Raw genomic sequence first — 229,373 nt, 5'->3', positions numbered from 1 at the left:
ATAGCCCTGCGGGAGCTCCCGCATGACCTTGACCTGATCTGCGCCGGGAATGGAGTAAAGGTTAGGCGCAAAGTCCTTATCCTGGCCGATGACCGCGCAGGCATCCTTCCCGCTTTGCTGCATGGCTAAGAGCAGTGCCGTGGCCGAACCAATGGCATCGGCATCCGGGCGCAAGTGGGTGATAATACAGATGCTTTGCGCGCCGGAGATGGCATCGACTGCGTCCTGATATTCCTTGCGGGTCACTTAAGCCTCGTCTTCATCGGAGGTCTTATATGGGTTGGCCTCACCCGCGGGCTGGGCATTTTCCTTCAGCTTCGCTAGCTCTTCATCGCGGGCCCGAGCGCGCGCCAAAAGCTCTTCCATGTGCGCGGAGGCCTCTGGGACGGTATCGAGCTCAAACGTCAGGGTTGGGGTAAAGCGCACGGAGAGCTGATCGCCAACGATCTTGCGCAACTGCCCCTTCGCGCGCTTGAGTGCTTCCTCAGCCTGGTCATAATCGGGTTCTGCCTCGATATCGTGGCCGCGCACCGTGTAAAAGACGGTAGCGTCGTGCAAATCACCGGTGACGCGGGCATCGGTCACGGTGACCATCTCCAGGCGGCGATCCTTAATCTGCAGCTCAATCGCACTAGCCACGATTTCCTGAATTCGTTTTGCTAGCCGCGCCGCACGTGCGTGATCGACCATGAGAACCTCCAAGCTAAAGGGGAAAAATTTATTCCTAAATTACCGTGTCGCGGTATCAGAAACTACCAGTTTAGTAACTGACCGCACCCAATGGAAACCGCTTGAAAATCCCGCACGCGAAAACGCGAAACGGCCCGCGATACCTGCCTCACCTAATGGCCAAACTCCGTGGAGAAAGGCCCTCAAGGCGGGCACGTACAACGGGCCGTAACTAGCAGCGACTAGTCGCGCGGTACCTCGACTTCTTCATAAGCCTGGATGATATCGCCTACCTGGATATCCGGGTAGGACAGCACCATACCGCACTCATAGCCGGCCTTGATCTCGGTCGCGTCGTCCTTCTCGTGACGCAGGGACTCAATCTTGGCATCGGTAGTAATGACGTTGTTATCGCGGAGCAAGCGAACCTTGCCGTTGCGGACAACCTTGCCATCGGTGACCATACAGCCTGCGATGGTACCCACCGAGGAGGACTTGAACAGGGCGCGGATTTCGGCCGCACCGGTGTCGCGTTCCTCGTAAATCGGCTTGAGCATACCCTTGAGAGCGGCCTCGACTTCCTCGATGGCCTTGTAGATAACCGTGTAGTAACGGATATCCACGCCCTCTTGGGTGGCGATCTCCGTAGCCTTGCCTTCCGCGCGAACGTTGAAGGCAATGATGACGGCATCGGAAGCGGCGGCCAAGGAAATATTGGTCTCCGTTACGGCACCAACACCGCGGTCGATGATGTTGAGCTCGACTTCGTCCTCGGTCTTGATATCCAACAGGGCATCTTCCAGCGCCTCGACGGAGCCGGCATTGTCGCCCTTGAGGATGAGGTTGAGGGTCGAAGTCTCCTGCAATACCTTGTCCAGATCCTCCAGGGACACGCGCTTGCGCTGCTTTGCCTGCAAAGCAGAACGCTTACGAGCATCGCGCTGGTTGGCAATCTGGCGGGCAACGCGGTCATCATCGACCACGAGCAGGTTATCGCCAGCACCCGGCACGCCGGACAGGCCTTGTACCTGTACCGGGCGGGAAGGACCGGCTTCCTTAACGTCCTCGCCAAACTCATCGAGCATGCGGCGCACGCGACCATGCGCATCGCCTACCACGATGGAATCGCCGACGTGCAGCGTACCGCGCTGGACGATGACCGTAGCCACTGGGCCGCGACCGCGGTCCAAGTGGGCCTCGATGGCCACGCCCTGGGCATCCATCTCTGGGTTAGCCGTGAGCTCGAGGGCGGCATCGGCAGTCAGGATGACAGACTCCAGCAGCTGGTCGATGTTCTGGCCCTGCTTAGCAGAGATATCCACGAACATCGTGTCGCCACCATACTCTTCTGGCACCAAGCCGTACTCCGTGAGCTGGCCACGGATCTTTTCCGGCTGGGCCTCCGGCTTATCCACCTTGTTCACGGCCACGACAACCGGGATATCGGCAGCCTTGGCGTGGTTGATGGCCTCAACCGTCTGTGGCATGACGCCGTCATCGGCGGCGACAACCAAGATGGCCAAGTCGGTGGACTTCGCACCGCGGGCACGCATGGCGGTAAATGCCTCGTGACCAGGGGTATCCAGGAAGGTAATGGTGCGCTCGCCATCCACGTCAACCGTGGTCTGGTAAGCACCAATTCCCTGGGTAATACCGCCGGCCTCGCCGGCTGCCTCATTGGTCTTACGGATGGTATCCAACAGGCGGGTCTTACCGTGGTCAACGTGGCCCATGACGGAGACAACTGGAGGGCGGTGTTCGAGGGCTTCTTCGCCGCCTTCGTCCTCGCCGAATTGCAGGTCGAAGGACTCGAGCAGCTCGCGGTCCTCGTCTTCTGGGGAGACGACCTCTACCTTGTAGTTGATCTCGTCACCGAGCAGCTGCAGCGTATCTTCCGATACGGATGCGGTTGCGGTGACCATTTCACCAAGGTTGAACAGTGCCTGCACCAATGCTGCTGGATCGGCACCGATCTTCTCCGCGAAGTCAGACAGCGAAGCGCCGCGGCGCAGGCGGACGGTCTGTCCCTTGCCATCTGGCAAGCGGACGCCGCCTACGACGTGCTTCTGCTGCTCTTCAAACTCATGGCGCTTTTGCCGCTTCGACTTCTTGCCCTTGCGTGGTGCGCCACCTGGACGGCCGAATGCGCCGGCGGTACCGCCGCGACGCCCACCGCGTCCACCGCGGAAGCCGCCGGGACGACCGCCGCCTGGGCCACCTGGGCCTCCTGGTCCGCCGTGGCCACCGCGACCGCGGCCACCGCGTCCGCCACCGCTCGGTGCCTTGGACGGCATCGAGGCTGGGTTCGGATGCGAAGGCATCATGGCAGGCGATGGACGACGTCCGCCGCCGCCACCCTGGCCTTGGTTCTGATCCTGGCCCTGACGGTTATTACCGCCTTCGTTGCGGCCGCCGCGCTTTCCACCGCGGTTATCGCCGGGGCGGTTGCCGCGCTGGCCCTTAGAGCCACCGGGGCGTGGGCCTGGGCGGTTGTCCCCGCCACCGGTGGAAAATGGGTTATTGGCCACGCGGCGGGATCCGCCGGGCTTAGGCATCGGTCGCGGCATGGCGTTGCCTGGGGTCGGGCGCTCGCCCGACTTCTTGGCATCGCCTTGGCCCGCGTTCTGGCCTGGCTTAGGTGCACCTTGGCCTGGCTTCGGCGCCGGCTTTCCAGCGGCAGCGCCTGGCTTTGGTGCTGCCTGACCTGGCTTGGGGGCAGCCTTAGCAGAGCCTGCGCCTGGCTTTGGCGCGGCTTCGGATGGCTTCGGTGCCTGTGCACCTGGCTTAGGGGCGCCGGGCTTCGGCGCAGCGGATTTCGCGCCGCCCTGTGCACCTTGACCTGGCTTTGGCGCAGGCGATGCCGGCTTCTTGGCGTTGCCCTGGCCGGGCTTAGCGGGCTTGGCAGCCTTCTCAGCCTTGTCTGCCTTGCCTTCGGTGGCATCGCCACCGGACTGTGCTTCATAGTGAGCACGCATCTTCTTGACCACCGGTGGTTCGATGGTCGAGGATGCGGTTTTAACGAACTCGCCTTGTTCCTTCAGGGTGGCGAGCAGTTCCTTGCTGGTTACTCCGAGCTGTTTTGCCAACTCGTGAACACGTAGCTTTCCGGGCACTTGTCTCCTCTTGGTATCGCCTAGGAGCCAAGGCCGCGAAAAACTGGCCTGACTCCTAGTTAAACGTTCTGGACTTTCATCGCTGATGCTTCATCGTTGTGCGCTCATCAGTGTTCGGTCTTCCTTTTTAACTCTGGTGTGTACGAATCTTGTGCAGGTTGTTCCGCACACGGTACTTTTTCGCCCTGTACATTTTCGCACTGTGCTTCCAAGTACCTACGTACCTGACCTGTGTCCACGGATGCGGACGTGCGGAGCGCGCGCTTGAAAGCATGTTTGCGCTCAGCTAGCTCGAGTGCAGAAAGCGTGGGGCTTATCCATGCGCCGCGGCCGGGAAGCCGCCGGAATGGATCCGCCACCGCACGGCTGCCGTGGGGATCATTGGAATCAATGACCACCCGCAGCAACTCCGTATCGGGCATGCGTTGACGCGTAGCGATGCAAGTACGAAGCCGTTGAGTCTGCGACATCGAACTCCTTAACTTTCGCTGCGTCTCCATGTCCCTTTCTGCATCTGGGCCGTTTACTAGCCTACGCTATATATCCGCAATTCCTTAATTCGCGTCCGCGTCTGAATGAATATCGATCTTCCATCCGGTCAATCGGGCGGCGAGCCGCGCATTCTGGCCTTCCTTACCAATGGCAAGGGATAGCTGATAGTCAGGGACGATGACTCGCGCCACCTGCTCCTCGCTATCGAGCACCGTCACCTTGATCACCTTTGAAGGGGCCAAAGCATTACCCACGTATACGGTGGGATTCTCGCTGTAATCGATGATGTCGATCTTTTCCCCACCCAGCTGGCGCATGATGTTATTCACGCGCTGGCCGCGCGGGCCGATGCACGCGCCCTTGGCGTTCAGGCCCTTTGCGTGACCGATGACGGCGACCTTCGAGCGGTGCCCAGCTTCGCGGGCGATGGCGATCATTTCCACGCTGCCATCCGCAACTTCCGGAACTTCCAGTTCGAAAAGCCCACGCACCAGCTCCGGGTGGGTCCTGGACAGGTTGATCTGCACATTGGCGCCATTGCGGTTTACCCCCACCACATAAGCCTTGATGCGGTCACCGTGCTGCAGTTTCTCACCTGGGATCTGTTCTGCGGGAAGCAGGATGCCGTCCTGCGATTCCAGTTCAGAGCCGAGCTGGACCACGACGATGCCGCGGGCATTGGCATGCGCATCGCGCTGGACGATGCCACTGACAACGCGCCCGCTAAGCTCCGAATAGGAATCAAAGGTGCGCTCGGCTTCGGCTTCGCGCAGCTTGCGCAAAATGGCTTCGCGTACGGCGCGTGCACCCACGCGGCCAAAGTTATCCGGGGTGTCATCGTACTCACTGGTTACTTCCCCGGTTTCGGGGTCGCGCTCAGTAACGATGACGCTGACGGCACCGGTGGTGGTATCGATGTCTACCCGGGACTTAGTGCCTTCGGCCTTACCCTCCGCGGTGGATTCGCGGTAATCCAGGTAGGAATACAACAAGGCACTCGCAATCGCCTCCAACAGGTCATTGACGGGGACCTGTCGTTCGGATTCGATGGTGCGAAGCGCCTCAAGATCAATATTCACTTGTCTGTCCTCTCGATTGCCGGTTAGCTCTCGGCTTCTGCAAATGGCTGGTGCACGGCGTCTAGCTCACGTTGTGATGGCTGTGCAAATTCAATTTCTACCACTGCGTGGGCAATGTTTTCCAATCGCTCCACTTCTGTATGCACCTCGTTTTTCTCAGAGGTGATAAGGACAACGGCATCTTCGGCCGCGTTGAGCGCACCGATGCGCGCGGTATGGCTCTTGTCATCGCCGCGATTAAAGGTCACCTTCCGCCCCTGATTGCGGCGCCAGTGGCGCGGTGCGGTCAGCGGCAGATCCACGCCTGGGGTGGAGACCTCCAAGGTATATCCGGCGCCAAAATTCAGCTCACCCGTTTCCTCTTTCTCATCGAAGAAGGCCGAAATATCGTCGGAGACCTCTTCCAAGACATCGGAGCTAGGCCGCTTATCACCATCGATGCGGATGATGACCTGTGATTTCTTTCCCGCCTTGGTGGTTTTAATATCCTCCACGTCGAGCCCGCGGGCTGCAAGGCGAGGTTGGAGCAAATCAGTTAATTGTTGTGCATCTGGGAAAGCCATGCCCACTAGCCTACGTCCTTCGAGGTACAGTCTTTTGGGTGAACCGCCGACGTATTGCTTTAACCTGTGTAGCCTCGACTGCCACCCTGCCCGCGCTTGCGGGTTGTTCCGCAGTCGATTCCGTCGTCGACTATTTTGGCCCGCGCCCAGAAGACGCACTCGAGCGCCTCGCCGTGGCCGCCGCGAGCGATGGCCTCGCCCTCCAAGGTGTCGACGATGAAGCCGCGGATATGCGCAGCTCCCAGGCCGATGCGCTGTTTGCGGAAATTGCGCGCCTCTGCGGCACCGATGACCAAGGCAATGTCCCGCACAGCTGTGAGGTGGAACGGCCCACGCAGGCGACACCGGCCACAGATTCCTCCCAGGTGCTAGAGGAGGCCGCCTCGGCCACCATGGAAGCCGCCGATGAAGTTAGCTCTGAGTCCCGGCCCATAGTCACCCAACAGGCCATCACGCTCAATGCCTGGCTGCCTGGCGATGCCCCCGATATCCCCACGCTTTCCCAACCCCAGCGCGAAAGCGCCACCGATTTGCTGCAGTGGGAATATGAGCAGGTCTTTGGGCTGGATTTCGCGCGGGCCTATAGCGATCCTGCTGCCGAGGGGCGCATCGATAAGCTCTTAAGCCTCCATCACCACCGCATCGACCAACTGCAAGAGGCGCTGAGCCAAAACGGCGAGGTTCCACAGCCAGAGCCTGCCTATTCCTCCGGTGGAACAACGCTTCCCAGCGATGCGGATTCCGCTGCCTCATTCCTGGATACCTTGATGGAGCAGGACGCGGATAAGTGGCACGCGGCCGCAGTGGCCGCAGCGCAACAGGAAAGCCCAAACCAGGAGTGGCTGAACTGGCTTATCGGCATCGCCGCCGAATCCCAGGCCGCATAGCACCCAGCATTGCCTGATACCCCCAGCCTGAAGATTCACTGGTCGGCGGGCAGTGAAAAATCAGCGAGTTATAGGCCGATATTCATTGCTAATGCCTCCGGACCCTACGTATTTTGGTGGATTACGTGCTTGTTGGAGATTCCACGAGCCAAAACAATGAGAAGGAGTGCTTTCTCAATGCGTACTAAGAAGACCTTGCTCACTATGGCCGCAGCTACGTTGGGCATCGCGGGCATTGCCGCCCCTGCCGCCAACGCCGCCCCGGAAAGCGCGTGGGACCAGGTCGCCGCGTGCGAATCCGGCGGTGACTGGCACATCAACACCGGCAACGGCTACCACGGCGGACTGCAGTTCTCGCAGCAAACCTGGGCCGGTAGCGGCGGCACCCAGTACGCGCCCACCGCTGACCAAGCCACCAAGGAACAGCAGATTGAAATCGCTGAAAACGTCCTTGCCACCCAGGGAGCTGGCGCATGGCCTAATTGCGGCGGCCCCGTAGCCGGCTAATCGGCTTCCTTATACAGCGGTAGCGTGATGCCGCCTTTAGCGCAGCATCGCGCAAGCAACCGACTCCCCCATTTTCCACTTGGGATCTATTTCCCGGGAAAATTGGGAAGTCGGTTCTTTTTAGGTTTTATGCCCTACCCTGCGCGATCTTCCATGCGTAGCGAATCAACGGAATCTGCAGCGGCAGGCGAATGATGTGATACAGCTTCTTCGGCCATCGCGCATCGCGCTCGATCCAGGCGTGGTACATATTCGCCGGCCACACGGCAAAAAATAGCGCCGCGGCAGAGGCGCCGCCGGATTCGCGGGTGGCGCGATCGGTGAGCAAATAACCGGTAGCTATCTCCCAGGCGCCGGAGGCGAAGTTATACAACCGCGGCGAGCCCGGCAGCTGTGGCGGCACAATGGATTCGAAGGTTTTGGCGCGCAGGAAATGCAGCGTGCCCATTGTGATAAGGGCCGTGGGGAGCACGTTTTTATTAAGACTCATACTCCCCTACGCTACCCTGCCGGTGCTTATAGGCGCCGGGCTTTAGCGCGGTGCTTTAAGTTAAGCTCGCACCAACTCGAGGAGTTTGTCCACGATGTCATCCGCAGGTACCTCCAGCGTTTCTTGGCCGCGGATGCGCAGCTCGATGATGCCGTCTTTGAAGGCGCGGCCCACGATGGCCACAAACGGCATGCCGAGTAGCTCTGCGTCCTTGAACTTCACGCCCGGGGAGACCTTGGGGCGGTCATCGAAAAGCACCTCAAGGCCCGCCTGGGATAGCTCTTCTACCAGCTTATCGCCGGCCTCCATGGCCGCGGCATCCTTATTCGCCACCGCCACGTGCACCTGGTACGGCGCTACCGCCACCGGCCAATTCAGGCCCTTATCATCGTGGCGTTGTTCTGCCAGCACGGCCAGCATGCGGGAGATGCCGATGCCATAAGAGCCCATCGTGGGGATGGCGCGCTTGCCGTTTTCATCGAGGATTTGCACGTCAAAGGCCTCGGTGTACTTGCGGCCCAACTGGAAGATATGACCCAGCTCGATGCCGCGCTGCAAGGCCAAGGTGCCCTGGTTATCCGGTGCGGGATCGCCCTCTTTCACCTCTGCTGCTTCCACAAACTCATCGACGTGGAAATCGCGGCCGGCCACGCAGCCCACGACGTAGCAGTTTTGCGCATCCGCGCCGGTGATCCAGGAAGAGCCCTTGACCACGCGGGGATCAGCAAAGACCTTCACGCCATTGGAGTTCAGCGCGCGCGGGCCCACAAAGCCCTGCTCCAAGAAATCGTATTGCGCAAAAATCTTATCGCTGGCCAGGGTGAATTCCGCAGGCTCTAAGGCTGCCTCAAGGCGCTTGGGATCCAATTCGCGGTCGCCCGGAATCAGCACGGCCGCTAATTCCTTCTTCTCTTCAGCGTCCTCAAGCGCCGGGTGGGTTACCTCCACCATGACGCATTTAAGGATATCGGCGGCTCGGACCTCATGGCCGTCGACGGCGATGTCCTCGGTCTTCGCCCAGTGCACAAGCGCTTCAATGGTGGCGGCATCCGGGGTACGGTATTCCTTCGCCGCGGGCTGACCCGCAATATCTTTTTCTGGGGGCGCTTGGGTCACGACCGCCTCTACATTGGCCGCATAATCGCCCTCGGTGGAGCGCACGAAGAGGTCTTCGCCCACCTCAGAAAGCGCCAAGAACTCCTCGGAGGCGGACCCGCCCATTGCGCCAGAGGTGGCCTTACAAATGGCGTAATCGATTTCCAAGCGGTCAAAAACATTCTGATATGCCTTGCGGTGGCGGGCATAGGAGGAATCAAGCCCCTCATCGTTCATATCGAAGGAGTAGGAATCCTTCATCACGAACTCGCGCCCGCGCAGCACTCCGGCACGGGGGCGTTCCTCATCGCGGTACTTCGTCTGAATCTGATACAAGGTGACCGGGAAATCCTTGTACGAGGAGTACATGTCCTTGACGGCGTTGGCGAACATTTCCTCGTGCGTGGGGCCCAGCAGCAGGTCCGCGTTCTTGCGGTCCTGCAGGCGGAATAGGTTGGGACCGTATTCCACCCACCGGTTGGTCTTTTCATAGGGCTCGCGCGGCAGCAGGGCAGGGAAAAGCATTTCTTGCCCGCCAATGGCATCCATTTCTTGGCGTACTACGTCTTCGATCTTGCGCAGGGTGCGCAGACCCAACGGCAGCCAGGTGTAGATGCCCGGCGCGACGCGGCGCACATAACCGGCACGCACCAGCAGCTTGTGGCTGGGGACCTCGGCATCGGCTGGGTCCTCGCGAAGGGTGCGGAGAAATAGTTCAGAAAGGCGGGTAATCATGGTCAAAATATACATCGCTACCCTAGCTATATGCTCATTGTCCTCCCTCCTTCAGAAACCAAGGCCCATGGCGGCACCGGAAAGCCGCTTGATTTTGCCAACCTATCTTTTCCAGAACTTACCGATATCCGGCGCGAAATCGCCGCTGAGCTGCAGTCTCTTCCCATTGATGAGGCGATGGTGGCGCTGAAGCTCTCGGAGAAGCTGCGCGGCGAGGCCGAATCCAATAGCCAGCTTTTTACCACCCCCACCATGCCAGCGGTGGAGCGCTATACTGGCGTGCTTTTTGATGCACTTTCGGCGTCCACCCTTCCCTCGTGGAGCCGCCTTGCTATTGGGGATGCCCTCTTCGGGCTCCTGCGCGCGGACGACCCTATCCCCCATTACCGCTTATCGGGCGGTTCCAAGCTGGGCGGTCGCACCATGAAGTCTTTTTGGGGCAAGCAGATAACGCAGGCGCTAGAAAACATCGACGAGCTGGTTGTGGATCTCCGCTCGGGCACCTACCAGCAATTGGGCCGGTTGCCTTCGGCGGTGACGGTGCGGATAGAAAGCGTGCAACCAGATGGCTCGCGCAAGGTGGTCAGCCACTTTAACAAGCACTACAAGGGCCTGCTGGCCCGGGAGCTGGCGCTTTCGCCTGCCGATGCCTTCAGCGCCGCCGATGTCGCCGCTATCGCCCGCGCGGCCGGCATGACGGTGGAGGAACCACCGCACGGCTCACGGGAACTTACCCTCGTCGTATCCCCGTAAGGCGCGAGCGCCTGCGGGGAGCCTAGACCACGGCGCGGCGGCGCTGGACGGCTGCGGCCCCGCCGAGGACCGCTACCACCATGGCCAAGACAATGACGCCGGATGCCCATTGCGGGGCCATGAGCCCGAAGGTGTCTTTGCCTTGGAAGAAGGTGCGCAGGTTGGCATCGGGCAGAATCTGCAGGATGATTTTGGCCCAGCCCATATTCAGCGAGGTCAGTACGCTCTCGATGACGAAGTACTCGATTATCAGCAGCATGGCCGCAAAAGTGCCGCTGCGCAGGATATATGCCAGGCCTGTAGCCAGCAGGGTATAGACGATGTATTCCACGAAGGTGAAAAGGAACACCGCATTATCCGGGTAGTGGACGAAGCTAGAGAAGTCATACGAGCTGCCGAGCGCAGCGTTAAATAACATTCCGAGTATGCCCGCCAGGGCCGCCGCGGCGACGTTGGCCACGGTGATGACGAGTATTTGGCTCGAGAGCACCCGCATGCGCCGGTTGGTAGATAGGTAGCTCCAGGCGACGGTGCCTTTTTGGAGGTCGCCGCCGACGAGCGTGGCCGAGGAAAAGATCATGATGACCACGGCGAAGATGGCGCCGATGGCTAGGTCGGAGGATTGGAGGGCGCTGTCGTCAGTGCGGATAGCCCCCATCAGCACGTTGGCGGCTGTTAGCCCAACGGTGATGATAGCGAGGTAGACCCACGTTGAGCGCAGGGAAAATATCTTGCGGGATTCAGAAACGATGGTGTTCATGGCTCGTACTCTGCCTTTCGATAACGGATAACGGGGGGTTATGCGGAGCGGTAATCCAGGTGGTCTGCGGTAGCGCCGAGGAAGGCATCTTCCAAGGAGGGATGCTTGACCTCAAGGCTGCTGATGCGGATGCGGTGGTCAAAGCACAATTGGCCGACCTCGTCGCGGTCTAGACCGGTAATGCGCAGCACTTCCCCATCAAAGGAGGTCTCCGCCTGCGAATCGTGCAGCAGCCGGGCCAGCTTTTCTGGCTGGTCCACCACGACCTCCACGGTGGTAGCACCGGAGGCACTGACGAATTCTTCTACTGTGCCTTCGCCGACGAGCTTGCCCTTGCCGATGACCACTAGGCGGTCCGCCGTGAGCTGCATTTCTGAGAGCAGGTGGGACGACACCAGCACGGAGCATCCCCCGGCGGCGAACTCGCGGATGCGGTCGCGCATCCAGTGCACGCCTTCGGGGTCGAGGCCGTTGACGGGCTCATCGAGTAGCAGATGCTTGGGCTGTCCGACCATGGCGCAGGCGAGGCCCAGGCGCTGTTTCATGCCAAGCGAATAGCCCCCGATGCGCTTTTTCGCCACCTTTCCGAGCCCGACGCGCTCTAGGGTGTCATCGACGTGATTCATCGATACCCCCTGCAGTGCTGCCATATAGCCCAGGTGCGCGCGGGCGCTGCGGCCGGGGTGGAACCAGTTGGCATCGAGCAGAGTGCCCACCATGGAGGCAGGATCGGATAGTTCGCGAAATGGGGTGCCATCGAAAGTGGCAGTGCCGGAGGTGGGATTTTCTAGACCGACGCACATGCGCATCGTGGTGGATTTGCCGGAACCATTGGGCCCTAAGAACCCGGTGACCTGGCCATCGGGTACCTCGAAGGAGAGTTTGTCTATTGCTGTAAAGGAACCGTATTTCTTGGAAAGCTGTGTGACTGTGAGCATGGTTTTATCCTGGCGCTTTCCCGGCGCGAAGTAACCATCCTCGAGGCGGATTTAGCCGTTCATCCCTGGGGATGAGAAAGCAGTTCTTCCACGGTGACCACCCCATGGGTATAGGCATACAGCACGGCCTGGACGCGGTCGCGGGACCCAGTCTTGGTCAGCACGTGGCGCACGTGGGTCTTGACCGTGGCCATGGAGACAAATTCCTCTTCGGATATTTCGGTATTGGAATACCCCAGCGCGATGAGCCTTAGAATATCCATCTCGCGCGGGGTGAGCTCCGCAGAAGGCGGGGTCGTAGCGGCACCAGCGCCGGGCTGCGCTGCCGCGGCGGTATGCGAAGCCGAGTGCTCCTTCCCGCTATCCCCACCCTCCTCGCTGCGGACTTGCTGGAGCACCTGGGCAGTAATGCGCGGCGAAAGCACGGCCTCGCCCGAGTGCACGGTGCGAATGGCTGAGAGCAGCTCCTCGGGCTCGACGTCTTTGAGCAAGAATCCAGACGCTCCTGCAGAGATTGCACCGTGGACAAAGTTGTGGTCATCAAAGGTGGTCAGCATGATGACCTTGGTCTCCGGGCATTCTGGGAGCACTTCCTCCGTGGCCGCAATGCCATTGACCCGCGCCATTTGCACGTCCATGAGGATAATATCGACGGGCTCTTGCCGGGCAAGCTCCAGTACCTCATCGCCATCGGAGGCCTGCCAGACGACGCTCATATCCTCCTGCGAGCCGATCAGCATGGCGAACCCGGCGCGCAGGAGCGGTTGGTCATCGACAAGCGCAATGCGAATGGGCTCAGGTTCTTGTTCCGGATTAGACATGCGGTACCTCCACGGTGATTGCAAACGTTCCATCCTCGGCCTTGGTGGACACACTGCCACCATAGGCCTTTACGCGCTCTTTCATCCCGATGAGGCCGTAGCCTGGCGTGTGGTCCTTGTCCGGCTGCGCCATGGGGTTGTGTCCCTCGATAACAAGCGCCGACCTATCGCTGCGAAAGCGCAGGGTTCCCCTATTTTGGCTGGAGTATTTGAGCATATTGGTCAGCATCTCCTGCACGATGCGGTAGATGGTGAATTGATAGAGCTCGTCGCTATCGGCGGGCAGCTTTTCCATGCCGTAGACGGTGATATCGAAGCCGGCGCGCCGGGCCTCCGAAAACAGCCCGGCGATGTCTGAGGTGCCTGGGGCCTTGGTTTCCCTGCGCACGTCCTCTTCGCGCAAGACGGAGAGCAGGCTGCGCATCTGTTTTAAGGACTCGCGCGAGGTAGAGGCGATGGTATCGAGCGCCTCCGTGGCTACGTTGGGGTCTTTGGCGGCGGCGAACCGGGCGCCATCGGCAAGCGCAATGACGCCAGCGAGGTTGTGGGCGACGATGTCATGCATCTCGCGGGCGATGCGGTTGCGCTCGACGGCGCCGGCCATCTCCGCGCGCTCGATGAGCAGCTGTTGGCCCTCCCGATGCTTCCGGTTATTGGTACCCAGCAGGTAGAAAAAGCCGAGGACCGGCCAGCCGAGCAGGACCGTGCCGGCATAGACAAGCAGCGGGCTCATGGTCGCATCGCCCAGGCCGATGTCGCTACCCGCGAAGACCTTTTCCCCAAATAGGCTTGCGGTGGTTCCCGCCAGCGAGCCCAGGGCGATCCAGGCAAGCCAGATATAGCGCAAGCGCTTGCGCGTATGCGTGCCGATGAGAAAAGCCGTGTAGGCGAAAATCGGGGCGTGGAAGTTCTCCAGGGAGGCCAAGGGCGTGAAAATGCACAGCGTCATGGTGCCGGCGACGAAGAAAATGGACTTTTCTTGCAACTTGGGATGCAACCACAGCGCCAGCGGGATGCCGACGGTATACAAGACCGCGACGATGGCCTGGAAGGGCGAATCAGTGTGCAAGAAGTTTGCGGCGTTGGGCAACAGCACGCCGAAGAACACGGGGATGATGATTCGCCACGGCGGTCCAATCCAGTCGCGCAGACGATCCGGCCAAAGCTTAGTCATAAGGGCAAGGCTAGCGCAGAAGCCAGCCGGCCGGCCTCATCCCCAGGGCTGACTAGACTGGCGGGCATGCACCTCCAGTTCTTTGAAGTCGATGTCTTTGCCACCTCGGCGTTTTCCGGTAACCCGCTCGCCGTCGTGGCCCATGCCGATGGGCTCTCGAGACAGCAGATGCAAGCCATCGCCCACTGGACCAATTTTTCTGAAACCACGTTCTTGCTCGAGCCCACCGATCCCGCGGCGGACTATCGCGTGCGCATTTTTACTCCTCACGAGGAATTTGATTTCGCCGGCCACCCCACCTTGGGCAGCGCCGCCGTCTGGCGGGCGCTCGGCAATGAACCGCAGAAGGAGGGCACCATAGTGCAGGAATGCGGGGTGGGGTTGGTCTCCGTGCGCGAGAACGCAGGTATTTATTCTTTTGCCACCCCTCCCCTGCGCGCGGGCGGGCCATTAAGCAGTGCCGAACTGGCAGAGGCCTGCGCGGGATTGAGTATCGCAGAAGCAGATGTCATCGATTCCGCTTGGGTGGATAATGGGCCCGGCTGGCGGCTTATACAGCTGCGCGATGCCGCGGCCGTGCGCGCGATTCACCCCGCCGCCACTCGCCCCAAGGTGGGCGTGGTGGGCATGCTGGATACCACCGCGGGTAGGGATTCCGCTGCCTATGAAGTGCGCGCGTTTACCGCAGAATTCGAGGATCCGGTCACCGGTTCCTTCAACGGCGGGGCTGCGCAATTCATGCGCTCGCGCGGGCTGGTGCCCGCCCGCTACACCGCCCGCCAGGGCAGCCAGCTGGGAAGAGACGGCGAGGTCTTTATCCACGATGACGGCGCCGATATTTGGGTCGGCGGCTGCGTCCACATCCGCGTGCAAGGACAATTGGAGGTCTAAAATGCACCTACACCACAACTATGCAAAGCACCTGCCGGACTTAGTGTCGGCAACGCACGGCGAAGAGCAGCCGGATCCACAGCTCGTGGTCCTCAATGAGGAGCTGGCAGTGCAGCTGGGCCTAGATACTGACTGGCTGCGCTCCGCAGAGGGCCTGGATTTCCTCTTGGGCCGCGACGGTGGGCATGCCATGGCCTATTCCGGCTTCCAATTCGGTTCCTTCAACCCACAGATGGGCGATGGCCGGGCCATGCTCTTGGGCGAGGTGGAAAAAGACGGAAAACTGTGGGATCTCCACGCCAAGGGCACGGGGCTTACCCCCTATTCCCGCCTGGGTGCTGATGGCCGCGGCACCCTTTCATCCATGCTGCGCGAATACTTGGTTTCTGAGGCCATGCACGCCCTCGGCGTGCCCACCACGCGCTCCCTCGCCGTGATTTCCACCGGCAGGCCCATCCAGCGCGGCCACGTGCAGCCGGCGGGCGTCCTGGTCCGCGTGGCGGCCAGCCACATCCGGGTCGGTACTTTTCACTATGCCGCGCAGTCCGGCCACCTCCAGGCTCTCGCGGACTACGCCATCGAGCGCCACTACCCTGGGGCAGATTACCGGGAGTTCTTCCAGCACGTGATGGACCGCCAGATTGCCACCGTGTCTTCGTGGATGCGCTTGGGCTTTATCCACGGGGTAATGAATACGGATAACACCACCATCTCCGGCGAAACCATTGATTATGGCCCGTGCGCCTTTATGGAGTCCTACTCTCCCGATACGGTATTTTCCAGCATTGACCAGCAGGGGCGCTATGCCTTTGGCAATCAACCAGCCATCCTGGGCTGGAACCTCGCCCGGCTCGCGGAATCGCTCGTGCCGCTTTTCGATGCCGATATCAATGCCGGGGTCGACTTCGCGCAAGAGACCATCAACGGGTTCCAGGAGAAATTCGCCACCCAGCGCCGCAGCGATATGGCCGCGGCCCTCGATACCACCACCGAGGTCGCCTCCGCCTACCTTACTGCGATGCAGCTATCTCGCCCGGATATCACGCTGGCGCACCGTGCGCTTGCCGATGCCGCCCGCGGCCACACCCTTCCTGCCCGAGAGCTCTTCCCAGATTCGGACTTCCTGGAAAGCTACCTTTCCACTGAACCTGCTCCGGAAGCCGTGGATGCTGTCATGCCCCGAGTCATTCCCCGCAACATGGCCGTCGAAGCCGCGCTGCGCGCCGCCGAGGCGGGCGATATGCAGCCCTTTACTGAGCTGCTCCACGCCGTGACCCACCCGTGGGAGCCGCATCCGTCCTACGAACAGCCCGACCCGAATGGGCTTGCAGGTTTTCTCACCTACTGCGGTACCTAATTTTCTAGCCACCCCGAATTTCGGGGTTGGGCAGCACAAAGCCCTCCGCGCAGTAGGTTCTGCACGGAGGGCACGGGCTGGGACTTAATCCAAGCCGAAGGCGTTTAGCGCTCCAGCTTCAGCGTCTTCTGGGTGTATTCCCACATCTCGTTGTAGAAGTCCTCATCATTGGCCAGCTTCATGCCGTAGGACGGGACCATCTCGCGAATCTTATCGCTCCAGTCAATCATGCGCTCGCCAAAGCAACGCTCCAGCAGCTCCAGCATGACGGCTGGGGCAATCGAAGCACCCGGGGAGGCACCGAGCAGGCCGGCAATATTGCCTTCCTGGTTATTGACCAGTGCGGTACCAAACTCGAGGGAGCCAAAGCGCGGTGCACCAGCAGGCTTGATGACCTGTACGCGCTGGCCGGCAATCACGGTCTCCCAGTCGCTTTCCTTCGCATTTGGTACGTATTCGCGGAGGGAATCAACGCGGTCGGAGAAGTCCTTGCGCACCTCATCGATGAGGTACTTGGTCAGGCCGAATTCCTGTACCGCAACACCCAGGTAGGAGGTGATATTATCCGGGCGGATGGACTTGAAAAGATCCAGATAGGAACCCTTCTTCAAGAACTTCGGGCTCCAGCCGCCGTACGGGCCAAAGAGCAGACCCTTCTCGCCGTCGATAACGCGGGTATCCAGGTGCGGCACGGACATCGGAGGAGCGCCGACTGCTGCCTTACCGTAAACCTTGGCCTGGTGCTGCTCAATGAGCTCCGGGTTCTTGGCGCGCAGCCACAGGCCGGAGATGGGGAATCCGGCGTAGCCAGCTACTTCTTTCACCTTTGCCTTGCGGAGCAGATCCAGGGCGTAGCCGCCGGCACCGACGAAGACGAACTTCGCTTTCACCACGGTGATATCGCCGGTGTGCTTATTCTTGGAATAGACCTTCCAGTCGTTTCCGTCGCGGTCAATATCGAAGACCTCGTGGCCGTAGCGGATCTCCGTGCCAGATGCGCGCGCCGCGGTCAGGAACTGCTTGGCCAGGGCGCCGAAGTTTACGTCGGTGCCGACTTCGGTCCAAGAGATAGCGACCTTATTGGAAAAGTCGCGGCCGTCCGCCATGAGCGGCAGCTTCTCCGCAAAGGTGGATTCATCATCAGAGAACTGCATGCCGGGGAACATGTGCTTTTCGCTCAGTACCTCGTAGCGGCGCTTCAGGTAGTCCGCCTGGATTTCACCTTGTGCGAAGGAGACGTGCGGAACCGGGTTGATGAACTCGCTGGGTTCAGTCAGGATGCCGTTGTTGAGCTGGTGGGACCAGAACTGGCGCGACTTCTGGAACTTCTCGTTAGTTGCAATCGCCTTAGAGATATCGATGCGGCCGTTCTTCTCTGGCGTGTAGTTGAGCTCGCACAGGGCGGAGTGACCGGTACCGGCGTTATTCCATGGGGAGGAGGATTCCAGGGCGGGGCCATCAAGGCGCTCAAAGATCATCTGGGTCCAGCTGGGCTCCAACTCGCGGAGCATAGCGCCCAGGGTGGCGCTCATGATGCCGGCACCGACCAGTGCGACATCGACCTCATCTACAACTTGTGCTGTCTTCTTTGCTGAGGACACTGTGTTATAACCTCTTCGAATTGAAAATTTATATACATCGGCGCGTTCTGCACCATATATTTTAAGCGCTTTGCGCCCCACACCGCGACTGTTGTGCACAGCCAACCTGCCGATGTGTCACGCATTAACGCCTTACCTTACGCTTTTCTTTTCTCGATTGGTTTTTCTCCCCCACCCTGGTCACCACAATATGGGGCGACCTGTTATACACTTCACATTTCACTGAAATAATGGCAGGTCACGCAGCTACCGTAGCGACGACCAACTGTTGACTAGACTCGTGTCATGGCTACAGCAACTCCGTCATGGGGGCCCGATATCCTCGGCCCCGATTTTCAATCAGCCACCCTCAACCTTGGCCCCGATCCTGATGGCGAGGGGGATATTGTCACCACCCTCGTCCGCTATGCGCCAGGCTCGGCCGCAGGCTCCACGGATTCGGATCCCACCGATCCTTCTTCGCCTTCTGCCACTTCCCGCCCGGCCTTGGTATGGCTGCACGGGATGACTGACTACTTCTTCCACACGCACGTCGCACAGCACTTCGCGGCACAAGGCTATGACTTTTACGCGGTCGATCTGCGCAAATGCGGCCGCTCGCACCGCCCGGGCCAGTCCTGGCACTACGTTTCGGACTTGTCCTTATATAACGTGGACCTTTCCGCAGCCCTCGATGCCATTGCAAACGACGAGGTAATCGTTATCGCCCACTCCACCGGTGGCCTGATTGCGCCGCTGTGGATGGACTTTTTGCGCCGCCATGACGCGGGGCGCTTCTCCCGCCTGAAGGGCCTCATCCTCAATAGCCCCTGGCTCGACATGATGGGCGTTCCCGGCTGGGCCGTATCAGCGCTGAAGCCGGCGATATATTCCACCGCCAAGATCGCGCCCAAGACCCCCTTGCCCGGGGGCAACCTCACCGCCTATGGCGAATCGGTGCACAGTGACTTCTACGGCGAGTGGGACTACGACCTCAGCCTGAAACCATTAGCCGGGCATAAGAAATATATCGGCTGGCTGGCCGCCGTCTTCCACGGTTTCGACGCCATTCACAGCGGTCGCACCAATGCCGGGGTCCCCGTATTGACGCTGCAATCTACCCGCTCCCTATTGGGAACGCCCTACTGCGATGTGGTCAATCATGCCGATTGCATCATCGATGTCGCACAGACCCGACGGTGGGCAAAAGAGCTCAATGCGCACTACACGCTGCATTCCATCGAAGGTGCGCGCCACGATGTCTTTTTATCCCTCCCCCGCCCCTTAGAAGAGGCGTTCGCAGCGTGCGATGCCTGGCTTCCCACCATCGTGGAAGCGCCCACGCCAGCATAAATACCCAAATTGGACACATGGATTAAGGTATTGATATGACCACAATTGATACAGCAAATACTCCGGCCGCTGAGGAACACTACGACCTCATCATCATCGGCACCGGTTCCGGCAACTCCATTGCAAACCGCGATTTTCATGATAAGAAAATTGCCATTATTGAAAAGGGCCGCTTCGGTGGCACCTGCTTGAACGTCGGCTGCATCCCCACCAAGATGTACGTCTACGCAGCCGATGTCGCCCTCGCCGCCCGCGAAGGCGAGCGCCTTGGCATTGACGCCCAGGTCAACAACGTGGAGTGGAACTCCATTGTGGAGCGCGTCTTCCACAACCGCATCGACCAGATTGCCCAAAGCGGCGAGGACTACCGCCGCGGCGACAAGACCCCGAATATCACCGTCTACGACGAGCACGCTCGCTTCGTTGGCCCTAAGACCATCCAGACCGGCGACCACGTCATCAGCGCCGATCAGATCGTTGTTGCTACTGGTTCCCGCCCGGTAATCCCTGAGGTCTACGCCAATTCCGGCGTGAAGTACTACACCAACGAAGACATCATGCGGATGGATCGCCAACCAGAAAGCCTGATCATCGTGGGCGGCGGCTATATCGCCATGGAATTTGCCCACGTCTTCGATGGCCTCGGTACCAAGGTCACCGTGGTCAACCGCAGCGAGACCCTGCTGCGCCACCTCGATTCCGATATCTCCTCGCGCTTCAACGAAATTGCCCGCGAGCGTTTCGATGTACGGATTGCTAACGGCACCAAGCTGGAAGAAACCGACAAGGGCGTCAAGCTGGAGCTCGATAATGGCGAGACCCTCGAGGCAGACGCAATCCTGGTGGCCACCGGCCGCAAGCCGAATGGCGATCTCATGGATGTGGACAAGGCCGGCATCAAGCTGCTGGACAATGGCCGCATTTCCACCGATGCTCATGGCCTTACCGATGCTGAAGGCGTCTGGGCGCTTGGCGATGTCTCTTCGCCCTACATGCTCAAGCATGTCGCCAACGCCGAAGCCCGCACCATCCAGCACAACCTGCTCCACCCAGAGGATCTGCAGGAGCTGCCGCACGACAACGTTCCTGCTGCCATCTTCACCCACCCGCAGATCGCCTCTGTGGGCTTGAAGGAAGAAGAAGCGCGGGAGCAGGGCTTCGATATCACCGTGAAGATTCAAAACTTTGGCGACGTGGCCTACGGCTGGGCCATGGAAGATACCACCGGTATTTGCAAGCTGATTGCGGACCGCAAGACGGGCCAGCTCTTGGGCGCCCACCTAATGGGCCCGCAGGCTTCCACCCTGATCCAGCAGCTGATTACCGTAATGGCCTTCGAGATCGACCTGCGCGATTTCGCTCGCAAGCAGTACTGGATCCACCCAGCCCTGCCAGAGGTCGTAGAAAACGCCCTCTTGGGCCTCGAATGGGACTAAGGCACGTAGCTAAGGCTCCATAGCAAAAGCCGCCTCCCCGACCACGCGCAATAATTCATGCGCGGCGGTTAAGGAGGCGGCTTTCGCAGTGCCTAGGCCTTGAAGAAGGGACCTTGCGATTAATCCTCATCTGGGATGGTCAAGATTTCATTGCCATCATCGGTGATGACCAAGGTGTGCTCGAACTGGGCAGTGAACTTGCCATCACGGTTTTGCACGGTCCAGTCATCGTCCCAAATATCGTAATCCAGCGAACCCAGGTTAATCATCGGCTCTACCGTCAAGGTCATGCCCGGTTCCAGGATATCGCGGTACGTGGTGGAATCGTGGTGCAAGACCACCAGCCCATTGTGGAAGGTGGGTCCTACACCGTGGCCAGTGAAATCGCGCACGACGTTATAACCAAAGCGCTTGGCATAAGACTCGATGACGCGGCCAATAACGTTGATCTCGCGGCCAGGCTTTGCGGCCTTAATGCCGCGCATCGTGGCTTCTTTGGTGCGCTCTACTAGAAGGCGGTGCTCCTCTGATACGTCACCGGCCAAGAAGGTGGCGTTATTATCGCCGTGCACGCCGTTTTTATACGCGGTGACATCGATATTGACGATGTCGCCTTCTTCAATCACGGTGGTATCCGGAATGCCGTGGCAGACGATTTCATTCAGCGAAACGCAGCTACCCTTGGGAAATCCCCGGTATCCCAGGGTGGACGGGTACGCGCCGTGGTCACACATATACTCGTGCGCCACGCGGTCGACCTCGTCCGTCGTCACGCCAGGCTTTACGGCCTTGCCGGCTTCCTTCAGCGCGTTGGCCGCGATCTTGCAGGCCTCCCGCATCTTCTCAATCACTTCGGGGGACTGTACAAAAGGCTCGCCGATGGCCTCTTGTACCTCGTCTTTCCACACATATTCCGGGCGCTCGATATCTTCTGGCACCGGCCGGATGGGGGTTGGTTTACCTGGCTTCAATTTTCCACGAGTAGTCATAATTGCCCATGGTAGTCCTCATTCCGGCTCACGCAGTATCGGGGTGGCCAGTCGGTGTCCGCGGCTTACTCGACTTTGGGGGCCGGGCCATCATTGGGGCGCGAGCGGTAATCATCCAGCTTCCGCAGGAAGTTATCGGTAATAGCTACCGAGGATTCGGAGCCGCCGCCCAATACGATGAGCGTGGCAAAGGCGATATCGTCTTCTTCCCGGTAGCCGGTAAACCACGCGTGCGAGCCTTCATTGATCTCGGCCTCACCGGTCTTGCCGTAAATCGTTCCGCCCGCCTGCATCCCGCGGGCGGTACCGCTGGTGACCACCTGGCGCATCATGCCGCGCACGTTATTCAGCACGTGGTCTGGGATCGGCGCCGACTTATCCGAGGCCTTGGTCTCGCGGCCCTCAATAAGGGTGGGCGTTGGGGTCTTTCCCGCTGCCACAGAGGCCGAAACCATAGCCATGCCGAACGGGCTGGCAAGGTCGTAGCCCTGGCCGTAGCCGGCCTCGGTGCGCTCCAAAACTTCCTTGCCCTCCGGAATCGAGCCGGTCGTGGTGGTCAGCCCGGGGATTTCATAATCCACCCCGAAGCCAAACTTCTTGCCGGTTTCCTTCAATTCACCGGGTGCCAGCTTGGTGGAAATATCCGCGAAGGTGGTGTTGCACGATTGGGCGAAGGCCTGGCTTAGCGGCACATTGCCGAGCGAAAACGCGTTGTAGTTGGTCACCACGCGGCCATAAATATCCATCGTACCAGGGCACGGAACGATGGTATCCGTGGTCAGGTTTTGTTTTTCTACACCCGCAGCGGCGGTAAGGATCTTGAAAACCGAGCCGGGTGGGTATTGGCCTTGCAAGGCGACGTCGCCGTCTTCGTCCGCCTTTTCGGTCTGCGCTACGGCCAAGATATCACCGTTTGAAGGCCGGATGGCGACCAGCATGGCCTGGGCGTCCGAGCGTTGATTCACCGCTTCTTGGGCCGCGCGTTGGGCGTCATAATCCAAGCCAACCTTGATGGAGGGGGCGGCCTCAGGCGCATGCTTTTCGACATCGGAAAGCGCCGCACCGTTCTCATTGACGACGGCGATGGACCAGCCGGTCTCGCCGTCGAGCTCGTCATTGACGGCCGAGCGCACGCGCGATAAGAGATCGGGCGCAAGACCACGGTCCCGGGTCACCAGCGCGGGCTCTTCATTAATACGGACGCCGTCCATCCCCTCCAGCTTGGCGCGGATGACGGACTCCTGCTCTTCTGTATAAAGCCCCACCGAATAGGCAGACTCTGCCTTCTCCAACTTTTCGGCGAGCTCCTTGGCGTCTACCTCCGCGATTGAGTCGTCCTCGCGGTGCGCCGCAGCTAGGGCGCTGCTGACCTTGGAGGCCGTGGGGCGGACATCGGAAAGCGAGCTCGTATCCACGATGACGCGGTAATTCAGCCCGGGGCTCATCAGCTCCACCCCGTTGGAGGAAACGACGCTGGCGCGCGTGGCTTCCAAGGCGCGCAGCTCCAAATGCTGGTGCGCGCCCAGGTCCGGGTGAATAATGCTGGGCTTCCACCGCACCGTCCACTCGTCTTCGGCCTTGGTCAAGGTCATCTGCGTGGTATAGCTCAAGCTGCGATCCTTGGGCAGATCCCAGGTGACCTTATAATCCGCCGTGGCCACGGTTTCGTCCTGTTTTACCCCCTCGAGCTCAATGTCGAGGCCCTCTGCCTGCAGGCCGGAATAAGTAGCATCGAGGGCCTGCGTGGCGTCATCGGGGGAATCCGTAAGCTCAGCCAAGCCCTCGTTATTTCGGCTCTCCATGCCTTCAATGAACTCTTCTGCCACCGGCTCGGCGGATACGGGCTTAGGGGTGCAAGCAACCACACCAGTTGCGCTAAGCGAGACCGTAGCAACCAGTGCGAATAACTTCTTCATGCTTTGGCACATTAGCAGCGCACGCAGCAAAAAAGACTGCCCCACACCGAGGTGCAGGGCAGTCTATTAATAATTAGCGTAGAGGCGCGCGGCTTACTGCGTCACGCGGACATCGGCCTTAGCGCCGTCCACGGCTTCGAGGCCTTCCTCATCCGCAATGCGCATTGCCTCTTCAATGAGGGTTTCCACGATCTTGTCCTCCGGCACTGTGCGCACCACTTCGCCCTTGACGAAGATCTGGCCCTTGCCGTTACCGGATGCCACGCCCAAGTCGGCGTCGCGGGCCTCGCCCGGCCCGTTAACGACGCAGCCCATGACGGCAACGCGGATGGGAAATTCCATGCCCTCGAGGCCTGCGGTAACTTCTTCCGCCAGCTTGTACACGTCCACCTGCGCGCGGCCACACGACGGGCAGGAGACGATTTCCAGCTTGCGCGGGCGCAAGTTGAAGGACTGCAGAATCTGGTCTCCCACCTTGACCTCTTCTTCCGGCGGGGCGGAGAGCGAGACGCGAATCGTATCGCCGATGCCTTCTGCCAAAAGGGCGCCAAAGGCGACGGAGGACTTAATGGTGCCCATGAACTTCGGGCCGGCTTCCGTCACGCCCAAGTGCAGCGGGTAATCAGTCTGCGCGGCCAGCTGGCGGTAGGCCTCCACCATCAGCACGGGGTCAGAGTGCTTGACGGAAATGGCGATATCGCCAAAGCCGTGCTCCTCAAACAGGCTAGCTTCCCACATAGCGGACTCAACGAGTGCCTCTGGGGTGGCCTTGCCGTACTTTTCTAGCAGGCGCTTATCCAGCGAACCGCCATTAACGCCGATGCGGATGGGGATCCCCGCATCGCCCGCGGCCTTGGCTACTTCCTTAACGCGACCATCAAACTCACGGATATTGCCGGGGTTGACGCGGATTGCCGCGCATCCAGCATCGATGGCCTGGAAAATGTACTTGGGCTGGAAGTGGATATCCGCGATGACCGGGATCGGGGATTTTTTGGCGATGGTCGGCAGAGCCTCCGCATCCACCGGCTTAGGGCAGGCCACGCGCACGATATCGCAGCCAGAGGCAGTAAGCTGTGCGATTTGCTGCAGGGTGCCGTTGATGTCGTGGGTCTTGGTATTAGTCATCGACTGCACCGAAATTGGGTAGTCAGAACCAACGCCCACCGGGCCTACGTGCAATTGCCGCGTCTTCCGGCGCGGGTGCAATACTGGCGGAGGCCCGTCAGGAATTCCTAGACCGATAGGACTAGACATGAATGCTCCTTATTTCTAGCTCGTGGCTCGTTGCTAAACGTTATTGCACAATAAGTGTTGAACGTCCCCACTCTAGCACTAGATGGTTAAGCGCTAAAGTTCCCGCTCGCGCTGCAAATGTGCACTATACGCTGAGCTCTCCACCCACTCCCCGCGGCGGGCGCGGGAAGGGCAAACCTAGCCAAATAGCCTGATCGGGTTAACCACATCCGCGATGATGATCACGACGCCAAGCCCCATGAGCAGGGCCGCCATGACATAGGTGATGGGCATTAGCCTGGTGTAATCGGCAGGACCCAGCGGCTGCTTGCCCATCAGCTTGCGGATGCCATCGCGGATTTTCTCATACAAGATGACCGCGATATGACCGCCGTCAAAGGGCGGCAGCGGAATGAGGTTAAACAGGGCGAGGAAGAAGTTCAGCGTTGCCAGCATCATGAAGAACGATGCCCACAGGGAGCGCTCCACGAGTTCGCCACCAACCCGCGATGCACCGACGACGGACATCGGCCCATTGACATCCCGCTCGTGGCCAAAGATGGAGGCCACCACTCCCGGTACCTTAGCGGGGAATTGTTTGATTCCCTCCACCGTGGCCTCGAGCGAATACGTGGTGAAATGCCAGGTTGCAGGCAACGCTTCCGTTGCTGAATACTTCTCGACGATGTCGAGGACCTCATTGCTCAGCCCGATCGAACCGGCATCGACCAATTCGCCCTGTTGATTCAGGCGCTTGACCGTGTCCAGTTCGATGGAGAAATCTTTTTCCTCACCACCGCGCTCTACGGTAAGCGTCACGGTCTCGCCAGGGCGCTGCATAACCTCATCGCGCAATTGCGTAAAGGAATCTAGGTGCTCGCCATCGAGCGCGAGAATGATATCGCCTTCCTGGACACCGGCCTTACCAGCGGGCCCGTTCCCGGTGCACGATTCCAGCTCCTGGTTTTCTTTTTGGTCAGCGGTGCAGGTTACCTCCCCCACCCGCGGGCGCACATCGGCATCTGGGTTGGGAAGTCCCGCAGTCATCGCCACGAAATACAAGATGACAAAGCCGAGGATCAGGTTGACGCCGATACCGCCTGCGAGGACGATGATGCGCTGCCACCATGGCTTTTTATACATCGCATAGGGCTTTTCTTCCTCCGTGAGGAATTCATCCTGCGCGGTCATCCCGGCGATATCGCAAAATCCACCCACCGGGAACGCGGCAAGGCCGTATTCGGTATGCCCCTTGCGGAAGGAGAAAACGCGCGGGCCAAAGCCAATGAAATACCGGCGCACCCGCATACCAAAGGCGCGGGCAGTAAACATATGCCCCGCCTCATGGAGAGCCACGGTCAGCCCGATGCCAAGGGCGAAAAACACTATGCCCAGCAAATTTGCCATTAAAGAAAGCTTTCTAGTCAGCTAAACGGTCAATGCGCGCATTCGCACGCCTACGAGCCTCGCCTTCTACAGCGAGGATTTCATCGAGGGTAGAGACTACACCAGCAAACTGGGAAGACTCCCCGAGGATCTCGCCTACAACATCAACAATCTCTGGGAAGTGGATGCGACCGGATAAAAAGGCCGCGGCGGCCTCTTCATTGGCAGCGTTATAAATCACGCCGGTGCCCTGCGCTGCGGCCTCGCGGGCGAGGGATACGGCGGGAAAAGAGACATCATCAAGCGGCTCAAAATTCCACGTATGCGCTTGGGAAAAATCAAGTGCCGGCTGCGCCCCCGGCACACGCTGGGGCCAATTCAGCGCCAGGGAGATGGGCAGCTTCATCGACGGCGGCGAAGCCTGGGCGACGGTGCAGCCGTCCTTAAAAGTGGCCATCGAGTGAATGACCGACTGCGGGTGAACTGTGACATCGATGCGCTCTGGCTCAATATCAAAAAGTAGCGTGGCCTCAATGAGCTCGAGCCCCTTATTAATCAAGGTGGCGGAATTCAGCGTATTCATCTGCCCCATAGACCACGTAGGGTGCTGCGCGGCTTGCTGCGGAGTAACATCCCACATCTGCTCACGCGTTTGGCCGCGGAAGGGACCGCCCGAGGCCGTGAGAACGAGCTTGGCCAGCTCGCCCTCTTCACCCGCGCGCAGGCATTGCGCCATCGCAGAGTGCTCCGAATCCACGGGGATGATCTGGCCTGGCCGCGCGGATTTCGTGACCAGCGTGCCGCCGGCAACCAAGGACTCCTTATTCGCTAGCGCGAGGTACTCGCCCATGTCCAGCGTGGCTAAAGTGGCCTTAAGCCCGAGGGATCCCACTAGGGCATTGAGCACGGTATCGGCGGGAACCGAGCGCACCAGCTCTTCTGCAGCACTATCACCAGAAAGTACCGTGCCGCCTAAAGCCGCAGAAACCTCCGCAGCCGCTGCAGGCTGGGCCACAGCAATGTGGTCAAACGAAAGGTGGAAGCTACGGGCCTGGTCAATGATCTGCTGCGGGTGAGAGCCGCCCGCGGCAATGCCCACGACCTCGAATTTATCTGGGTTATCCGCAATTACTTCTAATGCTTGCGTGCCAATAGAGCCGGTGGAGCCAAGGATAAGGATTCGCTGAGTAGTCACCCCTCTACCCTAGCGGTCATTTACCGCGCCCTGCTATGGGGTGGAGCCGGTCAAGCAGGCGGGGGTGTTTAATCGCCTTTGCAGCCACGATGTTTTAAAATAGATGCTAGTCAAATGGCATTGGTGTGCCCCCTCGATTAATGGACACACGCGATAGCGAAGGAGAGCAAGTGTCTTCCCACAAGCCGGTACCGCAGGTTTATGACGGTGTTTCTACCGAAGATGTTCCATCCGCAGGCTTCGGTTGGTCCCGCATCAGCCGCTCTGGTGTGCAAATCGCGGGTTGGATCTCCGTGATTTTCATGATTGGTTTCAACTTTGGTAACCACAAGGGCCACGTGGAGACCGTCTGGCTCGTCGCCCTGACCGTCCTGTTGGTTGTGGGCCTGCTCATCTTCACCTTCGAGCCGAAGCTCAACCAGGTGCGCACCATCACCTCTAATAACAAGCCGGCCGACCACCAGGAGCGCGACTGGATTTATGACCAGAAGACCGTTTCTGGCGCCTACACCGAGTTGACCGACTCCCAGCTGCGCGCGTTGAATATCGAGCCTTCCCGCGTAGCCCACCTGCGCGTTGACTCCGCGTCCGACGCTGCCGAGGTAAGCTCCGGCAAGCACGCGCTGTAATCCTAGCTACGGAAAACCGCCGAGCCTCCTTATTGCGAGGGGCTCGGCGGTTTCGTGGTTTTACCGGGCGCGTAGCTGTACTGCGTTTAGCTGGGCCGCGTGTGTAAACGCGGCATGCACCAACGAGACAACCACCTAAGCACTTATTCAAAAATGCTTAGGTGGCTGTGCGGCAGCGGACTCTTAGGCCGACATGTCTTCTCGTTCATCGGCGGCAAGCTGGCCACAGGCTGCCGCGATTTCATCGCCCTTGGTATCGCGCACGGTGCACGGCACTCCCTGTGCCTGGACGCGGCGCACGAATTCATTAAGCCGCGCCTTGGGGGCTGCATCCCATTCCGAGCCCGGCGTCGGGTTGAGCGGAATCACGTTGACGTGCACCTTGGAGCCGAGCTTCTGGTGCAGCTTGCGGCCCAGCATATCGGCGCGGAAATCCTGGTCATTCTTATCCCGAATAAGGGCGTACTCGATAGACACGCGGCGGGCGGATTTATCGGCGTAGTACCGCGCAGCGTCGAGGACCTCATCGACGGACCAGCGGTTATTTACCGGAACCAGGCTATCGCGCAGCTCATCATCCGGGGTGTGCAGCGATACCGCGAGCGTGCAGGCAAGGTCTTCGTCCGCGAGCTTGCGGATGGCAGGTGCCAAGCCCACGGTGGATACGGTCACATTGCGCTGTGAGAGCCCAAAGCCCGTTCCATCCTGACCGGTAATCTGGCGCACCGCCTGAACCACGCGCTTGTAGTTTGCCAGCGGCTCGCCCATGCCCATGAAGACCACATTGGACAAGCGTCCGCCTTCGGCCGCCATCGCCGCAGCTGCATGGCGGAACTGCTCGACGATTTCGCCGGTAGAAAGGTTGCGGTCTAGTCCGCCCTGGCCGGTAGCACAGAACGGGCAGGCCATTCCGCAGCCGGCCTGGGAAGAAATGCACAAGGTAGCGCGGCCGGGATAGCGCATCAGGACGGACTCCAATAGGGTGCCGTCGTGCAAGCGCCACAGGGACTTGGTGGTTTCCCCATCGTCGGTAGAAGTCGTACGAATTGGCTTCATGAGCTCAGGGAAGAAGGCCTCCTTGACCTCCTCGCGCTTGCCGGCGGGGATATCCGTCATCTCTTCGACGTCGTCGGTGAGATGCTCGTAGTAGTGCTTGGCAATTTGCTTAGCACGGAATTTAGGTAGGCCAATTTCTGCGAGCTTATCGATGCGCTCGCTTTCAGAGAGATCCGCAAAGTGCTTGGGTGGCAGACCGCGCCGCGGCGCGGAAAAGTTAAGTTTTACTGGTTGAGCCATAATAACGCCCATCTTTCCACGGTTTACCGGTACTTTTCCAATTGGGTAGACCTCAATTGATAGCCAAGTGGAATTTTGGAAGGGTTTACAGAAATAATGGACATATGACCACTCCGAAATACCCCGAAGATGACTTTTCCGCCTCCGATGATGAGGCCACCGCGGCAGGCGATAACGCCGCTTTGGCCGAAACCGAAAGCAAGGAAGTCTCCACCGGCACCACCGAGCCCGCTGCCGCACCACAAAAAGCCCAAGGTTCGTTCGCCGCTAGCACCTGGGCAGCGCTCATTGTCGGTTTCCTCTTGCTAATCGTGTTGATCATCTTCATCATGCAAAACCAGCAAGAAGTGCCGATGAACTTCCTAGGCTGGTCGGGGCAGTTCCCAGCGGGCATTGCCTACCTGATGTTTACCATCGGCGGCGCGCTCATCATGGCGCTAGTAGGTGTGTGGCGCATGCTGGAATTACGCCGCCAATTGCGCAAGCAGGCCGAAGGCTAAAAAAGCCCTACCGCCGCCCTCCTCCCTGCCCCGAGATTTAATTTCGGTGGCGCAGCAGGGAGCGGGCGGTTTATGCGCAGCACCCTTATACGCGGTGGCTGCAACCCGGTTTAGACCGCGAAGTTTGCCATGAGGCTCATGGCCACCCAGGTAACCATGGCAGAGGGAAGCATGCCATCAAGGCGGTCCATCAAACCACCATGCCCGGGGAGGATGTGGGACATATCTTTAATGCCCAGCTCTCGCTTAAATTGCGATTCCACCAAGTCACCCAAGGAGGCGCAAATAACAAGGCCGAGCCCCATCAAAGCGCCGATCCACGCCGAATGGTGCAAGAGGAAATGGACGGACACCGCACCAACGATGACGCCAAAGCCAATGGATCCGCAAAAGCCCTCCCAGGATTTCTTCGGGCTCACGGCCGGTGCCATGGGGTGGGAGCCAAACATCACACCGACGATATAGCCGCCCGTATCGGAGGCGACCACGCACAGCATGAAGACCACGATGGAAGCGGCGCCGCTGGCCACCGGGGTAGAAATCAACGACAGCATCGCTGCAAAAGTCGCGAAAAGCGGAATCCACGTGAGCACGAAAATGCCGACGGACATGTCCCGCAGGTAATTGATGGGAGGGCGATGCCGCCCGTTATGGAAAAGCCTGCCGAACATCAAAATGAGTACGGCGGTGACGTAAACGGCCACGAGGCCGGGCGCGCCAAGCGGCCAGGAAATCCACACCATGGCCTGGCCCAAGATGATTAACAGCGTGCGCGGGATATAGTATGAATTCTCCCGCAAGCGGGTAAGAACTTCCCACATGGCCCCGCCGACGGCGACGGCAACCACTGCATACCAGGCCAAGGGGCCGGCCCACACGGCGAGGACGACGAGGGCGCCGAGCCCCACGCCTACTCCAATAGCCGCCGGTAAGTCACGGCCGGGGCCATTTTTCGGCTGCGGCAATCGGCGGTTCAAGGCGTCACTCACCGTGACCGGCTCCTTTCACTTGACGTTGTATGCGCGTCGCGGGGCTTATCTATTTCCTATACAAAAATACTACGTACAGAAAAGCGCCGCCGGCCGAGGTGGGCGCGGCGGCAGTGGAAAAGACCTAGACCTCCATCAATTCGGATTCCTTGTTTTCCACCAGCTTGTCAACCTGCTCGACATAGCCAGCGGTAATCTTTTCCATTTCCTTTTCTGCGGCAAGGACCTCATCCTCGCCCTCTTCGCCATCCTTTTGGAGCTTCTTCAGCTGCTCCATGGCCTTGCGGCGGATATTACGGATGGCAATCTTGCCGTCTTCACCCTTGCTCTTGGCCAGCTTGACCATTTCCTTACGGCGTTCCTCGGTCAACTGCGGAACGGTCACACGCAGTACGTGGCCATCGTTGGTGGGGTTAACGCCCAGGTCCGAGTTGCGGATGGAGTTTTCAATCTCTTGGATCATGGACTGCTCGTAGGGCTTGATGAGCAACATGCGCGGCTCTGGCACGGAGATGGTAGCCATCTGAGTAATCGGGGTCGGCGCACCGTAGTATTCCGCGATGAGTCCGTTGAACATCGCCGGGTTCGCGCGGCCGGTGCGAATGGTCACCAGCTGCTCGCGGGTGTGCTCGACGGAAGCGGTCATGTGTTCTTCGGCTTCGAGCTGAATGTCATCGATCATGAGGCTGAATCATCCTTCAACGTTGAGGGGTAGCTGTATAAAAGGTAGCAGGTTCTGTGCCGTTTTAGAATTAGGACTGCACCAGCGTGCCGATAACCTGGCCGCTTGCGGCGCGGGCAATATTCCCCTCTTCCAAGAGGTTGAAGACCAAGATCGGCATGTCATTGTCCATGCACAGGCTAAAGGCGGTTGCATCGGCTACCTTGAGTCCCTTTTCAATAACCTCGCGCGGAGTGATTCGGGTGTAGAGCTCCGCATCGGGGTTCGTGCGTGGGTCGTCGGAGTACACGCCATCAACACCCTTGGCCAGGAAGAGGACATCGGCGCCGATTTCCAGTGCGCGCTGCGCGGCGGTGGTGTCCGTGGAGAAGTACGGCATGCCCATGCCGGCACCGAAGATAACGACGCGGCCCTTCTCAAGGTGGCGGTCAGCGCGCAGTGGCAAGTACGGCTCGGCGATTTGCGCCATGTTGATAGAGGTTTGCACGCGGCAATCAACGCCCTTTTGCTTCAAGAAGTCCTGCAGGGCCAACGAGTTCATGACCGTACCCAGCATTCCCATGTAGTCAGAGCGGGCGCGGTCCATGCCGCGCTGTGAAAGCTCTGCACCGCGGAAGAAGTTGCCGCCGCCGATCACCACGGCGATTTCGATGCCCTGCTCGGCCACTTCAGCGATTTGGCGAGCAACGTTATCGACAACGTCCGGGTCGATGCCAACCTTGCCGCCGCCAAACATTTCGCCGCCGAGTTTCAGCATTACTCGTTTGTATCCGGTTCGCTTCTCGTCTGCAGAAGTCACGCCTTCATCGTCTCCTTTTGCGCGGGCTGATTTATTTCTTTTCCATCTTACCTACACTGCCCCCGCTTCCCCACACCGCACCGCAGCCCGGCAGCCGCCCCTTCCCCATCGCCTCTAGACAGCAGAAAAGCCCACCGAGAGGGTGTACCTCCCGTGGGCTTTAAAGGCTAAAAAGCGGCTGAGGCTTAAGCGCCAACCTCGTAGCGGACGAAGCCGGTGATGGTGGTGCCGGCCTCTTCTGCAACCTGCTTAACGGTCTTCTTGTTATCGGACAAGGAAGCCTGCTCCAGCAGAACAACGGACTTGTAGAAGCCGTTCAGGCGGCCTTCCACGATCTTTGGAAGCGCAGCCTCAGGCTTGCCCTCCTCGCGAGTGGTGGCCTCAGCGATGGAGCGCTCCTTCTCGACGATCTCTGCAGGAACGTCTTCGCGCTTCAGGTACTCAGCATTCATTGCTGCAATCTGCAGAGCGGCAGCGTGTGCGCCTTCCTTGTTGCCTTCGTAGGAAACCAAGACACCAACTGCAGGAGGCAGGTCAGCGGAGCGCTGGTGCAGGTAGACGGCAACATTGTCGCCATCAACGGTGACTGCACGACGTGCCTGCAGCTTCTCACCGGTCTTTGCGGACTCCTGGTCAACGAACTCGGAGACCTTCTGGCCGTCGATCTCTACGTTGTTGAGTTCTTCCGGGGAGTTAGCCTTGGCTGCGGCTGCAGCTTCAACAATCTTCTTGGCGAAGGACTGGAAGCCCTCGTTCTTTGCCACGAAGTCGGTCTCGCAGTTGATCTCAACCATGGTGTTGCCGGATACGGCAACGAGGCCCTCGGTAGCCTCGCGGTCAGCGCGCTTGGACACGTTCTTCGCACCCTTGATGCGCAGGAATTCAACGGCCTTGTCGTAGTCGCCGCCGTTTTCTTCCAGGGCCTTCTTGCAATCGAGCATGCCGGAGCCAGTTGCTTCGCGCAGTGCCTTCACGTCTGCAGCAGTGTAGTTCGCCATAGTTAGGGCGATCCTCCTTGAAAATCAGTCAGTGTTCGTTGAGACAGCGTAGCCGAAGAAGCGGTCTCGCGCCGTCTTTGGGTGGGGGTATCTACCCCAGTTTCCTTCATCAATGCGATTGTACGGAGGCTAGTTTTAGCCGCCTCCAGCATAGATAAAAGTAACCCCCACCGCCGTAGCACACGGTGGTAGGGGTTAGGTAAACAGCCTTGTACAGGAATTATTCCCTAGCTGCCCCACACCAAGATGTGCGTGGGGTATTCAATTAAGTGCAGTTAAGAAAGAATCCTCACAAGAGGCAGGCCTACTGTGCAGGCTTGTCTGCGGGTGCTTCCTCAGCCTTTTCTGCAGAAGCAGGATCGGATGCGGCTGCAGCAGCCTCAGCATCGCGCTGTTCCTTCTCTGCGGAATCGCCGGCAGCTTCCTTAGCGGCTGCAAGCTGGCGCTCCTCGCGAGCCTTCTTGCCTTCCTCGACGGCGGAAGCCACGATGCCGGACAGCAGCTTGGTGGAACGGATTGCGTCATCGTTGCCCGGGATCGGGAAGTCAACGTCATCCGGGTCGCAGTTGGTGTCCAGGATGGCAACAACCGGGATGTTCAGCTTGTGGGCTTCCTTAACCGCGATGTGCTCCTTGTTGGTGTCAACAATCCACAGTGCGGACGGGGTCTTGGCCATCTCAGAGATGCCGCCCAGAACGCGCTCAAGCTTGGCGCGCTCGCGGTTGAGCATCAGAACTTCCTTCTTGGTGCGGCCCTTGTAGCCGTCCTCGCGCTCATCCATTGCCTGAAGCTCCTTCATGCGCTTCAGACGCTTGGACACGGTCTGGAAGTTGGTGAGCATGCCGCCCAACCAGCGGTGGTTGACATAAGGCATACCGACTCGGGTTGCTTCTTCAGCAACTGCTTCCTGCGCCTGCTTCTTGGTGCCAACGAAAAGGATGGTGCCACCGTGAGCGACGGTTTCCTTAACGAACTCGTATGCCTCATCGATGTAGGTCAGCGTCTGCTGCAGGTCGATGATGTAGATGCCGTTACGGTCGGTGAAGATGAAACGACGCATCTTCGGGTTCCAGCGACGGGTCTGGTGGCCAAAGTGCACACCAGCGTCGAGGAGCTCGCGCATGGTTACAACTGCCATGATTCGCTCGCTTTCTTTTAATTGTCTTTCGGTTTTCCAAATGTGCGGTGTTTTATTCCGCACCCTAGCAACGAAGGCCCTGCCAACACCTTGTTTCCAAGGACCACGTCAGCTGCCGGGCCGCCACACCCTTAACGCAGGATGCAACAACTTCGTCGCGCGTAGTCAATGCCTCCGTGAGGGTTAACTCCCAGCGGACACACTGCTATGAAAGACAATAATCCCAGCCAGCTGGATTTTCCAAACCGAACGAGCACTTTTCCACAAGTTTCTTTGGACGTTTCGCCTCGATTGTCACTCGGGTTTCTTCCGCCCCACCGCTGCCAGTTTATCCACAGCCAGCCCACGCTTCGCAGGACATTATTTGCCCTGGCGCTACACACTGTGCCCCATGAACCTTTTTCCACGACCACGCAATAATGCCGCTTGCCGATGCCCCATTCTCCCCACCCTCGCCACCATCCTCACTTGTGCGCTAATGCTACTGTGCGCGGCGCCCGCTGCCGCATACGTCGATCCCGCCTCGGGTAAACCGCGCCCGGTTCGGGTGCTGCGCGGCTTTGATAAGCCCGAGCATAAGTGGAGCGCTGGCCACCGCGGCGTCGATATGGCCCTAAGAATAGGCGGCCCAGTCGTCGCCGCCGAATCCGGCACCGTCGCTTTTGTCGGCACCGTCGCCGGAACCCCGGTCGTGTCGATAGATCATGCAGATGGCATTCGCACCACGTATCAACCCGTGCACGCGAGCGTCACCCAAGGCCAAGAAGTGCGCGAGGGCCAAACCATAGGAAAACTCGGCCACCCAGTAGACGGCACACCAAGACTGCATTGGGGCGCGCGGATTGCCAAGGACAGCTACATTGACCCATTAAGCCTGCTGGATATACCGGTTATCCGCCTCAAGCCTTTATAAGAATCACTCAGGCCCGCGGGTGGGCCTGGGAATAGACCTGCTTTAGCCGCTTTGCGGAAACATGCGTATAGATTTGCGTGGTACTCAAAGACGAGTGTCCCAATAACTCTTGGACCACGCGCAGGTCCGCGCCGCCTTCTAAGAGATGTGTAGCCGCAAGGTGTCGCACCCCGTGCGGCGTTAGGCCGCTTGTGCCGGTAACCGTGGCGGCTTTGTCTACGATGCGCCGCACCTGGCGCTGGTCAATGCGCGCTCCCCTGCTGCCTACAAAGATGGCCTGGGTATCTCCCCGCGCCATCTCTTTGCGCCCGCCGTCTATCCACTGCTGCAGGGCATCGGTTGCGGCGGCACCAAAGGGCACGACCCGTTGCTTATTTCCCTTACCGGTAACACGTGCGGTGGACCGCTTAAAGTCCACGTCTTCTATATCGAGGCGGACCAATTCCGCCACGCGCATTCCGGTGGCATAGAGCAACTCCAAAATCGCGCTATCGCGCTGAAAATGCGCTTCATCGACAGAAACGGCGTTGCCCACAAGTTCGCCCGCCTGCTGCGGTGCCATGACCGTTGGGAGATGCTGGCCCACCTTCGGTGTTACCAATCGTGCCGCAACATCGCGGGTGAGGTAGCCTTCCCTTTCCGCCCAGGTAGAAAAGGCTTTAACTGAGGCTGTCCTGCGCGCCAGCGTTGCGCGCGCCTTTCCTTCTGCGACCGCGTTGCCCAGCCACTGGCGCAGGTTATTGAGGTTAAAGTCCTCAAAGGTATCGATGTCTTGAGCCAGGTTTTCTAAGTCCGCGCGGTAGCCACGCACCGTGGCCTCCGCACGGCCCTTGACGCAGAGCTGGAAGTCCGCAAAATCCTCGATGGCCTCATCCATCTGCCCCACCGGGGCATTGCGTTCTGCAGCCTTCCGTTTATCACTCATACCCCATGAGTTTACTTGCTTTTCAGCCCATCTCTAAGCGAACCCAGTTATTTCCCTCCCGCACGATCACACACATTTTCTCTAGGGCAAGCAATAAGTGGATAGTAAGGGGCAGGCGGAATCCCGCGTCCCGCGCAATATCTTCAGCAGTAGCCGGAGGGCTTCCTGGCGGCGGGGTCGCGTCAAAGACCCGCAGCTCATTCCGCGATAGTCGCTGCGTTAAAGACGCCGCAAAATTCATTTCATACTGCGCCTCCGGATCAACCGTCCCGGCGCGGCCCACCAGGGCGCGGACTTCGTCGGCGCTGGCGACCAACTGGGCCCGCCCGTCTTGGATGCGCTGGTGGCACCCGAGCGAGCCACTCGTCGTAATTGGCCCCGGCACGGCCATGGCAACGCGCCCCAAGGCTTCTGCCCAGTTGAGGGTATTAAGAGCACCGGAACGATATGCAGCTTCCATGACCACGATTCCTTGGCTTAGCGCCGCAACAAGGCGGTTGCGAATGAGGAAGCGATGCCGCTTAGGTGCTGTCTCGGGAGCGAATTCGGAGACGATGCAGCCATTATCGGCAATCTGATCGAAGAGTCCACCATTGCGGGCCGGGTAATTCTTGTCGATTCCGCACGCGGCGACAGCAATGGTGCGCCCCGCATTGTGCAAGGCGGTCTCATGCGCCACGGTATCTACTCCCAAAGCCCCGCCGGAGACGATAGTCCACTGATGGTTCACTAGGCCTGAGACCACACTTTGGGTTGCCTGCCACCCGTAGCGCGAAATGGCACGCGTGCCCACGATTCCAACGGCCTGCCCTACCTCGGGTTTAAGCGCTGAGCCGCGTACCCACAAGCTATGCGGCGGTACTGCTTGCTCATCGAATGTGGCCGGCGCGTCCGCGCCATTCTGGTAAAAACCAAAGGCAGAAGAAAACGCCTCGGCTGGCCACTCGGGGCTATCGGCAGTGATCAATCGCGCCCCCACGCGCTCTGCGGCGGCGAGGTCTTCTTTTTGCCGCACCCAATCAAACCGTGAGGCGGTGCGCGCTAAGAGAGGCCCGATCCAATCGGCTCGGTGATAAATCCCGTGGGCAATCTCTTCGGCCGAATGATGTTCCAGCAAGGCCTGCAAGGAGGCGGACGGGCCTTCCACCACGCGATTGAGATATACCCATGTGGCAAGTGGAGTCGATAAATCAAGATCGCTCATGCCGAAATCCTCCCTACCGTTTGGCTCGAACGAAGGTCGAGGGCTTGACCCACTTCCGCAAGATCGGGTGTGGAACTGCCGTGCAAGTCGGCCAAGGTCCACGACACGCGCAGGACGCGGTCGATGCCGCGCTGCGAAATCTCGCCCTCGGCAAGGTAGGCAGACAACATGATCATCGCGGACTCAGATGCGGGGCGGTGCCGGCGCAAATAGGACGAGGGCACGGCGCCGTTGACGCGGGCGGGAATGCCGTCGGCCGCCCAGCGCGCCCGGGCACGGTCGCGGGCTGCGGCGACCCGCTCGGCAATGGCGGCAGAGGATTCTTCGCCCTCAGCATTGATGGTGGCTGACTGTCCGGAGAGGGTGACCACCATGTCCAAGCGGTCGCGCAACGGCCCGGAGAGATTCGATAGATAATGAAGCCGGTCATGCGGATTGCACGTGCATTGAGAGGGATCCTCGGCGGCGCACCGACAGGGGTTAGCGGCCATAATCAGTTGGAATCGCGCCGGGTAGTCAATCTCCTGCTGCGCGCGTGCCAGGCGGACATGACCTTCTTCTAAAGGCGCGCGCATGCCGTCAAGGACTGGGGCGCTTACCTCGCTGACCTCATCGAGGAAGAGCACCCCATTATGGGCCAGGCTCACCGCCCCTGGGCGAGGATGGCCGCTTCCACCACCAAGGAGCGCCGCACGGGTAACCGAAGAGTGCGGGGCGATGAAGGGCGCGTGGGAGACCACTTCACCGGGGGTCCCCGTGAGCGAGTGGACCGCGGTGGTTTCTACCATCTGGTCTGGGCTTAGCGCCGGAAGAATGCTGGGCAGGCGCGAGGCGATCATGGATTTTCCCGAGCCTGGTGGGCCAATCATCAACAGGTGGTGCCCACCGGCGGCAGCGACTTCCGCCGCCCACTTGGCATGGTGTTGCCCGGCTATATCGCAAAAATCTAGCCGCTTCTGTGCGGGCGCCGGTGCGGGTTGATCAGAGCAGCACTCGGCCGCACGGGGCAGGTCGCGCTCTCCTAGCGCCCACGCAAAGGCATCAAAGAGCGTGGCTGCGACCAGCACATTCATATCAGGAACGAGGGTGGCCTCGGCCGCATTGCCTGGCGGAATGACCAGCGTAGTAATGCCCTCCTCGCGGGCGGCGAGAAGCGCAGGGATAATGCCGGGTACTGCTCTAACCGTGCCGTCCAGGCCCAGTTCCCCGAGCACCAGGGTTTCTTCAAGGACCCGGTTGGGTAACTGCACGGAGCGCGCGTAGTCAGCGCCGTGCTGTTCTACGTGGGCGGCGAGAATCGCAAGGGCCATGGGCAGATCAAAATGGGAGCCTGATTTTGGGAGCGAGGCCGGTGACATGGACACGATCACCTTGGTTTTCGGCCATGGCAGGCGGGAATTCGCGGCGGCGGTCTTGATGCGGTCGCGGGATTCAGATATCGCGGTATCCGCATGCCCCACCACATGGATTCCGGGCAGGCCATGCCCTACGTTGGCTTCGACGTTGATGACGCGGGCGAGTACGCCGTGTAGGGAGACTGCTAAGCATTTACCGAGAGCCATCGTCGACCCCCGTAAAGTGCTCTAGTTCAAAACCCTCGCCTTTGACCACGAGAGCAATGACATCGAAGCGCACGGTAGCCAGCGGCTTGCCGTCTAGCCACTGGACGGCGGCCCTGCGCATGCGGGCAAGCTTGTGTGGGGTCACCGCCTCGGCTGTGCCAAAACTCGCGGTAGAGCGGGTTTTTACCTCTACGAAGACGATCGTGCCATCGGGCTCGCAGGCAATAAGGTCGATTTCTCCCACTCGGTAGGAGACGTTGGCGGCAATGATGTCGGAACCGCGCTCGCGGAGGTAGCGCGCGGCGAATGATTCTCCCCGCTTTCCCAGTTCTTGCCTGTGCCGGGGGTGCTTCGTAGCGAGGTGTTTATCGGATGCAAATTGCATGTGTGGCGTCCTTTTCTTTCGTGCTGTTTGTGCTGCACGCACAGAACACCGCAGGATGCGGGCCGGATACAAGCCCGAAAACCAGAAAACCGCCGCGGATGTGAATAACTTCGGCATCACGAAGAGTTATCCACAGCTGCGGCGGGATGGAGCGGGCGCCGAATTGACAGGCGCCCAGCGCCCTAGTCCGGCATGATGAAATCCGGCTTATCCAACTCCTCGATATTGACATCTTTGTAGGTAATGACGCGAACGTAGCGCACGAATCGGGCGGAACGGTACATATCCCATACCCAGGCATCGGACATGCGCACCTCGTAGTACACATCGGGCCCGGCGGTATGGGGAATCAGTTCTACGGCATTGGCCAGGTAGAATCGTCGTTCGGTTTCTACGACATAAGAAAACTGGCTGACGACATCGCGATATTCGCGGTAAAGGGACAGCTCTACCTCTGCCTCGTAGTTTTCGAGTTCCTCTGCACTCACTGTGGACCTCCAAAATATGGGATAGCTCGCCCTAGCTTAGCGCGCAGAAACCACAATTTTCGCTAGGCACGCGCAGTGAATTGGGCATGCGCGCGCTGCACATTGCTGTAGCTCATGCGGTGTTCTGGACTCGCCCCCAAAGCGGCAATCGCGGCCTCGTGCGCCTTAGTGCCATAGCCCTTATGCCCTGCCAATCCATAGCCCGGAAAGCGCTCGTCCAGATCCAGCATGAGGCGATCCCGGCTGACCTTGGCCAGCACGCTCGCCGCCGCAATGCACCGCGCCGCCGCGTCCCCACCAACGATGGGCAGGTGGGGTTGGGTGAGGCCGGGGATAAAGAGGGCATCGGAAAGCACATAGCCTGGGCGCTGTTCCAGGCGCGCTACTGCCCGGCGCATGCCTGAGGTATTGGCGTGTTGGATGCCACGCTTGTCGATGTCCCCTGCCGCAATATGGACCACCGACCAGTCCACAGCCTTGTCTTTAATGATGGGAAAGAGCTTTTCGCGCTGGCGGGGCGTGAGCTTCTTGGAATCGGTTAAGGTATCCAATTCTCCCACGATGCGCTTGGGCAGGATGCAAGCAGCGATGGTGATGGGGCCGCAGCACGCACCGCGGCCGGCCTCATCCACCCCGGCGACGGGGCCGAGCCCTGCCTTGGCCAACGCCACTTCAAAGGTGCGTTGCTGTTTAAGCCGCCGCATCCTGGATATCCGGATCGTCGATGCCGCCAAAGCGCGATACGGGCAGGACCACGGCTTCTACCTTGCCGCGCACATTGTCCACCGGCACGGTGCCTTGCAGGTGATCGCCGATATGCGCGCGGGAATCCAGGGAATTGGTGCGGTTATCCCCCATGACCCACATATTGCCTTCTGGTACGGTCACGGGACCGAAGTATTGGCCGCCGCAGGCCTGCGAGCCGGAGCCGGGATCAACCGGGATCTCGGGCGGATCCAATGTGAAACTCTGATCTATCGGTGCACCATCCACCATCACCGCGGAATCGCCCTCCTCGCACTTGACCGTCTGGCCCTCGGTGGCGATAACGCGCTTGACCAGGATATTTTCCCCATTGGGCAAAAGCCCCACCGACGCCAAGGCGTTTTGGGCACCGCGCACCAGCACATTATCGGAGCGCTGCACCTCAAATTCCGTATTCCAGGACTCAGGTCCTTCAAATACCACGACATCGCCTGGGGCTGGGTCGTGGAAGTAATAGCTCATCTTTTGCACCGCGATGCGGTCATTATCGCAGCCGGTACAGCCATGCAGCGTAGGTTCCATCGACGCGGAGGGAATGACATACATCCGGCCGACGAAAGCCTGCAGTAGGACTAAGAGCACGAAGCCGCCGATGACCGGCGCGAGGAAATCGCGCGTGCGCAGGCGCTGTTGCTGTGGTTTAGCTTTGGATGTCTGGGTCATCGACCCCACCAATGCGGTTGAACGGCCAGAATACGAACTGCACCTTTCCGCGCACGTTATCTACGGGGATCGTGCCGTGGAAGTTATCGCCCATGTGGTAGCGCGAATCGGCAGACGCGGTGCGGTTATCCCCCATGACCCAGATATTATCCTCAGGCACCTTCACTGGGCCGAAATACGGGCCACCGCAGGCTTCCGATCCAGTCGATTCATCCACCGGATAGGTCGGCGGATCCTGCACGTAATCCTGCTTGATGGGCTTGCCATCCACCATGACGGCGGGATCGCCTTCCTGGCAAGACACCGTCTGCCCGCCGGTGGCGATAACGCGCTTGACCAGGGTATTTTCATCTGGTGGCGCCAAGGAGATAAAGCTCAGCGCATCCTGAATGCCGTGAATGACGGCATTGGATGAGCGCGGGGAGACGTAACTCCCGTTCCAATCGTCGGTGCCCTTAAAGACCACGACATCGCCTGGCTCTGGGCTCTTATCGCCGTAGTAAGAGACCTTTTCTGTAAAGATGCGGTCATTCGTGCATCCCTCACAGCCATGCAGCGTCGGCTCCATGGATCCTGAGGGAATCACGTATTGGCGGCCGATGAAGTTTTGGAATAGCCCCACGACCACCAGCACGGAGACGACGACTACGAGAGTCTCCAGCCACCACGGCATTTGTTTTTTCTCCGTGGTTGCTTCCTCCGCGGCCGCTTCTTTGCCCTGCGAGATGCTTTCGTTATTCACCCGTCAGATCCTAGCAACTGCATGCCCGCAATCTGGATTGGCTCCCGTGACTGCGGGGCGATTCACAGGAAATCGAAATGATTCGAGGAGTGCACAATAAAAATCTCCCTCCCTTTCCGGCACTGTGCATGCGGGAAAGGAAGGGAGATAGGCGCTGCCCAGGGCGGGCATTAGAACTAGCGACGCTCCTTGATGCGAGCTTTCTTGCCGCGCAGATCGCGCAGGTAGTACAGCTTCGCACGGCGAACGCGGCCGCGGCGGGAGACCTTGATGGACTCGAGGTTCGGGGAGTGAACCGGGAAGGTACGCTCTACGCCGATACCGAAGGAAACCTTACGCACGGTGAAGGTCTCGCGGATACCGGAGCCCTGGCGGCGGATGCAGATGCCCTTGAAGAGCTGTGCACGCTCGTTGTTACCCTCAATAACCTTGACGTTGACGTCGAGGGTATCGCCGGGGCGGAAGGACGGGATGTCGTCGCGCAGCTGCGCTGCATCGACCTTGTCGATAATGTTGGTCATACCAATATTCCTTTTCAGTTTGGGACAGAGGACCCTGGCGGCCGGAGGCCTGACCGGTTCGTGCCCGTTACATAGAACGATGGATTATCTTTCCATAGGAACCGGCCAATTCCAAATTCCTCTACTTCGCGGATTTACTTCCCTACCTGGGGCGAGCCGGGCGCGCAGCACGCCTTAGGCGGGCATGGGCGAGCGGAGGATGGAGTGGTGCTCATCGAGGATCTTTGCCGTGCCCAGGTATCGCGCCCGGAAGACCAAGTACGACGCCACCACGGCACCCACCGTGATGCTAAAGAGGATAATGATACTGCTCCAGAAGGTGCCATCATGAATGCCGTCGGTAGCACGGGTAAACGCGTCCTTGGCGTAGGACATCGGGTGGAAAGGGTGCAACAGGCTGAGCGCGCGCGGAATCGCCAGGACCGGCCAGACCCCGCCAAAGACCATCACGCCCAGGGCGAACGCGCCGGCTGCAAAGATCGAACCGATCTTGCGCCCGAAGGTAATCAGGAAGAACTGATAGGTCGCCGCACCCACGGCGGAAATCGCGGCGAGCACGAGCGCGATCATGGACCAGCTTGCCGGCTGCCACCCCAAGGTGGAAGACATCAGGGCCATAAACGCCAGTATGAGGAAGTTTAGGCCGGTCAGCGCGGCAAAGGCGCCGAATACGCTGCGGGCTGGGCTGGTGACGCGGGCTCCCCGGCGCGCCATGTAGTACGGCAGCGTCATCGCCAAGAGCAGCATGACGAGGAAGCCGAATACGAGTACGAAGAGCATGGAGGCGCCGCCGGTAATATTCTTTTCGGTCGGGTCCGCTGGGTTGACCACCGTCTGCACGGGATGGACATTGGATGCGGTGAAGTTAATGGGAACCGCTATATTTTGCGCGGAATCCTCTGGGCGGGAAATGGTAGGTGCCTTGGCGGCGCCTTCGGCAAGCTTTGTAGATAGCTCGCCAGAGCCTTCCTTGAGGCGGTCCAAGCCGCCCTTGAGCTCGGTTCCGCCTTCAGCCAGGCGGCCGGTGCCCTCCTTGAGCGCGCCCGTGCCATCGTGGAGGCGGGAGGCACCGTCCTGCAGGCGGGTCGCACCATCCTGCAACTGCGAGGTACCGTCGCTAAGCCTGCCAACTCCGCCGCGCAGCTCCTTGATGCCATCGGACAGGCGGTGTGCACCGCCGTTCAGTGTGGTCAGCCCGCCGAGGTATTCCGATTGCGGGTCGGACAGGTTGTAGTGCAGCTGCCCGGTGCCTGCGGAAAGCTTCTCCAGCTGTCCCACCATATTTCCACTAGAGGCGGGATCGAGCCTGGATACCAACGAGTAGAGCTGATCCGCTTGCTGGGTCATACCGAGCCCGCGCAAGATATCTACCAGCTGGGTAAGGCCAGGTACCACGGCTTGGGCTTGCTTCAGCACGGGGATGAGCATGCCGGTGAGTTGATTGACCCCGGCATCGATCTGGCCCGCACCATCGGCAAGGCGGCCGGTACCGGCAAGGAGCTTATCGGAGCCATCGGCAAGCCGGGAGGCACCGTCATCGAGGCGCGCCGCGCCATCACTCAGCTTGCCTGCACCATCATTCAACCGCCCGACGCCGTCATTGAGCCGCGTCGTTCCGTTGAGGAGCTCGGCCGTGCCGTTATTGAGCTTGCCCGCACCGTTGTCGAGCTTGTTGATACCCTCAACCGCGCGCCCGCCGCCCTCTTGCAGCTTTCCAGCGCCTTCATCGAGGCGCCCCGCGCCGTCCGCGGCATTGCCCAGGCCGTCGCTCAGCTTAGTAAGCCCCTCAATAACCTGGTCGGCGTACTTTTTGGAAATGGCGTTTTCCACGCTCGTTTGTACCTGCGGAATAAGGCTGGAGGAAATCACCGAGCCATTCGTGCCGTAATAGTCATTCGTGGCGAAGTTGATCTCAGGCTTTTCGGGCTTATCGCTGATGATGGTGACGGCTTGTTCGGAAAAGTTCTTCGGGATAGTCACCACCATCAAGTACTTGCCCTTGACCAGACCCTCTTCGCCTTCGTCCTTGTTGACCTCAGAGAATTTGAGGTAATCGGTCTCTAGCAGGCCCTCGACCACTTGGTCGCCATAGTTGGTGTGCTTGCCCTGCTTGTCCACGCCGGCATCTTCATTGACCACTGCGAGGTCAATATTGCGCATGTACTTGGATGGATCCCACATGGCCCACATCATGGTTCCGGCCACGATGATGGGCGCAACGAGGAAGAATACGATAAGCACCCGCGACAAAGCGCTGCGTGGGCGCCAGTCCAGGAGGCGGTGCCAGCCCAGCACTCCCCGGCTCTTGTGTTCCTCGCCGCTTATCGAGGCCATCGCTGCAGTATCCTCGGCACCGTGACCGCTATCGGCCGCACGACTCATAGTTGTCTCCTTATGGCAGTAGTTCAGCGTCCCCCTTGCCCCCATCTGCCCAGAAGCACCTCGCTGAAGCAGGAGAAGAAGGACGCCATTTACTTAGTTTTGCCAAACTTACCATTATTGGATGTGGGAGTCCGCATCGATTGTAATGTGGCGGTCATATTTTTCGGGTCGTCCGCGGTTGGCGGGGATATTTTCCCCACCGCGGCCTCAAGCAGCGGCCCACCCTGCGGTGCTGGTAGGCCGCTGCACAGAGAAGCTAGAAGCCGGCCTTCTTCAGGGCATCGGCCATGGTCCCCTTGGCTGCCGGGCGCCCGCGGGAGCCTCCACGATCGGAGTTGCGTCCGCCCTTCTTCCCCGCTGCGCGCGAAGGCTTTTGACCGCCGCGCTTGCCGGATCCGCGCTGCGAGTCGCCGCCGCGGCGCTTCGGCGCGGGCTGGCCCGGCTCATCATCCAGCCGCAGCGATAGGCCGATGCGCTGGCGATCGACGTCGACCTCCATCACCTTGACCTTGACCACCTGGCCGGAGCGCACGACCTCATGGGGATCAGAAACAAACTGATGGCTCATGGCAGAGACATGGACGAGGCCGTCTTGGTGCACGCCGACATCCACAAACGCGCCAAAGGCCGCCACGTTGGTGACCGTGCCCTCCAGCACCATGCCTGGGGTAAGGTCAGAGACCTTATGCACGCCTTCTTTAAAGGTGGCGGTCTTAAACTCAGGGCGCGGATCGCGGCCGGGCTTATCCAGCTCGGCGATGATATCGCTCACAGTTGGGATACCGAAGATTTCATCGGCGAAATTGGCGGGATCCAGCTTGTCCAGCACGCGGGTATTGCCAATGAGCTCGCCGATGCCCAGCCCCGTCTGCTCCGCTATTCGCGTCACGATGGGATAGGCCTCCGGGTGAACCGCGGACGCATCGAGCGGGTCCGCTCCCCCATTAATGCGCAGGAAGCCGGCGGACTGTTCAAAGGCCTTCGGCCCCAGGCGCGGCACCTTCTTCAGTTCCTTGCGCGTAGCAAAAGAACCGTTGTCATTGCGGTAGGCCACGATATTGGCGGCAATGGTGGGGTTAATACCCGCCACGCGCTCCAATAGCGGCGCCGAGGCCGTATTGAGGTCAACGCCAACGCCATTGACGGCGCTTTCCACCACGCCATCCAGCGTGCGCGCCAGCGACGTCTGGTTCACATCGTGCTGATACTGGCCCACGCCGATGGCCTTAGGATCGATCTTCACCAGCTCTGCCAGTGGATCCTGCAGGCGCCGGGCAATGGATACCGCCCCGCGCAGCGAGACATCCATATCCGGGAATTCCTCTGCCGCCAGCTGCGATGCGGAGTAGACCGATGCACCGGATTCGGAGACCACGACAGGGGTCGGCCGCTGACCGCCCGCCTGTTCGAGCAGGTCGGCGATCTCGTGTGCGAGCTTTTCCGTTTCCCTGGAGGCAGTGCCATTGCCGATGGCCATGAGGTCAACCGAGTGCCGCGCACACAGCGTAGACAGGGTCTGCACCGCCTGCGACCACTGGTTTTGTGGCTGATGGGGATAAACGATGGTGGTATCGCGCACCTTGCCCGTTTTATCCACCACGGCGCATTTGGTGCCGTTGCGATAGCCCGGATCGAGGCCGATCGTCGCGCGCTGGCCCGCGGGGGCAGCAAGCAGCACATCGCGCAGGTTGGTGGCAAAGACCTTGAGCGCGCCTTCTTCTGCCACTTCTTTCAAGCGCATGCGCGCATCCAGGCTGGAAGAGACATACAATTTGGTGCGCCATCCCCAGTGCACGGCATTATCCAGCCACGCGGAGCTGCGATCCAGACCGAAGCGATCCGCAATGAGGTCCTCGTAGTCGGCATCGTCACCGGCATCCAGGTGCAGCTGCAGCACTCCCTCGTTCTCCCCGCGCAGGAGCGCCAGAATGCGGTGGGAAGGAAGCGAAGAAAAAGGCTCGTTGAAGTCGAAGTAATCCTTGAACTTCGCGCCCTCGGCTTCCTTCCCCTCTACCACCTGCGCCTGCATGGCACCCTGGTTAAACATGCGCTCGCGCACGCCACCCACCAAGTCCGCATCGAGCGCGAAGCGATCGATGAGAATGGAGCGCGCGCCTTCCAGTGCCTTTTTGGTATCCGCGAAACCTTCCGTGAGATAGCCTTGCGCCAGTTCCTCCGGCTGGGCCTTCGGCCGTGCAATCAATTTGTCGGTCAAGTCTTCCAAGCCGGCTTCGCGGGCGATATCCGCCTTTGTCTTGCGGCGCTTTTTATACGGCAGATACAAATCTTCGAGCCGCGCCTTGGTATCGCAGGCAAGGATTTGGCTACGCAGGGCATCGCTAAGCTTGCCCTGCTCCTCGATGGCGGCAAGGATCGTCTCTTTGCGCTCTTCTAGCTCGCGCAGGTAGGTGGCTCGCTCTTCGATGGTGCGCAATTGCGCGTCATCCAAACCACCCGTGACCTCCTTGCGGTAGCGCGCAATGAAAGGCACGGTATTTCCCTCCGCCAGGAGCTTCAGCGCCGTCGAAACCTGGGTTTCTTGAGCGCCGATCTCCGCCGCGATGGTGGCCGCAATATTCACGTAGATTCCTCACACTTCTATTTCACAGCTTGGCATAGGACCCACCCAATCTACCGCATGCCTTGTCCACCGCCCCGGCCTGCCACCGCCGGACACACAAAATCCTCTCCCTCCCGCACGCTACAAGCAGGAAGAAGAGGAGTAAAAGACGCCCCGATTTAGTGGATGACTACCTCGGCCCGATCGCCGCCGGTGCAGCTTACCCGCGAGGAGCTGCCGGAGCAGTACATCGTATAGGTACCACCGGTAGTAGGAGAATAAACGCTCAAGGTGGCATCCGTTCCGCCGCCGGCCACCCAGTTATTCATGAAAGTGTTGTAGACGTTTTTGGCAAAGGCCTCTGAGGTTTTGCTCGTGGCCGCGTAATAGCTTGTGTAATCGCCCCACGAGTGCCCATTGCCGCTGCTTGCAGCCGCCTGTGCTGGTGCGGGCGCGGGAGCCTGTTCGGTCTTGGTCACGGTAGCTTCACTGCCAGACTTCCCGTCTTCCTTGGCATCGACCTTGGTGGAGTCAACCTTTTGCTGGAATTGGCTTTCCTGCGCGGTGGCGCTGGACTTATTGCCATTTCCCTGCACGAAAAAGAATGCGGCAGCAGCAACGGCCAATAGCGCCACAACTCCCAAAATGATCGCCGCAATCATGGCCCCATTCCCGCCGCGGCTCTGTTGCGGCTGGGAATACGCGGGGTACTGGTTGTACTGCGGCTGTTGGTTGTATCCGCCAAAGTCATTTCCATTGGGAGAAGTCATGCGAGAGATCCTTGGAGAGCAAGTAAAAAATGCGAGTAAATGCTGCACTTACAGTAGCACTACCCAGCATCGATACACGTTTTTCTAGAGAGCTTTTCTTAAATTTCTTCGGAGGATTCTGCGCTCCATACGGGCTCGGCCGACCACGCGAATTCGGTATGGCCAATTTCCGTGCTCCCCAACCACGCCGCGGTGGGCGGTAGGCACTCAGCAACCACCGGCGCGACGGAAGGCAGGGCTGCTGTGGTATCGCCATTGACGATGACCCGCCACAGCGGCGTTCCTTCCGCCGCGGTTCCATTGCTGAAGGCATATTCTTGAGCCAATGGGCTATCTTTCGGCGCCGATGGAGCAACCACGGTGGCAAAAATATTTACCGGCGTAAAACCTGCATCGCGTAATTTCTGCGGCATATCTTCCTGGCATCCTTCCCATTCTTCCTGGGTCATCAGCACAGAAAGATCCACGCTGACCTGCACTACTGTGACTCTCCTTCAGATTCACGCTCGCGCACGTGCGCTAGATATGCCTTGTCCGCTTTGCTCAATTCCACGTGTTCCAATAACTCGGGGCGGCGCTGCCAGGTGCGCTCCAATGCTTGTTCCCTGCGCCACCTATCTACCAGCCCATGGTTTCCAGAGGTCAGGACCTCCGGCACCGCAAGCCCGCGCCACTCCCGCGGCTTGGTATAGCTCGGTCCCTCTAACAGGCCATCAGAAAAGGAATCCTCCTCATGCGAGCGCTTATTGCCCAATACCCCGGGGATAAGGCGGACGACGGCTTCTGCAATCACCAATACGGCGACCTCCCCACCAATGAGCACATAATCCCCGATGGATACCTCCCGAACGCGGTAGCGCTTCTTTGCATCTTCAACCACGCGCTGGTCGATGCCCTCGTAACGCCCACAGGCAAAAACAATATGCTCCTCGGTAGACCATGCCCGCGCATCCGCTTGGGTAAACGGCGCCCCAGCCGGGGTGGGCACCAGCAGCAGCGGGAGATCGCCATCCTCACTGGCGTCCTCGTGCTCCTCGTGCGCCGCATCGGCGCCATAGGCCCGAGCTTCGACGCCTTCTACTTCATCGTGGCGCGGGCGGTTGAGGTGCGGTAGCGAGGACTCGAGGGTGGGCGCGGTGGTCCCGAGTGCGACATCGTCAAGCGCAGGGCCCCATACCTCAGGCTTCATAACCATTCCTGGGCCGCCGCCAAAGGGCGAGTCATCGACCGATTTATGCGCATCCGTGGCCCACTGCCGCAGATCGTGCACGCCCACCTCAAGGCGGCCCTGCTCGATGGCCTTGCCCAAAAGGGCGTGGCGCAGCGGCTGCAGGTATTCCGGAAAGATGGTCACGACATCGAGCCTCATAGGTCCAACAGCCCTTCCGGGGGTTGGATGGTGCACGTGCCGGCTTCCACATCGACCTCTGGGACGATGGCATGGACAAAGGGAACCAAGGCGGAGCTGCCCGAAGCCAGCTCAACCTCCAAGAGGTCTTGGCTAGGCCCGTGCACGACGGAAACCACAGCGCCGATATCTTCCCCGTCGCGGATAACGCGCAAACCTTCGAGCTCATGATCATAAAAGCCCTCGTCATCATCTTCTAACGGGGCGGCGAAAAATTGGGTGCCGCGCAGGCTATCCGCTTGGGTGCGATCGGCAATTTCCTTGCACGTCACCAAAAGCCTGCCCTTGTGGCTGCGCACCGCAGAGATGGTCAACTCGTGTTCCTTGCGGCCCTGCCTTCCCTGCAGTTTTTCTCCCACTGCAAAGCGCACCTCAGGCTCATCGGTGGTGGGTTCTACCACCACTTCTCCCTTGATACCGTGCGACTTAATGACGCGCCCAATCATCAATTCCATGGCGCAAAGTTTACCGCATGCACCCCGTTGCCTTTATCTCCTGCCGCGTTCCCCACAATCCCGCCGCCAAGGATTAGGCTTGTGGCATGAACGACTCACCCAACCCTGCTTCCGAGCCACGCGGTGCACATCAGGAGGCACCGCACTCGCCCTTGATTGACCTTGACCTCGTAGCCTTGGCGCCTGCCACCGATCCTGAGCGCAAGCGCCCTGGGGTCAAGCGGGTCTTGAACGGTGAGCGCGCCAACCTCATCCTTTTTAGTTTTGCCCCTGGTCAAACTTTGCCGGATCACAAGGCCGCCCACCCGATTATCGTGCAGGCAATACGCGGTGAAGTGAATTTCACCTGCGGGGAGAAAACGGTCACCCTATCCCCGGGTAATATGGTGCACTTGCCGGCTTATACAGTACATAGCGTTGCCGCGCCCCAACCGGATGTTAATTCGGATTCGCCCGCACAACAGGCGGACGCGCAGCCTGCACTGATGCTTTTAACGATGCTTACGGGCTAATTGAAATACACACACGGTTAGGACAGATTTTGGATACAACGCAGTCTCATAACAAGCCTTATCACCACGGAAACCTCCACGACGAGCTGCTGCGCATCGCCGTGCAATTAGGCAAAGAAAAAGGTCCTGAGGCTATTACCATCCGCGCCGTGACCCGCGCGGCAGGAGTGTCCCCTACGTCCGCTTACCGGCACTTTAAGGACCAGGAAGAGCTACACGATAAGGTGGCCGAACTCGCCACCGATGAGCTTGTGCGCCGCCTGCACCGCACCACCAATGAAGCTGGTGACCTTGCCTTCCCCGATCACCTCGTGCAGATAGGTTTTGCCTACCTCGACTTCGCCCTGGATGAAACGAATTTCTTCCGCTGCATGCTGGAGTGGAAGGCGCTGCGCTTTATGCTCGGCGTGGATCCGTCAACCCCCGATGATCCAAAAAGCGAACACCTGAACCTGATTCAGCGCTACTTCGATCTCTTGGCCCGCCATGCGCAGGCCCGAGGCCAAACGCCCAAGAAAGAATACTTCCTGCACAATAGCTTGCTGTCCTGGTCCGCCGTCCACGGTTTTACCGTGCTTGCCATTGACGGCCCCCTGTCCAAGCTGCCGCGGGAAGAAATCTATAAACTTTTCAAGCCCGTCGTCGCAGGTAGCCTGCGCGGGATGGATTTTGAAGATCCGAACGATGTATATGGCAATTACCCCGAACTGCGCCCACACGATGGGGAGCATTAGGCACTAGCCTGCGGCGGCCGCGCGCTGGCAAAGCGCGCAAAATCCCCCACTCGCCACCGTATGTCAATGCAACGATGGCAGGTGGGGGATGAAGTTTATGCAAGCGCCCTCTTATTGGTAGAGGGCGCTAGAAACCCGAGCAGATTACTCTGCGGACTCCTCAGAAGCTTCTGCTTCAGCGTCTGCCTCGCCGGCAGCAGCAGCGGCAGCCTCAGCTGCAGCAGCCTCTTCAGCTTCCTTCTTCTTCTTTGCTTCTTCCTTGGCCTTCTTCTTTTCGGTGATGGCCTCGATGGTTGGGCCGTTATTAGCCTCAGCCAATGCCTCGTTGAAGAGGTCCAGCTTGGACTTCTTCTCCTCAGCAACCTTCAGGGTGCCCTCTGCGCCCGGCAGGCCCTTGTGCTTCTGCCAGTCACCGGTGACCTTCAGCAGTGCCAAGACCGGCTCGGTGGGCTGTGCACCAACGGACAACCAGTGCTGTGCGCGCTCGGAGTCGATCTTGATGAGGGAAGGCTCTTCCTTCGGGTGGTAGATGCCGATGTTCTCGATGACCTTGCCGCTGCGGCGGGTACGAGCATCAGCGATAACTACGCGGTATTCAGCGGCGCGGATCTTACCTACGCGCTGCAGTTTAATTTTGACAGCCATGATGGCTCCTTTTCTAGTCACTGGGCAGTTCAGACACGCGCCTTTTAGCGCGCCGGTTCAACCCTTGGATTTTATCTGCGCGTGACGTACCGGCCGACCGTAGACGGGAACGGTGTTACGCAGAATGAAACGTCTCATTATCAGCAGCAATTCGCACCGCTGCGATAACCTGAACCATTTTAGCGTGTGCAGGCAGTATTTTAAAATCTCCGCTTCCCTACGCTTAGCCTGGGCTCGTTATGCTTCCGAGACCTTTAAAGAGTACCCTTATGAGCCGAATGCAATCCTTTGACCCTGAAGGCTTAAAAGTACGCCGCGTTTGTGCCTCCCACGGACAAGCGCACGAAATGACGTTTTATGACAACAGATTCCCCACGCAACTTTCGATATCGCTATGACCTCGACGGTCTGCGCGGTATCGCAATTGGCCTCGTAGTTATCTACCACGTCTTTGTCGGTCGTGTCTCTGGCGGCGTGGATGTCTTCTTACTGCTTTCCGGTTACTTCTTCTTAGGCTCGCAGCTGCGCTATGCCGGCAAGCCCAACGCATCTTTGAACCCCTGGTGGCCAATCTGGCGCACGTTGCGCCGCTTGGTGCCAAGCCTCGTTTTAGTCATCGGTGTGACGTATATCTTGGTGCGCCTTTTCACCCCGCAGCTCATGCGCACTGAATTTACCCAGCAAATCACGGCAACCATGCTGTACTACCAGAACTGGGAGCTGGCCCGCCAAAACGCCGACTACACCGCGGCCGCCGCCGATACTTCCCCGCTGCAGCATATGTGGTCGATGTCCGTGCAGGGCCAGTTTTACCTGATGGGCATTGCTTTCGCCCTCATTCTGGCCGCGATAATGAAACTGCGCCCGCAGGAGTCCTCGCTGCGCACCAGCCGCTTCCCCACGGTCAACCAGATTGCCGGTCCCATTCTCATCGTGGTGACCATCGCTTCCTTTGCCTATGCCTCGCGCCATGGGCTGCACGGAACGCCGGAAAACTACTACTCCACGTGGTCGCGCGCCTGGGAGCTGACCCTCGGCGCGGTACTTGCTATTTACGGCTCCGCCTGGAAGATTCCGGCCCGTTTTTATGACCTATTTACCGGCCTCGGCCTTTTCATGTTGGTCTTTACCGGCGCCATCATCGCAGAGACCACCGCCTATCCAGGTCCGCTATCGCTGTTGCCTCTGGGCGGCGCCGTGCTCATCATCTTGGGCGGTGGCGGAAAGATCTCCAAGGCCATGGCTTCTGGAAAGGCGCGTTGGCTAGGCGATGTCGCCTATCCGCTATACCTCTGGCACTGGCCGCTGCTCATTTTGTCCACCTCGTACTTGGGTCAGCAGACCCCGTCGTGGTGGCTGGGCATCATTATCATTGCCATCTCCCTGCTGCTTGCCGATGCCACGCACCGCCTCATCGAGCGCCCCTTGCGCCAGCACCGCAAGCGCCCCTTGGCAGAGGACCTTCCAGCCCACAAGGCAATCTCCGGCCTGTCCACCCGTGCCGGGGCCGGTCGGGCCATCGGCGGTGTCGTGGTCGCCAGCTGTGTCACCGCACTGCTTCTCATTCAGCCGCTGTGGCTGCGCACGCTGAATATCGCCGATGCGGAGATTCTCAACCCCAAGCAATATCCGGGCGCCACCACGTTCATTAATGACATCACCCCACCAGATGGCGTAGAGATCAAACCTGATCCCATCGTGGCCGGGGGCATCCAGCCGCCGGTCGCCGCAAACTGGTGCTTTGTTCCCGATAGCCAGCCCGCCGATTTCTTCTTTGAAACCCGCAGGGACGGCAAGACGCCATGCATTTTCGGCGATACCAATTCCGAAAAAGAAGTCTATTTGGTGGGAGGATCCCACGCGGAGCAATACTCCTCTGCCCTCGACCACTTGGGCCGCGAGATGGGCTTTAAGCTCGTTCCTCTCTTGCGCCAAGGCTGCCCAATCGAGCTTGGCGATGACGTCACGGTCAGCCCCGAGTGCGCCGAGTGGGGCGAGCTGGTCATGGACCGCATTGCCGAAGCCCACCCAGCGCTGGTTATCTCCAATACCACCCGCCCGCAAAACGAATATGGGCATGGCCCCGATGCGGTGCCCGCCGGTTACCAAGCCTTCTGGGATGAGCTGTCCAAGCGCGATATTCCCTTCCTTGGCTTCCGGGATAACCCGTGGGGATTCGACGAGGACGGAGAGCCGCGCGAATTCGATGAGTGCTACGTAGCCAACGAGGATGCTGTGGGCTGTGGCATGCGATTCGAGCAGGTCTACCAACCTTATGATCCAGGCGCTGTAGTCCTATCGCAGTATGAGAACATGCTGTCCCTCGATACCGCGCCGTGGTTCTGCGACGCCAATGGCGATTGTCCAGTGGTCATTGGCAACACCATGGTCTACCGCGATATGCACCACATCACCAATGCCTTCGCGGATTCCGCGATACCGATGATCCGAGAAGCCCTCACGCCCTTCTTGAACGGCGAAAAGGTCCAGCAAGAGGCGCCAGAAATCTCCCCCGAAGAGGCAGAGGCAGCGCTAGAGGAATCGCCGGCTGCCCCCACCACCGGTGGCACGCGGCGCGCCAACCCGGTGCCGTACCCCAATACCCCGGAAAACGATCCGGTGTAAAAGACCGAGCGCGGCCAGAATACAAAAAGGTGGCCCCATTACCTGTGAAGTAATGGGGCCACCTTTTATTTATGTTTCTGCGCGGCTACTTTTTGCCCTTACCAAAGTTGAGGTTATCGAGGTCGATATTCTCCATGCCTTTGGGCATCTTGGGCATGCCGGGGATCTTTCCACCGCCAAGGCCACCGGCACCGCCGGCGCCGCCCATTTGCTGCTGCAGCTGCTGTAGCTCTTCCATCGACGGCATACCGCCGCCCATGCCCGGCATACCGCCCGGCATCTTGGGGCCGCGGTTGCCACCGCCGCCCTTGCCCTTCTTGCGCTTGCCGTTTTTGCCCTTGCGGCCCTTGGGCTTCTTCTTGGTGGCAGAGCGACCGCCACCGCCCATGCCAAATTGGCCGGCCATCTTGGACATCATCTTCTTGGCCTGGTTGAAGCGCTCGATGAGCTGGTTGACCTCAGATACGCTCACACCGGAACCATTGGCGATGCGCTTGCGGCGCGACGCGTTCAGAATCTTTGGGTTCTCGCGTTCTTCTGGGGTCATACCGCGGATGATCGCCTGGATGCGATCCAGCTGCTTTTCATCCACCATGGCGGCCATCTCATTCATCTGCTTGCCGCCAGGCATCATCTTCAGCAGGTTGCCAATCGGACCCATCTTGCGGATCATCAGCATCTGATCAAGGAAGTCATTCAGCGTGAGCTCGCCGGAGCCCAGCTTGGAGGCCGCTTCTTCGGCCTTCTGGTGATCCAAGGTGGCTTCCGCCTGCTCAATCAGGGAGAGCAGGTCACCCATGCCCAGGATGCGGCTGGACATGCGCTCTGGGTGGAAGACATCGAAATCATCGAGCTTCTCACCGGTAGAGGCATACAAAATCGGTTTGCCGGTCACCTCACGAATGGACAGCGCTGCACCACCGCGGGCGTCACCATCCAGCTTCGTGAGAACCACGCCGGTAAAGTCCACGCCATCGCGGAAGGCCTCCGCCGTTTGCACGGCGTCTTGACCAATCATGGAATCGATGACGAAGAGAACTTCATCTGGGTTGACGGCATCGCGGATATTGCGCGCCTGCGTCATCAAGGTTTCATCAATACCCAAGCGGCCGGCGGTATCGATGATGACCACATCGTGCTGCTTCTGCTTTGCCTCAGCAATACCGCGCTTGGCGACGTCCACCGGGTCCCCGTGCGAGGTACCCATCTCGTGGTCATTGGAATCCAGGGAGGTGCCTGGATCTGGGGCGAAGGTCGGGACCTCCGCGCGCTCGCCGACGATCTGCAGCTGCTGCACAGCGCCTGGGCGCTGCAAGTCACAGGCCACGAGCATGGGGGTGTGCCCCTGCTTCGTGAGGTGCTTGGCCAATTTACCGGCCAGGGTGGTTTTACCAGCACCCTGCAGACCGGCCAGCATGATGACGGTCGGAGGATTCTTGGCCAGGTTCAACCGGCGGGTTTCGCCGCCAAGGATCTCAATGAGTTCCTCATTGACGATCTTGACCACCTGTTGGGCGGGGTTGAGCGCCTCAGAGACTTCCGCGCCGCGGGCGCGTTCCTTGATGCGCTTGATAAACCCGCGCACCACCGTCAGAGAAACGTCAGCTTCCAGCAATGCCAAACGAATCTCACGAGTCGTGGCGTTGATATCCGCCTCAGTTAATTTGCCCTTGCCGCGCAGGCCCGCCAGGGCTGACTGTAGGCGGTCTGATAGTGAGTCAAACACTACGGATGCGCTCCCTTAAATTAGATCGATCTAAAGTTCAATTATTCAATCTTAGTCCCTAGCCAGGGCCCTGGTCACATTCCCCACCACCTGGGCGCGAGAAACCGAAGCGCCAAAGAAAACGTGCACAATCATCGTGGCACCCAGGATCTCATGGCGCAGCCACATAAACTCCGGCAAAGCCTCCACCAGATAGCCCAACGCGCCTATCCTCTCCACGGTGCGAATCTCTAAGATTCCGCCCACGTTAAACGCCGCCGTCGTGGGCTCACCTGCGATCTCAGGAAGCTCGGTATATGTCCGCGAATTATAGGACTGGATAAACCGGTCCGGTTCCGCGGCCTCTCTCAGCGTCTTTTGCACGGTGCGGATGACAAATTCCGCCTGATAGTCACCAGCATCACCGCGCACGAAATTGGCCCGCACGATGGTCCACCCCAGGGCAGATATCAACGCAAAAATGCGCTTAAACTCTGCCTTATTGGCGCCGGACCAAGTTACGGTGACCACTTCCTCTTGCCAATCGACCGCCAGGCCTACCCCGTAATCGTCCTGGGGAACGCGAACTAGAGGGCGGGTAACTATGCGCGGCTTATTTGCTTCCAAAGCGCGGGCCACGATAAGGCCCTGCGCCTGTGCGGTGCGAGCAGACCACACGCCAGGACCCGTCGATAAGGCATCCGCCTTGGATAAGGTCGCAAGCAGCGAAATGGTCAATTGGTCATAATGGCAGGCGTTTAATAGGGCATCGCGCGCGGCATCCGAGCGCGGATCCATCGTCGCTGCCAATCGCGCCAGGCTCGTATGCTCTGCCACCACGGTTTGCACGCGGGAGATATCTGCAAGGTTAAACCGCATGCGCGCGGCCTGCCGCGCCACCATCTCTGCTCCTACTTGCTCGTGCGGGCGATCATGCCCCTTTCCCAAATCGTGATACAACGCAGCCAAGAGGAGGAGATCTGGGCGGGCCACCGATGTGCGCACCTCGGCGCAGCGCGTCACGGTGGCAACCAAGTGATAATCCACGGAATGCATGTGGCTGCGCTCTCTTGGCAGCAATCCACGCACATGACCCCATTCTGGGACCAAGCGCTCCCACAGCCCATAGCGATCCAGCTCCGCAATTACCCGTGGGGTATGGGCCGGCGAGGACAAGATGGCGAAAAAGTCATCGACGGCCGCCCGCGGCCACCGCTGCGGTGGGGGCGGTAATTCCTGCAGCGCTCGCCACGTCGCTAGCGATACGGAATAGCCCGTGCGCGCCGCGGCCGCCGCAACGCGGGTCAATAACCATGGATCTTCACAATTGGGTGTGCGGGCCAGGGAGATAACGGCGCCATCGGCCACGACGTCCACGTCGAGGGGACGTCGCACGCGGTCTCGCCCCTGCGCCGGACCAGCGCTGCGGCTACCCAAAACGCCGCGGGCTGTGGCCAAGCTACGCTCTACCGCCTCGTCGACCGCAGAGGCCGCAGTAACCAACGCCGCGGTGAGCTCATAGCGGCTGCTAAAGCCCAATTCATCAGCAACATCTGCGGCAAAGTCCGGATCCAACATATCGCGGTGGCGGCGAGCCTTGACGTGCAGCAGGGTCCGGGCATCGAGTAGCAGCCGCCGCTCTTCCTCCAGCGCAGGCAGATCACACAGGTTTCCCAGGGCTAAAGCGCGCAGGAGCTGAATATCGCGCAATCCCCCACGCCCGTTTTTTAAGTCTGGGTTGGTCATGGTGGCAACGGCGCCGGAGCGGTTCCACCGGGCGATGGCGATATCGACGAAGCTATCAAAGCCCCGCTGCAGCTGCCGCCGCCACGCGTGCAGGAGGCGCTGACGGGCGTCATCGACAAGCGGCTTATCGCCAGCGATATAAGTAAGGTCCAATTGCGCGAAGCCAGTTGAGGCATCCTGCAGGGCAATCTCCGCGCACTCCTGCGGGGTACGCAGGGCAAAGTCCAACCGATACTTGGCATCCCACACCGGGTACCACAATTTTTCTACCTGGCTGGGGTCTGGCTCGTGGTCCTCCGGGAAAATCAGGATGACATCAATATCGGAATAGGGAGTCATCTCCTGCCGGGCCACAGAGCCGGTTGCTGCTAGCGCCGTGTGCGGCGGCAGGTCCAAACCCTGGAGTATGCGCACCGCCGCTGCATAAGCCTCGCTGCGAAGAGCGGATGCTGCCACCATCTGTAATTACAGAGCGGTCTCGCCGCGCTCCCCGGTGCGGATGCGGATGACGTCTTCTACCGGGGTAATCCAAATCTTGCCATCGCCAATCTTGCCGGTATAAGCGGCATCCACGATGGCGTCAATGAGGTCTTCCACCTGGTCATCAGCGGTCAAAACCTCCAGCTTCACCTTGGGCACAAAGTCCGTGGCGTACTCGGCACCGCGGTAGACCTCGCTGTGCCCGCTCTGCTGCCCAAAGCCCTGGCTTTCGGTCACGGTAAGGCCGTGCACATCCTGCTGTTTTAATGACTCCCGGATATCCGGCAGAGTAAACGGCTTCACAATGGCGGTAATAAGTTTCATTTAATCCTCCTGAAGAAAAGTAAAATTCAGCGGCCAAACCTGGCGCGGATATGCTGCGTTCTAGTCTAGCCCCGCCCAACTTCCGAATGTGCCCGAATTACGGTGGCAATCGGCAAATTACGGCTGGCTCCCCGCTGCATTAAGCACCGCGGCAACGCAAAAGAAGCGCGGGCCGCACCCCCTCCTTGGAGAAGGTACGCACCCGCGTTACTCATGAGGAAAGAACAACCCTAGATTTCGTCTTCATCTGCATAGACGGTCTGGATTTTCTCATTATTGTGTTTGGCGTGCTTGACGTCAGTAACCGCAACGCCATAGATGGAACGCCCCAAATAGAACGAGCCCACCGAGCCGATAATCCACACGCCGAAGCAGGCGATGAGGCCTTTGATAAGAAGGCCCAAAGAAAAGCCATCTTGGCCAAAATCCACCACGAGCTTGGCGAGGATAATAAGCGGCACCGCCAAACCCACGGTCGGGCCCATCAGGTTGGCACGGGTCAAGGCATCCGGCGCGCGCCACAAGGAGACCACGGTTGCCACCACGAGGATGGTGGCGACAATGAGCAGAACCGAAGCAATAATCTCGTAAACAGTCATGACTTATCGCCGACCTTTCGAAACAATGCGGGCCATAGACAAGGTCGGCAAAATACCGGCCGCGATGGCGCCAATCAGGGCAATGTCATAAGCCAAGGGAGCATTGTTGATCATTGACCAGCCGAGGTACATGCAGATCATGCCGTAAAAGACGATGTCTGACATCACCGCGCGGGTGAGTTCATCGCGGGTGCGCAGCGCTAATAGCACCCCGCACCAAGCGGCCCCGCCCATGATGAACACGCACACTAGTACAACCCAACCGAATGGGGACAATGTTGCAAAATCAATCATCGGTCGGTCTCCTTCCTGCGTTGAATTTTCCGGGCGAGGTGCTTGGGCTTTTCGACGTCCGCTTGGCTCTCCGAAAGCGGAGTGTCCTCCGCCCGCGCGAGATCCGGCGAGCGCATATAGCGGCCCAGGGTATCCAAGGGGAATTCATAGAAAGCCTCATCGAGCTCCGTCGTATCCCCTTGCCCAGGAACGCCATAGTCGATGCTCTTAACGCGCGGTGCCAAGTGCTCTTCCATATCGGCCAAGTCAGCCACAATCGCCGCAGGATCGGAACCCTGTACCGCTTGTACTAGCACGATGCGAGGCAAGCCCTTGCGCGGTGGTTCGCGCAGTCCCAACGACAGCGTGCCAGGGGTAGCGGTAATGGAAGAGGTGAACCAGAAAATCTCCCAGGCGCTGGTAACGCGCAGTGGATACCGGATGATCACCGGGTGGTATTCGTTATCGGGCTTAAATGCTGACATCGCCAGGGTGAACCCAGCAACGAAAATCTCCTTGATGAGCCAGAGTGCATAAGCTACGGCATGCATTTATCGGCCCTCCTGAATGTCATCGATATTAGGTAGTGCGGCTGAATCATCACCCAAGATGGTGTCAGTATAAGCCGTCGTGTCCAGCAGTTGCTCGGCTGCGGTTTCCACCGCATCAATAACCACGCCGGAGAAAATGAACATGCCCAGCGAGACCAAGATGAGCGCTGCGGAAGGAGCCATCAATTTCTTGCGGATGATGAGCTCATCTGGAACCTTGTCCGAGGGCAAATCGTGACCCCAGAAGGCTTCGCGCCAGACGCGCAACATCGCCAAGAATGCGGCGAAGGAAGCGATGATGATGGCGACAATCGCAATCCAGGCCCAAGCGCCGCCGTTGCGGGCGACCTCGAAGACGATCATGAGCTTGCCCCACATGCCGGAGAATGGCGGGAAGCCCACCACGGAGAAGGCACCGGCGGCAAAAATCCAGGCGATGATGGTATCGCGGCGCGCGAGGCCGGATAGCTTGGTCAAGTCACCCGTACCGTAGGTCTCTTCGATGGCACCGGACGCCAGGATCAACGAGCCAACGGTCACCATGTGGTGAATCGTGTACATGATACCGGCGGCCAGGGCGCGGCTCGGATCCTCCGAAGTAAAGGCCAGCATCACCAAGATGAACGGCATACCGTTGAGCATCTGGTAACCCAGCACGCGGCGAATCGTCTTTTCGGTCAGACCACCAAAGGCGCCGATCATCATCGAAATCAGCATGAGGACGATGATAAGGACGTTCCACCGCTGCTCGAGATCAAAAAGCTGCACGTACAGCCGGTAGAGCATGTAGACGGCGACCTTCGTGTGCAGGCCGGAGAAAAGGCCCATCACTGCGGCCGACGTGCCTGGATAGGTACGCGGCAGCCAAGACTGCACCGGGAAGACACCGGCCTTGGCGGTAATCGCAATAAGGATAATGCCCGCGGCGACGGTCACCGGGCCGTTGCCGGCGGCGGCTCCCTGCAAGGCAGCTAGGTTGACCGAGCCGGTGACGGAATAGATATAGCCGACACCAACCACCAGCAGCGTGGAGGCAAAAAGGTTAACGAGGACGAACGCGCGTCCTGCCGCCAAGCGCGACCACGTACCAGACATGGTGATAAGGCCGTAGGAAGGCAGCAACATGACCTCAATGAACACGAAGAAGTTAAAGAGGTCAGCGGTTAGCAGCGCACCGCATACACCGGTGATAAGAATCAGCGTGAGCGAAGGGTAATAACGGGATTTCGTCTCCCCGCCCACGATGGCGAACCAGTTCGCGCCAAAGGCCACGATCATCGTGGTGATGATCATCAGCGCGGAGAAGGCATCCGCAACGAGCGGAATACCCACATTGCCTACGTAGAGGCCCACGGTATGCGCCACTACCCCATTGTTCATGGTGTAGATCAACAGTCCCAGGCCGGCGAAGACACCGACCCCGGGGATGATGAGCATGATCGCATCGCGGACGGCGCGCCACGGCGCCAGCAAGGCAAGAGCCGCGGCAATGAGCGGAATGCCCGGGAAAAGCGGAAGAAGTTGGGCTACAACATCAGCCATTATTTTTCATCCTCCTTCTTCCTATTTACCCCGCGCTCAGCCACGGGGGTGTCGTGGTCTACCCGACCAATGCGATCGAGCTCATTCGCGGATTCTTCCAAAATCGCACGGTTTTGGGCATCGCGGCCCAAGGTAGAAAATGCGTGGTCAATGGTGTTGTCATCGACGGGTTCTACAACATCGGTGTCATCGTTTTTGCCCATCGCAGCCATGGTCAACAGGATGGTCGAGGTTGCCATGGAGATAACAACTGCCGTCAGAACGAATGCCTGCGGTAGCGGGTCGGCCATTTGATCGTGGGGTACCTCTGAGGGAAACGCTTCACCTCGGTAGGAGTACACGCCAGTGGCCAACAAGGTCAGGTTGGCACCGTGGCCGAATGCCATCATGCCCAACACAATGCGGACCAAGCCGCGTTGCTGAATGAGATAGACGGCGCCACCGATGAGGATGGCGATAGTTAACGCGAGAATCATTACTTCTCCCCTCCTCGGTTGGCGTTAGAACGGCGACGTTGCTTTGTCTTTGTCTTTGCCTCTTTGGGGCTCAGCAAAGCGAGCGGATCCGTCGACGGGTTGATTGGGTCCGGATACGGATCGTCCGCATCCTCAACGGCAATGCGCGGCGTGGCCGGCAGGGCCGAGTCATCGTCATGAATCCACGGCAGGAAGTCCCGCTCAGTACCCGGCCTGAGGTAGCCGCCCAAGGCGTTGATGGCCATCGTGAGCATGCCCAACACCGCCAGGTAAATACCGAGGTCGAAGATGAGGGACGTCGTCCAGTGCTGGCCAAAGGCTTCGCCGTGCAGGGCAGTGAGGAAACCACCATTGCCAAAGCCGTCGTGCCAGTAGCCAATAAAGCCTGCCAATAGCGCCGTAATGATGCCAATGCCGGTCAGATGCACTGGGGTCATCCGGCCGAAGACGATTTCATCGGAACCGCGGGACAGATAGGTCAGGCCAATGGCCGCACCCATAATGAGCGCCGCGGGGAATCCGCCGCCGGAGGCATTGTGCCCGCGGAAGAAGACGATGACGGACATGATAATGAGCAATGGAATGACAATATTGATTCCCTTGCGCAGCGGCACGGAGTTCAGCTGCGACTGACCGAAAGGCGCCGGGCGCGTACCCGAGCTGAACGGGAAGCGCGGCAGCGTCGTGGTAATGGCTGCGATAACGACGGCGGCCATGCCCAACACGGACAGCTCGCCCAAGGTATCGAGTGCACGGAATTCCACGATGATAGTGGCCACGACGTTATCGCCACCCGTGATATCCGGTGCCTCGTCGAGGTACCACAGCGCCAAATCCGAGCGTTCGTGGCGGCCCATCAGGCCCCACACTCCGAGGAAGGCAGCGATACCGGCCAATACGGCGATAACGATGGAGCCTACCCTGCGGGATTTATCAGTAACCGGCTGGAAGGTCTCCGGCAGGTAACGCAGCACCATCATCATGACGACCACGGACAGGGCTTCCACCATGAACTGGGTCAGCGCGACGTCCGGTGCACCCAAGAGGAACATTTGCAAGGTAACGCCGGTACCTGCGATGCCGATCATGACGGCACCAGTAAGGCGGTTCTTGGTACGAACCAGCCCGAATACGGACAAGGCAATGATGCCCAACGGCAGCAGGTCCCACGGGTTATCGAGACCATCGACGCGCGGTTGCAGCGGTACGCCGTCGACGCCCTCACCGAACAAGGTAGTACCGGCGAGGACGATAATCACGATGACGATCGGCAAGATGTGCCGGGACGGGTTGTGGGAATCGGACATCTTGCCCAATACCTGGCCGAGCTTGGCGCAGCCATCCTGCAGGCTTTGCAGGAGCTCGTTGCCGCTGCGCGGCATGAAGTTCCGGCCCTCGAAAGCCGGCCACATCTTCTTGCGGGCAAAGAGACCAGCGATACCGGCCACCAGCACGAGAATCGAGATGATGAATGGCACGTTGATTCCATGCCATACCGCAAGGTGAGAATGCGTTTCCATGCCCACGGCGCCAACGGCATGCTCCAAAGGCTCATCGAAGATGCCCAAGACGAAGACGAGCGGCAAGGACATAAAGCCCGGCAGCGCCGCGGGAAGCCATAGGGCAACTGGGGCTTCGTGGACATCGTCCATAGAGCGCGGCCCATCGAAGAATGCACCGAAGACGATCTTTGCCGAGTAGGTGAAGGTAAAGAAGGCACCGATACCCGCCACGGCAAGCAAGATTGCTTGGCCTGCGCCGCCAATGGGGGCGTCTTCGAAGGCGGTAAGCATGCCTTCCTTGGACACGAAGCCCAGCAGCGGAGGAACCGCAGCCATGGAGGCGGCGCCGATGACGACGGAGCCAAACGTCCACGGCATCTTATTCCACAGCGGGCCAAGGCGACGGATATCGCGCGAACCCGCTTCATGGTCAATGACGCCGATGAGCATGAACAGCGAGGACTTAAAGAGCGCGTGTGCCAAGGTGTGCACCAGTGCTGCCCCAATAGCGAACGGGGTACCGACACCGATGGTGGCCACAATCCAACCCAGGTGAGACACGGTGGAATAAGCGGTCAGCTTCTTCAGGTCCGTCTTTTGCACCGCGAATACCGCGGACATAACAGCCGTGCCCATACCGACGACGATGAGCACCCAGTTCCATACCACGACATCGTAGAAGACCGTGGAGAAGCGAATGAGCAGGTAAATACCCGCCTTGACCACGGCTGCGGCATGCAGGAACGCCGAGACAGGCGTAGCGGCGGCCATGGCTTCTGGCAGCCAGAAGTGGAATGGGAATTGAGCGGACTTGGTAAAAGCAGAAGCCGCGATGAGCACGGCAACGCTCGCGGTCACGCCGGGGCGCTCATCCCATACCGAGGATGCGAGGATCTCAGAAATGGTGGTCGAACCGGTGGTCACTGCGGCGATGCCCAATGCCGTCAATAGCGTAAGGCCACCGATGAACGTCAGGATTAAGGTGCGCTGTGAACCCGCCTCTCCCCCGGAGCCAGAACGCGCAATGAGCATGAAGGAAGCCAAGGAGACAAGCTCCCAGGCGAGGAATAGGACAACAACGTCATTGGCCAGAACCAGCAACAAGATGGACAGCGTAAACGCCGTCATCAATGTATAAAAGCTCGTATTTCCCTCATTTTTCGGGAGATACGCTGCCGAGTAGGTCAACACGACAGCGCCAATGACAAGAGCCAACATGGCGAAGAAGATGCTCAATGCATCTCCACGCAGAGCGAAACTTACATCAACCCCCGGTGCAATAAAATCGCGTACCCAGGTGGCTTGGAAACTGAGTTCCTCCCCCGCTGCAATGGCAGAAAAATCCTTAGCAATGAGCACCGCTGCGATGAGAAAGAGGACGGCTAGTGGATAGCCCGCCTGTCGGTCCATGACCTTTACGGTCACCGGTGCCAAGATCACTGCCAATGCTGCGAGGAGGACAGCAAAAAGTAGCGTCACGAAATACTTGCCTCACGAACCTTGGTCTTGGATTGGTGCGAATTTCGCACCGAATCACTAAATACAGCCCTACCAGATTACCATTGCTCACCAGCCCAATGCAGATCACAGCAATCCACGGCTCCCCATGCTCGCAGGACATACCTGCAAGGCACATAGGCGCGAAAAACTCCCCAGCACCCGCGACTACTTCATTTTATGAGCAGCCGGGTACTGGGGAGTTATCTAAAACGGTTGAGGGAGAAGACCCTATTTCTCACCTAACAAGGCATCGACGAATCCTTCGACTTCGAATGGCGCAAGGTCATCGGCGCCCTCACCCAAGCCCACAAGCTTGACTGGAACGCCCAATTCCTCTTGTACCTGGAAGACGATGCCGCCCTTCGCCGTGCCATCCAGCTTGGTGAGCACCACGCCGGAAATATCCACGACCTCGCGGAAAATGCGAGCCTGTGCCAAGCCGTTTTGGCCCACCGTGGCATCGAGAACCAAGAGGACCTCATCAACCTCGGTCTTCTTTTCTACGACGCGCTTGACCTTGCCCAACTGATCCATCAGGTCCGTCGAGGTGTGCAGGCGGCCGGCCGTATCGACCAAGACGACATCGACCTGCTGTTCCACGCCGGTGGCCACGGCATCAAAGGCCACGGAGGCTGGGTCTGCGCCTTCCTTGCCGCGCACGGTTTCGGCGCCCACGCGGCGTCCCCACGTTTCTAGCTGGTCTGCAGCCGCAGCACGGAACGTATCTGCCGCACCCAACAGGACGCTGTGGTCCATCGATACGAGGACGCGGGCGAGCTTACCGGTGGTGGTGGTCTTACCGGTGCCGTTGACACCCACGACCATGACAATGGCGGGCTTTCCGTCATTGGGCATCGCGCGAATGGAGCGATCCATTTCTGGGTGGCAGGCCTCGATGAGGCATTCACGCAGCATGGCGCGGGCCTCTTCCTCGCTCGACACGCCACGCTCAGCAATCTTGTCGCGCAATGAATCGGTGACCTTCATCGTGGACTTGGTGCCCAGATCCGCCATGATGAGGGTATCTTCGATCTCCTCCCAAGCGTCTTCGTCCAGATCGCCGGCGGAAAGAATTCCCATCAGGCCTTGGCCGATGGCGTTCTGGGAACGAGAGAGTCGCCCGCGCAGACGGCCGAGGCGGCCTCCTGCCGGAGCGATGTCTTCGGTGGGCTGGGCCGCCGCAGCAGGTTCGCCATCTGGCACCGGGGTTTGTTCCTTAGCTGCTTCCGCAGCATCCGTTTGTGCATCGGCTGCAGCCGCAGCCTCTTCGGCTTCCTCGCGGTTATCAACGCGTTCTTCGATGTGGTCAGCGTCTTTATCATCTACCACCGCATCGAAGACCGGCGATTCGTCTTCTACCTCGGCGGCCTCGACGGATACAACGTCTTCCGGGTCTTTTTCTTCATGGTCCGGCTCGCCGCGGTGCCGATCGTCTGAGCCTTCTGCTGCGGGTTTCTCGGCTGCAGCTGGGGCGGATTGCTCGCTGCCCTTTACTTCTTTATCCTCTACTTCCGCCTCACCGGAAGCAGGTGTGGAAGCCTGCGCGGAATCCGGCTTATCAGATTGGTCAGTTACCTGATCTGCAGGTTCCTTATCCGCATCATCTGCGGCGGATTCCTGGCGGTCACCAGAGGCTGCAGAAGCGGCGGAGCCGACTCCCCCAGCTGCGGCCGCAGCGGCAGCGGCCGTACCGGCAGTGCCCTTACCTTCAGTCTTATCCGCCGCAGGCTTATCCGCGGCAGGCTTGGACTCCGCTTCCGAAGTGGAAGCAGACTCGGATTTGGACTCGGACTTAGCCTCATCGCCAGCGACGTCGGCTTTTCCTGTGTCCTTATCCTGCTTGGGTACGTCGCCGTCTTCTGCAGGTTTCTTGGATTCCGCGGGCTCTGCGGACTTCTTCGGCTGCTCGTCAGCTGCAGGTTCTTGGCGCTGCGGTTCTTCCTGCTTGGCCTCCTTTGTGGAGGCAGCGTCCTTATCCTTAGCCGGTTCAGGTCGCTTGGCCGCCGGTGGCTCTTCGCCGTTGAGCTGTGCATTGGCGATATCGGTAGCGCTCGGCTCCGATTGCTCCGATTTCTCCGAGGACTCCGGCTGCTGCTCCTGCTTAGCCTGCTGTGGCTGGGCCTGCTGCGGCTTCTCCTGCGCTACCTTTTCGGGTTCTTTTGAGCCCGCTGGGGCAAAGTTGAAGCCAGACTTGGCCTGGTAATTGCCGGACTTTTGCTCCTGCGTTAGCTGCTTGGGCTCTTCTTCCTTGGGTTTCTCGAAAGAAACCTTCTTGGATTCACCGCGCTTTTTGCCAATTGCAATAAAGACGACAATCAGCACAATGACAACGATTGCTATGCCGATCCATAACCATAAAGAATTCATGCCTCTATAGTGCCAGCCTTTCGGGCTTGCGGCACAAAAGGGAGGCGAAAACTTCTATTCCGTTGACTGCGGCGTACCACCTGAGTGCGGCGCATCAACCCCAAGCCGCGTCGCATCCCGGCTTGCTTGCTCGGCTCCCGGCGCGAGCCCGGCTGGATTCATGCGCTGGGAGATGACCCGGGTGATGCCATCGCCGCGCATGGTTACGCCATAGAGGACATTGGCCACATCCATGGTGGGCTTTTGGTGCGTGATGACGATGAGCTGGGAATCCTTCCGCAATTCCTCGAATAGGGCGATGAGCCGGCGCAGGTTGACATCATCAAGCGCTGCCTCGACCTCATCCATGACGTAGAACGGGCTGGGGCGCGCGCGGAAGATCGCCACGAGCATGGCCAGTGCGGTAAGGGATTTTTCGCCGCCGGAAAGCAGCGATAGGCGCTTGACCTTCTTGCCTGGCGGCCGGGCTTCGACCTCAATGCCGGTGGTGAGCATGTCTTCGGGCTCGGTAAGGATTAACCGGCCCTCCCCACCCGGGAAGAGGGTGTTGAATACCTTGGGAAATTCCGCTTCCACATCCCGCCAGGCATCGGTAAAGAGCTGCAGGATCTGCTTATCCACGTCCGAAATTACCCCGGCGAGGTCCTTGCGGGCTTGGATGACGTCATCGAGCTGCGTGGACAGGTAGCTGTATCGCTCTTCCAGCGCCTTATATTCTTCCAAGGCCAAGGGGTTGACCTTGCCCAGCGAGTTCAGATCCTTTTCTGCCTGCTGCAGCCGCGACTTTTCGGCGCTGCGGTCGAAATCTTCGCCCGGGGTGAAATCGCGCAAGAGGTCAGCGATGGCAATGCCCAGCTGTTCGCCAATCTTTTTCTCGGCTTCATCCAGGCGCACCTGCGCCTGCGAGCGGGCCAGTTCTGTTTCATGCGCCCGCGCGGTTAGCCGGTCGCTATTTTGGCGTGCGGCCGATACCGCCTGCTTGGCTTGCTGCAATTGGGAATTTAAGGAGTTGCGCTCGTGCAAAAACTCATCGCGCTCGGAGGTGGCGCGGCTTAAAAGCTGGTTCGCCCGCGCGGCCAAATCCTGTGCGTGTCGCGCCACTGCCGATGCCAATTGCCCCTGCGCCTTGCGGCGAGCCATGGCCTGTTCATGGCGGGCCTTCGCCTGGCGTTCGTGTTGGGCCTGACGCCGTAAATTATCGGCCTTGCCGGCAACTTGGCCCACGCGCTCTTGCGCCGATCGGGCCGCGACTTGGGCCTCCATTTCCATGGACTTTACCTCTTCCAGCGCGGCCGAGGCGGCGTCCCTATCGGCGGACGAGGGCTCGTCTGGTTGATCGTCGGCGTCGACGCGGGCGAGCCTATCGCGGGCATCGGCAAGCTCCTGGTTGGCTTTCTGCAGCCGGATCTCGATCTCAGTGGCGCGCTGCGCGGATTTTTCCAGCTCCGCCTTATTCGCCTCGTACTGCTTCTCCAGGCGGTGATGATCGCGCTTCCAGGCATCGACTTCGGTATCGTGCTCCCGCAACGCGGCCTTGGCGGACGCGGCCGTCACGCGGGCATCTTCGGCGGCAATCTTTGCCCCCTCCAGGGTGCCGGAAAGCTCATGCAGGGCTTGATTTGCCTGCTCTAGTTCTTCTTCAGCCTCCGCGATGCGGGCGGTGACCTCCACCGTGGACGAGGAGCCGGTGCCGACCTCGACCCAGCCTTCGCCGATGACAACCCCGGACGCGGTCACGGCGCGCAAGCGCGGATCGTCGGACACGAGGCGCCGGCCGTGGGCAATATCGGGGACGAGGACGACATCGGCAAGCAGCCTGTGCAACGCCGCCGAAACCTCAGGCTGTACCGTGACGTGATCCAGCAACCAGGAGGTCTGCGGCGGCAGATCGGCATCGACGCGCCACGAGCTCGCAGGCGCTGCCGCCGCCGCATCCAGCAGCGCTGAGCGCGGGCCCTTCTCCAAATCCGCAATCAAGCCCTCGGTCAACTGCCCTGCCTGCGCCTCCGCAAAGGTGCCCAACGCGGCCGCAACCGCCGATTCATAGGTGGTGGAAATATACGCGGCCAATGGCTGGAATTCTTCGCCCACCTCGACCGACTCGGGGATGGTCTGGGACAGCGTATCGATGCGGGACCGCAGCGTATAGACACTGCGCTCGCGCTCGCGCTGGGCATCGCGGAGCTGCTCCAAGCGCTTATCGGCCGCACCGGACTCGCTGGCAGCCCGCGTATGCGCCTCCTCCAAAGGCTGGCGCTCCGCGGCATAATTATCCAACTTCTGCGCTACCTCAGCGGCTTCTGCCTGCGCATTCTGGGTGCGGCGCTGCAGCGAAGCCACGGCCTCTTCCTGCCGCGCCAACTCCTCTTCCGTGCTGGCTACCTGCCCCGCCGCCTTTTCCTCGGCGGCAAAAAGGCGCACCACGCCCTCGCGGCGGTCCGCAATAGCGCGCACCTGCGCCATATGTTCGTGCTCGGCGGCCTCGAACGCTTGCCGACGCTCCGCCACTTCCTCCCGGATGCTTTCTAACCGCTCCGCAGCTTCTTCTGCCGCCACCAGGAGTTCCTCGTGCTCCTCGTCCGCGCGCGCTGCCTTGGCCTCTAAATCATCCGGATCCTGGCCGGCATAAGCGACCTGGGACCCGGCATTATCCGCCCGCTCCTCCGCGATGCGCTGGGTCGCCGCAATGCGCTCGGACAAGGTGGAGAGATCAAACCACAACTTCTGGGCGGATTCTGCCTGCGGATTGACCTCCTCTAGCTGGGTTTCCAGCTCCATTTGGTGCTCGGTCGCCTCTTCGAGCTGCGCCGTGGTCTCTTCCACCTGGGTGGATAGGGCCGTCGCGGTCTGCTCGGCAGCGGAAAGCTTCTGCCGCAGGCCGACGATGCGATCTCCGGCCAGGCGCAGGCGCGCATCGCGCACATCCGCCTGCACTGTTGCCGCGCGCTGGGCGGCTTCTGCCTGCCGCGCCAAGGGCTTGAGCTGTTTTCCCAGCTCATCGGTCAAATCCTGCAGGCGGTCCAAATTGGCCTGCATGCCCGTCAGCTTGCGCTGGGCCTTTTCTTTGCGGCGGCGGTGTTTGAGGACGCCTGCAGCCTCCTCGATATAGGAGCGGCGATCCTCGGGGCGCGATTCCAGGATTTCAGAAAGCTTGCCCTGCCCCACGATGATGTGCATTTCCCGGCCAATGCCGGAATCAGAAAGCAGCTCCTGGATATCCATCAACCGGGCCTTTGCCCCGTTGATTTCGTATTCGCTCGCGCCATCGCGGAACATGCGGCGGGTAACGGATACCTCGGAGTACTCGATGGGCAGCGCACCATCGGCATTATCGATGGTGAGCGTGACCTCGGCCCGGCCTAATTGCTTGCGGTCGCCTGCCCCGGCGAAGATGACGTCTTGCATCTTGCCGCCGCGCAGGGTTTTCGCGCTGGCCTCTCCCATGACCCAGGCAAGGGCATCGACCACGTTGGACTTACCGGAACCGTTCGGGCCGACGACGGCGCAGATGCCCGGCTCAAATTTGAGAGACGTCGCCGACGCGAATGACTTAAAGCCTTTGAGCGTCAGCGATTTCAGGTGCATTTGGGATAGTGTAGCAAGCCTTTAAGACACGAGCTGCAGCAAGCATTGGGTTGGCTATTAGCGCTCAACAAAGCCGCTTTCGCCCTTTGCGTCCGCCCACTGCTCGACCACGAGATCGACGCTTCCGGGGCGGCGGGTAGTGCTCGGTTGCTCCTGCAATAGTTCCAAGAGCTTCTCGCAGTCTTTGCGCGGGCCCTCAGCAACAACCTGCACGCGGCCGTCTGCCAGGTTGGTCGCATGCCCAGAAAGGCCTAATTCCAGTGCGCGCGACCGCGTCCACCAGCGAAAGCCCACACCCTGCACGGTACCGTGCACAAAAGCCGTCATTCTTTCCATGCCACTGCACCTTCCTTATTAGTAGCGATCGGCTTCGCCGCGATCGCGCAAGATTTTGCGGTCCGCATCGCTGCGGCGAGTCACGGGGTCAGAACCGTCCCAGCACTCCACACCGGGGACATCGGGAAGCATATCGCGGTGGAAGACCGGATCGATGCCCTTACTGCGCTGCTCGTTGAAGTTCTTTAACAATTGAATGGCCACGCCGGATAGCGGAACAATGGCGATGATATTCAGGATCACCATCGTCGCCGCACCGGTATCCGCCAGGGCGAAGACCAATGGCAGGGAGCCTACTGCGCCGAACCAGACGAAGAACAGCACCACAAGGCGGAAGGTATTGAGCACCGTTTTATTGGTGGTGAGGTATTCCAGGTTGGCCTCTGCCAAGTAGTAATTGCCCAAGATGGAAGAAAAGGCCAGGAAGAACAAGATGAAGCTGACGAAGTGAATGCCCCAGTGGCCAACCTCGGCGGACAAGGCCGCCTGGGTAAGGGAAACGCCCTCGGCCTCTTCGCCGTAGGCCACCTCCGGGCCGAGCAAGATCAGGAAGGCGGTAATGGTACAGACTACGATGGTGTCGAAGTACACGCCCAAGGTCTGCACCAGACCCTGCTTGACCGGGTGGGAAACGGTGGCCGTCGCCGCCGCGTTAGGAGCAGAACCCTCGCCGGCCTCATTGGAAAACAGGCCGCGCTGGATGCCCTTCATCATCGCGGCGCCGATGCCCGCGCCGGCGATTTCCTTAAAGCCGAGCGCGTGGCCGATGATATCGCCCAGCATGCCCGGGACCTTGTCAAAGTTCGTAATGACCACGAAGCCGCCGATGAGCAGGTACGCCAGGGCCATAAACGGAACGACCACCTGGGTGATATTGGCAATGCGCTTTACGCCGCCAAAAATGATGAGGCCCGCGGCAATCGCGATGATGATGCCAATGATGGACCCAAAGGTGGCATCGTCTTCGCGGTCGAAGGAAAAGGCTAGGGCCTCTGCGATGGCGTTGGTCTGGAAGGAGTTATAGACCAAGCCGAAGGTAAAGACGATGGCGATAGAGAAAAGAACGCCGAGCGGGCCCCAGCCCACCCCGCGCTTCATGTAATAGGCCGGCCCGCCGCGGTACGTATCGCCATTGCGGACCTTCCACAGCTGCGCCAGGGTGGATTCCACAAAAGCGGTAGCGCCGCCGAGGAGGGCGATGATCCACATCCAGAAGACGGCACCAGGACCGCCCAGCGAAATGGCCACCGCGACGCCGGCCACGTTGCCGGTGCCCACGCGCGAGGCAGCAGAGATGGTAAATGCCTTAAATGCGGAGATTCCCCCGCTTCCTGCGCCCTCATCCTCATCGTCGGTTTTGGGGCGCTCGACCACAGCGCGCAGCATATCGGGCACCTTACGGATCTGCACCACTGCGGTGCGCGCACCGAATAGAAGGCCCGCTCCAATGAGCAGCCAGGGCAGGATGTATGTCCACACGCCATCGTTAAATGTCGTGACGACATTTTCGAGAAATTCCATGCGGATTAATTTACTGCCTGAAGGTGCACAACGTGAACCTCACAGGTAAAGCCCTATTGGCAGTGGGGGCAATAATGGCTCGAGCGGCCACCGATAACACTTCGCTCAATGAGCGTGCCGCAGCGGGAACATGGCTGGCCAGCGCGGCCATAGGCCGCAAGTGAGCGCGCAAAATAGCCGGATTCACCGTTGACGTTGACGTACAAAGAATCAAAGCTCGTTCCCCCCGCTTTGAGGGCGGCAGACATCACGGTCTGTGCCGCGCTCAATAGCGCCACGGCATCTTTCTGCCGCAGCGCCGAAGCCTTCTTGCGCGGTGAAATGCGCGCTGTCCACAGCGCTTCATCGGCGTAGATATTGCCAATTCCAGATACCAGCGTTTGATCCAATAGCGCCGTCTTTACCGCGGTTTTCTTCTTCCGCAGGCGGCGCGCGGCGCTGGCGATATCAAAATCGGGTTCCAGGGGATCTAAACCAATATGCGAGATCGTGGACCAAGGTGCATACAGCCAGTATCCAAAGGTGCGCTGATCCACGAAGTGCAGCTCGGTGGCATCGCTAAGTACTACCGTGATGCGGCGGTGCGGGGAATCAGTGTGGCCGATGCGCAGCTGCCCCGACATGCCTAAGTGAATAAAAAGCACGTCGCGGTGGCTATCCATCGGGTCCTCCCCCACGAATTCCAGCCACATGAATTTGCCGCGGCGGGCCACCGCGGCGATTTCCTTGCCCACGACAAGACCCGCCAGGGGTTCATCTTGGCCGCGGTTCGCCCGCGGGTGCGCAATGTCTACCGATGTAATTTCTTTACCCACGACGTAGGTTTCCACCCCGCGGCGCACCGATTCCACTTCGGGCAGTTCTGGCATTATTTAGCCTTCTTTATGAGCGGTCCCTTGCACCAGCAACGGGGTTTCGCGCAGGGTTTGGCATGCTTCTTGCGCGGCCTGCTGCTCCGCTAATTTCTTATTGTGGCCCTGCCCATTTCCCACGGTCAGCCCAGCGACGGTGGCAACCGCGCTGAAGGTTTGGTCGTGTTCTGGGCCGGTGGCGGTGGCCGAATAGACCGGCATCGGTGCCTTTAGCTCAGCGCACAGCTCTTGCAAGGTGGTCTTCCAGTCCAAGTGGCGCCCGCTGACAGAGGCATTATCGATCTTTTCCGCGAAGAGGCGCAGGATGACATCGCGGGCGGTTTCAAAGCCGTGCTCGCGGTAAATGGCGCCGAAAATCGCCTCGGTGGTATCCGCAAGGATGGAATCCTTATCGCGCCCACCGGTGGACTGCTCGCCCTTGCCCAATAAGATATGCGGGCCCAGGTTAATCTCACGCGCGATATCGGAAAGCCCATAGCGCGAGACAATGGACGCGCGCATCTTAGAGATATCGGATTCCGGGCGCGATGGATACGTCACGTATAGCTTCGCGGCCACCGAGAGCCCCAAGACGGCATCGCCCAAGAACTCGAGGCGCTCATTATTGGGCAGGTGCCCGTTTTCATTGGCAAAGGAACGGTGCGTAAGCGCCAAGCGCAGGTTTTCCGGCTCCAAGGCAACGCCGAGCGATTCCAAGAGCGGGCTGTGGTCCACCGCCGCAAAGGCGGCCTCCCATGCCTCGTGCCCGGTTAGCTTCTTCTTGCGGCTCATAGGAACTTCTCCAGACCTGCCCAGCGCGGGTCTACCTTCTCCTCTTCCTCTTCTTCCCCAGAAATTCCGGTGGTCACACCCTCTGGGGTCTGAATATCGCAACCGTCTTCGCAGACGGGGGCGAACGGGAGGTTCAGGCCTGCTTCATCGATGACCGCCTGGAGCAGATCCAGCTCATCGTCTTCAATTTCCGGGATTTCATCGCCCGAACCAGCATCATCAGAATCGGCGTCATCGCCGCTGACAAAAGATTCATCGGCGGCAAAGACCTGGGTCACGTGCAAATCCAGCTGTGGGTGGAGCTCTTTTAAGCAGCGCGCACACTCGCCCGTGAGAACGCCCGAGATATCCGCATCAACCATAACGCCTGACCCCAGGGGGGTCAGGATCGCGGCAACGGTGAGATCTTCACCCTTAGGGATGGCGATCATTTCCACGCCAATCCTTTCCGGTGCAGGTCCCGTCTGGGTGCGTTGTTCCGGCATTGCGTCAGCGCCTTGGGCGTTTAATAATTCGCCCACATCGAACTTCAATGGAGATGTCATAACAGTTGGTAGTCTACCCTGCCTCGCAAACTCCGCGTAGTTGCTGGCACGGCGGCTTTTCTGGCAAGAAACTGAAGGTTTGGGCATAAAGCGCTATGGCTTGCCGGTTTTCCCTTTCCTGCAGGCCGCAGCCGCCTTAGCCTAAAGGCATGACTTACCACTTGGCCGCGACCTCAGGAGATTTGAGCGCTATCGCTCCTAGATTCGGAGTGTTGTGCTGCCTTCCCGCCACCTTCTTGGTCATCTCTGGGACAGTCCTCCATCGCCTGCCCAAAGCCGACCACTCTGGCATCTACGGCGACAGGGGCCTGCGCCTTTCCTCCGCCCTCATCCTCAGCTTGTGCGCGGGGCTTATCGCCGGCGCGATTTTGGTCATCCCTTCCGGACTCGACCTCACAGTACTTACCGGCGCCCTAGTGTTTTCGGCCAGCGCCGCCGCCATCACGTGGCTTTCGCGCGAAGCCCTTGCCTGCGCACTGCTTAGCGTCGGCGCCATGTTCCTGACCGCGGGCGCGGTCATTAGCCTCAGCGCGATGTTCTTCCCCCAAGACTTTATGAGCGGCTCGATGACCTCGCTCTCGTCCTACTTCACCACGGCCTTGGTCACCTTCCTCTTCCCCGGCCTGGTCAGCGCGGGAATCGTGGCCTTCGTGGCGGTCCAGAGCCAGCGCCCACACCCCGCTACGAATACTGCTGATGCCTCGCTTGCCGATGCCCCCTCCTCCCCCACGCCGCACCACTCCAACTCGCCCAGCTCGGTCTAGACTCCCACAGGCACAATAAGTCCTGCTACACGGTGCCGCGATTTTCGCGATGTACCCCGTGCAGCAGGACTTTTTAAGCGTCGTGCCTTGTAGTTTAAGCGTTTAGCGCTCGGTATAACGGCGCTCGTAACCGTCATCGTCGCCATAGCGCGGGGCGCTAGCACCACCGCGAGAGGAACCAGCGTTGGTGGACGGCAGGTAGTCGCCGCCGCGAGAGCGCACGCCGGCCCCACCGCGCAAGGCGGAGCGATCGGAATTAACGGTGCGCAAGAGGCCGCTGAGGGAGCTTTCAAATTCGCTGAGCTTGCTATCTACAAAGTCATCGCACTCCGTGCGCAGCCGGTTGGATTCGGTGTATGCGGTCTCCACGATCCGGTTGGCTTCTTCGTTGGCGCGGCGAACAACTTCAGATTCGGAAACCAAACGCTCTTGTTCCTGGCGGCCCTCGGCCACCGAGCGCTCGTATTCCTCGTTGGCCTGAGCAATGGTGCGGTCTGAATCTGCGCGGGCTTGCTCAACGGTGGACTGGGCGCGCGCCTCGGCATCTGCCATCAGCCGCTGGGCATGTTCTTCTGCCTGCGCGATCGTGGTATCGGCCTCTTGGCGCGCCTGGTTGACCATATCGGTGGCCTGCGCATTCGCCTCATTAATGGTGTTATCCGCACGCTCTTCGGCGCCGCGGATAATCTCGTCTTGCTTGTCTAAAACGTCCTGCGCATCGTCGATTTCTACGGGCAGCGCATTGCGCAGGTCATCGAGAAGCGCCAGCATCTCATGGCGGGGGACCAAGCAATTGGAGGTCATGGGAAAGCCAGAAGCCTGCTCCAAATGCTGAACTAATTCATCAAGGGATTCAAAGACACGGTACATGCTGGGAATTCTACAACGCAGGACCCCACATTGTGTGGAGGGCGCGCCTTGCATCCTCAGGCCGGTGCAACGAGGGCTCAAGCTCTCCGAGTTCGATTCGCTTCCCGTGTGCGATTAGTCCATTTTCCCTCCACATACCCGCGGCACTGGCACATGCCATACCAATACAGAAGCTCCCCACCTCCCCGCGCATGCGGAGAAATGGGGAGCCGTTGGTTATCGGAGTTTAGATAACGCCCTGTGCCAGCATGGCGTCAGCCACCTTCTTGAAGCCGGCGATATTGGAGCCAGCCACATAGTCGCCTTCACGGTCGTATTCCTTGGCCGTGTTGTCGATGTTCTTGAAGATGTTGCTCATGATGCCGCGCAGGCGGTCATCGGTGTATTCAAAGGACCAGGAGTCGCGGGATGCGTTCTGCTGCATCTCCAGTGCGGAGGTTGCCACGCCACCGGCGTTAGCAGCCTTGCCGGGCGCGAAGTTGATCTTGGAGTCTTGGAATACGTGTACCGCATCCGGGGTAGACGGCATGTTAGCGCCCTCTGCAACGTAGCGCACGCCGCCCTCGACGAGCTTCTTGGCGGACTCGCCGTCGAGCTCGTTCTGGGTTGCACACGGCAGTGCAACATCAGCCTGGACGTCCCAGATATTGCCACCCTCGTGGAACTCCACGCCGTTGCCAGCTTCCTTGGCGTAGGTGGAGATGCGCTCGCGGCGGACTTCCTTGACATCGCGAAGCAGGTCAACGTCCACACCATTCGGGGTGGTGATGTAGCCGGAGGAGTCAGACATTGCGACGACGGTAGCGCCCAGTTCCTGTGCCTTTGCGGCGGCGTAGATGGCCACGTTACCGGAGCCGGACACGATGACCTTGGCGCCGTCGAAGGACTCGCCGTGGGTCTTCATCATTTCTTCGGTGATGTAGACGGCACCGAAACCGGTGGCCTCGGTACGCACCAAGGAACCGCCCCAGGTCAGGCCCTTACCGGTCAGGACGCCGGACTCGTGCTGGGTGGTCAGGCGGCGGAATTGGCCGAAGAGGAAGCCGATTTCGCGGCCGCCGACGCCGATATCGCCGGCAGGAACGTCGCGGTACTCGCCGATGTGGCGGTGCAGCTCGGTCATAAAGGACTGGCAGAAGCGCATAACTTCCTGCTCGGACTTGCCCTTCGGGTCAAAGTCGGAGCCACCCTTGCCGCCACCGATGGGCAGGCCGGTCAGGGAGTTTTTAAAGATCTGCTCAAAGCCCAAGAACTTAATAATGCCCAGGTTTACCGAGGGGTGGAACCGCAGGCCACCCTTGTACGGGCCGAGCGCGGAGTTGAACTGCACGCGGAAACCGCGGTTGACCTGCACCTCGCCATTGTCATCAACCCATGGGACGCGGAAGATGAGCTGGCGCTCCGGCTCGCACAGGCGCTCAACCAGACCGTAGTCTGCGTAGTGTGGGTCCTTATCCAGGACGATCTTGAGCGAATCCAGCACCTCAGACACCGCCTGGTGGAATTCCGGTTCACCGGCGTTGCGCTTGAGTAGCTTGTCGTAGTACTCAGAAATCTGGCTATCAACAGACATAGTGTATAAATCCCATTCTCGTGGAGTTTGACTAGCAGAAACCAGTTTCCTATCAATCTACCGATAATGCAAGTACAATTATTTCTCACTCCCCCGCTTACCGGCTTTTACCTGCGGCGATAAAGGTAAATATTTTCTGTAGAACGTTCGGATTTCTAGCAAAAAGCCGCCGAACGGGTCGTGGGCTTTATAATCGCGGGCATGCATATTGTTGTCGCGCCTGACTCTTTTAAAGGTACCGCTTCCGCCACGGAAGCCGCAGCCGGAATCGCCAACGGAATCCGCCAGCACTACCCCAACGCCACCGTCACCACCTTGCCCATGGCCGATGGCGGCGAAGGCACCGCCCAGGTGTTGGCCCAGGCCGCCGCGGCAGGCGGGCAAGAAACCCAGACCATTACCCTTCCCACAACTGATGCGGTGGGGCGCTTGACCGAGGCGCAGTATTTCCTCGCTGGGCACACGGCCTTCATCGACGTCGCCGCCGCCACCGGGCTGCCCGCGGTCCGCGACGCACTCGATCCCCTTCACGCGGATTCTTATGGCACGGGCGTGCTGCTTGCCGATGCCCAATCCCGCGGCGCCACCTCCATCGTGCTCGGCCTCGGTGGCACGGCCAGCATCGACGGTGGCATGGGAATCCTTGCTGCCCTCGGCGCTGCCGCCCACGATGCACGCGGCTATGCCCTGCCCAAGGGCGGTGCCCCGCTGGTGCAGCTCGATTCCATCGATACCGCGCAATTAAATATCAAAGCGGGCATGGTTGATTTCACACTCCTGGCCGATACCCGGGCTAAGGCCATGCAAGCTGCCACCATGTACGGGCCACAAAAAGGCGCAGAGGGCGAACAAATAGCCCTGCTTGCCGGGGCACTGCTCCAATTGTGCAAGGTCACCGGCACGGATCCGGAAACGGAATTTACCGGTGCCGCAGGCGGCATCCCCATCGGCCTTACCTGGCTTTCGCGCACCCTGTGGGGCACCGATGAACACGCCCGCGTCGTCTCTGGCGGGGCACATGTGGCCAAGGCCCTCGGCCTCGCCGAGGCCATTTCTCAGGCGGACCTCGTCATCACCGGCGAAGGCGCGTTTGACGAGCAATCCTTAACCGGCAAGGTCGTCGGCACCGTCGCGGACCTGGCGGCGGAGTCCTCTACCCCCGTCGGCATCGTTGCCGGGGCCATCAACCAGGACACCGAGCACTTCACTGCGGAGCTAGATCAAAAAGGTGGGATGCCGGAGCAGCTGGCTAGGGCTGCCCGGGGCATCGTCAAGCAGCTGGGCTAACGGCGAATCTCGACCGTCCACGGAAAGATGGCAGGGCGCTCATGCGCCAACTCATCTTCCAGCAGCACGTGATCTTTGGGCAATACGGCGTGCGGCGTCAGCAAGCGCGACAGCACCATGGCCAGCTGGTTCACGGAGCCGGTTGCTCCCTCCACCGCGATGTTATAGCGGTGGGCGTGCGCGCCTTCTAAGTCGCGCTCTTCGTGTTCATCACGGTAATTTTGCTGCAGCTGCTCCTCCAAGCCCTCAGGGAACTGGGGATCTGCCGGGCGAGTAACCTCGGCGGAGGTAAGCGATCCGCCCGCCACCAGCTTATCGGTGGCAGTGGTGAAAATTTCCTCCACGCGGTCCGCTTGCTCATCTGGAACCAATACATCGAATTGAATAGTCGGCATATAGCTGACCCTACCCTAACCAAAGGGATGAAAACTATGTCTTATTCCACACACATCGCTTCCCTGGTCAACTCTGCGGACACTGACCTGGCGTGGCAGCGCGATTTTTACGAAGATCTGCACCGCCACCCCGAGCTTTCCCACGAGGAGGAACGCACCGCGGCGCGCATCCGCGCCAAATTGGCGGAGTTTGAGTGCGAGGTAGAAGAAAACATCGGCGGGCACGGTATGGTGGCCATTTTCCGCAACGGCGATGGCCCCACCGCCCTCATGCGCGCCGATTTCGATGCCCTGCCGGTCAAGGAGGCCACCGGCGTGGCCTATTCCTCGACCAATGACTACATGCACGCCTGCGGGCACGACATGCACACCACGGCTCTACTCGGTGCCTGTGCGCTTCTCGATGCCTCCCGCGATACCTGGTCCGGCACCTTCCTCGCCCTGTTCCAGCCCGCGGAGGAATCATCCATGGGCGCGAAATACATGATCGCCGATAACCTCACCGAGCGCGTGCCACGCCCCGATATTTGCTTAGGCCAACACATCATGCCCGGCCGCGCCGGCACCGTCCGCCACACCGCCGGCCCCATTATGGCCGGCTGCGATTCCCTGCGCATCCGCATCTTTGGTAAATCCGCCCATGCCTCTATGCCGCATAACTCCATCGACCCGACATATACCGCGGCGATGATCGTCACCCGGCTCCAGGCCATCGTGGGCCGCGAGGTGGCCCCGCACGAGTTCTTCGTCATCTCCGTAGGCGAGCTGCACTCCGGCGATAAAAACAACATCATCCCTGATTCCGCTGAGCTCGTGCTCAATACCCGCTTTTATGATCCAGCCCTGGCGGAGAAGGTCTACTCCTCCCTAGAACGCATGGTGAAGGCAGAATGCGTGGCCTCCGGCTGCGAGAAGGAGCCCACCTTCGAGTACTACGCGCACGGCGAGGTCACCGATAACGACGCCGCCGCGTATTCGCCCATCGACGAGGCCTTTACGGCCACCTTCGGTGAAGCATCCGTTACCGCCTCCCCCTCGACCGCTTCGGAAGACTTTTGCTACCTGCCGCAGGCCTGGGGCGTGCCGTACGTCTTTTGGCACGTAGGGTGCACCCCGGAATCTGAGCTAGCCGATCCCCCGGTCAACCACCAGGCCAACTTCCTGCCGGATTATGAGCCGACGGTCAAGGCCTCCACCCAAGCCGCCCATGCGGCGGTGCTGGCGTACCTGGGCGCTTAACTCACCATAAAAAATCCGCCGCGTCCACTCTCTCAATGGAGTGTGGGGCGCGGCGGCTTTTCAGTGCGCTAGTCCTTGATGGTCTCTCCCAAAATGTGGCACTGAATCATGTTGGTATTGCCGGAGATTCCCGGAGGGGTACCTGCAACGACAACGACCAAGTCATTCTCGTCGTACTCGTCCAAGTCCAGCAGGTACTTATCGATGGCCTCCATCATCTCATCCGTGGACTTGACGTCGGGGCTCAAGAAGGTCTCTGCACCCCAGGTAAGCGCCAGCTGGGCGCGCACGTCCTGGTCCGGGGTAAATACCAAAAGCGGCAGGTCAGAGTGCAGGCGGGCGACGCGCTTTGCGGTATCACCGGAGGAGGTGAAGGCAACGATAGCCTTCGCGTTCAGGCGCTCTGCAATATCGCGGGCGGAATAGGACATCACGCCGCGCTTGGTGCGCGGAACGTGCGCCAGCGGCGGGACCTGGCCATCAGTCTCGGAGCGCTTGACGATGCGCGACATGGTCCGCACCACGTTGTGCGGATCCGCGCCCACGGAGGTCTCGCCAGAGAGCATCACCGCATCGGCGCCGTCGAGCACGGCGTTGGCCACGTCGGAAGCCTCCGCGCGGGTGGGGCGGGAGTTCTCGATCATGGAATCCAGCATCTGGGTGGCCACGATGACCGGCTTGGCGTTCTCCCGGGAAATCTGGATAGCGCGCTTCTGGAAGAGTGGCACCTCTTCCAGCGGAACCTCAACGCCCAAGTCACCGCGGGCAATCATCACGGCATCGAAGGCCAAGATGATGGACTCGAGGGCATCGACAGCCTCGGGCTTTTCCAGCTTGGCGATGACCGGCACGCGGCGGCCTTCCTCGTCCATGATCTCGTGGACCTTGTCGACATCGGCAGGCGAACGCACGAAGGACAGCGCGATGTAGTCCACGCCGAGCTGCAGGGCAAAGCGCAGGTCCTCGATATCCTTCTCAGACAGGGCCGGCACAGAAATGCTCATGCCGGGCAGGGAGACGCCCTTGTTATTGGATACGGGACCACCCTCGGTGACCTCACACACCACGTCATTGCCGTCTACTTCCTTGCAGACGACGGCGACCTTGCCGTCATCGATAAGCAAGCGATCGCCAGGCTTCGCGTCTTGTGCCAAGCCCTTGTAGGTGGTGGATACGCGGTCGTGGGTGCCTTCGACATCGTCCACGGTGATGCGGACGATCTCGCCGTTATCCCACTGCTCTTCGCCGTTCTTAAACCGGCCAAGGCGGATCTTGGGGCCCTGAAGATCGGCCAAGATACCTACGTTCCGGCCGGTCTTTTCGGTGGCTTCGCGGACCCACTTGTAATTGGCTTCGTGGTCCGCATGCTCGCCGTGCGACATGTTGAGGCGCGCGACGTTCATGCCGTCTTCTACAAGGCGCAAAATTCCGTCCCCGCTAGCTACCGCGGGGCCGAGAGTACAGACAATTTTGGTTCTTCTATCCAGCATTATTGGCCTATTCCATCGGGGAAATTGAACAACCCCCAACCTACTCCCTCGCGCGCGGCTAGGCCACAATTTTTTGGCGCCTTAACTACGGCAATCGGACACGATCACACATAACCGGTCATTTCCGGCCGGTAGCAGTGCCCGAGGTGCCGTTAGCATGCGTGGCTGCCACGCGTTTCTCGTCGCCCTCGCCGCCGTTTTCCGCCTGATCGCGGTAGTACCGCGGGTCAACTTCCTCTGGCGTTTCGGGGCCCTTGCGCTGCCTGTCCAGCAAGAAAAAGACGATGAGACCTGCGATAAAGACAACGGCGGAGACGATGAGGTTTACGCGGACGCCGAAGATTTCGGTGGCTTCATCAGAGCGCATGCCTTCGATAAAGAAGCGGCCCAGCGTGTAGCCCACGACGTAGAGGGCGAATACTCGTCCGCGGCCCAGCTTCCATGCCTTGTGCGCCCACAGAAGGAACAGGCACACCAGCACGTTCCAAATGAGCTCATACAAAAACGTCGGGTGCACCGAAGCGATGACCTCGCCGGTAGAATGCCCGGATACTGGGGCGTACTCCCCCGCCTCATCGACGCGGTAGTAGATATCCAGCGCCCACGGAACGTCGGTCGGCCGGCCGTAGAGCTCCTGATTGAACCAGTTGCCCAACCGGCCGATGCCCTGGGCAAGGATGAGGCCAGGCGCTACCGCGTCCGCAAACGGTGCCAGGGGAATCTTTTTGATCCGGAACATTACCCAGAGCGCTACGGCGCTTAAAGCGACCGCACCCCAGATGCCAAGGCCGCCATTGGTGACCTTGAGGGCGTCGACTGGGTTGCAGGTATCACAGAAGTATTTCTGGTTATCCGTAATGACGTGATAGAGCCGCCCGCCCACGATGCCGGCAGGGATGACGACGATGGTCGCATCCCACACGGTATCGGGATTGCCGCCCCGAGCCGTGTATCGCCGCAGCGTCATCCACATGCCCACGAGGATGCCGGCGATGATGCACAGCGCATACGCATGGATTGGAATGGAGCCAAGATGCCACACCACGCCCTGCGGCGGGGAGGGGATATTTGCAAGATTCTGAGTATGCACGTAGATAGTGTGCCTTATCAGCGTGCCCGTGAGCTAGTTTGGGGTCACTTTTCCTAGGAACTTTTACGCGACGGGCACGCTGGGTGCTGGCCCGCGGCCACCAGAGAGCGTGCCAAGGCGGTGGGATCCTGGGCCGCCATGACGGATTCGCCGACCAATACCGCATCCGCCCCGCGAGAGGCATAGTGGAAGAGGTTGCGGGCGTTATTTACCCCGCCCACGGCAATGCGCAGGAGCGATTCCGGCAGCCCCGGGGCAATATCGTTAAAGGCTTCCCGGTTGATCTCATCGGAGGCAAGCGACCACGCATTGATCGCGATGACACTGCTGCCGGCCTTAATGGCGCGGTTGACCTCCCCGCAGGTTCGCACCTCCACGATGGCGGTCATCCCTAACGATTCCGCCCGATCCAAGAGGGCTTCCAATCGGGCTTGTTCTAAAAGCTCGACCTGCAGCGGGATTGCATCGGCACCAAAACAGCGAGCCTCATGAATCTGGTACGGATCCACGATGAGGTCGCGCGCCATCATCGGGATATCGATAGCAGCGCGCGCGGCCGCCATATCCTCAAGCGAACCGTTAAAGCGCCGCGTATCCGTTTGGCAGGCCATCAGATGCACGCCGCAGTTTTCAAAGGTGCGCGCCCATTCGGCCATCTGCTCGGCCGAGCCCACGTGGGCAATTTCCCCGGTATAAGGAACGGCGCGCTTGAGCTCAGTAATGACCGAACACCCTGGTTTTAAAAGCGCCGCGCGGGCATCGCGGGGAGGCTCCATATCCCGCGAGCGCGCCTTGATGTCTTGGAAGGAAACGCGTGCTTCGCGCGCGGCGACATCCTCAAGCACCCCAGCGACCAGGTGATCGACGGCTATGGGTGTGGGCATGAGCACCTCCCTCCAAGCGCGATTAAAATCACACTTAGATTAACGCTATTCGGGGCGTTTCCGGAAATTGTGCTGCGCGAACGGGGCTATTTACGGCTCACATCAGTCGGGTCGATATCGCTATCGAGCGCGTCCCACATCACACGGCCGGAATCGGATGAGGTCTCCAAATCTTCCGCCAGCTTTTCTTGGCGGGCGGCAGGGGTTTCGTATTTGCTCGACGCCTTGACCTTGTCCTTGCCTGGGTTCTGGGCCAAGAGTACGGCGCCGAAAAATGCCAGTGCGGCCCCGATAATGGCGACGATGGGGCCGAGCTTGGTGATTTCCGTGGAAATGACGGTCGCCCAATCAGAAATTGCGGCAGAATCCACCGCGTTCTCATTCGCGGACGCGCCCTGCAATATTTTTTGCGCGCGCTGGGCGTCAGCACGGCTGGTCAGCAGGCTAATGGGGCTCCACGCAGCGGCTGCGGCGGCAAGGGCGCACACAATGGCCACGATGCGCCGCCCCATTCGGCGCAGGGCCAGGCCAGCGAGCACACCGGCCAGGAGAACCAGCGTCAATGCCATAAGCTCTAAGGACCACGACGAGCCCACGATCTCATTGGTTGCTGAGCCTGATTTATCGTCCTCGCTTACCGCTTTTACCCAGGTGCTGCGGGAAGAAAACCACAGCACTGCCGTGCCCACCGCGATAAGGAGTGGGCCAAGTCGCCTCGTCATTAGGAATCATCCCCTAAAAGAACTGTCGCATCGAAGCAGGTCCGGTCACCGGTGTGGCACGCGGCACCGCGCTGGCGCACGGTCAGCAAGATGGTATCGCCATCGCAATCAAGGCGCACACCGAGTACGTCCTGCGTATGTCCTGAGGTCTCGCCCTTAATCCAATACTCGCCGCGCGAGCGCGAGAAGTAGGTGCCCTTGCGCGTCGCCAGCGTGTGGGCCAGCGCGTGGTCATCCATCCAGGCAAGCATAAGCACTTCGCCGGAATCGGATTGGGCAACCGCCGGCACGAGCCCTTGCTCATTGCGCTTGAGCAGCGCAGCTATCTGCGGGTCTAGCTCATAATCTGCGGGAGTGTTCACCGGCGCACCTCGTATCCGGAGTCTGCCAGCGCCTTTTTGACCTCGCCAATTTCTACCTCTCCAAAGTGGAAAATGCTCGCTGCCAGGACGGCATCGGCACCGGCTTCAACGGCGGGTGGAAAATCCGCTGCCGCGCCCGCTCCGCCGGAGGCGATGACGGGAATGTTTACCGTTTCCCGCACCGCGTGCAGAAGCTCGAGGTCGAATCCGGCCTTCGTGCCATCTGCGTCCATGGAGTTTAAAAGGATCTCCCCCACACCTAGCTCGGCGCCGGTGCGGGCCCATTCCACTGCATCGATGCCAGCCGATGTCGTCCCGCCGTGCGTCGTGACTTCAAAGCCCGACGGTGCGTGCGCCGCATCGGTGCGCCGCGCGTCGACCGATAGGACGATGCATTGCGATCCAAAAACTTCCGCCAATTCGCGCAGGAGGGCGGGATTGCCTATCGCGGCAGTATTGACCGATACCTTATCCGCGCCAGTGCGCAGGAGCTCGCGGACATCGTCAACGCTGCGCACTCCCCCACCCACGGTCAGCGGAATAAAGACCTGATCGGCGGTGCGGCGTACCACATCGAGCATGGTGGACCGGCCGTGCTTGGAGGCGGAGACATCGAGAAATGTCAGTTCGTCTGCGCCCAATTCCTCATAGCGCGCGGCTAATTCCACGGGGTCTCCTGCATCGCGCAGGTGCGCAAAATTTACGCCCTTGACTACGCGGCCTTGATCCACATCAAGGCACGGGATAATGCGTACGGCTACAGCCATGCGGGGCTTACTCCTTCACAGGTTTAATCTAAGTGATGAGATAGGATTTCTAGGATTGTCTCGTGCACCTGCGGCGTACCAGAGACCATACCCCGCGACTGCACGGTCCACGGATTGCCCTCCGGATCCGTGATGATGCCCCCTGCCGCCTTGATAAGGAGCGCTCCCGCCGCGTTATCCCACGGGTGCGGCGAGAAATTCACGGCACCGTCAAATACGCCCTGGGCCACGAAGGCATTATCTAGTCCCACCGAGCCCGTGATGCGCGGCCGCAAGCCGGATTCGCGCAGCTCGTGGAATGCCGCAGTGGGAAGGTTGGAAAAACATCCCACGTGCCCACGGGCATCATCGAATTCTGGGGACTCTTCCCCGCCACCGAAACCGCCGGACGGCCCACCGGCAGAACGCAGCGGCGAGCCGTCGCTGGCCACCAAGCGCCTGCCCAAGAGGGGAAAATCTGAGATGGCCACGACAGTCTGGCCCTCGTGAACCAAAGCCACCAAGATACCCGCCATGGGGTTGCCCGCGGAATAATTCGCGGTCCCATCGATTGGATCGACCACCCACACGGTGTCGTGGATGCTTCCGCCGGATTCCTCCCCATAGACCGGGATACCGGTCATCTGCTGCAAGATATCGCGCAGCTGCTTTTCGATGGCCAAGTCCACCTCTGTGGCAAAATCGCCCCGGCTTTTAAAGTGGGCCGGCGGCGCCCCGATGCCGGATCGAAAGATGGGCTCAACCTGGTCAACGGCCGCCTCCGCGAAGGCCACCAACTCGCGCGGATCCATCATTGATTACCCTTCCTCGGGGACATAAGGATCGATGGGCACCTCTGCGGGCAGCGGCTCTACCTCTGCCACCGCCGCTAGCGCCTCCTCCAGGCTGAAGTTTCCCTCATACAGCGCCTTGCCGATGATCGCCGAATCGATGCCCTCATTTTCATACCGGGCCAGCTCGCTAACATCCGCCAGGGAGGAAATGCCACCGGAGGCGGTGACCTTGGCATCGGTTGCCATTGCTACCTCGCGCAATAATTCCACATTGGGCCCAGAAAGCGTCCCGTCCTTGGACACATCCGTGACCACAAAGCGTTGGCATCCTGCGGCATCGAGGCGCTCGAGCACCTCCCAGAGATCCCCGCCATCGGAGACCCAGCCATTGCCCTTCGTGCGCCATTCGCCATCTTCTAAGCGCACCGCCAAATCCACGGCGACCTTTTCGCCATAGTGCCCAAGAATCTTTTCTACCCACTCTGGGTTCTCTAAGGCGGCGGTGCCAATATTGATGCGGTTCGCGCCGGTAGCCAGCGCGCGCTCTACCCCGGCATCATCGCGGATGCCACCGGTAAGCTCGACATTAATGCCGAGTTCTTGGGTAATCCCCGCCATCTGCTCGTGGTTGGAACCGCGATTAAAGGCGGCATCGAGGTCAACAAAGTGCAGCCACTGGGCGCCTTGGCGCTGCCATTCAAGGGCTGCATCCCGCGGGGCACCGTAGACCTTTTCGGTGCCGGCCTCTCCCTGATCCAAACGCACGGCCTTGCCGCCGGCGACATCGACTGCGGGCAAAAGCGTAAAAGTCATGGTTTCATCCTACCTAGAGCGTGTGCATCCAGTTTTCCAATAGCTGCGCGCCCGCATCCCCGGATTTTTCGGGGTGGAATTGCGTGGCCCACAGCGCGCCATTTTCCACCGCCGCCACGAAAGAATCGCCAGCGTGCGTGGACCAGCTCACCAGCGGCGGGCGGGTAATGACGGTTTCCAATTCCCAACGGCGAACACCGTAGGAATGCACGAAATAAAACCGCTCATCGGCGTTAAGACCTGCAAACATGGCACTGCCGTCTGGCATCTCGACGGTATTCCAGCCCATATGCGGCAACACGTCGGATTGCAGGCGCTCGACCGTACCCGGCCATTCGCCGCAGCCTGTGGAGTGGATGCCGTGCTCGACGCCGGCATCGAAAAGCACCTGCATTCCCACACAAATACCCATGACCGGCCGCTCTCCTGCCAAGCGCTGGCCGATGACCCTCGGCCCATTCACGGCCTTCAGCCCTGTCATGCAGGCATCGAACGCGCCCACGCCGGGAACCAGCAGCCCGTCTGCCTCGAGGGCCTGATAAGGATCCGCCGTGACGGTGACCTCCGCCCCGACGCGCTCGAGGGCACGCTGGGCGGAGCGAATATTGCCCGCGCCGTAGTCCAATAACACCACCGATTTTGTCATGGGCTATACCTTACGCATTCGACGCAAACGGGTGCGGATATCGTTGGTCTCGCTCACGCGAGTCCGGCCCAAGATGAAGTCCGCCGTGGTGAGCAGCAAACCAGCGATAAGGATCGCAACCCCAGCTCCGAAGGCGCCGTCATAGCCGTAGCCCGCCACCATGGCGCCGAGCAGGGTCGAGCCCAGGCCGGTGCCGCTATCGTAGAAAATATTCCAAATGGCCGAGGCCTCCGAGACCCGCTCGCGGGGCAGCCGGTCAAACATGGATAGCAAGGCCTCGTTTTGCGCGATGCCAAAGGCGCCACCGAAAAGAACGGCGCCGAGCACCAGCCACCAGATGGAGCTTTCCATAAATAGGGTCAGCGAAATCGTCCCGACGCCGATGATCGCCATGATCTGGCTTGGAATGTACAGGCTGCCTGGGGCGCCAGTACGGTCCGCCACCACGCCGGCGAAGTAACGGAAGATCATCGCCGCACCGCCCACGATTGACAGCATGATGCCGGCCAGGCTGGCACCCCTTGCGGCATCGAGCTCCTGCATCGCGGGGGACAAGAAAGAGGAAATGGCGCCGTAGCTCATGGAGAAAGTGGTCAAGGCCAGGGCCGGGACCAATACCAGCTTCCAGGTGGGAACGCGGATGATATTGACTTCTTCATCGTTATCCTCGGCCAAGGTGACCTTGATCTTGGGTATGCGCAGGCACATGGCAAAGCCCAAGAAGCCGATAAGGCCGGCGGTGATATAGGTGGACGCATAGCCTAGGGAATCCGCCATGAACAGGCCGAGCGGCAAGAAGATCATCTGGCCCAAGCCTGTAAATACACCAATCATGCCGGTAGCCTTGCCCAGCAGACGTACCGGAGAGAGCTCTGCAATGAGCGCGGATTCGGACACGGTGAGGGCGCCGAAGCCCACCCCGCGCATGGCGGAAAATAGCAAGACGATCCAGGCGTCGGTACCCAACAGGTGGCCGAAGGCCGGCACGCCCAAGGTAAAGGCGGACAGCGCCATCACGCGCCTGTAGCCCCAGCGGCGCAACAGCCACGGCGATATGATCTGCGTGGCAACCGTAAAGGCCATGAAGATACCGGTGGATCCACCCGCCAGGGTCGCGGAACCGCCGGAGTCAATGACGGCCAGCGGCACCACGGGAAGCAGGATGGACCAAGCGCCAAAGGCGGCGGCGATGGCTACCATCGTCGGCGTATAGCCGGGCACCTTCCAAATATTGGTCTCTTGAGATTCGCTCATTTACTAAAGCCTCCAACCATCCAGGCAATGGCCGCGGCCGCGGTGATAACGGCTAAAAGCGCGGCGACAACCGTAAAAAACTTCGAGCCCTGCTGATACGCGGACCAGGCCCCTCCTACCAAGAGGCCTGCCACCAGAAACAGGATGAGGATCATAAACTGCACGGGCTACAGGGCTCCCTTCGTCGAAGGGATGCCGGTCTGGCGCGGATCGTGGTCCACGGCAGCGCGCAGCGCGCGGGCTACCGCCTTGTATTCCGCCTCGGTCACGTGGTGCGGATCGCGGCCGTAGCGCACGTTGACGTGCAGGGTAATAGCTGCGTGGGTGGCCAAGGATTCGAAGAAGTGGCAGTTAATCACCGTGGCATAGTGCCCGCCGATGACCTGCCACTGCAGATGGTCCGGCTCGCCATTCATCACGAAGTAGGCGCGGCCCGAAAAATCCACGACCGCCTCTACCAGCGCCTCATCCATGGGTAGTAATTGGGAGCCGAAGCGGCGGATCCCGGCCTTATCCCCCACTGCTTCGCGCAGGGCCTGGCCTAATACGATGGCGGTATCTTCCACGGTGTGGTGGGCGTCTACCTCCACGTCACCGGTGGCCTTAACCTGCAGGTCAAAGAGCCCGTGTGTGGCAAATGCGGTAAGCATATGGTCAAAGAACGGCAGCCCAGTGGAAATGTCGCTTTTCCCAGTGCCGTCAAGGTCGATGGAAACGGTGATGTCCGATTCCGATGTTGCTCTTTGGGCACGCCCCACACGGTTTGTCATAAATCACTCCTTTGAAGTATCCGCTCCTACTGTAGTCGCTAGTTTTTCCGCCGCAGCCAGAAAGGCCGCATTTTCTTCTGGCAGGCCGATGGTCACGCGCAAGTACCCGTCGATCCCTACATCGCGGATGAGTACCTCTTCATCCAGGAACTGCTCCCACACGCGGTGTTGATCCGCAAAATTGCCAAAGAATAGGAAATTCGATTCGCTCGGCATGACGGTATAGCCAATCTCGCGCAGGCGCCCGGCCACCATGTCGCGTTCGGCGGCGATGGTTTCCACGGTGGCGAGGGTATCTGCGCTGTGGCGCAGGGCCACGGTGGCCGCGGCCTGGGATAAGACGGAGAGGTGATACGGCAGGCGCACCAGCATGATGGCCTCCACGAAGGCCGGGTCCGCCACGAAGTAGCCCAGGCGCCCGCCGGCAAAGTCGAAGGCCTTCGACATCGTGCGGGAGACCACGAGCTTGGTGGGGTATTTTTCCAACAAGCTCGTCGCGGACGGCGAGTCAGAAAACTCTGCGTAGGCTTCGTCGACGATGACGATGCCGGGAGCGGCATCGATAAGCGCGGCGATATCCTCCAGGCTGGTCACCCCACCGGTGGGGTTATTCGGGGTGGTGACAAAGATGACGTCGGGCTGGTGCTCGGCCACCGCCGCCAAGGCGCGGTCCATATCGATGGCGAAGTTCTCATCGCGCGGGCACTCGATGAACCGGGTGTGGGTACCGGCAGACAGGATTGGGTGCATGGAATACGACGGCGTAAATCCCAGCACGCTGCGCCCCGGCCCGCCGAAGGCCTGCAACAGCTGCTGCAGGATCTCATTGGAACCGTTGGCTGCCCAAACCTGCTCGTAGGTGACATCCACGCCGGTTTGCTGCGAAACGTAGCGGGCTAGCTCGGTGCGCAGTTCGACCGCATCGCGCTCGGGGTAGCGGTTGAGCGAGCTGGCGCAGCGGCGGACCTCGTCCACGAGGGCATCGACAAGCGCGGGCGAAGGCGGGAAAGGATTTTCGTTGGTATTGAGCTGGTAGGCCACCCGCAGCTGCGGGGCGCCATAGGCGGTCTCGCCGCGCAATTCCTCGCGCAGCGGTAGGTCATGTAGCTGGGCCATTTATTTCTCCTCGAATCGGGCGCGGATGGCCTCCCCGTGGGCGGGAAGGCGCTCGGCATTGGCAAAGGCGATGACGTTGGGGGCGATTTCTTCCAGGGCGCCGCGGTCATAATCGATGAGGTTGACCGGCCGGAGGAAGGTGTGGGTGGAAAGCCCCGCGGAAAACCGCGCCGTGCCCGAGGTGGGCAGCACGTGGTTGGAACCGGCCGAATAGTCCCCCAAGGGCACGGGGGAATACGCGCCGACGAAAATGGCGCCGGCGTGGTTGATGCGCTCTGCCACGGCGCGCGCATCCGCGGTGTGGATTTCTAGGTGCTCGGCGGCATACGCATTCGCCACGGCGATTCCCGCCTCCAGGGAATCCACCAGGACGATGCCGGATTGTTCGCCGGTTAAGGCCTCGGCTGCCCGGGCGGAGTTCTCCGTTGCCGTATAGCGGCGCTCGACCTCCTGCTGCACCTGCTGGGCCACGCTTTCCGATGCCGTAATCAGCACGCTAGCCGCCATCGGATCATGCTCTGCCTGGGAGATGAGATCGTAGGCCACGTAGACGGGGTTCGCGGTCTCATCCGCCAAGATGGCGATTTCGGTCGGGCCGGCCTCCGCATCGGTGCCTACCACCCCGCGCACCGCCCTTTTGGCTGCGGCGACAAAGATATTGCCCGGCCCGGTAATCATGTCCACGGGCTCTACGTCTTCGTCCGCATCGCCGTAGGCCAAAAGAGCTACCGCCTGGCCCCCGCCGACGGCCCATACTTCCTCCACGCCCAGCATGTGGCACGTGGCCAAGACCGTGGGGTGCGGCAGGCCGCCGTCCTCCTTTTGCGGTGGGGAGGCAACCACCAGGCTGGAGGCACCGGCTTCTTGCGCGGGCACGGTATTCATGATGACAGAGGACGGGTAGACCGCCTTGCCGCCGGGAACATAGAGGCCAACGCGCTCGATGGAGCGGAATACCTCGGTCACGGTGGCGCCGGGGGCCAGCTGCGTGGTGTGCGACTCCGGCTTTTGATCCGCATGCACGCGGCGCACCCGCTCGATGGAGGCCTCGATGGCCGCGCGCACCTGGGGATCAAGCTCTTCGGCGGCCCGCTGCAGTTCCGCCTCAGGCACGCGCAGGGACGGCGGGCGCACTCCATCGAATTGCTCCCCATAATCCAGCGCCGCCTGGGCGCCCTCATCGCGCACCTTATTGACCATCGGCACGACGGTCCCCATGACGGAATTCACATCGGTGCCGCCGCGCGGAAGGACGCGGCGCAGCGTAGCGGGGCGGAGCTGTTGACCGCGGAGATCGATGGTTCGAAGCATTCCTGGCTCACTTTCTGGTTGATCACCGTGGGCTATATCTGTAGACAAACCAATATACTATCGCCCAAAGCGCCGCGGGAACACCCTCTTGGGCGATAGACTCAAAGCAAATTCCAGCGAGGGCGAGTGTGCGGTGCATGATGATCGAATTTGAATCCACCAGTCTTGAGCGGCACCTGCGCGCCATCGTCCGCGAGAATGATTTTTCCTATTGGGCGCTACCTACTGGAGAACTCGTCATCTCCCATGGGCAGGAGGGCTCCACCTTGGTGTCTGTGTCGCAGGCCGACGGTGTGGTAATCCACCTGCACACCACTCCGCGGGGTGCGGTTGCGCTGGGCGATGCCGCCGAGCTGTCCCGCTTCATCACCACGTGGAATGCCGATTGCCTCTACCCCACCGCCCTGCTGGACTATGACGAGGCGGGCTCGCTGGTGCTGTGTGGGCAGAGCCATTTCACCACTGGGGCTGCACCAACGCACGATCAACTAGCCGCGTTTGTGCCCGCCGCGCTCCGCGGCGCAGAGGTGCTCATGAGCGTGGCGACGCGCGAATTTCCGGCCCTTGCCCAAGAACCAGAGCTGTTGCTAGCTCAAGACGATGCTGCTTCCCCGCCCGCAGTCACCCTGGATTTCCTCGCCGCCACTCTGCCGCAGATAGGGATCGACAGCTTCCATAGCGATGGTGAAATCTGCCTATTTGCCCTGGTCAATTCCATCGCCTGCACCTTCACCCTCGACTCTGGGCCAAGCCTCATTATCACCGGCCGGTGGGCTCTCAATGCGGATGAGGACGAGTTCACCCGTTTGTTTTTGATCTGCAATGACTGGAACTTGATAAGCCACAGCGCCACGGCCTACTGCCGCGCCAACGACGACGGCCTCCACGTCCACGTCGATGTGCCGACGCTTATTGGGGCGGGGCTCAGCCAGGAGCAGTTGCAACGGGTTTTAAGCCAGAGCCTCGATGCGATCTTGCACGCAATCGATGAAATCGCGCGGGAATTTTGCGGCAGCTCCCCGGTTAAGTGGGCGTAACTACTTCCCGTTGCGCCTCATCCGCAGCCTCTCGCCCCACAACTTCCCAGTCCGCGTCGGAGCTAATAAACGCGGTGCACCAGTAGGAAAACATGGACAAAAATGGGGCTACCGCCCAGGCCACGGCGGGAGAAAAGTTCGGTGCAAACTCCACGACATCGCCTGGGTTCTCCGGCGGGTGCGTTGCGGTGATCCCGCCAAAGACGTAGAAGGACACGGCACCGGCGAAGGCGCATGCCCCCACCCACAGCAACATCGCGAGACCGCGCCCGCGGCGCTGGACAAATGCGGCTAGCCCCAGGCACAGCCCCAGGAAACCCGTAGCGAGCGCAAAGGTCATAAACGCAACGAATTGTGCGTTGCCCACCGCTTCAATGGCATAGCCGCCACCGTCGACAGCGCGGCCGGTCATCGTGGGGCGCATAAACCCCCAGAGCGCGCCGCAGATGCCGAAAACGAGCAGGGAACACGCGAGGAGCCCCGCACCAAAGCCGAGAGTGCGGGGCAAGCGAGCTTGGCGGGAAGACATTTTAGTTACAGAAGGTCCAGTTGCCGTCCTCGCGGCGGAAACGAACGGTGGAGGTATCGGTACCTTCCGAGTTTGACACGCTCACGGTAGCGGAGGCGTCATCGCCGTTGACCACAACGTCATTGACCGATTCCAGCTTGGTGGAGGTAGGAATGGCCTCTAGCTGGTTGGCAAATTCGTTGATCTGGGGATTGCCCTGGCCTTGCTGGCGCATGGAGTTTGCGTATTCCGAGAACGACTGGTTGGGCAGGCTATCGACGTAGTTGAGGTACTGCTGGAAATCCCCGGACTCGCCTTCGCGCACGGCCTTGCAGGCGTGGGCTGGCATGTAGCCAAAGTATTCCTTGACGTTGTCAATCTCATGCTGCCCGCGCACCAACTGCTCAATGGCCTGCTTATCGCCATCGTTGGCTTCTTGTCCGCCTTCAATGGGCTTAATGTCCTGGGCGTTGGCGAAGGGATCGTCCCCGTTGTGCATGGGGTTCGTATTAGCGCCCTCATTGCCGCCTTCTTCGCCCTTGTCCTTAGGGTCCTCGGCGGCCTTCTTCTTATCCTTTTCTTCCTTTTCCTTCTTTTCCTTGTCGGCGTCTTTGTCCTCAGACTTCTTCGCCGATTCCTTTGCGGAGGTCTCAGTAGACGAGGAGGCGGACGAAGACGACGCGGTCTTCGTCGAATCGTCCTCGTCATCTGAGCTGCATGCAGCTAAGGCAAGCGGGGCAACCATAGCGACCGCAAAAAGGGACTTCTTAGCAGGGGTCAAAAAGGACAAGGGAGAGCTCCTGAATCAATCTTTCGAATGCGAAGCCGCCTCACGACGGGTTCTTATGTCCCCGCAATCCTAACAATGCAAGTTTGCAAGGGACATTATTGCAGTCTGAAAAGTACCTGTGAGCTATTCCTTGGCGCGGCGAAACACGTACAATTTCCACTGTGCAACTACATCGCGAGGCCATCATCGACGCCGCCACGACCCTATTGAATACGTATGGGCTTGCCGATGTCACCATGCGCCGCGTCGCCTCTTCCCTCGGCGTTGCCCCGGGCGCACTGTATTGGCACATCGCCAATAAGCAGGCCCTCATCGCCGCTCTTGCCGAAGATATTATCGCCCCCGTCGCCGGTTCCACGCTTGAAGAAATTAGCCTGCACCTGCGCGAATTGCTCCTGGCCCGGCGCGATGGCGCGGAGGTCGCCATCGCCGGCCTCTCGCAGCCGGATTCCACGGCGTGGGATCACCTCGTCGCGCAGTTTAGCTCCGCCACCTGCCCCGATTTCGATAATTCCGCCCGCAAGGCCGCCGCCCTTTCCGCCGTGCACCTCGTCCTGGGCGCCACGCTACTCGAGCAATCCCAGCGCCAGCTTTTAGAAACCACCGGCGGGGCTACCCCGGCGGACTACCGCGCCGATTTGGTGCGTGGCGTGCGGATTATCAATGCCGGATTGCAGCACAGCGAGGCGGATTAAAACGCTTCACCCCCTCGGCGGATTTCTGCTAAGCACAAGCGAGTACGATCTCTGTGCAGCAGCCCTCCTAGATAGTCACCTCAGAAGAAAGGCCATTTTCGTGTCGTTTCCCGCGCATGGCGTATTGATCGATGTCACTGCGGAAAAAGTCGTGCTTCACCGCAGCCTGCTCTCGCGCAGCTTGGGCGCGCCTGCCACCGCAGAAATCGCCCTTGATGCCATCGATGACCTGCGCGCCCACGAACCCACCGCCACCGGTTTTGGTTCCTTGTCCTTAGGCAGCGCCGGCAGCATTGCCTTCGCGCCGCACCAAGACCCCCACAGCGTGGCGCGCGCCATTAAGGCGGCGCAGCAGGGCGACGCACCCGCGGAAGCCGCAGCCCCATCCTTTAGCGAAGAATCCTCCGTGGGCAACCCAGGGCTTGATTTCGTCGCGGTAGATGTAGAAACCGCCAATGATAATTGGGGTTCCATCTGCCAGATCGGCGCCGTGCGTTACCGCGATGGCCAGGAAACCGCGTCCCAGTCGTGGCTGTGCGCCCCTCCCCCAGGCTTGGAGCATTTTGCCGAAATCAATATCTCCATCCACGGGATTACCGCCGCCGATGTCGAAGGAGCAATGCCCTTTGCCACAGCGGCCGCAGAGCTCTTTGATTTCATCGGCAGCGATGTCATCGTCGCGCACAATGTCCAGTTCGATTCTGCCGCGCTGCGCTCCGGATTGCTGGCCGCCGGGGCCGATGTCCCCACCGTCTCACTTGCCTGCTCACTCGCTTTGTCTCGCGATGCCTCAAGGCAAGGTGTTATTTCGGTAGCCAACCACAAGCTTCCCACCGTCGTAAACCACCTCGGCGGTGCCTCTTTTACCCACCACGATGCCACCGAGGACGCCCGCGCCGCCGGCACCATCATCACGGGGCTGGCCCAGCGCTTCGGGCATACCGGAAGCATCACCGATCTCTTTACCACCCGCGAGTTTAGCCTCGGCCGGCTCGAATCCTCGGCCATCCTGCCGGTTCTGCGCGCGCATACCGCGCCCACCTCCGGCGACGATCTGGGCGCCGGCACCGATTTCCGCGATTCCACTCGCTCCGCCGGAACCAACAAGAAGTCGGCGTCCTCCAACCGAGCACCGTGGCAGGCCGTGGCCACCCCGGATACCATCCCAGATCCCAATCCCGATGCCGATCCAAAAGGCGCGCTCTACGGCCAGCACGTCACCCTGACCGGCGATTTCGAGCCGTACGATAAGGGACTGCTGTGGCAGGGCATCGCCAAGCGCGGCGGGCAAGTGGGCAAAAACGTCACCAAGAAGACCACGCTGCTTGTCGTCGGCGAATGGGCAAAGAAGACCTCCAAGGAAAAGCGCGCCGAAGAGCTGCAGGAAAAGGGCCAGGACATCACCATGTGGTCCGGTGCCCAGCTCTTTTCTGAACTCGAGCTCGACGCCGAGCCGCCTTTTTAAACCCGCAGGGAACCACCCGGCCATTTCTCCAGTCCAATAAGGGCGGATACTCACGACCCTGGAGAAATCGCCATGACCCTTACGCTCGACGCTCCCCGCCCCACCACCGCTAATTTGCTGCCGGCGCTCTTCGCGCGGTCGTGGATTAAGCACCAGCGGCTTTCCGATGACGGCTTTTGCGACTCCCTTGCCACCATCCAGCTTTCGCCCAACTTGTCGATGGCGCTGGTCTTTCCCGGGCAGCGCACCTTTCGCAGGCTTAGCCACCGCGGCCTCGCGGACCTCGATGTTTCGGCCCGCCAGGCGTGGAATTGCGCCTCGCATAACCTGCAGCGCGCCGCGCTCGACTCGCAGGGCCTGCGCTTTTGGACGCGCCCGGCCCGCTGCGCCCTGCCGGCCGCAGCGCCTTATGGCGGCCTGCAAGTTCGCTCCCATGGCGCCCCGATTTCCTCGTGGCTGGCCCACCCAGAAACCTTTACCGTACTGGATAAACACATGCGCCGCCTCATGCGCTCGCATTCTTTGACCTACCTGGTGCCTGATTCCGCAACGGTTTTTGTCTTCGCCCACTTACCCGATGAATATGCTCGCGACCTCGCCCGCGCCGCCGCCGAACAACTTCCCCGCCATCGCACCGTTTTACATTCGCGCCCGCTAGTATGGTCTAACGGATTTCCCCGCGAATTATGAGAGGAGCACCATGGCGGAAAGCAGGATGTCGCGGCTGAGCAATCAGTACCACGTCTGGACCCGCAGCCACCCCACGGCGGCGGAGGATTTTCGCACCGCCATCGAGGATCTGCTCAATGACGCCGGCATCATCTTTGACCGGGTATCCACGCGCGTCAAGGCTTGGTCCTCACTCAAGCGCAAGGCCAAGAAGCGGGGCGAGGGCGGCGATTTTATCTACCCCACCCCGTGGGACGATATCCACGATGTCATGGGCGTGCGCGTTACCCTGTACCACTCCACCACCATTCCCAATGCGCTAGACGTACTCGGCGAGTCCTTCAAGGTCGTGCGCTCTGTAGATAAGGCGGCCGAGACCCGCATTTCCGGTGGCTTTGGCTACGGTTCCCACCACCTGGTGCTCACCGTGACGGACGATAGCGCGGCGGCCATGGAGGAGCTCGCCGATTTTGTGGGTTGGACCTTTGAGGTGCAAATCCGCACCGTGCTGCAGCACGCGTGGGCGGAATTCGAGCACGATATCCGCTATAAGCAGGGCCCTACCCCGCCCTCGCCCGAGGTCGACCGCCTATTTACGCTGGCCGCGGGCCTCATCGAACTCGCCGATCAGCAATTCGATGAAATCGCCGCGCTCAAGGCCCCGCGCACGGAGGCGGACACGGACGTGGAGCTGACTCCGGAAACCTTGCCCGGCGTCCTGGCCATCATTTTGGGCAATCGCTTCCCGCTTTCACGCTCGGAGCACTACCGCTTCCTGGCGGAAATCTTAGAGGAAAACGATATCCGGTCCTTGGACCAGCTGGAGCAGCTGCTTGACGATGACGCCATTGCCCACGTCCACGACACCATGCGCTATCGCTTTCGGCCCGGCCAAGTGCGCCTTATCGATGACCTGCTGCTCAATAAGTTTGGCAAGCAGCACATCGAGGCAACCGCTGAATCCGGCGACCGCGCCGGCCGCCGGCGCCGCCTGAACGCGCGCCTTAAGGCGCTGCGCGCCAACTCCTAGCGGAACCCGCCGCGGAATTTTTCCATATCGCGGCGTTCCTTCTTCGTCGGCCGGCCCGCGCCGCGGGGGCGCACCGGCACGGACGGCATGAACTCCTTGGGCGGCGGCGGGGGCGCGTGATCGGTATAGCAGGTGCGCGCGACCGGCGCTCCCACGCGCTTGGCGACGGTAGCCAGCACCTCCAAATCGTGCTCGTGATGGTTGCGCCACACGCGCACCCTATCGCCTGGCACGACTTGTTGCGCGGGTTTGACCGCTTCACCGTTGATTTTCACGTGCCCGGCGCGCACCGCGGTGGCCGCGGCGGATCGGGTTTTGAACATGCGCACCGCCCATACCCAAGCATCAATGCGGACGGGGCGGCCGCTGGGCTGCGGTGTAGGCATTAATAATTATTGTGGTTCTCGTTGACGATTTTGCGAATCTTCAACCAGTTATATCCGCCACCCACCACGGCGATGATAAGGCCCAAAACCATCCAAGCGGCCAAATTAGCAGAAAGCACACCTAAAACAACTCCTGCGCCGACACCACCTGCAACGGAAATAACGGCGTTGCGGGAGTGCTTGCGCACCTGCTGCTTGCGCTGCGCAATGGGGTTATTCGGTCGCTGCTGCATAGTCATGACCCAGATCCTACCTCAACCCAGGCAGAGCCTGCTTCGCGCGCGCTGATTTCGCCTTGGGAAAGCGCGGCGAGCATCGCCTGGAGCTCATCGAGCCCACCCGGGCGCACGGCGACGGTAAAGGTTACGGCTGCACCGTACTCGGTATCGGTGATATCGATGCCGCGCCCGCGCAAATCCGCCTCGAGGCGCCCGGCCGTGGCGTGCGGGCATTCCACGGTATAAAGCTCCCGGCGCGCCCGGGTGACCGCCTCGACCTTTTCCATGGTCTCGCTGACCGCCCCGCCATAGGCATGCACAAGCCCGCCCGCACCCAGCTTGATGCCACCGAAGTAGCGCACGACCACCGCGCAAATATCGAGCATTCCAGAGCCCTTTACCACATCCAACATGGGCTTTCCAGCGGTCCCGGAAGGCTCGCCATCATCGGAGGAACGCTCCACTGGGTTCGCGTCGTCGACGTGGTAGACATAGGCGGAGCAATGGTGGCGGGCATCGGGAAAGCACTGGCGGGCGGCATCGATAAACGCCCGTGCTTCTTCCTCGTTTGTGACCCGGCCGATCAGGGTAATAAACCGCGAGCGTTTGATCTCAATTTCGTGTTCCACCTGGCCGGTGGGGCGCCGATACATATCGCGCATTAGGCCACCAGGAAATCGTACTCGGGGGTATTCGGCTGCAGGTGCTGCACCGAGATCTTGGACTCGGCCATCCGCTCCTTCAGCCCCGCCAGGTCCTCGGCGCGGCTTAGCTGGATGCCCACCAGCGCGGCACCGGTCTCGCGGTTATTGCGCTTGAGGTACTCAAAAAGAGTGATGTCATCGCTGGGGCCCAGGATTTCAGATAGGAAGTGGCGCAACTGGCCCGGTTCCTGCGGGAAGTTGACCAAGAAGTAGTGCTTCAGGCCGCGGTGTACTAGAGAGCGCTCCATGATTTCGGCGTAGCGCAACACGTCATTATTTCCCCCAGAAATCACGCAGACCACCGTCGAACCCGGCTCCAGCGGCACCCGCTGCAGCCCAGCCACGGACAGCGCACCGGCGGGCTCGGCGATAATACCCTCATTCTGGTACAGGTTGAGCAGGTCCGTGCACACCGCCCCCTCAGAGACCGTGTCCCAATGCAGGCGCGATTGGTTGGCCTCCAAAATCTCATACGGCAGCGCGCCCAGGCGCTTGACCGCCGCGCCATCGACAAACGGATCCACGCTCTCTAGTGCCACCGGCCCGCCGTTGCGGAAGGCTGCTCTTAGCGATGCCGCCCCTTCCGGCTCCACCCCCACCACCTTCGCGTGCGGCGCCATATCCGCCATGTAAGAGGTGATGCCAGAAATCAGCCCGCCGCCGCCGACGGGAACGACGATGGTATCGACCGAGGCGCCCTTTGCCGAAAGCTGCGCCAAGACCTCCGCCGCCACGGTGCCCTGGCCAATGATCGTATCGCGGGCATCGAAGGGCTCGATGAAGGTGGCGTGGCGCTCGGCGGCATCGGCATGCGCGGCGGCCGCGGCCTCGTCAAAGTTGCCACCCACTACTACGAGTTCCACCTGATCGCCGCCGTGCACGTGGATGCGGTCGCGCTTTTGCATGGGCGTGGGCTCCGGGACGAAAATCTTGCCCGGAATCCCCATGGTGCGGCACGCATACGCCACGCCCTGGGCATGGTTGCCTGCCGATGCCGTCACGATGCCCCTCTCCCGCTCCTCCTGCGACAGGCTGGAGATGCTATTGAGCGCGCCGCGTATCTTATACGAGCGCACGTCCTGGAGATCCTCGCGCTTTAAATAGACCTCACAGCCCGTTTCCGCAGAAAGCCGGGGGCAATACTGCAGCGGCGTCGGCGCGATTTCAGAGCTGATGCGTGCCTGTGCCTGCTGGATATCGGATGCGTGGATGGTCGATTCAGTCATGATTGCAGAGTCTACTCGCCCTACCTAGTGTTCGACCGATTCACCTAGATTTCATTCCGGTGTAGCGCGCCTGTTACGTGGGCCCGAGACAATGGAGTGCTCAACAAGAAAGGACTCTCTCTATGTTTAAGCGCACATCCATCGGCGTGGCTGCCTGCCTTGCGCTCAGCTGCGCCCCGGCCGCCAACGCGCATATCGTCGATAATGCTTTGGAACGCTCCGCCGACGATGCTGCGGTAAAGCTCAGCCCCATTGGCTCCTATGAAGCTGGGGTCATGGGCAAATCAGCAGCGGAAATCGTGGCCTACCACGCCGCCTCCCAGCGCATTCTCACGGTGAACGCGCAATCGGGCAAGGTGGATATCCTGGATGCCTCCGATCCCACCAACCCCAATAAGGTTGCCTCGGTATCTGCCGGCGGCGATAAGGAAATCAACTCCGTGGCCGTGCGCCCCGATGGCCTCGCCATCGCCGCCGTGCAGCAGGCTGACAAGACCGAAAACGGCGAAGCCTTGATTTTCGATACCGCCTCCGGCGATGAGCTCGGCCGCGTCCCGCTCGGCGCGCTGCCAGATAACGTGCACATCACTAAAGACGGCGCCTATGCCTTGACCGCGAATGAGGGCGAGCCCTCCGATGAGCTCACCGCCGACGGCACCGAATACGCAAAAGACCCAGAAGGCACCGTATCCGTGATTTCCCTGCCTGATGGTGTCGCGGCGCCCTCTGTTGCCGATGTTCGCACCGCCGATTTCCGCGCTTTCGACGGGCCTGATGCAGAACTTGACCCGTCCATTCGCGTCTTCGGCCCAGAAAACCACCACAACAAACCTTCGCTCGACTTCGAGCCGGAGTATATTTCCTCCGCCGATGGCAAGGCCTATGTCACCTTGCAAGAAAACAACGCCATCGGCGTGGTCGATATCGCCTCCGCCACCGTAGAAAAGGTGCTGCCCGCCCACATCGCGGATCACTCCGTTGCCCCCCTCGATCCCTCCAATAAGGACGGCGAGGCAAAGCTGCGCACGATCCCTGTGCATGGCCTGTCCATGCCGGATTCGATCGGTGCCTTCCAGACCAACGGCCAGACCTACTTCGCAACCGCCAATGAGGGCGATGCCCGCGACTGGGGCGGTTACACCGATGAGGTCAAACTGAAAGAGCTCGTTGAAGAGGGCCAGGTTTGTGATTCCGTCGACCTTCCAGAAGGCATCGAGGACAAGAAATACGCCGGTAACCTCAAGTTAAGCAATGCCTCTGGGTGGAATGAGGAAAAGGGCTGCTTCGATGGCCTGTATTCCTTCGGGTCCCGCTCCTTTAGCATTTACGATGCCGAGGGCAACGTCGCCTTCGATTCCGGTTCCGACTTCGAGGAAATCACCAAAGACATCGAGGGACTTAACTTCAATGCCGATAACGAAGACCCCGACTTCGACGATCGCTCCAATAATAAAGGCCCCGAACCGGAAGCCCTGACGATTGGATCAGTTGGAGATCGCACCTATGCCTTCATCGGCATGGAGCGTGTGGGCGGCATCTTTGTCTATGACGTCACCGACCCCGCTCAAGCCGAGTTCGTCACCTACACCAATAACCGCGATTTCACCGTGGACTACGACGAAGATAATGTCGCCGCCACCAGCTTGGCCGGCGACTTGGACCCAGAGGGATTGACGTTCGTTAGCAAGGAAGACTCGCCTACTGCCGATGCCCTCCTTATCGCCGGCAACGAGGTATCCGGCACTACCACGGTCTTCTCCGTCGCCGATCTCGTGGGCGGCTCCCAGGCTGAAGGCGACGACGCCGACTCCGATGAAAATGGCGACAATACTCCCGGGGCGTCGCTGCCTGATGACGGTTCTGGCAGCAGCTTCATCGGGAAAGGTATCGGGATTATCGCCGGTGTCATTGCCCTCGGCGCCATGTTGAGCGGGGTGTTGCACTTCATGCCGCAGGTGGCGGATCAATTTTATAAGATGCTTCCTGAACCCATCCGGCAATTACTTCCATAGATTTTTAGCCTTAAAGCTGCTACGTTTTAACAAGCTAAAATCTGAACTTTAAGGAGCCTTTCCCTATGCGTAAACGACTCAGCACCTCTCTCGTCGCTGCCACCGCTGTGGCGGCGGGCCTTGTCACCCCGGCTGTTGCTTCCGCAGATGAGACCGGCAAGGGGCTCAGCGCTGAATGCAAGGCCCAAGTAGAAGCTGCCAAGCAAGAGCACCTCAAGAACATCGAAGAGGGCAAGGGCGGAGTCAACCTGTCCAACCCAAATAAGTTCCTCGAGGGCTTGCTCAATGGCTACGGCACCGCCGGCATGCCGAAGCAGCCAGATTGCGTGACTAAAGAGGCACAGCAACAGCAGCTCGATAGCTTGACCAAGCTTGGCTCCTCCGAGGAAACTGCAGAAAAGTTCCTGAAGGTCTCGCAGTGGACCGCCGTCATCGCCGGCGCCGTCGCTGCGATTCTGCAGACCTACGCCGCCATCGCCAAGTTCAACCCGGCAGTCCTCGAACCGCTGAAGGCTGCGCTTGACCGCTTGGGAATTAAGTACTAATCTCCGATTTCCCAAAAAATGGCCGCCGTTGCATGTGCACGGCGGCCATTTCTTTATGCCCAGCCTTTCGCGGAGGTGTCCTAGCGGCTTCGCCCGAGGCCCGTCGCCACCTCAATCCCTGTTCGCCTCAGAAAGAGGGAGCGCAGGGACGAGGCAGGCAAATTCTACTAGCCCAAAATGCCAGCGCCCATGGTGGCCTTCAGATCCCCCATGAGGTTGCCGGATCGTTGCACGCGGAGGTGCTCGCCTAGGACCATCGTGGTGGTTTGATCGCCTTCGACAAGCTCGAGGTAAACATCGGAATCACCGTGGTTTTTGACCAAAACTTGCTTGAGCCGGGCGATATTTTCCATCGTGCACTGGTCCGTGCGCATGGTCAGGCGCAGCGGCAGGCTCGCACCCCCGCCGGGGCCCAGCTCGGGGACGCGAATATCGGAACAAAACAGCGACCGGCGCTCATCGCGCACCTTGACGTTGACGCGCGCCAAGATGATGTTGTCTTCCACGATATGCGGCGCTGCCAGCGAATAGACCTTATTGAATACCAAGATCTCTACCTGCGCGCCGTTGTGGTCTTCTACCGTGACAATCGCCCACGGGGAACCATCGCGCTTAGAAAAGCGCCGGTCCACGCCGGAAATGATGCCGCCGATGATGAGTTCTTGGCCATTGTGTACCTCATCGTTGAGGATCTTGGTCAGCGGAGTATTGGTCTGCGCAGCTAGGGCCTCTTCGAAACCATCGAGTGGGTGGCCAGAAACGTAGAGGCCCAGCATCTCTCGCTCGAGTGCCAACTCGTGCTTGCGATCCCACGAGTCGTCCGGCACATCAATGGCAAAGGCGCCCTCCGAGGAGGCGTCGTCGCCACCGCCGAAGCCGGCAAAGAGGTCGAATTGCCCCTTATCCGCCGCTTTCTTGGTGGTTTGCACGGCATCCACGGCGTCCTCGTGAATAAGCATCAGCCCCTTGCGCGGCTGCTGGAAATCATCAAAGGCGCCGGCCTTAATCAGCGCCTCGGTCACGCGCTTGGAACACGCCGCAAGGTCGATCTTGTCGAGGTAATCGCTAAAGGAGTTAAACGCCCCCTTTGCCTTGCGCGAGGCAATGATGGATTCGACCACTTCAGAGCCCACGTTGCGGATAGCGCCCATGCCGAAGCGAATATCCTCGCCCACAGCTTGGAAGTCCTCCTCGGACTCATTGACCGAAGGCGGCAAGACGTTAATGCCCAAGTGGCGGCAGTCCGACAAGTAGATGGCGGACTTATCCTTCTTATCGCCCACAGAGGTCAACAGCGCTGCCATGTATTCCGGCGCGTAGTAGGCCTTGAGGTAGGCAGTCCAGAACGAGACCAACCCGTAGCCCGCGGCGTGGGACTTGTTAAACGCGTACGACGCGAAGGGCTCGATGGTCCCCCACAGGGCATCCATGGCGGATTTTGAGTAGCCATTTTCTTGCATGCCGCCCCAGAATTTATCGTATTGCTGGGCCAGGACCTCGGGCTTTTTCTTACCCATCGCCTTACGGAAGCCGTCCGCCTCACCGGCGGTGTAATTCGCTACCTTCTGCGAGATACGCATGATCTGCTCCTGGTAGACGATAAGACCGTACGTCTCATCCAGGATTTCCTTCAGCGGCTCCTCGAGCTCAGGGTGGATCGGGGTAATTTCCTTGCGCCCGTTCTTGCGGTCGGCATAATCCCAGTGGGCGTTGACACCCATCGGGCCAGGGCGGTACAGGGCCAAGGAGGCCACGATGTCTTTGAATCCGGTAGGCTTCATGCGCTTGAGCAGCTCCTGCATTCCGCCGGAGTCCAGCTGGAACACGCCCAAGGTATCCCCGCGCGAGAGCAGGTCATAGACCTTGGAGACCTTGGGGTCATCGGCATGCAGCTGCTCGAGCTGTACTTCTTCGCCGCGGTTGCGCTTGATGTTTTCGATGGCATCGCCAATAACGGTGAGGTTGCGCAGGCCCAGAAAGTCCATCTTCAACAGGCCAATGGCCTCGCAGGCGGGGTAATCCCAGCCGGTGATATAGGCGCCATCGGCAGGCCGCTTCCACATCGGGATGTGGTCCATCAACCGCACGGAGGCCATAATCACCGCGCAGGCGTGCACGCCAGCCTGGCGAACAACACCCTCCAAGCCGCGCGCGGTGTCATAAATCTTTTTCACATCCGGGTCGGTTTCCACCATCTGGCGGACCTCGGCGGCCTCGGAATAGCGCTCGTGGTCGGGGTCAGTAATGCCCCGCAGCGGAATATCCTTCGCCATAATCGCCGGCGGCAGCGCGCCGTTGATACGGTCGGCCATCTGGAAGCCGGGCTGGCCAAAGTGTACCTTGGCGGAGTCCTTAATGGCCTGCTTGGTTTTCACCGTACCGAAGGTAATGACCTGGGCAACCTTGTCCTCGCCCCAGCGCTCGGCGGCGTAGGTAATCATCTCGCCGCGGCGGCGATCGTCGAAGTCGATATCGATATCGGGCGCGGACGGGCGCTCGGGGTTCAAAAAGCGCTCGAAGAGCAGGTCGTGTTCCAGCGGATCAATATTGGTAATGGTCAGCGCGTAGGCCACGAGCGCACCCGCCGCAGAACCACGACCGGGCCCCACGCGGATGCCCACCGAACGCGCATACTTAATAAGCTCCGCCACGATGAGGAAGTAGGACGGGTAGCCCTTCATCTCAATCACGGAAATCTCGTACTTGGCGCGCTCGATATACTCCTCCGGCACATCGCGCCCGGGGAACCGCCGCTGCAGCCCCTCCATCACCTCGTGGGTCAGCCAGGAGGTGGGGGTGTGGCCCTCGGGGACATCGGCAATGGGCATGCGGTCGTGGGGGTGTTCCTCCCACACCTCGCTGTAGTCTTGCACGCGCTCGGCAATCCACAGGGTGTTATCGCAGCCATCCGGAATCAGGTCATCCCAGGTATCGCGCATCTGCGCGGCGGACTTGATGTAGTAGCCGGTACCGCCGAACTTGAAACGGTCCGGGTCCATGAACGTCTTACCGGTCTGCACGCACAGCATGGCCTCGTGCGCCGGAGCCTGGGATTCCAGCACGTAGTGGCAGTCATTGGTCACCAGCGGCGGCAGGTCCAGCTTCCGGCCGATTTCGAGCAGCCCATCGCGCGTGCGCTTTTCGATGTCCAGCCCATGGTCCATCAACTCCAAAAAGAAGTTGTCCTTGCCATAGATGTCTTGCCACATCGCCGCAGCCTCGAGGGCCTCGTTGAATTGGCCGAGGCGCAGGCGGGTCTGCACATCACCGGATGGGCAGCCGGTCGTGGCGATGATGCCATCGGCATGCTCGGCGATGAGCTCTGCATCCATGCGCGGCCACTTGCCCAGCTGGCCTTCGTAGGAGGCGAGCGAAGACAAGGTGAACAGGTTGCGCAGCCCGGTCGCGTTTTCCGCGATCATCGTCTGGTGCAAATACGCGCCCGAGGCGGAGACATCGTCGCGCTTTTGGTCCGGGGTGCCCCACAACACACGCTTTTTATTAAAGCGCGATTCCGGGGCCATGTAGGCCTCGATGCCGATGATGGGTTTGACCCCGGCGCTGGTCATGCGCTTATAAAAGGCATCAGATCCATACATATTGCCGTGGTCTGTCATGCCCACGGCGGGCATGTTTTGCTTGACCACCTCATCAGCCAACATATCGACCTTGGCCATGCCGTCCAGCATGGAGAACTCGGTATGGTTATGCAGGTGGACGAAGGAGGAGTTTTTGGCCATGCGGTCATCTTAGCGGGGCGGTCAAGATGACGATATTATGCGGTGATGATCTACACGCTCGCCGCATACATCATGTGGGGGTTCTTCCCCGCGTTCTTCCCGCTCCTGCTGCCGGCCACGCCGCTGGAAATCCTCGCCCACCGCGTGTTGTGGACCGCGGTTATCGTCACGGCATTTTTGATATTCAGCGGCGGCTGGCGCGAATTGGTCCGCATGGACAAGCGCACGTGGGGCTGGCTTGCCGCCGGGGGCGTATTTATCACGGTCAATTGGGGCACCTATGTGCTGGCGATTAATACCGATCACGTGGCCGATGCCGCTTTAGGCTATTTCATCAATCCCCTGGTATCGGTGGCGCTCGGCATGATCTTCTTAAAGGAGCAGCTGCGCCCATGGCAGGCGACCGCCGTCGCCGTGGCGGCAATCGCGGTGCTGTATCTGACCTTCTTTACCGGCCAGGCGCCATATATCTCGCTGCTATTGGCGGCATCGTTTGGCATCTACGGACTTATCAAGAAGCAGGTGCGGGTTTCGGCAGCGGTCTCGGTCGCGGCGGAGGCATTGGTGGTCTCCCCGGTTGCCATTGCCTATATCGTGTGGATTGAACAGGCAGGCCGAGGCACCTTCGTCACGGAAGGCACGCCACACATTCTGCTCTTAATCAGCGCCGGCCTGATCACCGCGCTGCCACTATTGTGCTTCGCCCAGGGCGCGCGGACGCTCCGCTTATCGACGATCGGCATGCTCCAATACCTCACCCCCATCATGCAGATGCTGTGGGCGCTCTTTGTCACCCAAGAACACTTTTCCGCGCACCGGTGGATTGGCTTCGGCATCATCGGCGTAGCGGTCAGCATCTACATTGCGGATCTCATTCGCGTTCGCCAAAGCGCGCCGCGCAAGAGTGCGCGGCGCGGGTAGGCGGCCCACAGGAGTGCGCGGCACGGGAGAAGGGTGCCAGAGCGCTGCACGCAAGAATGCGCGGCGCAGGTTAGCGGCGCCCAGAAGTTCGCGGCGCGGGTAAGCGGCGCGCAAGAATGCGCGGCGAGGGGGAATGCGAAATGGTTGCGTGCGCAGGAAAACGGTACGCAGGAATGTCCTGCGTGAAAAGGGGTTCGCGAAAGTGTGCGGCACGGGAAAACGGCCCGTAATGGTCGCCGCTGAGGGGGCGGGCCTTGGGCTCAAAGCTGTGGCTATCTGGGCCCGGTATCAACGAGGTCCGGCGGTGGCGGCTGCCAGGGTTTAATCCACCGCACGCCGCCGTGTACGCGCTCGAAGCGGCCATTGCGGGGGCGGGCCGCGCGGTCGTCGTCATTGCGGCCGTTGTGGTGCGGGCACGCTACGGTGAGGTTCTTGGCATTGGTCCACCCGCCGCCGGCCCAGCTATAGATGTGGTGGACTTGGCACTCATCGGCTGGGCGGTGGCACCCGCGCGCCGGGCAGACGGGGTTTTCGGCGGCGGCCATCATAAATTGCTTCCACGTTGCCCCGCGCCGCATGCGGTACAGGTTCACCGGCCCCTCCACGGGATGGATAAGCGTGATAAAGCCTTCTTCCGCCATCGCGCGCTGGGCCAGCTCGGCGCCGCTTATCTGCGCGCCGTTGGTCATGGTGACCGTCACGTCTTTATCGCCCTGCACAACGGCGCTTAGCTTATCCAGCGGGATTACCACGTTGGTGCGCACGGTGGAGGTGGAGGCGCCGGAATGGAAGAGGGCGGCGACATCGGCAAGCGTGCCTGCTTGGTTATGCAGCTCCGCGACGAGGCTGGAGCTGCCCGTAATCGTCAGCGTCCACGGTTTGCCGGCGGCTCGGCGGCGCAGCCGCACCCCGGGTTTGGGCTCGCGCGGCGGGCGCAGCGCGCGCACCTTCTTGCGGGCGAGCTTGTCCATCGCCTGAGTATCGGCCGATACCTGGGCAAGATCCGCGCGCAGGGCCCAGGCCCGGGCTTGGGTGGGCGCGCGGCGGGCGTGCTTTTCGATGACCTCCAGCGTCGGCAGCGAATGCCCATTGCGGCGCGCCCCCTCGACCGCGCGACGCTGGCGGCGCGTAAAGCTGGTCGGCCCGAAATAGATCTGGGAAAGGTGGGCTATCGACGCGGCGGCGGCATCCGGCATTCCGGCGGCGGTCAGCTCGGAGGCGGGCATATCGGCGGCCTCGGCGAGGATATCCATCGCCGAGTTTAAAGCCGCAATATATGCCCGAATGTGTTCCATGCTCCCGATGCTAAGCCGCCACCCCACACCCCGCGCGGCGAAGCGTTCAGGATGGCAATTTTAGCTGGGTGGGCGCACGGCGAAGCTGCCCCAGGCGGCATCGGCAGGCGCGGGCTCGACGGCGGCGACGGCGGGGAGGGAGGCGACATCGGCAAGCTGGGTGCCCGTGCCCCACACCACGGCGGCGCTGACCGCGCTGGGGCGCTGGCCGTAGGAGGCACCGATGCGGTCGAAGGTGCGGTTAATCACCGCAGCGCGATCCTCGCCGGCGACCGGCTCCGGTACCGCAATGGGCGCGGTCGAGCCCATAAGGATGGCATCCATGCGCGGAACGTCAGTCAACGCGGCAGCGACGGCGACAGGCGGCAGCTCGGTATCGAAGGTAACCAGCGCATACGTGGCGGCATCCGGGTCGATGTCCATGGAATTAACGCGCTCAATATACTCCGCGCGGGACTCCCCATCCGGGCCTAGCTGATCGCCTTGCACGCGCGTGGATGCTTGCGTGCCCAGCGTGCCAAAAAGCACCAGGACCACCACGACCGCCACCAGCACCAGGGCCAGTGCCGCTAGCCGACGCCGCCAATAAAACTTCCTCATCCCTGCAGGCGCTCCAGGGCCTGTTGCAGGTCATCGGGGTACGGCGCGCGGGCCTCGAACCACTTCCCGGTGCCGGGGTGGGTAAAGCCCAGCTGCACCGCATGCAGCCACTGGCGCTCGAGTCCTAGGCGGGCGGAAAGCTGCGGGTTCGAGCCGTACATGGGATCGCCGACGCAGGGATGCCCGGTGGCGGACATGTGGACGCGGATTTGGTGGGTGCGGCCGGTTTCCAGGTGCACCTCGATGAGGCTGGCCTCGCGAAAGGCCTCGATGAGGCGGTAATGGGTGACAGCGGCCTTGCCATCGTCAAGCACGGCGAATTTCCAGCCCGCCTTCGGGTGCCTGCCGATGGGCGCATCGATGGTGCCTTCAATCGGATCGGGCAGGCCCTGGACCACCGCGTGATAGGTCTTTTTCACGGTCCGGTGCTTAAACGCATGCTTGAGTGCGGAATAGGCGCGCCCGGAGGAGGCCACGACCATGACCCCGGAGGTGCCCACGTCCAGGCGGTGGACGATGCCCTGGCGCTCGGTGGGGCCAAGCGAGGCCACGTTATACCCCGCCGCGCGCAGCCCGCCGATGACCGTCGGCCCATCCCAGCCCACGCTCGGGTGCGCGGCGACGCCCACGGGTTTGTGCACGCAGATGATATCGGCGTCGCTATATAAAACGTCCATGCCCTCTACCAGCTCTTCGCGCGGCAGCAGGGGCTTTTCCGGCTCTGGGAGCAGCACCGAGACCATCTGGCCGGACGCCAGGCGCTCGGATTTACCGAGTTCCTGCGAATCCACGGTGACCCCGCCTTCTGCGCACAGCTGGGCAGTGGCCGAGCGGGAGAGGCCGAGGAGCTTGGCAAGCGCGGCATCGGCACGCATGCCCTCCAAGCCTTCTGGAATGGGAAAACTGCGCAATTGCCTATTCATTTTCCGCCCTTCGTTCCGCAATCAGCATGGCGCCGATAAAGATGACAACGCCGCAGGTAATGGCCGCATCTGCGATATTAAAGACCGCGAACGAGCCGACCGAGATATAGTCCACGACGTGCCCGAACCAGAAGCCCGGGTCGCGGAAGATGCGATCTGCAAAATTGCCCAATGCCCCACCGGCAATGAGCGCCAGCCCCAGCGCCTGGCCGGTGTTGTGGATGCGCGGGGCGGCGATGGCAACGCCTAAGACGAACGCCAATTGAATGGTGGTAAACAGCCAGGTCGATCCCTCGCCACCGATGGAAAACGCCGCGCCCGGGTTAAAGAGCAGGGTAAACCTGAACCAGTCCCCGATGACATAGTGCGGCACACCCTCCGTCAGGACGGTCAGCATGAGTTGTTTTACGGCTTGATCCACAACCGCCACGGCGATGACCACCGCGGCGATAAGACCTGTCTGACTCCTTCGTTTTTGGCTCACCCACACCATTCTAATCAGGAGCGTCCGGTATTTTGGTAAGCGTGTTTCGAGTCAAAGTTTTTACAGCCCTTTCCGCCGTCGCCGTAGCGCTAAGCGCCTGTTCTTATGAGACCCCCGGCCCCGCCGTGGAGCAGCCAGTCGGCCTGACTATCGATGCCCCGCGCCTGACCGTCGAAGAGGCCGGAACCGGGGAGAAGAAACTGCTGGAATATCACGACATCGACTCCTCGCAGGAGGTAACCTACCGCGCCACGGAGGGATTTTCGCAGGACCTGCTGAATAAATCCGCCGCCGCCGACTTCCAGGCCGCCGACGTGGATAAGGAGACCACTACCCTGCCGCTTTCAGCTTCCGTGGATAAAGCCACCGAGGACGTCGAGGATCAATTGCCGGCCTCGCGCAACGCGTTTGTCACCGCAGGGGATCCGGAATACTCCGGCGATACCGATGTCTCTTCTGCGTCCGGGTTCCAATTTGGCTGGCGCGGCCAAGACAACGGCCAGATGAATTCCCTGCGCTTGGCCGCCCCGCAGGATGCGAGCGATGAGGCGCGCGGCACCGTCGAACAGGCGATCATGAAGCTGACCGCGCTGCCCATCGTCTTCCCGGAAGAAGCGGTCGGCACCGGCGCGACGTGGACGGTAGATTCGCGCGTGACAGGAGAATCCACGCTCTTGCAGACGACCCGCTATACGGTCAAGTCCATCGATGGTGACCGCGTCACGCTATCCGTCGAGGTGGAACAACGCCCCACCCTGGGCGCATTGTCCTTCGAGGGCCAAGCCGAGGGCACGGAGTTAAAAGATAAGGAACTCGACGTGCTGGATTCTTCCACCAATTCCTCGGGCAGCATCACGGTGGATCTAACAAAACCGCTCCCCGTGGGCGGTGACGTGTCCTTCGATACGAAGGTAACCTACGGCACCGCCGATTCAGACCTGCGCGTCGTGCAATCAAGCTTGACGGAGCTGGCGTTTTCCGAGTAACAGGACTTACTCGGCGGGGGCCTCTACGGGGGCCTCGGCAGGCGCCTGCTCTGCGCCGGCCGCGGGGGCATCGCCCTGGGCTGGAGCGCCGTCGCCCTCATCGGCAGGCAGCGCGCCCGCACCGGTATCGGCGCACATCTCCGGCACCTGCTCAGGCGGCACCGTGTTTTGGATCAGCGTGCAGGCCCAGGTCTTCGACAGCTTCCAGGTGCCGTCTTGATAAATAAATTCCACCTGGTCCGCGGTCTGCTCCTGGCCATCAGCCGTGGAGAAATTCACCGTGGTCAGCACGGACTGCGGGTCATAGCCGGGCAAAACCGGATCCACGACCGCGAACTCCGCACCGGACTCCTCCTTCGAGCGCGCCATGGTGTCGAAAATCTCCGGGGCGGATTCGCCGCCTTCCACGGTGGCGGTCTTTTCTTCCTGCGATGCCTCCGGATCCGTGGCCTTTGCCAGGATGGCGTTCAAATCGGCGGCGGTTGGCAGTGCGGGGGCCGCGGAGTCGCCGTCGGCGGACGCGGATTCGCTGGATTCGCTGTTCTTGGTGGTGTCTTCTTGCTCGTCATCAGAAGAGCAGGCGGACAGGGCGGCCGCCGCGCTCAATGCGAGGCACGCGGCACCAAATTTGCGGAATTTCACTTCTCACTCCTCACGTCTGGGTTATAAACTCCCATCAGTTTACATTTGCACCAGCTTTTCTGGTCCGCGCCTGCCGCCTCGGCGCGTCTTCTTTTATTCTGGAAGGTATGACTAACCTCGCCCTCATCGCCACCGGCGGCACGATTGCCTGCACCACTGTGCGGGATGGTTCCCTCGTCCCTACCGTCACCGGCGCGCAGCTCGCGGCCGATATCGACGCCGAAGTGGTGGAATTTCGCCAGCTCGATTCCTCTTCTATTACGCTCGCAGACCTCGACGAGCTCATCGCGGTGGTCAACGAGCAGACCGCCCGCGCAGACATCGACGGCGTCATCATCACCCATGGCACCGATTCGATGGAGGAGACGGCGATGGCGCTGGAGATTTTTTGCGCCAGCGATACGCCCATTGTGCTCACCGGCGCGCAGCGCTCCTACGATCACCCGCACCCGGACGGCCCGCGCAATCTCCGCGATGCGCGCGAGCTCGCTCTTAGCGGGCAGCCCGGCGTCTTCATCCGCTTTGGCGGCATGACCATCCCTGCGCGCGGGGCCCGCAAGCAGCACACCTCTGACCTGCGCGCTTTTGAGTCCCTGCGGATCCCGGATGCCACCCCGCGGCTGCACCCGCAGCCCTTGGCGCCGCACCCGGTAGAAATCATCCCTGCCTACCCCGGCGCGGGGCGCGTGCTTGTCGATGCCGCCCGCACTTCCGCCGCCGGCCTCGTCATCGAGGCCATGGGCGCGGGCAATATGAGTGGGGATATGGGCCGCGCGCTTGCCGATGCCCTCCGCGATGGCCTCCCCGTCGTTATTTCCACCCGCACCCCGTACGGCGCGACCGCGTTGTCCTATGGCGGCGATGGCGGCGGGGCTAGCCTGCATAGCTTGGGCGCGATCAACGCGGGTGCCTTCCGCCCCAGCCAGGCGCGTATTCTTTTGGCCGCGGTGCTGGCCACCGGCACGGACCCTGCCGAGGTATTCCGGCAAAGCCCTGACCCCAAGCGCTACCGCGAAGCCTAGTCTTGGGTTTCCAGCCAGTCTTGCCAATCTAAGGAATCGAGCGGATCCGCCGGCACCAAATCCCGGTCGCTGGCGGCAAAGGATTTCGTGCGGCCGGGTCCGGTGGCGCGGGTTTCAAAACGCACGCTGACCACCCCGTGCCCGGTGCCCTGGATCCAACCGTGGCCAAATTCCGGGTGGTAGACGTCCTGGGTGGCGTGCCACTGATCCTCCACATCGTCTTCGACTACCACGGTGGTCGGCGCCGGTGGCGGGGAGTCATCGCTCACGCCCGTTTCATAGTCGCTATCCGGCAGCACAGGCCGCACGATTTCGCGGTCGAGCTCAGGAAATAGTACGTCTTGGCGCGCGGCTTCCAGCCCGGAATAGCTCACCCCCACCAGGCGGATGGGGCCCAGCTCATCCGGGTAGCGCGCCAGCTTGAAGGCGGCGGCGGTCAATACCTCCAGGTCATCGGTGGCATAGGCCAGGGTGGTCGATCGCGATTCGATGTGGAAATCCGCCATTCGCAGCTTTACCGTCACCGTGCGCGCGCCGCGGCCATCTTTAAGCAGGCGGCGGTGCGCACCCTCGGCCGCGCGGGTAATCGCCGCGTCCACATCCGGTACCGTCAGCAGGTCCTTGGGATAGGTATGCTCCGTAGAAATCTGCTTGGAAATCGCGCGCGGGGCAACTTCCCTATCGTCGATGCCCTGCGCCAGCTGCCACAACTGCAGCCCAACGACGCTGCCGATGGAGATTTCCACCTCCTTTTGGGTCATGGCGGCCAGCGCGCCGATGGTCTCCACCCCGATGCCCTTGAGCTTGGCCTCCGTAACCGGACCGACGCCCCACAGCTTTCCCACCGGGAGCGGATGCAGCATCTCCAGCTGCTTATCCGCTGGGATGACATAGGTGCCATCGGGCTTGGCTTCGCCGGAGCCAATCTTGGCAAATTGCTTGCCGGAGCCCGCGCCGATGGAACACGGCAGGCCCGTTTCCTCCCGGATGAGCGCGCGCAGGCCATCCGCCCACTGGTGCACCTCGTCCGCCGTCGCACCCACCAGCGCCTCTGGTTCCATAAAGGCCTCATCGATAGATAGCTGCTCGATCACCTCCACGTGCTGGGAGATGATCTCAAATACCCGGCGCGAGGCCGCCGAATACACGGCCCGGCGCGGGCTGACCACCACCGCGCGCAGGCCCACCAATTGCTGGGCGCGATACATCGGCATCGCCGAGTGCGCGCCGTACTCGCGCGCCTCATAGGACGCACCGGCAACAACCCCGCGGCCGCCAACTCCACCGACGAGCACCGGCCGGCCCTGCAAAGTCGGTCGGGTCAATTGCTCGACGGAGGCGAAAAACGCATCCATATCGATGTGTAAGACCCAACGTTGCATGCCCTCCAGTCTAAGCCACGCCAACCCCGGAATTGGGAATAGGTTGACGCTTAAACTAACTTGTATGCAAGATGTATGCATGAGCGATACAAGCATGCAGCCTGCCGCGGAGCGGGTTTATGAATTGGTCAAAGAAAGGATTATCGACGGCACCATCGACTCCTCGCAGATGCTGTCAGAAGCCGCACTCGCGGCCGAGGTAGGGGTCAGCCGGACCCCGGCCCACGAGGCTTTCCTGCGCCTGGAGCTCGAGGGCTTTTTGCAGCTTTATCCCAAGCGCGGCGCGCTGGTCGTGCCGATTAGCCCCCAAGAAATCCGGGAGGTCTACGAGGCGCGCCTGCTTGTCGATGCCCACAGTGCCGAAAAGATCTGCGAGCTGGGTGAGGCGGAACGCGGGGGCATCGCCAAGCGCCTGCACGACAACATCGCGGCCCAAGACGCCGCCCTGGATGCCGAGGATCTCCGCGAATACACGCGCCTGGATGCCCAATTCCACCAAATCATCATGGATAGCGCCGGCAATAGCCTGCTGGCCAACGTGGGCCACCAGCTGCGCGAGCGCCAGCAGCGCTTTACCGCCACCGCCATCGGGCGCAATGTGGCGCGGGCTCGCGCGTTCGTCGATCAGCACCGCACGCTTGCCGATGCCCTCCTCACCGCCAACCTGCCCGCCTACCTTTCCGCACTCCGTTCGCACCTGAAGAATTCGAAGGATCAACTATGAGTCAGGACACCACTAATCGCGACTGGTTACCCGTCGCAGGCAGCATGGTGGCCGTTGCCTGGGGCGGCAATGAATTTACTCCCCTGCTCGTGATGTACCGCGAGCAATCCCATTTCTCACAGGTCACCGTCAACGGGCTTTTGGCGGCCTACGTCATCGGCATCGTGCCCGCACTGCTCATCTCCGGGCCGCTTTCGGACTACATCGGTCGGCGCCCCACGATGCTGCCCGCCGCACCGCTCTCCCTGGCTGGGTCCTTTCTGCTGTCCATCGCGCCCGAAGAACCCCTCATCATTGCCGCCGGCCGCGTGCTGTGCGGCCTCGCCCTGGGCATCGTCATGGCGGTCGGCTCCACCTGGATTGCGGAGCTCATCACCCGCTCCGGCGGCGACCCCGCCGCAGGCCCGCGCCGGGCATCAATGTGCCTTACCATAGGATTCCTCATCGGCGCCGCCCTGGCCTCGGTGCTGGCACAATGGGGCCCGTGGCCCACCCACCTGGCCTACGTCCTACACATCCTGCTCACCGTCATTACCGCGGTGTGGCTGTTGAAGACCCCTGAGACCCGCCCGCCTCGTGGCGCGACCGTCAAAGACACATTCTTGGACTTAAGCATCCGCGATATGCTGCACATGCTGCATATTCCTTCTGCCGCGCACCGCCGCTTTTCCCGCATCGTCCTTCCCGTAGCCCCCTGGGTGTTCGGCTGCGCGGGCGCGGCCTATGCCCTTTTGCCGCAGCTGCTTTCCGATTCCGCCGGCGATGCCCCCATCGCCTTTTCCGGCCTCATGACCGTCATTACGCTGGGCTGCGGCGTCGGCATCCAAATGTTTGGCAAGGTCATTGATACCCACCGCTCCGCCCGCGCTTCCGCCGTTGCCATGGCCGTCATTACCGTCGGCACCATCTTCGGCGCCATCGCCGCGCGCACACTCTCCCTCCCACTCGGCATCACCAGCGCCGCCGTCATGGGCGCCGGCTACGGCCTAGCACTTGTCGCCGGCCTTTCCGAGGTCCAGCGCATCGCCGGAAAAGATGACCTCGCCGGCCTTACCGCCGTGTTCTATTCCGTCTCCTATACCGGCTTCTTTATCCCCATGGCCTTTAGCGCGCTTGCGCCCTACATAGGCTTCACCGCACTATTCCTCATCGGCTCCCTGCTCGCCGCATGCTGCCTCATCAACGTGATTCACGGCTGGCGCGCCCACCTGCCCGGCCCCGTGCGCTAGGGCTAGGCCAAGCGCCACAAAAGTTAGCCAGAAAACGCAGAAACCGGAGCGCCTCCTCAAGGAGGGCTCCGGTTTAGTCACTGCTTAATACCTAGTCCGGGCTTCAAGCCCGCACTAATCTGCTCATCCGCTGATTCAGGCGAGATTAGAACTTGAACAGTGAGAAGAAGTTGCGCAGTGGCTTCAAGAGGCGGGCAATGCCAGAGAACTGGTTGAAGAATTTAACAACGCCCGCCACAAAAGCAACCACCCCAGCAACTACACCAAAGGCAGCGCCGAAGTTAGAGCCGCCCTTTTCACCGCCATTGCCTGGAATCTGCGGCTTGCCCGGCTTTTCACCGGCACCGTTGCCCGGAGCCTTTGGCTTTTCCGACTCTTTACCAGCACCGTTGCCTGGGCCCTGCGGCTTCTTCTGGTTTTCACCACCATCTTTATCCGAAGCCGGCGGCTTCACCGAATCCTCACCAGTACCCTTGCCCGGGCCCTTTGGCTTCTCCGACTCTTTACCAGCACCATTGCCCGGCGCCTGTGACTGCTCCTGGTTTTCACCACCATCATTGCCCGAAGCCGGCGGCATTACCGAATCCTCGTCGGCACCCTTGCCCGGAGCCTTTGGATTCTCGGACTCTTCACCGGCATCATCGCTCGGACCCTGCGGCTTCTCCTGGCTTTCACCACCATCATTGCCCGAAGCCGGCGGCATTACCGAATCCCCTTCGGCACCCTTGCCCGGAGCCTGACCACTACCGCTGTCAGGGTTCTGCTCAGGTTGCGACTCACTACTCTTATCAGCTGGCTTAACAGTGACTAAAACGGGAGCATCCTTCTTTGCACCCGGACCTAAGGAATCGTAAATTGGAATAACGGGTATTTGTTGGCCAACCTTTAATTCAAGTCCTTCAGGAACATCGAATTCAAAGGTGAAAACTTTACCATTAGAGGTTTTACCCTCTTCAACAGAGCTTTGCTCGAGCTCTAGGTCTTCAGTTAAAACTCTTCCGTTTGGGAAAGTAACCTGAATTGTCTTCTTTTGGCCTGGGAGTAAAAAGACAGAGCCCGTGATTTTCCTAGCCCCCGCTTTAACCTCGCCCACTCTTAGGGGCGAACCAGATTGCTGTTCGTCATTAGCAACAACCTTGCTATCACCGCCGGAAGAAATGTCGTCGGCTCTTACATCACTGACAGCCGCGGAAGGCAATAACTGCTGCGACTCTTCTTCAGCAGGAACGGGATTATTGTCCTTCTCTGGGAGCTCCATAGCAACCGGCGTCAATTCTTCCGAGCCTAGCTGAGAAGTCTGATCCTCACTCAATTCGTAGTTTGGCTGCAGATTATCCGCATCGTTGATATTTAATCCAGAATCAGCATCGCTACTATTCCCGAATTCCTGTGTGCCGTTGACATGCTCATCAGAGGCCCAAGCAACTGGGGCAACAGCGGTACCTACGAGAGATACAGAGAGGGCTGCAGAAGCGAGAACACGCTTATTGAGTTTCATACGAACCTTCCAAGGGGTACTACGAACCACGGGTTCTATATGCCAGGAAATGCTTTCAAGGAACGGAAAGCATGAGCAAACACCGCGGAAAGTGGGATAACACGAACCTTATCGTGCCATTTACGTTTTTAAACGCAGGATTAGTAAACCATATTGGTTTCCCGCATAAAAGTTCCAAACCGGAAAAGTGCCCGAGATCACCTAAATGCCGCACCTGTAGCATGGAGTAACCATTTTCGGTAGTCGGTTCCATCAAACAGACACATGCAGCGATTACTTCAACCCCGTACAGCATCCACCGGACCAACACGCAGTTAGGTCGACACAACCATCACAGATCACCAAGTATCTCAGCCAACGCGAGGCTAAAACTAAATGACCAAGGTTCGATTTCCCAGCCCATCCATCAAAAAAGAAACCGGAGCACCTCCATACGGAGGGCTCCGGTTTAACTGCTGATTGAAGCGTAGTCAGAACATCGACCCCGCACTAGTCCACCAATACGGATGAACTTAGAACTTGATGTTGAACTGCGCCAAGAAGTCACGCAGGGGCTGCAAAATACGAAGCATGCCTAAGCCATGGTTGAAAATTTTCGCAATGCTTGCCACCACAGCAGCCAAACCAGCAAGACCAGCAATTACACCAAAGATACTACCCAAGTCAGAGCCACTCTCTCCAGCGCCACCACCTGGGAATGGCGGCTTTGGCGGATTCTCATCATCAGCTGGCGGCTTTGGCGAATTCCCACCATCGCCTGGAGGCATCGGCGGATTCCCACCATCGCCTGGAGGCATCGGCGGATTCTCACCATCGCCCGGAGCCTCATCATTACCGTTACCAGCAGACTTCACAGTAACCTTAACGGGTTCATCTACGCCATAATCGTAGTAAATTGGGAAAACGGATATTTCATCGTTGGTCTTTAGCTCAACCCCTTGTGGAACGTCGAATTTAAAGGGGATGACTTCACCTTTAGAGGAATTTCCCTGAAGTTGGAGCTCTAAAATTTTGAAGTGTGGGAAAGCAATCCAAATTTTTTTAATTTGACCCGGGAGCACAAAAAGGGAGCCAGTGACTTCCTTATCCCCCGCTTTGACATCGTTTACCATTAGGGGAGGTCCAGGCTGCTGTTCATCACCCACAGGTCCCTTGCGACCATCGCCGGAAAATTTGTTGTTATAGTCCACCACCCCGGCGACCCAAGAAGGTAGCACATGATTCAGCGCTTCTTCAGAATGGAGACGAGTACCGTCTGCACTCAAGAGCTGCTTAGCCACTTCTCTCAATTCCTCAACATTTAGCAGAGAGATCTGGCCCCCACTCCAATTGCAGTTACGCTGCAGATATTTCGCAATGTTGACATTGATTGCAGCATCAATATCGATGCCTGCCTGGAAGTTCTGCGCACAGGTAAGGTGCTCATCAGCAGCCCAAGCGACTGGAGTAACAGCGGTAGTTACGAGGGACACAGAGAGCGCCACAGAAGCGAGAACACGCTTATTAAGTTTCATACGAACCTTCCAAGGGGTACTACAAGCTACGGGCCCTAAACGCCTCAATGTACTTTCAAGGAAAGGAAAGCATGAGCAGACACCGCAGAAAGTGGGATAACACGACCCATGTCGTGCCATTGACGTTTTTAAACGCAGAATTAGTAAATCATATTGGTTTCCCGTTCAATAGTTCCCCCCGCTAAAAAGTGTGCGACATCACTCAATAGCCATGCCTGTAGCGCAGCATAACGCTTATCGATAGTGGACCCCGTTAAATGGGGATGTCCACTCGGTACATCAAGTAGCGCGAGCCTAAAGCTAAACAATCAGAGGCCGCTTCCCTGCCCTCCTTTAACCAAAAAGAACCGGAGCACCTCCGCAAGGAGGGCTCCGGTTAAGTTCCCATCTGAAGCACAGTCTCAGATGGAATTAGAACTTGATGTTGAACTGTGCCAAGAAGTCACGCAGTGGCTGAAAGATACGGGCCAGGCCTGCGTTCTGGTTGAAGATTTTAGCAATGCCTGCCACCACAGTGGCCAAACCAGCAAGACCAGAAATTACGCCAAAAATATTGCCGAAGTTAGAGCTGCCCTCTCCAGATTCATTGCCCGGCACCGGCGGCTTTGGCATTTTGTCACCGGCACCCGGATTGTCGCCCGGTTCTTCTGCCTTATCGGCAGCTTCATTAATTTCTGCCTCATAGTTGACCTCCGCGGTCGTTAACTGGTCAATCTCCTCGGGACTGATAGCGAAAGAACCGTCCGCTTTCTTCAACTCTTTAGCCACCGACTTCAAGTCTTCAATATTGAGCTTGGAAATCTGCTCGGCGGTCATTTTGCAGTTCCGCATCAAGTGTTCCGCCACATTGCCGTTTGCATCGGCGTCAAAATCACTTCCCACGCGGAAGTTCTGTTTGCACCGTAGATGCGGCGCATCATCATCAGCCCATGCGCCGGGAGCAACAGCGGTAGTAGCGAGGGATACAGACAATGCTGCAGAAGCGAGAACGCGCTTATTGAGTTTCATACGAACCTTCCAAGGGGAACTACAAGCTACGGATTCCATACGTCACGGTTTACCTTCAAGGAAGGGAAAACATGAGCGTACACCGCAGAAAGTGGGATAACACGACCCGCGTCGTGCCATTTACGTTTTTGAACGCAAGATTAGTAAACCATATTGTTTTCCCATCTAAAAGAACCATACTGAAAAAGTGTGTGCGATCACTAAAAAGACGCGGGTCTAGTGGACAATGTAACGGTTGCCAATGGTGTCCTAGTTAAACATGTTCCAACGATTGCGTCGGCTTCGATGGCACGCTCCACATCACAGTCCGCATTTCCATCTCCCGTGTTTTGTATTCGTTCCCCGCCTATTGGACGCACTGATTCGCAAGTGCACAAAGCGGCCCGGTCGAACGCTGTAGAAAGCATCCGGCCGGGCCGCTTCGGAGTGGAGCTTTACGCTCTTAGTTCTGCGCTACGGTGGCGGTGACTCCGGTGAGGATATCGTGGGCACCCGCAAGCGGTTCGGTGACCACAGAGAACTCCGTAGCCAGTACCTCGCCTGCGATGGTGTCAGCGTGGCGCTGCGCCCACTCCTTCTTGTCTTCGGGCACGGCAAGAACCACGGAGATGCGGTCAGATACGTCGAAGCCGGAGTTCTTGCGGGCATCCTGCAGGCCGCGGATGACGTCGGCGGCCCACCCTTCGGCCTCGAGTTCTTCGGTGACCTCGGTGTCTAGGACGACGAGGCCATCTAGGCCCTCGATGCGGGCCGTGGAATCCGGGTTCGCAGCCTGCAAACGCTCGGTGTATTCCTCAGGGCTCAAGACGATGTCGCCGTCTACCACGACCTCATCGCCGCGGCGCTCGTAGTTGCCCGCCTTGAGGTTCTTGATGGCGCGCTGGACATCTTTGCCCAAGCGCGGGCCAGCAACCTTGGCGTTGCAAACCACCTGGAAGGTGCCGACGGAATCGACATCATCAGTAAGCTCAACCTCTTTGACGTTGACCTCGTCGCGAATGATGTCCGCGAAGTCCGCCAGGCTCTGCGAGCCCGCGAAGGCCACGGTGAGCTTTGGCAACGGCAGGCGGTTGCGCAGCTTATTAGCCTTGCGCACCGAGGATGCAGCCGATGCCACCGCGCGAGTGGCGTCCATGGCAGAAACCAGGTCCGCATCCGCGGGGTAGTCCTCGGCCTTCGGGAAGTCCGCCAGGTGGACGGAGCGCTCACCGGTCAGGCCGCGGTAGATGACCTCGGCGACGTGCGGCAGCAGCGGGGCCACCACGCGCGTGGTGGTCTCCAGCACGGTGTAGAGGGTATTGAAGGCCTCCGGGTTGGCATCCTCGCCGCCCCAGAAGCGATCGCGGGAGCGGCGGACGTACCAGTTGGTCAGCACATCGGCGAAAAGGCGAACCTCTTCGGTAGCGGTGGCGATATCGGTCCCCGCCAGCGCGGCATCGACGTTGGCCACAAGATCGTGGGTCTTGGCCAGGATGTAGCGGTCGAGCACGTGCGTGGAGCTCGTATCGAACTTAGCTTCCTGCTCGGCGTAGAGCTGCAGGAAGGTATACGCATTCCAGATGGGAAGCAGCGCCTGGCGCACGCCCTCGCGGATGCCCTGCTCGGTGACGATGAGGTTGCCGCCGCGCAGGATGGGCGAGGACATCAGGAACCAGCGCATGGCATCGGAACCATCGCGGTCAAAGACCTCGTTGACGTCCGGGTAGTTGCCCTTGGACTTGGACATCTTGAGCCCGTCATTGCCCAAGACGATGCCGTGGGCCACGACCTTCTTGAATGCCGGGCGATCAAAGAGCGCGGTAGACAGCACGTGCAGCAGGTAGAACCAGCCGCGGGTTTGCCCGGAGTACTCCACGATGAAGTCCGCCGGCGAGTGGGTTTCAAACCACTCCTTGTTTTCAAACGGGTAGTGCTTTTGCGCAAACGGCATGGAGCCGGATTCGAACCAGCAGTCCAGCACGTCCGGCACGCGGCGCATGGTGGACTTGCCGGTGGGATCATCCGGGTTCGGGCGGGTCAGCTCATCGATGTGCGGGCGGTGCAGCGACTCCGGGCGCTTGCCGAAGTCCCTCTCCAGCTCGTCCAAAGAGCCGTAGACGTCCATGCGCGGGTACTCGTCATTATCGGACATCCACACCGGGATGGGCGCGCCCCAGTAGCGGGTGCGGGAGATATTCCAGTCACGGGCGCCTTCCAGCCACTTACCAAATTGGCCATCGCGGATGTGCTCCGGCAGCCACTCGATCTCGTTGTGGTTAAGCTCCACCATGCGATCGCGGAATTCGGTGACCTTTACGAACCATGCGGGCAGAGCCATGTAGATAAGCGGCTCGCCCGAGCGCCAAGAGTGCGGGTAGGAGTGCTCGATGGTGACGTGGCGCACCACTCGCCCAGCGGCCTTGAGGTCCTTGATGATGGACTTATTCGCATCGAAGACCAGCTGGCCCTCGTACGGCGGGACCTGGGAGGTGAACTTGCCGTCCTCATCCACTGGGACCACCAACTCGATGTCGTACTCGTTGGTGGTATTCATATCGTCTTCACCAAAGGCGGGTGCCTGGTGGACAACACCCGTACCGTCTTCGGTGGTGACGTAGTCCGCCAACAGCACCTGATAAGCATTGCGCAGGTCTGGAAAGAAGCCGAAGATCGGCTCGTACTTAAAGCCCTCGAGCTGCGCGCCGGTGAAGGTGTCCAGCACCTCCGCCTCACCCAGCTCCTTTTCCAGGGTGCCCAGCAGGTTTTCGGCCATGATGAACGTGCGGCCGGCGAATTCGCCGTCGGTGGCCTTAAATAGTGCGTAAGAGACCTCCGGGTGAACCGCCAGCGCCTCGTTGGACGGCAGGGTCCAGGGGGTGGTGGTCCAGGCGAGGAAGGAGGCATCGGCAAGCGCGGGGTAATCCGCCAGTGTCTTCTCCGCCGCGGTGCCCTCGCGAGCGCCCGCGACCGGGAAGGTCACCGTCAAGGTGGGATCCTGGCGCATCTTATAGGAATCATCCAAGCGCGTTTCCTGGTTGGACAAGGAGGTATGCTCCGCCCAGGAATACGGCAGCACGCGGAAGCCCTTGTAGATTAGGCCCTTGTCATACAGCTCCTTGAAGGCCCACATGACCGATTCCATGAAGTTGATATCCATGGTCTTGTAGCCATTATCAAAGTCCACCCAGCGGGCCTGGCGGTTGACGTAATCTTCCCACTCATCGGTGTATTCCAGCACCGACTTAGCGCAGTACTCGTTGAACTTATCCAGGCCCATGTCCTCGATCTGGGCTTTATCGGTGATCCCGAGCTGTTTTTCCGCCTCCAGCTCCGCTGGCAGGCCGTGGGTATCCCAGCCGAAGACGCGGGGGACGTAATTTCCGGCCATCGTGCGGTAACGCGGCACGATATCCTTGACATAACCGGTCAGCAGGTGGCCGTAGTGCGGCAGGCCATTGGCAAAGGGAGGGCCATCATAAAAGATGTATTCGGGGCAGTCCTTGGTCTTTTCCAAAGAAGCCTGGAACGTATCGTCCTGCTTCCAGTACTTCTGGACTTCTTCTTCCATATCCGGGAAACGGCTCGAGCCGCCGGTCATATCGACCTTGGGGTAAATCTTTTTCACCATTATCTTCCTTCACGCTATAACTTGATGCAGGGACGGGCCAATGGCTCGCGGTACCACCCTGCTTGAGCTAAAAGCTCCGCTTCGTTTCGGTGAAGGAGATAACGGTCCCACCCGTTCAGTTCTACTGAGCCTTATGGCCGTTCTTCTGAATTGCTCCCCCGGTGATGGCCGGATCATCGCATGTGCCCGCCAGTATAACGCCACACGAACGCTGTGCACAAAAGTTATCCACAGGTAGAAATTTTCCTGTTGTACGCGGTTGCGCGCGGCCATAGATTATGAAGCATGACCGCGCTCGAGAATTACTTAGCAGCTATGGCCCCGGGGATGGATATCGTCGCCGGGTGCGCTGGCCTGTCTGAGGACGATCTGCGGGCGCATGGCGCGCCGGAGCACACGGCGCGGGAGCTTATCCTGCTCAAAGAGGCTTATTGCGGAAACACCAAATTCACCGGCCGACGCCGGCGAGCCATGGACGGTGCCCGGCGCAATGGTCATTCCATCGTGGCGTTGTCCATCATCGAAAAGTATGCCCGCAAGATGCCCACGCTTTTCGATGCCTGGCTTCTCCGCGAGCAGCTCTGCACTACCAACGCCGGCACGGCGGACCTAGAAAAACTGGCAAAACCTAAGCTACCTGCGAAAAAGAAGAAGGTTAAGCCTGGGGTGCGCATCATTCGCCGCAAGAATGCGCCGTGGACCCTGGCCATCGATGCGCGCTCCACGCTTATTGCAGACCTTCATGCCGCGCTACAAGAGAGCAGCAAGGAGCCGCTCGAGGCGGTGGAACAGACCTTTTCGGCGGCGGTACCGCCGTGAAGACCACGGTGATGACCAATGTCCTGGTCAGCCTGGATGACTACGTGCGCATCATCAACGGCGATGGCGAGGAAATCCAGCTCCAAATGACCAATGGCGCTACGCTTACCGGCGCCGAGTACCTCGAGCGCGCGCTTAAGGATCGCGGGTTGATTACGCTTATTAGTCCCTATGAGGGAGCGGTGAACCTGTACCGCACGGAGCGCTTTGCCAATGCGAAACAACGCCTGATGGCCGCTGCAGAAAACCCAATCTGTCCGTGGCCACGGTGCAATAAGCCCGCTGACGAATGTCAGATTCATCATTTGGAGCCGTGGTTGCACGGTGGATTGACCAACATAGGTAACTTATCCACAGCCTGCGCCTACCACAACGGGGTCAACGACGATGATCCCAATGCCCCGCCGCTGCGCGGGCACCTCGTCCGCCGGAATGGAACTATCCGGTGGGAGCCCCCAGATTAGATAATTATTATACGGGGTTCGTGGCGGATCTGCGGAAGGGACCGCCGCAGGAACGGGATTCACAACCCGGACGGGGAATCTGAGGGATCCGAAGAAACTGAGGAAACCGCGACCCGGTAAACCGCAGATGGTGCGGCTGATTACGGGCGGTGCGTGCAGTTGGGATGGCGCGGTTAGTGCGGCTGGCACTGGCGTTGGACCCCACCGGTTAGACAAGGCGCCGCCGTGCGCCTACTTTCGCATGCCGCAATGGCGGAAGCTAATACTTCTGACCGAACGTGGCCGAATCTAGACCAGCCTGACCCTACCTGACCCAGTCTGACCGGGGCTGAGCGATCCTGGACGGCGCTGGGCCTAGTTCTGCTTCCAGCCCTGAGACAGGTCTTCTTCAAGGGCGTTATTATCCGCACGGTACTTGCGCGCCCAATCGATAATAAACAACACGATACCGGAGCCCGCTGCAATAAAAACGAGGTACAACGCCCAATCGGCGGTGTTTAAGACATACATCACCAAAGCCACGAAGGCCACAAGGGCAAGGACGAGGGCAGCAACGAGCATGTCAGTTCCTCTCAGAGGGGGTTAAAAGTAGCTATGGGAACAATCATAGCGAGGTGGATAAAACCACAATAGCGCCCACTCCCCTAGAGTCGTGGGCGCTACGGGTAACTATTTTGACTTAGTTACTGCCAACCGGCTACTTAGTTCTTGCCGGCATCGCCGTTTGGTGCGGCGGTTCCGCGGGTCTCGAGCTCTTCCAGCTGGGACTCGAGGAGGGTCTTCAAGCGGGTGCGGTACTCACGCTCGAAGGTGCGCAGCTCGGAGATGCGCGCCTCCAGGGCGGTCTGCTGCTGCTTGACCGTGTTCATGACCTCGGTGTGCTTCTTCTCGGCATCGGCCTGCAGCGATGCGGCCTTCTCCTCTGCCTGACGAATCTGGGCCTCGGCGCGAGAGGAAGCATCGGACTCGGTCTGCTGAGCCTTGGACTCTGCCTCAGAAACCAGCTTCTTGGAGCGGGCTTCTGCATCCTGCACCTGAGCGTCGTACTTCTTCTGCGCCTCGGCAAGCTGTGCCTTGGAACGGGAGTCGGCATCGGAAAGCTGCTTTTCTGCCGCCGTGCGGGCCTCAGACAGCATGGACTCAGACTCTGCGCGAGCCTCAGAGGTCAGGCGGTCCGCCATCTCCTGGGCCAAGCCCAGAACGCGGGCTGCCTGCATGTGCGTATCCGGGGTAGCCAAGCCATCTGCGCCCTGTGCCGCACCAGCACCGGCAGCGGCCGCTGCGGCGCTGGAGGCAGCCGAGTTGGAGGAACCAGCGGCGGAAGCGGACTTCTTCAGGCTCTCGTTCTCGCGCTGGGAAGACTCCAACTTCTCCTTGGTCTGCTTAGCCTCTGCGCGAGCCTCCTCGGCTTCCTTCTTGGCCTTCGCGGCCTCATCGCGAGCGGCCTTGAGCTCAGCGGTATTAGCGGCGGCGGTGGCGCCAGCTGCGGTGGCATCGGCACCGCTTTCCTTGGCCTTTGCGGCCTCGGCCTGGGCGGCCTTTACCTGCTCCTGAGCCTTCTTGGTTTCTTCCTTAGCGCGAGAAACCTCGGACTTGGAATCTGCCAACTTGGTTTCATACTCAGCACGCAGCTTGGCCTCAATCTCCTTGCGCAGAGCTTCTTCATCTGCGCCAGAGGTTGCGGCGGCTGCGGCACCAGCCCCTGCTCCGCCGGCCTTGGCGCCGGAGCTAAGATCGCTCACCTGCGCCTGCAGGTCTTCGTTCTCATCCTGCAGTTGGGCAAGGGCGTCCTCAACGAGGTCGAGGAACTGATCTACCTCATCCTCGTTGTAGCCACGCTTGCCAATTGGCGGCTTGCTGAACGCGACGTTGTGTACATCAGCTGGTGACAGTGGCATGACTTGTCTTCCCCTTCGAGTTGATAGAACCCCGGAGGTTCCAGGGCCTTAGGAGCTGCGGTTCCAGTTTATCTAAACCTTCCCCACAAAGTTATATGTGGTTCATGATACGGATTATCGCATTTTATTGTAACCGAAAGTCCACAATAATGGACGTAACGCTGACTCTCAATGTCTACCACAGGTTACGGAGTGATGCGGGGTCGTCCTACAAGAAAATTACCTGCAGAAAAAGCGTCAGGAACGACAGGATGAAAAACAGCACTAGGACGGAAACATCCAGCGCGATTCCGCCCATCTGCAGCGGAGGAATGACCCGGCGCAGCGCCTTGACCGGCGGATCCGTGATGGCGAAAAGGGGCTCAGCGATGATCATAAACCAGCGCGGCGGGTTGAATTGCCGCGAGAAGGATTGGATCATCTCGATAATAATCCGGGCGATCAATACCCATGTATAAACCCTCACCAAGAAGATGAGAATAATTCCAATTTCAGTCACGATTACTCAGCCTATCGAATAGTCCCCCGCACGTGCGCATTGCGCACCGTACGGGGGTTAATGGGATGTGCGTCGTTGTACCTAGCCCGCGAACCTAGCGCAGACCGGCGGCGCGCTCTAGTTCAGGCTTGGCAATATCGGCGGACTTAGGCACGACGGCGAATACCTTGCGCTGGGTGTCCATGCCCTTCGACAGGTTGAGCATGCGGCCTTCCAGGCCGAAGCAGAGGCCTGCGGCGAAGTCGATGAAGCGCTTGGCGGTGCCGCGCTCGGCGTCGGTAAGCTCAAAGACCACTGCATCGCCGTCGCGGAAGGGCTCGCCCACCTTGGCGGCGTCGTTGAACGAGGTCAGGGAGATTGCCACGATAGTCGGAACGAACTTTTCCTCGACGGGCGCTGGCGCTGGGGCCGGCTCGTAAGCCTGCGGGGCGCGGCGCGGGGCGTAGGCCGCAGAAGTGGCAGCTCCGTTGCCCGCGTAGCGCGGCTCGTCGTTGTAGTAGGCGTCGTCTTCTTCGAAATCCATCGGACCAAGCCCGAAGAAATTCTTCGTCCTATCAATGAATGACATTTTTGGGTCTCCCTCTGACCTGAATTTGTTCAAGTTCAAGCGCGCAAATGTGAATGATGTGACTCATGTGATTTACGCTGTGAAATGCGCTTTTGCGATATTTTTAACCTACTGGGCGCTTTCCCATGATGCTGGTTCCGACACGCACAATATCCGTGCCCGCGGCAATCGCCGCATCCATATCCGCGCTCATCCCGGCCGATAGTTTAAGCTGCCGGCCGAGGCGCTCGGACAGGCGATCCACGTCTGCGCGCACCGTAGAAAATATCTCCTGCGCATCGGCATCGAGGGGAGGAACCACCATGAGCCCGGCGAATTCTAGGTGCTCCGCCGCTTCGACAGCCTCGATGACCTCATCCCGCTCCTCGCGGACTACTCCACCGCGGGAGGTATCGCCATCGGCAGAAACCTGAATGAATATCGGGAGGTTGGACTCTCGCTGGCCGCGTTCTTTGGCCAGGCTCACGCCGCGGTCAAGCGCGTTGGCCAGTTTCACCGAATCCACCGAATGCACGCTGGCGGCCCACCGCGCGACGTGGTTGGCCTTCTTGGTTTGAATCTGGCCAATCATGTGAAAGCGCAGCTGGTCTAGTTTCTGCGCCTTTGCCCGGGCTTCTTGCTCGCGGTTTTCCGCTACATCTTCCACCCCGAGCTCCGCTAGAAGGGCGATATCCTCTGCGGGGTGAAACTTGGTCACGACCAATAGCTGCGGTGATGGGCGGTCGTGCTCGGCGGCAATGGCGCTGATGTGTTCCTTCGTTGCGGCAAGATTATCTGCCAGTTCTTGTTTCCGGTTACTCATGATTAGCCTCCAACCAAATCACACCGGCCTGGCGGCCGGTGGTTCCTTCGCGGCGATAAGAAAAGAAATCCGTGTCCTCAATGGTGCAGCGCGGATCCGAATCGATATTGGTAATGCCCAGGCCCATCAATTGGCGGATAAGCCCAGCGCGCACGTCGATGCCCCACGTCCCTTTCGCGGTCCTACACTTCGAGCCGGGAAGGCGCCGTTCGACATCGTTGGCCATTTCTTCTGGCACCTCGTAGTTTTTCCCGGATGCGGCGGGTCCCATGACCACCTGGATTCGCTCCGGCTGAGCGCCAAGTTTCTGCATCTCGCGCACGGTATTGACCACGATGCCGTTGCGGGCACCGAGCCGGCCGGCGTGGGCGGCGGCGATGACGCCGGCGGGGACATCGACAAGCAGCACGGGAGTGCAATCGGCGACGAGGACGCCAAGGCCAAGCCGGCGTTGCGTGGTCACCACCGCATCCGTGGCTGGAACCGGTGACTCGTGCGGGCCGTCGATAATGGTGACCGTATTGGTGTGGAGCTGTTCCATCCATACGATGTTCTCGAGCCCGGTCACGCGCAAGAGGCGCTCGCGGTTGGCCGCGACGTTGGCTGGCTCGTCGCCGACGTGGCCGCCAAGATTGAAAGACTCATAGGGATATGCAGACGCCCCGCCTGCACGGCTAGTAAAAACCATACGGACGGGGCGGCTGGTGCGATGTTCCTCGTTTACTGGCATGCACACCAGCGTAGCGGTTTGTGCTTAGCGCATGAAGGACGGCACATCGAGATCGTCGTCGCCATCGTCATCGCGGCGCTGGCTTGGCCGGGACAGGCGGTAGTCTTCGCGGCGCTCCTCGCGGAAGCGATCGGAGTTGGTAAACAGGCCGGTGGATTCGGTGCGGCGCTCCTCGGGGCGGCGTTCTTCCACACGGCGGTCGTCGTAGCGGCGATCGTCTACGCGGCGCTCATCAGCGCGGCGGTCCTCCACGCCACCCTGACCGGCGCGCGGCTCATAGGAGTGGCGCGGTGCGTAGTCATCGGCGGCGGGCTGGGCAGGTGCGGGGGTGGCGGAGTTGCCGGACTCGCGGTCACGGTTATCAAAGAGGGAGCCGGGCTTGCGCTGCTCGGGGGCGCGCTGGGCGGATGCGGCCTGGGCGGCATTGGCCTCGGCGTCGAAACCGGTAGCGATGATAGTGATGCGGATTTCATCGCCCAAGGTGTCATCGATGATGGTGCCGAAGATGAGGTTGACGTCTTCGTCGGCACGCTCTTCGACCATGGAGGCCGCGGAGTTGACCTCGTGCAGGCCCAGGTCGGAGCCGCCGGCGATGGATAGCAGCACACCTTTGGCGCCTTCCATCGTGGATTCCAATAGCGGTGAGTTGATGGCCTGCTCGGCGGCGGTCATGGCGCGGTTATCGCCCCGTGCGGAGCCGATGCCCATCAGCGCGGAGCCGGCATCAGACATGACGGAGCGAACGTCCGCAAAGTCGACGTTGATCATGCCCGGGATGGTGATCAGGTTGGTAATCCCCTGGACACCATTGTGCAGAACCTCATCGGCCGCGCGGAAGGCTTCCACGATGGAAAGCTCTTCCCCACCGAGCTGCATCAGGCGGTCATTTGGAATAACGATGAGGGTATCGCAGACCTCGCGCAGCTCCTCGATGCCGGCCATGGCCTGGCGGGTACGGCGCGCGCCCTCGAACTTGAAGGGGCGGGTGACAACGCCCACGGTCAGCGCGCCCATCTTCTTCGCAATGGAAGCCACAACGGGGGCGGCACCTGTACCAGTGCCGCCACCCTCTCCGGCGGTAACGAAGACCATATCGGAGCCCTGCAGGGCATCCTCGATTTCGGACTTGTGGTCTTCCGCAGAGGTCTTGCCCACCTCAGGGTTGGCGCCGGCACCCAATCCGCGGGTGGCCTCGCGGCCGATGTCGAGCTTGGTATCGGCATCGGAGAAAATCAGCGCCTGGGAGTCGGTGTTGATGGCGACGAATTGGACGCCCTTCAGGCCTTCTTCGATCATGCGGTTCACGGCGTTGACGCCGCCGCCGCCGACGCCGACGACCTTGATATCCGCGAGATTGTTGTTGGAAGAGATCATGTGAGCAGGTCTCACCTTTCGCTACTTTAAGTCTGCACGTGCATTAAACGAGGATTGTATGCGCTTCACGAGCGTGAATCGCGTTCCCCTCCATCTTTAACGACACACCTGTAATTTTCATGCTCATTTTACGCGTGTCGGGACTCTCAAGTACCACTTTAGGGTTGCTGGCCTGCGGTTTTGTCCGCCACTTCCGCACCATTGACACCACCTAAAAGAGAAAATAAAAGACCCTGCAGCGCATACGCTTCGGGCGCGGCGCGGCAGGGAAATTTTCGGGTCTATCGAGGCCTCCACCGAGGTATTTACCCTATCCGCGGGTAGTGACCAATTCGGGGTTAGAAATATTCCATTCTCGGCCCTCCATCTTCAGCACGGTGGCGAAGGCGCGGGCCTTATCATCGTTATTTTTATCGCTCGCACCCCAGAAAATGCGGCGATCATCCTTGGTAGTGAACTGCAGAGAATAGGAATCGGTGACCTCGAGGGTGGCGACTTGGTGGCGCACGTCATCGGAAAGTGCGGCAATGGCAGCCACCGCGTCTTGGGCCTCGGAGGAGCCACTGTCGATGTCCCCGGTAAGTTCTACCGCACCTTCAGGCGGCTCTGCGGAAGTAAATTCCTCGCCCTTGTCATCGATGAGGTAGGTGGTGTCGTCTCGCTTCACGAAGGCGACGGGCTTATGCTCCGTGACGGAGATGGTCAAGGTCGATGGCAGGTCGCGCGAGACCGTCACCGAATCCGCCCAGTCCAAGTTGGCTACGCCACTGGCGGCCTCGTGTGCATCCACCCGCAAGAGGTTTTCGCCTTCGGGCACGCCCGCGGCCTCCTGAACCTGGGCTGCATCGAGCTGGTGGACGCCCTCCACCTCAAAGTTTTTCACCTTGAAAATGGGCAACGCCCATACCGCGGCGCCCACCACCAGCACGAGGGCGAGCAGGCCGCCGATGATGCTGAAAATGAGCTTCTTCGACACCCGCACTAGTGGGCCCGCAATTCATCGAGGATTTCCGCGGCAACGAGGGTGATGGAACCGGCGCCGATGGTCAAGACGATATCGCCCGGCTGTGCGATGGAGACCACGTCCTTGGCCGCTGCGGAAAAGTCTGGCTCGAAGATAACCTCCATCTCCTCCGGCATCTTATTGGTGATAATGCGGGAGGTAATGCCTTCCACGGGTTGCTCGCGGGCACCGTAGATGTCGAGTACAACGGCGGCATCGGCAAGCGCAAGCGCCTGCGCGAACTCGGCGTCGAATTCCATGGTGCGCGAGTACAAGTGCGGTTGGAAGCAGGCGATGACGCGCCCGCCATTGCCCTCGGCCGCGACCTTGGCACGCGCGGCCCGCAGCACCGCGGCGACCTCGGTGGGATGGTGGGCATAATCGTCGAAGACGCGGACGCTGCCGCCCTGCCAATCCACGCTGCCCCGGTACTCAAAGCGACGGCGCACGCCGCTGAAATCCGCAAGCCCCTCCGCGATGGTGCTGGGCTCGCCACCCGATAACACGCCGGCGATAAGCGCCGCCATGGAGTTAAGCACCATGTGGTGGCCGGGAATCTGCAGCTGGTAGCTCACGGATTCCTCCACGCCGGGCAGGGACAGCTGCACGGTACACGCCATGCCAGCGGCGGTGGTTTCCTCCGCGGTCAGCGTCGCGGCAAGCGGAACGGAGGTGGTGCGGGCTTTCTCCGCGCCGCCATAGCCGATGACGTTGATGCCGCGGCTAAGTGCCTGCTCACCGATCTCGGCCGCGTGCTCGTCCTCCGCGCAGACGACGAGGTAGCCCGTATCCGGGGTGACCAGGTCCGCGAAGTCCGCAAAGACCTTGAAGTAGGCGTCCGCGGAGTGGAAGTAATCGAGGTGGTCCGGCTCCGCGTTGGTGATGACGGCGATATCGGGGCTATAGCGCAAGAGCGAGGCATCGGACTCATCGGCCTCGGCAACGAAGGCCTCGCCGGTGCCGCCGTGCGCGTTGGTGCCGGCGCGGTTGAGCTGGCCGCCGATGGCAAAGGAGGGATCCAGCCCCGCGTGCTGCATGGCGCTGACGGCCATCGAGGTTGTCGAGGTCTTGCCGTGCGTGCCCGCCAACAGCACCTGGGTGTGGCCCTCCATCAGCGCGGCGAGCAGATCCGAGCGGCGAATGAGCGGGATATTATTGTCCCGCGCTGCGACGAGCTCCGGGTTATCCTGCGGAATCGCCGCGAAGGAGGTCACGACGGTGGTGGGCAGCTCGCCAGAAAGCTTGAGGTTGTCCGCAGCGTGGCCGATGGCTACCTTGGCGCCCATCGAGCGCAATACCTCCACCGGGGTGGAGTCCTTCACATCGGAGCCGGTCACGACGGCGCCGCGGGCGGCGAGGATGCGGGCAAGACCCGACATGCCGGAACCACCAATGCCGATGAGGTGGACGCGGCTGAGATCGTACTGTGCGGGATCGGTCATTTACTTATCCTTCTTTCCTGCCTGCAGTTCTGCGTCCTGCACGCGGGTGGCGATGCGGTCAGCGATGATATTCGCCGCATCCCCCGCCTTAGACTGGGCGGCGGCCTGCGTCATGGATTTCAGGCGCTCTGGATCATCGAGGATGGCGCGGACCTCTTCGATGAGGCGATCGGCGCCCAATTCGGCATCGGCAATCTGCACCGCAGCGCCGGCTTCTACCAATTCGCGCGAGTTCAGCGCTTGCTCGCCATTGCCGTGTGGCAGCGGGACGTAGATGGCGGGAAGGCCCGCGGCAGAGACCTCTGCCACCGTCATCGCGCCCGAACGGCACACCACAAGGTCCGCCGCAGCGAGCGCACCGGCCATGTCATCGATGTACGGCAATGCGGCGTAGTTCGGGTGCGGCTTAGGCGGATCGTTTTTCTTGCCATAGGCGTGCAGCAGCTGGAAGTCCTTGGTGAGGTCCTCTGCTGCGCCCGCCACGGCGCCATTGATGCTGGCCGCACCCTGGGAACCGCCGGTAATGAGGATGGTGGGCAACTGCGCCAAGTCCCACTTCGTGCGGGCATCCGCGGCGGTATTCCCGTCCTTATCCGCGGCAGACGCGGCCAGGCTGGGGCGCACCGGGATGCCGATGACCTCGCCCTCCATGCCCGAATTGGCGTGGGCATTAAGGCCAATGCCGCCGAGCTTGACGCCCAGCTTATTGGCCATGCCTGCCAGGGCGTTGGTCTCGAGGACATAGAAGGGAATGCCTAAGGTCTTTGCAGCGATATAGGCCGGCCCGGAGACATAACCACCGGTACCAAAGACGACATCGGCCTCGACGTCCTTTAAGACCTTGCGCGCCTGGCGGACGGACCGCGCAAGCTTGACGGGGAGCTTGGCCAGGTTGGTGCTCACCTTGCGGGGAATCGGCACGGGGGTAATCAGGCGCAGGTCCACGCCGCGGGCGGGAATAATATCGCTTTCCAGCCCCTTTTCGGTCCCTAATGCCGTAATCCGGGCGCCGTAGCGCTCGCGCAAAGCTTCACCGACGGCAAGGGCGGGCTCAATATGTCCTGCAGTGCCGCCACCTGCAAGGACGACGGAAATTGGCGTGGAATTCATAGCCTAAAGGCTACCAGCGCCTACCGCCTCGGGCGGTGCTCGGCGCGCGGATACCTCCGCCCGCTTCCGGTCACCGGCCGGCCGTAGCGCTCGTCGCGCACCCGCGGACGGGGACCCTGCGGCTGGGAGTGACGGCCCCGCGATTTCTTCTTCGCCGCCGGCGGCTCCGGCTCGCCGATGAAAAAGAGGCGATCAAATAGCGGGCGCCCGAAGTTCTGCATGGCAGAAATCTGCATCGGCTCGTGGCGGGCCACGTTGCACAAGATGCCCATCGAGCCGATCGTAATAATCGCGGCCGTACCACCCGCGGAAATCATCGGCAGCTGAATACCGGTCACCGGCAGCAAGCCGACGACATAGGCGATATTAATAAACGCCTGGGTCACCACGCCGATGGTTAGCGTGGCAGCCAGCAGGGATTGATACTGGTTCTGCGCGCGGGTGGCGGTGCGCAGGCCCACGTAGCCCAAGGCTGCGAAAAGGATGATCACCAGCGCGCCGCCCCACAGGCCGAGCTCCTCGCCCACGATGGCGAAGATGAAGTCATTCTTGGCTTCTGGCAGGTAGAACCACTTGGCGCGGGATTGGCCGAGGCCAACGCCCCAGAAGCCGCCATCGGCAAGCGAGAGAAAGCCCTGGTAAGACTGGAAACCCGTGCCCTGGGTATCGGAGATATTGCCAAAGAGGGCATCGAAATAGGTGTGGAAACGGTGGGAGCGGAAGCCGCCGATGAGGAAGACGGCGACCAGGCCCAGCGCACACAAGATGCCGATGATGATGGGCACGCGCCTGTTGACGCCGGCGAAAAAGAGCGTGAAGACCACCACGAGGGCAAAGGACAAGGCCATGCCCAAGTCGCCCTGCCCCACGATGAGCAGGAACATGAGGCCCGCGATGAGCGAGTACATCATGAACGGGTCCGAGAGCTTGAGGGAATGGTGTTCCTTATCCGCGAGCACCGAGGCACCGAACATTCCCACCGTGATGCGTGCCAGCTCCGAGGGCTGCAGGGAAATCGGGCCAATGTAGATCCACGACTGGGAGCCCACCTCCTCGCGGCCGGTACCGATGCCAGGGATGAGCACCGCGATGAGCAGCAGAATGGAAAGGGCCAATAGCCACGGGATAAATTTGCGCAGCGTATGCGGGGAAACTTTGAGGCCGAGCCAAAACGCGCCCAAGCCGATGATGACCATGGCGGTTTGGCGCAGCGCCTGGTTCCACACGCCGCCATCTTCTGTCAGGGATGTGGCCATGGACGAGGAAAAGACCATGACCACGCCGATGCCAATGAGCGAGAAGATAATCAGGCGCAAAAGCAGATAATCCAGGCCGGGATGCTGGCGGGCTTGTTCGCGCACGTCATTAATCCGCTCGCGCGTGCTCTTTGCGCGGGGGCGCTGCGGGGAGGTGGCCGTCATGAAGTCTCCTAATTTTGAAAAAGGTCTAATGCGCGCGGGCAATATCCCGCGCCGCCGCGGCAAAAAGGTCGCCGCGTTGGGCCATTCCGGTGTACATATCCAACGATGCCGCAGCCGGCGCCAAGAGGACGGTATCGCCAGCCTCGGCGTGTTGCGCGGCAGCGCCCACGGCAGCATTCATTGCCGCCTGCGGATCGGTATCCTCGATGAGCTCAACCGGGGTTTGCGGGGCGCGGCGGGCCAGGGCTTCGGCGATGATGCTCTTGTCGATGCCCACCAGCACCGCCGCCTTCAACCGCGCGGCGTGGGTAGCGATGAGCTCATCTACATCCGCGCCCTTGAGCTGGCCGCCGGCGACCCAGACCACCGAATCGAAGCCTTCTAGGGCGGCATCGGCCGCGTGCGGGTTGGTGGCCTTGGAGTTATCGATATAGGCCACCCCGCCGTGCTCGTGCACCACTGCGCCGCGGTGACCGGCCACCGCGTAAGCTGCTAGGCCTTCCTGGATGGCGGCGGGGCTAGCGCCTGCCAAGCGGGCCACGCTCGCGGCCGCCGCCGCGTCGAGGACACCCGCAAGGCCCGCCGGCTCGATGCCCTCGGCGGAGGCAAGATCTATGGCGTCCTCGCCGTCCAGCCTGGAGACCAAGCGCCCGGCGCTCACGCCGACCTCACCGGCTGCTGGCTCGCCGGCGGTAAAGCCATACACGCCGTCGATTTCCTCGGCGTAGCGACCCGCCGCGGCATCGTCCTTGCCCACCACGGCGCGCGTGCCATGGAGGGCCTTGGCCTTGGCGAGGGCATAGGCGTCAAAGGAACCGTGCCAATCTAGGTGGTCTTCGGCCACGTTGAGCAGTACGCCGACATCGGGGCGCAGCTCGCTGGACCAGTGCAATTGGAAGGACGAGAGCTCGGCGCACAGCACGTCGACCCGCGGGGTGGCGGTCAGGGCATCAAAAAGCGAGACGCCTATATTGCCCACGGCTTGCGCGCGCAGCCCGCTGCGAGCGGTATCGGCCTGCATGATTTTGGTCAGCATTCCCGTGGTGGTGGTCTTGCCGTTCGTGCCGGTGACAACCAGCCAAGTGCGAGGTGGGCCGAAGACCTCGGCGCGGTCGAGGCGATAGGCCAGCTCGACATCGCCAATGACCTCCACGCCGGCGGCCTGGAAAGAATCTAAGAGTTCAGAATCGGGACGCCACCCCGGCGAGGTCACCACCAGGTCATAGTCGCCCGGTGCCGGGGCGCCGGTCGATACCGTGGCCACGCCAAACTCTTCCGCCAGGGCCGCTAGGGCAGCGGCATTGGAATCTGCGACGGTGGTATCCACGCCGAGGCGCGCGAGCATCGCCACGCACCCGCGGCCAGAGACGCCGGCTCCTGCGACGAGGACGCGCCCGCGCAGAAAAGGTGGTAGCTCAGCCATGATGAGTGCCTCAATCCTTAAGTATCTAGTGCCAAAACTTTATTGCAGGTTTCCAAAGCTGACTGCAGAGAGCCAATCGCCGTAGAAGATGCAGATGCCCGCCATCGCGGCCATCGCGCTTAACAGCCAGAAACGCGTGACAACCGCAGTCTCTGCCCAGCCGCCATTTTCAAAGTGGTGGTGGATGGGCGCCATGCGGAAAAAGCGCTTGCCCGTCGTGCGGAAGACCACGATCTGGATGACCACGGAGACCGTTTCAATGACGAAGATGGCGCCGATGACAATCATCAGCAGCTCGGTGCGGGTGGTCACAGAAAGGCCGGCGACGAGGCCGCCGAGCGCGAGAGATCCGGTATCGCCCATGAAGATCTTCGCCGGTGCGGCATTCCACCACAGGAAGCCGAGGCAGCCACCCAGGCCCGCGGCTGCGAGAACCGCGAGGTCAAGAGGATCGCGGACCTCGTAGCAGCCGGCGGCCGGGGAAATCGAGCACGAGTTGCGGAACTGCCAGAAGCTAATGAGCGTATAGGCCCCCATCACCATGGCGGTAGTACCGGCGGCTAGGCCGTCCAGCCCATCGGTCAGGTTGACCGCATTCGACCACGCGGCGATGAGCAGGTACAAAAAGACCAAGAAAATGATGGTGCCAATAACGGCGCCGCCGACGGCGATATCGAAGGTATCGAAGTCGCGGACGAAGGACAGGTTGGTCGAGGCAGGGGTTAGCCCATTGGCATCCGGGAATTGTAGGGCGAGGATGCCGAAGATGAGCGCGATGGCCAGCTGGCCTACCAGCTTGGCGGTTTTATTGAGGCCGAGGTTGCGCTTTTTGAACAGCTTGATGAAGTCATCGGCAAAACCCAGGCCGCCGAGTCCCATGGTCAAGAAGTAGACCAATAACCCCGAGGGGCTAAATCCACCGTTGCCGGTTGCGCGGGCATAGATTCCCACGATGAGGTAGGCCACCGTGATGGCCAGCAAGATCGCCAGACCGCCCATCGTCGGGGTGCCCCGCTTGCGCAGGTGGAGCTGCGGGCCGTCTTCGCGGATTTCTTGGCCTTTTCCGACGCCAGAAAAATACCGAACCAAAACTGGGGTGGTAAAAATCGCGACGAGGAAACTAACGACGCCCGCGATAATGATCTGAGTCATTGCTAGAGATCTTTCTCCTTGAGATAGGGACTAACGGCGATTGAGCTGTTCTGCCACGCGCCACAGGCGCTGGGCATTCGAAGATTTCACGAGGACGACGTCCTTGGCCGTGCGCGCGGACCAGTCCTCCACCCCGGCAGGGGCGACCCGGAGGATATTTTCTACGGCCGCCGTCGCGGCCTCAATATCGGGGCAGAGTTCGGTCTGGATGCCGTGTGCGTGCGCGGCCTCCACCATGGCTACGGTATGCGCTCCCTCTCCTACCGCGACGAGGTAATCCACGTGGTACTTAGAGAGGACCGAGCCTAAGATGCGGTGGGCTTCGACGGCTTCGCCGCCGAGCTCGCCCATCTCTCCCAGCACCGCGATGGAGCGGGCATCGGGACGAGCCGCGGAGGTATAGGCCAAGGCGGCAATCGCCGCGTGCATCGAATCCGGGTTAGCATTATAGGAGTCATCGATGACGGTGACACCATCGCGGCGGGTGCGCACGTCCATGCGGTGCGCCGAGCTCGTCTGGTGTCCGCTGAGCGCCCGCGCGGCAACGGCGGGTTCCACGCCCGATTCGATGGCCGCAGCGGCCGCGGCCAGGGCATTAGAGACCTGGTGCTTGCCAAAGACCTGCAGCTTAATCTCCATCGGCGCGACGCCGGGGGCGTGGAAGGTAAAGGACGGGCGGGCGACATCATCAAGCTCGATGTCTGTTGCGTAGTACTGCGCATCCGCGGCTTGTGGGCGATTGGCGGAATAATAGACCACCTTGGCCTGTGTGCGCGGCGCCATAGAAGCCACGAAGGGATCGTCCGCATTCAGGACCGCTACCCCGCCGTCTGCCGCGGCGGGCAGGGCCTCAATGAGCTCGCCCTTGGCCTGGGCGATATTCTCGCGGGAGCCAAACTCACCCAGGTGCGCGGTGCCCACGTTGAGCACCACGCCCACCGTCGGGGCCGTGATCTCAGTCAGGTGGCGAATATGGCCGATGCCGCGCGCGGACATCTCCGCCACGAGGAAGCGCGTGTGCTCATCGCAGCGCAGGGCGGTATAGGGAAGGCCCACCTCGTTATTGAAGGAGCCGGGTGGGGCGACGGTTTCGCCCTCGGCGCGGAAGATGGTAGCCAGCAAATCCTTGGTGGAGGTCTTGCCCGCGGAGCCGGTAACGCCGACGATATCCAGGCCCTGTTCCGCGGCGAGGCGGGAGGTCACCTCGCGCGCGAGATCGGATAATGCCCCAATCACAGCGGCGGCGGAGCCATCCTCATCGTTGGCATAAATATCGGCATTGGCGGCGTTACCGGTCACGCGGCCTTGGGGCTTGACGATGATCGCCGGTACCCCCACCGGCCGAGCGGCCAGCACGGCTACGGCGCCCTGCTCTATGGCTTTTTCGGCAAAATCATGGCCATCGACGCGGGCACCGGGTAGGGCTACGAACAAGCTGCCGCTGGTGACCTTGCGCGAATCAAACTCCACGAAGCCGGTCACGCGCTCATCGGGATCATCAACGCTATCCAGGCTACCGCCGGTTATCGCGGCGATATCTCCAATAGAAAGTGGAATCATTACTACTCCTTCGTATCCCTAAGAGTATCGCGATGCGCCGTTCCCGCCAGCTTTTCCTCAATGGCGCGCGCCATTTCCTCTCGGTCATCAAAGTGCAGGGTGCGCTCGCCCACGAGCTGGCCTACCTCATGGCCCTTGCCGACGACGATGATGGCATCGCCCGGCTGCGCCCAATCCACCACTTCATCGATGGCGCGTGCGCGCGAGCCCTGCTCCCGAATATCGGCATCCGGCGCAGCCCGGCGAGCGCCTTCAATGACCGCCGCGCGGATTGCGGCTGGGTCCTCGGTGCGCGGATTATCATCGGTCACCACCGTAAGATCCGCCCGGGTGGCCGCAGCCTCTCCCATAATCGGGCGCTTGGTGCTATCGCGGTCACCGCCGGCGCCCACGACGACGCCGACGCGACCGGAAGTGCCCTCCAATTGCAAGCGTAGGGTATCGAGCACCGCAGCGATGGCCGCGGGCTTGTGGGCATAATCCACCACGGCCACAAAGTCCTGCCCGCGGTCGATCCTTTCCATACGCCCCGGAACGGCGACGTTTTCCACGCCGGTCAAAAAGACCTGTGGGTCTTCGCCCACCGCAGTAGACATCCCTAGGGCGAGCGCGGCATTGGCGATATTGAATTCGCCGGGCAGCGGCAGCCGGAAGGAATAGTCGGTGCCGTCTAGGTTGAGGTCAACCTCCTGCGCACCGGTCGCCTCGGTAGCCGTCTGCCGGGCGGAGATCGTGGCATCGCCTGTACGCGTTGCCACCGTCGTTACCGGGGAACCGGCGTCTTCTATCATTCCGCGGAGGCGCTCGCCCCACTCATCATCAACGCAGATGACCGCGCGCTCGGCGGCCTGCTCTCCCAGAAATAGCCGGGACTTGGCCGAAAAGTACTCCTCCATCGTGGGATGGAAATCCAAGTGGTCCTGGCTAAGGTTGCTGAAGCCAGCCACGGCAAAGTTGGTTCCGCGCACGCGGCCGAGCTCCAAAGCGTGGGAGGAGACCTCCATGACCACGTGGGTCACGCCCTCATCCCTCATGCGAGCGAAAAGCTCTTGCAGCCGTGGCGCTTCCGGCGTGGTCAAAGAGGTGGGCACCGGCGTGCGATTGATGCGGGTACCGGTGGTGCCGATTAGGCCCACGGAGTGGCCGGCCTGCAATAGACCGGCTTCGAGGAGGTAGCTAGTCGTGGTCTTGCCGGAGGTTCCGGTAATCCCCAAGACCGTGAGATCGCGGGTGGGGTGTCCATAAATTTCTGCCGCAATCGGGCCTAGGACGACGCGGATATCGTCTACCACGATGATCGGGCGGGTTTCGTTAGCTTGGCGGAGGTGGTCGAGACCGGGGGCATCGGTAAGCACCGCGCCCGCCTTGGTATCCCCGGCGAACTGCGCGCCGTGCACCCGCGTGCCGGGAAGGGCCGCAAATAACGCGCCTTCGGGAAGGCTCGCGGAATCTAAGCCGCACGCGCTGACCTCTACGGTGCCATCACCGATGACGCGTCCGTGCGAAAGCTGCGCAAGTTTTTCTAAGGAAACAGACATTTCAAGCTCCTATTGTTCCCGCAGGGTCATCCGCGGCGCTGGTTTCGAGGTGGGAATATTATCGCGATTGAGCAGCCAGGAAGAGATATCCCGGAAGATAGGCGCCGCGGACTGGCCGCCGCCGCCATTGTCTTCCACGCCGGACTTAGGCTCATCGAGCATGACTGCGACGACGAATCGTGGGTCATCGGCAGGCGCAATGCCCGCAAAGGTGATCCAGTAGGCGGAATTAGAATACGCCCCGGAATTCGGGTCCACCTTTTGGGCGGTGCCGGTCTTGCCGGAGAGCTGGTAGCCGTCCAATTGGGCATTCGCAGCCGTACCGTTTTGCACGCCGGCATCATCATCTTGGAAGACGGCGCGGAACATATCCACCGCAGTCTTGGCGGTTTCCTTGTCCACTACCTGGGTCTTTTTTGGCTCGGGTAGCTTTTCCGTCTCGCCGTCAGGGTCTTTGATCTCGTCAATGATGCGCGGTTCGATGCGCTCGCCGCCATTGGCCAATGCTTGGTACACGCTCGCCATCTGCAGCGTCGTCCACGCCTGGCCCTGGCCGATGGGCAGGTTGGCAAAGGTACCACCCGACCACTGCTCTTGATCTGGCACGGTACCGGCGGATTCATTGGGCAACTCAACGCCCGTGGTCGCGCCCAAGCCGAACTTCTTCAAGTACTCCGCATACTTCTCGGGCCCAAGCTTATCCGCGATCATCAAGGTGCCCACGTTGGAGGATTTACCAAAGATGCCGGTGGTGGTATACGGCTCGGTGCCGTGAGGCCAGGCATCGTTGACGGTCACGCCAGCCATGTCGATGGAGCCTGGAACCTGGTGCACCTCATCCGGCGTGGTAATGCCCTCTTGCAGAGCTGCCGCCGCCGTCACTATCTTGGCCACGGAACCCGGCTCATACGGGTGGGAAATGCTGCGGTTCTCGAAGTCCTTGCCCTCCTTGAGCTGGTCTTCGATATTCTTATTCGGATCCACCGTATCGGTATTAGCCATAGCGAGCACCTGGCCCGTCGCGGCATCAAGCACCACGGCCTCGGCACCCTCTGCCTGGGAATTGGCCTTGGCCTTTTCCAGCTTTTGCTGGACGTAGGTCTGCAGATCCAAATCCAGGGTGAGGGTGACATCGCGGCCATCGACGGCATCCACGACATCGCGCAGGGTGCCGGGGATAACCTGCCCGTCGGTGGAGACATCCTCCGTGGACTGCCCATCGATGCCGGTTAATTCGGTATCGCGGGCCGCCTCAAAGCCGAATTGGCCGTGGCCATCCATAGAGACCTTGCCCACGACGTTTTCTGCAATCGCCCCGTTTGGGTACTGGCGGATATCTTGCCGGTCCGCCGCCACACCGTGGTACTTATTGGAAATCTCTACGGCGACATCCGGGTCCACATTGCGGACCAGGACCTCGTACTGCGTATCGGCCTTGAGCTTGTTTTTAATATCGCTCGCATCGACCTTGGAGGCAGAAGCACCCGAATCCTCAATCATCTTCGGAATGCCCTCAGCCATCTCCTTGAGTTTGTCCTCCATTTGTTTGGTGAGGTACTCATCCTTCTTGCTCTCATCCATGCCCTCGAGTTTCCCCTCGGACGTGGCTTCCATCTTCGCCTGCTCTTTGAGCTCATCGCGCAGGCGCGTGGGAGAGACAGTCAAGGAACGAGACTTCATTGTATAGGCCAAACGCTGGCCATCCCGGTCCAGGATCTCTCCCCTGCGGGCCGGGTCAATATAGACGCGTTCGCGCTGGGTGACGGCCTTCGCCGCAAGGTCCGGGCCCCAGACTAATTGGACCCACGCAAGGCGCCCGCCCAAAGCGACGGTGGCGACGACAACACAGGTCAAAATGATGCGCAGGCGCTGGCGCATGATCGCTTTTTGGGGCACAACAGAGCTAGCAGCGCGGCGAGGCCACGGACGGTACCCACGGTTGCCACCATTATTCGGTGCAGTCACGGTGCTCAGTCACCTTCCCTTCGCCGCCACAGGTTCTTGCGTGTATCGATTGTGCCCTACAAGATGGGCAATGCCCGCGCTACCACGCGCGAGCACAGAGAATTTCACCACTTATTCTGTCCGTTTAATCAGCCTGGCTGGTGTACGGCGCGCGGGCGGGAAGGTTGGGGCGATTATCGTCTGCGCTATCGCGATTATCGGCGTCATCGCCGCCGCGTTGCTCATCCCGGTTCTCGTCCGCATCGTTGCCGCGGGCATGTTGCTGCTGCCCGCGCGGCACGGCGTTCAGGGAATCAGACATTCCCTCCGTATCCTTCGGGTCGCTAGAGGCTTGGCCTGGGCGGATGGGTTCACCGTTGACATCGATAAGCTTTTCCGTATCCGGGGTGCCTTCGCGCTTGGCGATGATCTCGCCATCCCCGCCGACCTCAGTCACGCCGGGTTGCTTGGGCACGGCCATGCCCAATTCATCCGCGCGGCGGGCAATATCCGCCGAGGAGCTTAAGTTTTCTGCGTCTCGGTTGAGCGACTCGATCTGGTTATCCAACTGCGATTCCTGCACCGTCAGCTGCTGAATTTTAAACGTCTGCGAGGTGGACAAACCAGATAGCCACATGGCCAGCGCTACCCCGCCGATGACCAAGGTAACGGCCAAGACTGCAACGCGGGTAAAAGCATTATTCTGCTTCGTCTGCTGTTGCACCCGCCGGCCGCGGAAGCTGACGACCTGCTTCGAGCCAAGCCGCTTCGCCCCGCGGTGCGGCACCCGGGTACGGCTAGGAGCCGTCCGCCGCACCGTTTTCCCGGTAGCCCTAGTGGCGGTGCGCTCGCGCACAGCGGTAGGCGCTCCAGTGTCGATTCCGGTGGTGAAGTCTCGGCTGGCGCCCATGCTGCGAGTGGCCTCTCTGTCGCGGCTGTCCGTCAAGTGCTGGTTTCGGCGTGGGATGGTGCTCATTTCTTGCCTCCCGGTGGTAAAAATTCTGGCGTGCCTTCAAGCCGTTCAAGGGCGCGCACGCGCACCGACGCGGCGCGGGAATTTTCTTCTACCTCCGCCGCGGATGCCTTTTCGGCCCCACGGGTTACCGTGGCGAATTCCGGTGCGGTGCCCGGCAAATCCATCGGTAGACCGGCAGGCGTGGTGGACGTAGATAACTCCTTGAATGCTGCCTTTACGAGGCGGTCTTCCAAGGACTGGTAGCTCATAAAGACCGCGCGCGCCCCAATAGATAGCGCACTGGTGATGACGGGAAGCACATTTTCAATGGCCTCCAACTCGCGGTTGACCTCTACCCGCAGCGCCTGGAACGTACGCTTTGCCGGGTGCCCACCCGTGCGGCGCGTTGCCGCCGGGATGGTCGAGTATAAAAGCTCAACCAAGCGGCCCGAGGTGCTAAACGGTTCCTTCTCGCGCTCCTTGAGCACGGCGGAGGCAATCTTTCCCGCGAAACGCTCGTCACCATAGGTCTTGAGAATCCGCGCCAAGTCCCCGTGCGAATACGTATTGAGCACATCAGCGGCGGTAAGTCCATGGCTCGGATCCATCCGCATATCCAGCGGTGCGTCCGTCTTATAGGCAAAGCCGCGCTCTGCCTGATCCAGCTGCATGGAAGAAACGCCCAAATCGAAGAGGGCTCCCGCAATACCGTGGGCGCGGGCAGCATCAAAGATATCGCCCTCGCCCTGGGCAATCGCGGTACCCAGCTCATCGAAGCGTGCATTGACCGCGCAAAAACGCGGGCTGAAGGGCTCTAGCCTCGCCGAAGCATTCTGCAATGCCTGCTCATCGCGGTCCACACCGATAACGCGTGCCTGCGGAAAGGTCTGGAGGAAGTACTCGCTGTGGCCGCCGGCACCTAAGGTGGCATCGACAAGCACAGCCTGCGAGCCCGCAGCCTCTACCCCGGGGCGCAGGAGCTCCGCCATGCGCTCGCGCATGACCGGCACATGGCCGTGGTTATCCGCCACATCGTAATTAAGGTTAGTTGTAGCCATGTCTCCCCGCGTCCCCCTTTCTGATTTCCGCTGTGCAGGACTTCCTATCGTGGAAAGCACGACGAGTGCATATAGGGCCCTGTCCGAGGCAGGTTTCTGATATCGGGGAAGTACACCAGAATCATCCGCCTCGGACAGAGTCCTTACACGCACTCGAGATGCGGGCGCTTACAGCAAGCCCGCAAGTACGTCATCGGCATCTGCTGCCGAATAAGCATCTTCAGTTTGCGATTGATACTCAGCCCACGCGGCTGCATCCCAAATTTCGAGGAAATCTACCGAGCCAACCACCACGCACTCTTTGGACAAACCCGCGTACTCACGGTGGCCTGCGGACAAGGTGATGCGACCATGCCCGTCGGGCCGCTGTTCGTCCGCACTTGCAGCCAAGTTACGAATGAAAGCGCGCGCTTCCGGATTGGTTCGAGAAACCGCCGCAGCCTTCCGTGCGCGTTCGGCGAACTCTTCGCGCGGGTACACGGCCAAAGAATGGTCCTGCCCCTTGGTAACCATCAGGCCACCGGCGAGCTCGTCGCGAAATTTTGCAGGAAGCGTTAAGCGCCCTTTGTCATCAAGTTTCGGAGTGTAGGTTCCGAGAAACATCCCGGCGTCCACCTTCCTCACTCGACAACTCCGGATTCCCTCACGTCAGAAGAGAGTTTTTCAACCCCATTCCTCCGCTGCGCCCCACTCTACCCCACTCTCCCCCACATGCCCCACTTAAATCGCCATATTCTCAGCAACACAAAAAGTATGCGCAGTTAAAAGGGTGTTTTTCCGGTGGGAAGAAATCCCGCGCCCCACCTTGACAACCCCGAAAATCCACCCCTTTAGCCCCACTTACAACATCAAGATCGCCCCACCTCATACATCACTTACAGCGCAATGCCTGCATATTGGACCTGCTACTGTCCTCTACCACCCACAATCCCCCACCGCGCCGCGGTTTTGGTCAGAAGGTGGGGCAAAGTGGGGAATTTTGGTAAGGCGTAAAAAATCCCCAGCCACCCTTCCTGGTGACTGGGGAAATGGAAAGTTCGCGGCTAGCTTTCTTCAAAGCGCCGACGGAAGTTTTCTTCCAGCTTGCTGCCTACCCCACTATTACGAGACGAGGCTGCCTTCTTTGACCGCCCATTGGTGGACTTTTTCTTTCCGCCACCAGCAGGCCGATCGCCCCGGAGCATCCACACGCCGGAAGCGAACATGACTAAGAACCCGGCGATGGACAACGCAATAAACCACAAGCTTTGCTGCGCCAAGGCCACGCCGCCAACAAGCATGCACAGACCAACCACGATGAGCGCAATCCCACGCAGCGTAACTGCGCCGCCGGAACCGCCGATCGAGGTAGATTCAGACACAGAAGCGCCAAATTTAGGATCGTCCGCTAATAACGATTCCTCTATTTCACGGAGCGTGCGTTGCTCCTGCTCAGAAAGAGACACTATTCCTCCAACTAGGGACTGGGCTTCGGCCGATATATCTTCTACCAATACTAACGTCCAGAGTAACCAGTATGTTCCCCAAAAGGTAGTTATTCCCCTCAACAGTGATTATGGCGCCGCTATGCTGCTGCTATGCCGCAAAGGATCCCAGAATCGTCTCGGCTTCACTCTCATCTAAAAATTGCGCCGCCTGCTGCATTAACCCGTAGACATATTCCTCATCCGGCGTTGCATCCAAGCCAGACGCCACCCGGGCACGGGTACGAGAGTAGGACTTAAAAGCCTCGGCCCACTGCTTTTCCTCGGCCCCCACCAAAGCCAAGCGGTCCCACGCGCTCGTTGGCAGACGCCGGCGGCGAGAGACCACCGATACAGCTACTCGCGCACCCGCCGTACGCAATGCGGACTGATAAGCCACCTCCAGCGCCTGGTCAAAGCGACCATCCGCCGCATATCCCCTCGCCCGATCCAGAAGCTCGCGAGCCTGGAAAAGAAAGTGGGCCCGCTTCGCGCCCTGCTTGCCAGCAAAGCGACCGGTAGAGCGGGACTGCGTTGCCGAAATAATCTGTGCCATTGTTTTTCTCCTGTACTGCGCTAATAACTAACCGTGTTCGATTGCCGCTCACTTTAAGCAGCCAACCGGACATCCACCCCCTAGTCTAGTTCACCTGTTCGAATTACTCAAGAGTTTTACCAGTCATAACTGCCTACAAATCGAACACAGTTCGAAATCCCTTAGGGCTCGATGGAATAACCCCGCCCCCACCCTTGTCCGCCGGTGGACATGCGTATCTGGTGTGATAGATACCGTGAGTTTCGAAATCCGCCGCTTAACCCCGCAAGAGTTCTCTATGCTGGCTCCCCAACTCGTGGAGATCTACATCGAGGCCATGGGATATGACCCGGTCACGTTTTCGCGCAGCGTGGACAATTGGCGGGCGGATTCCATGCGGCCCGGGTTTACAGCGCTTATTGCTGCGCATGACAACGGCGTCGTGGGAGTGGCCTATGGATTTTTGGGCTCACCAGATACTTGGTGGGATTCCGAGCTGCGCCGCGCCCTGCGCCGCAACGGCGGGCCAACTGAGTCCGAATGGGGCATGCTGCGCAGCTATTTTGAGGTGGCTGAAGTGCACGTGCTGCCGTCTTTTCAAGGCCACGGTTTAGGTAAGCAGCTACTCGAAGGGCTCTTATGGAATATCCCTGCCCGATTTGCCTTATTGTCAACGCCGGAAGCACCACAGGAAGCCAACGGGGCTTTTCGCCTCTACCGGTCTGTGGGCTTCTTTGATGTCGTGCGCCACCATCGCTACCCCGCGGATCCCCGACCCTTTGCCATTTTGGGAGTGGTCCTGCCGCTATAAACCTGTGTTATTTCTTCTCGGCCCAAGGCGGTATCGTGTGGAGGTGTGACTATGACGAATATTCCTGAGCTTGCGGATATCCCCGGCGCGGTGCGCGAAAAACTGGCCATCTTCTTGGACCAGCGCCGGGATCACGTGGCAGAAATCGGCGCCCCGGTCAGTACCGCTATGAGCTTTTTGGAATCATTCGTCCTCGATGGCGGGAAAAGGGTGCGCCCCATGTATGCGTGGGCGGGCTACCTCGCCGCCGGCCGTGGTTCGGAATCCCCAGAGGCGATGCTGCGCGCGGCATCCTCGCTGGAGTTCATCCAAGCCTGCGCGCTTATCCACGATGACATCATTGACGCGTCGAATACGAGGCGTGGGAAACCGACGGTGCATCGGGAAGCAGAGCGCCTTCACCGGGAATCCGATTTCTTAGGGGATCCGGAATTCTTTGGCACGTCCGTGGCCATCTTGGTGGGCGATTTTGCGCTGGTCTACGCCGAGGATATGTTTCAGGATTCTGGGCTCAGCTCGGAGGCTTTGCAGCGTGCGCGCGATCCCTGGCGGGGAATGCGCACCGAGGTCTTGGGCGGCCAATTGCTCGATATTTCCCTCGAGGCAGCCGGTTCGGAATCGGTGGCGCTGAGCAATTCCGTCAACCGCTATAAAACCGCCGCCTATACCATCGAACGGCCCCTGCATTTGGGCGCTGCCATCGCGGGGGCAAGCGATGAACTAATCTCGGCTTTCCGCGGCTATGGGCACGATATCGGCATCGCGTATCAGCTCCGCGATGACCAACTGGGGGTCTTTGGGGATCCCGAAATTACGGGCAAGCCCGCCGGCGACGATCTGCGAGAGGGCAAGCGCACGGAGCTTCTTGCCTTAGCGCTACAGCGCGCCGATGAACGCGACCCCAGCGCCGCCGCTACTCTGCGGAAATTCATCGGCCGCACCTCCGATACGCAGGACTTGCTGCGCCTGTCCCAAATCATTGCGGATTCCGGCGCCCCTGATGAGATTGAGCGCCGCATTACCGCGTTGACGGAATCCGGGTTGGCCCATCTGCGTGCGGCGAATGTGGATCCGCAGATCACCGAAACGCTAGAACACCTAGCCATTCAGGCGACGACGCGCCAAAAGTAGGTATCACCGTGGCCAAAACCTACTCCTTGCCAGTCCCCCGCGCACTCCCGCTGGGCCTCGTGGCCTCGTGCGTGCTCCTTTTCTCGTCTTTTTCTGGCGGCTCAACCCGCAACCGCGGCGGCGTGCTCGAAGCGCTCAATATCGGATTCTTATCGTATGGTCACGGGCGCAACCTCGGGTTGGTGCTGTATTGGGTGGGCATTTTCCTCCTCGCCGCCGCCTGGGTGCTTGCCGGGCGCATGATTATTCGCAAGCAGCTTAAACACCCGCGCCCGGAGGGAGGGGTACGCGAGTTACAACGCATCCTTATCGCATGGGTCACCCCACTGCTATTCGCCGGCCCTATGGCTTCCAGGGACGTGTATTCCTACCTCATGCAGGGCGCCATGGTCCGCGATGGATTCGACCCCTATACCGAGGGCGCCGCCGTCAACCCCGGGCCCTTCCTGCTCGAGGTCTCACAAGACTGGCGCAATACCACCACCCCGTATGGACCGCTGCACCTGTGGATTGGCAAAATCGTCACCACCGTCGTGGGCGATAATGTCACCGTCGGCATCATCATCTATAAGCTGCTTTCGCTATCAGGCTTTGTCCTTATTGCGTGGACGGTCCCGCGGATCGCCCGAAAGCTCGGCGCGGATCCGGCGGTCGCGCTGTGGATCGGCGTTGCCAACCCAGTCATCATCTTGCACCTTATCGGTGGCATGCACAATGAATCCCTCATGGTCGGCCTGGTGTCGTTGGGGCTTTTGGCCGCGCTGCACCAGCGCTTCCACGCCGCGCTGCTGCTAGTCGGCACGGCGGTGGCGATGAAGGCTACCGCGATTTTTGCCGCCCCCTTCATCGTCTGGCTGATGCTGCACCGCTACGCGCCCAAGGGTTCTACCGCGGCGCGCACCGCGGTGGTTTTCGTCTGCTCAGGGCTCATCGCTGCCGTGGAAATCATCGCGTCCGTGGCGCTTATCACCTGGGCCTCCGGCACCTCATGGGGCTGGCTATCCCAGGTCAGCGGCAATTCTAAGGTGATTAACCCCTTGGCGGGCCCGACATTGGCCGCGGACATCATCGTCCCGGCGGTCCACATTTTTGACCCGGAGGCATCCTATAACGCCATCCTGGGCGTCCTGCGCACAATCGCGATGGTGTGCATGCTCATCGGGTTGGTCATCGTGTGGTGGCTAAGCCGGCACACGGCCCGCGATGCCATTATGGGCACCGCGGCGGCCTACCAGGTTGCCTTCGTCTTCAACTCGGTGACCCTGCCGTGGTACTACGCCTCCATCTTCACGCTCATGGGCACCTTCCGCCCGCCGTTGTGGCTGCTGAAGTTTACCTCCGGCGTAGCGCTATTTATCAGCTTGAGCTTTTCCGGCGACGGCAACCACCAGCTCTATAACTGGTTCTGGGTCATTGGCCTCATCGTTGTGTCCTGGTCCGCAACGCAATGGATGTTCGATGGCGTGAGCCAAAAAGGCCCTCAACTCCCCAAGCGCTGGGTTAAAAAGCAGACGCCTGCGCCCGCCGAATAACCTCGCGCGCCAGGTGCCCGTGCAGGGCGTCGATGGGCCGGCCAGGCAGGGAGTCATCTGCGGTAAATAGGTGGCGCAGGATCTCTTCGTCGTCATAGCCGCCATCGGTAAGCACGGTGATAACGCCCGTGACGTGCTTGGCAATGCTCCCCTTGTCATTGAAGAATGCCAGCGGCACGCGCTTGCCTTCGGGCGAGTCCCAGACAATGAATTTGCGGTCCTGGAGCAAGTCATAGGCGCGGGTGATGGGCAGGCCCAGCTTGTCTGCCACCTGCTGCATGCTGAGCAGCTCTTCGCCGGCCAATAAGGAATTCAGGGAGTTTTCTGCGTTAGTCACGCCACCTACTTTAACGCGACCTAGGGGATCGGCCATACTGGGAGGTATGACTAGGTTGGAAATTGGTGACGTGTTGGAAGACCGTTACCGCATCGATCGCCCCATCGCCCGCGGCGGTATGTCTACCGTCTATCGCTGCGTGGATATGCGCTTGGGCCGCCAAGTGGCCGCAAAGGTCATGGATGAGCGCTATGACGATGACCCGATTTTTATCAAGCGCTTTTCCCGCGAGGCCCGCGCGATGGCGCGGTTGCAGCACCCCAACCTCGTGGCCATTCATGATTTTTCCGCTGACGGCGAGCCCATTTACCTCATCATGGAGCTCATCGATGGCGGCACCTTGCGCGAGCTGCTTGCCGAAGGCGGCCCCCTTACCGTCCCTGCCGCTTTATCGACGCTGCGCAGCGTGCTCCAGGGCTTGACCGAGGTGCACTCCACGGGGCTTATCCACCGCGATATTAAGCCCGATAACGTGCTCATTACCTCTCATCACCGGGTGAAATTGGGCGATTTCGGCTTGGTACGTGCGACGAATGCGCAAGCCACCTCAAATATGATCGTCGGCACCGTCTCGTACTTGGCACCGGAACAGGTCACCGGCGAGGATATAACCCCCGCTACCGACGTGTATTCGGCCGGCATCGTGCTCTTTGAGCTCCTGACCGGAACCGTGCCATTTTCCGGGGATACTCCGATCGCGCACGCCACCGCGCGCCTCTACGATGATGTTCCCGCCCCATCCACGCGCGCTGAGGGCGTGCCCAAGCTTGTCGATGCCCTCGTGGCCACCGCCACCGCCCGCGATCCCCGCGAGCGCTTTGCCGATGCCGGGGAGTTTTTGGATGCCATCGAGGATATTTGCCGGGAATTGGATCTTCCCACGGTGACCATCCCGGTTCCCCGCAATGCGGCCGCCGCGCGCACCGCACAAACGCCGACGGATTATTCCGGCATCGGCGCTACGGATGTATTTGAGCCCACGCGGACCATCCCGCAAGGCGCTACCGAGCATTTAGACGGCGGGCCCACCGAGGTCATTCCCCCTGAGCCCGAGCCGGATCCGCCGCAGCCAGACTTTGAAACGCGCCTCGATGTCCCCCAAGCGCCCGTCGACGATTCCCCCGAGCCGCCGCTGGCACCTGCTCCAGCACCGTCCCCGGCCCCGGCTCCTGTCCCCGACCCAGCACCCGCTGCGGGCGTGGGAGCAGCAGCGCAGTCTGCTGCGCAGCCGCCGGCACAGGCGGCAGAAGAAGAACCCGCCGAGCGGCCCCTGACCAATCGCCATCCCGCCTCACTGCTGGTTTTTCTCCTCGCAGTGGCGGTGGCAACCGGCGCGGTCGCTATCAGCGGGTGGTGGTTTGGTTCCTCCTATTACGAAGGAACCCCGTCCCTCTGGGTCTAGGTGGCGCCCTAGTTCCGCAGCATCTCCGCGATGAGGAACGAGAGCTCGAGGGACTGCTGCGTATTCAGGCGCGGATCCACGGCGGATTCATAGCGGCCCGGCAGGTCCAGATCGGTGATGTCCTCGGCTCCACCCAAGCATTCCGTCACGTCTTCCCCAGTGAACTCGAGGTGCACGCCGCCCGGGTGGGTGCCCAAATCGCGGTGTACCTCGAAGAAGCCTTGCACCTCGTCGACGATCTTGTCGAAGTGGCGGGTCTTGTACCCGTTGGACGAGGTAAAGGTATTGCCGTGCATGGGGTCGGACTGCCAGACCACGGTGTGCCCAGAATCTTCGACGGCCTTGATGATGGGGGGCAAGACGCTGCGAACCTTGTCGTGACCCATGCGGGAGATGATGGTCAAGCGGCCGGGCTCGCGGTTGGGATCTAGCTTTTCGGCGTATTCCACGGCCTGCTCAGGCGTGGCGCCAGGCCCGAGCTTGATGCCCACCGGGTTGCCGATCATCGCGGCGAAATTAACGTGGAAGTCATCCAGCCCACGGGTGCGCTCACCAATCCACACCTGGTGTGCGGAGAGGTCATAGAGCTTGGTATCGCCATTATCGTCTTGGCCCAAGCGCAGCATGGAACGCTCATAATCCTTGAGCAGCGCCTCGTGCGAGCAGTAAATATCCGCCGAGTGCAGGGTGGAATCCTGCACGCCGCACGCATTCATGAACTTCAAGCCATTTTCAATTTCGCGGGCCAAGTCCTGGTAGCGGGCACCCGCGCGCGATTTGCGGACGAACTCGCGGTTCCATTCATGCAGGCGGTAGAGATCCGCGGTGCCGGAGGAGGTCAGCGAGCGCACCAAGTTCATGGCGGCAGAAGAGTTAGCGTAAGCACGGATCATGCGGGCAGGATCGTGGCGGCGATCCTCATCGGTGGGGTCCACGCCATTGACGATGTCCCCGCGGTAATTTAATAGGCCATTCGCATCCGTATCCGAGGAACGCGGCTTGGCATACTGCCCAGCAATGCGCCCCAGCTTCACCACTGGAACAGACGCGCCATAGGTCAAAACGACGGCCATCTGCAGCAGGGTCTTAACGTTGCCGCGAATATGCGGTTCGGTATTTGATTCAAAGGTCTCGGCGCAATCGCCGCCTTGCAGGAGGAAGGCGTTGCCTAGTGCGACATCGGCAAGCTGCCGCTTCAGCTTCTCAATCTCGGGGGCAACCACGATGGGCGGTACCGACTCAAGAATCTTGCGCACGTTATCGGCTTGGGTGGGATCCCAACTGGGCTGCTGCTTTGCGTCACGCTTGATGACGTCCTGGAAGACCTCCTCGATACCCTCAGGCAAGGGCGGAAGATCAGGCAGAACACTTTGGGGAATATCTACTGTCCAACTCACTCTTCCATTTAACCATTTAATGCCTGTCGCTTGGTAGTTAACTGCTAGAAATTGATTCTATTACCCTTGGACAAGGGCAAGACCTCGGTGCAGGCGCGGAATTTGGCGAGGTTATGGCGGGCATCGACAAGCGCATCATGATTACCCTTAGGCACGGCCGGCAAGCTAGGACGCCCGGCGAACTCCCACAGCTGCTTTAGCTCGCGGGTATAGCGCGGCAGGCGCTTGGGCAAGCTCGCCATATCGCCCCACAGCTGCGCCAATACCACATGGTCATACGCGCCGACCCACGCCCACAATTCAATGGGCGTAGAGCTGCGCGTTAAAAACTCCAGGATTTCCGTGCGGATGGTGCTCGCCGGCTTCCATGCGGAATCCTGGGGACTGGGTAGTTTGGCCAAGACGTTTTCCTTGACCCAAGAGTTGGCCTTGGACGGGTCAAAGTCCGTGGATACGGCATAATATTCACTTCCGTTCTCACCGACGATGCCGATGGAGACCAATTCAATGGTCTTGCCATCCTCGATAAATTCGGTGTCATAGAAGTAACGCACGTTGTACAAGCCTAGCGCTGCGGCGACGGGCGCGGGAAATTGGCCCCACGATCGCGCCGCTGTAAAATTTTGCAGGTGAGCCGAACCGATAATAAATCCCTGTGGACCACCGCCCTTCCCCTAATCCTGTCAGCGCTTGCCGCCCTGTGGTGGATTATCGATATTCCTGCCTTATTCGCCGGTGATTTTCGCGCCTTTTACCACATTGACCTCGATGTGTACCGCGAAGGCGGGGCCGGATTCGGCAGCGACCTTTATAATCGCGACTATTTCGTAGGCACCGACCGCAACGTGTCTCTCCCTTTTACCTACCCACCGTTTGCGGCCCTGCTCTTCGCCCCGCTCCAGTGGATCCCCCTCACCGCTGCCGCCGTGGTGATCACGGTCCTCTCCGTGCTCGCCTTGTGGGTCTGCATTGCGCTGGTATTGCGCACCCTCAATTGCCAACAATGGGCGGCCTGGGGGCTTTTTGCCGCCATGCTGGCCGAGCCAATTACGCAGACCTTTAGCTTTGGCCAGATCAATATCCTGCTCACCGCACTCGTGGTCATTGATTTGCTGTGGGTGAAAAAGGCCCGCGGCATCCTGACCGGCATCGCCATTGCCATCAAGCTCACCCCGGCGGTCTTTTTGGCTGTCTTCTTCGTCCGCCGCGAGTGGAAGGCCTTCTTTACCACGCTAGGCTCCTTCGTGGCTGCCGGCCTTATCGCCTTTGCCGCCAATCCGCACAGCTCGATTGAGTATTGGACCTCTACCCTGCGCGATTCCGAGCGCATCGGCGGCCTAGCCTATAGCGCCAACCAATCCTTGCGCGGGCTATTTACCCGCTTAAGCCCCAATAACGCAGAAACCTTGTGGCTCGTTGGCGTCATCGTCGTCATCGCGATCGTCTGGTTTGCCATGGAGCGCCTTTCTCACGGTAACCAGGTTGTGCTCATGCTGCTGGCGGCCTCCGTATCGCTGCTGTGCTCCCCCGTATCGTGGTCGCACCACTTTACCTGGCTGGTATTAGCGGGCATCTACCTAGTGGCCAGCCGCCGCTGGGTCCTCGCCGCGCTCACCTGGCTGGCGCTTTTCGCCCGCGGCCACTGGCAGGTTCCGCATACCGAGGACCAGGAGTTGGATTGGACGTGGTGGCAGCACATCGTTGGCAATGACTACGTCATCATCACCGTGTTGTTGGTTGTTTGTTCGCTACCATTGGCTCTACGGCGGGGCGGCGTCGATCGATCCGCGGCGGAACCAGCGTCCAGCCAAGGATAGGAACCTTTCCCAGCGCCCACAGCGCCAGGGAGGAAATGGCCGTAAAGATAAAGCACATGGCGATCCAGAACCACGTGTTTTCCAGCGGCCACGACCCAGCCAAAGAGACGACATAGTCATGATGCGCCATGTAGTACCCATAGCCCACGGTCAGGCCGATGGGGTGCGAGAGATAAATCGGCAGCGTGTGCCGGCCGACGAACTTCACGCCTTCTGCAATCCACGGAATGTGGCTAATGAGCACGGCCCCAACGATTCCCGCGGGCACCTCTAGCACCTGTTCCGCGAAGCGCACTAATAGGTTGATATCTCCCCACTCCAAAAAGTCCGCGCCCAAAAGGGGCCAGTTAAAAGCAATGTCTGCTTCGTTGCCGTCCCACGCGTGGCGCAATGCCAGGCCAACACAGTACGTGCCGATGGCGGCGGCATATGCCCCAACGCTGCGCACGGTCCACGAGCCGTGGAATACCTCTTCTGCCGCGGCGGCAAAACGGGTAATCGGCTCCCGCAGGTAGGCTGCACCGACGAAGATGGGCAGGAACATGATGGCCTTGCTAATAAACTGAAACTGTTCCTGCCATGCAATAAAAATAACGGGGGTAAAGCTCAGCCCGATGCCCGCCCACGCAGGCAATTTGCGCACGCACCACAGAAATAAGTTGAACAAAATGAGGGCATGGATAAACCACGCCATGGTATGGCCGAGCAAGAGGTTATAGACCATGTCGGTCATGCCCCAAGAAGAGTCACCAAAAACCCACTGGTACTCCAGCTGTTTGGTCAAGTGCTCCACGGACATCCACACCAGATAAGGGATGAGGAAGAACCAGAGGCGGCGGGTGAATAACTCCGCGAAATTGTAACGAAAGACTTTATAAGAGAAGTAGCCGGAGACCAGAAAGAACAGGGGAAGGCGCAGGGGATCAAGAAAGGTATTGAGAGTTGCAAGCCACGTTTGTTCGGCTCCTGGCACCTTCAGCGTGATGTGTAGGAGCACCACGCCGATGATAGAAATTCCTTTTGCGGTATCCGGCCACGCTAAGCGGGCCTGAGGAATTGTAATTACCTCCCTTTAATCTCCGCACCGGCGGGGTACCCGTGGCCGGCCTTTAATGATTCCTTCACATCAGCCGCATAGACATCCACATAGGGATTGCCGGAGAGCTCGGCTAAGGTCTTCATAACCATATCCGTAAAAGCACGGATGGTCTCGTGCTCCTGTGGGTCCATGCCGTGTTCGCGCGCCCAATCGTGCGGGTAGATGGGGTCTCCCACGCGCACTCCCACCTTGGCGGGGCGGACAATCCACGAACCGATCGGGTTGGCCTTGCGGGAATTGATCATGGCGATGGGATAAACCGGCTGATTGGTCTCCATCGCGATGCGCCCCATTCCGGTACGACCCTTGTACACACGCCCATCTGGGGAACGTGTGCCCTCTGGGTAGATGCCAAAGAGATCATCGCGCCCCACAATCTTCCGCGCGGTTTCGAGCATGGCTTGGCTGGCTGATTCATGATCGCGCTCAATGGGGACCTGCCCGACGGAGCTAAAGAACCACTTCTGCATGCCGCCCACGAGCCCGGGGGTGGTGAAGTACTCGGCCTTGGCCAAGAACGTAATTTGGCGCGGGCACAGCAAGGGGAAGAAGAAGGAATCCATCACCGCTTGGTGGTTGGATGCCAAAATCGCGGGGCCCTCAGCAGGGATTTTTTCCATTCCTTCTGACCAAGGGCGGTTCCATACACGCAGGGTGGGACCGAAAAAGATATGCTTAAACGCCCAGTACCACTTGTTTTTCATCTCCAGCTCGTCCTTCGCTCGTTCTAGTGGCCGCGGCGGGCCAAGTCAGCTACGCCAATCATACCTGCTGCCGAGCCCAATTCCGCGGTTGCAACGCGAGCAAGGGGGCGATGCCCAGCGCCGACGATATCCCGGCCCATGGCAGCGGTGGCTTCCTCCAAGTACATATCCGCGTCTTGGGACACCCCGCCGCCGATCACGATGAGCTCCGGATCGAGCACATCGGCCACGATGGATAGGCCTTGGCCCAACCACTGACCGAAGTTCTCCATTACAGCAATGCCGAGTGGGTCTCCCCCACGGGCCGCGCGTGCGACCTGCTCACCGGTGGGATATGGCGGCAAGGTGGTCTCATAGTCTGGCCGCAGCTCTCGCGCGGTATCCGGCAGCGCCGTGCCAGAGGCGTAGCGCTCTAAGCACCCTCGCTTGCCGCACGAGCACTGCCTGCCATTCGGCACCACGACGATATGGCCAAATTCCGGGGCCGTTCCAAACGCGCCGCGGTAGATGGTGTCATGGGTCATTAAGGTCGCACCGATGCCGGTGCCAACGGCAAAAAATACCCAATCCTTCGCGCCGCGCCCAGCGCCAAAGCGCCATTCTCCCCAAGCAGCGGAGTTGGCATCGTGCTCCAGCCGGACATGCAGCCCCAAGCGTTCCGCGAGGTTTCTCCGGACGGGCGCATTCCGCCACGGCAGGTGCGGGGCGAAGCGGACGGTTTCGCACTCTAGGTCCAAAAATCCCGCCACGGCAAGGCCCACCGCGCCCACCGGGTAGTCCGCGCGCAGCTCTTCGACGATCGCTACCAGATCATCGTCAAGCTGGCGCGGATCCCCCGACGTTGGCATGGTGCGACTCGCAAGGATTTCCCCGTCTCGAGTGATTACTCCACCGCGCACATTGGTGCCACCGACATCGAAGCCGATAGTGAGATCGGCGGAGTTGTTTTCAAGCATGGCTATCAGAATATACCGACAACCGGGCCAGGGTCACATCAAGCCATAAGCTTTCTCAGCCGCTGCCCCATGATCTCCCAGCTCCAGTGCTTTTCAACGTGCCTGCGCCCCGCCTGCCCCATACGATCACGCATTTCTGGCGAGCGCAAAAGCGCCTTTAAGGCCTCCACGAGCTCGTCGACAGACGCGCCCTTGACGACGATCCCCGTCTCCTCCGTAATGGTCTCCGGTGCTCCCCCAGAATCACCGGCAACGACCGGCAACCCGCAGGCTTGTGCTTCCAGATAGACGATGCCCAGGCCTTCCACGTCCAAGCCGCCGCCCCGGGTGCGGGCCGGCATGGCAAAAATATCCGCGGCATGAAGCGCGGTTTCGATGCTGGGGGCCGGCTGAATCACCGCATCGGGGCAGTACATCTCTGCCAATTCTTGCAGTACGTCGTGGTAGCGCCCACGACCAATCAACATTAGCTGCGCATCGGGGAATTCTTCCCTGACATGCGGCATCGCCCGCAATAATTGGTCTTGCCCCTTGCGCGGTACCAACCTGGAAATACAGACGATGGTCGGCCCACTTACCCCAAACTCCGCCTTTGCCGCAGCGCGCTGGGCAGGGGTTGCGGGAGAAAGCGAATCTAGGCTGACCCCGGAAGGCAGGTGCGCCCACTCGGGGTGCGGGCCAAACGCTCCACGCAGGCGCCGTTGAGTGTAGTCCGAAATATAGGTAATGACATCGGCGTTATTGCCAATCAACCGCAGGCACTGCCGGGCCAGCGGAACCATGGACCAGCCCACCTCGTGGCCATGCGTCGTTGCCACCACGCGGCGCGCCCCCGCCTGCCGCGCAGCCTTTCCCATCAGCGCCAGCGGTGCCGCCGCACCAAACCACACAACCTCAATAGCCTCTTGCCGGATAATCTCCTGCATGCGACGCATGGTTGCCGGCGTGGGCAGCATCACGCGATGTGGCCACCGGATGACCTTGTAGGCAACCGAGGCGTCATAGTCCTCCGGCCGCTCTTGGGTCGAAGCGAATACTACGACATCATCTGGGTTGAGCGCATCTAGGTAGTCCCGCAGGTAGGACTGGATTCCTCCGACTTTGGGAGGAAAGTCATTCGTTACCAGCAGTATGCGGGCCACTTAGAACCGTGCAGTCCCCGAAATAGGCATCGAGTTCAGCGGCACGACCTGAACCGGCACGCCATAGGTCGAGGCATGTACTACCTGGCCGTTGCCAATGTACATTCCGACGTGGGTAACTCCCGGGTAGTAGCCCACGATATCGCCAGGCTGCAGCTGGTCAACCGGCACGGACGTGCCACCAGCGATTTGCGCCTGCGAGGTACGCGGAATGGTCTTACCAATCTGCTGGTAGGCCCAATACATCAGGCCAGAGCAGTCGAACTGGTTCGGGCCGGCAGAGCCCCAACCATAGGGCGAGCCCAGCTTGGACAGAGCCGCAGAGCTAGCACCATCGGCGATCTCGCCCAAGTCGATGTCCAGCTTATCCGTGCCGCCGAATTGTCCCTCCCAGGCTTCACGCTGCTCATCGCTCAGCGCATCCACCTGCGCCTCGATATCGGCCTGCTGCTCTTCCAGCGCATCCTTTTGCTTTACCAGCTCATCGCGCTGCTTTTCGAGGTCCTTCTTTTCCTTTCGGACCTTTTTCGCAGCCTCAGCCGCTTCCTGCTGAATCGCTTCGGCCGTCGAGGCGGCATCAGCCTTGGCATCGAGGGTGCGCTGCGCCTTACGCGAGAGTGCGCCCAAGTAACCCATGCGCTCTACGGCGTCAGCGGGGTCTTCTGCTGCCAAAGCGCCCGAGACGGCGGAACGGGAGTCTCCCCGGTAGCGAGACTGTGCCAGATCGTCCACCCGGCCCTGCTGCGTGAAGACATCGCCCTGCGCGTCGCGCACGCGCTCTTGTGCCTGATCGGCGTCCTCTTCTGCTTGAGCGACCTCTTCTTCCTTGGCCGCGAGCTTATCTTCTAGCTCTTTGACTTCCTCGTTCTTAGCAGAGACCTTGCGGGCGACCTCACCGACGCGATCCACCAGATCGTCAACATTTTCAGTGGCAGATTCCTGGTTTGGTTCCGCCTCTTGCGCGATAACTTGCGGCAGGCCAGAAAGAGAAGTAACAGCGAGAACTGCAGTTAGTGCAGCGGCTGGGAGCACACGTTTAGACACGAGAAGACCTTCAACTCAAAATTTTCAAAAATCGAATTTACTATAGCGGGTTTTGGCCGCTGTTGCACAACAAAACCCTCCCCTTTTTTACAAAGGGAAGGGCATGTCATTTCACTGCCGATTAGAAACGCACGGCGTTGTGGATCGGCATGTAGTTCAAGTCGCGCTCCTGCACAGGGGTGCCGGAGTTGAGCGCGTCAATGATGGTGCCGTTGCCGGTGTAGATACCGACGTGGGAAGCGCCACCGTAGTAGGAAATGATGTCACCAGGCTGCAGTTGGTCCAAGGAAACCGGGGTACCGCCAGCGGCCTGAGCCTGGGAGGTGCGCGGAATCTGAACGCCAGCCTGGGAGTATGCCCAGCTGGTCAGGCCGGAGCAGTCGAATGCGCTCGGGCCGGCAGCGCCGTAAACGTACGGCGAGCCAAGGACGGAGCGTGCAGCTTCCAGAGCCTTCTGGCCAACGGTGGACGGTGCCGGAGCAGCCTGCTGCTCAGCAGCGGCAACGAAGTTGTCGCCACCCTGGTTGGAAACCTGACCCAAGGACGGGACGTACTTGTCAATGTTCGGTACCTGGTCAATGTTCGGAACGTTTTCCAGACCGGCAACCTCGAAACGGTAGTCGGTATTAGGAACAACGACCTCAGCAGCCTGAGCGACGCCTGGGGCGGCGACAGCTGCGGTTGCAGCGATAGCTGCAGTAGATGCGATACGACGGGTATTTACAGTGCCCTGACGACGGTGCTTTGCCACGAGAAAAACTCCAAATCTTCCTACGCGTCTACTTTCCCTTGTAGAAAAGCTCTGACCCTGGGGCCTAGTGTTCATTGGAGGGCCGTTCCTTTAGGCCTTCCTCCACTCGGCCCCTCACTAGGAGGAGCCAGATGCGACGCTATAAATTTTCATTTCGTATTGAGCACCTTTTCGGGCGGTAACTCAATGTCTCGAATAGGTTACGAAATCATCACAATCAATGTCCATTCACTGCCCCGGATCTAGCTTTGTTACACGTTCGTTATCTTATTTTGACCAAGCCGAGACAAACCCGGCATATCGAAGATTCAATAAAGCTATTACTGATTTTTAAGGGCCCTACACTGGGACAATAGCCAAGGCTTACCCCGCCTCCGGCAGTTAGCTCTTCCACGAACGAGGGCTTCAACAAGGTCAAAAATTATTATTTGTGACTTTCAACACACACTATGCGTAACAATCACTTTCGTACCATCAGCCTCGTCCTTTAACGCCTTCCGATCGCGTAAAACCGGCCGCCCTATCCAGCGTTATCCCTCCGAATTCTACTGAGCCCGCGAGCCAATTGCGCGCTGACCCCAAGGGGCCACCCCGTGGCTTGTTGCCAAGCACTGGGGCCGGTTCGGTAACGCCGCTTCCACTACCCACCGGGCGAGTAAGGATTGGTCCAGCCCAGTCCCCCGCTTGTACGGCGTCAGTCCCCATAAAAAGGCCTTGGTCCGCCTAGTCTCTGCAGCGGCCGGCAATGCTTGCTTAAAGGCCTAGCCCGAACGAAAACCTCACTGCTGTATCTAAGGGCGGAGAATAACGCCTATATCTCGCGCCTCGAGGAACGCTCTCGTTGTTGGATTGGGTGATTCCCAATCCAAATGTCTGTACAAAGCACAGCGCCCTGAATTTAACCCAGGCGAAATGGCGAAGCCGATACAAACGTGGATCCTGCGACTGCTCTTGGAGACGATACACTCGAAGAGTTTTAGCATTAGTGGAAAGCTGCGACGACGGCCCCAGATGAGGCTCACGCTTCTAGTGGTGATGACTACAGCAGAAAAGCTGCAATTAAGAACTGTGCTAACTGTGTCCAAGAAAGTGAAGCAAAGGGAAAAGAACATATTAGGGCTGGAGGGTGTGCAATAGCTATTCCGAAGCCCTGTAGACCACGCTTAAAGACAAATACCGACTATGGGGCTCGCTCAAAGGCCCATACGCGGAAATCATCCATCCCAGGTTCAGTGGCAAAAGCATGCTCCTAGGACGGCTACCCTACTGCTAACTAACAGGGCTGGCGCTATTCCCTACCGCTAGACAAGGCGTTTCCGCGTGAGCCGGCGTTTGTCGGTACTTCCATTCCTGTATACAGAGGGCGACGAGCTTCTTACTGCCTCGGTAGACCGCTGGCGTGTGCGAGGCGCTCTGCTAAGACTTAGGCAATTATTCGATTTTCGCCTAAAAGAGACGGTCCCAGGTTGCCTGTATTATGTGCCGACTCCTCACTCAATAGCCCAGCAAAAGTAACCCGGGACTCCTTAAGAAAGCAACGGTCCCAAAACTGAAACGAGCCCGCTTACCACCAGGTATTGGTGGCTTAGCGGGCTCGTTTAGTGAGCGTGTATCGAGCTAACCCAAGGAAAGGTTAGATGCGACCGTTTTCCTCGTCATCACGGCGGTTGGCCTCGTTGAGGCGGCGGAACATCTCCGCTTCCTCTTCGTGGTTCTCCTCGTGAATCTCGTGAACGCGGCGCATGAGTTCCAGATCGTCCGGGCTGAAGGTGCCCTGAATCTCGGAGTCAGCGTAACCGAGGTGGTTAAGTTGCTTCGGCACCTGAGCGCCTGCGTACTCAAGCGGTACTGCGTGGCCGTGCTCATCAACCGGGCCGAGCGGCTGGTGAACCTCAATGAAGGCACCGTTAGGCAGCTGCTTGATGACACCGGTAGCGATACCGTGCTCGAGCACCTCGCGGTCAGAGCGCTGGAGACCAACGCAAATGCGGTAGGTCATGAAGTAAGCAATCGGCGGCAGGACAATCAGGCCGATGCGTCCGACCCAGGTCATCGCATTCAACGAAATCTGGAAGAAGTGCGCAACGTGGTCGTTACCACCGGAGAGAGTAACTAGGAGGAAGAACACGATTGCTGCGGCACCGATCGCGGAACGCGTAGGAACGTCACGTGGACGCTGCAGAAGGTTGTGGTGCGCATCGTCACCAGTGAACTTCTTCTCCAGGAACGGGTAGGTGATAAGCAGTACAACCATCAGGCCACACAACAGCGCAACCCAGAAGGCGGAAGGAATCGTGTAGTTACCCAGGTACAGCTCCCAAGCGGGCATGACACGCGCCACACCGTCAGTCCAGAGCATGTAGATATCGGGCTGGGAACCCGCAGACACCTGTGACGGGTTGTACGGACCAAGCAGCCAGATGGCGTTGATGGTCAGCACACCGGACATCAAAGCCAGCACGCCAGCGACCATCATGCCCATACCAATCGCCTTGGTGGCGAAGACCGGCATAATACGGACGCCAACCACGTTGTTCTCTGCGCGACCCGGTCCAGGGAACTGGGTGTGCTTCTGGAACCACACCATGATCAGGTGGGCCGCGATGAGGCCCAGGATGATGCCAGGGATGACCAGAACGTGCAGGATGTAGAAGCGGTCCAGCATCAAGTCGGACGGGAAGTCGCCGTTGAAGATGGCCCAGTGCAGCCAGGTACCAATGATCGGCAGACCCAGGATGATGGCGGACATAATGCGCAGACCAACACCGGAAAGCAGGTCGTCCGGCAGGGAGTAACCGAGGAAGCCCTCGATCATGCCCAACAGGATAAGGGTGCAACCAATAATCCAGTTAGCTTCGCGGGGACGACGGAATGCACCGGTGAAGAAGATGCGCAGCATATGCGCAACCATCGACATCATGAACAGCAGTGCTGCCCAGTGGTGCATCTGGCGAACGAAGAGGCCACCACGGACCTCGAAGGAAATATCGAGTGCGGTTGCATAGGCGCGCGACATCTCAACGCCGTTCAGCGGTGCGTAGGTGCCGTCGTAGATGACCTTCGTAATGGAAGGGTCAAAGAATAGCGCCAGGTATGTACCGGTTAGTAGAAGAATGATGAAGCTGTACAGCGCCATCTCACCGAGCATGAAGGACCAGTGGGTCGGAAAGACCTTGTTCAGCTGCGTCCTTAGCACGCCGGCGGCGCTGTAGCGCTCGTCCATGTTGTTGCCCATTTGGGCGAGTTTATTGCTCATTATGACTTACGCTCCCAGAATGCCGGACCGACAGGCTCAATGAAGTTGCCTTCTGCAACAAGGTAGCCCTCATCGTCCACCGTGATGGGCAGCTGTGGCAGAGCACGGGCGGCCGGGCCGAAGACCGGCTTACCGTAGTGCAATGCGTCGAACTGCGACTGGTGGCAGGGGCACAGGATTCGGTTGGTCTGTGCCTCGTACAACGACGTTGGGCAACCAATGTGAGTACAAATCTTGGAGTAGGCGTAGTAATCGCCGTGGTGGAAGTTTTCCTGACCCTCACGTTCGATCGCCTTCTGCGCATCGGAGTGGCGCAGACGAATCAACATCACAGCGTTGCGGTTGCCGTGGATGGAGTGCATGTGGTGCTCGTATACGTCGCGCTTAGCGTCGTACTGGTCACCGTCGTTGACGTCTTCTTCCGCGAGCGGGAAGACGGTTTCCATACCGCCGGCAGCCAAGTCCTCGGGGCGAACGCGCACCAAGCGGGTAACGCCTTCGGTGGTGTAGTGTTCGCCGGACTCGCCGGAGTGCTTCTCAGCGATGGTGCCGGTGTCACGAGCGAGGTAAAGCTTTACGCCCTTCTCGTGCATCGTCCAGCCGGAGGTCCACAGCGTGCCGTCACCGGCGTAGTTCACCTCGTGGCGAACCTTCCATGGATTGCGGATTGCGCCGCCAAGCGGGGCGATAACCGTCAAGCCGAAGAGAACGCCTGCACCACCAAGCAGACCTTGGATGGTCTTGCGGCGGCCGAGAGTGGAAGTCTTCCAAGAATCGTTCAAGAGAGCGGTAAGAGTACGGCGGTCAACTTCTTCGGAAGGACCATCGTGGCGACGCTGCACGGAGATTTCTTCCGGCAGGATCTTCTTCACGTACTGAACGATGGCAAAGCCGAGTCCGAAGATGGACAATGCAGCGGTAATACCAAGCAGCGGGGTGTAGAGAGTGTGCCAGACGAGGCCGTCCTCCCCTAGCTGCTTGTACTGCCAAGGCCAGAAGAGGTAGACGCCCAAGAAAGCCAATCCGCCGATAACGGAGAGCGCCAGCCAAATGGCGACATTGCGACCCGCACGCTTTTCCGCGGGGTCACCTTCAACCGGGAAACGCTCCTTGCGGAACGCTACGGTGACATCATCGAGCTCGGTACCAAGTGCAGCAAGTTCATCATTGCTCATCTTATCGAGCTCTGCGTCAGTGTAATTCTTTTTCACATTGCTCATGAGCGCGATCCAATCCACATAGCAGCGGCGCACAGGGCGCTGATACCAATAATCCACATTGCCAGGCCTTCAGCCACTGGGCCGAGACCGCCAAGGTCCCAACCGGCAGGAGACGGAGTCTCTTCTGCAGACTTCAAGTAGGCGATAATATCCTTCTTTTCATCTGCAGTCAGCTGACGGTCAGAGAACTTTGGCATGTTCTGCGGACCGGTCAACATTGCCTGGTAGATTTCCTGCTCATTAGCAGGTGCCAGCTCCGGAGCGTACTTACCGGAGGACAGCGCGCCACCCTGACCGGTGAAGTTGTGGCAGGATGCGCAGTTCATGCGGAAAAGCTCAGAGCCCTTGGCAACGTCTTCGGCCTGAATCTGGCCGTTGTAGTTGGCGCCGCGAAGGGATTCTTGGGCGATGCTTCCATCGTCGTTGTAGACAATGTCTGCGCCGCCACCGTTAGCAGCGACATAAGCGGCCAGCGCCAAGGTCTGCTGCTCGGTGTAACGAGGAGCCTTGCGCTCTGCCTGAGCGTCGTTGGACATCATCGGCATGCGACCGGAGTGAACCTGGAAGTACACAGAGCCGGCGCCGATACCTACGAGAGAGGGGCCACGGCCTTCGATGCCCTGCAGATTGGCACCGTGGCAAGTGATACAAGCGGTGTCGTAGATGTCCTTACCCTCTTGCACGAGGGCTTGATCATCTTTTTCCGCCGTAGCGACCTGAGCGTCAGGCGTCAAGGCAGAGGCCAAGACGCCAGCGCCGGTCAGACCGATGGCCAAAGCAAAGCCACCTGCAAGGGTGCGCTTCGCCTTGCGGCGACGGCGGGTCTTCTTAGCCGAGGCAGTGGTCTGCTCCACTGCCGCGGACTGCGAATTGTTATCCATCATTTTCCTTTAGATAACTCGAACACGGGAGGACTGTTTTGGGGAGAGGGTCGCCGACACTACTGAATCAAGTAGATAACGGTGAACACACCGATCCACACAACGTCAACGAAGTGCCAGTAGTAGGACACTGCCATCGCGGCGGTAGCCTGTGCCGGCGTGAATTTAGACTTAGCGATACGCGCCAGAATGATTGCAAAGGAAATCAAACCGGCGGTTACGTGCGCAGCGTGGAAGCCGGTGATGATGTAGAACACCGAACCAAAGACGCTGGACTGTACCGTCACGCCTGCGTGAATCAACTCAGCCCACTCAAACGCCATGATGCCCAGGAAGACAACACCCAATACCAGCGTGATGGTGTACCAGAGTCGAAGCTTGTAAACGTCACCCCTTTCTGCGGCAAACACGCCGAACTGCGAGGTCACGGAGGAAGAAATCAACACTGCAGTAATGAGAAAGCCCATTGGCAGGTTGATATGGGCAGTGTGCTCTGCCCAATCGCCTTCCTGGCCGTTCGCTCGCGAGGTGAACCACATCGCGAACAGTCCGGCAAAGAACATCAATTCCTGAGACAGGAACACGATGGTGCCCACGCTGACCATATTGGGTCGGTTCAGCGAGGCAACACGTGGTGCTGTCATACCTTGGTTAGAAACTACGCTCGTCACAGTGGTAATTATGGCCGTTCTGGATCCTAAAGTCACTTCAATTCCCCCCGCTTTCTCTATTCGGATTTCACCAAATTGCCAGCTACCAATAAGGAAACGAACGAGATCCGTCAACAATAAATACCTGGGAACTTTTTGTATTTTTATCCGACGAGACATCAACGCAGGTGACACACTTAAACTCCGGCTATAGCCGCAATTCCTACGACTCGACCTAGCCGATGCACGATGATCTACCCTTCGCCCGCAACCGGTTTCGGCAAGTTTCTTAGAGAGATAAATCACACGGTGGTTTCCGGGGAAAATGACCCATTTGCAACTTTCGGTTGACCCCCGCAGAAATAGCCGTTTACGTGCTGGGATGCACTTTTGCTGCCCACTTAAAACCTGGGCGCAACCCCTCTCCCCCTCCTCAAAAAAATTTAGAAACCGCGGGAACTTTACCCGTCGATTTCCGACGCGGATCGCCAAAGCCCTCCCCACCGAGGAATGGTGAGGAGGGCTGAGAAGTTTAGGCAGTGGCTGCGACTAGATAATTTCTAGTGCTTTTCCTTAGGCAGACCGTATTGCAAGGACAGGCCGGTGCAGGCAGCAATCAAGCACACGGCACCCAAGGCGATGAGCCAGTAGTACAGGAAGATGACGCCCAGGCCCAAGAAGCCGATGGCACCGGCCATGGCCAGCGGCCAGATGGAGCTTGGGGAGAAGAAGCCCAAGATACCAGCAGAGTCTTCGGTCTCTGCTTCTTCCCAGTCTTCCGGCAGAACGTCGCTGCGGTTATCGGTGAAGTGCAGGTAGCCGCCCAGCATGAGGCAGAGCACGACGGAGAGGAACATGCCCACGATGCCAACCCACTCGGCACCGTAGAGGTAACCATCATCCTTCACGAGGGTGACGCCAAAGATATAAACAATCAGCGAGACGAAAAGGTAGGTCGCGATTGAGTAAAAGACTTTCGATGTAGCACGCATTGTGTAATGTCCTTATCTCTTATGCCGCGGTCTTAACGTAGTTGTCACCATCGGCGGTGTCGCGCTCGCCGGAGAACGGGTGGGTGGTAACTGCGTACGGATCCTGGCCGATTTCCTTCAGCGCCTCGGCGTTGGTGGCGTTCGGGTTCTTCTCGCGGAAGTCCATGTAGGCATTGAAGTCCTCTGGGGACACAACGCGAATCTCGAAGTTCATCATGGAGTGGTAGGTACCGCACATCTCAGCACAGCGGCCAACAAAGGCGCCTTGCTTATCAATCGATTCGATCTGGAAGCTGCGCTCCTGGGCGTTGGCTTCAGGGTGTGCGTACACGTCGCGCTTGAACAAGAACTCCGGTACCCAGAACGCGTGAGAAACGTCAGCGGAAGCCAGACGGAACTCGATGGCGGTATCGGAAGGAAGCACCAGAACCGGAACCTCTTCGGTGGAGCCTACGGTCTCAATCTTGTTGTAGTTGAGGTAGGAAAGGTCACCCTTGGACTTACCGTGAATTGGGTTGGGGTTGTCCACACCCTCAGGGTCATGGGCGGTCTTTTCCGCTTCGGCCTGACGCGCTTCGTCCGCACCGTTGTAGTTTTCACCGTTGACGCGGTTTTCGGCGTAGCCGAACTTCCAGTTCCACTGGAATGCCGTGACGTCAACGGTAACCTTTGGATCCTTATCCAATGCGGTGACCTTCTGCTGGGTCTGCACCGTGAAGAAGAACAAGGTCATGATGATCAGGATTGGAACGATGGTCAGCACCATCTCCAATGGCACGTTGTACTGCGTTTGGCGCGGGAATTCACCCTTGCCATCGCGCTTGGCCTTCTTCGCGCTCCAGCGGAAGATTGCAGTAAGGAAGAGGCCCCACATGACGAAGCCGACAATCCAAGCTGCTACCCAGACCCAGATCCAGAAGTTGTACATTGCCTCAGCCTCAGGGGTCACACCCTTTGGCCAACCGAATCCCAGGAGGTTCTCTACAGCAGTTGGCGCCTGAACGTCACAACCAGCCAGGGCGAGACCGCCTAGGGCAAGTGCGCCAGCTACGCCCGCCTTACGGGCGAAGGTGCGCTTATTACGCTGTCCCACGTGTGTTCTGCCTTTCTGTCCACACAAACTTCTCGAATACTCACAGAGCACCCTTACCCAATCAGAATAATGGATAAATGCTTGGTTCCCAGCCTTTTTGAAGCTTAAAAGGAGACCCAGGGCGCTCAATTTATATCCACATTCCAGTAGGTTACCGCCCCACCTGCACAATGTTCCAACCGTACCCCCAGTCACCGCCTTCACCATGTGCCTTAACTCACAAAGAACAATTCCGGCCATCATCCGAAAGTTCGCACCCTTACGGGGAAGCTGAATTTAAGCTTTTCCGCAGCTTCTTCCAAGCCGTGGCGCTTTCTGGTTTCTACCCCATGCACCGTAAAGTAGGACACCGAGCACTAGTCGCTTAATTAAAAGGAGCTATCTTTACATGTGCGGACTTCTTGGCATGCTCGCGGCCACCGGTGACGTGGACAAATATGTCGACGCGCTGGAGCGGTCGCTTCCTTGCATGCACCACCGCGGACCGGACGCAGCCGGTACTTGGCATGATGGCGACGCCGCCTTCGGCTTTAACCGCCTGTCCATTATCGACCTGGAACATTCCCACCAGCCCCTGCGCTGGGGCCCTGAGGACGAACCAGAGCGGTATGCCCTTACCTTTAACGGCGAGATCTACAACTACGTTGAGCTCCGCGAAGAACTCAAGGCCTTGGGCTATACCTTCTACACGGAAGGCGATGGCGAACCCATTGCGGTGGGCTACCACCACTGGGGCAAGGATGTCGTCGAGCACCTCCGCGGCATGTTTGGCATCGTCATTTGGGACACCAAGACTCAAACCATGTTTGCCGCGCGCGACCAGTTTGGCATCAAGCCGCTTTACTATGCCACCACGGACGCCGGCACGGTCTTTGCCTCCGAGATGAAGTGCATCTTGGACATGGCCGAGGACATTGGTCTAGAACTCAACCTTGACCGCCGCGCCATCGAGCACTACGTGGACCTGCAATACGTGCCGGAACCGGAATCTTTGCACGCCAATATTCGCCGGGTGGAATCCGGCTGCACGGTGACCTTGAAGCCGGGCGAAAAGGTCGTATCCGAGCGCTACTTCAAGCCGCGTTTCCCGGTCCAGCAGGTTCCAGAAGGCGAAGAACAAAAGCTCTTTGCCCGGATTGCAGAAGCGCTGGAGGATTCCGTCGCTAAGCACATGCGTGCCGATGTCACCGTTGGTTCCTTCCTGTCTGGCGGCATCGACTCCACCGCCATCGCTACCCTGGCCAAGCGCCACAACCCGGATCTGCTGACGTTTACCACTGGTTTCGAGCGCGAAGGCTATTCCGAGGTGGACGTGGCCGCGGAATCGGCGGCCGCCATCGGCGTGGAGCACATCGTCAAGATCGTCTCGCCGGAAGAATACGCCGAGTCGATTCCTAAAATCATGTGGTACCTGGATAACCCGGTGGCCGATCCTTCCCTCGTGCCGCTGTACTTCGTGGCCCAAGAAGCCCGCAAGCACGTCAAGGTGGTCCTGTCCGGTGAGGGTGCCGATGAGCTCTTCGGCGGCTACACCATCTATAAGGAGCCGCTGTCGCTCGCCCCATTTGAGAAGATCCCTTCTCCCCTGCGCCAAGGACTAGGCAAGCTCTCCCGCATACTCCCGGATGGCATGAAGGGCAAGTCACTGCTTAACCGCGGCTCCATGACCATGGAGGAGCGCTACTACGGCAATGCGCGGTCCTTTAACTTTGAGCAGATGCAGCGCGTAATCCCATGGGCCAAGCGCGAATGGGATCACCGCGAGGTCACCGCGCCCATCTATGCGCAGTCTGAAGATTTTGACCCAGTAGCCCGCATGCAGCACCTTGACCTGTTTACCTGGATGCGCGGTGACATTTTGGTCAAGGCCGATAAGATCAACATGGCCAACTCCTTGGAGCTTCGCGTGCCATTCCTGGATAAGGAAGTATTCAAGGTCGCAGAATCCATCCCGCACGATCTAAAGATTTCCCACGGCACCACCAAGTATGCACTGCGCAAGGCCATGGAACAGATCGTTCCCGCGCACGTGCTCAACCGCAAGAAGCTGGGCTTTCCGGTTCCCATGCGCCACTGGCTGGCCGGCGATGAGCTCTACGGCTGGGCACAAGACACCATCAAGGATTCCCAGACCGAGGACATCTTCAATAAGAAGGAAGTCCTGGAGATGCTCAAGGAGCACCGCGATGGCGTCTCCGATCACTCCCGCCGCCTATGGACCGTGCTTTCCTTTATGATCTGGCACGGCATCTTTGTGGAAAAGCGCATCGACCCGCAGATCGAGCAGCGCGACTACCCGGTCAAGCTTTAAGCCGAACTGGGCAAAGTTCCACGCTGAGCTTTAAAGACATAAAAAGAGGGTGAGCGCCCCGAAGCGCTCACCCTCTTTCTTTATCCTTCTGTTTAGTTGAAGGAATCGCCACACGCGCAGGAGCCGGTAGCGTTCGGGTTATCGATGGTAAATCCCTGAGACTCGATGGTGTCAGCAAAGTCGATCTTGGCGCCGGTAAGGTATGGCACGGACATCTTGTCCACGACGAGCTTGATGCCACCCACCTCGTCGACCTTGTCGCCATCAAGGCTGCGGTCATCGAAGTAGAGCTGGTAGCGCAGGCCAGCGCAGCCGCCGGGCTGTACTGCGATGCGCAGGGAGAGATCGTCGCGGCCTTCCTGATCAAGCAGGCCCTTTGCCTTTGCGGCTGCGGCCTCGGTCAGAATGACGCCGGTTTCGGAAACTGGAGCGGTCATCACTTCTCCTCAAATGTGTCTTGGTTGCGTAGCCACTACCCTACCCGCATCTACAAGGAGGGAAAAGGTAGCCCATAGTAATAACAACGCCGTGGGCGGGCCTATTCCCCTCTTGGGGTCGAAACCTTGTAGTCTGATCAGCGTGAAACTTCCGTGGCAAAAAGATGACAAGACCTCCCCTGAACCCGCTCCCGTGCAGGAAGAAGTTCAGGAAGAAACCCACCGCAAGGGGTATACCCCGCCGAAGGGTCGTCCCACGCCAAAGCGCCAGGAACAAGAAATCGCGCGCGGCGTGAAGCGCGATCCACATGGGGTATCCGATGCGCAGCGCTATAAGCGCCGCAAGGAACTCAAAAAGTCCATGAGCAAGGACGAATGGAAAGAATATAAAAAGCAGGAGCGCAAGGAGCGCAACCAGCGCAACCGCGAAAGCCAAGAGCGCATGGCCGAAGGCGATCCACGCTTCCTCCCTGCCCGCGATCAGGGCGAAGAGCGCGCCTACGTGCGCGATTGGATCGATGCCCGCCGTACGCTTTCGGAATGGGTCATGCCGATGGCGCTTGCCCTTATCGTCGTGGTCTTTGTGACCTATGCGGCCCCCAGCATCGCCGGCCTCATCAATGCGATTGCCATGGTGGTCATCCTCATTTTCGCCATCGATGGCATCTGGCTGGGTCGCCGCGCTAATAATGCTGTCCGCAAGAAGTTCCCCGGCACCACCGCCACCGGCTTTGGCCTGGGATTCTACGCATTTTCCCGCGCCAGCCAGCCCCGCAAGTGGCGCATTCCTCGCCCGCGCGTAGAGCGCGGGGCCGACGTTTAAGGAAGCACACTGATGGCTGATTCCCTGCAGCTTTATCCCTATGGCCGGCTAAGCGATGCCGCACAGTGGCTCGCCGCCTGCCAAGATCGATCCCCCGCTTCCGAGCCACAGCGGGTGCGGGCCGTAATTTTCGCCGAGGACGGTGAAGGGATCCCCCTGGCCACGGAGACCGCGGCGCGGCGGGTTGGGGCCAGCATTAATTCTGTCACGGTGACGGATTGCTCCACCGCCTATGACTTAGGAGTGCAGGCGGCGGATGCGGAAATCGATGGCGGTGCGGATCTGCTCATTCCGGGCGGCATCGACAGCACGCAGGTTGCCGCGGCCGCCATGGGGGTGATGGCGCAGGAGGAGCCGGTGGTGGTCGTCGGCAAGCAGCCGAGCGTCGAGGACTGGAAGACGAAGGTTGCGGCCATTCGCGATTCCATGTTTCGGATGCGCGGCCTGACTGGGCGGGATCTCATTAAGGCCTGCGGCTCCCCCGTATTGGCCGCGCTGGTGGGTTTTATGTCCCAGGCGGCTAGGCGGCGCACGCCCCTGCTTGTCGATGCCCCCTTAACCGCCACCGCCGCCCTATGCGCTGCTGCAGACACGCGGATCCATGACTGGCTCCTTGCCACCAATATCTCGCCGCAGCCGGCTCACCGGCTGGCCTTAAAGAAGCTGCGGCTGGATCCCCTGCTGGATCTGCAGATGGAGCCGGTGCCGGCGCTTGGCGCCTTGGCCGCCCTACCCCTGGTCTTGCTCGGCGTGGAAATTACCGCGGACGCGACGCAGCCAGAGGCCTAACTGCGCGGCGCAGGTCCGCCTCGCGCCGCTTCACGCCTGGCGCGCTAGACCAAAGTGTGCAACCAGCCGTGGGCATCCTCCACGGCGCCGCGCTGGATACCGGTCAGACGCTCGCGCAAGGCCATGGAGACCTCGCCGGCCTCGTTATTATTGACGCTGAAATCGGTATCCTCACCAAGCACGCGCCCCACCGGCGTGATGACGGCGGCGGTACCGCAGGCAAAGGCCTCGGTCATCTCACCGGATTCCACATCGCGCTGCCATTCTTCGGCGGTGATGCGCCGCTCGGTAACCTCGTAACCCATGTCTTCGGCGACCTGCAGCAGGGACTGGCGGGTAATGCCGGGCAGCAGGGATCCGGACAGCGCCGGGGTGACGATCTCGGCGTCGTCGCCGGTGCCGTAGACGAACATGAGGTTCATCCCGCCCATTTCCTCGATATACCGGCGCTCGATGGCATCCAGCCACACCACCTGGTCACAGCCCTTTTCTTCGGCCTGGTCCTGCGCCAATAAGGAGCCGGCGTAATTGCCGGCGAATTTCGCGGCACCGGTTCCGCCCGGCGCGGAGCGGACATAGTCGGTAGATAACCACACCGAAACAGGCTTAATGCCGCCACTGAAATACGCACCGGCGGGCGAGGCCAAGAGGATGAAGCGATAAGCATTGGCCGGGTGCACGCCCAGCGATACCTCGGTCGAAATCATAAAGGGGCGCAGGTAGAGCGATGCTTCCCCGCCTGCCTCTGGGACCCAGCTCTTATCGATGTCCACCAGCTGGCGCAGCGCCTCGATGAACTCTTCTTGCGGTAGCTCGGGCATCGCCAAGCGCTGCGCCGAATTGATAAAGCGTTGCGCGTTTTGCTCGGGGCGGAAGGTAACGATGGAGTCATCGGGCTGGCGGTAGGCCTTAATGCCTTCGAAGACGGCTTGGCCGTAATGGAAGACGTTGCTCGCCGGGTCCATCGTGAGCGGGCCGTAGGGGCGGACTTGCGCGTCGTGCCAGCCCTTGTCCGTGGACCAATCGATGGTGACCATGTGGTCCGTAAAGTGCTGGCCAAAGCCGGGATTGGCCAGGATATTATCTAAATCTTCTGCCGCTGTTGGTTGATTCGTACGGGTAATCGTGTAATCAAGCATGCCCACAATCTACTCCTTTTATCTATAGCCGGGTAGGAATATGTTCACTCTAGCGCGGTATCATGGGCAGAAGTTTCATTAGTACCAATTAAAAAGGAGGACTTTATGTCTCAGCACGCTGGACCCACACGTGGGGCATTTTCGGAGCTTAAGCTAGAAAAGAAGGCCCCGAAGAACGCGCAGGCCCTACTCATCGCCGCATTTAAGGGCGAGGAGGGCATTGAGCTTCCAGGCACCTCACTGCTCAAGCCGGCCGCGCTGCGCGAAGCATACGAGTCCCTTATCGCCGTGGGGGCAACCGGCAAGGCCAATGAGGTCACCCGCATCCCGGCACCTAAGAAGGCAGAGGTCGATTCCATCATCGCCGTCGGCCTAGGCGATGCCGAAGACCTCGATGCAGAAACCTTGCGCCGAGCCGCCGGCAGCGCCGCACGATCGATTTCCAAGGTGGAAGAGGTGGCCACCTCCTTGGGCGATTTTGGCATCGCTCCCACGGTAGAGGGCCTTACCTTGGGCGGCTACAAGTTCAAGGGGCTTCGTTCTAAGTCCGGCAAGGATTCGGAGCAGCCCGCCGCCTTTACCGTGGTGGCAGAAAAGTCCGCCCGCGAGGAGTTCGAGGCGGCCAAGATCACCGCGGAGTCAGTGGTGATTGCCCGCGATCTGGTCAATACCCCGTCCAACCTGCTGTACCCGGAGTCTTATGCAGACTTCCTCTCCGACCAGGCTAAAGAGGTTGGCCTCGAGGTAGAAATCCTGGATGAAAAGGCGCTGCAGAAGCAGGGCTTTGGCGGCATTACTGCCGTTGGCCGCGGTTCCGCTCGCCCGCCGCGCCTGGTGCGCCTGAGCTGGAACCCGAAGAAGGCGAAGAAGCACGTGGCGCTCGTGGGCAAGGGCATCACCTTCGATACCGGCGGCATTTCCTTGAAGCCGGGTTCTGGCATGTGGGACATGATTTCTGATATGGGCGGTTCCGCCGCCATGGCCGCCTCCATCATCGCCGCGGCCAAGCTCAACCTGCCGGTGAAGATCACCGCTACCCTGCCGCTGGCAGAAAACATGCCGGGCGATAACGCCACCCGCCCGGGCGATGTCATCACCCACTACGGCGGCATCACCTCTGAGGTTCTCAATACCGATGCAGAAGGCCGCCTCGTGCTTGCCGATGCCATCGCGCGCGCCAGCGAGGATAACCCCGACTTCCTCATCGAAACCGCCACGCTAACCGGCGCCCAGATGGTCGCCCTAGGCGAGCGCACCGCCGGCGTCATGGGTTCGGAAGACTTCCGCGACCGGATGGCGGGCATCGGCCGCGAGGTCGGCGAAAATGCCTGGGCCATGCCGCTATTGGAAGAACACGATGAATCCGTGAAATCCGCCAGCGCCGATATCCGCAATATCAACGCCAAGCGCGAGGGAGGCATGGAATACGCCGGCACCTACTTGAAGCAGTTCGTGGGCGAGGGCATCGAATGGGCACATATCGATGTCGCCGGGCCTTCCTTCAATACCACCGGCGCTTATGGCTATACGCCAAAGATGGGTACGGGCGTTCCCACCCGCACCGTCATTGCTGCCCTGCGCGAGATTGCTGAATCAAAGTAATACCTCACGTAGCCGCCTGGGCATAAAATAGCGGAGTTATGAACACTGTTTTAATCATCGTTGATGTCCAACACGATTTTTGCCCAGGCGGCGCGCTTGGCACCGATCGCGGCAACGAGGTTGCAGAGAAGATCTCTTCTTTGCAGTCCGAGTATGACACCGTCGTTGCCACGCAGGACTGGCACATCGATCCGGGTTCCCACTTTGCGGAGGACCCGGATTTTATCGATTCTTGGCCGGTGCACTGCGTCGCCGATTCCTATGGGGCTCAAATGCACGAGGCCATCGGGCCTGCGCAAGCATATTTCCGCAAGGGCGAATACACCGCCGCGTACTCCGGCTTTGAGGGCGCAGCACACGGCGTATTGCTGGCGGAGTGGCTGCGCGAGCACGATATCGACGCAGTGGATATCGTCGGCATTGCCACGGATCACTGCGTGCAGGCAACCGCTGCGGACGCTCTAAAGGAAGGCTTTTCCGTCCGCGTCTTAAGCGAGTATTGCTCTCCCGTTGATCCGGACCGCGGGGATGCCGCCTTGGCTAAGTTAGAAAAGGCCGGCGCCACCATCGTCTAGGCCGATTAACTTAAGTCCTGCCCCGAATCAGGGTTTTCGCCGCGCTCAAAGCGCGCGCGGCGAAGGCGCTGTTCTTCCCTTTTACGCAAGATACGTTGGCGTTCCATGCGCTCGCGCATGCGTTGGGGGTACCCGGTTTCTTCGACATCAAAAACGTCGCACTGCAATAGTTTTCCTACCGCGTCAATCCCCTTCGGCCCGCCGATGCGTCGGCGAATAAACTCACCCTTTTCATCCACAACGACCACGGACATTTCATTGACCACGGTCTCTGGCTCGATAAATGCCTCAATAAAAGCCTTATCGGCGGCCCACATTTTGAGTTCTTGTTCGTCTTCTGGGCGGATAGTTTCTCCCGGACCGCGGGGCGGTCGCAGTGGCGATCGGGACTTATTGCGGCGGAAGAGGTTGAACATAACCCACTAGTTTACCCGCATGGAGGGTATTACTAACCCCACTACTGCACGATGACGGTCATCACGCTGTAAGATTGTGCGGTAGCGATAGAATACTTCCAACTTTTCGAGGAGTCTTAAAACTCATGGCGAACTCCGTTGAGATGCCCGAGCTGGGCGAGTCCGTAACCGAAGGCACCATTACCCAGTGGCTTAAGTCCGTCGGCGACACCGTCGAGGTAGACGAACCACTACTCGAGGTCTCCACCGACAAGGTCGACACCGAAATCCCCTCCCCCGTTGCAGGCACCATCCTAGAAATCAAGGCCGAAGAAGACGACACCATCGAGGTCGGCAAGGTCATCGCACTCATCGGTGATGAAGACGAGGCTGATTCCTCTTCCGATGACTCTGACGACTCCGACGATGACAAATCTGAGGACAAGGAAGAATCCAAGTCCGAGGAGAAGGAAGACAAGGACGAGAAGAAGTCCGGCTCCAGCTCCAAGGCTTCCGGCGAGACCACCGATGTCGAAATGCCAGAACTCGGCGAATCCGTCACCGAAGGCACCATCACCCAGTGGCTCAAGTCCGTCGGCGACACCGTCGAGGTAGACGAACCACTACTCGAGGTCTCCACCGACAAGGTCGACACCGAAATTCCTTCCCCCGTTGCCGGCACCCTGGTAGAAATCCTCGCCGAAGAAGACGAAACCATCGAGGTCGGCGAAGCCATCGCCCGCGTCGGCGACGAAAACGCCGCACCATCCTCCGACGACTCCGACGACGACAAGTCCGAAGACAAGGAAGAAACCAAGACCGAGGACAAGAAGGAAGAGTCCAAGTCTGACGAGAAGAAGGAAGACAAGTCCGAGCCTGCCAAGGAGGAGAAGAAGGAAGAGCCGAAGCAGGATTCTTCCCTGAACACCTCCGCCAAGGTCAACAATGGCGATAACGTTCCATACGTCACCCCGTTGGTGCGCAAGCTGGCTGATAAGCACGGCGTGGACCTCAACTCCATTGAGGGCACCGGTGTAGGCGGACGCATCCGCAAGCAGGACGTCTTGGCCGCTGCTGGCGAGGGCGATGCGAAGGCATCGGCAGGCGACGATAAGAAGGCTGCTGACTCCCCACGCGCACGCTGGTCCACCAAGTCCGTAGATCCGGAAAAGCAGGAGCTTATCGGCACCACCAAGAAGGTCAATCGCATCCGCGAAATCACCGCTACCAAGATGGTGGAAGCGCTGCAGATTTCCGCACAGCTGACCCACGTGCAGGAAGTCGACATGACTCCTATCTGGGATATGCGCAAGAAGAGCAAGCAGGCGTTCATTGATAAGTACGGCGCCAACCTGTCCTTCCTGCCGTTCATTGTGAAGGCCACCACTGAGGCTCTGGTTTCCCACCCGAACGTGAACGCCTCCTATGACCCAGAGACCAAGGAGATGACCTACCACGAGGATGTCAACGTCGCCATTGCCGTAGACACCCCGAAGGGTCTGCTCACCCCGGTCATCCACAAGGCACAGGACCTGTCCTTGCCGGAAATCGCGCAGCAGATTGCAGAGCTGGCTGATAAGGCCCGCAATAACAAGCTGAAGCCGAATGACCTGACCGGTGCGACCTTCACCGTGACCAATATCGGTTCCGAGGGCGCCCTGCTCGATACCCCGATCCTGGTTCCGCCACAGGCCGGAATCCTGGGTACCGCGGCTATCCAGAAGCGCGCCGTCGTGGTCAACGAGAACGGCCAGGACGCCATCGCCATCCGCCAGATGTGCTTCCTGCCATTCACCTACGACCACCAGGTCATCGATGGTGCAGACGCTGGTCGCTTCATCACCACCATCAAGGACCGCCTGGAGACTGCAGACTTCGAGGCTGACCTCGATATCTAAAAGCAGTTAGCTAATTGGCATACCTCCCGCTCCTTCCCCGCGAAGGGGACGGGAGGTTTTGTCATGCCTGGGGTACTCCGCGGGGGTGTAGCGGGAGAACTTCCGGCACAAATATCAGAGGAGTTTTATCCCGGCACTACAGGACATATTTCACTAAGTGGGAGGTAAGCGGGCTACAACACATTTTCATCGGTGAGTTACTGCATAAAAGTTTGTCAAGGGCGCTGTTTTTACCGGTTATTAAACATATACTTAGGGGCGGTTAAGACCATTGCACCCGATGAAGGAGACCTCACAGATGGATTACATCTCCCGCCACCTAGGGCCGGATTCTGCCGAGCAGTCCGCCATGCTCGGCACGGTGGGCTACGACAGCGTGCAAGCGCTTGTCGATGCCGCCATTCCCCCCAAGATCCGCGCTAAGGAACTTCCCCACCTGCCAGAAGCGCTCTCTGAAGACGGGGCACAGGCCGCTTTGCGGGAGTTCGCCAATCAAAACACGGTGCTGAAGCCCTTCTACGGCCAGGGCTACTCAGACACCCTGACCCCGGCCGTCATCCGCCGCGGCCTGCTTGAGGATGCCGGCTGGTATACCGCGTACACCCCGTACCAGCCCGAGATTTCCCAGGGCCGCTTGGAGGCCTTGCTCAACTTCCAGACCATGATCGAGTCTTTGTCGGGGCTGCCCATCGCGAATGCTTCCCTGTTGGATGAGGCTTCCGCCACCGCCGAGGCCGTCGGTCTGATGTCGCGCGCGGTAAAGAAGGGCCGCCGCGTCGTGCTGGATTCCCGCCTGCATCCGCAGGTGCTTACCGTTGCCGCTGAGCGCGCCCGCGCCATTGACCTCGAGGTAGAGATCGTGGACGTGCGCGAGGGCTTGGTGGGTGAAGACCTCATCGGTGCCGTCATCGCCTACACCGGCACCGAAGGCGAAATTTTCGATCCCTCTGCCCTGATTGAAGAGCTGCACACCCGCGGCGCGTTGGCCTCCGTGGTCACTGACCCACTGTCCCTGCTGCTTCTGGAAGGCCCCGGCAACTTGGGTGCCGATATCGTCTTGGGTTCGTCCCAGCGCTTTGGCGTGCCCCTCTTCTTCGGCGGCCCGCACGCTGCCTACATGGCGGTAACAGATAAGCTCAAGCGCCAGATGCCGGGCCGCATCGTCGGCGTCTCCAAGGATGCTGATGGCCGCCCGGCCTACCGCTTGGCGCTGCAAACCCGCGAGCAGCACATCCGCCGCGAGCGCGCGACCTCCAATATCTGTACCGCTCAGGCCCTTTTGGCCAACGTGGCCTCGATGTACGCCGTCTACCACGGGCCGAAGGGCCTGAAGGACATCGCCGAGCGCGTGCACGGCTTGGCCTCCTCCTTCGCCCAGGCCATCGTGGATGCCGGACTGGAGATTACGGCAAGGGACTTCTTCGATACCGTTACCGTTAGCGGTGTGGACGCGCAGAAGATCAAGGCCGACCTGCAGGATGCGGGCTACTTGGTGCGCGCGATTGGCACGGACAAGGTATCCGTATCCTTCGGTGAATCCGCTACGGCCCGCGATGTCGCACACCTGGCAGAGGCCTTCGGTGCCAACCCGGCGGAAGCGAACTTTGAGCTGCCGGAGAACCTGCAGCGCGCCGAGGAACCGCTGGAGCACGAGATTTTCCACTCTATCCACTCCGAGACCCAGATGCTGCGCTACCTGCGCAAGCTCGCGGACAAGGACTTGGCGCTGGATCGTTCCATGATTCCGCTGGGCTCGTGCACCATGAAGCTCAACCCCACCGCGGCCATGGAGCCCATCTCCTGGCCAGAATTCGCCGGCATCCACCCATATGCCCCGGAAGAAACCACGACGGGTTGGCGCGCGCTGGTGGAAGAAATCGAAGGCTGGCTCGCCGAGCTTACCGGCTATGCCAAGGTCTCCATCCAGCCCAATGCCGGATCCCAGGGCGAGTTGGCGGGTCTATTGGCCATTCGCCGCTACCACGTGGCCAATGGCGATAATGAGCGCGATGTCGTGCTCATTCCGGCCTCCGCGCACGGCACCAACGCCGCCTCTGCGACCCTCGCAAACCTGCGCGTCGCCGTGGTCAAGACCGCCGAGGACGGCTCCATTGATGTCGCGGACCTGGAAGAAAAGATCGAAAAACACGGCAACCACATCGCCGGCATCATGGTCACCTACCCTTCCACCCACGGCGTCTTCGACCCCGAGGTGCGCGATGTGTGCGATAAGGTGCACGCGGTCGGCGGCCAGGTCTACATCGATGGCGCCAACATGAACGCGCTGACCGGCTGGGCTCGCCCGGGCGATTTCGGCGGCGATGTTTCCCACCTCAACCTGCACAAGACCTTCACCATTCCCCACGGTGGCGGCGGCCCGGGCGTTGGCCCGGTAGCGGTGGCAGAGCACCTCATCCCGTTCCTGCCCAGCGATGCCGCGTCCCCTGAGCTTGACGCCACCGCGGAAACCCCGGTGGGCCAGGGTGTTCCCATTACCGGCAGCAAGTACGGCTCCGCCGGCGTCCTGCCCATTTCGTGGGCTTACCTGGCCATGACCGGTGCCGAGGGCCTTGCCGCCGCATCCGGCCACGCCGTATTGGGCGCAAACTACCTGGCGGCCTCGCTCAACGAGTACTTCCCTGTCCTCTACACCGGCAACGAGGGCTTGGTGGCGCACGAGTGCATCATCGATTTGCGCGAGCTTACCGATGCCTCCGGGGTCACCGCCGCCGATGTGGCCAAGCGCCTCATCGACTTCGGCTTCCATGCCCCCACCCTGGCCTTCCCCGTGGCCGGCACCTTGATGATTGAGCCCACCGAGTCTGAAGACAAGGGCGAGCTGGATCGCTTCATCGAAGCCATGCGCACCATCCGCACCGAAATCCAGGAGATCATCGACGGTGAGGTGGCCTACGAGGACTCCGTTATCCACCACGCACCGTTTACGGCTGAGTCGGTGGCTACCGATAACTGGGAGTACTCCTTCGGCCGCGACAAGGCCGCGTGGCCGGTCAAATCCCTACTGCATAGCTACAAGTATTTCCCACCGGTTCGCCGCCTCGATGAGGCCTACGGCGACCGTAACCTGGTGTGCAGCTGCCCGCCGCCAGAAGCATTCGAGATCGACAATTCCGAGGAGTAACAATGTCCGAACTTCTAACCTCCCCGCTCAATGCCAAGCACGAGGAACTCGGCGCTACCTTCACGGCGTTTGGGCCGTGGAATATGCCGCTGAAGTACAACAGCGAACTGGAAGAACACCGCGCCGTTCGCACCAGCGCCGGCCTGTTTGATCTCTCCCACATGGGAGAAATCTGGGTCAATGGGCCCGATGCCGGCAAGTTCTTGTCCTACTCCTTCATCTCGAACCTGGATTCGCTGAAGGTGGGCAAGGCCAAGTACTCCATGATCACCGCTGAAGACGGCGGCATCATCGATGACCTGATTTCCTATCGCTTCGAGGAAGAAAAGTTCCTCGTTGTGCCCAATGCCGGCAATGCCGATATCGTCTGGGACGAGCTCAATAAGCGCGCCGAGGGTTTTGACGTTGAGCTCAAGAACGAGTCCCGCGATGTTGCCATGATCGCCGTGCAGGGCCCCAAGGCCGCAGAGATCCTCGTCCCGCTGGTAGAGGACAATAAGCAAGAGGCCGTCTACGAGCTGGGCTACTACGCCGCCACGATGGGCAAGGTAGCGCGCACCTTCGCCATCATCGCGCGCACCGGTTATACCGGTGAGGATGGCTTCGAGCTCATCGTCTACAACTCCGATGCCCCGCAGCTGTGGGAAGAGTTGCTCAAGGCGGGCGCGGAATATGACATCAAGCCGTGCGGCCTAGCCGCGCGCGATTCGCTGCGCCTGGAGGCCGGCATGCCGCTCTACGGCAACGAGCTCTCCCGCGAAATCACCCCGGTAGAGGCGGGAATGTCGCGCGCCTTTGCCAAAAAGGAAGCGGACTTCGTCGGCGCTGAGGTCATCCGCAAGCGCGCCGAGGAAGGCCCGCAGGTCGTTATCTCCGGGCTCACCTCGGATCAGCGCCGCGCCGCGCGCGCCGGCGCCGAGGTCTTCCTCAATGACACCAAGGTCGGCACCGTCACCTCTGGCCAGCCCTCCCCCACTCTTGGCCACCCAGTGGCCATTGCGCTGCTCGATACCAGCGCGGAGCTCGAACCGGGCACCGCAGTCGAGGTAGAAATCCGCGGCAAGCGTTATCCTTTTGAGGTAACCGCGTTGCCGTTCTACAAGCGCGATAAGTAAGCCACCCGCACACCCTAAATATTCAGCCCGAAAGGACTCCATATCATGTCTAACCTGCCCCAAGACTTTTCCTACTCCGAAGACCACGAATGGGTTAACGCCGCCAAGGACGCCGTAGAAGGCAAGACCGTTCGCATCGGTATCACCTCCGTGGCCGCAGACCGCCTGGGCGAGGTCGTCTTCGCAGAACTGCCAGAGGTAGGCGATACCGTCACCGCCGGCGATTCCTGTGGCGAGGTCGAATCCACCAAGTCCGTGTCTGACCTTTTCTCCCCGGTCACCGGCACCGTGAAGGCCGTCAACGATGCCGTGCACGATGACTACGCCGTCATCAACAACGACCCCTTCGGTGAAGGCTGGCTCTTCGAGGTCGAGGTGGATGAAGCAGGCGAGCTCATGGAGGCTGACGAATACGCCTCCGCTAACGGCCTAGACTAAAAGGCGGTTCGTTCGACACCCTCGAACATAAAATAAGGCGGGAGGATGCCATGGCATTCTCCCGCTTTGCTTTTCCTCGCTTTGCTTTTCCCCACCAAAGAAGACGACACTAGAGATTATGACTGCACCACGCGATCCTTTCTTTCCCGCTGAACGCTCCATTCGCGCCTCGGACAACCCCCTTGAAATACGCCACTTGGGCCGCATGGATTACCAAGAGGCATGGGATTACCAGGCGGAGGTGGCGGCGGCGCGCGCGCAGGGCACGCAGGACGATGTGGTCTTAGTGGTCGAACACCCCAATATCTACACCGCGGGCAAGCGCACACAGCCTGAGGACATGCCGGATAACGATCTGCCGGTTATCACCGTGGACCGCGGCGGGCGTATTACTTGGCATGGCGAGGGGCAGTTGGTGCTCTACCCCATCATCAAGCTGGCGGAGCCTGTCGATGTTGTCGATTATGTCCGCCGCCTCGAGGAGGCCACCATCCAGGCGGTGCGCGAGCTGGGCGTGACTACCGCAGGCCGCATCGACGGCCGCTCTGGGGTGTGGGTTCCTTCTACCACCCAGGCTAAAGATCCTTCCGCCTCGCAGCGCGATCGCAAGATTGCGGCGCTGGGAATCCGCATTACCCGCGGGGTTACCATGCACGGCCTAGCGCTCAATTGCAGCAATACGCTGGAGTATTACGATCACATCGTGGCCTGTGGCATCGATGATGCAGATATCACCACGCTGTCGCTAGAACTCGGCCGCGAGGTCACGATGGAGGAAGCCGCTAAACCGCTTTTGCGGGCGCTTGATGATGCCCTCTCGGGCCGCCTCACCGTCGCCGACCACAGTTTCGGTTCCGCGCCCGATCCCACGAAGCTTGCGAATGAGAAGGCGCGGGAGCGGCGTCGGCAAGCGCAGGCTTAAGCCCCGTGGCCCTAGTTTGGGGCTAGCGTGGAATAGTTGTGCGCCCGCGCGCCTTGAACCTAGAAGAGCTATTAGCCATCACCATCTTTAATCGATAAAGTGAGTATTTGTGACTGTAAAGCCTGAAGGACGCAAGATGCTCCGCATTGAGAAGAAAAATGCGGAGTCGCCCATCGAACAAAAGCCGCGGTGGATCCGCAACCAGGTACGCACCGGACCGGGCTATGAGGACATGAAGTCCCGCGTGGCCGGCGCTTCCCTGCACACCGTCTGCCAAGAAGCCGGTTGTCCGAATATCCACGAATGCTGGGAATCCCGCGAGGCAACCTTCCTCATCGGCGGCGATAAGTGCACCCGCCGTTGCGACTTCTGCGATATCGCTACCGGCAAGCCGGAGCCGCTTGACCGCGACGAGCCGCGCCGCGTGGCCGAAAACATCCAGGAAATGGACCTTAACTACACCACCATTACCGGTGTGACCCGTGATGACCTCCCAGATGAGGGCGCGTGGCTATATGCGGAGATCGTGCGCAAGATCCACGAGCTCAACCCGCACACCGGCGTGGAGAACCTCACCCCGGATTTCTCTGGCAAGCCAGACCTGCTCGAAGAGGTCTTTGAGGCACAACCGGAGGTCTTCGCGCACAACCTGGAGACCGTGCCGCGCATCTTCAAGCGCATCCGCCCGGCCTTCCGCTACGAGCGCTCCCTCGATGTCATCCGCCAGGCCCACGACTACGGCCTCATTACCAAGTCCAACCTGATTTTGGGCATGGGCGAGACCGAGGACGAAGTCGAGGAAGCACTGCGCGACCTGCGCGAGGCTGGCTGTGACATCATCACCATCACCCAGTACCTGCGCCCCGGCCCGCGCTTCCACCCCATCGAGCGCTGGGTGCGCCCGGAGGAATTCGTGGCCCACTCCAAGCTGGCCAAGGAGCTGGGCTTCGGCGGCGTCATGTCCGGCCCGCTGGTTCGCTCCTCCTACCGCGCCGGCCGCCTGTACGTGCAGGCCATGGAAAAGCGCGGCCTGGAATTGCCGGAAAACCTCCAGCACCTGAAGGAAACGTCCCAGGGCGCTACCGCCCAGGAGGCATCCACTTTGCTGGATAAGTACGGCCCTTCCAAGGAAACCCCGGTGACCACCCGCATGGCCAAGACTCCGGCCAATGCTAATTCGGTCGCGGCAACCGTGCGCTAAACCGCGGAATATTCTTACTCGGCCCTCGCCATCTGCGGGGGCCGTTTAACATTTATGTCACCTGACCTTTAAAGTAGGAACCATGGCGAAAGATGACAAAGCAGCCCTGAAAGCTGCCAAGAAGCAAGAACGCGCGGCCAAGCGCCAAAAGCGTAAGCAAACCTGGTCACAGTTGTGGCAGGCATTCAATTTGCAGCGCAAGCAGGATAAGGCTCTCATCCCTATCATGCTGGCCGCCTTCCTCGGCGTCGGCCTACTGTTCTTCCTCATTGGCCTGCTCTTTAATGGCCAGTGGTTCATGCTGATTATCGGCTTGGGCTTGGGTGCGCTTTTGGCGATGTTCCTATTTACCCGCCGCTTGGAACGCGATATGTACAAGCGCGTCGAAGACCAGCCCGGCGCCGCCGGTTGGGCCTTGGAGCAGCAGCTGCGCAATACCGTCGGCATCGTGTGGTCCGTAAAGTCTGGCATCGCCGCCACCCGCCAGCAGGACCTTATCCACCGGGTCATCGGCAATGCGGGCGTCATCTTCGTGTGCGAGGGCAATAAGAACCGCCTTCGCCCCACCCTTAACCAGCTGAAAAAGCGCGTGGACAAGATTGCCGGCGGCGTACCGATCTATGAGGTCTACGTCGGCACCGGCGAAGACGAGGTGCCGGTATCCAAGCTGCGCAACCATCTCATGAAGCTGCCGCGCAACTACAATAAGAACGCCACCTACGACAATATCCGCCGCATTGAGGCCATGGACTCCATGCCTGGGACGATGCCGGGCATGCCCAAGGGCCCAATGCCGCAGCAGGCGCAGAACATGTCCGGCATGAACCGCCGCATGCGCCGCGCGCAACAGCGCAAGGGCAAGGGCTAAACACTGCTTTAGCCACACGCCTTGGCCGGGCTTTCAGCTCTCGCCTTGTTTCACAACACAAACAGTCCCTGCAAACACCCGATTGGGAAAGGTTGCAGGGACTGTCGTGGTTTTCGTGGCTATACGGTGCGCGGGACTTATCCCCGCGCACCGCTAAGAGTTGATAACGATAGTGCCCGTCGCACGGTCGTGCATGCCACGCCCGTCCGCATCCACCATGGCGGCTGGGAAGATGACGCCGGTCAGCAGCGTGCGCACGGCCGCGCGCCAGAGCCCCACCTGCGCGCCCGGCACGTCCAGGCGGGCCACGCCCATACCGAGGATGAGCATGCCTGGGGTGCGTGCGAACAGCCAGCCACATACGATGCCCATTAATGCCCAGAGCGCATAGCCTAAAAAGGACACGCCGCCAAGCTGCGTGGTGACCATGTGGATGACGTTGGCCAGCAGCATGCAAATGATCCAGTCAATGGCAACGGCGCCTGCGCGGCGGCCAACCGACGCCATGGATCCGGGTCCGGATTCCGGCAGGCCCAGGTTTTCACCAGGCCACCGTCCGGGGGTTCCTGCATCATCATATTCGCCCGGAATATTGGGCCCATCGAGCCACGTGCGCTTGTCTGCCATGCTCACCAATTTAGTTGCCCCTCACTCAGAAGTGAAACGAGGCTATTGGCCATGCCGGCCGGATAAAACTAGTAGGCTATAGGCAGATAATTCATCGGCCAACAAACAGGAGGCAATCTTGTCTTTCGAGACAGTGCAGGACATCGTCCAATATATTCAGGATGAGGACGTAAAGTTCGTAGATGTCCGCTTTACGGACGTCCCCGGCACCGAGCACCACTTTTCCATCCCTGCCAGCGAATTTACTGAAGAAGATGCCGAAAATGGCTTGGCCTTTGATGGTTCTTCCATTCGTGGGTTTACCACCATTGAGGAATCCGATATGACGCTGCTGCCGGATCCGGCCACCGCGCATATCGATCCCTTCCGTTCGGCGAAGACCCTGAATATCAAGTTCTTCGTCCATGATCCTTTTACCTTTGAGCCCTTTACCCGTGACTCGCGCAATATCGCCCGCAAGGCCGAGGAATACTTGCAGTCCACGGGCATCGCCGATACCTGTAACTTTGGCGCCGAGGCCGAGTTCTACCTCTTCGATTCCGTACGTTTTGGCACCGATATGCAGCACGGTTTCTACGAGGTGGACTCGAACGAAGGCTGGTGGAACCGCGATAACGAGACCAACCTGGACGGCACCCCCAATACCGGTTACAAGACCCGCGTAAAGGGCGGCTACTTCCCCACCCCGCCGTACGATAAGCACAGCGAGGTCCGCGATGACATCGTGGCCAACCTGCAAGAGGTCGGATTTGAGATCGAGCGTTTCCACCACGAGGTAGGCGCGGCACAAAACGAGATTAACTACCGCTTCAACTCGCTGCTGCACGCCGGCGATGACATCCAGACCTTCAAGTACGTGGTCAAGCGCACCGCCCAGGAGTGGGGCAAGACCGCGACCTTCATGCCTAAGCCGCTGGCCGGCGATAATGGTTCCGGCATGCACGCCCACATGTCCCTGTGGAAGGACGGCGAGCCCCTCTTCCACGATGAGGCTGGCTACGCCGGGCTTTCCGATATCGCCCGCTACTTCATCGGCGGCATCCTCCACCACGCCGGTGCCGTGCTCGCCTTTACCAACCCAACGCTGAACTCCTACCACCGCCTGGTCCCTGGCTTCGAGGCGCCAATCAACCTGGTGTACTCCCAGCGCAACCGTTCGGCTGCGATCCGCATCCCGATTACTGGTTCCAACCCTAAGGCTAAGCGCATCGAGTTCCGCGCACCGGACCCATCCAGCAACCCATACCTGGCCTTTGCCGCGATGATGATGGCCGGTGTGGATGGCGTGAAGAACCGCATCGAGCCGCACGCCCCGGTGGATAAGGACCTCTACGAGCTGCCTCCAGCAGAGGCCGAGTCCATCCCGCAAGCACCAACCTCCCTGGAGGCCTCCCTGGAGGCGCTGAAGGAAGACATGGACTTCCTGACCGAGGGCGATGTCTTTACCGAGGATCTCCTCGAGACCTACATCAACTACAAGTACGAAAACGAGATCAACCCCGCGCGCCTGCGTCCCACCCCGCAGGAGTTCGAGCTCTACTTCGACTGCTAAATCGTCGCTGCTAGTTCTCAGCTAGCTCCGGATAGAAGGCAGCCACCTAAGCATTAGTTAGGTGGCTGCCTTCTTCTCATGCTTACGGCGGTACCGCTGAGCATGCCCGAGAGCGTCGTCATAATCGACGCTCACTTTGAGGCTGGACGCTCTCTGCAGCACACATGAGGGTTTTCACCAGGCAAAAAGTGGCTCAGTCTTAGTAAGAGGCTTCGGATGAAATTAGAATCTGGATAGTGACTGATACTTTCCGCCAACTTCCCCCTCCTGGTCCTGCATGGGCCGGCAGCCTCATGGGCACCTCCATCGTCTCGCGCATGTTGGTTGAAGAAGACATGCTCGTTGCCGCTGGTGTATTTGCCGCACTTGCATGCGCCATCTTCGTCGTGCTGACTGCCGGTTACGCCCGCTACCGCAGTCCTCGATTTGAGCGGACCACCATGGCGGAATGGTCAATGTTTTTCATCGGCGTCCTCGCGCTTGGTGCGGCATTATCGGGGTTGACGGGCATTGGAATATTCCGCCTCGTCGGCTTTTGGGTGGGTGGTCCCGTCACCGTCATCACGTGGGGCATTCAGCTCACCCGCTTCGATGGACAGCCGCGCTTTACCTGGGGCCTTCCTTTGGTGGGGCCAATGATTTCGGCATCGGTAGCTGGGTGGTTGGCCCGCGATTACGGGCAGATTTACCACATCATGGGCACCGCGCTCTTCGCTATGTCTTTGCTGACGGCAGTCCCGGTATTTGTCTACGTCTACTGGGCGGCGTGGCACGGCAAAGTGGATTTTAGCGGTGGAAAATCCGCCACCGCGTGGGTGCCGCTAGGCGTGGTTGGGCAATCTACTACCGCAATGCAGATCCTCTACCCCGGCAGTGTCTCCGTGTACTACGGGCTTATCGCGCTCGCCATCGCCATCCCGTTATCGCTGTATGCGATGGTGAACTTTTATCCGCAAGCAGCCCGCTGGGTTCCCTATTCCCCTGCGTGGTGGGCGTGCACCTTTCCGCCTGGCACCGTGAGCATGGGCGGGCACCAGACCGCATTGGTCAATGGTTCAGAATGGCTTGACGTTATCGCGCTGAGCATTCCCCTGCTGCTTATCGCTCACTGGTGCCTGTGCTCAGCGCGCTTCTTAGGCTGGCTCTGGGAGGGCCGCACACGCAAAGAACTGACTCACTAGGTGATGTCTTCCCTCGTCTATCAGCGGGCCATGAGCTCTTCGCCTATTACCTTCATCGCCTGGGATGCCGCGGACCTTGGAGGGGTGCGGGAGGTGCTCGCCGGCTTGCGGCGCGACGGGGTCTTTTTATTCCGAGCAAGCCTAGCGCTTGAAACCTCCTGGCTTGGCGATGGCGCCCAGGATTTCTATGGCACCGCCTGGGAATGGGGGCCAGACGATAGCGAGCTATTTTTTGAGCTGGCGCGCCGCGGCAGGCTGCTGATAACTATCAATGCCACGGTCATATGCTGCGGTTACGACGAAGACGTGGAAGAGGCCAGGGAGTGCATCGCCCAAGAGCTGGTCGTAGCGAACAGCGCGCAGGAGTTAAAGCGACTGCTCATAGGCGCGGAGGAAACGCGCTAGAGCCCGGGCTGCTCGCTGCGCTTCATCCAGCCCATGCGGGGAGAAAAGCCTTGCGGGTGCTTGAGGTGCGCCACGGCATCCGCGATCATCAGGCGATGGCGCCGCGACACGCTATCCGGGAGGTGGGCCACCGAGAACCACTGCGCTTCGGTATTTTCTTCATCGCTGATGACGGGCTCGGCGCCGTCGGCGACAGATAGGCGCAGCGCGGTGCTCATGAACATGCATTCATCGCCATTGGGATAGGTCACCGGACCGGATTGGCCAACACCGAGGAGCGCTTCCACCTTGGCATCGAGGCCCACCTCTTCCTTGACCTCGCGCAAGGCGGTGGTGGTAATCTCCTCGCCCGGCTCGCAGATGCCTTCGACCGGGGTCCACACGGCATTATCGGCACGCTTGACTAGCAGTACGGACGGCACCTCCCACAGGGCCGCACCGGTTGGTACATCGCGGAGAATGATGGCGCTGCACGCGGGGACGAAGATCTGATCGTGGCCGATGGATTCGCGCAGCTTCACAATATAATCAGGCGTTGGCATACCACCTAGCGTAGCCAATTGTGCCTGATCCTATGCCACGGGGCCGAGGACCTTCAGTGCCAATTCCTGGATATCCGGTGCGGTGGTAAAGGCCACGTCGATGTTTTGTTGCGTGTCTTCGCAGCTATGCCCCTCGTCCAAAGGCTCGGTGATTCCAGAGACCAGCCCCACGATGGTCTGCCGGCCATCCACATCGCCGTAAACGGGCCCGCCGGAATCCCCGACCGCGCTGCACATCTCCGCCAGGGCGGCGTTGGAATCGTGTTCTAGGCCCTGGTAATTCAGTTGTGTGGAATCCACCGCGTTTTTCACGTTCCCGCAGGTCACGATGGTAGAACTGCCCAGCTTGCATACCGCGTCCGGCAGCTTGTCCAGCTGCGTGGCTACGGTGGTGGCTACCTCGCCTGGGGTGAAGTACTGCGCATCGCGGTACAGCTCGATGAAGGCAACGTCTAAGTGATTGGTCTCCTCGGCAAAGAAGTCCGAATAGATCACCTCGCCTACTGGATCGGCTGGGTAGGCGAAATCGCCCTCTTGGGTTCCGGCCCAGACCTTATCGCCAGGTTTGCCGCAATGGGAGGCCGTCACGGCGATGGTGCGGCCATCGGCAAGCGCGAAGGACCACGCCGCGGTGCAGGACTGGAAGCTAAAGTACTCGCCCGGCTGCGGGTCACTCGTGGTTAAGTTCAGCGCGGCGCCTGGGGGCACCGGCACCACCGCGGGCTCATAAAACTCGTTCGGCGGCGCCGGCGGTGGCGTGTCAGTGGATTGCGCAACCACCCCATCCTGCTGCTGGGTGGCATCGGTGCTACACGATGCCACCGTAAAGAGCCCTACTGCTGCCAGCAGGCTACTGGCTATTCGTACCCGCGTCACCTGCAGAGTCCTTGTCCTGTTCTTCCTTATCCGCCTCTGCTTGTGCTTTTAAGTCGCGGATGAATTTTTCCGGATCGAATTCGGTATAGTGCTCCGGTCCGGCGAAGTTTTCTAATGCCATGTGGTGGCTACACCTCCGTGTTCTTGATGCTTGAGGTAATAAAATCCTTGACCGCTGCGGCATCATTGGGCAGATCCGCCACGTGGCGCTCCGCGTCCAGGATGTCAGCGAAACGCTCGGGTGGCTGCGGTGCGCTCCCGATGGCCTCGGTAATGGTTTCGCTGAATTTTACCGGCAGTGCCGTTTCCAGGCAGATAATGGGCGTCGTCACACCCTCTTTTTGGGCCGCACGCGCCACCTTGATGCCATCGGCCGTGTGCGGATCCGCCAGGTAACCATAGCGCTCGTGCACATCCTTGATGGTGGCGAGCCGATCATCATGGGTGGAGGAACCGGAAAAGAAACCGTAGTCTTCACGCGCGGCCGTGATGAGCTCTTCTTCCAGGTTAAACCCGCCTTCTTTGACCTTGGTGCCAAAGAGATCCGCAACGCGGGCAGCATCGCGGCCTAAAAGATCGAAGGCGAAGCGCTCGAAATTGGAGGCGCGGGAAATATCCATAGACGGCGACGAGGTGGCCATGGTTTCCGCGGCCGGACGCGGGCGGTAGTTGCCAGTGCGGAAGAACTCATCTAATACGTCATTCTCATTCGTCGCCACGATGAGGCGATCGATGGGAAGGCCCATGCTGCGAGCGATATGCCCGGCACAGATATCGCCAAAGTTACCGGTAGGAACGCTAAAGGATACCTTCTGCTCGTTATTATCGGTGACCTTGATCCAGCAGGAAATATAGTAAACCACCTGGGCCAACAGGCGGGCCCAGTTAATGGAGTTGACCGCGCCGATGCGGTAGTTGGCCTTAAATTCCGCATCGCTGGAGACGGCCTTTACCACGTCCTGGCAATCATCAAAGACACCGTCGAGGGCGATATTGAAGATATTCGGATCATCCAGGCCAAACATTTGGGCCTGCTGGAAGGCGGTCATGCGCCCAGCCGGAGTCAACATGAACACGCGGATGCCGTCGCGCCCGCGCATGGCGTACTCGGCGGAAGAGCCGGTATCGCCGGAGGTAGCGCCCAAAATATTCAGCGTCTCCCCGCGGCGGGCAAGCTCGTATTCAAAAAGCTCGCCCAAAAGCTGCATGGCCATATCTTTAAATGCAGCGGTGGGGCCCTCGGACAGGTGGCCGATAAAGAGGGCATCGCCAAGCTCAGTGACCGGAACGATCTCTGGGGAGGCAAACTTCGGGTTGGTATATGCCCGGGCTGCGATTTTATCCAGATCCTCGTCTGGAATATCATCGATAAACAGCTTGATGACCTCGGCCGCAAGGGCGGCATAGCCGTTGGTTTTCACCACATCGCGCCACGCATCCAACGTGGCGGAATCTAGTTGCGGGTAGGTTTCAGGCAGGTAAAGGCCACCATCGGGCGCGAGCCCTCCTAAAAGGATATCCGTAAAGGATGCGGGCTGGCCGGTGGTATCACGGGTCGAAATATACTTCACAAGATGAATCCTAGTAGTTAACGCGTAAGGTATCAGCCATGTCGCAGCCAAATCCCAGAGAAGTTATCACAACCCAGGCGTTAATGATTTGGATCGCGGCCATGGCGGTCTACCTCGTAGCCATTACCGGGCGGTCTTCCTTCGGCGTCGCCGGCCTTGATGCCATCGAGCGCTTCGACGTCGATGCCGGGCGCATCGCGGTATTTACCTCCGTGCAATTGGGCGTGTATGCCATCGCGCAAATCCCCACCGGCATGCTGATCGATAAATTCGGCCCCCGCATCCTGCTCGTGGTGGGCGCGGTCATTATGGGTGTTGGGCAGGTCATACTCGGCTTTACCAGCAATTACGGGGTAGCCATCTTCGCGCGCGTGCTCATCGGCGCCGGCGATGCCACGGGCTTCTTATCGGTGATGCGCATCCTGCCCTACTGGTTCCCGCTGCACCGCACACCGATGTTTACCCAGGTGACCTCCTCCATTGGCCAGATGGGCCAATTCATCTCCGCCGTCCCCTTCCTCTGGTTGCTAGGGACCGCGGGATGGACCGCGGCATTTGTGACCTTGGGTGCAGTGGGCATCCTCGTCGCCATTGCCGCCGCCGTCGCGGTCGCTGACTCCCCGGAAAAGCTCGGGGTTATCCCTCTGGAGAAGGAACCGCCCAATTCCCAAGGCAGCAGCATCGGTGCCCGCTTAAAGGCGGTCTTTACCTCGCCCATCGCCTGGCAGGCATACTTTATTCACTACAGCGGCATGTTGCCGCTGATTGTCTTTGTCATGCTGTGGGGCATGCCCATGATGACCCAAGGCATGGAACTATCCAAGGGCAAGGTCAGCCTCGTGCTGACCCTCTTGGCCGTATTTTTGGTTCTGGTCGGGCCCTTACACGGCCGGATTTCCTCCCGCGCGCAGAATATCCGCCCATGGGTCGCGCTCGGGTTCGTGTGCCTGCACGTGCTGACCTGGGTACTATTCTTCGCCTTCGGCACCGGCGGGGGTCTGGTGGCCATCACCGTGGTCTCCTTTATCTTGGCGCTGTGCACGCCGACGTCGAATTATGGCTTCGACATCATCCGCGAGAACATGGACCGCTCTGTCGTGGCTACCGCCACCGGCTTGGGTAATATGGGCGGGTTTACCTCCGGCATGTTGGGTGCGCAATTATTCGGCATGGTCTTGGATCACTCTGCCGATGCCCCCAATTACTCGATGCCCGATTTCACCTCCGCCTCGCTCGCCGTCCTCGCCGTATGGCTGTGCGGCATGGCTGGTGTCGTCATCACCCACATCCTGCGCCGGCGCGGCGGCTACGCGGGGCCTTCCGTGCGGATCGTGGAAGTAACCTAGCGGTCTATTCGGGTCTTTCGGCCTCGTCCACCGTGGTGTCGGCCGCCTCTGCATCCTCCGCCTCTGCATCTTCTGCGTCTGGGTCCAAGATAAAGTTGATGGTCCCCTCAGGGTCTTCGAGGAACTCCCTGGTAGCGGCCACGGCCTCGGCCTCGTCAAAGGAAATGCGCTGAAAGCCGGTGTCATTTAATTCCACGATATCGGCATTGGGGCAGCCTAATAGGATGGGTGAATGCGTGGCGATAAATACCTGCGCACCGCGGTCAACGGCCTGGGCGATTTCCGCTATCAATGCCAATTGCCGGACGACGGACAATCCCGATTCTGGTTCATCCAGAATATAGACCCCAGCGCCGTCAACTCGCTCATAGAGCACATCGAAGACGGACTCGCCGTGCGAGCGGGCCTGCACATCCACCTGGATGGGCAGGGTGGAACGCCCGCCGGTTTCCTCGGGGGATTGCTCGCGCGATAGCAGGTATTCATGGGTTTCCGCCCGCAGGAAGTAGGCGCGCTGGATAAGCTCCGTGCGCTCACAAGCCACCGGGCTTACTGGCAAGATTGCTTCCGGATCCCCCATCCGGCCACCCTTGGGAGAGCACCCAAGATCCGTTGCCATGGCAGCCAAGAGGCTGGATTTTCCTATGCCGTTATCGCCAACGAAAATCGTCACCGGGCGGGTAAAGGAAAAGCGCCTTAAATCCCCTAGGTAATCGAAGGCAGGCAGGCTGCGGCGATAATCTCGCGGCATGGATTTCAGGCGAATGGCATCAACCAACATGCCTGGCACTTTAGCAGCAGCGGCGGTGCACAGTTGGGGTATGCACGCTATCTCTTCGCTAGTGCTGTTGCTACCTCGAGTGCGGACTTGAGGTGCAGGATTAATGGATCCCCGGTTGCGGCTTGGGCAATGGTCTCTGCTGGAACCGTATTTACCGCAAAGGCAATCGCCAATCCCCCGCTAATAGGAAATACTATGGCTGCGGCCACCGCCAAGGTTGTAGATAATCTATTGCTTATTGTCATCGTCTCCTCCAGTCCCTCGGTAACGCACACCATTATTCGTTACCGTTTCGTTATGGGATAACTCTAGGGAGACGAGCTGTTAAGGCCATGCCGTCAGTCTGCCGGTTTCCTGAAACTTCTTAGGGACCATTCGCAGGCATTCCAGTGCCCATAGCACTGGCCTAATTCGCTGGGGCGCTTTCGGCCACGATGCCATCGCTGGCAGGGATGACAATCCCCTTTTCGAAGGCACCGATGATGGCCTTTTCATCGTCTTCATCCAACTCACCAGAGGCCACGGCGCTCTTTAATTCGCGCTCGAGATACTGCCGGACATCAGACTTTCCGGATTTATTCTGGGTAATATCGCGCGGCACCGATTCCAGGGGAATGCCCAATGCCTTCGCCAGCGACATCACGCGATTGGCCTCTGAAGACGCATCGCCTCCTACTGCACCATTAACCTGAGCAGGCGCTTCTTCCTGCACCACTCCCCCGGCTACGGCATCCCCCACGGTCATCGTCCCTTTAGGCGGCTGATGGCGGCTGGTTGCCCACGTGCCAACGACGACGGCGATAATGGCCGTCACGGCGATACAACCCCAAAGGTAGATAAGCTTCCTGCGGTGGGCTTCCGGTGATTTAGCCATGTTAATCCGAATTTCCCCCGAAGAATCCGTATCCATTACCGCGCGATGAATTGCCAGGGCCGCGTTCATTCAAGATATCGATGAGCGAGCGGATCGTGGCCTCCCCAATGCCGTCGCCGCGCCCGCGCGAGCGGGAGTCCGCACCGCCCTCACGATCAAGGTCGTCTTGGCGATGCGATGCATCGAGGTTCTGCCCGGCGCGGGACGCACCCGTCTGCGGGGCCGATACCGCGATGGTCAAGGTGGAGCCATCTAATTTTAGAACGTCATCATCGCGGACCCCTGCCGCGCGAGCGGCGGAAAGCAAGGCGGCCAATTCTCCCACGGTGGCGGAGTCCACATCGAGCTGCAGCTGAAATGACATACCAAAGATCCTTTCTCTAACTTGTTCCTACTTTAGAGTCCGATACTTCAAAAGTTAAGGGAATTAGCGCTGTATAGACCAAGTTATGCGGCAACTTTAAGAATGCTCGAAGGATTCCTCCTCTCCCCAAAAGACTTCATCGACCACCTTGCGCGCGTGCCGGGTAAGTTTTAGGTACGTATCCAAGAAATCCTGGTTATTCTCCGGCGTCCAACCGGCCGCGCCGGCCACCTGTGCCAGTTGTGGGCCCGGCCCAGGCAATTGATCCACGCGCTTGCCGCGCACCAGCACCAACGCGTTGCGGGCATCCGTTGCCATCAACCACGCATCTCGCAGGTCGCTGGTTTGCGCGGCGCTTAAGACGCCTCTTTCTTCCAGCGCATCGAGCACCGGCAGGGTCCCTGGTTGGCGCAGCTCAGGATGCTCGTGCCCGTGCATCATAATCAGCAGCTGCACCGTCCACTCAATATCGGTCAGCGCCCCGCGCCCCAGCTTCGTGTGGGTGGTGCGGTCGGCCCCACGCGGCAGGCGCTCATTATCCACCCGAGCCTTCATGCGCCGGATGGCGCGAATGGTGGACTGGCTCGCGCCGCTATCCGGGTAGCGGTATTCATCGATCATCTCCATAAAGCGCTCGCCCACTTCCTCATCCCCGGCGATGAAGGCCGCGCGCAGCAGCGCCTGCATTTCCCAGGCCTCGCCCCACTCGCGGTAATAGCGCTTGTAGGAGGCAATGCTGCGCACCACAGCACCCGAACGCCCCTCTGGGCGCAGGCCCAGGTCAACGTCCAAGGGCGGATCCCCGGAAGGCTTGGCAAGGCGGCGGCGCAGCTTATCGACGATCCCGATGGCCCACCGCATGGCCTCGCCTTCATCGTCTGCTGCGTCAGGCTCTGCCACGAAAAGGACATCCGCATCGGAACCGAACCCAAGCTCACGGCCGCCGAGCCGGCCCATGCCAATAACCGCAATGCGCGCCGGCGGTTCCGCATCCTCGTGGTCCATCCGCCAGGCCCGCACCTCAGCGCGCAGGGCGGCTTCCAAGACCGCATTCCAGATGGTCGAAAGCTCTTGGCACACCTGCTCAACGGGGATGATCCCTAAGAGATCACCGCTGGCGATGCGCGCCAGCTCCACCCTGCGCAGCGAGCGCGCGACCGCCACCGCCTTATCCGGGTGCGCATGGCGTTTGCTGGAATTAACCAGCGCCTTAGATACCTGCTCAGGCTTGGTTTCGAGCAACTTGGGGCCGGTCGCGCCATCGGAAAGCTGCTTTACCGAATCCGGGGCGCTGATGATAAGGTCCGCGGTAAATGGCGAGGTTCCTAGGATATGCATTAAGCGCTGGCCGACGATCCCCTCATCCCGCAGGATGCGCAGGAACCACGACTTATCCCGGGCGGCCTCAGATAGCTTGCGGTAATTGAGCAACCCCATATCCGGGTCCGCGGTGTCTGCCAACCACTCCATCAAGGGGGGCAACAAGATGGCTTGAATGCGTGCCTTGCGCGACGTCCCGGATGCCAGGGAGGTCAGGTGCTCGAAGGCGCGATCCGGCGAGCTATAGCCCAATGCCGCAAGCTGCAGCTTTGCTGCCTCGGGCGAAAGCTTTAGCTCATCGGCGGACATGGTCACCACGGAATTAAGCAGCGGGCGATAAAACAGGCGCGAGTGCAACTCGGAAATGCGCATCCTGATGCGGCGCAAATGCGCGAGCATGCCCTGCACCGCAGACTTTGTGCCCTGCGGGGAGAATCCGGAAATCACCGCGAGCCAGTTCAGGCCCGCTTCATCATCGTCTGCCGGCAGGGTGTGCGTGCGGCGGAAGCGCTCCAATTGCAGGCGGTGTTCTAAAAGGCGCAAGAATTCATAGGCCTCGATGAGCTGCGTGCCGTCTTCGCGGCCCACGTAGCCTGCAGAGATAAGCGCATCGAGGGCATCTACCGTCGACAACGCGCGCAGGGATTCATCGGAGCGACCGTGCACCAATTGCAGCAATTGCACCGCGAATTCAATATCGCGCAGCCCACCGACGCCCAGCTTGAGCTCGCGATGTTTGAGCTCATCCGGCACATTATCCAATACGCGCCGGCGCATGGCTTGGACGTCTTCCACGAAGGAATCGCGCTGCGAGGCCGTCCACACCATCGGCCGAATCTGTTCCAGATAGTCCTGCCCCAGCGGCAGGTAGCCGGTCATCGCCCGCGCCTTGAGCAGGGCCTGGAATTCCCAGGTTTCTGCCCACCGACGGTAGTAGGTCACGTGCGAATCCAGCGTGCGCACCAGCGCCCCAGACTTACCCTCCGGCCGCAGGTTCGCATCGACATCAAAAAATGTCGTGGAACCAATCCGGTTAAACTCCGCAGCTAGCCTGGTGGCCTTGGGCGTTGCCTCGCTGCCGACGAAGATAACGTCCACATCGGAAATGTAGTTGAGCTCGCCGGCACCGCACTTGCCCATCGCCATGACCGCAAGCTGCGCATCGAGCGGATCATCGCCGTAGATCTTGCGCACCGCAACGGCAAGGGAGGCGGTAAGGGCGGCATCGGCAAGCGCAGTCGTCAGCGTGGTGACCTGCCGGAAGCTTACCTCCGGCTGCGGGCGGGATTGCCCCTTGCGGGAGTGGAAGGTTCCCGCCACATCGTGCGCGGCAAGCCGCATCATCAGCGTGCGGTACTGGGTCCGCATCTCCTTTTTATGCTCGCCCTCGCTCGCGCGGTACGTACCCGGCGCACTGAGATCGTCCCTCGCGGGATCGGGAGCATCGAGCTCTGCAGCGAACGTTGCCGGCTGCGCCCCCACCGTTTCAAGCAGGCTAGTCAGCATCTCTTCTGGCTCTGGGAGGGGCTTTTTCAGCTCCTCCCATAGCTCCGGGTGCGCGGCGAGGTGATCCCCGAACGCCGTCGACGCACCCAAGAGCGCGAGAAGGCGCACCCGCACTTGCTCGTTGCTGCGGATTTCCGCATCGAGCTCCGGGGCCTGCTCGTAAATGCGCACGAGGTTATTAAGCGCCAAATCTGGATCACCGACCGCAGCCAGCGTCCATAAAAGGTCAACGGACTCCGGGTTATTCCATCCCAGTTGTTCTAAGTCTTGTGCGGCATGGGACCGGCTAAGGCCCAGCGACGCCGGCGAAGGCACCGTGGCAGGACGCATTATTCTCCTAGAAGTTCAGGTTGTTGCGCAGCTCGACTGTCGTAATTTGGCGCTGGTAATCGCGCCATTCTTCCCATTTGGCGCGCAAGAAGAACTCGAAGACGTGCTCGCCCAAGACCTCTGCCATAAATTCGGACTTTTCGAACTCGCGCAGGGCCTGATCCATGCTGGAGGGAAGATCCTTATACCCCATGGCGCGGCGTTCCCGGTGGGTGAGCTGGTGGACATCGTCTTCTGCGGGCTCGTCTAATTCGTAGCCTTCCCGGATGCCGCGCAGCCCGGCGGCGAGGATGACCGCATAACCCAAGTATGGGTTCATGGAAGCATCGATGGAGCGGATTTCCACCCGGCGCGATTCCTCCTTGGTCAGGCGGTACGTTGGCACGCGCACCAGCGCCGAACGGTTCTGCACGCCCCATGTGGCCGAACCCGGCGCCTCATTGCCAAACATCAACCGCTTATAGGAGTTGGGCCACTGGTTGATAATGGGGCTCATCTCCGTAGAGTGCTCCAAAATCCCGGCGATGAATTGCTTAGCGGTGCGCGAGAGCGAAAATTCATCGTCCGGATCGTGGAAAGCATTGGACTGGCCTTCGAACAGGCTAAAGTGCGTATGCATTCCGGAGCCCGGGAGATCCTCAAAGGGCTTGGGCATAAACGTTGCCCGTACATTGGAATCCGTGGCCACCTGCTTAATAACGCGCCGGAAGGTCATAATATTATCCGCCATGGTCAGCACGTCGGCATGGCGAAGATCGATTTCCTGCTGGCCCGGCGCGGTTTCGTGGTGGCTAAATTCGGTGGCGATGCCGAGCGATTCCAATGCCAACATAGCGCGGCGGCGAAAGAGCGGCGCGGTATCGTGCGTCGCCTGATCGAAGTACCCGCCATTATCGGTGGGGACCAGGTCTGTCAGTTCCTTGCTGTGTTCCAGCAGGTAGAACTCGATTTCTGGCGAGGCCATGCAGGTAAATCCATCATTGGCGGCCTCGGTGACCTGGCGGCGCAGGATATGGCGCGGATCTACCACGGAGGGCTGGCCGTCTGGCTGCGCAATATCGCAGAACATGCGCGCCGTTTGCAGGTCCGGCTCGTTGCCATCAAAGGGCAGGATCTGGAAGGTGGAGGGATCCGGCAGCGCAATGGTGTCCGATTCCGAGATGCGGGAAAATCCCTCTACCGAAGAGCCATCAAAGCCAATCCCCTCCTCAAAGGCGGATTCGAGTTCGGAGGGGCTCATCACTACGGATTTGAGGGCGCCCATGATATCCGTAAACCACAAGCGGATAAAGCGGATATCGCGTTCCTCAACGGTGCGTAAGACGAATTCGTGTTGGCTATTCATGCCCTAAACCTTACCGGCTCACCGCTAGGCAGTGTGCAGTTCATTAGTCAATTTCCACATGGTCAGATTCGCAGGTCGGCAGAGTATTCAGGGGGTAGCAAGCGGGGGTTAATGCAGCAGGTACGGCTTAGTGGACGTGCTTTGCTAGTGGGGCAAGCGAACACCTGTACAACCTTTCTAAAGGAAGAAACTAGTATGACCTCCCACGTTGATGAACTTTCTGCCAGCGTTATCGATGCCGTAGTTACTGCCGCCCAATACGGGTGGTCCCCGGACGATTTACGCCACGTCCTGGGCGCTTATTCCTACCCCCTCATCTACCGCGCTAGCCCGCACGTACCTGCCCGCATCACCTCACCCGCGCTGCGCAAAGCGTGGCTGCAATTAGAAGCACCGCAAGAAAATTCCATTCCCCGCGATAAGATGCGCGCCATCATGAAAGAGCTGGTGCACCTGCCACGTTTGCGCGATACCGAGCTTTTGGCCGGCGGCGAGCTCAGCCAAGCCGATGGTTCTAGCGACAAGCAGGATAAAATCCGCCACAAGGTCTTGGGGCTATTGCGCAAGGCCGAGTCCACGTCCTTTGCAGAAGAGGCAGAGGTGCTTATTTCTAAGGCCCAGTCGCTGCAGCAGAAATACCGCATCGAAGATCTCTTGACCGTGGACCAGCCCCGCCTCATTTCCCACCGCGTGCACGTTCACCCGCCATATATCAAACACCAGGTCACCTTGTTAGGCACCATCGCCAATGCCAATGGGTGCACCACCCTCCTCATCCACGAAAAGGGCCTTGCCTGCATCATCGGCGCGCCCGAAGACGCCGCCCACTGCGCCGATCTGTTCTCCTCGCTGAACCGCCAATGCGATTGGTACATGCGCAATAGCGAGGGTGCCGAGTTTGCACGCGCGACACAGACCACCGCGTCCTATCGCCGGAGCTTTCGGCTTTCCTATGCCGCCCGGATCGGGGAGCTGCTGGAGCTGGCCAATGAAGACGGGATCGAAGAAAAACTCGATGAATCTCCCTATTGCAGCCACCACGCTGAGCTCATCGCCACCCAGACGCTACCTGCACTCCAAGCCCGCACCGATCATGCTGAGGAAACCCGAGACCGCCTATTTCCCAACCTGACCACATCCTCGCTATCCATGAATAGCCTGCATGGCATCACTGATGGCATCACGGCCGCGGATAAGTCTCACTTGGGTGGGCCTGCCACTGGCATCGATTCTTAATACCGGCGGCCCCCTCACCCCGCGGCTTCTTCTACCCGCTTTCAGCCCAAGGTGTCGGCTGCGCATTTCTACCTGTGCGCACAGCAAACGCTGCGAAATTTTTCAGGCGGTCGCTGCGCGTCACGGGTAGGATCACAGGTGAAATTAATTGTTGTAAAAGCTTAAGGGTATGTGAATGTCAACACAGACTTTCCTGGAAGTAGAAGCGAAATTCGCCGTAGCAGAATCGACTCAACTACCTGAACTCACTCGACTCGAATCCGTTGACCATATTGCAGAAACGCGCCACCACGCTCTATCCGCCATCTATTACGACACGGAAGATTTGCGCCTAACGCACACCAAAATCACCTTGCGCCGCCGCACCGGCGGCAATGACGATGGCTGGCACATCAAGATCCCCAGCGAGGCTGGCCGAACCGAGATCCATGCCGAACTGGGAGAACCAGTAGACGGCAAATACGAGGTGCCCCAAGAGCTTGTAAAGCAAGTGCGCTCTATCGTTCGCCACAACGAGTTAAACCCCATTGCGCAGGTGGATAATAACCGCACCGAGATGCTGCTCGCAGACGAGCACAATAATCCGGTAGCGGAATTCTGCGATGACCACGTCACCGCCTTTTCCTTCCTGCCCGGCGGGCAGCAGCAATCCTGGCGCGAATGGGAGGTAGAGCTTGCCGGTGAGCTTCCAGGCACCGAAGCGGGAAGCCACTTCATTCGCCGCGCCACTTCCCTTCTCATCGGCGCTGGGGCGCGCGTTTCTTCGTCCCCGTCTAAGTTGAAGTCAGCCCTGGGAGATTCCTACAACAATGCTCCCCTACCGCCCGCGCTCATTACCCCAGACGTTGATGAGGATTCCCCAGCAGCCGCAGTGATTACAGCGCTGCAAACCAACCGGGACAAGCTCATTGATTACGATCCGCGCGTTCGCCGCGATGAGTGGGACTCGGTGCACCAGATGCGCGTGGCCACCCGCGAGCTGCGCAGCCACCTGCAGACTTTTCACGGCATTGTCGTCGGCCCACAGATTGAGAAGATCGAAGCCGATCTCAAAGAGCTCGCCAGCATTTTGGGCGTAGCCCGCGATGCAGAGGTTGTGGAAGAGCGCTGGCAAGAGCTCTTGGAGTCCGAGGACTCCGATACCTTGGATGCCGCCACCCGCGAACACATCTCCCGCGATATGGGCACCGCCTACCGGCGGGCGCACCGCAGGGTTATCGCCGCACTAAATTCTGAGGAATACCTCGAATTGCTCGAGTCCCTCGACCACCTATTGGCAGATCCCCCTACTGCCGGTTCTCAATCCGCAGAAGATGCCGACGGTGATGACGATTCCGCTGCCGTGGACGCTGACGGGGATGCATCTGAGGATGCAGCCGCAGATTCTGCCGAAGAATCTGCGGAAACGCACCCCGCAGAGCAAGAATCGGACGCTGAAAAGAAGACGGAAGAACCGTCTAACACTGGCGATACGGGGGCCGAGGACGTCGATGCCGTTATGGCACGCCACTTGGAAAAGGCCTACAAAAAGTTGGTCAAGCGCCATAAGAAGGCAGTAGACAACTGGGATAACGCGGAGCTTTCGCTGCACGAGCGCGAGGATTATTTCCACGATATGCGCAAGGCGGCCAAGAAACTGCGTTACGCAGCAGAGGCAGCCGGTTCCGCAACGAAGCTAAAGACCAAGCGTCTGTACAAGGCCTGCAAAAAGATGCAATCGGTCTTGGGGGATTTCCAAGACTCGGTTACCTCGCGGGATAAATTGCTCGAGCTATCCCAGAACGCGCACCGCCGCGGGGAAGATACCTTTGGTTACGGCCTGCTGTACCAGCGCGAACGCGCCATCGGCCTAGCCGCCTTGGATGATTACAACGAATCTTTCAAGGACATCAAGGCCGCATTTAAGCCGCTGCGCAAGAAGCTGAAGAAGTAGCGGCGGCCGTGGCACCAGTTGTGGCGCGTTAGGCTGCATTGGTAGCTGCCAGATGATGGTTGGGAAATAAACTAGTCCCAGCCATCATCTTCTTTATCTGCGGCATCGGCGGCCTTGGTGCGAGCGCGCGCAATTTCTATGGCGTGCTCGGCCTCTTCGCGGGTGTCATAGGGTCCCATGCGGTTTTCCCAGCCGGATACTTTGCCCTTGCTGACTTCCTTGGTGGAAGGGTCGTAATACCACTTCTCATCTGCTGTAGTCGCCACGGTAGTCCCTTTCGTCTATATACTTTGGACAGCAGGTGTGCGCCGCCCGCCTGTGGTTGGTGCCCACACTACCCATGCATGAAAACACGCGCCCGCTAGAATATGAGGGCAGTATTTCTTTTCATGCCTCCCTTGCACCGTCAAGCAGAGCAAGGGAGCCGCTTTATCGGCTACTTTGTCCATGGCGCTAGCCCGCGCCACGTAGCCGCGTGATTTTTATCCGCCGAATTGGAAAAGGAGCTTTTGCCTTCATGCCACTGTGGTCGACGCCTAAGTCCCCTATTGCTGAGCGCGTTGCACAACAACACGCCTCTATCGTGGGAACGGAGCCCACCCATGTCGCCAGCGCGCCCGCGACCTGGCCGCTCATTGGTGAGCATATCGATCACTATGGGGGCATCGTCGCCGCAAACTTGTCGGATCTCCGAGCGGCGGCGGCCGTCAGTTCGCGCAAGGATGGCATCGTTTCCGTCCACTACGTGCCAGCAATTGGGGAGTCTGCACACGATTCCATTGGCCTGCAGGAGGTAGCTGCGCTCGCTGCGGCGCAACAACCCACGACGGACTCAGAGGGGCAGCCGGTCATCCCGCCCGCACCAGAAGGTGGGCTGGCCGCGCGCATCGGCGGCATCGTGCACACCATGGTCAACCGCCAGTTACTGTCCAGGGAGACGGCCGGGGCGGATATCACCATCGTGAGCGATATCCCCAACGATATCGGCTTAGGCGCCGCATCGGCGGCGGATGTTGCCGCAGCGCTTGCTTTAATGGGCCCAACAGATAACCTCGACGCGCCCTTGCGCGTGCGCGTTGCGGATGTCTGCACCCAGGCGGTGACCACCTTTGCCCATAAGCCCGCCCTTCGCGCGCGCCACACCGCCGCGCTGCGCAGCAGTGGCGACGGTGTCTGCATCATCGACTATGCCGATGGCTCGGTCACCCACGCGCCCCACGTCGTGGACCACGACGTGGTGGCCTTCACCGTGGCGGTGCCCGAGAACACTGCGGAAGAACAGTCACAGGCAATTGACGCTATCCGCCAGCGCCAGCAGTTTATCGATGATGCCTGCCATTCCTTCGGCACAGAGTCGCTGCGCTTATTGCCCGATGCTCAACAGCGCGTGGTGGAGTGGCTCAAGGCGGTGCACAAGGTCTACGGCGAGGAGGGCCGCCCCAGCATCAATGCGGCTACTGAGTGGATGGCATTTTATGAGGAAGAGACCTCCCGCGTGGAGCACTTCGTGCGCTACCTGCGCTCGCACCGCCGCAACGAGCTCTTCCCCATCATCTTGCAATCGCAGGCCTCGCTGACCAATATTTATGGCTTCGATTCCGCAGAAAAGCTCGCGGAACTGGTCACGGTCCGCGGCGCGGTGGCCGCGCGCTCGGCGCACGCGGGGCTATCTGGAGCCGTTATTGCTTATGTCCCCAGCAACCGCGCGGAAAACTTCGCGGCGGATTTGGCAGACGATGGCTTCCTACTGGTGAAGCTGGCCGCAGGCGAGCCCGCCAAAGTAGAAGATTAAGGGCGAATGAGCCGGCCTATAAGCCGGATTCTGTCTAACCGCAGCGCCCCATTAAGCGGAACGCCGCGCGGCGAACATCCATCTAGACCAACCGTTGCCAGTTGGTTCCAGCAGCTACCTTCAGGCTCGGGCGAGCAGCCTTAAAACGCCTGATCGGGCCCTGCAACGTGGCAGGGCCGTGATGCCTTGCTCCCGGTGGGGTTTACCCAGCCACCGCCATCACTGACGATGCTGGTGCGCTCTTAACGCACCGTTTCACCCTTACCTTGTGTCCCCAACTTGAGCCGAAACGCAAGTGGAGGCACAAGGCGGTCTACTTTCTGTTGCACTTGCCCGCGGGTCACCCCGGGTTGCCGTTAGCAACCACCGTGCTCTGTGGAGTCCGGACTTTCCTCGACTTTCACTTGCGCCCACCAGCTGTCAGCACAGTTTGTCAGCCGCGATCGCCCGGCCGGCTCATTCACCCGCTCCATCTTCGTCGATAGCCGCGCACCTGTGCAAATCTGCTGGAACACTCTGCAAGGCGCTTAGTCGTAACGGATGACTTTTCGTCCATCGATGCTGCCGTCGTGCAGCTGTTTGAACACGTCGTTGACATCGTGAATGCTGCATTCGGTGACATCTGGTTTCACCTTGCCGCGCGCATAAAAATCAATGGCCTCGGCCAGGTCTTGACGCGTGCCGACGAGCGAGCCACGAATTGTCAGCCCCTTCAGCACGATGTCGAAGATGGACGCCGGGAATTCCCCTGATGGCAGGCCATTGAACACGATGGTTCCGCCGCGTTTAGCCATCTCGATGGCTTGCCCGAAAGCATCCGGGTGCACCGCAGTCACCAGCACTCCGTGGCTGCCACCGTCAGTAAAGTCCTGCACCGCCTGTACCGGGTCAACTTCGCTGGCGTTCACGGTAAATTCTGCGCCGTGGCGCTTGGCCAGCTCCAGCTTGGAATCGGAAATATCAACGGCGATAACCCGCATGCCCATCGCGTCGGCGTATTGCACCGCCAGGTGCCCCAGGCCGCCGATACCGGAGATGACGACATATTGACCGGGCTTGGTCTCGGTCATTTTCAGACCTTTGTATACGGTCACGCCTGCACATAGGATCGGTGCGACTTCTACCGGGTCGCTACCTTCCGGGATGCGTGCGCAGTAGCGTGTGTCAACGAGCATATATTCGCCGAAGCTTCCGTCGACGGTATAGCCGCCGTACTCTGCTTTCACGCAGCGGGTTTCCCAGCCAGTTAAGCAGGATTCACATTCGCCGCACGTCGACCAGAGCCAGGCGTTGCCGACAAGGTCGCCTTCGTTCACGAACTGTTCACCCGGCCCAAGCTTGACGACGCGCCCTACTCCCTCGTGTCCGGGGATAAACGGTGGTTCTGGTTTTACGGGCCAGTCACCTTCTGCAGCGTGCAGGTCGGTGTGACAAATCCCGGATGCCTCGAGTTTCACGAGTGCTTGGTGCTCGCCGGGTTCTGGGATTTTTTCTGCACGGACGGTGACATTAGGGCCGAATTCTTCCACGACTGCTGCCGTGAATTCCTTCGGTGGTTGTGTGGACTGTGCGGTTCTGGTTGGTGTAGTCATTGCTTCTCCTCCTCTGATTGGTGAGCTCAAGCAATGAGCTCTGGTTAATGAGCAAACTGCCGAATTTCAGTATAGAAACAAAATAATAAAATGTGAAGCAAATCACTTATTGGGTATTGTTTTCATTTCGCTGCGCACCTGTCCTGCCATCAAGAGTGGCTGCACCTAACGCCCTCGGCGGCTTATAAGGCTCACCAACGAGGGGTTAGTACAAGCCGAACACGGTGCGCACGGTGGAGGCAGTAAGCGAAAGAAAGGCAGCGGCAAAAACTGTAGCCGCTGCTTATCGAGTTCCCGGTACTAGCTGCGTAAAAACTAAGCTCACATCACCGTCAGCGCAGGTGCGCGGTTTCGTTCACGCTGAGTACCGCCGATGCCACCGGCGAGTTCTCGTCATAAAACTTGACGACGCCAATGCTGGCAAGATCCAAAAACAGGTGACTAAACGTCGCTGGCCCAGCATTCAACGCCTGGCGGGTCAACGATTTAATCGGATTAACGTGACTGACCACAGCGATCGTTTTACCGGGGTGCTTGGCGACGAGTTCTTTTCGGAATTCCCGTACGCGGCGGTGCACCTGTGCGAGTGATTCCCCAGCTGGCGGTGCTAGCGACGCATCGGTAATCCAGGCATCGTGCAGCGCGGCATCGTCATCCTGGGCCTGTTGGAAGGTCAGCCCCTCCCAGTCGCCAAAATCTGCCTCGATCAACGCGTCGTGCGTTTCTACCTGGGCACCGGTTTTTTCCGCGATCTTTTTCGCCGTCACCTGGCAGCGCTGCAGTGGCGAGGACACCACCAGATCAATCTCGCCGCGTTCGGCCACGGCGGCAGCCGAAGCTTCTGCTTGCTGCATGCCGGTCTCGGTCAGCTCAATATCGCTGTGCCCGCAGTACCGGTGCTCAGCGGAGTAGGTCGTTTGCCCGTGCCGCACCAGAATCAACGTGGTCGGCTGGCAGGTCGCGCCCGTCCACGAGGCATGCGAGCCGGTGCTAGTTTTCGCAGCGCCAGCATCCGAAAAAGTATCGGACACGGCCTGTTCATCAGCGCCAGCGGCAGTATCACCAGTGTCAGAATCATCGCCAGAATCATCGCCGCGGTCCACCACACCCGGCGCGTGGCCGGCGGCAGCAGCATCCATAGCCTCATTCGACAGTGCATCGGCTACTTTGTTGTCGTTTCGCCGCACCCAGCTCAGGTTCACCCTTCCGAGCTGCTGCATGAGCTTCTGCGCCTGTACACCCAGCTGCTTCATGTCTGGGTGTTTGATCTTCCAGCGGCCGTTCATCTGCTCGACGACCAGCCGGGAGTCCATATAAAAGTCGACGTCATCCGCGCCCAGCTCGACTGCAGCTTCCAGCCCGCGCAACAGCCCGTGATATTCGGCGACGTTGTTGCTGGCTTTCTTGCCGACGACATAGACGATTTCGCGCAACACCGTCTCACCATCGGCGGCGTAGACGACGGTGCCAGAACCTGCGATTCCGGGATTTCCGCGCGAGCCGCCATCGGCGTAGATGATGACCTTCATGATGCCAGGCGCACCAGGTAGGAACCGCAGTCGCTGCACTGTGGCAGCTCATCGGCAGGCGCATTGCGCACGGCGTTTTTATCGGCGGGCGGCAAGACGATGAAGCAGCCACCGCAGGCCCGGTTGGCCTTAAACTGCGCGGCGCCAACGCCGTTTTCTTGCCGCTGCGCGTCGTATTCCTCGAGGACATCGGAAGGCAGCTGTTCGCGCAAATCCGCGATGCGCACGGCGGGATCGGGCTGGTTATCCGCGGCCTCTTGGGCGGCGTCGGCGGCGCGGCGCAGCATGTCCAGCTTGCGCTCGGAATCCGAGACGCGCGCGCCGTGGACGTCCAAGTTGGAGCGCAGCGCGTGGATCTCATTGTGGGCTTCTTGCAGCTCACTCATCAGATCCGCGATGCGGGACTTGGTGGCGTAGAGATCGTGCTCGATATCCTTGCGCTTTTCGGTATCCAATTCGGCACCGAGCTGGCCCTTGTCATCGCGCTCGCGCCGGCGCAACTTGCGCTCATCGGCCTGGATGCGCAGGATTTCATTTTCCATGTCATCGACTGCCATCTGCGCGGAGCCGGAGGCATCGAGCAGGCGTTTGTGTTCCTGCTGTGCCTTGTCGTATTCGACCTTTTCTGGCAGCTCTTTTTCCCCGCCAATGCCTTGCGAGCGTTCCAGGTTGGCCAATTCCAGCAGTACCGGCTGTAGTTCTTGCGATAGTTTCACTTATGACTCCTTTGGGTGCGCGGAGATAGTCCACGGATCAGTGCGCAGGCTAATAATTTCCGTATCTAGTTCTAATGCTGCTTCTACGATATCGCTTGCTTGCGCCGTCCAGGGAAACTCGCTGGCCCAGTGGGCCGTATCGATGACGGCTGGTCCCCCGGCGCGCAAATGCTCGTCCACCGGGTGGTGGCGCAGATCGGAGGTGACATAGACATCGACGCCTAACTTCGCCGCAGCCCCCAGGAAGGAATCCCCGGCACCGGACGATACCGCCACGGTGCGCACCTTTTGCTCTGGGTCGCCGGCGGCCCGGATGCCCCATGCGGTCTCCGGCAGGGCATTGGCCACCTGCTGTGTAAACGCCCGCAGGGTCATCTCGCGGGGCAGTTCGCCCACGCGCCCCAGGCCCAGCGCGGTATCAAGGTCGCCGCTTCCGGCCGTTTCCACGATGTCATAGGCGGGCACCTCATACGGGTGCGCCTCGTGCAGCTCCGCAATCAGCGTGGACCGCAGCGAGGAGGGAGCCACAAATTCCACCCGTGCCTCGTCGCCGCGGTGCAGCTTGCCGATGTCCCCTTCTACCGGGTCCGCCCCCTCTTCCGGCTTGAATTGGCCTTTGCCCGCGATATCGAAGGAGCAGTGGGAATAGGCGCCGATGTGGCCCGCGCCGGCATCGAAAAGCGCCTGCTTTACCTGCTCAGCACTGCCTACAGGAATATGCACTCCCCACTTATCGATGGTCTCTGGGGCTTCCGGCACGATGGGCCGACCCGGAGTAATGCCCACGAGCTCCGCGAGCTTATCGTTAACCCCTGGCCGGGCCTTATCGGCGTTGGTGTGGGCGGCAAAAAGCGCCACGCCATTTTTAATTAGGGTGTGTACGACCTTGCCCTTGGGCGTATCGGCCGCCACTGATTCCACGCCGCGCAGGAGCAGCGGGTGGTGGACTACCAACATATCCGCGCCGAGCTCAACCGCGCGGTCCGCAACCTCTTGGGTGCAGTCCAAAGCAAAGGCGACGTTGCGCACCTCGTCTGCGGGATCGCCGCAAATAAGGCCTACGGCATCCCACTTTTCGGCCAAACGGGGCGGATAGGCCTTGTCCAAAACGCGGCGCACATCGTCCACTCGCACAGCAGACATGGGGATACTCCTTTATGCTCGATTCTTGTAAATTACGCTAGTGCTATATCCTGTCTCCCGCACTACAGTACTATCTGCGCAAAGGGTTTTCGCATGACTGAATCTTCTTCTCACTCGGGTCTCTACCTCGTCTTTGTGTGCACCGGCAATATTTGCCGCTCGCCCATGGCCGAAATCATCGTTCGCGATGAAATGGAAGATGACATGCTCGATCTCCTCGCCACCGTGGATTCCTGCGGGCTCGGCGGCTGGCACGTGGGGCAAGGCGCGGATGAGCGGGCCGTGGCGGAGCTGCGCCGCGCCGGACACGATGGGGCCTCCCACCGCGCATCCAAATTGGGCGAAGAGCACATGGACGCCGATCTATTCATCGCGATGGATTCCGGGCACTATGATTCGCTCATCGATCTAGGCATCGAACCGGCCAAGGTTCGGCTGATGCGCAGCTTCGATCCCAATTCCCCGGAAGGCGCAGAGGTCGCTGACCCCTACTACGGCACCGAAGAAGACTTCGAAACCGCGCGCAAGAATATCGAAGCCGCGGTACCCGGCCTGCTGGATTGGATTCGCGAGAACCACGACTAGACTTGGGGGCATGCTAAAGACGTTCCTCAAGCCTGGCTGGGTACTCATGCTGCTTTTCGTGGTGGCATTTTCCTACCTGGCCTTTAGTGTCCTTGCCCCATGGCAGTTGGGAAAGGACGATGACATTGTGGAGCGCAATGAAAACATCACCCACGCCTACGAGGCCGATCCGCAGCCGATTGACCAGGTCGTAGACGATGATGGGGCCATCTCTGGCGATGAATGGTCCCGCACCACTCTGAAGGGCCACTACCTGCCCGAGGATGAGGTGCTACTCCGCCTGCGCCCCGCCGGTTCCGGCCCGTCCTATCAATCCTTGGTTCCTTTCCGCACCGATGCGGGCCTGACCATGCTGATTAACCGCGGTTGGGTCAGCGCCGAGGAGGGCAATGCGGTGCCGGATATTCCGCCCGCCCCCTCCGAGGAGGTAACGATTACTGGCATGGTGCGCTCGAATGAGGCCGAGCACAAAACCGCCCCCATCACGCAGGAGGGCTACCAGCAGGTCTATTCCATCCACACCGAGCAGGTGGGCTCGCTTATCGGTGCTGACTTAGGCCAAGACTATATCCAGCTCTCCGAGGAACAGCCGGGCGTCCTCAACGCCATGCCTATCCCGCAGCTCGACCGCGGCAACCACCTCTCCTACGGCTACCAGTGGATTGCCTTTGGCATCATGGCCCCGCTGGGTTTGGGCTACTTTATTTGGTCCGAGATCCGCGAGCGCCGCCGCCTGCGCGAAGAAGAAGCCGCCATGCAGGCCCTCAATGCGGACGCAGAATCGCTTGCCGATGCCCCCGCCTCCAACGGCGAACCTGGCACGGCTGCCGATGCCGATGCCACTGGCGCTACCGATGCTAACACCGATCCCGCACCTCTCGCCACCGAGCTGCGCAACCGCTCCCGCTACGGCGATTCCAAGCCGGACCACTACGCCAAGCTGAAAAAGCGCCGCCGCGAGCGCTACTAGCCGTCTTCGTTGGCTGATTATGGGCCCGTCTCGGGCCTGCTTTCGGCCACGCATGCAAAAAGTCTCGAGCCACCGTTTTAAAAACGATGCCTCGAGACTTGAAAAATGGTGCGGCCTGAGGGGATCGAACCCCCGACCTATTGGGTGTAAACCAATTGCTCTTCCAGCTGAGCTAAAGCCGCATGCGCCCTTGCGCTGTTATGTACAGTAGCGCAGGATTGTGAAGCTACACAAATCAGCTGGTGAAGGCTATTTTTTGGTGTAGCCGCGCTGTACCAGGCAGGAACCCTGCCACTCGCCAAAGCGCTCAGCTTTGGTCTGCACCAAGCCGGCTAGCTGCGCCGATTCGGAGATGAGACCAGGCTCGACGGTGCCCGGCTTGCCGGCACCCGGAGTCAACAACCAGACGGAACCGTTGTCCGCGAGGGGGCGGCTGGCATCCACCAAGCCGTCCACGAGGTCACCGTCTTCCTCGCGCCACCAGAGAAGGACTACATCGCACAGCTCATCATTTTCCTCTTCGAGGAAATCCTCACCAAGTACGGCTTCGATCGATTCAGAGATTGTGTTGTCACAATCCTCGTCCCAACCAAGCTCTAGAGCGATTTGCCCTTCCTTGATTCCGAGCTTGACTGCAGCGTCAGCCACTATGCATTTCCTTCCTTATCCGGTGAATTCTTACTCACGCCCGGCCCATGATTGGCACAGAGGGCGTGTGTTATTACATGTAGTTTAACGTCCCAGGCCGTCTTTTACTTGCTATAGCACCCCTTTCCCCCAATTTGCAGGCCCTTTTCTGCTCACACCGGCGCCTGTTTTGTGGGAGAACTAGCGCCGTTTAGGGGCCTACTACCCACGTTTGCACACCGGGTGAGGGAAGCAAACCGCAGGTGGTAGGGGGTGCATCGGCAAGCGCGGCGTTTTATCCGGGATAGACTCCCACTCGCGATCTGGGAACGCGTATCGTAGGAGATAAACTCTGCAGACCCTTTATTAGGAGGTTTACATGGCCGAGAAGGACCCCGCCAAGGGCGATTCCAACTTCCCGCTTATCCGCGATGGTGTTGCATCGTACCTTCACGACAGCGACCCAGAAGAAACTCGCGAGTGGATGGATTCCCTCGATGGTCTGCTGGACCATTCTGACCAAGAGCGCGCGCGTTACCTGATGCTGCGCCTACTGGAGCGCGCCACCGCCAAGCGCGTGGAGCTTCCCTCGTTGACGTCGACGGACTTCGTCAACACCATCCCCACCAACATGGAGCCGGAATTTCCTGGCGATGAAGAACTAGAAAAGCGCTACCGCCGCTGGATCCGCTGGAACGCTGCCATCATGGTGCACCGCGCGCAGCGCCCCGGCATCGGTGTCGGCGGCCACATCTCCACCTACGCGGGTGCCGCCCCGCTGTACGAGGTTGGCCTCAACCACTTCTTCAAGGGTAAGGACGATCCTTCAGGCGGCGATCAGGTCTTCTTCCAGGGCCACGCCTCCCCGGGCATGTACGCCCGCGCCTACATGGAAGGCCGCCTCTCTGAGGAAGACCTCGACGGCTTCCGCCAGGAAGTCTCCCTCGGTGAAGGCAAGGGTCTGCCCTCCTACCCGCACCCGCGCCTGATGCCATGGTTCTGGGAGTTCCCCACCGTGTCCATGGGCATTGGCCCGATGAACGCCATTTACCAGGCACGCTTTAATAAGTACCTGGAAACCCGCGGCATCAAGGACACCTCCAAGCAGCACGTCTGGGCCTTCTTGGGCGATGGCGAGATGGACGAGCCAGAGTCCCGCGGCCTGCTGCAAACCGCTGCGCTGTACGAGCTGGATAACCTCACCTTCGTGATTAACTGCAACCTGCAGCGCCTCGACGGCCCAGTGCGCGGTAATACCCAGATCATCCAGGAGCTGGAGTCCTTCTTCCGCGGTGCCGGCTGGGACGTCATCAAGGTCATTTGGGGCCGCGGCTGGGACAAGCTGCTGGACAAGGACACCGAAGGTGCCCTCGTCAACGTCATGAACACCACCTCTGACGGTGACTACCAAACCTTCAAGGCCAATGACGGCGCTTATGTGCGCGAGCACTTCTTCGGCCGCGATGAGCGCACCGCAAAGCTGGTAGAAGACCTCTCCGATGACGAAATCTGGGCACTGCGCCGCGGCGGCCACGACTACCGCAAGGTCTACGCAGCGTACGCCCGCGCCCTAGAGAACAAGGGCTCCGGCAAGCCGACCGTCATCTTGGCCCACACCATTAAGGGCTACGGCTTGGGCCACAACTTCGAGGGCCGCAACGCTACCCACCAGATGAAGAAGCTGACGCTGGAGGATCTCAAGAACTTCCGCGATAAGCAGGAAATCCCCTTCTCCGATGAAGAGCTGGAAAAGGATCCCTACCTGCCGCCGTACTACCACCCGGGCAAGGACTCCCCGGAAATCAAGTACATGCTGGAGCGCCGTAAAGAACTCGGCGGCTTCCTGCCTGAGCGTCGCACGGACTTCACCCCATTGGAAGCACCTTCCTTGGACAAGCTGCGCTCCGTGCGCAAGGGCTCTGGCAAGCAGGAAGTGGCTACCACCATGGCCTTGGTGCGCACCTTCAAGGAGGTCATGCGCAATAAGGAACTGGGCAAGCGCATCGTGCCCATCATCCCGGATGAGGCTCGTACCTTCGGCATGGACTCCTGGTTCCCCACCATGAAGATCTGGAACCCGCGCGGCCAGAACTACGTGCCGGTGGACCACGACCTGATGTTGTCCTACCGCGAGGCCACCGATGGCCAAATCATGCACGAGGGCATTTCTGAGGCCGGTGCGGCAGCATCCTTTACCGCCGCCGCTACCTCGTATGCCACCCAGGGCGAGGCCATGATCCCGCTGTACATCTTCTACTCGATGTTCGGCTTCCAGCGCACTGGCGATGCCTTCTGGGCCGCCGGCGACCAGATGGGCCGCGGCTTCATCATCGGCGCTACCGCAGGCCGCACCACCCTGACCGGTGAGGGCCTGCAGCACATGGATGGCCACTCCCCTGTCTTGGCAGCCACCAACCCTGCGGTCATTTCTTATGACCCGGCCTTCGGCTTCGAGGTTGCACACCTGGTAGCCCGCGGTATCGAGCGCATGTACGGCGAGGACAACGAGCCGGTCATGTACTACCTCACCGTGTACAACGAGCCGGTCCACCAGCCGGCCGAGCCGGAGAACTTGGATGTGGAAGGCCTACACAAGGGCATCTACCACTTCAATACCGCCGAGAAGGGTTCCACCCCGGCCAATATCCTGGCCTCGGGTGTTGGCGTGCACGAGGCTCTTCGCGCACAGGAGATGCTGGCTGAGGACTACGATGTCAAGGCATCGCTGTTCTCCGTGACCTCCTGGAACGAGCTGGCCCGCGATGGTGCTCGCCGCAATAAGGAAGCGCTGCGCAAGGGCGAGGAGCCTTCCGAGGCATTCGCTACCTCCCAGCTCAAGGACTTCGAGGGCCCATTCGTTGGTGTCTCGGACTTCACTACTGAGCTGCAGGAGCAGATCCGCCCCTACGTCCCAGGTACCTACATCACCTTGGGCGCAGACGGCTTCGGCTTCTCCGATACGCGCGAGGGTGCCCGCCGCTTCTTCAATAACGACGCGGAATCCATCGTCGTCGCAGTGCTCGATGGCCTTGCCCGCGATGGCAAGATTGAGCGCTCCGTTGTGGAAAAGGCAGCCTCCGAGCTGAAGTTGGATGACCCAACTGCACCTAATAGCGGCGAGTAATTTCGCCCCCGCCTTCACAACGGGCTTTTAATTCAGGCGCTTCCGGCTTTGTGCTGGGAGCGCCTTTATTATTTTTGCCCTATTCCCCCTACCCAGTACCGCGTGCGCCTATTTCTCCAATGCCACGCTCCAATCGCTACTACACTGGGCACTATGGCAAATGACCTCAGTGCCCAATTGCAGGCAAAATTTCAAGGTTCTGACTCAGATAAGGACCACGACCCGGATCGGGATACGCTGGGCGAGCTCATCGCCCTCATTATCAAAGTCACCGGAACCGAGGCCGAACTTGGCGGAGACACCGCGCTTTCCGATGTCGGCGTGGAATCCCTCGAGCTTATAGAGCTCACCGTGCGTGCAGAAGAGCTCTTTAAGGTGCGGCTTACTGAGAAAACAATGCTTAATTGCGAGACCATCGGCGATATCGCTGACTATTTGGAGGACCACCAATGATTTCTTACCTATCCGATATGGACGGCGTACTCATCAAAGAAGGGGAAATGATCCCCGGCGCCGATAGATTCATTCAGGCACTAAAAGATAATGACATTGAGTACATGGTGCTCACTAATAACTCCATGTCCACCCCGCGCGACTTGGCGGCGCGGCTGCGCAATACCGGCCTGGATATTCCGGCCGAACGCATTTGGACCTCCGCTACGGCGACGGCAAACTTCCTGGCTACCCAGGCCAGCTCCAGCAAGGCCTACGTTGTGGGAGAGTCCGGCCTCACCACCGCCCTGCACGAGGCCGGTTGGATCCTCACAAATGATGACGCAGACTTCGTGGTCCTCGGTGAAACCCGCACCTACTCCTTTGAGGCGATTACCACCGCCATCAACCTCATCCGCAATGGCGCCCGCTTCATCGCCACCAACCCTGATGTTACGGGTCCCGCTCCCGAGGGCGTGCTTCCTGCAACCGGCGCGGTGGCCGCATTGATCACCGCCGCTACCCACCGCGAGCCCTACTACGTGGGAAAGCCCAACCCGGTCATGATGCGTTCGGCGCTTAACCACATCGGCGCACACTCTGAAAACACCGTCATGATCGGTGACCGCATGGATACCGATGTCAAGGCGGGCCTCGAGGCCGGCATGCGCTCCATTTTGGTGCGCTCCGGCATTTCCGATGACCGCGAAATCTCCCGCTATCCTTACCGCCCGACCGCCGTGTTTAAGTCGGTTGCAGATATTCCCGATAAGATCATGGATCCCTTCGCCGAGGAGGTATCCTAAACGGTTCCCCGCCGCGCGACCTAGCTCGTGCGGCTCGGCTTACTTGGCCGCGCTCGAGCCGACTCGCTCGAGCGCCTTAGCTAAAACGCACGGTGGCGCTAAAACCATAGCGTTGCGCAAGGTAGCACACCGCGCTCTCGAGCGCGGCAAGCTCCGCCTCGGTTCCGGTGAGCACCTGGTGGCAGCCGATGCCAACACCAGAATCCACGCCCGGGCCCGTCGCCTCACCGCGCACGAGCGCCTCCATAGAGATCTCATCGCGGTACCACCGAGTGCACCACTGGGCGGTCAGCGGGTCATCGCCTGGGACGATGAACTCCGATTCGGTGCGAATGCACCGATCCATGGCACGCTCTACTTCTGGGCGCAGCGCACGCGGCATCCCAGAAATTTTCAGCACACCAGTGACCACGATGGCCGCACCATTGCGGCTGGGCCACGTGTAGTTGGAGGCCGGTTGATCAACCGGCACTGTATTGACGCAAGTATTCATAGCCGATATCTCCCTCGACAAATCACCACTGCGATGCACACGCGTGGCGTGCGGCGCAGTGCAAGACGAGCTTCGTCTTCCCCAACGAACTGTCTTTTGCGTCTGCACCCAATTTTCCTGCGCCACACCACCCTCTACAACCCTCAACTTTCACTTCAACCCCCAAGTTCTAAACCTCAACCCAAAGTCCAGACTGTGATTAAAGTGTCCGAAGAAATTGGAGTTACAACAGTGAAATTTGTGAGGTTTTCGCGCTTGAACTGTTTCCCTGAAGTAACTTCTTGACAAGAGTCAGACGCAGGGCAGCTACCAGTAGGAACAGTAACCTACAGTGCTCACACTCCACACCCGCAAAAGAAAACCGCGTCTCGCCCCCTAGAGGCAAAGAGCTCCGAAAAATCCTGCTCGAAAAGACCCCTGCGGGGGTAATCGGTCGCCATACTCCCCACACACCCCTCCCTCTAGGAGAAGATCAGCATCCGCGGACAGATGGTTTATATAAATTTAATTTAGGGTAAGGAATAGTTTGACACGATCCCAGAGCCATGCCTATACTGAAATAAATTCAAACAATCCGGTTTGAACCCATCCCCAAAAAGAAAGGTACAACCATGTCTGGTCTGTCTTCTTTGTCCAACCTCGGTTTCAACCTCCTGTCCCTCGTTGACGGCATCTTCTCCCAGTTCCTGATGTTCTTCGAGGGCCTCTCCGGTCAGACCCTGTTCTAAATAGAACAGCTTAAGCTCCCCACTCCATTGGAATGGGGAGCTTTTCTCGTTTTCCCGTTAAAGGGATTTTGCGATGGAGGCCTTATAGCGCCTGCCAGATCTTCGAATTGGTTTCATTCCACAGCGGTTTAGCCCAATCGCCAAACTCTCGGTCCGTCAATGCGACCATGGCGTAGTCGCCGGCCAGCCAGAGGTAGGTACCGGACATGCCGAAGTGCCCGGTGGCATCGGCAGGCAGGGCACCCATCCAGTGGTCTTTCTCGCCGCGGATCTCAAAGCCAAGGCCCCAGGTGCAATCCTTAAAGCTTCCGTAGCCTGGCACGATGCCGCGCAAGCCACCGAAATGAACGCGGCGCATATCGGCCACGGTGCTGGGGTGCAGGAGCTGCGGGTCCTGGACCTCGGCCGAAAATGCCGCGAGATCCTGCACGGTAGAAACCAGCCCGTGCCCTGCCGAGCCCTCTAAGCGCGTGGAGGACATGCCAAGCGGCTCGCACACGCCTTCGCGCAGGTACTCCGCAAACTCGATGCCGGTGGCCTTTTCAACAATCTCTGCGGCCCATTCATAACCGGCAGAGGAATAGATGCGCCGCTCGCCTACCGGCTTTTGTTGCTCGCGCGAATCGAATTTCACACCTGAAGCGTGCGCGAGCAAGTGCTCTAGCGTCGCGCCTTCGGGACCAGCAGGTTGCTCTAGTTCTACCGCGCCTTCTTCGACCGCCAACATAATGGCATACGCGGAGACGAGCTTGGTTACTGATGCCACCGGAAATTCCCGGGTAACATCTCCTATCTCATCGAGGACATCGCCGCATTTCAATAACGCGCCGGCGACATTGTCTACTGGCCACTGGCGTAAAAGTTCTAACTCGCTCATGCCCACTAGCCTACTGGGACCAAGCATGGGCATGGCTGCGGTGGGAGAAGAAGGAAGTAGTTTTAAAAAATTAGCGAGTGCTTGTTAACGATCTATGCGTGCACGATCGATATATAAAGTGAAAGGTCCTTTTCAAGGATATTTCGCCCCTTCCCTATCACTCGCGTTCTCTACTTCCCCCTTCTCTCTCCCTACAGCTGCCGCGGACTATTTACTGGTCCGCGGCAGTCTTGTAATCAATGTAGCCGCGCTCGCCGCCGACGTAGAACGTTGCCTGGTCAGGCTCATTGAGCTCCAGGTTCTCTTCCCACCGGCGCACCAAGTCCGGGTTAGCAATGAGCTGGCGGCCCACCACGATGGCATCCACATAGTCGAGGTCCAGCTCGCGCTGTGCATCTTCCTTAGTGGTCACGGTGCCAAAACCGTCATTCATCAAAACCTTGGTTTCGCCATTGGCGCGGGCCTTCTGTGCCAAGGCCGAGATGAGCTCGCCTTCCGGCTCTGCGTGCAAGAAGGAGACATAAGCCAGGTTCAGCGGGGCGATGGCGTCCAGCAGGCCGCCGTAGGTGGCCAAGATGTCTGTCTCATCGTCTTCGACAATGCCCTGTACGACGTGGGCCGGAGAAAAACGAACACCTACGCGGTCTGCACCGATTTCATCCACGACGGCACGGATCACCATCTCTGGCAGGCGCCACCGGTTTTCGGGGCTGCCGCCAAATTCATCGTCGCGCTGGTTAGCAGACGGTGCCATGAATTCGTGCAGCAGATAGCCATTCGCATTGTGGATCTCTACACCATCAACGCCCGCGTCGACGGCTCGGCGTGCGGCGGCGCGGAATTCCTCAACGATTCGTGGAAGCTCATCGGCTTCTAGTGCACGCGGTACCGGTGCATCCATCTTGCCGGCAAAGCCGCGAACCTGGCCGTCCCAATCCAGCGCGCTCGGGGCCTCTGCCTGGGCGCCATCAATGAGATCTGGGTGGCTGGTGCGGCCGCCATGCATGATTTGCATGAACAAGACGCCGCCCTTGTCGTGCACTTCGTTGGCTACCTCGCTCCAACCAGCTGCCTGCTCATCATCAACGATGCCCGCCTGCCCCGGGAACGCGCGGTTGGTCCAAGCGGGGAAGGTTCCCTCCGTCACCACGAGCCCGGCGCTAGCTCGCTGGGAATAGTACTTCTTGTGTAGCTCGCTGGGCACACCGCTGTGACCTGCACGCTGACGCGTTAGCGGCGCCATGGTCACGCGGTTATTCAACGTATAACGGCCAAGTTCCAAAGGTGTAAATAATGATGTCATGTCTACTGAAACAGCTCGCGGTTGAAATTTGTTCCACCTTTTATTCTGTTGTTGCCCCACCTGCGATAGAAATAATAAAGAAACTAGAGGTCACCGCACCCGTTAAAGGTCAATGAAAAAGACACCGCCTCGGACTATGAGGCGGCGTCTATGAGCTCCTAGTGGGGATGCTTAGTGGGGTTCTGAAGGAATCGCGGTCTGCTGGCTATTCGCCGCCCCGCTATTTCCGTCTGCACCGGAGTCTCCATCTCCATTCCCCTGGCCATCGCCAGCATCGCCGTTTGAGTCAGCGGGCCCATCCTGACTGCTACCGTGCCCGTCCCCGGAATTAGGCGTGGAGTTGGGCGCCTGGCTGGGATAGCTAGGAACGGTCGGCGTATTGGTGGTCGTGGGCGTTGAGTCAGCGTCCGTCGGTTCCGTTGGAGCGCCGGTAGTAAGGGGGTCTTCCGAAGGCACATTCTCCCCAGATTCCGTTGGAGCCTCAGAAGAGGATTGCGTATCGCGATCCTTCCAATAGTCCGGCGACAGCCAGCCGGCTTCCCCTTCCTCTGGGTTGCTTGCCGCGAGGATGAGCAGGCCAACGACAAGCAGGGCCGCCACGAGGCCTGTGGTGGAGGCGCGCACGCGCCCGCCGATGGTGGAAACCTTTTGGAATTGGGTACTGGTCGGGATGGTGCGCCAGATCTTCCGGCGCGATTTCTCATCGTCTTCCGCAGCCTCTTCGCTGGCTTCATCCGTGACCGCTTGTTCATCGAGCTTAGTCTCAGCAAGCTCGACTTCCTCTGGGACCAGTTCCTCTTCCACCGTGGGGTCATCCACTGGCGTATTGGGACGAGAACCTTCCCCGGCGTCCAAGGCGTCTTTGGCTGACTGCGCCGCGGCATGCTTTGGGTCCGCAGGTTTCTTCTTTTTCTGTTCCTGCAGTTCATCAAAGTCGATGGCGGAACCGTAGTGATCCCAGAATTCCGAGAGCAGCGACGAGCGGATGGCGCGCTCCACGGACCACTGGCGGGCGGGATTCACCGTCACCATGATGCGGTAGCCCACCTGCCACGGCTGGCCGGCTACCTGCGGGCTGACCAATTGCGTAGCGGGAAGGACTGTGAGCTCGCCGGCGACGTCGACGGAGATCTCAGGGGCTTCAATAGCGTGCCCCGAAATCTCTTTGACGCGACTCGTAATCTCCGGCAGGCTTTCGCCTTCATGCACTGGGACGTTGATATTGACCACCGCGCGGGACCATTCCTTAGAATAGTTGGTCACCACGCCGGCGGAGCTATTGGGGATGGTCACCAACTCGCCGCTTGGGGTGCGCACCTTCGTGGTGCGCAGGGTCAGCGTCACCACATCGCCTTCTACCCCTGGGATGCCGGCAAAGGAGACGTAGTCTCCCACGCCGAACTGCTTTTCCGTAAGGATGAAAAATCCGGAGAGGAAATCCGAAATCACGGACTGGGCGCCAAAACCTACCGCGGCAGACACTATCGTCGCAGGCACCGCAGCGCCCAGCGCCGGAACGCCGAGATTAGTCAGCGCGGCCGCGACCAATAGGAAGTACGCAACCGCCTGGACGATGTAGACCAATGCGCCGGTCAGCGCCAGCCGCGCCTTCGTGGATTCTTCTTGCTCATCCAAATTATGTTCAATAATCCGGATGGCTAGGCGCCCCATGCGGGGCAGGAGAATGCCGATTATCACGAATGCGATGAGCGGCAAGCCGTGGTCAACGATGAGGCCCCACAGCTCAAAAAAGAAGTACCTCAAGTTCATGGTTCTAGGATATGGCACCTAGCTGAAAAATTGATGCCAGTTTTCTGCCAGAAATCCAGACCCGGAATTTAGGGGGCATCGGCAAGCAGCTGCTTAGAAACCTAGTCGCGCGATTGGTAGCGGTCCATCAGGCGATCAATCAGCTCATCAGTAAGCTTGTCATCTTCCAAAATCGTATCGAGCAGCCGCTGGGATTCCTCGCTTGAGGTCTGCTCCTCTTCCTCATAGGAATCGCCGCTGAAGTCCACGCCAAAGTCCATGTCCTCGGACTCCGCTGGCGCCGAGCTGAACTGATCGACGTCCGATTCAAAGGACTGCAAAAACTCGCTGGCCTCTTCCGCCGCATCCTGGCGGCGCTTGCCGGAACGCACTTCCTTTTCGATGCGCCGCTGCAGCGCCTCTTCCATCTGCCGGTGGCGCCAAGAGCGCACGCGGTGCGGCTCCAGCTTGCGCCCGACCGCGCGGCTCTTATTCTCAGCCTTTTTCGCCAGCGCCTTAACCTGCGCAGCCGTATCATTAATCGGCGCCCACTCCTGTTTCGCGGGCACGCGCCAACCGGCCCAAATGCCCAGCAGCGCCAAGAAAATAGACACCAATGGCCCCACGATCATGCCGACGGCCAACATATCGAAGTGGTTTCCCACCAGCACGATCACCGCACAAGCGATGGCCGGAATTACCGTCGGCTGATTATCGCCAAAGACCGCGGGCTCGCGCCCCATAGCAATATCACGAATCATGGAACCGCCAGTAGCGGTAAACACACCCATCATGATGCACGGAATCGGCGGAAGCCCATAGGTAATGGCCTTCACGGCGCCGGTGCCGGCCCATAGGCCGGAAACCACGGCATCGCCATGCGCCTGGATATAATCCCAGGTCTTGCCCTTAAAGTAGACAAAGCGCGCAATCAACGCGCCAGTAAACGCCAGGTACAGGTACTCCGGCTCGCTCATCGCCGCTACCGTGCCGCGATTAATAAGTACATCGCGCACCATGCCCCCGCCCAGGGAAGAAAACATCGCGATGAAGAAAAACCCGATGATGTCGTATCCGCGCTTGCGCGCAATGGTGCCGCCGATAATTCCCATCAGCAATACACCGCTGACATCGGACCAGCGATAGAGGGACTCAATGAGCGGATCTACTTCTGTCATGCCGTTTATTAGACTGCACTGCTCACCCGCGCGCAATTCGCCTGCCCACATGCGCTGCGGTGCTACACTTTTCCTGTTCTAATGCCCCTTCTATCTCTTCCTACATTCCGCATGAAAAAGATTCTCTCTCTTGCCGGAATTCCTGCTGGTTGGGGGCTCGTCCACCCCCACTGACGACGAGCCCAATTTCACCGATACCAGCCCGCACAGCACCAATTCAGACAGCGGTGCGCTTGCCGATGCCGACTTCGATACCGATTCCGCGCCTTCCGCAACTGCCAAGCTTTCCAAGCCGCAGAAAGCGGAGAAAGACGATGATTCCGCACTCGCTGCGCAGGTAGGCGGCATGTGCGGCATTCGCGATTACGCACAAATCATCGCCGACGACGCCACCGATTGCGCCTTTGCCCTAGACATTTATAAGCACGCAATGGATGCCACATACAGGCTCGAAACCCCCGATCCGACGGTTACTGCAGCCTGGCAGAGCGACATTGCTGTAAAGAACCCGAGCTCTGGTGAGAGCTACGATCTCCACTGCATCATGGCCACGAATCAAAAATCCGTCCATTGCAGGTCCCAAGAAGACGAGAATATCGGCACCCGCATCGAGCTGACCGCCAGGCCGATTTTCTCCGAGCGCGTGCGCACCGAATACTAAAAAGGAGGCGCCAGCATTGCTTGCCGACGCCTCCTTCTACCGTGGGGCCACCGGGGCTCGAACCCGGGACCGACGGATTATGAGTCCGGAGCTCTAACCGACTGAGCTATAGCCCCACACGGATGCCATGTCGTATATTACGACACTCCGCTCCCAAAAGATTAGTCAATAGCTCGCGAAAGACCAATTCTCGGCCCCTCATAGAATAACCCCAGTTGAGTGCGCGACGCCCAACAGTGGATGTCCGTGCTGCGACTGGAACCCACGTTAGAGCCTCAGCGAAGTTGAATTCTGCCCCTCATAGCCGAAGTGCTGCTCGTCGTTGTTGGATGTCCTTTCGATGTTTTGATTATTGGGTAGCAGGAAATTTGAGGCATTAAATCAAGAAAAACTTATCCCCGCTCACGCGGGGAGCACGATGTCGGCGTTCCCATATATGTCATCCAAGACGGCTCATCCCCGCTCACGCGGGGAGCGCGCATTCATCACCAGTGTCTACGCCAACAATTTTAGGCTGCATTTTTCCGCCACTTCCGCACGAGATGGACGGTCTCAACTGTGAGCGTAACCGCAGTGAGGGCCATGACTACCCAGAATATTGGGGTGTCCCCTAGAGTAAGCGCAATAAGCACGGCGATCACTATTAGTGCGCTTGAAATTTTAGACATGATGTCCATCATAAGTCCTTTCGAGGGTTGGTAGGCTCGTCCTTGCTCATGCGAGGAGCAGCTTTCTCTGTGCCTGCGCCAATGATTTTAAGCTGCATGATTTTTTCTTTCTAACCATTGCTCGCGGGTGTCCAGAGCTAAGCAAACGGTCATGGCTACTAGCGCAGTGGTAGTAGCCAATGCTGGCGCTTTAGTGATGATGAATGATGCGCTGATAAGCGCGACGACGATTGTCATATTTTGATTCCTTTCTGTACTTTGAGGGCGGCCTCCCCCCTCAAGCGGAGAGTACTGCTGTCAGTGGGCAAGATTGCGGGCGGTAAGGAGCTCATCCCCGCTCACGCCGGGAGCACGTGCGTAGCGTGGCCTGCGCCCAGTCATCATGGGGCTCATCCCCGCTCACGCGGGGAGCACTCTGTCTTGAGCTTGTAGTCGACCACGCGGGCGGGCTCATCTCCGCTCACGCGGGGAGCACTTCGTGAAAAACTCGTACTCATGCGAACCGTTCGGCTCATCCCCGCTCACGCGGGGAGCACGACGGTGCTGAAGCTACGTGAATCTGTCACCGGGGCTCATCCCCGCTCACGCGGGGAGCAC

The 229,373-nt window shown here is 59.9% G+C and carries 209 protein-coding genes, 2 tRNA genes, 1 other RNA gene, 1 pseudogene and 1 CRISPR repeat array (1 of these 214 cut by a window edge); of the genes and pseudogenes, 59 read left to right on the top strand and 154 right to left on the bottom strand.

The window, feature by feature from the left end; translation table 11 throughout:
* From HMPREF1261_RS08015 to rimP, 6 genes are all read right to left on the bottom strand, one after another.
* Window positions 1–246: the 5' end (the start) of a bifunctional oligoribonuclease/PAP phosphatase NrnA gene (locus tag HMPREF1261_RS08015; protein WP_023030577.1), read on the bottom strand. It extends 723 nt beyond the left edge of the window; 246 of the gene's 969 nt are visible here — the first part of the coding sequence; it begins with the start codon at window positions 244–246; the stop codon falls past the left edge of the window.
* Window positions 247–690: a 30S ribosome-binding factor RbfA gene (gene rbfA, locus HMPREF1261_RS08010; RefSeq protein ID WP_005278773.1), complete on the bottom strand. Its 444-nt coding sequence runs from the start codon at window positions 688–690 to the stop codon at window positions 247–249.
* A 221-nt stretch (window positions 691–911) separates the two neighbouring features.
* Window positions 912–3,782 (bottom strand): translation initiation factor IF-2, encoded by a 2,871-nt coding sequence (gene infB, locus HMPREF1261_RS08005; protein WP_023030576.1) that lies wholly within the window; start codon window positions 3,780–3,782, stop codon window positions 912–914.
* A gap of 107 nt (window positions 3,783–3,889) precedes the next feature.
* Complete coding sequence (locus tag HMPREF1261_RS12495; protein ID WP_023030575.1) at window positions 3,890–4,252, bottom strand: YlxR family protein; 363 nt, start codon at window positions 4,250–4,252, stop codon at window positions 3,890–3,892.
* An 84-nt stretch (window positions 4,253–4,336) separates the two neighbouring features.
* Window positions 4,337–5,353 (bottom strand): transcription termination factor NusA, encoded by a 1,017-nt coding sequence (gene nusA, locus HMPREF1261_RS08000; protein ID WP_023030574.1) that lies wholly within the window; start codon window positions 5,351–5,353, stop codon window positions 4,337–4,339.
* Between the two features lie 23 nt (window positions 5,354–5,376).
* Window positions 5,377–5,916: a ribosome maturation factor RimP gene (gene rimP / locus HMPREF1261_RS07995; protein WP_034658273.1), complete on the bottom strand. Its 540-nt coding sequence runs from the start codon at window positions 5,914–5,916 to the stop codon at window positions 5,377–5,379.
* A 38-nt stretch (window positions 5,917–5,954) separates the two neighbouring features.
* Between rimP and HMPREF1261_RS07990 the strand changes: the two genes are divergently transcribed.
* Together HMPREF1261_RS07990 and HMPREF1261_RS07985 are read left to right on the top strand one after the other, a co-directional pair.
* A complete protein-coding gene (locus tag HMPREF1261_RS07990; protein ID WP_023030573.1) occupies window positions 5,955–6,803 on the top strand; it encodes a DUF4439 domain-containing protein in 849 nt (282 codons plus the stop codon).
* 177 nt (window positions 6,804–6,980) lie between these two features.
* Window positions 6,981–7,310, top strand: a complete 330-nt coding sequence (locus HMPREF1261_RS07985) for a transglycosylase family protein (RefSeq protein ID WP_005278755.1) — start codon at window positions 6,981–6,983, stop codon at window positions 7,308–7,310.
* 127 nt (window positions 7,311–7,437) lie between these two features.
* On the opposite strand, the gene HMPREF1261_RS07980 is transcribed toward HMPREF1261_RS07985, so the two are convergent.
* A complete protein-coding gene (locus HMPREF1261_RS07980; RefSeq protein ID WP_023030572.1) occupies window positions 7,438–7,800 on the bottom strand; it encodes a hypothetical protein in 363 nt (120 codons plus the stop codon).
* Window positions 7,801–7,860: 60 nt separating this feature from the next.
* Entirely contained in the window at window positions 7,861–9,630 is a 1,770-nt protein-coding gene (locus tag HMPREF1261_RS07975) for a proline--tRNA ligase (RefSeq protein WP_034658272.1), read from the bottom strand.
* A 30-nt stretch (window positions 9,631–9,660) separates the two neighbouring features.
* Here HMPREF1261_RS07975 and yaaA point away from each other — a divergent pair, with 30 nt between their 5' ends.
* Window positions 9,661–10,383 (top strand): peroxide stress protein YaaA, encoded by a 723-nt coding sequence (yaaA, locus tag HMPREF1261_RS07970; protein ID WP_023030570.1) that lies wholly within the window; start codon window positions 9,661–9,663, stop codon window positions 10,381–10,383.
* A gap of 22 nt (window positions 10,384–10,405) precedes the next feature.
* Here the strand turns inward: yaaA and HMPREF1261_RS07965 are convergent, their stop codons facing one another.
* The 4 genes from HMPREF1261_RS07965 to HMPREF1261_RS07950 are packed head-to-tail and all read right to left on the bottom strand — an operon-like array spanning window position 10,406 to window position 14,076.
* Window positions 10,406–11,143 (bottom strand): ABC transporter permease, encoded by a 738-nt coding sequence (locus HMPREF1261_RS07965; RefSeq protein WP_023030569.1) that lies wholly within the window; start codon window positions 11,141–11,143, stop codon window positions 10,406–10,408.
* A 38-nt stretch (window positions 11,144–11,181) separates the two neighbouring features.
* The gene (locus tag HMPREF1261_RS07960) at window positions 11,182–12,081 is read right to left on the bottom strand and encodes an ABC transporter ATP-binding protein (RefSeq protein WP_023030568.1); all 900 of its coding nucleotides are present in this window, start codon (window positions 12,079–12,081) and stop codon (window positions 11,182–11,184) included.
* A gap of 59 nt (window positions 12,082–12,140) precedes the next feature.
* Complete coding sequence (locus tag HMPREF1261_RS07955) at window positions 12,141–12,902, bottom strand: response regulator transcription factor (protein WP_023030567.1); 762 nt, start codon at window positions 12,900–12,902, stop codon at window positions 12,141–12,143.
* Complete coding sequence (locus HMPREF1261_RS07950) at window positions 12,895–14,076, bottom strand: sensor histidine kinase (protein ID WP_023030566.1); 1,182 nt, start codon at window positions 14,074–14,076, stop codon at window positions 12,895–12,897. The genes HMPREF1261_RS07955 and HMPREF1261_RS07950 overlap by 8 nt, the downstream gene beginning before the upstream one ends.
* A gap of 66 nt (window positions 14,077–14,142) precedes the next feature.
* Here HMPREF1261_RS07950 and HMPREF1261_RS07945 point away from each other — a divergent pair, with 66 nt between their 5' ends.
* Window positions 14,143–14,967: a PhzF family phenazine biosynthesis protein gene (locus HMPREF1261_RS07945; RefSeq protein ID WP_023030565.1), complete on the top strand. Its 825-nt coding sequence runs from the start codon at window positions 14,143–14,145 to the stop codon at window positions 14,965–14,967.
* Window position 14,968: 1 nt separating this feature from the next.
* A complete protein-coding gene (locus HMPREF1261_RS07940; RefSeq protein WP_023030564.1) occupies window positions 14,969–16,324 on the top strand; it encodes a YdiU family protein in 1,356 nt (451 codons plus the stop codon).
* Window positions 16,325–16,428: 104 nt separating this feature from the next.
* On the opposite strand, the gene mqo is transcribed toward HMPREF1261_RS07940, so the two are convergent.
* Window positions 16,429–17,925: a malate dehydrogenase (quinone) gene (gene mqo, locus HMPREF1261_RS07935; protein ID WP_005278731.1), complete on the bottom strand. Its 1,497-nt coding sequence runs from the start codon at window positions 17,923–17,925 to the stop codon at window positions 16,429–16,431.
* A 285-nt stretch (window positions 17,926–18,210) separates the two neighbouring features.
* Here mqo and HMPREF1261_RS07930 point away from each other — a divergent pair, with 285 nt between their 5' ends.
* Window positions 18,211–19,257 carry an alpha/beta hydrolase gene (locus tag HMPREF1261_RS07930; protein ID WP_023030563.1) on the top strand — a complete coding sequence of 349 codons (1,047 nt, stop codon included), beginning with the start codon at window positions 18,211–18,213 and terminating at the stop codon, window positions 19,255–19,257.
* A gap of 35 nt (window positions 19,258–19,292) precedes the next feature.
* The gene (gene mtr, locus HMPREF1261_RS07925) at window positions 19,293–20,693 is read left to right on the top strand and encodes a mycothione reductase (RefSeq protein WP_023030562.1); all 1,401 of its coding nucleotides are present in this window, start codon (window positions 19,293–19,295) and stop codon (window positions 20,691–20,693) included.
* Between the two features lie 119 nt (window positions 20,694–20,812).
* Here mtr and map read toward each other — a convergent pair whose 3' ends face one another.
* The 5 genes from map to dxr all read right to left on the bottom strand — a co-directional run bounded on the left by map (window position 20,813) and on the right by dxr (window position 27,415).
* A complete protein-coding gene (gene map, locus HMPREF1261_RS07920) occupies window positions 20,813–21,682 on the bottom strand; it encodes a type I methionyl aminopeptidase (RefSeq protein ID WP_023030561.1) in 870 nt (289 codons plus the stop codon).
* 65 nt (window positions 21,683–21,747) lie between these two features.
* On the bottom strand, window positions 21,748–23,598 hold the full coding sequence (locus HMPREF1261_RS07915; RefSeq protein WP_034658271.1) for a penicillin-binding transpeptidase domain-containing protein: 1,851 nt from the start codon (window positions 23,596–23,598) through the stop codon (window positions 21,748–21,750).
* 93 nt (window positions 23,599–23,691) lie between these two features.
* Window positions 23,692–24,855, bottom strand: a complete 1,164-nt coding sequence (ispG, locus tag HMPREF1261_RS07910) for a flavodoxin-dependent (E)-4-hydroxy-3-methylbut-2-enyl-diphosphate synthase (RefSeq protein WP_023017313.1) — start codon at window positions 24,853–24,855, stop codon at window positions 23,692–23,694.
* A 177-nt stretch (window positions 24,856–25,032) separates the two neighbouring features.
* The gene (locus HMPREF1261_RS07905; RefSeq protein WP_023030559.1) at window positions 25,033–26,241 is read right to left on the bottom strand and encodes an RIP metalloprotease; all 1,209 of its coding nucleotides are present in this window, start codon (window positions 26,239–26,241) and stop codon (window positions 25,033–25,035) included.
* A gap of 13 nt (window positions 26,242–26,254) precedes the next feature.
* Window positions 26,255–27,415, bottom strand: coding sequence for a 1-deoxy-D-xylulose-5-phosphate reductoisomerase (dxr, locus tag HMPREF1261_RS07900; protein WP_023030558.1), 1,161 nt, complete (start codon window positions 27,413–27,415; stop codon window positions 26,255–26,257).
* Between the two features lie 140 nt (window positions 27,416–27,555).
* On the opposite strand from dxr, the gene HMPREF1261_RS07895 reads away from it, so the two are divergent.
* On the top strand, window positions 27,556–28,044 hold the full coding sequence (locus tag HMPREF1261_RS07895; protein WP_005283611.1) for a DUF2631 domain-containing protein: 489 nt from the start codon (window positions 27,556–27,558) through the stop codon (window positions 28,042–28,044).
* 183 nt (window positions 28,045–28,227) lie between these two features.
* Here HMPREF1261_RS07895 and rlmN read toward each other — a convergent pair whose 3' ends face one another.
* The gene (gene rlmN, locus HMPREF1261_RS07890) at window positions 28,228–29,340 is read right to left on the bottom strand and encodes a 23S rRNA (adenine(2503)-C(2))-methyltransferase RlmN (RefSeq protein ID WP_023017311.1); all 1,113 of its coding nucleotides are present in this window, start codon (window positions 29,338–29,340) and stop codon (window positions 28,228–28,230) included.
* A 104-nt stretch (window positions 29,341–29,444) separates the two neighbouring features.
* Here rlmN and HMPREF1261_RS07885 point away from each other — a divergent pair, with 104 nt between their 5' ends.
* Complete coding sequence (locus HMPREF1261_RS07885; RefSeq protein WP_023030556.1) at window positions 29,445–29,840, top strand: lipopolysaccharide assembly LapA domain-containing protein; 396 nt, start codon at window positions 29,445–29,447, stop codon at window positions 29,838–29,840.
* A gap of 110 nt (window positions 29,841–29,950) precedes the next feature.
* Here the strand turns inward: HMPREF1261_RS07885 and HMPREF1261_RS07880 are convergent, their stop codons facing one another.
* The 5 genes from HMPREF1261_RS07880 to rpsB form a co-directional block, all read right to left on the bottom strand.
* Window positions 29,951–30,829: a phosphatidate cytidylyltransferase gene (locus HMPREF1261_RS07880; protein WP_005283618.1), complete on the bottom strand. Its 879-nt coding sequence runs from the start codon at window positions 30,827–30,829 to the stop codon at window positions 29,951–29,953.
* A 124-nt stretch (window positions 30,830–30,953) separates the two neighbouring features.
* Window positions 30,954–31,511 (bottom strand): ribosome recycling factor, encoded by a 558-nt coding sequence (frr, locus tag HMPREF1261_RS07875; RefSeq protein WP_005278690.1) that lies wholly within the window; start codon window positions 31,509–31,511, stop codon window positions 30,954–30,956.
* Between the two features lie 70 nt (window positions 31,512–31,581).
* Window positions 31,582–32,268, bottom strand: coding sequence for a UMP kinase (pyrH, locus tag HMPREF1261_RS07870; protein ID WP_005278688.1), 687 nt, complete (start codon window positions 32,266–32,268; stop codon window positions 31,582–31,584).
* Between the two features lie 227 nt (window positions 32,269–32,495).
* Window positions 32,496–33,308 (bottom strand): translation elongation factor Ts, encoded by an 813-nt coding sequence (tsf, locus tag HMPREF1261_RS07865; protein WP_023022892.1) that lies wholly within the window; start codon window positions 33,306–33,308, stop codon window positions 32,496–32,498.
* A 304-nt stretch (window positions 33,309–33,612) separates the two neighbouring features.
* Window positions 33,613–34,446: a 30S ribosomal protein S2 gene (gene rpsB / locus HMPREF1261_RS07860; protein ID WP_005278684.1), complete on the bottom strand. Its 834-nt coding sequence runs from the start codon at window positions 34,444–34,446 to the stop codon at window positions 33,613–33,615.
* Window positions 34,447–34,837: 391 nt separating this feature from the next.
* Between rpsB and HMPREF1261_RS07855 the strand changes: the two genes are divergently transcribed.
* A complete protein-coding gene (locus HMPREF1261_RS07855; RefSeq protein WP_369707784.1) occupies window positions 34,838–35,359 on the top strand; it encodes a M23 family metallopeptidase in 522 nt (173 codons plus the stop codon).
* A gap of 7 nt (window positions 35,360–35,366) precedes the next feature.
* Here HMPREF1261_RS07855 and HMPREF1261_RS07850 read toward each other — a convergent pair whose 3' ends face one another.
* The 15 genes from HMPREF1261_RS07850 to rimM all read right to left on the bottom strand — a co-directional run bounded on the left by HMPREF1261_RS07850 (window position 35,367) and on the right by rimM (window position 50,189).
* On the bottom strand, window positions 35,367–36,284 hold the full coding sequence (locus HMPREF1261_RS07850; RefSeq protein WP_023030554.1) for a tyrosine recombinase XerC: 918 nt from the start codon (window positions 36,282–36,284) through the stop codon (window positions 35,367–35,369).
* A 22-nt stretch (window positions 36,285–36,306) separates the two neighbouring features.
* Entirely contained in the window at window positions 36,307–37,488 is a 1,182-nt protein-coding gene (gene dprA / locus HMPREF1261_RS07845) for a DNA-processing protein DprA (protein WP_023017308.1), read from the bottom strand.
* Window positions 37,485–39,050, bottom strand: coding sequence for a YifB family Mg chelatase-like AAA ATPase (locus tag HMPREF1261_RS07840; protein WP_023030553.1), 1,566 nt, complete (start codon window positions 39,048–39,050; stop codon window positions 37,485–37,487). Before HMPREF1261_RS07840 ends, dprA begins: the two co-directional genes overlap by 4 nt.
* Complete coding sequence (locus tag HMPREF1261_RS07835; RefSeq protein WP_023030552.1) at window positions 39,037–39,435, bottom strand: YraN family protein; 399 nt, start codon at window positions 39,433–39,435, stop codon at window positions 39,037–39,039. Before HMPREF1261_RS07835 ends, HMPREF1261_RS07840 begins: the two co-directional genes overlap by 14 nt.
* Window positions 39,436–39,617: 182 nt before the next feature.
* Window positions 39,618–39,923: a DUF2469 domain-containing protein gene (locus tag HMPREF1261_RS07830; protein ID WP_005278666.1), complete on the bottom strand. Its 306-nt coding sequence runs from the start codon at window positions 39,921–39,923 to the stop codon at window positions 39,618–39,620.
* A gap of 62 nt (window positions 39,924–39,985) precedes the next feature.
* Window positions 39,986–40,636, bottom strand: coding sequence for a ribonuclease HII (locus HMPREF1261_RS07825; protein WP_232208005.1), 651 nt, complete (start codon window positions 40,634–40,636; stop codon window positions 39,986–39,988).
* Window positions 40,614–41,351 carry a signal peptidase I gene (gene lepB, locus HMPREF1261_RS07820; RefSeq protein WP_005278660.1) on the bottom strand — a complete coding sequence of 246 codons (738 nt, stop codon included), beginning with the start codon at window positions 41,349–41,351 and terminating at the stop codon, window positions 40,614–40,616. The genes HMPREF1261_RS07825 and lepB (HMPREF1261_RS07820) overlap by 23 nt, the downstream gene beginning before the upstream one ends.
* Window positions 41,329–42,024, bottom strand: coding sequence for a signal peptidase I (lepB, locus tag HMPREF1261_RS07815; protein WP_167530823.1), 696 nt, complete (start codon window positions 42,022–42,024; stop codon window positions 41,329–41,331). The genes lepB (HMPREF1261_RS07820) and lepB (HMPREF1261_RS07815) overlap by 23 nt, the downstream gene beginning before the upstream one ends.
* Before the next feature lie 245 nt (window positions 42,025–42,269).
* Window positions 42,270–42,614 carry a 50S ribosomal protein L19 gene (rplS, locus tag HMPREF1261_RS07810; protein WP_005278655.1) on the bottom strand — a complete coding sequence of 115 codons (345 nt, stop codon included), beginning with the start codon at window positions 42,612–42,614 and terminating at the stop codon, window positions 42,270–42,272.
* Between the two features lie 174 nt (window positions 42,615–42,788).
* Window positions 42,789–45,041 (bottom strand): YhgE/Pip domain-containing protein, encoded by a 2,253-nt coding sequence (locus tag HMPREF1261_RS07805; RefSeq protein ID WP_084538533.1) that lies wholly within the window; start codon window positions 45,039–45,041, stop codon window positions 42,789–42,791.
* Window positions 45,042–45,252: 211 nt separating this feature from the next.
* Complete coding sequence (locus HMPREF1261_RS07800; protein WP_023030549.1) at window positions 45,253–47,577, bottom strand: Tex family protein; 2,325 nt, start codon at window positions 47,575–47,577, stop codon at window positions 45,253–45,255.
* Between the two features lie 158 nt (window positions 47,578–47,735).
* Window positions 47,736–48,326: a hypothetical protein gene (locus HMPREF1261_RS07795; RefSeq protein ID WP_023030548.1), complete on the bottom strand. Its 591-nt coding sequence runs from the start codon at window positions 48,324–48,326 to the stop codon at window positions 47,736–47,738.
* 98 nt (window positions 48,327–48,424) lie between these two features.
* The gene (locus HMPREF1261_RS07790) at window positions 48,425–48,739 is read right to left on the bottom strand and encodes a hypothetical protein (RefSeq protein ID WP_232207999.1); all 315 of its coding nucleotides are present in this window, start codon (window positions 48,737–48,739) and stop codon (window positions 48,425–48,427) included.
* A 65-nt stretch (window positions 48,740–48,804) separates the two neighbouring features.
* Window positions 48,805–49,695, bottom strand: a complete 891-nt coding sequence (gene trmD, locus HMPREF1261_RS07785) for a tRNA (guanosine(37)-N1)-methyltransferase TrmD (protein ID WP_005283663.1) — start codon at window positions 49,693–49,695, stop codon at window positions 48,805–48,807.
* A complete protein-coding gene (gene rimM, locus HMPREF1261_RS07780; RefSeq protein ID WP_005283666.1) occupies window positions 49,692–50,189 on the bottom strand; it encodes a ribosome maturation factor RimM in 498 nt (165 codons plus the stop codon). Before rimM ends, trmD begins: the two co-directional genes overlap by 4 nt.
* 86 nt (window positions 50,190–50,275) lie before the next feature.
* On the opposite strand from rimM, the gene HMPREF1261_RS07775 reads away from it, so the two are divergent.
* Window positions 50,276–50,701 (top strand): cupin domain-containing protein, encoded by a 426-nt coding sequence (locus HMPREF1261_RS07775; RefSeq protein ID WP_034658182.1) that lies wholly within the window; start codon window positions 50,276–50,278, stop codon window positions 50,699–50,701.
* A 29-nt stretch (window positions 50,702–50,730) separates the two neighbouring features.
* Complete coding sequence (locus tag HMPREF1261_RS07770; protein ID WP_005278630.1) at window positions 50,731–51,435, top strand: TetR/AcrR family transcriptional regulator; 705 nt, start codon at window positions 50,731–50,733, stop codon at window positions 51,433–51,435.
* Between the two features lie 144 nt (window positions 51,436–51,579).
* Here the strand turns inward: HMPREF1261_RS07770 and rpsP are convergent, their stop codons facing one another.
* On the bottom strand, window positions 51,580–52,080 hold the full coding sequence (gene rpsP / locus HMPREF1261_RS07765; RefSeq protein ID WP_005283672.1) for a 30S ribosomal protein S16: 501 nt from the start codon (window positions 52,078–52,080) through the stop codon (window positions 51,580–51,582).
* A gap of 357 nt (window positions 52,081–52,437) precedes the next feature.
* Between rpsP and HMPREF1261_RS07760 the strand changes: the two genes are divergently transcribed.
* Window positions 52,438–54,705, top strand: coding sequence for an acyltransferase family protein (locus HMPREF1261_RS07760; RefSeq protein ID WP_023030546.1), 2,268 nt, complete (start codon window positions 52,438–52,440; stop codon window positions 54,703–54,705).
* Between the two features lie 85 nt (window positions 54,706–54,790).
* Here the strand turns inward: HMPREF1261_RS07760 and ffh are convergent, their stop codons facing one another.
* From ffh to HMPREF1261_RS07680, 16 genes are all read right to left on the bottom strand, one after another.
* Window positions 54,791–56,431, bottom strand: a complete 1,641-nt coding sequence (ffh, locus tag HMPREF1261_RS07755; RefSeq protein WP_005278622.1) for a signal recognition particle protein — start codon at window positions 56,429–56,431, stop codon at window positions 54,791–54,793.
* A gap of 51 nt (window positions 56,432–56,482) precedes the next feature.
* Complete coding sequence (locus tag HMPREF1261_RS07750) at window positions 56,483–58,615, bottom strand: [protein-PII] uridylyltransferase (RefSeq protein ID WP_023030545.1); 2,133 nt, start codon at window positions 58,613–58,615, stop codon at window positions 56,483–56,485.
* A gap of 6 nt (window positions 58,616–58,621) precedes the next feature.
* Entirely contained in the window at window positions 58,622–58,960 is a 339-nt protein-coding gene (locus HMPREF1261_RS07745; RefSeq protein ID WP_023030544.1) for a P-II family nitrogen regulator, read from the bottom strand.
* 230 nt (window positions 58,961–59,190) lie between these two features.
* Window positions 59,191–59,559 (bottom strand): Na+/H+ antiporter subunit G, encoded by a 369-nt coding sequence (locus HMPREF1261_RS07740; RefSeq protein WP_023030543.1) that lies wholly within the window; start codon window positions 59,557–59,559, stop codon window positions 59,191–59,193.
* A gap of 3 nt (window positions 59,560–59,562) precedes the next feature.
* Window positions 59,563–59,853: a hypothetical protein gene (locus HMPREF1261_RS07735; RefSeq protein ID WP_023030542.1), complete on the bottom strand. Its 291-nt coding sequence runs from the start codon at window positions 59,851–59,853 to the stop codon at window positions 59,563–59,565.
* Entirely contained in the window at window positions 59,850–60,383 is a 534-nt protein-coding gene (locus HMPREF1261_RS07730) for a monovalent cation/H+ antiporter subunit E (RefSeq protein WP_005278609.1), read from the bottom strand. The genes HMPREF1261_RS07735 and HMPREF1261_RS07730 overlap by 4 nt, the downstream gene beginning before the upstream one ends.
* Window positions 60,384–61,925: a monovalent cation/H+ antiporter subunit D family protein gene (locus HMPREF1261_RS07725; RefSeq protein WP_023030541.1), complete on the bottom strand. Its 1,542-nt coding sequence runs from the start codon at window positions 61,923–61,925 to the stop codon at window positions 60,384–60,386.
* Window positions 61,925–62,401, bottom strand: coding sequence for a sodium:proton antiporter (locus HMPREF1261_RS07720; RefSeq protein WP_005278605.1), 477 nt, complete (start codon window positions 62,399–62,401; stop codon window positions 61,925–61,927). The genes HMPREF1261_RS07725 and HMPREF1261_RS07720 overlap by 1 nt, the downstream gene beginning before the upstream one ends.
* Window positions 62,401–65,382, bottom strand: a complete 2,982-nt coding sequence (locus HMPREF1261_RS07715) for a DUF4040 family protein (protein ID WP_023030540.1) — start codon at window positions 65,380–65,382, stop codon at window positions 62,401–62,403. Before HMPREF1261_RS07715 ends, HMPREF1261_RS07720 begins: the two co-directional genes overlap by 1 nt.
* A 249-nt stretch (window positions 65,383–65,631) precedes the next feature.
* On the bottom strand, window positions 65,632–67,770 hold the full coding sequence (gene ftsY / locus HMPREF1261_RS07710; RefSeq protein WP_023030539.1) for a signal recognition particle-docking protein FtsY: 2,139 nt from the start codon (window positions 67,768–67,770) through the stop codon (window positions 65,632–65,634).
* A 54-nt stretch (window positions 67,771–67,824) separates the two neighbouring features.
* Window positions 67,825–71,355, bottom strand: a complete 3,531-nt coding sequence (gene smc, locus HMPREF1261_RS07705; RefSeq protein ID WP_023030538.1) for a chromosome segregation protein SMC — start codon at window positions 71,353–71,355, stop codon at window positions 67,825–67,827.
* A gap of 57 nt (window positions 71,356–71,412) precedes the next feature.
* The gene (locus tag HMPREF1261_RS07700; protein ID WP_005278595.1) at window positions 71,413–71,691 is read right to left on the bottom strand and encodes an acylphosphatase; all 279 of its coding nucleotides are present in this window, start codon (window positions 71,689–71,691) and stop codon (window positions 71,413–71,415) included.
* A gap of 18 nt (window positions 71,692–71,709) precedes the next feature.
* Complete coding sequence (locus tag HMPREF1261_RS07695; protein ID WP_023030537.1) at window positions 71,710–73,212, bottom strand: sodium:alanine symporter family protein; 1,503 nt, start codon at window positions 73,210–73,212, stop codon at window positions 71,710–71,712.
* Window positions 73,213–73,265: 53 nt separating this feature from the next.
* Window positions 73,266–74,081: a bifunctional DNA-formamidopyrimidine glycosylase/DNA-(apurinic or apyrimidinic site) lyase gene (gene mutM / locus HMPREF1261_RS07690; protein WP_023030536.1), complete on the bottom strand. Its 816-nt coding sequence runs from the start codon at window positions 74,079–74,081 to the stop codon at window positions 73,266–73,268.
* A gap of 3 nt (window positions 74,082–74,084) precedes the next feature.
* Window positions 74,085–74,855 carry a ribonuclease III gene (gene rnc, locus HMPREF1261_RS07685; RefSeq protein ID WP_005278587.1) on the bottom strand — a complete coding sequence of 257 codons (771 nt, stop codon included), beginning with the start codon at window positions 74,853–74,855 and terminating at the stop codon, window positions 74,085–74,087.
* A complete protein-coding gene (locus HMPREF1261_RS07680; RefSeq protein WP_023030535.1) occupies window positions 74,852–75,400 on the bottom strand; it encodes a DUF177 domain-containing protein in 549 nt (182 codons plus the stop codon). Before HMPREF1261_RS07680 ends, rnc begins: the two co-directional genes overlap by 4 nt.
* 149 nt (window positions 75,401–75,549) lie before the next feature.
* Between HMPREF1261_RS07680 and HMPREF1261_RS07675 the strand changes: the two genes are divergently transcribed.
* Entirely contained in the window at window positions 75,550–76,164 is a 615-nt protein-coding gene (locus tag HMPREF1261_RS07675; protein WP_005283706.1) for a hypothetical protein, read from the top strand.
* A 102-nt stretch (window positions 76,165–76,266) separates the two neighbouring features.
* On the opposite strand, the gene HMPREF1261_RS07670 is transcribed toward HMPREF1261_RS07675, so the two are convergent.
* Both HMPREF1261_RS07670 and gdhA read right to left on the bottom strand, forming a co-directional pair.
* Complete coding sequence (locus HMPREF1261_RS07670; protein ID WP_023030534.1) at window positions 76,267–77,034, bottom strand: DivIVA domain-containing protein; 768 nt, start codon at window positions 77,032–77,034, stop codon at window positions 76,267–76,269.
* Between the two features lie 226 nt (window positions 77,035–77,260).
* The gene (gdhA, locus tag HMPREF1261_RS07665) at window positions 77,261–78,607 is read right to left on the bottom strand and encodes an NADP-specific glutamate dehydrogenase (protein ID WP_023022958.1); all 1,347 of its coding nucleotides are present in this window, start codon (window positions 78,605–78,607) and stop codon (window positions 77,261–77,263) included.
* Window positions 78,608–78,808: 201 nt separating this feature from the next.
* Here gdhA and HMPREF1261_RS07660 point away from each other — a divergent pair, with 201 nt between their 5' ends.
* Window positions 78,809–79,894, top strand: a complete 1,086-nt coding sequence (locus HMPREF1261_RS07660) for a glycerate kinase (RefSeq protein ID WP_034658267.1) — start codon at window positions 78,809–78,811, stop codon at window positions 79,892–79,894.
* Here HMPREF1261_RS07660 and HMPREF1261_RS07655 read toward each other — a convergent pair.
* Window positions 79,891–80,289, bottom strand: a complete 399-nt coding sequence (locus HMPREF1261_RS07655) for a hypothetical protein (RefSeq protein WP_023030532.1) — start codon at window positions 80,287–80,289, stop codon at window positions 79,891–79,893. The genes HMPREF1261_RS07660 and HMPREF1261_RS07655 overlap by 4 nt on opposite strands.
* Before the next feature lie 36 nt (window positions 80,290–80,325).
* On the opposite strand from HMPREF1261_RS07655, the gene HMPREF1261_RS07650 reads away from it, so the two are divergent.
* Window positions 80,326–81,528, top strand: coding sequence for an amidohydrolase (locus HMPREF1261_RS07650; RefSeq protein WP_023030531.1), 1,203 nt, complete (start codon window positions 80,326–80,328; stop codon window positions 81,526–81,528).
* 68 nt (window positions 81,529–81,596) lie between these two features.
* Here the strand turns inward: HMPREF1261_RS07650 and pyk are convergent, their stop codons facing one another.
* From pyk to hisD, 14 genes are all read right to left on the bottom strand, one after another.
* The gene (pyk, locus tag HMPREF1261_RS07645; protein WP_175279200.1) at window positions 81,597–83,015 is read right to left on the bottom strand and encodes a pyruvate kinase; all 1,419 of its coding nucleotides are present in this window, start codon (window positions 83,013–83,015) and stop codon (window positions 81,597–81,599) included.
* 121 nt (window positions 83,016–83,136) lie between these two features.
* On the bottom strand, window positions 83,137–84,108 hold the full coding sequence (gene lgt / locus HMPREF1261_RS07640; RefSeq protein ID WP_023030530.1) for a prolipoprotein diacylglyceryl transferase: 972 nt from the start codon (window positions 84,106–84,108) through the stop codon (window positions 83,137–83,139).
* A gap of 53 nt (window positions 84,109–84,161) precedes the next feature.
* Window positions 84,162–84,992: an indole-3-glycerol-phosphate synthase gene (locus HMPREF1261_RS07635; protein ID WP_005278561.1), complete on the bottom strand. Its 831-nt coding sequence runs from the start codon at window positions 84,990–84,992 to the stop codon at window positions 84,162–84,164.
* Window positions 84,993–85,078: 86 nt separating this feature from the next.
* The gene (locus HMPREF1261_RS07630) at window positions 85,079–85,714 is read right to left on the bottom strand and encodes a TIGR02234 family membrane protein (RefSeq protein ID WP_023030529.1); all 636 of its coding nucleotides are present in this window, start codon (window positions 85,712–85,714) and stop codon (window positions 85,079–85,081) included.
* Window positions 85,714–86,076 carry a phosphoribosyl-AMP cyclohydrolase gene (gene hisI, locus HMPREF1261_RS07625; RefSeq protein ID WP_023030528.1) on the bottom strand — a complete coding sequence of 121 codons (363 nt, stop codon included), beginning with the start codon at window positions 86,074–86,076 and terminating at the stop codon, window positions 85,714–85,716. Before hisI ends, HMPREF1261_RS07630 begins: the two co-directional genes overlap by 1 nt.
* The gene (gene hisF / locus HMPREF1261_RS07620; protein WP_023030527.1) at window positions 86,073–86,843 is read right to left on the bottom strand and encodes an imidazole glycerol phosphate synthase subunit HisF; all 771 of its coding nucleotides are present in this window, start codon (window positions 86,841–86,843) and stop codon (window positions 86,073–86,075) included. The genes hisI and hisF overlap by 4 nt, the downstream gene beginning before the upstream one ends.
* Window positions 86,844–86,866: 23 nt before the next feature.
* Window positions 86,867–87,637 carry an inositol monophosphatase gene (locus HMPREF1261_RS07615; protein ID WP_023030526.1) on the bottom strand — a complete coding sequence of 257 codons (771 nt, stop codon included), beginning with the start codon at window positions 87,635–87,637 and terminating at the stop codon, window positions 86,867–86,869.
* Between the two features lie 3 nt (window positions 87,638–87,640).
* On the bottom strand, window positions 87,641–88,429 hold the full coding sequence (gene priA / locus HMPREF1261_RS07610) for a bifunctional 1-(5-phosphoribosyl)-5-((5-phosphoribosylamino)methylideneamino)imidazole-4-carboxamide isomerase/phosphoribosylanthranilate isomerase PriA (RefSeq protein WP_023030525.1): 789 nt from the start codon (window positions 88,427–88,429) through the stop codon (window positions 87,641–87,643).
* A gap of 13 nt (window positions 88,430–88,442) precedes the next feature.
* Entirely contained in the window at window positions 88,443–89,075 is a 633-nt protein-coding gene (hisH, locus tag HMPREF1261_RS07605; RefSeq protein WP_023030524.1) for an imidazole glycerol phosphate synthase subunit HisH, read from the bottom strand.
* Between the two features lie 3 nt (window positions 89,076–89,078).
* Complete coding sequence (locus tag HMPREF1261_RS07600; RefSeq protein ID WP_023030523.1) at window positions 89,079–90,329, bottom strand: MFS transporter; 1,251 nt, start codon at window positions 90,327–90,329, stop codon at window positions 89,079–89,081.
* Window positions 90,326–90,493 carry a hypothetical protein gene (locus HMPREF1261_RS13045; RefSeq protein ID WP_023017276.1) on the bottom strand — a complete coding sequence of 56 codons (168 nt, stop codon included), beginning with the start codon at window positions 90,491–90,493 and terminating at the stop codon, window positions 90,326–90,328. Before HMPREF1261_RS13045 ends, HMPREF1261_RS07600 begins: the two co-directional genes overlap by 4 nt.
* Before the next feature lie 3 nt (window positions 90,494–90,496).
* The gene (hisB, locus tag HMPREF1261_RS07590) at window positions 90,497–91,099 is read right to left on the bottom strand and encodes an imidazoleglycerol-phosphate dehydratase HisB (protein ID WP_023030522.1); all 603 of its coding nucleotides are present in this window, start codon (window positions 91,097–91,099) and stop codon (window positions 90,497–90,499) included.
* 3 nt (window positions 91,100–91,102) lie between these two features.
* Window positions 91,103–92,215 carry a histidinol-phosphate transaminase gene (locus tag HMPREF1261_RS07585; protein WP_023030521.1) on the bottom strand — a complete coding sequence of 371 codons (1,113 nt, stop codon included), beginning with the start codon at window positions 92,213–92,215 and terminating at the stop codon, window positions 91,103–91,105.
* Window positions 92,216–93,526 (bottom strand): histidinol dehydrogenase, encoded by a 1,311-nt coding sequence (gene hisD / locus HMPREF1261_RS07580; protein ID WP_023030520.1) that lies wholly within the window; start codon window positions 93,524–93,526, stop codon window positions 92,216–92,218. It lies immediately after the preceding gene.
* 137 nt (window positions 93,527–93,663) lie between these two features.
* Here hisD and HMPREF1261_RS07575 point away from each other — a divergent pair, with 137 nt between their 5' ends.
* Window positions 93,664–94,563: a YbjN domain-containing protein gene (locus HMPREF1261_RS07575; RefSeq protein WP_023030519.1), complete on the top strand. Its 900-nt coding sequence runs from the start codon at window positions 93,664–93,666 to the stop codon at window positions 94,561–94,563.
* Here the strand turns inward: HMPREF1261_RS07575 and HMPREF1261_RS12160 are convergent.
* Together HMPREF1261_RS12160 and HMPREF1261_RS07565 are read right to left on the bottom strand one after the other, a co-directional pair.
* The gene (locus HMPREF1261_RS12160; RefSeq protein ID WP_023030518.1) at window positions 94,550–95,092 is read right to left on the bottom strand and encodes a hypothetical protein; all 543 of its coding nucleotides are present in this window, start codon (window positions 95,090–95,092) and stop codon (window positions 94,550–94,552) included. The genes HMPREF1261_RS07575 and HMPREF1261_RS12160 overlap by 14 nt on opposite strands.
* 1 nt (window position 95,093) lies before the next feature.
* A complete protein-coding gene (locus HMPREF1261_RS07565) occupies window positions 95,094–95,861 on the bottom strand; it encodes a hypothetical protein (protein ID WP_023030517.1) in 768 nt (255 codons plus the stop codon).
* A 161-nt stretch (window positions 95,862–96,022) separates the two neighbouring features.
* On the opposite strand from HMPREF1261_RS07565, the gene HMPREF1261_RS07560 reads away from it, so the two are divergent.
* The 4 genes from HMPREF1261_RS07560 (at window position 96,023) to HMPREF1261_RS07545 (ending at window position 99,720) form a co-directional block, all read left to right on the top strand.
* Window positions 96,023–96,556 carry a TetR family transcriptional regulator gene (locus HMPREF1261_RS07560; RefSeq protein WP_023030516.1) on the top strand — a complete coding sequence of 178 codons (534 nt, stop codon included), beginning with the start codon at window positions 96,023–96,025 and terminating at the stop codon, window positions 96,554–96,556.
* A gap of 100 nt (window positions 96,557–96,656) precedes the next feature.
* Window positions 96,657–98,021, top strand: a complete 1,365-nt coding sequence (locus HMPREF1261_RS07555) for an exonuclease domain-containing protein (protein WP_023030515.1) — start codon at window positions 96,657–96,659, stop codon at window positions 98,019–98,021.
* Between the two features lie 72 nt (window positions 98,022–98,093).
* A complete protein-coding gene (locus tag HMPREF1261_RS07550) occupies window positions 98,094–98,711 on the top strand; it encodes a hypothetical protein (RefSeq protein ID WP_023030514.1) in 618 nt (205 codons plus the stop codon).
* Window positions 98,712–98,721: 10 nt separating this feature from the next.
* Window positions 98,722–99,720, top strand: coding sequence for a GTP pyrophosphokinase family protein (locus tag HMPREF1261_RS07545; protein WP_023030513.1), 999 nt, complete (start codon window positions 98,722–98,724; stop codon window positions 99,718–99,720).
* Here HMPREF1261_RS07545 and HMPREF1261_RS07540 read toward each other — a convergent pair.
* Genes HMPREF1261_RS07540 through ilvA form a run of 4 tightly spaced genes read right to left on the bottom strand, consistent with a single transcriptional unit; the run spans window position 99,717 to window position 102,254 of the window.
* Entirely contained in the window at window positions 99,717–100,106 is a 390-nt protein-coding gene (locus HMPREF1261_RS07540; protein ID WP_005283779.1) for an RNA-binding S4 domain-containing protein, read from the bottom strand. The two genes, HMPREF1261_RS07545 and HMPREF1261_RS07540, sit on opposite strands and share 4 nt — an antisense overlap.
* The gene (locus HMPREF1261_RS07535) at window positions 100,106–100,345 is read right to left on the bottom strand and encodes a hypothetical protein (protein ID WP_023030512.1); all 240 of its coding nucleotides are present in this window, start codon (window positions 100,343–100,345) and stop codon (window positions 100,106–100,108) included. The genes HMPREF1261_RS07540 and HMPREF1261_RS07535 overlap by 1 nt, the downstream gene beginning before the upstream one ends.
* On the bottom strand, window positions 100,342–100,986 hold the full coding sequence (locus tag HMPREF1261_RS07530; protein WP_023030511.1) for a YigZ family protein: 645 nt from the start codon (window positions 100,984–100,986) through the stop codon (window positions 100,342–100,344). The genes HMPREF1261_RS07535 and HMPREF1261_RS07530 overlap by 4 nt, the downstream gene beginning before the upstream one ends.
* On the bottom strand, window positions 100,986–102,254 hold the full coding sequence (ilvA, locus tag HMPREF1261_RS07525) for a threonine ammonia-lyase IlvA (RefSeq protein ID WP_023017264.1): 1,269 nt from the start codon (window positions 102,252–102,254) through the stop codon (window positions 100,986–100,988). The genes HMPREF1261_RS07530 and ilvA overlap by 1 nt, the downstream gene beginning before the upstream one ends.
* Window positions 102,255–102,376: 122 nt before the next feature.
* Between ilvA and HMPREF1261_RS07520 the strand changes: the two genes are divergently transcribed.
* Both HMPREF1261_RS07520 and HMPREF1261_RS07515 read left to right on the top strand, forming a co-directional pair.
* On the top strand, window positions 102,377–104,266 hold the full coding sequence (locus HMPREF1261_RS07520; RefSeq protein WP_023030510.1) for a choice-of-anchor I family protein: 1,890 nt from the start codon (window positions 102,377–102,379) through the stop codon (window positions 104,264–104,266).
* A gap of 65 nt (window positions 104,267–104,331) precedes the next feature.
* Entirely contained in the window at window positions 104,332–104,811 is a 480-nt protein-coding gene (locus tag HMPREF1261_RS07515) for a hypothetical protein (RefSeq protein WP_005278493.1), read from the top strand.
* A 167-nt stretch (window positions 104,812–104,978) separates the two neighbouring features.
* Here the strand turns inward: HMPREF1261_RS07515 and dnaE are convergent, their stop codons facing one another.
* Window positions 104,979–108,551, bottom strand: coding sequence for a DNA polymerase III subunit alpha (gene dnaE, locus HMPREF1261_RS07510; protein WP_023030509.1), 3,573 nt, complete (start codon window positions 108,549–108,551; stop codon window positions 104,979–104,981).
* A gap of 45 nt (window positions 108,552–108,596) precedes the next feature.
* On the opposite strand from dnaE, the gene rarD reads away from it, so the two are divergent.
* The gene (gene rarD, locus HMPREF1261_RS07505) at window positions 108,597–109,472 is read left to right on the top strand and encodes an EamA family transporter RarD (RefSeq protein ID WP_023030508.1); all 876 of its coding nucleotides are present in this window, start codon (window positions 108,597–108,599) and stop codon (window positions 109,470–109,472) included.
* A 272-nt stretch (window positions 109,473–109,744) separates the two neighbouring features.
* On the opposite strand, the gene HMPREF1261_RS07500 is transcribed toward rarD, so the two are convergent.
* From HMPREF1261_RS07500 to lspA, 4 genes are read right to left on the bottom strand one after another with little or no spacing between them, the layout of a single operon-like run.
* Entirely contained in the window at window positions 109,745–110,767 is a 1,023-nt protein-coding gene (locus tag HMPREF1261_RS07500) for an HNH endonuclease signature motif containing protein (protein ID WP_034658174.1), read from the bottom strand.
* 60 nt (window positions 110,768–110,827) lie between these two features.
* A complete protein-coding gene (locus HMPREF1261_RS07495; RefSeq protein WP_023017260.1) occupies window positions 110,828–111,367 on the bottom strand; it encodes a hypothetical protein in 540 nt (179 codons plus the stop codon).
* Complete coding sequence (locus HMPREF1261_RS07490) at window positions 111,364–112,290, bottom strand: RluA family pseudouridine synthase (protein WP_023030506.1); 927 nt, start codon at window positions 112,288–112,290, stop codon at window positions 111,364–111,366. Before HMPREF1261_RS07490 ends, HMPREF1261_RS07495 begins: the two co-directional genes overlap by 4 nt.
* Complete coding sequence (gene lspA, locus HMPREF1261_RS07485; RefSeq protein WP_005278476.1) at window positions 112,283–112,783, bottom strand: signal peptidase II; 501 nt, start codon at window positions 112,781–112,783, stop codon at window positions 112,283–112,285. The genes HMPREF1261_RS07490 and lspA overlap by 8 nt, the downstream gene beginning before the upstream one ends.
* A 32-nt stretch (window positions 112,784–112,815) precedes the next feature.
* Here lspA and HMPREF1261_RS07480 point away from each other — a divergent pair, with 32 nt between their 5' ends.
* Window positions 112,816–113,760 carry a hypothetical protein gene (locus HMPREF1261_RS07480; protein ID WP_034658172.1) on the top strand — a complete coding sequence of 315 codons (945 nt, stop codon included), beginning with the start codon at window positions 112,816–112,818 and terminating at the stop codon, window positions 113,758–113,760.
* Between the two features lie 6 nt (window positions 113,761–113,766).
* On the opposite strand, the gene HMPREF1261_RS07475 is transcribed toward HMPREF1261_RS07480, so the two are convergent.
* Entirely contained in the window at window positions 113,767–114,402 is a 636-nt protein-coding gene (locus tag HMPREF1261_RS07475; protein WP_023028957.1) for a hypothetical protein, read from the bottom strand.
* A 107-nt stretch (window positions 114,403–114,509) separates the two neighbouring features.
* Between HMPREF1261_RS07475 and HMPREF1261_RS07470 the strand changes: the two genes are divergently transcribed.
* Window positions 114,510–115,424, top strand: a complete 915-nt coding sequence (locus HMPREF1261_RS07470; RefSeq protein WP_023030504.1) for an asparaginase — start codon at window positions 114,510–114,512, stop codon at window positions 115,422–115,424.
* Here the strand turns inward: HMPREF1261_RS07470 and HMPREF1261_RS07465 are convergent.
* The gene (locus HMPREF1261_RS07465; protein WP_023030503.1) at window positions 115,421–116,806 is read right to left on the bottom strand and encodes a DNA polymerase IV; all 1,386 of its coding nucleotides are present in this window, start codon (window positions 116,804–116,806) and stop codon (window positions 115,421–115,423) included. The genes HMPREF1261_RS07470 and HMPREF1261_RS07465 overlap by 4 nt on opposite strands.
* Window positions 116,807–116,885: 79 nt before the next feature.
* On the opposite strand from HMPREF1261_RS07465, the gene HMPREF1261_RS07460 reads away from it, so the two are divergent.
* Together HMPREF1261_RS07460 and HMPREF1261_RS07455 are read left to right on the top strand one after the other, a co-directional pair.
* Window positions 116,886–117,530, top strand: a complete 645-nt coding sequence (locus HMPREF1261_RS07460) for a GntR family transcriptional regulator (protein ID WP_034658170.1) — start codon at window positions 116,886–116,888, stop codon at window positions 117,528–117,530.
* Window positions 117,527–118,759: an MFS transporter gene (locus HMPREF1261_RS07455; RefSeq protein ID WP_023030501.1), complete on the top strand. Its 1,233-nt coding sequence runs from the start codon at window positions 117,527–117,529 to the stop codon at window positions 118,757–118,759. The genes HMPREF1261_RS07460 and HMPREF1261_RS07455 overlap by 4 nt, the downstream gene beginning before the upstream one ends.
* Window positions 118,760–118,904: 145 nt before the next feature.
* Here HMPREF1261_RS07455 and HMPREF1261_RS12760 read toward each other — a convergent pair whose 3' ends face one another.
* The 4 genes from HMPREF1261_RS12760 to ileS all read right to left on the bottom strand — a co-directional run bounded on the left by HMPREF1261_RS12760 (window position 118,905) and on the right by ileS (window position 126,386).
* The gene (locus tag HMPREF1261_RS12760; RefSeq protein WP_023030500.1) at window positions 118,905–120,257 is read right to left on the bottom strand and encodes a hypothetical protein; all 1,353 of its coding nucleotides are present in this window, start codon (window positions 120,255–120,257) and stop codon (window positions 118,905–118,907) included.
* Between the two features lie 512 nt (window positions 120,258–120,769).
* Window positions 120,770–121,771 carry a hypothetical protein gene (locus HMPREF1261_RS07445; RefSeq protein ID WP_023030499.1) on the bottom strand — a complete coding sequence of 334 codons (1,002 nt, stop codon included), beginning with the start codon at window positions 121,769–121,771 and terminating at the stop codon, window positions 120,770–120,772.
* Window positions 121,772–122,182: 411 nt separating this feature from the next.
* Window positions 122,183–122,779, bottom strand: coding sequence for a hypothetical protein (locus HMPREF1261_RS07440; RefSeq protein WP_023030498.1), 597 nt, complete (start codon window positions 122,777–122,779; stop codon window positions 122,183–122,185).
* 442 nt (window positions 122,780–123,221) lie between these two features.
* Window positions 123,222–126,386, bottom strand: coding sequence for an isoleucine--tRNA ligase (gene ileS, locus HMPREF1261_RS07435; protein WP_023030497.1), 3,165 nt, complete (start codon window positions 126,384–126,386; stop codon window positions 123,222–123,224).
* Window positions 126,387–126,671: 285 nt separating this feature from the next.
* Here ileS and HMPREF1261_RS07430 point away from each other — a divergent pair.
* Window positions 126,672–127,669, top strand: a pseudogene (locus HMPREF1261_RS07430) (HNH endonuclease signature motif containing protein).
* 354 nt (window positions 127,670–128,023) lie between these two features.
* Here the strand turns inward: HMPREF1261_RS07430 and HMPREF1261_RS07425 are convergent.
* The 21 genes from HMPREF1261_RS07425 to HMPREF1261_RS07325 all read right to left on the bottom strand — a co-directional run bounded on the left by HMPREF1261_RS07425 (window position 128,024) and on the right by HMPREF1261_RS07325 (window position 150,165).
* Window positions 128,024–128,230, bottom strand: coding sequence for a hypothetical protein (locus HMPREF1261_RS07425; protein ID WP_005278448.1), 207 nt, complete (start codon window positions 128,228–128,230; stop codon window positions 128,024–128,026).
* 140 nt (window positions 128,231–128,370) lie between these two features.
* Window positions 128,371–129,567: a DivIVA domain-containing protein gene (locus HMPREF1261_RS07420; RefSeq protein WP_023030494.1), complete on the bottom strand. Its 1,197-nt coding sequence runs from the start codon at window positions 129,565–129,567 to the stop codon at window positions 128,371–128,373.
* 208 nt (window positions 129,568–129,775) lie between these two features.
* Window positions 129,776–130,066: a YggT family protein gene (locus tag HMPREF1261_RS07415; RefSeq protein ID WP_005278444.1), complete on the bottom strand. Its 291-nt coding sequence runs from the start codon at window positions 130,064–130,066 to the stop codon at window positions 129,776–129,778.
* Between the two features lie 94 nt (window positions 130,067–130,160).
* Window positions 130,161–130,634 (bottom strand): cell division protein SepF, encoded by a 474-nt coding sequence (locus HMPREF1261_RS07410; RefSeq protein WP_005283848.1) that lies wholly within the window; start codon window positions 130,632–130,634, stop codon window positions 130,161–130,163.
* Between the two features lie 103 nt (window positions 130,635–130,737).
* Window positions 130,738–131,436 carry a YggS family pyridoxal phosphate-dependent enzyme gene (locus HMPREF1261_RS07405; protein WP_023030493.1) on the bottom strand — a complete coding sequence of 233 codons (699 nt, stop codon included), beginning with the start codon at window positions 131,434–131,436 and terminating at the stop codon, window positions 130,738–130,740.
* Window positions 131,429–132,166 carry a peptidoglycan editing factor PgeF gene (gene pgeF / locus HMPREF1261_RS07400; RefSeq protein ID WP_023030492.1) on the bottom strand — a complete coding sequence of 246 codons (738 nt, stop codon included), beginning with the start codon at window positions 132,164–132,166 and terminating at the stop codon, window positions 131,429–131,431. The genes HMPREF1261_RS07405 and pgeF overlap by 8 nt, the downstream gene beginning before the upstream one ends.
* 24 nt (window positions 132,167–132,190) lie before the next feature.
* A complete protein-coding gene (gene ftsZ, locus HMPREF1261_RS07395; RefSeq protein WP_023017237.1) occupies window positions 132,191–133,540 on the bottom strand; it encodes a cell division protein FtsZ in 1,350 nt (449 codons plus the stop codon).
* Window positions 133,541–133,850: 310 nt separating this feature from the next.
* Window positions 133,851–134,522: a cell division protein FtsQ/DivIB gene (locus HMPREF1261_RS07390; RefSeq protein WP_023030491.1), complete on the bottom strand. Its 672-nt coding sequence runs from the start codon at window positions 134,520–134,522 to the stop codon at window positions 133,851–133,853.
* Window positions 134,522–135,985 (bottom strand): UDP-N-acetylmuramate--L-alanine ligase, encoded by a 1,464-nt coding sequence (gene murC, locus HMPREF1261_RS07385; RefSeq protein WP_023030490.1) that lies wholly within the window; start codon window positions 135,983–135,985, stop codon window positions 134,522–134,524. The genes HMPREF1261_RS07390 and murC overlap by 1 nt, the downstream gene beginning before the upstream one ends.
* Entirely contained in the window at window positions 135,986–137,095 is a 1,110-nt protein-coding gene (gene murG, locus HMPREF1261_RS07380; protein ID WP_005278426.1) for an undecaprenyldiphospho-muramoylpentapeptide beta-N-acetylglucosaminyltransferase, read from the bottom strand.
* Window positions 137,096–137,115: 20 nt separating this feature from the next.
* Window positions 137,116–138,516 carry an FtsW/RodA/SpoVE family cell cycle protein gene (locus HMPREF1261_RS07375; RefSeq protein ID WP_023030489.1) on the bottom strand — a complete coding sequence of 467 codons (1,401 nt, stop codon included), beginning with the start codon at window positions 138,514–138,516 and terminating at the stop codon, window positions 137,116–137,118.
* 25 nt (window positions 138,517–138,541) lie between these two features.
* Window positions 138,542–139,939: a UDP-N-acetylmuramoyl-L-alanine--D-glutamate ligase gene (gene murD / locus HMPREF1261_RS07370; RefSeq protein ID WP_023030488.1), complete on the bottom strand. Its 1,398-nt coding sequence runs from the start codon at window positions 139,937–139,939 to the stop codon at window positions 138,542–138,544.
* 39 nt (window positions 139,940–139,978) lie between these two features.
* Window positions 139,979–141,091 (bottom strand): phospho-N-acetylmuramoyl-pentapeptide-transferase, encoded by a 1,113-nt coding sequence (gene mraY / locus HMPREF1261_RS07365; RefSeq protein WP_023023075.1) that lies wholly within the window; start codon window positions 141,089–141,091, stop codon window positions 139,979–139,981.
* Window positions 141,092–141,121: 30 nt separating this feature from the next.
* Window positions 141,122–142,651 (bottom strand): UDP-N-acetylmuramoyl-tripeptide--D-alanyl-D-alanine ligase, encoded by a 1,530-nt coding sequence (gene murF, locus HMPREF1261_RS07360; protein ID WP_023030487.1) that lies wholly within the window; start codon window positions 142,649–142,651, stop codon window positions 141,122–141,124.
* Window positions 142,652–142,653: 2 nt separating this feature from the next.
* Window positions 142,654–144,189, bottom strand: a complete 1,536-nt coding sequence (locus HMPREF1261_RS07355) for a UDP-N-acetylmuramoyl-L-alanyl-D-glutamate--2,6-diaminopimelate ligase (RefSeq protein ID WP_023030486.1) — start codon at window positions 144,187–144,189, stop codon at window positions 142,654–142,656.
* A gap of 9 nt (window positions 144,190–144,198) precedes the next feature.
* Window positions 144,199–146,067 carry a penicillin-binding protein 2 gene (locus HMPREF1261_RS07350; protein WP_023030485.1) on the bottom strand — a complete coding sequence of 623 codons (1,869 nt, stop codon included), beginning with the start codon at window positions 146,065–146,067 and terminating at the stop codon, window positions 144,199–144,201.
* Between the two features lie 211 nt (window positions 146,068–146,278).
* Window positions 146,279–147,109, bottom strand: a complete 831-nt coding sequence (locus HMPREF1261_RS07345; RefSeq protein ID WP_023030484.1) for a hypothetical protein — start codon at window positions 147,107–147,109, stop codon at window positions 146,279–146,281.
* On the bottom strand, window positions 147,106–148,146 hold the full coding sequence (gene rsmH, locus HMPREF1261_RS07340) for a 16S rRNA (cytosine(1402)-N(4))-methyltransferase RsmH (RefSeq protein WP_023030483.1): 1,041 nt from the start codon (window positions 148,144–148,146) through the stop codon (window positions 147,106–147,108). The genes HMPREF1261_RS07345 and rsmH overlap by 4 nt, the downstream gene beginning before the upstream one ends.
* 168 nt (window positions 148,147–148,314) lie before the next feature.
* Window positions 148,315–148,749: a division/cell wall cluster transcriptional repressor MraZ gene (gene mraZ, locus HMPREF1261_RS07335; protein ID WP_034654127.1), complete on the bottom strand. Its 435-nt coding sequence runs from the start codon at window positions 148,747–148,749 to the stop codon at window positions 148,315–148,317.
* Window positions 148,750–149,189: 440 nt separating this feature from the next.
* Entirely contained in the window at window positions 149,190–149,591 is a 402-nt protein-coding gene (locus HMPREF1261_RS07330; RefSeq protein WP_023030482.1) for a DUF3040 domain-containing protein, read from the bottom strand.
* Window positions 149,592–149,721: 130 nt separating this feature from the next.
* Entirely contained in the window at window positions 149,722–150,165 is a 444-nt protein-coding gene (locus HMPREF1261_RS07325; protein ID WP_005278401.1) for an SAV_6107 family HEPN domain-containing protein, read from the bottom strand.
* 235 nt (window positions 150,166–150,400) lie between these two features.
* On the opposite strand from HMPREF1261_RS07325, the gene HMPREF1261_RS07320 reads away from it, so the two are divergent.
* From HMPREF1261_RS07320 to HMPREF1261_RS07310, 3 genes are read left to right on the top strand one after another with little or no spacing between them, the layout of a single operon-like run.
* Window positions 150,401–150,955, top strand: coding sequence for a GNAT family N-acetyltransferase (locus tag HMPREF1261_RS07320; RefSeq protein ID WP_034658166.1), 555 nt, complete (start codon window positions 150,401–150,403; stop codon window positions 150,953–150,955).
* A 51-nt stretch (window positions 150,956–151,006) separates the two neighbouring features.
* Window positions 151,007–152,086: a polyprenyl synthetase family protein gene (locus tag HMPREF1261_RS07315; RefSeq protein WP_023030480.1), complete on the top strand. Its 1,080-nt coding sequence runs from the start codon at window positions 151,007–151,009 to the stop codon at window positions 152,084–152,086.
* 8 nt (window positions 152,087–152,094) lie between these two features.
* Complete coding sequence (locus HMPREF1261_RS07310; protein WP_005278393.1) at window positions 152,095–153,618, top strand: alpha-(1->6)-mannopyranosyltransferase A; 1,524 nt, start codon at window positions 152,095–152,097, stop codon at window positions 153,616–153,618.
* On the opposite strand, the gene HMPREF1261_RS07305 is transcribed toward HMPREF1261_RS07310, so the two are convergent.
* Window positions 153,587–153,991 carry an Rv2175c family DNA-binding protein gene (locus HMPREF1261_RS07305; RefSeq protein ID WP_005278391.1) on the bottom strand — a complete coding sequence of 135 codons (405 nt, stop codon included), beginning with the start codon at window positions 153,989–153,991 and terminating at the stop codon, window positions 153,587–153,589. The two genes, HMPREF1261_RS07310 and HMPREF1261_RS07305, sit on opposite strands and share 32 nt — an antisense overlap.
* Window positions 153,992–154,001: 10 nt before the next feature.
* Between HMPREF1261_RS07305 and HMPREF1261_RS07300 the strand changes: the two genes are divergently transcribed.
* Complete coding sequence (locus HMPREF1261_RS07300) at window positions 154,002–155,357, top strand: protein kinase (protein WP_005278389.1); 1,356 nt, start codon at window positions 154,002–154,004, stop codon at window positions 155,355–155,357.
* An 8-nt stretch (window positions 155,358–155,365) separates the two neighbouring features.
* On the opposite strand, the gene HMPREF1261_RS07295 is transcribed toward HMPREF1261_RS07300, so the two are convergent.
* Window positions 155,366–156,754: a class II 3-deoxy-7-phosphoheptulonate synthase gene (locus tag HMPREF1261_RS07295; RefSeq protein WP_005283913.1), complete on the bottom strand. Its 1,389-nt coding sequence runs from the start codon at window positions 156,752–156,754 to the stop codon at window positions 155,366–155,368.
* 44 nt (window positions 156,755–156,798) lie between these two features.
* On the bottom strand, window positions 156,799–157,308 hold the full coding sequence (locus HMPREF1261_RS07290; protein ID WP_023028997.1) for a polyadenylate-specific 3'-exoribonuclease AS: 510 nt from the start codon (window positions 157,306–157,308) through the stop codon (window positions 156,799–156,801).
* 75 nt (window positions 157,309–157,383) lie between these two features.
* Here HMPREF1261_RS07290 and HMPREF1261_RS07285 point away from each other — a divergent pair, with 75 nt between their 5' ends.
* On the top strand, window positions 157,384–158,571 hold the full coding sequence (locus HMPREF1261_RS07285; protein ID WP_023030479.1) for a glycosyltransferase 87 family protein: 1,188 nt from the start codon (window positions 157,384–157,386) through the stop codon (window positions 158,569–158,571).
* Here HMPREF1261_RS07285 and HMPREF1261_RS07280 read toward each other — a convergent pair.
* The 12 genes from HMPREF1261_RS07280 to HMPREF1261_RS07220 all read right to left on the bottom strand — a co-directional run bounded on the left by HMPREF1261_RS07280 (window position 158,477) and on the right by HMPREF1261_RS07220 (window position 172,359).
* Entirely contained in the window at window positions 158,477–159,571 is a 1,095-nt protein-coding gene (locus HMPREF1261_RS07280; protein WP_023030478.1) for an acyltransferase family protein, read from the bottom strand. The two genes, HMPREF1261_RS07285 and HMPREF1261_RS07280, sit on opposite strands and share 95 nt — an antisense overlap.
* 62 nt (window positions 159,572–159,633) lie before the next feature.
* Entirely contained in the window at window positions 159,634–160,374 is a 741-nt protein-coding gene (locus tag HMPREF1261_RS07275) for a 1-acyl-sn-glycerol-3-phosphate acyltransferase (protein ID WP_023030477.1), read from the bottom strand.
* 23 nt (window positions 160,375–160,397) lie between these two features.
* Window positions 160,398–161,330 (bottom strand): ROK family protein, encoded by a 933-nt coding sequence (locus HMPREF1261_RS07270; protein WP_023030476.1) that lies wholly within the window; start codon window positions 161,328–161,330, stop codon window positions 160,398–160,400.
* Window positions 161,331–161,368: 38 nt separating this feature from the next.
* Window positions 161,369–162,472, bottom strand: a complete 1,104-nt coding sequence (locus HMPREF1261_RS07265; protein ID WP_023030475.1) for a glycosyltransferase family 4 protein — start codon at window positions 162,470–162,472, stop codon at window positions 161,369–161,371.
* On the bottom strand, window positions 162,473–163,516 hold the full coding sequence (locus HMPREF1261_RS07260; protein ID WP_023030474.1) for a C40 family peptidase: 1,044 nt from the start codon (window positions 163,514–163,516) through the stop codon (window positions 162,473–162,475).
* A 121-nt stretch (window positions 163,517–163,637) separates the two neighbouring features.
* Window positions 163,638–164,267 carry a C40 family peptidase gene (locus HMPREF1261_RS07255; protein WP_005278362.1) on the bottom strand — a complete coding sequence of 210 codons (630 nt, stop codon included), beginning with the start codon at window positions 164,265–164,267 and terminating at the stop codon, window positions 163,638–163,640.
* A gap of 1,633 nt (window positions 164,268–165,900) precedes the next feature.
* On the bottom strand, window positions 165,901–167,523 hold the full coding sequence (locus tag HMPREF1261_RS07245) for a cytochrome bc complex cytochrome b subunit (protein ID WP_023030473.1): 1,623 nt from the start codon (window positions 167,521–167,523) through the stop codon (window positions 165,901–165,903).
* Window positions 167,523–168,743: a ubiquinol-cytochrome c reductase iron-sulfur subunit gene (locus tag HMPREF1261_RS07240; RefSeq protein ID WP_023030472.1), complete on the bottom strand. Its 1,221-nt coding sequence runs from the start codon at window positions 168,741–168,743 to the stop codon at window positions 167,523–167,525. Before HMPREF1261_RS07240 ends, HMPREF1261_RS07245 begins: the two co-directional genes overlap by 1 nt.
* Entirely contained in the window at window positions 168,740–169,627 is an 888-nt protein-coding gene (locus HMPREF1261_RS07235) for a c-type cytochrome (RefSeq protein ID WP_005283937.1), read from the bottom strand. Before HMPREF1261_RS07235 ends, HMPREF1261_RS07240 begins: the two co-directional genes overlap by 4 nt.
* 56 nt (window positions 169,628–169,683) lie before the next feature.
* Window positions 169,684–170,268, bottom strand: a complete 585-nt coding sequence (locus tag HMPREF1261_RS07230) for a heme-copper oxidase subunit III (RefSeq protein ID WP_197719670.1) — start codon at window positions 170,266–170,268, stop codon at window positions 169,684–169,686.
* Between the two features lie 566 nt (window positions 170,269–170,834).
* Window positions 170,835–171,266 carry a cytochrome c oxidase subunit 4 gene (locus HMPREF1261_RS07225; RefSeq protein ID WP_005278348.1) on the bottom strand — a complete coding sequence of 144 codons (432 nt, stop codon included), beginning with the start codon at window positions 171,264–171,266 and terminating at the stop codon, window positions 170,835–170,837.
* Between the two features lie 19 nt (window positions 171,267–171,285).
* Window positions 171,286–172,359, bottom strand: coding sequence for a cytochrome c oxidase subunit II (locus HMPREF1261_RS07220; RefSeq protein WP_005278347.1), 1,074 nt, complete (start codon window positions 172,357–172,359; stop codon window positions 171,286–171,288).
* 388 nt (window positions 172,360–172,747) lie between these two features.
* Between HMPREF1261_RS07220 and asnB the strand changes: the two genes are divergently transcribed.
* A complete protein-coding gene (gene asnB, locus HMPREF1261_RS07215) occupies window positions 172,748–174,670 on the top strand; it encodes an asparagine synthase (glutamine-hydrolyzing) (protein ID WP_023030471.1) in 1,923 nt (640 codons plus the stop codon).
* 92 nt (window positions 174,671–174,762) lie between these two features.
* Here asnB and HMPREF1261_RS07210 read toward each other — a convergent pair whose 3' ends face one another.
* Window positions 174,763–175,107, bottom strand: a complete 345-nt coding sequence (locus tag HMPREF1261_RS07210) for an iron-sulfur cluster assembly accessory protein (RefSeq protein WP_005283948.1) — start codon at window positions 175,105–175,107, stop codon at window positions 174,763–174,765.
* 142 nt (window positions 175,108–175,249) lie between these two features.
* On the opposite strand from HMPREF1261_RS07210, the gene HMPREF1261_RS07205 reads away from it, so the two are divergent.
* Complete coding sequence (locus tag HMPREF1261_RS07205) at window positions 175,250–175,930, top strand: DUF3043 domain-containing protein (RefSeq protein WP_005278343.1); 681 nt, start codon at window positions 175,250–175,252, stop codon at window positions 175,928–175,930.
* A gap of 12 nt (window positions 175,931–175,942) precedes the next feature.
* Window positions 175,943–176,719, top strand: coding sequence for a nicotinate-nucleotide--dimethylbenzimidazole phosphoribosyltransferase (locus HMPREF1261_RS07200; RefSeq protein WP_023030470.1), 777 nt, complete (start codon window positions 175,943–175,945; stop codon window positions 176,717–176,719).
* Window positions 176,720–176,763: 44 nt separating this feature from the next.
* Here the strand turns inward: HMPREF1261_RS07200 and HMPREF1261_RS07195 are convergent, their stop codons facing one another.
* Complete coding sequence (locus tag HMPREF1261_RS07195; RefSeq protein WP_034658261.1) at window positions 176,764–177,858, bottom strand: branched-chain amino acid aminotransferase; 1,095 nt, start codon at window positions 177,856–177,858, stop codon at window positions 176,764–176,766.
* A 105-nt stretch (window positions 177,859–177,963) separates the two neighbouring features.
* Between HMPREF1261_RS07195 and HMPREF1261_RS07190 the strand changes: the two genes are divergently transcribed.
* Window positions 177,964–179,460 (top strand): leucyl aminopeptidase, encoded by a 1,497-nt coding sequence (locus tag HMPREF1261_RS07190; RefSeq protein ID WP_023030468.1) that lies wholly within the window; start codon window positions 177,964–177,966, stop codon window positions 179,458–179,460.
* A gap of 38 nt (window positions 179,461–179,498) precedes the next feature.
* A complete protein-coding gene (locus tag HMPREF1261_RS07185) occupies window positions 179,499–180,035 on the top strand; it encodes an isochorismatase family protein (RefSeq protein ID WP_023030467.1) in 537 nt (178 codons plus the stop codon).
* A 5-nt stretch (window positions 180,036–180,040) separates the two neighbouring features.
* Here the strand turns inward: HMPREF1261_RS07185 and HMPREF1261_RS07180 are convergent, their stop codons facing one another.
* Window positions 180,041–180,451 carry a hypothetical protein gene (locus HMPREF1261_RS07180; protein WP_005283964.1) on the bottom strand — a complete coding sequence of 137 codons (411 nt, stop codon included), beginning with the start codon at window positions 180,449–180,451 and terminating at the stop codon, window positions 180,041–180,043.
* 125 nt (window positions 180,452–180,576) lie between these two features.
* On the opposite strand from HMPREF1261_RS07180, the gene sucB reads away from it, so the two are divergent.
* From sucB to HMPREF1261_RS07145, 7 genes are all read left to right on the top strand, one after another.
* A complete protein-coding gene (gene sucB, locus HMPREF1261_RS07175; RefSeq protein ID WP_023030466.1) occupies window positions 180,577–182,328 on the top strand; it encodes a 2-oxoglutarate dehydrogenase, E2 component, dihydrolipoamide succinyltransferase in 1,752 nt (583 codons plus the stop codon).
* 298 nt (window positions 182,329–182,626) lie between these two features.
* Window positions 182,627–185,470, top strand: a complete 2,844-nt coding sequence (gcvP, locus tag HMPREF1261_RS07170; RefSeq protein WP_023030465.1) for an aminomethyl-transferring glycine dehydrogenase — start codon at window positions 182,627–182,629, stop codon at window positions 185,468–185,470.
* A gap of 2 nt (window positions 185,471–185,472) precedes the next feature.
* On the top strand, window positions 185,473–186,585 hold the full coding sequence (gene gcvT / locus HMPREF1261_RS07165; RefSeq protein WP_023030464.1) for a glycine cleavage system aminomethyltransferase GcvT: 1,113 nt from the start codon (window positions 185,473–185,475) through the stop codon (window positions 186,583–186,585).
* 45 nt (window positions 186,586–186,630) lie between these two features.
* Complete coding sequence (gcvH, locus tag HMPREF1261_RS07160; RefSeq protein WP_005278306.1) at window positions 186,631–187,023, top strand: glycine cleavage system protein GcvH; 393 nt, start codon at window positions 186,631–186,633, stop codon at window positions 187,021–187,023.
* Between the two features lie 118 nt (window positions 187,024–187,141).
* Window positions 187,142–187,945, top strand: a complete 804-nt coding sequence (gene lipB / locus HMPREF1261_RS07155; protein ID WP_023030463.1) for a lipoyl(octanoyl) transferase LipB — start codon at window positions 187,142–187,144, stop codon at window positions 187,943–187,945.
* Between the two features lie 136 nt (window positions 187,946–188,081).
* Window positions 188,082–189,146: a lipoyl synthase gene (gene lipA, locus HMPREF1261_RS07150; protein WP_005278301.1), complete on the top strand. Its 1,065-nt coding sequence runs from the start codon at window positions 188,082–188,084 to the stop codon at window positions 189,144–189,146.
* A gap of 82 nt (window positions 189,147–189,228) precedes the next feature.
* The gene (locus HMPREF1261_RS07145; RefSeq protein WP_023030462.1) at window positions 189,229–190,014 is read left to right on the top strand and encodes a DUF4191 domain-containing protein; all 786 of its coding nucleotides are present in this window, start codon (window positions 189,229–189,231) and stop codon (window positions 190,012–190,014) included.
* A 153-nt stretch (window positions 190,015–190,167) separates the two neighbouring features.
* Here the strand turns inward: HMPREF1261_RS07145 and HMPREF1261_RS07140 are convergent, their stop codons facing one another.
* Window positions 190,168–190,641 (bottom strand): RDD family protein, encoded by a 474-nt coding sequence (locus HMPREF1261_RS07140; RefSeq protein ID WP_005278294.1) that lies wholly within the window; start codon window positions 190,639–190,641, stop codon window positions 190,168–190,170.
* 118 nt (window positions 190,642–190,759) lie between these two features.
* On the opposite strand from HMPREF1261_RS07140, the gene glnA reads away from it, so the two are divergent.
* From glnA to HMPREF1261_RS07125, 3 genes are all read left to right on the top strand, one after another.
* Entirely contained in the window at window positions 190,760–192,193 is a 1,434-nt protein-coding gene (gene glnA / locus HMPREF1261_RS07135; protein ID WP_023030461.1) for a type I glutamate--ammonia ligase, read from the top strand.
* A 236-nt stretch (window positions 192,194–192,429) separates the two neighbouring features.
* Window positions 192,430–193,374 (top strand): TDT family transporter, encoded by a 945-nt coding sequence (locus HMPREF1261_RS07130; protein WP_084538532.1) that lies wholly within the window; start codon window positions 192,430–192,432, stop codon window positions 193,372–193,374.
* 3 nt (window positions 193,375–193,377) lie between these two features.
* Window positions 193,378–193,779, top strand: a complete 402-nt coding sequence (locus HMPREF1261_RS07125) for a hypothetical protein (protein ID WP_023030459.1) — start codon at window positions 193,378–193,380, stop codon at window positions 193,777–193,779.
* Here HMPREF1261_RS07125 and HMPREF1261_RS07120 read toward each other — a convergent pair.
* Genes HMPREF1261_RS07120 through thrC form a run of 4 tightly spaced genes read right to left on the bottom strand, consistent with a single transcriptional unit; the run spans window position 193,776 to window position 196,768 of the window.
* Complete coding sequence (locus HMPREF1261_RS07120) at window positions 193,776–194,321, bottom strand: NUDIX domain-containing protein (RefSeq protein WP_005278283.1); 546 nt, start codon at window positions 194,319–194,321, stop codon at window positions 193,776–193,778. The two genes, HMPREF1261_RS07125 and HMPREF1261_RS07120, sit on opposite strands and share 4 nt — an antisense overlap.
* 30 nt (window positions 194,322–194,351) lie before the next feature.
* Entirely contained in the window at window positions 194,352–195,197 is an 846-nt protein-coding gene (locus HMPREF1261_RS07115; RefSeq protein ID WP_023030458.1) for a trypsin-like serine protease, read from the bottom strand.
* Window positions 195,172–195,318: a hypothetical protein gene (locus HMPREF1261_RS12895; RefSeq protein ID WP_023017197.1), complete on the bottom strand. Its 147-nt coding sequence runs from the start codon at window positions 195,316–195,318 to the stop codon at window positions 195,172–195,174. The genes HMPREF1261_RS07115 and HMPREF1261_RS12895 overlap by 26 nt, the downstream gene beginning before the upstream one ends.
* Window positions 195,319–195,325: 7 nt before the next feature.
* Complete coding sequence (gene thrC / locus HMPREF1261_RS07110) at window positions 195,326–196,768, bottom strand: threonine synthase (protein WP_023030457.1); 1,443 nt, start codon at window positions 196,766–196,768, stop codon at window positions 195,326–195,328.
* A gap of 38 nt (window positions 196,769–196,806) precedes the next feature.
* Between thrC and HMPREF1261_RS07105 the strand changes: the two genes are divergently transcribed.
* Window positions 196,807–198,114 (top strand): nitrate/nitrite transporter, encoded by a 1,308-nt coding sequence (locus HMPREF1261_RS07105; protein WP_034658163.1) that lies wholly within the window; start codon window positions 196,807–196,809, stop codon window positions 198,112–198,114.
* Window positions 198,115–198,118: 4 nt separating this feature from the next.
* On the opposite strand, the gene HMPREF1261_RS07100 is transcribed toward HMPREF1261_RS07105, so the two are convergent.
* From HMPREF1261_RS07100 to HMPREF1261_RS07080, 5 genes are all read right to left on the bottom strand, one after another.
* Window positions 198,119–198,895, bottom strand: coding sequence for an AAA family ATPase (locus HMPREF1261_RS07100; RefSeq protein ID WP_023030455.1), 777 nt, complete (start codon window positions 198,893–198,895; stop codon window positions 198,119–198,121).
* Window positions 198,896–199,301: 406 nt separating this feature from the next.
* Window positions 199,302–199,769, bottom strand: coding sequence for a hypothetical protein (locus HMPREF1261_RS07095; RefSeq protein WP_034658161.1), 468 nt, complete (start codon window positions 199,767–199,769; stop codon window positions 199,302–199,304).
* 1 nt (window position 199,770) lies between these two features.
* Window positions 199,771–200,133, bottom strand: a complete 363-nt coding sequence (locus tag HMPREF1261_RS07090) for a hypothetical protein (RefSeq protein WP_023030453.1) — start codon at window positions 200,131–200,133, stop codon at window positions 199,771–199,773.
* 96 nt (window positions 200,134–200,229) lie between these two features.
* Entirely contained in the window at window positions 200,230–203,289 is a 3,060-nt protein-coding gene (locus HMPREF1261_RS07085) for a bifunctional [glutamine synthetase] adenylyltransferase/[glutamine synthetase]-adenylyl-L-tyrosine phosphorylase (RefSeq protein ID WP_023030452.1), read from the bottom strand.
* A gap of 7 nt (window positions 203,290–203,296) precedes the next feature.
* Window positions 203,297–204,634 carry a glutamine synthetase family protein gene (locus tag HMPREF1261_RS07080; RefSeq protein WP_005284011.1) on the bottom strand — a complete coding sequence of 446 codons (1,338 nt, stop codon included), beginning with the start codon at window positions 204,632–204,634 and terminating at the stop codon, window positions 203,297–203,299.
* Window positions 204,635–204,829: 195 nt separating this feature from the next.
* Here HMPREF1261_RS07080 and HMPREF1261_RS07075 point away from each other — a divergent pair, with 195 nt between their 5' ends.
* Window positions 204,830–205,870 (top strand): DUF2786 domain-containing protein, encoded by a 1,041-nt coding sequence (locus HMPREF1261_RS07075; protein WP_023030451.1) that lies wholly within the window; start codon window positions 204,830–204,832, stop codon window positions 205,868–205,870.
* A 175-nt stretch (window positions 205,871–206,045) separates the two neighbouring features.
* Complete coding sequence (locus tag HMPREF1261_RS07070; RefSeq protein ID WP_023030450.1) at window positions 206,046–207,803, top strand: CYTH and CHAD domain-containing protein; 1,758 nt, start codon at window positions 206,046–206,048, stop codon at window positions 207,801–207,803.
* Window positions 207,804–207,874: 71 nt separating this feature from the next.
* Here the strand turns inward: HMPREF1261_RS07070 and HMPREF1261_RS07065 are convergent, their stop codons facing one another.
* A complete protein-coding gene (locus HMPREF1261_RS07065; RefSeq protein ID WP_023023202.1) occupies window positions 207,875–208,069 on the bottom strand; it encodes a hypothetical protein in 195 nt (64 codons plus the stop codon).
* A gap of 251 nt (window positions 208,070–208,320) precedes the next feature.
* On the opposite strand from HMPREF1261_RS07065, the gene HMPREF1261_RS07060 reads away from it, so the two are divergent.
* Window positions 208,321–209,595: a galactokinase family protein gene (locus HMPREF1261_RS07060; protein ID WP_023030449.1), complete on the top strand. Its 1,275-nt coding sequence runs from the start codon at window positions 208,321–208,323 to the stop codon at window positions 209,593–209,595.
* Between the two features lie 3 nt (window positions 209,596–209,598).
* On the opposite strand, the gene rnpB is transcribed toward HMPREF1261_RS07060, so the two are convergent.
* From rnpB to HMPREF1261_RS07040, 5 genes are all read right to left on the bottom strand, one after another.
* Window positions 209,599–210,054, bottom strand: an RNA gene (rnpB, locus tag HMPREF1261_RS12165) — RNase P RNA component class A.
* Between the two features lie 68 nt (window positions 210,055–210,122).
* On the bottom strand, window positions 210,123–211,187 hold the full coding sequence (adhP, locus tag HMPREF1261_RS07055; RefSeq protein WP_023030448.1) for an alcohol dehydrogenase AdhP: 1,065 nt from the start codon (window positions 211,185–211,187) through the stop codon (window positions 210,123–210,125).
* Window positions 211,188–211,519: 332 nt separating this feature from the next.
* Entirely contained in the window at window positions 211,520–212,716 is a 1,197-nt protein-coding gene (locus HMPREF1261_RS07050) for a bifunctional RNase H/acid phosphatase (protein WP_023030447.1), read from the bottom strand.
* On the bottom strand, window positions 212,713–213,432 hold the full coding sequence (locus HMPREF1261_RS07045) for a zinc ribbon domain-containing protein (protein WP_023017184.1): 720 nt from the start codon (window positions 213,430–213,432) through the stop codon (window positions 212,713–212,715). Before HMPREF1261_RS07045 ends, HMPREF1261_RS07050 begins: the two co-directional genes overlap by 4 nt.
* Window positions 213,433–214,575 carry a Nif3-like dinuclear metal center hexameric protein gene (locus HMPREF1261_RS07040; RefSeq protein ID WP_023030446.1) on the bottom strand — a complete coding sequence of 381 codons (1,143 nt, stop codon included), beginning with the start codon at window positions 214,573–214,575 and terminating at the stop codon, window positions 213,433–213,435.
* Between the two features lie 93 nt (window positions 214,576–214,668).
* On the opposite strand from HMPREF1261_RS07040, the gene HMPREF1261_RS07035 reads away from it, so the two are divergent.
* Complete coding sequence (locus HMPREF1261_RS07035) at window positions 214,669–215,160, top strand: low molecular weight protein-tyrosine-phosphatase (protein ID WP_005285561.1); 492 nt, start codon at window positions 214,669–214,671, stop codon at window positions 215,158–215,160.
* 10 nt (window positions 215,161–215,170) lie between these two features.
* On the top strand, window positions 215,171–216,130 hold the full coding sequence (locus HMPREF1261_RS07030; protein WP_023030445.1) for an SURF1 family protein: 960 nt from the start codon (window positions 215,171–215,173) through the stop codon (window positions 216,128–216,130).
* A 106-nt stretch (window positions 216,131–216,236) separates the two neighbouring features.
* On the opposite strand, the gene HMPREF1261_RS07025 is transcribed toward HMPREF1261_RS07030, so the two are convergent.
* Together HMPREF1261_RS07025 and HMPREF1261_RS07020 are read right to left on the bottom strand one after the other, a co-directional pair.
* Window positions 216,237–216,312 (bottom strand) — tRNA-Val (locus HMPREF1261_RS07025).
* Between the two features lie 67 nt (window positions 216,313–216,379).
* The gene (locus HMPREF1261_RS07020) at window positions 216,380–216,778 is read right to left on the bottom strand and encodes a DUF3052 domain-containing protein (RefSeq protein ID WP_005278208.1); all 399 of its coding nucleotides are present in this window, start codon (window positions 216,776–216,778) and stop codon (window positions 216,380–216,382) included.
* Between the two features lie 358 nt (window positions 216,779–217,136).
* On the opposite strand from HMPREF1261_RS07020, the gene aceE reads away from it, so the two are divergent.
* The 3 genes from aceE to HMPREF1261_RS07005 all read left to right on the top strand — a co-directional run bounded on the left by aceE (window position 217,137) and on the right by HMPREF1261_RS07005 (window position 221,119).
* Window positions 217,137–219,881, top strand: a complete 2,745-nt coding sequence (gene aceE, locus HMPREF1261_RS07015) for a pyruvate dehydrogenase (acetyl-transferring), homodimeric type (protein WP_023017180.1) — start codon at window positions 217,137–217,139, stop codon at window positions 219,879–219,881.
* A 153-nt stretch (window positions 219,882–220,034) separates the two neighbouring features.
* The gene (locus HMPREF1261_RS07010) at window positions 220,035–220,334 is read left to right on the top strand and encodes an acyl carrier protein (RefSeq protein ID WP_023030444.1); all 300 of its coding nucleotides are present in this window, start codon (window positions 220,035–220,037) and stop codon (window positions 220,332–220,334) included.
* Window positions 220,331–221,119 carry an HAD-IIA family hydrolase gene (locus HMPREF1261_RS07005; protein WP_023030443.1) on the top strand — a complete coding sequence of 263 codons (789 nt, stop codon included), beginning with the start codon at window positions 220,331–220,333 and terminating at the stop codon, window positions 221,117–221,119. Before HMPREF1261_RS07010 ends, HMPREF1261_RS07005 begins: the two co-directional genes overlap by 4 nt.
* Before the next feature lie 76 nt (window positions 221,120–221,195).
* On the opposite strand, the gene HMPREF1261_RS07000 is transcribed toward HMPREF1261_RS07005, so the two are convergent.
* The 5 genes from HMPREF1261_RS07000 to HMPREF1261_RS06980 form a co-directional block, all read right to left on the bottom strand.
* Complete coding sequence (locus HMPREF1261_RS07000) at window positions 221,196–221,612, bottom strand: hypothetical protein (RefSeq protein WP_023030442.1); 417 nt, start codon at window positions 221,610–221,612, stop codon at window positions 221,196–221,198.
* A gap of 810 nt (window positions 221,613–222,422) precedes the next feature.
* Window positions 222,423–223,217: a serine hydrolase gene (locus tag HMPREF1261_RS06995; RefSeq protein WP_034658156.1), complete on the bottom strand. Its 795-nt coding sequence runs from the start codon at window positions 223,215–223,217 to the stop codon at window positions 222,423–222,425.
* A 211-nt stretch (window positions 223,218–223,428) separates the two neighbouring features.
* Complete coding sequence (locus tag HMPREF1261_RS06990) at window positions 223,429–224,520, bottom strand: alkene reductase (RefSeq protein ID WP_023030440.1); 1,092 nt, start codon at window positions 224,518–224,520, stop codon at window positions 223,429–223,431.
* Between the two features lie 171 nt (window positions 224,521–224,691).
* A complete protein-coding gene (locus HMPREF1261_RS06985) occupies window positions 224,692–226,290 on the bottom strand; it encodes a mechanosensitive ion channel family protein (protein WP_023030439.1) in 1,599 nt (532 codons plus the stop codon).
* Window positions 226,291–226,391: 101 nt separating this feature from the next.
* Window positions 226,392–227,447: a trimeric intracellular cation channel family protein gene (locus HMPREF1261_RS06980; RefSeq protein ID WP_034658255.1), complete on the bottom strand. Its 1,056-nt coding sequence runs from the start codon at window positions 227,445–227,447 to the stop codon at window positions 226,392–226,394.
* Between the two features lie 130 nt (window positions 227,448–227,577).
* Between HMPREF1261_RS06980 and HMPREF1261_RS06975 the strand changes: the two genes are divergently transcribed.
* On the top strand, window positions 227,578–228,108 hold the full coding sequence (locus HMPREF1261_RS06975) for a hypothetical protein (RefSeq protein WP_023030438.1): 531 nt from the start codon (window positions 227,578–227,580) through the stop codon (window positions 228,106–228,108).
* Between the two features lie 42 nt (window positions 228,109–228,150).
* Here HMPREF1261_RS06975 and HMPREF1261_RS06970 read toward each other — a convergent pair.
* Window positions 228,151–228,224: transfer RNA gene (locus HMPREF1261_RS06970), tRNA-Ile, on the bottom strand.
* A 639-nt stretch (window positions 228,225–228,863) separates the two neighbouring features.
* Window positions 228,864–229,013: a hypothetical protein gene (locus tag HMPREF1261_RS12750; RefSeq protein WP_023030436.1), complete on the bottom strand. Its 150-nt coding sequence runs from the start codon at window positions 229,011–229,013 to the stop codon at window positions 228,864–228,866.
* 87 nt (window positions 229,014–229,100) lie between these two features.
* Window positions 229,101–229,373: direct repeats of the CRISPR family, unit length 29 nt; unit sequence GGGCTCATCCCCGCTCACGCGGGGAGCAC.

The organism is Corynebacterium sp. KPL1818, assembly GCF_000478135.1.
GTDB lineage: Bacteria > Actinomycetota > Actinomycetes > Mycobacteriales > Mycobacteriaceae > Corynebacterium > Corynebacterium accolens.
Note: the sequence above shows the minus strand (reverse complement) of the source record. Positions and strands in the feature narration are given on the sequence as shown.

Excerpts from the sequence above, each read along its gene's own strand:
- rbfA (WP_005278773.1), bottom strand. The coding sequence starts at position 690 with ATGGTCGATCACGCACGTGCGGCGCGGCTAGCAAAACGAATTCAGGAA.
- HMPREF1261_RS12495 (WP_023030575.1), bottom strand. The coding sequence starts at position 4,252 with ATGTCGCAGACTCAACGGCTTCGTACTTGCATCGCTACGCGTCAACGC.
- rimP (WP_034658273.1), bottom strand. The coding sequence starts at position 5,916 with ATGGCTTTCCCAGATGCACAACAATTAACTGATTTGCTCCAACCTCGC.
- HMPREF1261_RS07985 (WP_005278755.1), top strand. The coding sequence starts at position 6,981 with ATGCGTACTAAGAAGACCTTGCTCACTATGGCCGCAGCTACGTTGGGC.
- HMPREF1261_RS07980 (WP_023030572.1), bottom strand. The coding sequence starts at position 7,800 with ATGAGTCTTAATAAAAACGTGCTCCCCACGGCCCTTATCACAATGGGC.
- HMPREF1261_RS07975 (WP_034658272.1), bottom strand. The coding sequence starts at position 9,630 with ATGATTACCCGCCTTTCTGAACTATTTCTCCGCACCCTTCGCGAGGAC.
- yaaA (WP_023030570.1), top strand. The coding sequence starts at position 9,661 with ATGCTCATTGTCCTCCCTCCTTCAGAAACCAAGGCCCATGGCGGCACC.
- HMPREF1261_RS07965 (WP_023030569.1), bottom strand. The coding sequence starts at position 11,143 with ATGAACACCATCGTTTCTGAATCCCGCAAGATATTTTCCCTGCGCTCA.
- HMPREF1261_RS07960 (WP_023030568.1), bottom strand. The coding sequence starts at position 12,081 with ATGCTCACAGTCACACAGCTTTCCAAGAAATACGGTTCCTTTACAGCA.
- HMPREF1261_RS07955 (WP_023030567.1), bottom strand. The coding sequence starts at position 12,902 with ATGTCTAATCCGGAACAAGAACCTGAGCCCATTCGCATTGCGCTTGTC.
- HMPREF1261_RS07950 (WP_023030566.1), bottom strand. The coding sequence starts at position 14,076 with ATGACTAAGCTTTGGCCGGATCGTCTGCGCGACTGGATTGGACCGCCG.
- HMPREF1261_RS07945 (WP_023030565.1), top strand. The coding sequence starts at position 14,143 with ATGCACCTCCAGTTCTTTGAAGTCGATGTCTTTGCCACCTCGGCGTTT.
- HMPREF1261_RS07940 (WP_023030564.1), top strand. The coding sequence starts at position 14,969 with ATGCACCTACACCACAACTATGCAAAGCACCTGCCGGACTTAGTGTCG.
- HMPREF1261_RS07930 (WP_023030563.1), top strand. The coding sequence starts at position 18,211 with ATGGCTACAGCAACTCCGTCATGGGGGCCCGATATCCTCGGCCCCGAT.
- mtr (WP_023030562.1), top strand. The coding sequence starts at position 19,293 with ATGACCACAATTGATACAGCAAATACTCCGGCCGCTGAGGAACACTAC.
- map (WP_023030561.1), bottom strand. The coding sequence starts at position 21,682 with ATGACTACTCGTGGAAAATTGAAGCCAGGTAAACCAACCCCCATCCGG.
- HMPREF1261_RS07915 (WP_034658271.1), bottom strand. The coding sequence starts at position 23,598 with ATGAAGAAGTTATTCGCACTGGTTGCTACGGTCTCGCTTAGCGCAACT.
- ispG (WP_023017313.1), bottom strand. The coding sequence starts at position 24,855 with ATGTCTAGTCCTATCGGTCTAGGAATTCCTGACGGGCCTCCGCCAGTA.
- HMPREF1261_RS07905 (WP_023030559.1), bottom strand. The coding sequence starts at position 26,241 with ATGGCAAATTTGCTGGGCATAGTGTTTTTCGCCCTTGGCATCGGGCTG.
- HMPREF1261_RS07895 (WP_005283611.1), top strand. The coding sequence starts at position 27,556 with ATGGACACACGCGATAGCGAAGGAGAGCAAGTGTCTTCCCACAAGCCG.
- rlmN (WP_023017311.1), bottom strand. The coding sequence starts at position 29,340 with ATGGCTCAACCAGTAAAACTTAACTTTTCCGCGCCGCGGCGCGGTCTG.
- HMPREF1261_RS07885 (WP_023030556.1), top strand. The coding sequence starts at position 29,445 with ATGACCACTCCGAAATACCCCGAAGATGACTTTTCCGCCTCCGATGAT.
- frr (WP_005278690.1), bottom strand. The coding sequence starts at position 31,511 with ATGATCGATGACATTCAGCTCGAAGCCGAAGAACACATGACCGCTTCC.
- pyrH (WP_005278688.1), bottom strand. The coding sequence starts at position 32,268 with ATGCTGAAACTCGGCGGCGAAATGTTTGGCGGCGGCAAGGTTGGCATC.
- tsf (WP_023022892.1), bottom strand. The coding sequence starts at position 33,308 with ATGGCGAACTACACTGCTGCAGACGTGAAGGCACTGCGCGAAGCAACT.
- rpsB (WP_005278684.1), bottom strand. The coding sequence starts at position 34,446 with ATGGCAGTTGTAACCATGCGCGAGCTCCTCGACGCTGGTGTGCACTTT.
- HMPREF1261_RS07855 (WP_369707784.1), top strand. The coding sequence starts at position 34,838 with ATGAACCTTTTTCCACGACCACGCAATAATGCCGCTTGCCGATGCCCC.
- HMPREF1261_RS07850 (WP_023030554.1), bottom strand. The coding sequence starts at position 36,284 with ATGAGTGATAAACGGAAGGCTGCAGAACGCAATGCCCCGGTGGGGCAG.
- dprA (WP_023017308.1), bottom strand. The coding sequence starts at position 37,488 with ATGAGCGATCTTGATTTATCGACTCCACTTGCCACATGGGTATATCTC.
- HMPREF1261_RS07840 (WP_023030553.1), bottom strand. The coding sequence starts at position 39,050 with ATGGCTCTCGGTAAATGCTTAGCAGTCTCCCTACACGGCGTACTCGCC.
- HMPREF1261_RS07835 (WP_023030552.1), bottom strand. The coding sequence starts at position 39,435 with ATGCAATTTGCATCCGATAAACACCTCGCTACGAAGCACCCCCGGCAC.
- lepB (WP_005278660.1), bottom strand. The coding sequence starts at position 41,351 with ATGACCCAGACATCCAAAGCTAAACCACAGCAACAGCGCCTGCGCACG.
- lepB (WP_167530823.1), bottom strand. The coding sequence starts at position 42,024 with ATGCCGTGGTGGCTGGAGACTCTCGTAGTCGTCGTCTCCGTGCTGGTG.
- rplS (WP_005278655.1), bottom strand. The coding sequence starts at position 42,614 with ATGACCAACATTATCGACAAGGTCGATGCAGCGCAGCTGCGCGACGAC.
- HMPREF1261_RS07805 (WP_084538533.1), bottom strand. The coding sequence starts at position 45,041 with ATGGGGGCAAGGGGGACGCTGAACTACTGCCATAAGGAGACAACTATG.
- HMPREF1261_RS07795 (WP_023030548.1), bottom strand. The coding sequence starts at position 48,326 with ATGACTTCTCCCAATGGAAATGACTTTGGCGGATACAACCAACAGCCG.
- HMPREF1261_RS07790 (WP_232207999.1), bottom strand. The coding sequence starts at position 48,739 with ATGCCGCAGAAATTACGCGATGCAGGTTTTACGCCGGTAAATATTTTT.
- trmD (WP_005283663.1), bottom strand. The coding sequence starts at position 49,695 with ATGAGGCTCGATGTCGTGACCATCTTTCCGGAATACCTGCAGCCGCTG.
- rimM (WP_005283666.1), bottom strand. The coding sequence starts at position 50,189 with ATGGAATTGATGATTGGGCGCGTCATTAAGTCGCACGGTATCAAGGGA.
- HMPREF1261_RS07775 (WP_034658182.1), top strand. The coding sequence starts at position 50,276 with ATGAACGACTCACCCAACCCTGCTTCCGAGCCACGCGGTGCACATCAG.
- rpsP (WP_005283672.1), bottom strand. The coding sequence starts at position 52,080 with ATGGCTGTCAAAATTAAACTGCAGCGCGTAGGTAAGATCCGCGCCGCT.
- HMPREF1261_RS07760 (WP_023030546.1), top strand. The coding sequence starts at position 52,438 with ATGACAACAGATTCCCCACGCAACTTTCGATATCGCTATGACCTCGAC.
- HMPREF1261_RS07750 (WP_023030545.1), bottom strand. The coding sequence starts at position 58,615 with ATGGTGGCAGCATCCGCTCTTCGCAGCGAGGCTTATGCAGCGGCGGTG.
- HMPREF1261_RS07745 (WP_023030544.1), bottom strand. The coding sequence starts at position 58,960 with ATGAAACTTATTACCGCCATTGTGAAGCCGTTTACTCTGCCGGATATC.
- HMPREF1261_RS07740 (WP_023030543.1), bottom strand. The coding sequence starts at position 59,559 with ATGACTGTTTACGAGATTATTGCTTCGGTTCTGCTCATTGTCGCCACC.
- HMPREF1261_RS07735 (WP_023030542.1), bottom strand. The coding sequence starts at position 59,853 with ATGATTGATTTTGCAACATTGTCCCCATTCGGTTGGGTTGTACTAGTG.
- HMPREF1261_RS07730 (WP_005278609.1), bottom strand. The coding sequence starts at position 60,383 with ATGCATGCCGTAGCTTATGCACTCTGGCTCATCAAGGAGATTTTCGTT.
- HMPREF1261_RS07725 (WP_023030541.1), bottom strand. The coding sequence starts at position 61,925 with ATGGCTGATGTTGTAGCCCAACTTCTTCCGCTTTTCCCGGGCATTCCG.
- HMPREF1261_RS07720 (WP_005278605.1), bottom strand. The coding sequence starts at position 62,401 with ATGATTCTCGCGTTAACTATCGCCATCCTCATCGGTGGCGCCGTCTAT.
- ftsY (WP_023030539.1), bottom strand. The coding sequence starts at position 67,770 with ATGAATTCTTTATGGTTATGGATCGGCATAGCAATCGTTGTCATTGTG.
- smc (WP_023030538.1), bottom strand. The coding sequence starts at position 71,355 with ATGCACCTGAAATCGCTGACGCTCAAAGGCTTTAAGTCATTCGCGTCG.
- HMPREF1261_RS07700 (WP_005278595.1), bottom strand. The coding sequence starts at position 71,691 with ATGGAAAGAATGACGGCTTTTGTGCACGGTACCGTGCAGGGTGTGGGC.
- HMPREF1261_RS07695 (WP_023030537.1), bottom strand. The coding sequence starts at position 73,212 with ATGGAATTTCTCGAAAATGTCGTCACGACATTTAACGATGGCGTGTGG.
- mutM (WP_023030536.1), bottom strand. The coding sequence starts at position 74,081 with ATGCCAGAACTGCCCGAAGTGGAATCGGTGCGCCGCGGGGTGGAAACC.
- rnc (WP_005278587.1), bottom strand. The coding sequence starts at position 74,855 with ATGAGCCGCAAGAAGAAGCTAACCGGGCACGAGGCATGGGAGGCCGCC.
- HMPREF1261_RS07680 (WP_023030535.1), bottom strand. The coding sequence starts at position 75,400 with ATGACATCTCCATTGAAGTTCGATGTGGGCGAATTATTAAACGCCCAA.
- HMPREF1261_RS07675 (WP_005283706.1), top strand. The coding sequence starts at position 75,550 with ATGACTTACCACTTGGCCGCGACCTCAGGAGATTTGAGCGCTATCGCT.
- HMPREF1261_RS07670 (WP_023030534.1), bottom strand. The coding sequence starts at position 77,034 with ATGTACCGTGTCTTTGAATCCCTTGATGAATTAGTTCAGCATTTGGAG.
- gdhA (WP_023022958.1), bottom strand. The coding sequence starts at position 78,607 with ATGTCTGTTGATAGCCAGATTTCTGAGTACTACGACAAGCTACTCAAG.
- HMPREF1261_RS07660 (WP_034658267.1), top strand. The coding sequence starts at position 78,809 with ATGCATATTGTTGTCGCGCCTGACTCTTTTAAAGGTACCGCTTCCGCC.
- HMPREF1261_RS07655 (WP_023030532.1), bottom strand. The coding sequence starts at position 80,289 with ATGCCGACTATTCAATTCGATGTATTGGTTCCAGATGAGCAAGCGGAC.
- HMPREF1261_RS07650 (WP_023030531.1), top strand. The coding sequence starts at position 80,326 with ATGTCTTATTCCACACACATCGCTTCCCTGGTCAACTCTGCGGACACT.
- HMPREF1261_RS07635 (WP_005278561.1), bottom strand. The coding sequence starts at position 84,992 with ATGCCCACACCCATAGCCGTCGATCACCTGGTCGCTGGGGTGCTTGAG.
- HMPREF1261_RS07630 (WP_023030529.1), bottom strand. The coding sequence starts at position 85,714 with ATGACGAGGCGACTTGGCCCACTCCTTATCGCGGTGGGCACGGCAGTG.
- hisF (WP_023030527.1), bottom strand. The coding sequence starts at position 86,843 with ATGGCTGTAGCCGTACGCATTATCCCGTGCCTTGATGTGGATCAAGGC.
- HMPREF1261_RS07615 (WP_023030526.1), bottom strand. The coding sequence starts at position 87,637 with ATGATGGATCCGCGCGAGTTGGTGGCCTTCGCGGAGGCGGCCGTTGAC.
- priA (WP_023030525.1), bottom strand. The coding sequence starts at position 88,429 with ATGACTTTTACGCTTTTGCCCGCAGTCGATGTCGCCGGCGGCAAGGCC.
- hisH (WP_023030524.1), bottom strand. The coding sequence starts at position 89,075 with ATGACAAAATCGGTGGTGTTATTGGACTACGGCGCGGGCAATATTCGC.
- HMPREF1261_RS07600 (WP_023030523.1), bottom strand. The coding sequence starts at position 90,329 with ATGAGCGAATCTCAAGAGACCAATATTTGGAAGGTGCCCGGCTATACG.
- hisB (WP_023030522.1), bottom strand. The coding sequence starts at position 91,099 with ATGACAAACCGTGTGGGGCGTGCCCAAAGAGCAACATCGGAATCGGAC.
- HMPREF1261_RS07585 (WP_023030521.1), bottom strand. The coding sequence starts at position 92,215 with ATGGCCCAGCTACATGACCTACCGCTGCGCGAGGAATTGCGCGGCGAG.
- hisD (WP_023030520.1), bottom strand. The coding sequence starts at position 93,526 with ATGCTTCGAACCATCGATCTCCGCGGTCAACAGCTCCGCCCCGCTACG.
- HMPREF1261_RS07575 (WP_023030519.1), top strand. The coding sequence starts at position 93,664 with ATGATGATCGAATTTGAATCCACCAGTCTTGAGCGGCACCTGCGCGCC.
- HMPREF1261_RS12160 (WP_023030518.1), bottom strand. The coding sequence starts at position 95,092 with ATGTCTTCCCGCCAAGCTCGCTTGCCCCGCACTCTCGGCTTTGGTGCG.
- HMPREF1261_RS07550 (WP_023030514.1), top strand. The coding sequence starts at position 98,094 with ATGACCCTTACGCTCGACGCTCCCCGCCCCACCACCGCTAATTTGCTG.
- HMPREF1261_RS07545 (WP_023030513.1), top strand. The coding sequence starts at position 98,722 with ATGGCGGAAAGCAGGATGTCGCGGCTGAGCAATCAGTACCACGTCTGG.
- HMPREF1261_RS07540 (WP_005283779.1), bottom strand. The coding sequence starts at position 100,106 with ATGCCTACACCGCAGCCCAGCGGCCGCCCCGTCCGCATTGATGCTTGG.
- HMPREF1261_RS07535 (WP_023030512.1), bottom strand. The coding sequence starts at position 100,345 with ATGACTATGCAGCAGCGACCGAATAACCCCATTGCGCAGCGCAAGCAG.
- HMPREF1261_RS07530 (WP_023030511.1), bottom strand. The coding sequence starts at position 100,986 with ATGCGCGATATGTATCGGCGCCCCACCGGCCAGGTGGAACACGAAATT.
- ilvA (WP_023017264.1), bottom strand. The coding sequence starts at position 102,254 with ATGACTGAATCGACCATCCACGCATCCGATATCCAGCAGGCACAGGCA.
- HMPREF1261_RS07520 (WP_023030510.1), top strand. The coding sequence starts at position 102,377 with ATGTTTAAGCGCACATCCATCGGCGTGGCTGCCTGCCTTGCGCTCAGC.
- HMPREF1261_RS07515 (WP_005278493.1), top strand. The coding sequence starts at position 104,332 with ATGCGTAAACGACTCAGCACCTCTCTCGTCGCTGCCACCGCTGTGGCG.
- dnaE (WP_023030509.1), bottom strand. The coding sequence starts at position 108,551 with ATGGCCAAAAACTCCTCCTTCGTCCACCTGCATAACCATACCGAGTTC.
- rarD (WP_023030508.1), top strand. The coding sequence starts at position 108,597 with ATGATCTACACGCTCGCCGCATACATCATGTGGGGGTTCTTCCCCGCG.
- HMPREF1261_RS07500 (WP_034658174.1), bottom strand. The coding sequence starts at position 110,767 with ATGGAACACATTCGGGCATATATTGCGGCTTTAAACTCGGCGATGGAT.
- HMPREF1261_RS07495 (WP_023017260.1), bottom strand. The coding sequence starts at position 111,367 with ATGAGGAAGTTTTATTGGCGGCGTCGGCTAGCGGCACTGGCCCTGGTG.
- HMPREF1261_RS07490 (WP_023030506.1), bottom strand. The coding sequence starts at position 112,290 with ATGAATAGGCAATTGCGCAGTTTTCCCATTCCAGAAGGCTTGGAGGGC.
- lspA (WP_005278476.1), bottom strand. The coding sequence starts at position 112,783 with ATGGTGTGGGTGAGCCAAAAACGAAGGAGTCAGACAGGTCTTATCGCC.
- HMPREF1261_RS07470 (WP_023030504.1), top strand. The coding sequence starts at position 114,510 with ATGACTAACCTCGCCCTCATCGCCACCGGCGGCACGATTGCCTGCACC.
- HMPREF1261_RS07465 (WP_023030503.1), bottom strand. The coding sequence starts at position 116,806 with ATGCAACGTTGGGTCTTACACATCGATATGGATGCGTTTTTCGCCTCC.
- HMPREF1261_RS07460 (WP_034658170.1), top strand. The coding sequence starts at position 116,886 with ATGAGCGATACAAGCATGCAGCCTGCCGCGGAGCGGGTTTATGAATTG.
- HMPREF1261_RS07455 (WP_023030501.1), top strand. The coding sequence starts at position 117,527 with ATGAGTCAGGACACCACTAATCGCGACTGGTTACCCGTCGCAGGCAGC.
- HMPREF1261_RS12760 (WP_023030500.1), bottom strand. The coding sequence starts at position 120,257 with ATGAAACTCAATAAGCGTGTTCTCGCTTCTGCAGCCCTCTCTGTATCT.
- HMPREF1261_RS07445 (WP_023030499.1), bottom strand. The coding sequence starts at position 121,771 with ATGAAACTTAATAAGCGTGTTCTCGCTTCTGTGGCGCTCTCTGTGTCC.
- HMPREF1261_RS07440 (WP_023030498.1), bottom strand. The coding sequence starts at position 122,779 with ATGAAACTCAATAAGCGCGTTCTCGCTTCTGCAGCATTGTCTGTATCC.
- ileS (WP_023030497.1), bottom strand. The coding sequence starts at position 126,386 with ATGGTGAAAAAGATTTACCCCAAGGTCGATATGACCGGCGGCTCGAGC.
- HMPREF1261_RS07425 (WP_005278448.1), bottom strand. The coding sequence starts at position 128,230 with ATGCTCGTTGCTGCCCTCGTCCTTGCCCTTGTGGCCTTCGTGGCTTTG.
- HMPREF1261_RS07420 (WP_023030494.1), bottom strand. The coding sequence starts at position 129,567 with ATGCCACTGTCACCAGCTGATGTACACAACGTCGCGTTCAGCAAGCCG.
- HMPREF1261_RS07410 (WP_005283848.1), bottom strand. The coding sequence starts at position 130,634 with ATGTCATTCATTGATAGGACGAAGAATTTCTTCGGGCTTGGTCCGATG.
- HMPREF1261_RS07405 (WP_023030493.1), bottom strand. The coding sequence starts at position 131,436 with ATGAGTAACCGGAAACAAGAACTGGCAGATAATCTTGCCGCAACGAAG.
- pgeF (WP_023030492.1), bottom strand. The coding sequence starts at position 132,166 with ATGCCAGTAAACGAGGAACATCGCACCAGCCGCCCCGTCCGTATGGTT.
- ftsZ (WP_023017237.1), bottom strand. The coding sequence starts at position 133,540 with ATGATCTCTTCCAACAACAATCTCGCGGATATCAAGGTCGTCGGCGTC.
- murC (WP_023030490.1), bottom strand. The coding sequence starts at position 135,985 with ATGACCGATCCCGCACAGTACGATCTCAGCCGCGTCCACCTCATCGGC.
- murG (WP_005278426.1), bottom strand. The coding sequence starts at position 137,095 with ATGAATTCCACGCCAATTTCCGTCGTCCTTGCAGGTGGCGGCACTGCA.
- HMPREF1261_RS07375 (WP_023030489.1), bottom strand. The coding sequence starts at position 138,516 with ATGACGGCCACCTCCCCGCAGCGCCCCCGCGCAAAGAGCACGCGCGAG.
- murD (WP_023030488.1), bottom strand. The coding sequence starts at position 139,939 with ATGGCTGAGCTACCACCTTTTCTGCGCGGGCGCGTCCTCGTCGCAGGA.
- mraY (WP_023023075.1), bottom strand. The coding sequence starts at position 141,091 with ATGACTCAGATCATTATCGCGGGCGTCGTTAGTTTCCTCGTCGCGATT.
- murF (WP_023030487.1), bottom strand. The coding sequence starts at position 142,651 with ATGATTCCACTTTCTATTGGAGATATCGCCGCGATAACCGGCGGTAGC.
- HMPREF1261_RS07355 (WP_023030486.1), bottom strand. The coding sequence starts at position 144,189 with ATGTCTGTTTCCTTAGAAAAACTTGCGCAGCTTTCGCACGGACGCGTC.
- HMPREF1261_RS07350 (WP_023030485.1), bottom strand. The coding sequence starts at position 146,067 with ATGCGCCAGCGCCTGCGCATCATTTTGACCTGTGTTGTCGTCGCCACC.
- HMPREF1261_RS07345 (WP_023030484.1), bottom strand. The coding sequence starts at position 147,109 with ATGAGCACCATCCCACGCCGAAACCAGCACTTGACGGACAGCCGCGAC.
- rsmH (WP_023030483.1), bottom strand. The coding sequence starts at position 148,146 with ATGGCTACAACTAACCTTAATTACGATGTGGCGGATAACCACGGCCAT.
- mraZ (WP_034654127.1), bottom strand. The coding sequence starts at position 148,749 with ATGTTTCTCGGAACCTACACTCCGAAACTTGATGACAAAGGGCGCTTA.
- HMPREF1261_RS07325 (WP_005278401.1), bottom strand. The coding sequence starts at position 150,165 with ATGGCACAGATTATTTCGGCAACGCAGTCCCGCTCTACCGGTCGCTTT.
- HMPREF1261_RS07315 (WP_023030480.1), top strand. The coding sequence starts at position 151,007 with ATGACGAATATTCCTGAGCTTGCGGATATCCCCGGCGCGGTGCGCGAA.
- HMPREF1261_RS07305 (WP_005278391.1), bottom strand. The coding sequence starts at position 153,991 with ATGGCCGATCCCCTAGGTCGCGTTAAAGTAGGTGGCGTGACTAACGCA.
- HMPREF1261_RS07300 (WP_005278389.1), top strand. The coding sequence starts at position 154,002 with ATGACTAGGTTGGAAATTGGTGACGTGTTGGAAGACCGTTACCGCATC.
- HMPREF1261_RS07275 (WP_023030477.1), bottom strand. The coding sequence starts at position 160,374 with ATGAAAAACAAGTGGTACTGGGCGTTTAAGCATATCTTTTTCGGTCCC.
- HMPREF1261_RS07270 (WP_023030476.1), bottom strand. The coding sequence starts at position 161,330 with ATGCTTGAAAACAACTCCGCCGATCTCACTATCGGCTTCGATGTCGGT.
- HMPREF1261_RS07245 (WP_023030473.1), bottom strand. The coding sequence starts at position 167,523 with ATGAGCAATAAACTCGCCCAAATGGGCAACAACATGGACGAGCGCTAC.
- HMPREF1261_RS07240 (WP_023030472.1), bottom strand. The coding sequence starts at position 168,743 with ATGAGCAATGTGAAAAAGAATTACACTGACGCAGAGCTCGATAAGATG.
- HMPREF1261_RS07235 (WP_005283937.1), bottom strand. The coding sequence starts at position 169,627 with ATGATGGATAACAATTCGCAGTCCGCGGCAGTGGAGCAGACCACTGCC.
- HMPREF1261_RS07230 (WP_197719670.1), bottom strand. The coding sequence starts at position 170,268 with ATGACAGCACCACGTGTTGCCTCGCTGAACCGACCCAATATGGTCAGC.
- HMPREF1261_RS07225 (WP_005278348.1), bottom strand. The coding sequence starts at position 171,266 with ATGCGTGCTACATCGAAAGTCTTTTACTCAATCGCGACCTACCTTTTC.
- asnB (WP_023030471.1), top strand. The coding sequence starts at position 172,748 with ATGTGCGGACTTCTTGGCATGCTCGCGGCCACCGGTGACGTGGACAAA.
- HMPREF1261_RS07210 (WP_005283948.1), bottom strand. The coding sequence starts at position 175,107 with ATGACCGCTCCAGTTTCCGAAACCGGCGTCATTCTGACCGAGGCCGCA.
- HMPREF1261_RS07200 (WP_023030470.1), top strand. The coding sequence starts at position 175,943 with ATGGCTGATTCCCTGCAGCTTTATCCCTATGGCCGGCTAAGCGATGCC.
- HMPREF1261_RS07195 (WP_034658261.1), bottom strand. The coding sequence starts at position 177,858 with ATGCTTGATTACACGATTACCCGTACGAATCAACCAACAGCGGCAGAA.
- HMPREF1261_RS07190 (WP_023030468.1), top strand. The coding sequence starts at position 177,964 with ATGTCTCAGCACGCTGGACCCACACGTGGGGCATTTTCGGAGCTTAAG.
- HMPREF1261_RS07185 (WP_023030467.1), top strand. The coding sequence starts at position 179,499 with ATGAACACTGTTTTAATCATCGTTGATGTCCAACACGATTTTTGCCCA.
- HMPREF1261_RS07180 (WP_005283964.1), bottom strand. The coding sequence starts at position 180,451 with ATGTTCAACCTCTTCCGCCGCAATAAGTCCCGATCGCCACTGCGACCG.
- sucB (WP_023030466.1), top strand. The coding sequence starts at position 180,577 with ATGGCGAACTCCGTTGAGATGCCCGAGCTGGGCGAGTCCGTAACCGAA.
- gcvP (WP_023030465.1), top strand. The coding sequence starts at position 182,627 with ATGGATTACATCTCCCGCCACCTAGGGCCGGATTCTGCCGAGCAGTCC.
- gcvT (WP_023030464.1), top strand. The coding sequence starts at position 185,473 with ATGTCCGAACTTCTAACCTCCCCGCTCAATGCCAAGCACGAGGAACTC.
- gcvH (WP_005278306.1), top strand. The coding sequence starts at position 186,631 with ATGTCTAACCTGCCCCAAGACTTTTCCTACTCCGAAGACCACGAATGG.
- lipB (WP_023030463.1), top strand. The coding sequence starts at position 187,142 with ATGACTGCACCACGCGATCCTTTCTTTCCCGCTGAACGCTCCATTCGC.
- lipA (WP_005278301.1), top strand. The coding sequence starts at position 188,082 with ATGCTCCGCATTGAGAAGAAAAATGCGGAGTCGCCCATCGAACAAAAG.
- HMPREF1261_RS07145 (WP_023030462.1), top strand. The coding sequence starts at position 189,229 with ATGGCGAAAGATGACAAAGCAGCCCTGAAAGCTGCCAAGAAGCAAGAA.
- HMPREF1261_RS07140 (WP_005278294.1), bottom strand. The coding sequence starts at position 190,641 with ATGGCAGACAAGCGCACGTGGCTCGATGGGCCCAATATTCCGGGCGAA.
- HMPREF1261_RS07125 (WP_023030459.1), top strand. The coding sequence starts at position 193,378 with ATGTCTTCCCTCGTCTATCAGCGGGCCATGAGCTCTTCGCCTATTACC.
- HMPREF1261_RS07120 (WP_005278283.1), bottom strand. The coding sequence starts at position 194,321 with ATGCCAACGCCTGATTATATTGTGAAGCTGCGCGAATCCATCGGCCAC.
- HMPREF1261_RS12895 (WP_023017197.1), bottom strand. The coding sequence starts at position 195,318 with ATGGCATTAGAAAACTTCGCCGGACCGGAGCACTATACCGAATTCGAT.
- HMPREF1261_RS07105 (WP_034658163.1), top strand. The coding sequence starts at position 196,807 with ATGTCGCAGCCAAATCCCAGAGAAGTTATCACAACCCAGGCGTTAATG.
- HMPREF1261_RS07100 (WP_023030455.1), bottom strand. The coding sequence starts at position 198,895 with ATGTTGGTTGATGCCATTCGCCTGAAATCCATGCCGCGAGATTATCGC.
- HMPREF1261_RS07095 (WP_034658161.1), bottom strand. The coding sequence starts at position 199,769 with ATGGCTAAATCACCGGAAGCCCACCGCAGGAAGCTTATCTACCTTTGG.
- HMPREF1261_RS07090 (WP_023030453.1), bottom strand. The coding sequence starts at position 200,133 with ATGTCATTTCAGCTGCAGCTCGATGTGGACTCCGCCACCGTGGGAGAA.
- HMPREF1261_RS07085 (WP_023030452.1), bottom strand. The coding sequence starts at position 203,289 with ATGCGTCCTGCCACGGTGCCTTCGCCGGCGTCGCTGGGCCTTAGCCGG.
- HMPREF1261_RS07080 (WP_005284011.1), bottom strand. The coding sequence starts at position 204,634 with ATGAATAGCCAACACGAATTCGTCTTACGCACCGTTGAGGAACGCGAT.
- HMPREF1261_RS07075 (WP_023030451.1), top strand. The coding sequence starts at position 204,830 with ATGACCTCCCACGTTGATGAACTTTCTGCCAGCGTTATCGATGCCGTA.
- HMPREF1261_RS07070 (WP_023030450.1), top strand. The coding sequence starts at position 206,046 with ATGTCAACACAGACTTTCCTGGAAGTAGAAGCGAAATTCGCCGTAGCA.
- HMPREF1261_RS07060 (WP_023030449.1), top strand. The coding sequence starts at position 208,321 with ATGCCACTGTGGTCGACGCCTAAGTCCCCTATTGCTGAGCGCGTTGCA.
- adhP (WP_023030448.1), bottom strand. The coding sequence starts at position 211,187 with ATGACTACACCAACCAGAACCGCACAGTCCACACAACCACCGAAGGAA.
- HMPREF1261_RS07050 (WP_023030447.1), bottom strand. The coding sequence starts at position 212,716 with ATGAAGGTCATCATCTACGCCGATGGCGGCTCGCGCGGAAATCCCGGA.
- HMPREF1261_RS07040 (WP_023030446.1), bottom strand. The coding sequence starts at position 214,575 with ATGTCTGCTGTGCGAGTGGACGATGTGCGCCGCGTTTTGGACAAGGCC.
- HMPREF1261_RS07035 (WP_005285561.1), top strand. The coding sequence starts at position 214,669 with ATGACTGAATCTTCTTCTCACTCGGGTCTCTACCTCGTCTTTGTGTGC.
- HMPREF1261_RS07030 (WP_023030445.1), top strand. The coding sequence starts at position 215,171 with ATGCTAAAGACGTTCCTCAAGCCTGGCTGGGTACTCATGCTGCTTTTC.
- aceE (WP_023017180.1), top strand. The coding sequence starts at position 217,137 with ATGGCCGAGAAGGACCCCGCCAAGGGCGATTCCAACTTCCCGCTTATC.
- HMPREF1261_RS07010 (WP_023030444.1), top strand. The coding sequence starts at position 220,035 with ATGGCAAATGACCTCAGTGCCCAATTGCAGGCAAAATTTCAAGGTTCT.
- HMPREF1261_RS07005 (WP_023030443.1), top strand. The coding sequence starts at position 220,331 with ATGATTTCTTACCTATCCGATATGGACGGCGTACTCATCAAAGAAGGG.
- HMPREF1261_RS07000 (WP_023030442.1), bottom strand. The coding sequence starts at position 221,612 with ATGAATACTTGCGTCAATACAGTGCCGGTTGATCAACCGGCCTCCAAC.
- HMPREF1261_RS06995 (WP_034658156.1), bottom strand. The coding sequence starts at position 223,217 with ATGAGCGAGTTAGAACTTTTACGCCAGTGGCCAGTAGACAATGTCGCC.
- HMPREF1261_RS06990 (WP_023030440.1), bottom strand. The coding sequence starts at position 224,520 with ATGACATCATTATTTACACCTTTGGAACTTGGCCGTTATACGTTGAAT.
- HMPREF1261_RS06985 (WP_023030439.1), bottom strand. The coding sequence starts at position 226,290 with ATGAACTTGAGGTACTTCTTTTTTGAGCTGTGGGGCCTCATCGTTGAC.
- HMPREF1261_RS06980 (WP_034658255.1), bottom strand. The coding sequence starts at position 227,447 with ATGACAGAAGTAGATCCGCTCATTGAGTCCCTCTATCGCTGGTCCGAT.
- HMPREF1261_RS12750 (WP_023030436.1), bottom strand. The coding sequence starts at position 229,013 with ATGACAATCGTCGTCGCGCTTATCAGCGCATCATTCATCATCACTAAA.